Origin of the sequence: Enterovibrio litoreus (assembly GCF_045679545.1) — a bacterium.
Classification (GTDB): Bacteria; Pseudomonadota; Gammaproteobacteria; order Enterobacterales; family Vibrionaceae; genus Enterovibrio.
In genome coordinates, this window is the sequence record NZ_CP166194.1 from 1,557,131 (window position 1) to 1,787,816 (window position 230,686).

Here is a 230,686-nt window from a genome sequence, read left to right on the forward strand (position 1 = left end):
AGCACAAAGTTTTGTTGAGTTGGTTGGAGAGCAGGTTAGCGTGACTGAATTTTCCCTCGATAGAACTCAATAGCCATCATTTTTTTCGTTCATCGCGAGGGCGACATAGTCGCCCTTTAGGTTGATTAATTTGACTAAACGGCAAAACTTAGCGGTAAATACCGCTGCCATGCATTGTCATAAAGTGCCCGAGATTCCCTACGTAATTTTTCAATTTTTGCGACTTCATAATCGCTCATCGCTCGGTCATGCAGGTTAGCTTCTCGCTCGATTCTCTGAATCTGTTCGTAGTTAGTGTGCTCCTTCCCGTTCTTTACGGCGGAAATGGCTTTCAGATGCAGTTGAACTTCCGCGATCATTTGGCTTTCAGGCAGTGAAACCAGCACTTTTACGTCGCGATACCCTGAAGGACGAGGTGTCTGAAATCGGTTGACGACTTCCATTGTCTTCGTCGAAGCGGCAAGTTGAGCATAAGCGCTGTTGAGGTCTTCTAACGAATCTGTTTCAACCGTAATGCGCACGATATCAGTCAAGCGAGTAACATCGCCATTCAGTTCTTTCTCTACTTTTTCTTGAGCGCGTTCTTGTCCTTTCAAACCGGCTGACAACACACTGCCATTGGCTTTATGGGCAATGGTTTTGGCAAGATCTTCGAGTTCTAGTTGCGCCTTAGGCGCCGCTTCGTAAAGCTCAGCGAGGTGACTGTATGGCTGTTTGATTTCGCTGGAGCGGAATGAAGGGATAGAGAGCAGTTCGGTGAGTGGAGTGTCTTGACTTGCTTGTGGCTGCTGATAAGAAATGCTCTGGCTTGAAGGCGGGTTCTTTACCTCGAATTGCTCGGCGTAAGCCGGCACACGAATAACCAGAATTGGAACAATAATCAGCGCTTTAAACATTCTTCCCATCTAAATACCTCTTTTGGCTGTGAAGGCCATGTCCAGTAAGTGTCCACAACTTCATCATATCTGCGGAAATTGAATGTTAGCTGAATGAAAGGGTTGCGTGCGTGGCAGGGGTCTCAAACTGTGTTTTTACTACTGGGCTTAGATCAAATTACGTGAAGTATTATGCTGGTTAACTGGGGTAACGTGGCGTATTTGGCCGTATATGGCATTTATGGCAATTAAACACTCTGCAAAAAGTTGGCAAAAATGCTGCCATGATGTTAACTAAATGGGGTGACTGTTATTGCGCATTTCTTACCCAGAGACGCGTTATATTCAATCGAGATGGAGGACATACCATGTATCATCCTGATTATCTCATGCAGCTATGTCATATCAGCGACCAAGCGGTGAGAGAGCTAGAACCGACCTTTGATCATTTGCCAACTACCCCCTATGCAGACGGTCAATACAGGTTAAGACGCTATTCAATTGTGCAATGCCATGACGGCGCTGTGCGTCACATGCCACAACATACTTTTGTGCAAAGTAAGGCGATAAACCATCATCAAGGCGGTGTGGTACGCCGGTTTGAAGATTTATCCGCGAACGTACTTCATTCAGAAGGTTTCTTTGAATTATGTCGTTTATTCAAAGACAACAATGAGTTGGATGATCAGCAAGATATTGAAATACATCAGATGAGGGTGATCACCCTTAGTGACATGACACCGGTATCGCCAGAAGGCGTACATCAGGATGGTTTCGATCACATTGCCATTGCTGCGATTCATCGGCAAAACGTGCAAGGTGGGGAAATTCTTGTCTATAAAAATAGAACCGAACAACCTTTCTTTTCACTGGCGCTTAACGGTGGAGACGTAGCGCTGTTGGATGATCATGCGCTTTGGCACAATGCCAATCCGATCAGGCCAATTAACCCAGCTCAACGTGGGCATGTTGATTTGTTTGTGTTGACGGCGCGCGCCATTCACTAATTGTTGGGGCTTGGCGAGTGATTCGTTCAGTCTCATTTGCCAAGCCAATGCTAGTTACCCATATTCTTACCTTTAAAATCACACAGTTACTTAAGCTTGGGTTACACTCATTTCAATGTGAATCAACAAACCGCGCTTTTCATGTTTAATATGTCGAAATACCTCGTTCTCGCGACAGTTTTAGTCGCACCTTTTGGTTGGGCTGAGTCAGCAGATATTCAAGGCGATCACACCGTAGAAACAGAAACGGTGGGAACTGGCAGTGTTGAAGCATTGCGCCTTAAGCGCAGCGAAAACTGGGGCATTGCTGCCACGATACGGACGGGTAGCATCCCTTATGCCGATGCAGGTAGTGCCAATGTATCCAGTTTTGTGCCCATGATGTTTTATCAAGATGAAGCCTTTTTCATTAATGGCACCGAAGGTGGTATCCGTTTATGGGAAGAAGGCGATTGGCGCGCGAATGCCATTCTTCGTATGCGCTTTATTGATTTACCTACCGCAGTGCAGAACGACATTGGGGGCGATACGGGAGATTTTGGTTTCCAGCTAAAACGTCAACTTGGTGATGGTTGGTATGCCGATCTTGATGTGCTGTCAGACAAAGATTACCGTTTTCACGGTATTGCAACGCTGGGTAAGCAAGTTTTCACCGAGGATTTTGACCTCGATGCGACTATTTCAGCACGCTACAAAGATGCTGACTTTAATAGTTTCTATTACGGTTTGTCTGAATACCGAAATGACGGTGTGCGCATCGGAGCAGGTGTCGATTTAAAAGCAGGGGTTAGAGGGCGTTACCATGTCTATTCTAACCTTTATCTTGTCGGTGCGGCGTACGCCACTTATCTTGATGAAAATGTGCGCCATGCACCCACCATCGATGCGAATTGGCAGGGTGAGGTTTATGCAGGTTTTGGTTTCTTCAATGACAACAAGCGACATGGAGAGCGAGAGATCACCACTCGGCCATATTGGCGTTTAGCGTATGGTTGGGCAACGCCTTCAAACATTGGTGAGATCATTGCGGGTGATACGAAAAAAGATCCATATGGCAATACCCTAACGTCAGTCTTCTATGGTCACCCATTGGCTGATTCTTTGTTTGGTGTTCCGCTAGATATTTACCTGACACCAGGTTTTGTCTGGCATTGGAGTTCCGAGGTTCAGGCGTCTTCGCCAGAATTCGTCATGGCGATCAAAGCGTATTATACGGTTGATTGGCCAACGAAATGGCGTATTGGCTTCGCTGAGGGCCTTTCGTATGTAAACAACATTACTTATGTAGAAAGTACAGAACTCAACGAGAAAGGATATGAACCGAGTCAATTGCTTAACTACCTCGATCTCTCACTTGATGTGAATGTTGGCGATCTGATTGGTCAGAAGAATTTGAATAACATCTGGTTGGGCTATTCAATTCATCATCGCTCGGCAATCTTTGAAAAGGCGAGTCAGTTTGGTCGAATCAAGGGTGGCAGTAATTACAACACGATTTATCTGCAGATGGATTTCTAGGCATAGCAGCAAGCACCTTACTTAACGTGAATGTGAGCATAGGTGTTTAATGTGAATACAGCTGGGGAGCAATCTGACACAACAAAGAAGTGGGCGTTAGAGCCCGCTTCTTTCATATTTGGCGCTTAGGCTGTGTAAGGTAGGTAACCGGTGAAGCCCACAATTTTCCAACCTGATTCAGTTTGTTTGAGGTAATACAAGGTTTGCCACTTTAGTACCTCAGGCTCTTGTCCGACGACCTGAATCGTGCCATCAAACTGCTTGCGAGCAATGGCTTTGCCGTCTTTTACTTCGATTTGTTCGAGGGTAGTCAATGTATGAATAGCGTCTTGTAGAGGCTCGGCATACTCGGTATCTAGGCTTGCGCGCGCTGCTTCCAGCCATGAATCTCGGTAATCTTCAAAACGTGAAAATGCCAAATTCCAGTTACCAGGGTCTTGGTCGAACCCGGCGTTAACGGCAAAAAACTCGTGTTGCAGAAAATCGTTCTCGACCATTGACCAATCCGCTTGGGTATAAGCCAAAATGTCTTTGGCGACTAACATGTCCCAAATTTCTTCTCGGTCGGCATCTTTGCCCAAAAATGGATTGCTTTTAATCACTTGTGACTCCAACAGGATGATTGTGCTGAGGCCTCATGAAACGGGATTTGCTTGCAAAAGAAAATGCTGGACTGACAATGCTGAGAGGGAGATCGATTTTCACTTGATGAGAAAGGAAAAAAGAGGGCTTCGAAAAGCCCTAACATGAAAAAAACAAAACCAAGACGCTAGATTTGTCACTGTCTAACGTCTGACGTTTTGCTGTTGGCAATCGGTGTGGCTTTAAAAAGCCAATGTTAAAAAACCAATGTTAAAAAACGCGTGTCAATCAACCAAAGCTGCTAAATCTTGAGCTGCTTTTTCAAGTGATGCTTTTGCTGGTGCTTCACCCATGGCAAGCGCTTCACTGTAAACAAATTCAATGTCTGAAATACCAATGAAGTTCAATATGGTCTTGATATGTCCAGTCACATGGTCATTCGGCGTACCTTTGTGAATCCCGCCACGTGTGGTGACAACAATGGCTTTCTTTCCGGTCAATAGCCCTTTAGGGCCTTGCTCCGTATACGCAAATGTCACACCGGCACGAGCAATCAAATCAAACCAATTTTTCAATTGAGTTGGAATGGAAAAGTTGTACATAGGCGCGGCAATCACCAAGGTGTCACTGGCTTTGATTTCATTAATAAGCTGATCAGAAAGTGCCAGAGCTTCTTGTTGACGAAGCGTTGGGTTTTCCGCACCGCGAAGACCTGTTGCGATTTCACCGTCTAATACAGGAAGTGGGTGTGCGGCTAAATCACGTTCGATAATGAAATTGTCGTGGCCTAATTGCTCAACCATGCCATCAATCAATTTTGTTGAAGACGAAAATTCACCAAGAATGCTCGATTTTAGAACCAGTACATTTGCCATTTCATACCCTATTAATAGTCGTGTTTGGTGTGTCTTATTGTTGTGAAGAACTATAGAGAAAGGGTAGCAGGCAAAAAAGCGGAAAAATCTGGGGGTAGTGTTCGAAAATATTGAATGAGATAACGCTTGCTGAATGTGAACCTATAAAAAAGGCTTCCTACAGGAAGCCTTTCTCGAGTAATTATGCGTTTAACCGCACTTAGAATCGCCGCAGTTTAGGCAAGTCTGGCAGCCGTCTTTTACAACTACTGCTTTATTGTGGCACTTGTAGCAAAGGGTCGCACTTGGCGGGAAGCCGGTGTTCACTTCTTCTGCCTTGGGTTCGGCTTTTGCGGTGTTCTCTGCGCGCTTGGCTTCTAGAAAGGCTTTTTGGTGCTCATCCATTTCTGGGTTGTGCAACATGCCAATTTCCATCAGGTGCTGTTCAATGACGTTGCCGATTTCTGCAATCAACGAAGGCACATATTTGCCTTTGTTCCAGTAACCGCCTTTTGGATCGAACACTGAACGAAGTTCTTCTACCAAGAACGTGCAATCGCCACCTTTACGGAACACCGCAGAGATAATGCGCGTTAACGCCACAATCCATTGGTAATGTTCAAGGCTTTTGCTATTGATGAAAATCTCGAACGGTTGACGCATTGCGTGATCCGTCCCTTCGTTTAACACCACATCGTTGATGGTGATAAACAGCGAGTGTTCAGAAACATGCTCAGGGGTTTTTAGCTTGTATGTGGTGCCAAGCAAAATTTCTGGGCGCGGCATTTCTTCATGCATGGTTTCGAGCGTTGGAGTCACTTCCTCCACCTGTTGGACAGGCGCTTCTTGAACGGCGTCTTTGCTTTTAACTTTGTAAGAAACAATTTTGCTTTCGATTTTACGTGTCATAACGAATTACTTCTTCATAGTGGATGGCCTGGTTGCAAGCCATCCCAACAGTTTGCGTACCTGAGTATGTTGTCTATTCAGGTATACGGATGGTTAAAACTTACCGTAGTAGCCTTCTTTCAGCGCATCGTAGAGGTTAGCCGCCGAGTGAATTTCACCGTCGTACTCAATCTTTTCGTTGCCCTTGGCTTCGAAAGTTGATCCGTCTTCTAGTGTAAATACATACGTGGTGTTTTCGAGATCTTCTTCTTTCACCAATACACCTTGGAACACTTCTGGGTTGAAGCGGAAGGTCGTACAGCCTTTCAGGCCTTTGTCGTAAGCATCCATGTAGATGTTTTTGAAGTCTTCAAACGGGAAATCAGTCGGGACGTTAGCTGTCTTCGAAATTGAAGAGTCAATCCAACGCTGCGCGGCAGCTTGAACTTCAACATGTTGACTTGGCGTAATGTCATCAGCAGTAATGAAGTACTCTGGCAATTGCTCGTCTTCTTTGGTGCTGTAAGGCATTGCTTTGGTGTTGATCAGTTCGCGATAAGCCAGCAGTTCGAAGCTGAATACATCAACACTTTCTTTTGATTTCTTGCCCGGTTTAATCACGTTACGCGTGTAGTGATGCGCAAAGCTTGGTTCGATACCGTTACTTGCGTTATTCGCAAGCGACAGTGAAATAGTGCCCGTTGGCGCAATAGAACTGTGGTGCGTAAAGCGACCGCCTTTCTCTGCCAGTTTCTTGATCAAATCTGGGCGAATATCGCCGATTTGCTGCATATAGCGGCTGTATTTCGCGTGAAGGACTTTGCCTTTTACCTTGTCGCCGATTTTGATGCCGTCTGCTGCCATTTCAGGGCGAAGACGCAGCATCTTAGCGGTAACAACGAACTCTTGGTCCATTACTGGCGCAACGCCTTTTTCTTCGGCAAGTGCAACAGCTTGTTCCCAACCGGTGATCGCCATTTCCTGAGAAACTTGCTCAGTAAACGCAATAGACGCCGCGCTGCCGTATTTGTGGCGAAGCATGGTCAGGGTAGAACCTAGACCGAGGAAGCCCATACCATGGCGGCGTTTGGTTTCGATCTCTTCACGCTGTTTGGCTAACGGCAATTGGTTAATCTCAACCACGTTATCAAGCATGCGAGTGAAAGTGGCTACGACCTTGCGATACATTTCCCAATCGAAACGTGCGTTTTCAGTGAATGGATCACGAACGAATTTGGTCAGGTTAACCGAGCCCAATAGACACGCGCCATACGGCGGGAGAGGTTGCTCGCCACAAGGGTTGGTGGCACGAATCTCTTCGCAGAACCAGTTGTTGTTCATCTGGTTTACTTTGTCGATCAGAATGAAGCCTGGCTCAGCATAATCGTAGGTTGACGTCATGATGACGTTCCAAAGATTACGCGCTGGCATGGTGCGGTAAATCTTGCACGCAATGCGGCCGAGTTCGTCTTCAACAAACCCTTCGCTGCTTGGCCAATCAGCCCAAACGATGCTGGCATCGTTATTCAGGTCAGTTTTGTCCTGGCGCGCTTCTTTTTCGGTAATAGGGAAGATCAACTGCCATTCGCCGTCGTTCTTCACTGCTTCAATGAATTCTTCGTTGATCAGGAGTGACAAGTTGAATTGGCGTAGACGGCCATTCTCACGCTTGGCACGGATGAACTCCATCACGTCAGGGTGACGAATGTCCATGGTACCCATTTGCGCACCACGACGACCGCCCGCAGAGGAAACGGTAAAGCACATCTTGTCGTAGATATCCATGAACGACAGTGGGCCAGAGGTGTATGCACCAGCGCCTGATACAAAGGCGCCACGAGGGCGTAGGGTAGAGAAGTCGTAGCCAATTCCACAACCCGCTTTTAGGGTTAGGCCTGCTTCATGAACTTTACCTAGGATGTCATCCATTGAATCTTCAATGGTGCCGCTAACCGTACAGTTGATGGTAGACGTTGCAGGCTTGTGCTCGAAAGCGCCAGCGTTAGACGTGATGCGTCCTGCTGGGATTGCGCCGTGACGCAGTGCCCACAAAAATTCTTGGTACCATTTGTCTTGTACCGATTTCTCTTCGAGATCGGCAAGTGCACGAGCAACACGTTTGAATGTGTCATCGAGTGTGACATCGATTGCTTCACCGTGTTTGCTTTTTAAGCGGTACTTGCTGTCCCAGATTTCCATAGACGTATCTTGGTATGGAATTGCGAGAACACCAGTAGGTTCGATTTCAGAAGCTGACTTGGTTTTGGCCATTATGAATTGCACCTCGAGAGTAATGCCGACTTGTTGAGCGAAGCTTGGCCAAAGACACTATATTGTGTCTCTGATTGGCAAGGGCGCAGATCAAACCACTATATCGTGTGATCTTCAAGTCTTGACAAGCAGAGTTTCTGGAACAAATTTTACTTCTCTTTACGGTATAGTGTGTTGTGTGTACAAACCGTTCTTGTCGTGAAACCAATTAAGGAGACAATGACCGAAATTTGGCCACATTCACCAATTTCAACACACGTCATGAAAGGCGCAAAACCTGTTAAAAGAAGGTTGCTAGTTGTCATGGTGTGCTAAATCACAGTGAACCATCAGTAAAAAACTCTCGAATTGTTCGCGATGTAGCCAAGCTGACAGTGAATGGTTTAAAACAGTTGGCATTGGATGATTTTTTGTCGTATTAAAGCGCAACCGTTTGTCTGTTCACAAGTTTTCAATACGCGGTGCACTGTGTTTGAGGAAGGTCTACTATCTCTAGATGCCGATAAATAATGTTGCCAATGGGTTGCCATTGTAAATACAATGTTGAGTTTCCTGTGTGAAAAATGCCAAGCGCGATATCAAATCAGCCTTGAGAACAGAGTAATGACAAGATTTGAGGAAAGGCGCGAATGAATCTCTTTATGTTAGATGTCGATGGTACGCTCATCGACAGTTATGATTTTGACTCCGATTGCTTTCGAGCAGCGGTTGAAGAAGTGTTAGGCCTGCAGTTGACGGATGACTGGGGCGCGTTCACCAATGTGACGGATGTGGGCGTTTTAGAAGAACTGATTGAACAACAGGGTATGCGTCATGAAAGAATGCGTATTCTACGTGAAGTGAAAAGCTTGTTCTTACAAAAGCTTCGCGCTTATATTGCGTCCAATCCAGATAAACTGGTGGCAACACCGGGTGCGATCAAGTTTGTGAATGACATGAAGTCTCATCCAAATGTGGTGCTGGCCATAGCAACGGGTGGCTGGGAAGAGTCTGCGCGGATGAAGCTAAAAGCGGCTGGGTTTGATGTGAGTGGCGTTAGCTTTGCCTCGTGTTCAGATGCAATGACGCGCAGCGAGATCATGGCATTGGCCGCGTTTCGTGCCAAGCAAGATACCGGCGCAGTGTTCAGCCGCCGAGTGTACTTTGGCGATGGCGAGTGGGACAAAATGGCCACCAATACATTAGGGTATGAATTTGTCGCCGTGGGCACAAAAGTGCAGCATCATACGAGAATCCCTAACTTCGTTCATTATGATGCTATCTTCGGTAAACTTGGTCTGATTAACATGTTAAATGCCAAATCAGCCTAATGTTTTTCATGTAAAGACAGATCTGAAGTGAAAACAGAAACAGCGCCGTTTAGCGCTGTTTTTTTGTGTTAACGTAAATGTTTACGGATCAGGTTTACGCACTAGCGTGGGCTGATTCGTCGCGTTTTGCCGTCAGTTTCCGTTTCAGGGAATCAAAGTAAGCGTTAGTTTCATCAGCGACGACATGCCGTAACAAGATCAACCCAATCAAGTTAGGCACTGCCATTAATCCGTTCACAATATCGGCGATTAACCAAATCATATCCAGCTTGATAAACGCGCCAGAAAGTACAAGGGCGACGAATACAATTTTGTATGCCAGTACCGCTCGTTGGCCGAACAAATACACCACACAGCGTTCACCGTAGTAGTTCCAGCCCAAAATGGTGGTGAAGGCAAAGAACATCAAGCCAATGGCAACCACCATTGGGCCAAACCCTTCATTTAGCCCCAATGAGAAGGCTTCCGTCGTCATTCGCGCACCTTCGATATCCATTGACCATACACCGGTTAGCACCAGAGCAAGTCCTGTCATTGAGCAGATGACGATGGTATCGAGGAAGGTACCAACCATTGATATCAGCCCCTGACGAACGCACGAGTTGGTTTGAGCCGATGCTGCTGCCATAGGCGCGCTACCTAGGCCAGATTCATTTGAAAACACGCCACGCGCCACACCTGATTGAATGGCCAGCATAATGGTTGCGCCAACGAACCCCCCGGTTGCAGCCGTTCCTGTGAACGCTGATTCAACGATCAAGCTAATCGCGGATGGAATCGCACTGGCGTGATTGAACAATATCGCCGCACAAGCCGTGACGTAAATAACGGTCATGGTCGGGATGATCTTGCTTGCCATGCCCGCGATGGATTTGATGCCCCCAATCGTAACCGCAGCAACCAAAAGGGTGAGCACAATGGCTGTGACTGCATGAGGAATGTTAAACGCGATTTGACTTGCATCGACAATGGCATTCACTTGCGGGAAGGTGCCGATACCGAAACAAGCGACACCAATCGTGAAGAATGCAAACAGGCGAGCGAGCCATTTTTTTCCTGCGCCTTTTTCAAGGTACAGCATTGGGCCACCGAGCATGTTGCCATTTGCATCTTGTTCCCGGTATTTCACGGCGAGCAGACATTCGGCGTATTTTGTCGCCATGCCGAACAAGGCTGCCATCCACATCCAGAATAGCGCGCCAGGACCACCAAGTTTGATGGCGGTGGCAACACCGACGATATTACCTGTTCCAATGGTGGCGGAAAGGGCGGTGCACAATGCGGCGAAACTGGATACATCGCCTTTGTCTTTTACATTCTTTTCTTTGGTGAAAAGGTAGGTAAGTGCCAAAGGGAGTTTGAAAAACTGAATGGCGCCAAGGCGGAAGGTGAAATACACACCTGTGCCAACAAGCAGCAGCAAGAGTGGTGGACCCCAAACGAGGTTATCAACGATTTCAAGTAGGTTGTGTAGTGAGTGGTTCATTTATCCCCCTTTAATATCTGATTATTCTTAGTAAACGTAAGAAAAATTAGACTTTGATTAAAAGGAGGAGAATAGCCGCAAAAAGCAGCAGTAAAGTGGGTACTTTATTGCGGTTATCTCCTCTGTCCTTTTGCCTGAGAGTTTCACTTGCAGTTATTCTTCATCACAATGAATGAACGTGAATACGCAAGTTTGCTCCTTCGGCGTCCGATTTAACGGATCTCTCCAGAGGCTCCTCCAACAACAGTCCATACCCAAGTGCAAATGCACATATTGGGTGCCTGAAAGATTTACTTCTTCGGCGGATGGCAAGGCCATCTCTCTCCTGCTGTCTTCAACGGAACGTCAAATTATCGAACGTATCATAGGTCACAAAAATATGAATGCAATGAGAAATGAGGGGTTGAATGAATTTTTATATCCAAATGCAATTAATGATGCTTTCTTGTTAAAAGAATGTGCGTGTTGTGGTGATTAAAAACGAGGGGTGGTACAAAACTTCAACAATTTGATGGGCAGGATCGCAGCGCAATCGCTATCTTGTTTATGAGAAAGAAAAGGCTGCTCTCATGTATGAAGGGATAAGGAACACCTTAAATACACTCAAGTTTTTTTTGATTCTGTCGATAAATAATCATATTAGAAATTAACCCATTAGTAATTACCCTATTAGAAATGACCACATTTAATGAACTCCTAGGCACCAAGCCGGGCGACACTGAGTCTGCCGTCAAGCAGAGATATAAATTGCTCTCTACTCGCGTGCACCCTGATAAAGGTGGCTCAAAAGCCTTGATGCAATTAGTGCGTCATTCCTACGACAATATTATCAAGGGGCGTGGCGAGAATTTGTTGTCGATACCTGCCTCTGCATCGGTTAGTCAAGGCGGAGCGTTGGAACGTGAATTGGTCAAGATAAAGAAAGAGCGAGATGAGCTCACTGCTTTGAATCAATTGCTTAAAGTTCAGCTCAACCAAGCGCAAAAAGGCAAGAGTATTGGTGCAAACGCAAACGCAAACGCAAACGCAAACGCAGCGGCGGGGGCTGATTTTTCGCGAAAAATTGCACAACTCGAAGGCGAGTTGGTGTTGATCAAAGAAGAACGTAACCGACTCATTAACCAAAAAGACAGTGCGATAGCTGAACAGCATAAGTTGGCAGGAGAACTTCGCCGTGCACTTTCCGACAACGAAGTCATGGAAACAGAACTGGACCGAAAATTAGGCGTGAAAATGCCGGGCTTGCTGGTTTGGGCGCAAAAATTTTGGTTGCCTGCAATGGCCATGTCATCACTCGTCGTTGTTCTTGCCTTAAGCGTGAAAATGCTGGATTGGTCTTTTGTCACTGAGTGGTTTTCTGATGCACCACCGGACGCAGCGCCACCGAAGGTTAGGGTCGTGCATGCTAAGCCTAGCCAGAAAGAAGTGTTGGTAGAAGAGCGTGAAGCGCCAGATACTCAAGGCTCTGATACGGCTAGTCGAAATCTGCCTTTTCTCAAGTTAACTCAGAGAACAGGAGTCTGGGCTCTGGCGTCTTATACCGAATCGGATAAACCCTATATTGCTATTCGAAGCGAGAACGGTTCCTATATCGTCAATGATTGCTCCGGCGATTTTCGGCTATATCTCAACGAGCCGCTTAAGCCACTTCGTGTTGCAGCAAACCTTATTTATCAACATCAAAACCAACATTTCCATGTTTATAAAATTCCTTATGGACAAGGTTCGTCACCGGAAAGCTGGCTCCAAAGTCGAAAACTCAAGATCAATGAGGAGTTTTTTACCAGTAAATCGTTCAAAACGAGCCGCGTTGCTTTAATTGGTCAATGTAACAACTTAATCAATGTCAAAAAATGACACTGTAATACGCAAGAATGAAGATTTGGATATAACATTATGAATATTAAATAGGAAAAAGGTTCATCGTGTCGAAAATCGAGGAAAATTTTCTACTTACTGCGATAAAGCCCGAAAGGCAGGATATACCCACAGGAGTTCTGACTAGGCAGCGTTTGGTCGTGAGCGACTCTGTCGGTATTCGAGGCATGGTCACAGGGATAGGCATCCCTGAATGGTCTGACGGAAATGAGCCAGCCAGACTTGATGCAAGTGTGGTTTCTGTATTAATGCACTCTGGTTGTCGACTCATCGGAAAAGCCCAAATGGATGATTTTGGTATCAGCATTAGTGGAGAAAATCCTTTCCTAGCGCGGCTAAAAAACCCTATCTCTCCCAATGCTCGTCTTGGCGGTTCATCATCGGGTGCTGCCGTCGCGGTGGCAAAAGGCGCTGCCACCATTGCTATTGGTAACGACTGTTGTGGGGGCGTTTTGATCCCTGCATCTTATTGCAATCTCTTTGGTTACCGCCCATCGCAAGGCATGGTTGATCTGAGAGGGGTAGCATCGCTATCGCCTTCGTTTGACGCTGTCGGTTTTATGTCCAGAAAGCTCCCAATACTGCAGCAGATTGCCGAGAAATGCTGGACGAAGCCAGCCAAAGCGGTTCGCTTTAAGACCATAAAGTATGCCTCGACCTTGTTTCGGGAGTTGTTACCTATACAGGCGATGCTGGAATGGGAAGTGGTATTCAACGATTCGAAAATTCGCTTTGAAGATGTGCCAAGCGTGGGCAAGCTTGCGCTCACCCAAGCACACAATATTCATGCTGTTATATTGGGCAGAGAAATCGATCTCCAATACGGTCAGTGGTTTGATGTTCATAATCCGAAACTGTCTGATGAAACCGCACAATTCTTGTCTAGAATCCGTGGGAACAGCTTCAAGGAATTCGTTGAAACAAAGAAAAAAAGAGAATTTTTTAGTGACAGTATTCAGGGTTTTTTTTCGAGCGGGGAGGTATTAATGATCCCAACTTCTCCAGGGGAAGCCCCCGACGACATGTTTGCTGACGATACGTTTCTTTTGAACCAACGTCGGCTTTATGCCATTGCTGAAGTGGCAGGGTTAGCTCAACTCACTGTTCCTTTTTTGACCGTTGATGGCACACCTATGGGAATCTCGCTGCTTGCCCACCCAGGAGAGGATCGTCTTCTGTTCGACGCAGCCGGCCGTTTCTTCATCTGATTGCAATTTCTCTTTCGATATTGCTTACCCTTCTTCTATCGCCGCTTTTAATCACTGAATCGCAGTTGTACATCCCGATGTTACGCTCTTGTAACACTGTGATGTGCTTACAGTTTATTTCCTCTTAATGCACCATTAATTTGCGTATTTTTTGATGGCAGAACAACTTCGTAATTTACCAACAGGTCAAGAAAAAATTATTTTTTCGATTTTATCTTCTTAACTGCATGTTTTTAAACATGAAACTCGGTTTTGTCCTATCGTGAACCTATCAACAGATTCTGTGGATAACTAAGTGAGTTATTTGGGGGGTTGATTCATAACGTGATGATATTAAATAAGTAAATATCTTGTTTTTAGTTTTACGCTCGGCGATGTAGGCTGTGAATGTTATCTGTTAAAAGTCGGCAGGCAAAGTGATCGGTAATTGTTTCAATTATCACTATATGTAGGGGTGTTTTCGTGCAGGATTGAGGAAAGAAACGCGATACCTAAGCAACCCCAAGATGCATGTTCAGCGAGAATTTGTGATGGCAATGGAAACCGTGCCAAAGCGGCCTTGCCTCGAATCATTTTCATCGATCTAGAACGCAGTATTAATGACATAGAAGGTGCAATCGAATTCGCCATAACTTGAACCAGATTCGACACTGCCCAAGCCGAACATGTTGTTGCCAGCCAGCACATCGACGGTGAAGTTCAAGCGGTAGTCGTTGTTGTTAAGGCCGTAGGTAGAGAAACGGATGGCTATCGACTCAGAAGGGTCAATGAAGCAGAAAGTGATGCTGTGCGCTTGGCCAGGTGAACAGAGAAGAGAGGCGCATAGGGTGCGCAGTGGCGTTAGGCGAATCTCTGAGCAGACGCCATCATTAGTCAATGTTGAGCAACCCCATACTTACTTATTTTCGCGGGATTTCCCGAGTTTCCCTTCTTTACGCTCGTCGCCTGTGTAGTGGACGTGTAGACTTCAGCATCATTTGATTTTATTGATTTGCCGAGGCGGAAATGAGCACTGACACCACCTACTTAAACACGTTAAAACAAGTTTTCGGATTTGAAGGCTTACGGGGTGGTCAGCAGCAAGTGGTTGAAAACGTCCTTTCGGGGCACTCTTCGGCCGCGATATTTCCGACCGGATCGGGTAAATCTTTGTGTTATCAGCTTCCCGCGCTTCATCTTCCTCATTTAACACTTGTGATTTCCCCTTTGCTTGCATTGATGAAAGATCAGCTCGATTTTCTCAAAAGCAAAGGTATACCCGCGGCGTCTCTTGATTCTACGTTAACCTATGATGAGTCACGAGAAGTGATGAGAGCGGTCAAAGCGGGTGAGACCAAGATCTTGATGATTTCTGTCGAGCGCCTTAAAAATGAACGATTCAGACAATTCATTTCATCCGTTTCTTTGTCTCTTCTCGTGGTTGATGAGGCCCACTGTATATCGGAGTGGGGGCATAATTTCCGTCCTGATTACCTGAAACTACCCGTCTACTGCAAGCAACTCAATATCCCCCAAGTGCTTTTGCTGACGGCTACTGCGACGCCTCAGGTCATTGCTGACATGGGCACCAAATTTAGCATTGCTGCAGAAAATATTGTGGTGACGGGTTTCTATCGTCAAAATTTAGACCTTAACGTTATCGCCTGCCCAGAGCAGGACAAAGCAGCTACCTTGCTTGCTCAGTTTAAAAAAACGCCGCAAGCACCGACCATTATTTATGTCACGCTACAAAACACAGCTGAAACCGTCGCTGGATTTTTGCGAAGTGAAGGCGTGCCTGCTCATGCGTATCACGCAGGTATGCCCAATGAAGAACGACAGAAGATCCAACACCGTTTTATGCAAGGTGAGATCAACTGCATTGTCGCGACGATTGCTTTTGGTATGGGTGTTGATAAGTCAGACATTCGTGCGGTGATACATTTCGATTTGCCGAAATCGATAGAAAACTACAGCCAGGAAATTGGTCGGGCAGGGCGTGATGGCCAAATGTCAACATGCAGCGTGCTTGCCAATCGAGAGTCGCTGAGTGTGCTTGAAAACTTTGTGTATGGTGATACGCCAGATCGCGTTGCGATTCACGCCGTGATTGAAGACATTGGCAAAACGCCCATAGGCGCATCATGGGAAGTGATGCTAAACCGCCTCTCTCGTGATAGCAATATTCGACAACTGCCTCTCAAAACCTTGCTGGTTTATCTGGAACTGGAAGGGGTGATTGAACCGCAATACAGCTATTTCGCCGACTATCGCTTCAAAGCCTTGGTGAGCATTGAGCACATCATCGGTCAATTTGAAGGGGAGCGTAAGCAGTTTGTTCAAGCTGTGTTTGCGGCATCGCCCAAATCTCGCACCTGGCATACGGTAGACTTCGAAGCGCTTTGGCAAGGTTTTCAGGCTGATCGCAAACGTGCGGTGACCGCGTTGGATTATTTTGCAGATAAGGGCTGGATTGAGCTTGAAAGCAAGCAAATGACGGATGTGTTTCGCGTTTGTAAGCCTCAGTTACTGACGGGGACTCACGCTGAAGCGCTGAGCGATAAAATACACAAGATGTTCCAAGCTAAAGAACACAGTGAGATCCAGCGTGTTCATGCCATGCTTGATTTGTTTGAAACGACGACATGTTTGAGCCACCGATTGGCGAGTTACTTTGCTGATGAACACGCACCAAAGCAATGTGGACATTGCTCCGTGTGTCGAGGCCACATTGCGACATTGCCGAGTGCGTCAGCGTTGTTACCATTGGAGTTGTCTGATCTCCAACGTGCAAGCCAACCATTGCTGAGTGCGGCAAGTAGTGACGTTGTTACACCAGAGGCCATGGCGCGATACCTATGTGGTATTGCGACGCCGCTAACGGGGCGACTTCGTTTAGGTAAAACGGCCGGGTTTGGTAAGTTTGGCCACTATCCGTTTGCCGAGGTTAAAACGCTTTGCGAGCAGATAATCGCTTAGTGCGTGAGGGCTACTGTTTTAAATATGCCTAGTTGCCTAGTTGCCTAGTTGCCTAGTTGCCTAGTTGCCCGGGACATTCTTGGTTCACTATCGGTAAGCAGGCAGCCTCTTACATTGATCGTTCAGGCGTTCTCTATCACTCACGCTGTCACTAGCTTGATGTGATGGCGATAGAGTGGGGAGGCGATAGGGTAGGGAGGCGAGATTCATCGCCTTATTGAGAAAGACAAAGAAGGCCAATAAGCTTAGTTCGGTATCTCTGACTTTGTGGCAGAAAACGAATCTTGAACCAGCCATGTTGTCAGTTTTCTGATGAGTAACTGCTTGGTGATCGGTTTGACGAGGTGATCGTCCATTGTCTCCTGAATCGCTATTTTGGCTTCTTCGCTGTATTCGCCGGAAAGCGCCACAACAGGAATGTCATGTCGCAATCGTCGGATTTTCCTTGTGGCTTCAATACCGCTCATACCTGGCATATGAATATCCATCACGATAAGATCTAATGGCTCTGTTTCTACACATTTGATGGCTTCTTCGCCAGACGCCGCCTGAACCACAGTCACGCCCTCGCTGGCGAGATAGGCTTGAACCAATAGACGGTTCACCTGCATATCGTCGACCACGAGAACCCTCTTCCCAATCAAACTGCCGAGTTTCACCATACGACCATCATCAATGAGTGATGCCAGTGAGCGATAAAATGTCGGTCTGTGGTTAATGCCGTCTAATTGTCCCTGAATGAGATTTGACGAATAGAGGCTGCTTTGACGCTCAGACGCTTCATTCTCTGAGCAAGTGTAAAGAAGAATGGGTGTCACTTGTGCTTGATGGCCCAGATCGCCGGTTCGCAGTGCTTTAACAAGGTCTATGTCCGTTTTAAACAGCGAGCTATCCATCACGATGAAATCGACATTTTGTTGTCCGATGTCACTGAAACCAGATTTGGCGTTCGCAGCGATGACAACCTCTGCGCCGAGTGTCTTTAACTCAGAGGCCAACCAATCACCAGACGCGTTTGAAGCAACAACAATGCAAGCTTTCCCCTTCAAATAAGCCTTCAGCATACATGCGGTTTCATCATCGATCTGCTGTGCGACCGAAGGGAAAGAGAGTATGAATTCGGTGAACTTCCCGGGAAGCGAGCGGCAACTGATGTCACCTCCGAACGATTTCATTACCCGCTTACAGTAAGAGAGCCCCAGCCCATTGCCTTGTTCTTTCCCTTGCGTGTAGAACTCGTCAAAGATATGTGCTTGATGCTCTGCTGAAATGCCCGGCCCTGTGTCAATAACATGGACTTCGTTATTACCATTAACCTTTTTAAAGTGAATGTTCACCCGACTGTTTGGAAATGCATCAAAGTAATGTATGGCATTTTTAAGGAGGTTAAACAGAACAAAGCTATAGAGCGTATCGCTGCCATGAAACAGGAAATCATCTTGGGTGTTGATGCTAATCCTATTTTTGTGTTTATCACTGTAAAAACTAAAATCACTGATAGCCTGCTTGGTCAGCTCGGCCGCCGAATACGGTTCAAACAGCTCAGTGCTAATGCCTTCTCCGCGCAGTTCATCAAGAATGGCGTCGATAAATCGCGTGCCAAGTTGAACGGCTTTTTTCCCTTCCGCCAGTTCCTGATAGATCTTTTTCATATCTTGCGAAGCAAAGGGGCTCAGAGACGCGTTTTCCACGCCAAACATGTCGGCATCAATACGTTCAAAGTGATATTTGATTTTTGTTAATGGATTGCGAATTTCATGGGCAATGGAGCCCGCCAGCACTTGCGATTTGCGTATTTTTTCTTCGGTGACAATAAAGCGATTTGCTTCATCAAACAGACGCTGCAAGCCCATGATTTCTTCGCTAGAGAAAAGCTCGTTCTCGTTTTGTTTGGATACCATGTAAAGATGGGTGACTTCATTTTTTTCATTGGTAATCGGCAACACTAGCGATGTACCCGCGTTGACCATTTCTCGTGCAACTGAGCGAAGGCATTCAGGGTTTTCCGGTTTGTGGTGCTTGAGTTGGTATTCGACCTCTTGTTTAACCAATACCGATCGATCGCCTTCGAAGCAGGACAAAAACACATTGGCATTTGGGTTGTTACCCACTTTTTGGATGCGTCCTGATTTGGCATTGAGCACCTGATTGAGCTTGACGACGGCGTCTTCCGTTGAGTAACGAAACTCACCAATCAAGTTGCAAATGCTTTCTACTGGATTGCCATTTTCCTTATAAAGAAGCCGGTTTGCTCCTCGGCGAAGAATGGCATGGCTGCTATTCCAGAAAACACCTGTGATTAAAATCCATAGCGCCAACAGCCAAGATCCGTGCGGCGATTCCTGAAAGCTAATTAAAGCAATGGGCGTGATATACAGCGCGGCATTGGCTAAGAAGCTGAAACTGAGTAATGCAATGTAGCGACTGCTATAGAAACGATTGTGTAGCAGGGCATAGCCAACGAAGACCGCCTCAATGATTGAAAGCGCAGGAGGTAACCAAGCTTTGGAGAAATCGTTGAATAGCAGAGGTATTAAAAAATGCGCCAGGAAGGTTGAGAGAATAAACCCAACCATCCCCATGACCATGTAGTTGGCTTTTACTTGCTTCAATCTAATCGCGCTTCTACTCGATCGAATGAAGTTAACCAGTGTTAGTACAACGAGAAGTAACAGAATGCCAAAAAACGCACCACTGGCGGGACCAAAGTGTATGACAAAGTTGCCAATGCCCGAGACATCGACGGTTTTAACATTCATTCCGGGAGCGACATTGGTGATCAATATGATCATACAGGTCAGGCCAAATAACCCCCATTGCCATGCTTTTAGTTTCAATCCTTGGTGCTCTGATACCAAGCGACATGAAAAGAGAAAAGCGAATGCAAAAGCTAGCCCAGAAAACACATTGGCCAACAATGCCATGACAGTGGCTGCGCTGCTTCCTAGGCTGACTAAGAGATCAGACTGAAAATAGGCGTTAGACAGAATCCATAACGAGATGAATACGGTGTAAAGCGTATAAGGGAAGTAAATCGGTCGGGGTAAACCCGACCGATTCTTCGATAGTGCTCTGGCAAAATGCGTAGCCCAAAGCATAACGACAACCGCAATAGCAACGAGAAAAATCGCAATGAAGTTGTCAGACATCGTATTGATGAAACTAGGCATTTTCCGCCGTTCTCGCCTGTTTTCGCATCTTTATGATTCTCTTGTTGTAGTCTCTGAAGCTGCACTGTTCAAAGGCTTGGCTCATTGGCCCTGTAAAAACAATCCCTTGATAGGTTGTAAGGCCTGTTCCCGCGACCTGCTGCTGACACAACGAGACGTAGGGTAATGCCCCGTTACTGTCGTTGTTAATCGACCCATAGAAGGCCAATATCGACGGCTGCTCGACAATGGTATAAGCCGCTTCTAAGCCGATGTCAGCTAACTTAACTGTCAGATATTTAAGTGTTAAATAGAGAATGTGGTTCAACTTTTCCTTTGGTCCACCGATTGCCATTCTAATGATTTCGCACACTGCATCTTTTCGTGTGATGGCTCGCAATAACGAAAAATCAAAATTCGCCACAGAACTAAGGTTTAATATGTTTTTCAGTGGGTTATGAAAAATTCCGGATTTTTCCAATGTTTGGATTTTCTCATTAGATGCGATCAGTGTCCAACTTTCTGTTTGGAAAAAAGGCTCGAAGGTTAACCAGTTGTCTCGCTGCTTCCATCGCTGGATAAGTGCTGACGACAGTAGCAGTGGCGGTTGATTTGCATTTTCCTGATACAGAATGAAGTGCTCACCAAATGAGGACACATTGAGGTAGTAAAGCATTTCATACCAATGTTGTTGCTTAACAAAGGTCTCTAGGTTTATCAGCACATTTGCTAACGAAAGCTTCATCGGTACATTGGAATAGCTGGTCATGAACATGCGCTGCTCATCGCGAATATCTGTAACAATTTCGTAGCGAAACTGGTCATTCTCGGTCGCTGTTAAAGATGACCAGCCCTGCATAGGGGTTTGGCTGATGAGGTGTTTTTTCGATTCTGAAACGATTTGGAATACCTTAAACGATGCCCAACAACTTAGAATATCGCCAAAAAATGCAATGGCAGTTTTCTCGATGGAGAGGAATATCTCGGGAAGGTGACGGAAAGGTGTGATACCTGAGATGGATTTTGCAGTATCACATGTTAGCGTGGTGAATAGATTTCCTCTGGGTTGATTGCTTGGCAGTGCTTTGGCTATTTCATTCGTTCGATAGGAAACGATTTTCTCGAACAGGTCGAACTGATTGGTCGAAAACATGTAGGCGTTAATCAATTCTAAGAAGATGTGCTTCCGTGTCTCTGAAGGCGAAAGCATTGCCAATTTGTCAAATTGGCGTTGAGTGGGTGCGTGCGAAGTGGTTTGGGATTGTGTAGATAGTGTGTCGTACATACTGAATTCCTCGACATAGATCGTTAGAGTCCAGATAAGTGTACGTTTTATGTATAGTTGCTATTGATAGATGTGAGCTCGTGACGCGCTTTTGAGAACGCTGTTTGGGTAACATGAAAATTCAACTAGCTTTATATACGAATGGTTAGCAACCTCTGACATAGTTCATCGGTCTAGCCTAAAATCTTTACGTCAGATGTTGCTGCAACTGATGAATCTATTTTTTTGCGTATTCCTTAAAGCACCAATGCGTCCACACTTTAACTGTTGAGCGTTTACGCGGCTTATAATTTGGCATAGTTCTCAACCGCTCAAATTCGATAGTGAAAGATGCCAACTGCTTTTCTTTGGACAATACCTGGCTATTCCATTGCTTGCATAGGTATCCGCCATAACCTGCGAGTACTTTCTTGTTGCGATTTGAATGCAACCTCCCAAAGTATTTACGCCAACGATAATTTTTAAATTCTGCAGATAGAAGTTCAGGTATCACTCGGCTTGGTGGCTCAAAGCTCATACTCCAAACATCTACCACGTCTTCACCTCGAGTTTTACCTTCGATGACGGGCATCAAAGAGAATTTAAGGGGTGAAGGAGCGAACATACCCCAGTGTTGATCAATTCGAAGTACTTTCGCGGGTATCGATACATGTTGCGGGCGTTTAATTTGAAACTGCTGAACACCGCTAACGTTGTAGTAAGTCACAATATAAAGTGCACCCAAGGCCACGCAATTCTCTACATAACCAGCACGGTCTTTTTGGTCGTTATAGGGCAGAAAGCGTTCAGTGATTCGCCCCATCATGTCTCGATTATCTGCTATCCAACGATAGAGTCTATTTCCAATCCCTAAGAGGGGTTTCCATCCCATCACAACGCCGATGGGCTTAAAAAGTAGCGACACTTTAAATAGGTATTGGACACCATTCCAGTGAGTGTGTAAGCCACCTTGATGGTCACGAAGTACCCAGCTATTTTCCTTTTCCATGATTGGATAAATGTCTGGATACTGCTGCGCAGGGTGTATCTTCACACTGTCGGGAAGAAGAAAATTTCGCAGTATTAGGCAGGTTTTCTTACAGAATCCACAGCCTTCATCATAGAAAATAACGATATCTCTCCGTTTAGGTTTGGCATTCAATTTGGCTAACCAGTCCCAACACACTCCCGGAATAAGTAAGCTCAGCGACATAAAATCGATAAATGGGAAAAGCACGATGTGTAGAGAAAGCAAGAAGGCACTGTGCATGACAATTAACAGTGCAAGTGTGAACAATCGTAATTGAACGTGGAAGATAGGAGAGAAAACCAGAAATATCGCAATGATTTCTAAATACCAAACAAAGTAAGTACCAAAGGTCAAAAGCTCTGGAAACCCTCTCATCCAAACGGCAAATACGGTGGCGAGTTGTTCGATATGAACGGCGTAGTATGCGGCATCCATGGTGACTTGCCAGTCATCTGACGTTTTCAATAATGCGGTGAAAAAATACAGATACATCACCTGAAGAAGAACGGCGATTGACACAACTGAAAAGTATCTGTGGTTCTCAGGCACTGCATTTTCGTCTGTTTTATATCGACGATTTAGCGAGCTATCTATCGAAAATCTTGCGCCAATAGGTAAAAGGATTGCCCAAAAACACATAACCACGAGCAGTACGTCACCGCCAGATACAATCACGCTGTTTCGATTTACGATAGAGAAAAGAAAAATCCAACTAATAAACGCCATGGTTCTGGATTTGTAACCAACGAGGAGCAGGAGGGCGACGAGCGCAGCAATCACAAACAGTAACGTGACGAACCATTCACTGCCATTCATCCAATAGAGAGAAAGTCGATACTCTGAGGAAATCGCCATGGATGCTGTGCGGCTAAGCAGTCCGTCATCAGTATAAAATGCAGAGATATCACGAGCTCTGCTGACTAGATCCACCAAAATCATCAAGGCCAGACCGATACGGAACAATGCCAATGTACGTAAGTCGATACCGAATACAGTTTTAAAAGAAGTCATCAATATTACCAATGCTTACCAGTTATGCGTGCGCTGAGTAAATAGAAATAGGCATTTACCACACTATCACTCTTATATAATGATTTTTATTATAATTGTTGACGATTTGGTTTTATGTGGTTGATCTTATATTTGCTTGTGACACGGTGGCGTATTTTAAATATTCCAATTTTTAATACTTTAAATCTGCATTGATGATTTCATTGGAGAGAACGACCAAGGAAGCGCAATCAAGATATGCACTTTACAAAAGGTATGGATTTGTCAGTTTCATTGCCATGTTGAACTAGGAAAAAAGTGTTTGATGAAGATGGTTAGTAAGTCTTCGCTCAGAGCAATAATAGCCCAAGGAAGATGAAAGCCGACGCTTTCTACTTTGTTGAGAGGCGAGATTTGTACATACAATCATGAAAATTAATATGACATGTTTGACTTATTATCAAGGCAACCACCGCTTGGACTTTTCAGTACGCATTTAGGTTGTATGTGTAGGAGGTCGCCATCAGAGAATTAGAAATGGCAGTGTACTTTGGTTGAATAACGTGTACGTATTTCTCTGAACAGAGACACCAAGAATACAGCTTGTTATATGCTATATTTTTCAAGCTACTTTACTGGCACCCTACGATCTAGACTTCCAGCCGTTTGCCCAGAAGCCACCAGCGCATCATTCGTCTACGCTGGTGGTCATTTAATATTAGTCGTTCAAATAACGTTCAATCAGGTGCTGTTTGAAATACTCAGGATTCAGCGGTTCCCCCGTCGCTTGAATCACTAATTCCTCAGTCGAAAGGGTAGAGCCCTTCGACCAGATATTCTCTTCTAACCACGTACTAATTGGCGCGAAATCCAGTGCTTGAATACATGCATCAACATCTACCGTTTTACGCATTGCTGCCATAAATTGGGCGGCATACATAGCACCCAGCGTGTAGCTTGGGAAATAGCCAAATGAGCCGTCGGTCCAATGAATATCCTGCATGCAGCCGTTGGTGAAATCGCCTTCGGTGGAAATCCCTAGATACACTTGCATCTTTTCGTTCCAAAGTACGGGAATCTCATCAACTTCAATTTTGCCCTCCATCAGGTCTCGTTCGATTTCAAAACGGAGAATAACGTGGGCGGGGTAGGTGACTTCATCGGCGTCGACACGAATATGGCCGGGCTTTACCCGTTTGTAGACCGCGTTCATGTTGTTAAGGCTAAATGCGGCGTCACCTTGCTTACCGAATGCTTCGGCCGCCAATGTCGCTAGGTGTTCAACAAACAGCGGGTTTCGGCCTAGTTGCATTTCAAAGAACAGGCTTTGGCTTTCATGAATCCCCATCGAACGGGCTTCGCCGGCGGGAAAGCCTGCGTAGCTTTTTGGCAAGCCTTGTTCGTAACGGGCGTGTCCCGTTTCATGAATCACCCCCATGATTGCAGATGTGAAATCTTGCTCGTCGTAACGAGTGGTAATGCGGACATCTGAAGGCACGCCGCCGCAAAACGGGTGCGCACTCACATCAAGGCGACCATGATTAAAATCGAAGCCAAGAATTTGCATCATTTGTTTGCCGAGCGTTGCTTGTTTGTTGGTATCAAACGGGCCATTCGGTTCAGTAACCGGCGTCGATTTTTGCTTTTCGAGTACTTTCTGTATCAACTCCGGCAACCACGACTTTAGATCGCTAAACAGCACATCGAGTTTCTCGGTGGTCATGCCTGGTTCATAAAGATCGAGCATGGCGTCATAGGGGCGAACACCCGTTTGCGCGGCGCGGGTATTGGCTTCTTCTCGGGATGCTTCTACGACTTTTTTCAGATTCTCGGCGAAGCCTGCCCAATCATTATTGCCGCGTTGACTTCGCCATTCATGCTCGCATTTAGAGCCGAGTAAAGATTTTCTCTCGACAAGTTCTGACGGCAGTTGTGTGGCTTGAGTCCAAGCGCGTTTAATTTCACGAAGGTTGATTTGTTGTTCGTTAGTCAGTGAAGCATCAGCATCAGCAGCGGCGATCCACTCTCCCATACGCGAGTCTGTGAGTGTTTCGTGGCAAAGCACAGCAAGGTCGCCCATTGCTTTTGAGCGAGCGTCATTGCCGCCGTCTGGCATCATTGCTGCCTGATCCCAGCCACAAATAGCGGCCAGATGCTGGTAGCTGGCAAGTTTTTGAAATTGTTTTTCGATTTTTTCTATGGATTTCATATTTTTATTCCATCTCGTATCTCAAGCTTAACGCTGAATGATAACGTCCTGACCATTCCATCACGGCAAGCTCATTGTGCAAATGATAATGCGGATAGATAAAAATGTAGTCACCTTGTTTTGTATTATTTGATGACTGAAGTGAAATAGAACGAAGGAAGAGACTCTGTGAAGTGGGATGGGTGCTCTTTCTCAGCAATGCTCCTCAAGCAACCCCTTTTTTCTTTAGCTCACTGAGATATAGGTGGTTGACAGTAGCACGCCGTTGACGAATATTCTTAAGTAAACGGGTAAAACGAAAGTAGGTCTATGTACATCTTTGGCTATGGCAGTTTGATCAATGATGCCTCTCGTAAATTGACGGGCGATACTGGGTTGGCTGTTCCAGCAGTGGTTTCTGGCTTGCAGCGCCATTGGGGGAAAACGGGTTCACACGGCATGTCTCATCTTGTGGTTTGCGAAGGTGAGGGCGAGTGTAACGGTGTGCTAATTCATATCGATGATGCGGCGTTGGAAGTGTTTGATATTCGTGAAGCTGGGTATCAGCGTGTGCCTTTAGAGAGTTCTCGAATCACGCTTCTTAACCAAGATGTCAGCGTTGACGGCACAGTGTATGTCTATGTAACTGACGAAGTCATTTCACCGTGTTTTGTTCAGCCTATCGCGCAAAGCTACGTGGATACCGTGTTGGCGGGGTGTTTGCGCTACTCCGCCGATTTTGCGCAGTCATTTATTACAACGACCAATGGATGGCAATTTCCGCGTATTAACGATCGTTCTTCTCCAGTCTATCCGCGTGTTGCGGGCGTAATGGATGAAGATCGTGACACAATTGACAAGCTGCTACTCCATTGCTCACCAGCTTTTCAGCCATGATCAAAAAAGCCACGTCATCGACGTGGCTTTCAAATATTGGCGTGTCGCTACTGGGTGTGATTACTCTTCGTAAACAAACTCAGGTGATTCAATTTCAACGCGACGGTTTTGAGCACGGCCTTCAGCAGTGTCGTTAGACGCTACAGGGTCGTTCTCGCCAGCACCAACAACACTCAGGCGGTCAGCACTGATGCCGTTATTAATGAAGTAGTTTGCAACAGTTTGTGCACGCTCTTCAGACAGCTTTTGGTTAAACGCTTCTGAACCGACACTGTCAGTGTGACCGACAATGATAGCGGTAGAAGTTTCAAAATCTTGAAGGCGTTTCAGCATAGGGTTAAGTTGCTGTGCTGCATCTGACGACAAATCAGCTTTACCAAATGCAAACAGTTCAACTTCGTCTGCTTCAGAGAAGACATATTTTTTCGGTTCTGCCACAGTTTCAACAACAACCACTTCTTCAACCATCATCACAACAGGTTCTGGTGCTGAAGTACGACCGAAATGGAACGTTAGACCCGCACTGATAAGATGATTGTCTGCATTGAAGTAGCTTTCATCCATGTCATGAATGTATTGATATTCAAGGCGAACATTGACGAGATCGTTTGCACGGTGGTCAAGACCAACAGCACCTAACAAAGAAAGATCATCTTGGTTGCCAGCTTTGCTGTTCCAATCCCACCAAGCGGCACCGATTTTACCGTAAATGCTGGTTTGGTCTGTAATGCCAAAATCAAGTTTTGGAGCCAAAGTGAACGCAGTTAGGTCGCCACTGATAGCTCCAGGCGTTGGGCTATAGCTCGCATCGAAGTGACCTAGGTAGTCATAGGTAGATTCGATTGAGAAATTGTTGCCGAAATTGTAACCACCAATTAAGCCGCCGCCGACTTCTTGATCGTCACAACTGCCTAGCTGACATGCGTCAGAAAGGGTTGATGAACCTACACGTGCACCAAGGTAGAAATTTGCATCATCTTGAGCGTATACACTTGCCAAAGGACTTATGGCCACAATCAGTCCAAGGCTAATCACTGCTTTTTTCATTTGTTTTCTCCATTCCTTCTAGAGAGGGTTTGGTAAGAGAGACTTTAATACTGCTTAACAAGTCACTAACCATAAGTTTGCTTTTCGCAAATCTAGTCGACCACCGCTTTATGCGGTGATTTAAAGCTAGGCTAGGCGGGTGCAGCGCGCAATACAATAGACAGCAGTAAAATTCAGGCTTTTTTAATACAACACTGTTCAAAAAAGCACGAATTTCGTTGAGTTATTGTTAACTCATGGGCTTACATGGCGAAGAGAGAGGGTTGTGGCGGATTGGTGACGTTGTTGCACTGTCGGGAATGAATGAAAAAGCGCCTAATTGAGGCGCTTTGCTGCTTGTTTACCTGATACTGGGCGACTGACGGAAATTTGTTTTCCTTTTTTCATGCCTTTCTCATAGTCGTCAGTGATGCCCTTCATGGCATCTCTTAATTGTTGCTTAAAAGTTTCGCGGTCAATGTTTTTGAACTGACTGTCGATGTAGTCTTTGATCTTCTTGTCGGCATCGCCATCGGGCGCGATGTTGGGTAGTTTGGCTAATGCGCCATCTAGCCAACCAAAGGTAAAAGAAGCGATTCGGCGTGTGATTTCAGTTTGGGAGGTACCGGAGCCTTGGAAGCTATTGCGGAATTGACCGATATGCTCATTCATTTCTCGATAGACAATATCAAAGGCAAAAGCGGCGAAAATGGCGCGATCGGCATCGCCAATGAATTCAGCTTTTTTAAGGCCTTTGTGGTTCGTTAGCACGCACTCAACACCAAAGCGGGTATTGATGCCGCGAATTATTTTGAGAACAGCGTCGCTGATCGAGGTGGGGAGTAGGGTCGCTGATGTGGTTTTTCCCATACGGATGAAGTCAATATCGTCTTGATCCAACCCGTATTTCTTCATCAGGCTCTGCGCCATTTTTATCGCTGCCGCAGCTTCATTGATGTTGGATGAGTTACTCAGTTCCAGACATTTTGCAATTTTTTTAAGCGCTTTGCGTTTAGCGTCAGACATTCACTTCACCACTAAAAAACAGGAGCGGTATTTTACCTTCTAAGCGTGGATTTTCCAAACGACAATGTTGGGTGATTGGCAAATCTGCGTGGTTCTGTTTGTCGCTAAAGTTCAATGAATACGTAAATGAATCAGATTTTTATCAAACATATGAAAGATACGTGGATACTGCACGGTCAATATTGGCACGTATAGGTACAGTGAAAGAAACCATTTCGCAAACAGAGGCTTTTACTATCAAAAACATCATTATGGCGATTCTCGCGTTGGTTTTCTTCGCAGCAAATTCTGTTTTGTGCCGTTTGGCGTTGTCTGGTACTAACATTGATCCTGCGTCATTTACCTCGCTTCGACTCGTTTCTGGTGCGTTGATGTTGTTGTTGATTTCATCTTTAGTGGCAGCAAAACGCAAAACCTCAGAGGATAATTGCCAACTGCTCCATAGCCCGATTGAGCATTGGCTTGCGGCCGCCATGCTCTTTCTCTATGCAGCGACGTTTTCATTTGCCTACATGTATCTTGATACCGGAATGGGCGCGCTCATTTTGTTCGCGTTTGTTCAGCTCACTATGTTTGCTTATGGCCATTATAGAGAGGGCGGTGCAAGCGGCATGGAGTACCTTGGCGCACTAACGGCTATATGTGGTTTAGGGTATCTCGTTTCACCCGGAGTGAATTCCCCGAATATGTGGGGAGCAATACTCATGGCGATTTCTGGCATTGCGTGGGGCGCTTACAGCGTGCTGGGTAAAGAAATGAAAGTGCCTCAGCTCAAAGCGAACTGCATCAACTTTCGATTAAGCCTTTTCTTTGTTGTTCCGTTTTTCTTGCTCAATATTCCGATGAATACGCTTTCACAAGAAGGTGTTTGGCTTGCGGTGGCTTCGGGCGCGATAGCTTCTGCGATTGGTTATGCCATTTGGTATGGTGTTGTGCAGCACTTTAAAGCGACGCAGGCAGGTGTGATGCAGCTGACAGTGCCTGTCATTGCAGGCTTAGCTGGGTACGTTTTGATGTCTGAGCCATTGACTATGCGAATGTTGATATCCGCATCAGTGATATTGCTCGGTATCGCGGTGACGTTTGTTGGCAGAGATCGAAAACGGTCATCGACAGCCTGATTTACCGTCATCCTCTTTACCATTCGCGGAAAAATTGCGCATTTTCAGCACTCATTAACTTTGTCGGTATTAACACTTCCGTGTGACTTATTTGATTGTTGTTTAACCATTCTTCTGCGGTTTTTACGGCTTCATGGCTCATAACATCTGGAAACTGAGTGGCTGTTCCCAGCCATCCTTTTCGTTGTTGAAGCAATGCTTGTCGAGCGGCAGGGCTACCATCTACCGACATGATCAAAGCGTTAGAATTGGCCTGCGCGATAGCCTGCTCCGCACCAAGTGCGGTGGGATCGTTAATTGCAAACACGCCATCAATAGTTGAAAAGGCTTGTAGTGCATATGCCATATTCTCCAGTCCACCTTCAATGCTTGCGGTTCCGTTTAGTGTGTCACTGATAACAAGGATCTTTGGGAAACTTTCCAACGCTTGCTTGCAACCGTTTACGCGTTCAATGACGGACGAAACTTGCGGCCCATTAATGATAAGTACATGCCCTTTCCCGTGCAGTGATTCTGCCAGATGGTTGCATGCAACATAGCCAGCTTGCACGTTGTCCGTCGTAATGGTGGCGGTCGCTCCTTTAGCACGTACGTCAATAGCAAAAATGGGCGTTCCTTGATCGACAATACGTTTTACCGTGGGGCCAATTTTGTGTTCGTCGGACGCGACGAGAAAAATGAGATTGACGTTTTCAGCGACAAATTCGTCAAGCTGTCTCACTTGACGAGGGTGATCGTAGGCACTGGATCGCACAAGCAAGCGAACATCATCGCCAAAGGTTTTTTGAAGTTCATCGCGAAGGCTTCGTACCATGGTGACAAAGTATGGGTTAGTGAGATCAGACACGCTGACACCGGCCGTCACCGCTGCCTGAGACCAAGATGGAATCAGATAAGCGAGGCAGAATGTCAGCGCGATCAGTGGCTTCATATTGGTGATTATGCTGGTTCCGAGCTGCCAGGCTCCATCGCGCCGGTCATGATGGCTACCGCATCTGACATGCTGTGAGTTTTGGGCGAAATAATATCAACCCGTTGACCCAATCGGTGAATATGGACACGATCGGCCACTTCAAAAACATGGGGCATGTTGTGGCTGATCAAAACCACAGGCATGCCTCGGTTTCTCACTTCAAGGATCAAATCGAGAACTTTTCGAGACTCTTTCACACCAAGTGCTGCTGTGGGTTCATCCATGATGACAACTTTAGAGCCAAACAATGCAGAGCGGGCGACAGCCACCCCTTGGCGTTGACCACCAGAGAGGGTTTCAACCGCTTGTGTAATATCTTGAATGGTCATCAAGCCCAGCTCGGTGAGCTTCTCTTTTGCTTTTTCTCGCATCGCTTTTTTATCCAGCATGCGAAACCATTTCCCGCGCCAATCGCTGTGCCGGATTTCTCTACCCAGAAACATATTGTCCGCAATGTTAAGGGCCGGGGCGACAGCCAGGTTTTGATACACAGTTTCAATGCCGGCTTCTCGTGCTTGCATCGGGTTGGTGAAGTTCACGCGTTTCCCATCAAGGGTGATTTCACCTGCATCGGGGATCAACGCACCGGAAAGTGCTTTTATTAAGCTCGATTTACCCGCGCCGTTGTCTCCGATAACGGCGAGGATTTCACCCGGCATCAAATCGAAGTCTGCACCGTTCAGGGCAGTCACGCGTCCATAGCGTTTAACTAAACCTCGGGCTTGTAGAACGGGTATTTGATTCGACTCACTCATGAAGACACCCTCCGCAGCCATTGGTCAATACTGACAGCAACAATGATCAATACGCCAACCGTGAATTCTTGCCACAACACGTCTACACCCAAAAGAGCGAGACCGTTTCTAAATATCCCGACAATCAAGGCGCCGATAAGCGTGCCGAAAATGGAACCCCGCCCACCGAACAGGCTGGTTCCGCCTATTACTACCGCAGTAATGGAATCCAGATTGGCGGTATAACCGGCTTGTGGGCTTACCGAACCTATGCGGCCAATCAATACCCACGCTGCTAGCGCACAAACGACACCCGCAGTGATATACACCGACAAGAGAATCCGCTTAGTTCGAATACCCGCCAGACGCGCAGCGTCAGGATCATCGCCCGTGGCGTAAACATGGCGTCCCCAAGCCGTCCAATTGAGTGCATACCAAAATACAATGAACAGCAAGAACATAAACAGGGAACTGTAAGCGATACGAGCGCCAAACACCTCGATGGTATTACCAAGCCATTGCAGCAACGGCGCTTGCTGATCGATGACCTGGGAGCGAATGGTTTGGCTATTGGAATACCACAAATTGAGGGCAAAAAAGATGTTCCAGGTACCCAAGGTCGCAATGAAAGGGGGGAGTTTGACTTTTGCCACCAACAAGCCGTTTATTAATCCAGCCAGCGCACCCACAAGCAGCCCAGCAAAGAGCGCAACGGGGGCGGGCAGTCCAAAATCGATGGCAAATCGCCCCATGACAACAGAAGTCAGCACCATAATAGCGCCGACAGAAAGGTCAATGCCTGCCGTTAAAATAATCAGCGTTTGGGCAATACCAATCACGCCAATAATGGTGACTTGCTGAAGCACTAATGACAGGTTAAACGGGTGAAAAAACCTATCGCCCACCAAGGTGGAAAAGAAAGCCACCGCAAGAATGAGCACCAGACAAGGGACTGCAGTCGGGTGATTGTGAAGATAAAGCTGAATGCGCTGAACGAGACTAAAGGTTTCGTTCGAAAGCTGATCACCCGCGAGTCTGTTGCCGCTAGGTGAGGAATTTTGTGGTGATGACATTTACGCGCTCCTGAGTGCGTCCGTGCTCGCAAGAAAGTCAGAGAGAGCGCACTCTCTCTGACATTTTTATGGGGTTAGCCCCAGCACTTAGTTTTGCCTTGTTTCGAGGTGGATGAAGCTACGCCAATAGCGGGCTCGTCTGTGATCAATTCAACGCCAGTATCGAAGAAAGCTTTACCCGGCGTTGCGCCTGGTTTGACGCCAGATTTCGCGTACTCAACCACGGCTTCAACGCCCAGCGCGGCCATCTGCAAAGGGAACTGCATGGAGGTTGCGCCGATCACGCCTGCTTCCACATTTTCGACACCGGGGCAGCCGCCATCAACCGATACAATCATCACGTCATCTTGTCGGCCTAGTGCTTTTAACGCTTCATATGCGCCCGCCGCGGCCGGTTCGTTGATGGTATAAACAAGGTTGATGCTTGGATCTTTTTGCAGCAAGTTTTCCATGGCGCGACGGCCACCTTCTTCGGAGCCTTGTGTTACGTCGTTACCCACGATGCGAGGGTCATCTTCATCGCGATTGATATTTGGGTTTTTCGTGTCGATGCCGAAACCCGTCAGGAAGCCTTGATTACGAGCGACATCGACAGAGATATTGGCGGTGCTCAAATCAAGCAGTGCAATCTTGGCATTTTTGGCGTCATCACCCATTTGCGCTCTTGCCCATTCACCAATCAATTCACCGGCTTTGAAATTGTCCGTGGCAAAGGTCGCATCAGCCACATTAGGTGGAGTGAAAGGCGTATCTAATGCAATGACCAATACGCCAGCATCTCTCGCGCGTTGAACGGAAGGCGCGAGCGCTTGCGGGTCACTCGGCGTGATTAATATGCCTTTTGCGCCCGCCGCAACAAGGTTTTCAATGGCCTGAACTTGCGAATCCGTATCGCCATCAAATCGGCCGGCAAATGAGCTTACTTTTGCCCCGAGTTCTGTGGCTTTTTCTTGTGCGCCTTCCTTCATTTTCACGAAGAATGGGTTGGTGTTAGTTTTCGTTATCAAACCAATTAGCACTTCTTCTGCGGTTGCTTGAGCCATAGGGAGTGAAGCGATCATGGCGGCCAACAGTGATTTCTTTAAAAGCGATTTCCGTAAAAGCGAATTCATAGCGAATCTCCTTGTGAATTGTCTTCTACAGGCTGACAAACTAAAACGAATGGTTGGTTTCAAATACAGAGTTATTTCATTCACAATTGAAACAATCGCGCTAACGGATTGATATTACGCGAAGTAGCGCCGTTGACAGGGTGCTGCGAGTGACGGGTTTTGTGATCAAATCCCATTCTGAGTCATACTCAAACTGCTGGCTAAGCTGTTCTTTGGGCAAGCCAGACATCAAGATCACCGGAATGTTGGGTTGGATAATTTTTAGCGTGTTTTTGAGCCAGACGCCGGTTTCTTTGTCACCGAGATTGATATCGCTAATGACATAGTCGGGTTTTGTCGCGTCACTGATTTTGACGGCTTCTTTGGCGGAAGTTGCAAGCGTCACAACGGCACGCTGCGCTTCAAGGATCTGTTTGATCGGTAACGCGACATCGTTGTCGTCATCGACTAACAAAATGGAGACACCGTCCAGATTAAGGTCTTGTAATGGGCTGGTGGCGGTTACCGTCGCACTCGTTTGTACTGTAAAAGGGGTTGCATCAGTGGCCGCGGGTTCTGACGCATAACAGGGAAGGATCATGCTGATAGCGGTACCTTTGCCCAGTGTTGAGTCAATCACAATTTCGCCCTTGGATTGCTCCACAAACCCATACACCATGCTCAAACCCAAGCCACTGCCTTTGCCTTTTTCTTTGGTTGAGAAAAAGGGTTCCATGACTTTGTTTATGTTATCAGGGTGAATGCCAACACCTGTGTCTTCCACTTCAATCAAGATGGCGTCCTTTTTGTCTCGCAACAGGGAGCATTTTCGTGTTGTAACGGTGACATTACCTGCGTGTGTCATAGCCGCATTGGCATTTAAAAGTAGGTTCATCAGCGCGTTTTCAAGCCCACTTTTATCCGCGAAGATCAGCACTTCTTGTTGTGATTTGTGCAGGAGTAATCGACTTGACCCGTCTAATGAATATTCCATCAAATCGGATAGCTCATCCAAGGTTTGCTCAACGTTCACAAGCTCGGGGTGAAGGGGTTGGGTTCGGCTAAAAGCAAGAAGACGTTCGATTAACTGGCTACCTTTTTCAGTGACGGAAAGCGCACGTGTTAAATAGGTTCTGCTTGTATCATCGAGTTTGTTGGACATATCGAGCAATTCAAGATTTCCGCTTAATGCTGAGAGAAGGTTATTGAAATCGTGTGCGATCCCGCCAGTCAATTGCCCCAGTGTGTCCATTTTTTGGGCTTGCTTAAGTGCGAGATCTGTCTGACGCTTTTCTGTCAGGTCTCGATAAAGGGTGATAAAGCCACCTGAGGGAATGGGTTGGCTGCGATATTCGATAATCCGTCCGTCTTTGAACTGCCTTTCAAACAGTAATGGATGACGATGTCTCTGTTGGGCGTAGGAATCGTTTTGTTGTGCATGCTCGGAAGAAGTTTGAAGGCGAGGTGACAGCTTGTGCTGCACATCTTCTATGGTCATACCAAGCGTGAGCTGCGCTTCATCAATCCCGAGCATGGAAGCATATTTTGTGTTCCATGCGAGTAAACGGTTGTCAGCATCAAATGCACTGAGGCCATCCTGCATTTCATGGAAAATGGTTTCTAACAGCACATTTTGTTGGTAAAGATCCTGTGTCGCACGTTCTTTTTCAATGGCATTGCGTTGAAACGCTGAGAATGCGGTCGCCAGTTTTCCAATCTCATCTTGTCGTTTGAGTTTGATCGGCGATTGCTTGGTGTTGCCTTGAGCGAGATTGATCATCTCATCAGTCACGCTCAGCAGATCTTTGGCCATCTTGTCGTTGAACCGGTAGAGATAGAACACGCCCGCGACCAAAGAAAGCAGGATGAGGGCCATCAGCACCATGACCTTGTTGATGGCTGATTTAGCAAGGCGTTGCTGTTCTGTAACTTCTTGTTGGTGCATGGCCACGATTTCGCGCACATAGTCGGTCATGCGATCGGATTGCGCGCGGATGGATGCAAGCAAGAAGGCATTTTCAGCCCTCAAAACCTTTATCTGCGTGCTACTTCGGGTTAACGAAGCCAGAACGGGCATGACTTCTTGGGCTATGCGCGCATTCGAGCGTGTGTCGTCACTGAGTAATACCGTGATTTGATCTATCCAGCCTTGAGATATGTGGGTGGGATCTTGGGAAAACGCTTGGATAAAAGGCACGCCAAATACGTAGTTATCGAGCGCGTCCAGGGCAAATTGTTGCGCCATGAGATCCTCACGAATAAACAATTCTCGCTCAACATTCGACATCAGTTTTTGTAGCGTGGTTTCGACTTCACTAACACGCAGACTTAACTCTTCAGCGTAAGCTGGGCTTGTGAGCTTGTGTGCATCTTCGCTTAACGCAGTTGCTCTCGCTTGAAGTTGCTTCTTTTCGTTTTGAATTTGATGCGGCCTTGCGGATGCTGCGGTATAAGGCGCTAAAGCTGCAATCTGGGCGACGCCTTGGGAAAGGTTCAATGCGGTCTGGGTGTCAGAGAGAGTAGTTTGTGTGATTTTGTCGAGCAGGTACTGGTTTTGCCAAAGCGTAAACAGCGAAAATCCCGCCATTAGCGTAGTCAGCGCGAGCAGCACAGAAAGTGTTAGCATCAAATGGGGGCGTATACTGTTCCTGCGCACGAGCGTACTCAGTGCGCTTGTTGAACGAGTTTGCTGACGGTCGCATCAAAGCAATACCCCAGCCCTCGCGCAGTTTTGATCAGTGTTGGAATGCGCGGATTCGATTCAATTTTTCGACGAAGCCTCACCACTAGCACGTCGATGGTGCGGTCGAGCGAATCAGAGTCATAACCATGTGTTCGTTCCATCAAATGCTCCCGTGTAAGGACGCGCTGAGGCGAAGAGATAAAGGCTTCTAGCAACGAAAATTCGCCATAAGTCAGTTCAGGGGTGTGTCCGTTGGCGTGTTGGAGCAAACGTCGAGACAAATACAAGGTCCAGTCGCCAAATTGGTATACCGTTTCGTTCGTTTCAACGGGCAATCGTGTTGCGCTGCCGCTTTGGCTTCGCCTTAAAAGTGCGTTGATACGTGCCGTGAATTCGCGAAGGTTAAACGGTTTCATCATATAGTCATCAGCAGCCACTTCGAGACCGATAATTCGATCTGTTTCGTCGCCTTTGCCTGTCAGCATCATGATCGGCACGTCGCTGCTTGCTCTTAGCTGGCGCGCCAACTGGAGACCGTCTTCGTTGTTCAAGCGTAGGTCAATGACCGCAAGGTCGACATCGCCTGCCTCGTACATTTCTTTTCCTGTTGACGCCGGAGTGACGGTGTAACCTATTTGGCGAAGTGCGTCGGTAAGCACTGCCCTAACGTCATGTTCATCATCAACGACCACGATGTGAGAGACGCGACTATTCATAAATCCTCCTTGATTGTGTTAATCAGTCTAGCAATTGAGGGCTGAAAGGAAGGGTGAGCGGCTAAGAATGTGGCCTCGGCAACGCTTTGTCTGCGAAAGCAGGCCTAACGACCTATGCCCGAGTTTGGGTATACTGCCAGTGTTAACTTAACCTCTGAGGCCGCCTTGCAATATCAAGAAGGATTCATCATCAGTCGCCATGGCCGAGATATCGGCGAGGTCACCGAACTTGTTTTTTGGGTGCAGACAAATGCTGGCCCCGCGAAATTGGTGATAACAGGCGAAAAGCCAGTTTTCTTTGTTGCTAATGAGCTGGTGTCCGCAGCGCAACGAACTTTGACAGAGGCGGGAGTTCCTTTTCACAGCAAAGCGTTGACGCTGTGTGATTTTTCACATCGAGAGATGACCGGTTTCTATTTCACGACCATTTCTGGCGCAACACGGGCGAGTCGATTGTTGCAAGCCGAAGGGTTAGACCCTTATGAAGCCGATGTGCGATTGACGGATCGCTATTTGATGGAGCGATTCATTTGCGGTGGTTTGACCTTCACCGGCACGGCGAAGCAGAAAAAAGGTTTTGTTGAATACCGTAACGTGAAAACCAAAGCGTCTGATTACTCCACCACTTTGTCTCGCGTCTCGTTGGATATTGAATGCTCTGAAAAAGGTGTTTTGTATTCTATCGGTTTAGACGGAGAGATGGATAGCCGCGTCATCATGGTAGGACCAACACCGGATGATGCAGCAGGGATGCCTTGGATTGAATGGGTCGACAACGAACTTGAACTGCTAAAAGCGCTCAATGCGTGGTTCGTCCGCTTTGATCCCGATGTGGTCGTAGGGTGGAGTGTAGTTGATTTCGACTTTCGTTTGCTGATAAAGCGCGCAGCGTTCAATAACATTGATCTTCGCCTTGGACGAGGGGCAGAAAAAGCCCATTGGCGTGATTCGAATAACAGTCGACAAGGCTTTATTACCTTGCCGGGAAGGGTGGTGATTGACGGCATTGATGGTTTGAAAACGGCGACATACAGTTTTCGTTCTTGGTCGCTAGAATCCGTTTCACGCAACATGTTTGGCGAAGGGAAAGCGATTGATAATCCCTATGATCGTATGGATTCGATCAATCGGATGTTTAGAGACGATAAGCCCGCATTGGCGAAATACAACCTGCAAGACTGTGTGCTGGTTAATCGCATTTTTGCTGATACTCATTTATTGGAATTTCTGATCCAACGCACTCGCTTAACGGGCATTGAGCTTGATCGTATTGGCGGCTCGGTGGCGGCGTTTACCAACCTGTATATGCCGCGCTTGCACCGAGCGGGCTATGTCGCCCCCACACTGACCAGCGAAAACTGGATTGCCAGCCCTGGTGGCTATGTCATGGACAGTAAACCCGGTTTGTATGATTCCGTGTTGGTGCTCGATTTTAAATCGTTGTATCCGTCGATTATCCGCACGTTTTTGATTGACCCACTCGGTTTGATTGAGGGCCTAAAACAGGACGATTTGAGCCTGACTGTGCCGGGCTTTCGTGGTGGCGTTTTCCATCGCGAAAAGCACTTTCTTCCTGCCATGATTGAGAATCTCTGGAAAGCGCGTGACGAAGCCAAACGCCAAGGCGAAAAAGCGTTTTCGCAGGCGATTAAAATCATCATGAACTCATTTTATGGTGTCTTGGGGTCATCGGGATGTCGCTTTTTCGATCATCGTTTAGCCTCGTCAATCACGATGCGCGGCCACGAGATCATGAAGTTGACGCGTGATTTGATTGAAGCCAAAGGCTATGACGTGATCTATGGCGATACGGATTCGACCTTTGTGTCTTTGGGGCGCCAATACAGTAACCAAGAAGCCGACGAAGTCGGGAAAGCGCTGGTGACGCACATCAACCAGTGGTGGGATCAACATCTGCTGGATGAGTACGATATCCCCTCAGCGCTAGAAATTGAGTACGAAACCCATTATCAGAAGTTTTTGATGCCAACCATTCGCGGGCAGGATACGGGCAGTAAAAAACGCTATGCGGGCTTGGTCGACAAACAAGGCGAGCGTCATATTGTTTATAAAGGCCTAGAGACGGTAAGAACGGATTGGACACCTTTGGCGCAAGAATTTCAGCAGACCTTGTATCAACGGGTTTTTGATGGTGAAGACATTGATGACTATGTACGTACAACGGTTGAAGATACGTTACGCGGTCACAATAACGATAAATTGATCTACCGGAAAAGGCTGCGTCGAAAATTGTCTGACTACGAGAAAAATGTGCCGCCGCACGTGAAAGCCGCGCGAAAGGCTGACGCTGTGAATCAAAAGTTGGGGCGGTCGTTACAATATCAACACGGTGGTTGGATTGAATATGTCATCACACTCAATGGCCCTGAGCCACGAGAAGCGCAAGATAGCCAATTTGATTATCAACATTATGTCGATAAACAGCTAAAACCGATTGCTGATGGAATTTTACCGTTTGTTGGCAAGAGTTTTGATGCCTTGTCGATGCCTCAACTGGGTTTGTTCTAAGCGTTGTGCAGACACAAAAATGCCGGGTCACATACCCGGCATTTTTAGTGGGAAATTCGTTCGTGCTAGAAGAGATCAACGTTAGCAACATTAGAACGCAATGCGACTACTGGGTCGAAACAGACCGCGCCACGGTTTGGCGTGCAAACTTTAAATACATCACCACAATCAAAAATGGCGAGGACAACTTCATCGTCTGAACCAAAACAAGCCGGTAATGCCTGCCCGACCTTAGCAACCACTTCTTGACCTTCATGGTCCCATGTTAGGCCAGCGATACGTGTGTCGTTGATCGGTGCGTCAATATGCTTTGCGATTGCAGTATAGATAGATTCTGCGTGATCTTGGGACTCTGAAGATGGTACAAAAAACGACATAACTACTCCTTTAAAACGCGTTTCTTTTCGCCATTTATTCCAAATCATGGCGATAACCCAAAAGGTTATGTGGTAAAAGTAACAAATTTAGACCACTAAACGCAATGATATTTCACATCAGTAGGTGAATTCACCTATTATGCAACCGTGATAGCTAATGGCAGTTAGGTGAAGATAGGGGGCATGCTTTACCATTTCAACAAGTTTGCTTTTCGCTCAGAAACTCGCTTGAATGAAAAAGAATAACTTAATGCTAAGAGGTGCAACGTTGGAGCAACTTGATTTTTTTACAGTGCCCAGCCCTTGTATTGGTGTTTGTCAGGTGAACAACAAAGGGTATTGCAAAGGTTGCTTCCGCAGCAGGGATGAGCGTTTCCATTGGAATGACTTTAACAGTGAACAGCGACGCAATGTTGTGCGCTTGTGCAAGCAACGTCTGCGTATTGTTAAGGCGAGATTGGCAAAAGATGCCATACAAGCGGTTGAAGAGATTAACCCGCAGCAATCACTGTTTGGTGATGATGACTAAAACGAAGAGCTGAAAACTAAGCACTAAACACTAAACACTAAAAACTAAGCACTAAACACGAAGTGCAAGAAGAATAAAGAATAGAAAAAAGAGAAAAGAAAAGTCAGCTTGGCCAATATGACGAGCCACGCACAGCAAACGTAAAACGACAGATACAAAAAAGCGCCGATAATCGGCGCTTTCTTCGTCTCATTCACTTCTTCGTGAAGTGAAGATCCTTCAAGCTCAAACGCAATTAGATGCGGATGAAGTCCATGTGCATGACTTTAGGCTTGAACGGGTGACGTTGGATGTCTTGTGGCTTAACTTTAACTTCTGCGCCGTCGATTACTAGAGTAATCGCTTCGTAGAACTCAGGCTTGTCCATTTGAGTAATCACTTTAGAGTGCTCTAGAGAGATTGCAACTGGCGCTGCTTCGCCACCGTAAACTACAGCTGGGAAGTTGTCAGTCAAACGCAGGCGGCGGCTCGCACCCTTACCCTGCTCAGTACGTACTACTGCATTAAATTTCATAATAAATACTCTTTAAATATAGAGAGTTGAAAATAAGTACCCAGAATGCGACCAATCTAGATACCAAGTAAATCGAGCGCGGATACTACCACCCAGATAGTGGGATCACAAGCGAAACTAGGGTGTTACACGTTATTTAGTGGCTCAGTGAGCGAATACTGCGCGTTATGCATTTATGGCAATCAATTGCCAACGTTTTAGCTCACTTTAATCGCTTGGTATTATCAAGCCGCGCTATTGATGATGTCGCTAACTTCTTGCTGAGATGCAAACTGGTCGAGATCGAAAATCTTATCGCGGATCGCCCAGAAGCGGCCGTTCTTTCTTGCCACCACGAAGTCTGGTAGCCGCAAGCGATGTTCCGCTCTAACCACCTTAGAGGGAGCAGTGTCGGTAAATGGACGATGTCGGTCAACCAAATGCGGATTGATAAACTTCGCGAGGAAATCCTCTTTTTGTCGTTTAGTCGAAAGCGGCCAGACTTCATGTATTTCGGCGCCGTCGTGACCCACAAAGGTGACTTTAAGTTGTGGCTTGTCGAATTTGTTTTTTCCTGCTTCTAAGCGCATGTCGGCACAGGCCATGATCATGGCATCTTTTAGCTTGAGGGCATCCCGCAGCTTTTTGTCTGGATCGACAAGCGTATGATCGCACTGATGGCAACGACGAGCGGCGATATCATTATCGGCGCCACATTCGCTGCAATACTTGGCGCGAAAACGATAACCGCAGATTTCTCGTTCGCCTTCATCGTCTTCAAAAAAGCCCTGACAGCGACGTCCGTAATGCTCCATCAGGAAAGCATTGTCGTCCAGTTTGCCCCAGAAGTTGTTATTGAAACCGCATGCAGGGCAGGGAACGGTCACGATTTCACTGTCGCTGTCAGGTTTAGGGTCGCCAATTTCTGGTTGATACAAATCGTAAACGTTGCCAGCGTAATCCAGTATCAAGCAATCTTTCTTGCCTGGCGAAAGACGTAATCCGCGGCCAGCAATTTGTTGATACAAGCTAACGGATTCGGTGGGACGTAAAATCGCAATAAGATCAACATGCGGCGCATCAAATCCCGTGGTGAGTACCGACACGTTAACCAGATATTTAATTTCTCGTTTCTTAAAACGTTGGATGATGCTGTCTCGTTCATCCAGCGGTGTATCACCAATGACGAGAGCTGAATCAGCGGGTGGCAGTAGCCCCAAAATTTCCTGAGCGTGCCTCACCGTGGCGGCAAAAACCATCACGCCGTGACGGTCTTTGGCGTATTCCATGACCTGATCGACGATTTGTGGCGTAGCACGAGGTGCGTTTTCAATCACACGGTCAAGGTCTGCTTCTTTGTAGAAACCAGTTTGAGAGGCTTTCAGTTGCGAAAAGTCATAACTCAGCACCGGCGCATCCAACACTTTGGCCTCAGTGAGGAAGCCTTCATCGAGCAAGAACCGGATCGGGAGTTCAAAAATACAATCATGAAAGAAGCGCGGTTTTTCACTCCGCACGCGACCTGCTGTATGAAACTGATAAATCCACCCCATGCCAAGGCGATAGGGTGTTGCGGTTAGCCCCAGCACTTTAATACCCGGATTAACTTGTTGTAGATGAGAGATAACTTTGCGGTAACTGCTGTCTTCGTTGTCCGGCACTCGGTGACATTCGTCGATAACGAGCAGAGAAAACTGGTCTTTGAAAGCCTCTAGATTTCGCACAACAGATTGCACCGAGGCAAACACGACTTTATCACTGCTTTCTTTGCGGCCTAGTCCAGCAGAAAAAATGCCGCCTTTAAGGCCGTATCCTTCGTACTTCTCGTGGTTTTGTTCTACCAGCTCTTTTACATGCGCCAACACCAGCACTCTTCCTCGCGCAAGTTTAGCGAGCTCGGCAATGACCAAACTTTTACCTGCGCCAGTCGGCAAGACAACAACAGCAGGAGTAGAGTGACGACGGAAATAGTGGACAACGGCTTTGACCGTATCAGCTTGGTAAGGGCGAAGGGTATACATGCGATCAATAAGGCAGTCTGTTAAGGCCGCCCAGTGTAGCGAGGCGCATCAAGATTAGCTAGCGAGCTAATTGACTAGCAAACTAATCGTTTGGTCATCAAACAGTGCTGACGTCGTGGCATGTAGTCGAACTGCTCATAAAATTCCCGCGCGCCGCTGTTGCCAATATTCACTTCAAGGATCACGGCATGACAATCTCGCGCTTGCACATGGGACTCAATATTTGGCAGGACATAAGAACCCACACCTTGGCGCCGCCAATCCTTTGACAAGTAAATTTGGTCGATCACTGCGATACGGCCGCCGAGTTCAATACTAAAGCTATAGCAAAGCACGACAAAGCCGATCAACTCTTGGTCGCCGTCTTGGTCTAGCACGATCAAAAAGACATCGCCGTGTGCGGGATGCGCAATCAAGAAATTGAAGGCAGATGTCACATGCTCCACATCAAAAGAAAGCGCCTCGTGATCATGAAGTTGCTTTGAAAGCTCGAGGAGACGAGGCATTGACTCTACGGAAGGTGATTGCAGCGAAATGTTCATAAATACTTCCCTAATCAACATGTTAACCAGTGCGAGATTATAATCATAAATTGGAGGGTACGGGTTTAGACTGTAACGAAATTGTTAAGTTCGCCATCTCTTAGTTATAGACAGGCGCAGCAAGAGTGCAATTGCATTGCATCAATATGAGATTGATAAAACGTTTTTCACTGTACCTTTAACGCTAACTTCCTATAATGCGCCCTTCAAGAATATCACGGACAAAATACTATGATCAGGCTAGACAAATTTCTTTGTGAAACAGTAGGTGTTACTCGTACCCAAGCAACAAGACTACTCAAAGAAAAACGCGTGACAGTTAGCGGTGATATCGTTAAGAGCGGTGCATTGAAAATCGCAGAAGACGCCGATGTTGAATTTGATGGCGCGCCCCTGCGTTTGTCTGGCCCGCGTTACATCATGATGAACAAGCCCGAAGGCTATGTGTGCTCTCATGAAGATGGGCATAACCCAACGGTGTTTATCTTGTTGGACGAAGTCGGTGCAGACAAACTGCATATTGCCGGCCGCCTAGATTGCGATACGACGGGATTGTTGCTGTTAACAGATGACGGTCAATGGTCACACCGCGTGACGTCGCCGAAACACAAGTGCGACAAAGTATATCGTGTTGTGCTGGACGATCCGATTTCGGAAGAAACAGCAGATGTGTTCTCTGAAGGACTTCTGCTTCGTGGAGAAAAAACAGATACGCTACCCGCTCAGTTAGAGCAAGTCAGCGAGAAAGAAGCGCTACTGACGATTCATGAAGGTAAATACCATCAGGTGAAACGTATGTTTGCTGCCGTTGGAAACAAAGTGGTTGGCCTTCATCGTGAATCTGTGGGTGAATTAGTGCTTGATGAAGCACTTGCGCCGGGTGAATACCGACAGCTAACTCCGCAAGAAATTGCTCTTTTTCAACCGAAAAAATAAGTGATACACCGCTAGTTGTGCGGAAAAGCGAGACGAACACGGCGACATTAAAGGTCAATGTTGAATAAAACGCTGCAGACATTTGTTTGGCAGCGTTTTTTTATACTCATTTCCGAACAGCGAAGCATAAGCGCTTAACGTCTTTTAGCTGAAGTGCGAGATATTTTATGGTTACGATGAATGTTTCTACTTAAATATCTGTGGTTTAGTGGTGATTTGGTTTGTGTCTGAATAGAAAGTCATTATTTCCTCAAGGGAATTAATGATAGTGCTATTATGTGAGCCAGACACAGTTTTGGACTGTGCTTCCTTTTTCTTCACCTTTTTTTCTAAGGCGTACATGACAACGAAAGCCGTACATCAGCCAACTCAGCAGCTGACTTTTCTTTTGATCCTCGTCCTTGGCGCGATTGCTGCTTTGACGCCGTTAGCGATCGATATGTATTTACCCGCCATGCCTGATATCGCGAGAGAGCTAGGTGTCGCACCGGGGCTTGTTCAACGTACTCTCGCTGCGTATACCGCAGGTTTTGCGCTAGGGCAGTTGATTCATGGTCCAATCTCCGACAGTTATGGTCGTCGTCCTGTATTGATCGTCGGCGTTATCATGTTCTTGATTGGCGCAGTGGTAAGTGCAAATGCCACTGACATTGAAACCTTGACTTATATTCGTGCGGCGCAAGGCTTCTGCGGCGCTGCTGCCGCCGTGGTGATTCAAGCGCTGGTTCGTGACATGTTCGATAAAGAAGATTTCGCACGCACCATGTCATTCATTACCTTGGTGATGACAGTCGCACCGCTTGCTGCGCCCATGATGGGCGGCTATCTGGCGGTTTGGTTTGGTTGGCGTTCTATCTTTTGGGTACTCGCAGGTTTTGCTGCGTTGGTGATTGTGCTGGTGGTGACAATGATTCCAGAGACCTTAGCGCTTGATCGCCGTCCGCCGTTACGTATTGGTTCTACGCTACGTAACTACGCCAAGATTCTTCGTACCAAGAAATCTGTTGGCTATATCGTCGCGTCAGGCTTTTCGTTCGCGGGCATGTTCTCGTTTTTAACTGCGGGTTCCTTTGTTTACATCGATTACTACGGTGTGAGCACCCAAAACTTCGGCTACCTGTTTGGGCTCAATGTGGTGTGCTTGATTCTGTTTACCATGCTGAACGGCAAGTTTGTCCGCAAAGTGGGTAGCGAGAATATGCTGAAAATCGGTTTGATGATTCAGTTAGCGGCTGGTGTTGCGTTGATCGTCGGTCAGGTTTTCCATCTCGGTTTGTGGGGCACAGTGATTCCGGTCATGCTCTTTGTTGGAACGATTTCCATTGTTGGTAGTAACTCGATGGCCTGTGTGCTGAGTGCTTATCCTGAATTGGCAGGCACAGCTTCTTCGCTAGCAGGCACAATGAGGTTTGGTATCGGCACTGTTGTTGGTGGTATAGTCGCGGCCATTCCTGTGCATTCAGCATGGCCTATGACAGGTGCTATGGCTGCATGTGCGATTCTATCCGCCCTGTTTTACTGGGGTTTAGCCAAAAAATAAGAACATGAGTTACATAAAAGAAATTAAATCCGTTGTGGATTCAGCACTGAGCGAACTCAACGACGCGAAAGCGGCAGGAAAACTACAAAACAACCCAGTAAGTGAAGATGCATTTCTTTGCCGTTGGGTGGCACAGGCGATTAAGAAACAGCGTTTCGACAACATCGTACTGAAAGACCTAACCCGTTGGGTTCAACAAGGTCGCAGCATGGGCAAACACGCCAATCTTAAAGGTCAAATGTTGCATATTGCATCGGTATACCATCATCAATTTCCAGACGGCGATGAGCATGCAGTTGTCACGATTGGTCAGTTTGATGATTTGCTTACTGAGCTGGAAAACAATGATTGGATGGTGCATACCGATCAAGAAATTAGCCGGAAAATGCGGGTAATTTCTGATGGTCAGCATTCTTTCGTGGCAAATAGCGCGGCGCTCGAAAAGAGCTTCAACGAAGCGGGAGAGCTTGTGAAGCCTTTGAGTTTGTATATCCGAGGCCCTGAAGCGTGGTTTATCGAGGCGTTTTTGGCCAAAGGTTTACTTGCCACGAAAGTGACCGATTACAAATCGATCATTAAATATCACGGCGAATACAAGATCTGGCCTCGCAACCAAGCTGATTGTTTAGTGGTCCTGCCGGAAAGCTTAAAGCCTTAATCTTGTAGAAACGAGAAGTATTAGTTAGCGGCGTAAAGGTGTTGTTACCTTTGCGCCGCTTTTTTTTGCCAGTGCAAACGCCATCCCGCGAAAGATAAACAGGTGGGCAGGCATCATGGCGAACCAGTAAAGCAAGCCGCTGAATCCCGCAGGGTGCCACCATGCACGAATATCCAAAGTTCGATGTGTACCCTGTTCGACAATCGTAAATTCCAACCTGCCAAGCCCTGGTGCTTTCATGCCAAACAACAGTGATAAGTGACGATTCTCTTCGCACTTGATGACCTTCCAGCTGTCAATGTAGTCGCCAGTTTTTAGCGTTTCAGCATCAGGGCGTCGTTTTTTGAGGGCATCACCGCCAATTGCTGCATCCATGTAAGCGCGCAGTGTCCACAAGGCATCCCCAAAGAAATAGCCTTCATCGCCGCCTACATGACAGATTTTTTGCCATAAAGCGTGTGCAGATGCATCAGTGTCGACACTAAAGCCAGCTTGTTTTGGGTAATAACCATAGCCTTTGTGCCAGCGAGCAACAGCGTCAGGGTCAAATCCCCAAAGATCATTTTTCACCACATCACTCTCTTCAGCCAGTGCGGCTTCGACGGCGCGTTCGAAGCTAATTTGAGGGGACGGAATGATGGAAGATATGTCCTCGCCAGTTGGCACCAAGTCGTACTCTAAGCCTTGTATTAATGACTGGGCGATGGGTTTGGGAACCGTGGTGACGAGGCTTAACCAGTGAGTGGCGATGCGAGGCGTTAAGAAAGGCACTTTGAAGATCGCGACGCGCTTATTAATGATGCGCGCGAATCTGCGCATTTGATCTTCATAGCTGATGGTTTCAGGCCCTCGCGCATCAAACGTTGGAGAGTCGTCAATTGGGATAGAGACCAGCTTCGTCAGATAACCAATCATGGTCTCAAGCGCGATGGGGCAAGACGCTGAACGAATGGAGACAGGGGCGGTAATGATAGGAAGGTGAGACACAATATCTCGCATCACTTCAAATGCCGCAGAGCCAGAGCCAATAATGATCCCTGCACGAAGCTCAACCACTTGTTTGCCTGAATCTCTAAGAATGTTGCCCGTCGCCTTGCGAGCAGCAAGGTGTGTGGAAGAAACGTTGTCTGGTTGGGTGGCGCCGAGATATACCACTCGATCAACGTTACTTTTACTGAGCGCATGTGACATGTGGTGCGCCATGTCTAACTCGTACTGATAGAAATCGGTGCCTGATGCCATGCCGTGAACCAAATAAAACACGGTAGATACGCCAGCTAATACAGCTGAAAGATCGCCGCCATCATAAAGGTCCACTCGTTGCAGTTCGACGCTTGGGTGTCCAGACCAAGGAAGGCTTTTCAAACTTGATAAATCGCGACTTGTTGCAACAACCGTATGTTGTTTAGTCAGCAACGCCGATACCAAATGGCGGCCAATGTACCCCGTTGCACCAACAACCAGAATTTTTCCAGTGACCGCTTGCATGCTACCCCTAGTCTTATTGTGAAAGAGTGGATGTACTTCTTGTTAAGACGAAAAGTGACGAATTGCCGTTGTCGCTCCGTATTGTCAGAACAGTGTCAGAGAAATCACCATAACATTCAATTGCCTTGCATACGAGACAGGGCGTAAGTTTCGCACCTGACCGTAGGTATTGAGCGGCATTGAAAGAATGTTGAATGAGATGGGTCTGATCGAGTGAGAGTTTGTTTGTCAAAGTGAGCACTTGATTCAAATAACTTTCTTGACGATTGATATTGGGGTAAATTGCTTGACCAATCGTTTGCGGGTCTCTCCCGTGTGTCGATAAATGGACATTGTTAGGGGTTTAGATGTTAGAGCTTTTTGGACTTTGCAAAGGATATCTTGATGGGGGAGAGTTCCATCCGGTTTTGCAAGGCGCTGAGTTGTCTTTAGCGAACAACGATCAAGTCGCGCTGATGGGTGAAAGTGGATCAGGGAAAAGTACCTTACTTAACCTGATTGGCGGCCTAGACAACCCTGATTCCGGCCAAGTATGGATTGATGAAACAGCTATTCACTCTTTATCAGAGAGCGAGCGTACGCGTTATCGTCGCCACTACATTGGCATGGTATTCCAGCAATATAACCTCCTTCCTACTTTGACGGTGGCGGATAACATTCGCTTTTGTCGTCAACTGAAAGGCTTGCACGAAGACGACAGCCTTTGGCGTCAAATCATTTCAGCACTCGATCTAATGCCTTTGCTGGGACGATACCCAGAAGAAATCTCCGGTGGACAGCAGCAACGTGCTGCTATCGCCCGCGCCTTGTACATGGAACCCAAAATCTTGCTGGCTGATGAACCGACGGGCAGCTTGGATGAGCGTAACGCAGATGCGGTGATGCGCCTTCTTACCACACTCACAAAAACACTGGATTGCACCTTACTGGTGGTCACCCACAGTGAAAAAGTGGCAGATTATTTAGGGCATCGTGTCACGCTGCAAGGGGGCGTGTTAAATGTACGTACCCGTAGCTAAGGCGCTCATAGGGCATTATCGCCGTCATCCGTTTCAGGTTTTATTGGTATGGCTCGGTCTCACCTTAGGTGTCGCGCTATTGGTGGGTGTGATGTCAATCAACCAGCATGCTCAGACCAGCTACAAAAAAGGCGCTAACCTTTTTACCAATCCTTTCCCTTATGTGTTGCATCACCGTGAGCGTGGAAAGCGCATTGATGAACCGCTTTATATCTCTATGCGAAGGGAAGGGTTCAACCAATGTGTGCCTGTCGATTTCCATCGTACGTCAACCGAAGACGGACAAGACATCCAGCTCATGGGCGTGGATACCATCGCCATGTTCGCTTTCAATGTGGCCAATCCAATGTCGACGTCAAACACGTTGCCACTTAGCGAAGGGTTTGGTACGCAATGGGTCAGTGCAGAACTGGCGAATCATTTTGGTTGGACAGAAGGCCAGAAGTTGGTCTTGCAAGAAGGCAAAGAGATTGGCCCCCTGAAATTGATGGACGGAGGCCAGATAGGTGCAGGCACGCGGCTTTTTGGCGATATCTCTGTGATCCGTCAGCTTTCAGAACATTCGGGATTTTCGCTGATCTATTGCGGCGAAATGGACAAAGCTAAACGTGATGAATTGCGACAATTTTTGCCGCCAACCATGACGCTCTCTCGCACAGAAACCGCCGAACTGGGCCCATTGACGCGGGCGTTCCACCTAAACTTATTCGCCATGGGTTTGTTGGCGTTCGTGGTTGGCTTATTCATCTTCTATCAAGCGATTTCCTTGTCGATGGCGCAGCGCCAGCCTTTGGTCGGTATCATGCGTGAGCTGGGCGTTGGCAGAAAATCACTCGCTTGGGCTGTTGCTGGGGAAATGCTGGTTTGGTTAATGCTGGGTTTGATCAGTGGTAATTTTGCCGGCTTGTTGCTTGCCCAGAAGTTGATCCCAACCGTTGCAACAACCTTGAGCGATCTTTACGGCGCGAACGTTGACCTCACGTTGAACTGGCAATGGGAATGGGGCTTCTATAGCTTCCTTCTCGGTGTTTGTGGGTTTGTTTTGGCTTCGGGTTGGCCCTTGTACCGATTACTGACCACGCCGCCTGCACGCCTTTCAAAACGCATGTCCTTGGTGCGTTTTTCCAATGCTGAGTTTCGTTGGCAGGCTATTGTTGCGGCTGTATTCATTGTTGTGGCTTTGGGTGTCTACAGTGCGCCTCAGAGTCAGGCGCAAGGCTTCACACTTATTGCGTTAATCCTCATCAGTGGTGGTTTGCTGCTGCCATTCTTGATGTGGAAAACCTTCGTGTTTATTTCTGAAAAAATTAAGGTTGCCCGACTTCGTTGGTTCTTATCTGATGCGTCAGCAAGCCTGACGTATCGGGGTATTGCCGCTATGGCATTTATGATGGCCATCGCGACCAATATTGGCATGGAAACCATGGTGGGCAGTTTTCGTAGTACAACCGAAGGGTGGCTACAGCAACGTTTAGCGGCAGATATTTATATCCGTCCTGACAAAGAAGTGGCGGAGCAGTTGTCCAATTGGCTCGAAGTCCAAGACGATGTTGAGCAAAGTATTGTTCAATGGCGACATGAAATTGATACCGCCCAAGGTGTGGTGGAAGTCTACTCCATCGGCACCAGTAAAGAAGAGCGTGAAGCACTGGCGTTAAAGGTGGCGATACCGGATTACTGGGCCCACCTGCATCAAAGTAAAAATATTTTGTTGAGTGAATCCCTAGCAATGAAATTTGATGTTCATCCTGGCGATAGCATTAACCTGCCCACACCATTTGGTGACGGATGGAAGGTGGCAGGGATTTATTTCGATTACGGCAACCCCTACAGTCAGGTGATGATTTCAAACCGATCATCACTCATGCCGTGGATGCAGAGAGAAGGTCGGGTTGGCGTTGCAGCATTACTCAAAGAAGGGGTGGAAGAAGCGCAATTGGTCGAACACGTGCGAAACCAATTCGGGTTGCAGGAAGCGCAGATAAGTAATCAGCGCGATATTTTGGCGCGCGCCATGCGTATTTTCGATCGGACATTCCTTGTCACTGACACCTTGTGTACTCTGACGTTGATCATCGCGATATGTGGTCTTTTCTTCTCCACACTCGCTACAGAACTCTCGCGACAGCGTCAATATTCGCTCTTGCGATATATGGGGATTTCAGGTCGAGAACTGGCGTTCTTAGGTGGCGGTCAATTGATGTTGATTGGCCTGTTCTCGGCGTTGTTTGCTTTGCCTCTCGGGCTGCTTATTGCGGAAGTCCTTATCAACATTGTTCTCAAGTACTCCTTTGGCTGGACAATGTCAGTGTCCTATTTCCCGTTTAGTTACATGACCACACTTGGTGGTGCCTTGCTAACACTCTTGGTCGCAGGGTGTTGGCCAGTTTGGAGACTGATTAAACGGTCTGCCATTCTCTCTTTCAGGGACTCACAGTAATGCGAAACGACGACAAACCCCAACCTTTTATGCTGGCTATCATTGGCTGGAGTTCGGTGGTTTTACTCTGTGCACTCGCATTGTTTGGCTCTGTGCTTTTAAGGGGGGATGCGCCGAACAGCTTGGCTGTGGATGCTCTGGTGGCGGGCGATAGTGATGGATTTGCGTCAGTTGAGCCTGGACACCCTCTTTCATTCCCAGAAGATTACGGCCTACATGACGATTTTCGCCAGGAATGGTGGTATGTCACTGCAAATCTTAGTGATGAGCAAGGCAACCAGTACGGTGTTCAATGGACATTGTTTCGTAGCGCACTCTCTGCTCAACAAGGTGAAAATTGGGATAACAAGCATGTTTTCATGGCGCATGCTGTACTCACCACTGAAACGGAGAAGTTCGCTGCTGAGCGATTTGCCCGCGGTGGTATCGGTCAGGCTGGGGTGACAAACAAGCCATTTAATGTCTGGCTGGACAACTGGCAGTGGCGAAGCAAAAGCGTCGCACCATTTCCCGCTGAACTTACCGCACAAGACGATGATTTCAGCTTCAACCTGAACATGGTTCAGAGCCAAAAAGAAATTCTGCAAGGCGATCAAGGTTATAGCCGAAAGCATAATACAAAAGAGGTTGCCTCATACTATTTCAGCGTACCTGCAGTGGCGATTGAGGGCACTGTGACGATAAGTGGCGAGGTCATTAATGTCAGTGGTAAAGGTTGGGTCGATCGTGAGTGGAGCACGCAAGCGCTGAGCAACGATCAGCGAGGGTGGGATTGGTTTTCACTCCAGCTTGATGATGGCCGCTCATTGATGGTGGTTCAGGTAAGAAGTGATCTTGGGCCGTATCGTTTTGGTTCGTTGACCGCAGCGGATGGCAGCTCGCGTACATTAGATCATGCTGACATCAACATGGTGCCTACCTCGTTTACAAAAATGCCCACCGGTCGCCATTTACCCACTGAATGGCAAATTCAGGTTGCAGACGAAGAGATGCTTTTAACCACATCACCAGTCAATGCCAACAACTGGCTGCCGTTCGCTTTTCCCTACTGGGAAGGGCCTATTAATATTAGTGGCACCTCGACAGGTGTCGGTTTTATGGAAGCGACAGGTTACTAAAAACAACTGTACCTTAAGCAGGGCGCAGTGGCGCTTCTCGTTTCACATCTGCTTCCCTCTATCTTTATCTCGCACCTAGCATCTAGCATCTAGCACCTAGCACCTAGCACCTAGCACCTAGCACCTAGCACCTAGCACCTCTCAGCTATCGCAATTCTTTGCCTCACGGTAACTCGTGTTTATTTGTTGTTTTAGACGGAGATTAGAATGAATCTGGCTTCGTATAATGGTTCTAAAGACAGACAAAGGCTATGTTTAATATGTAACTTAACAATAGTGCAACATGCCTTTCTCGCCCTCAGCAGCGAGAGTGAGCAGTGCAGGGAGTGGCAGAATGTTTCCCATTATTTTAGGTACAGCTAAATTTGGTACCTACACCAACAAAGACGACAGCTTTGCAGTGCTTGATGCTTTTCTAGATATGGGGGGGCGTCGTCTCGACACTGCCAATAACTACGCCTGTTGGCACCCGGATGGCATTGGGGGTGAAAGCGAAACCGTCATCGGTGAATGGCTGCAAGGCAAAGACCGAAAGCGGGTCGAAGTGATGACCAAAATCGGTGCACAATCGGTTGATGGATTCACCTATGACAAACTTGACGGTCTCTCTCCCGACAACATCAGGCGCTCAGTGGATGCCACGCTAACGCGACTGAATACAGACTACATTGACGTGTTGTACGCCCATGTAGACGATTTAAACACACCGCTACTTGATACCTGGAAAGCGCTGTCATTCTTGGTGGATGAAGGAATCGTCAGACAACTCGGTATTTCAAATTATAGAGAAGCGAGAGTGTTAGAGCTGGTTGATGTGATAGCACAACATCAGTTGCGTCCTTTTGACTATGCGCAATATCGATATTCTATTATTTCGCCAAATGCGGGAGCGGACTTTGGTCCTCAGGTGATTCTTAACGAACACCTTTTTGGTGCATTGAGATGTGTAGAGTCTAAGCCAGAGATCATTGGTTATAGCCCACTACTTGATGGATGCTACGAACTATCGGCAGACGAATTGCCAGACAGCTATGACAACTTATTAAACTGCGCCATGCATGACGATATTCAAGCGCAGGCTGAAGAAAACCGTACCACGCCATCCGCATTAGTATTGAAAATCATCGCTGATTACGGAGTAACCCCCGTCACCGCTGCATCAACACCTGAAAGGCTTAGATCAAACCTTCAGCTGTTTCTACCAAAGTAAAATTCTACTAAAGCAGCATCTTCATGTGGTTCGGGTAGATAATATTGTGAAGGGGATACATGCTTCAGTTAGGCTGTGCTAATGTATTGAATATGTTGTGATGTCGTCACGGCGGACAATAAAGAAAAGATGGAAATAGCCTAATGATTAAGCCAATTTTAACCTTAGGGTTTGTTTTATCGATTGCTGCTTGCTCATCGTCACCGGATCCGGTTGATGAACGTATTGAAGCGGCGATAAAGCTTTGCCATAGCGACAGCGCCAAAGCATTCTCACAAACAGCTGACGGTCTACGTGTTATGTGCCATAGCGGCAACTCCTACGTTATCCGTGGTGACATTTCTTTGGATGAAATAGTCGAAATGGATAGGGTGTATTGCTCAAGCATGGGCATTCGCGATTTCGTGTCGAGCCAAGCTGGTGAAGTCAAACTCTCTTGTAACGATGGTTCCAATTACGTTTTATAAAGCGAGAATAAAAAATGAAAAAGATATTGATGATGGCGGTCATTGCCGCTTCAGTGGCAGGCTGCTCTTCAATTGAAACGGCGGAATCCATGCCAAACCCTGATCAGCGTGTCGTTGATAGTCGATTGAACATTTCCACTGACTTAAATGCGACCTACTGTGAAGGCAAAGGCTTCGAGAAGTACATGGAGCGCGAAAAATACTACACCTTTACTTGCAAGGACGGTGCGTTCTTTAACATCGCCAAATAAATGATCGATAGCTACACAAGCTTTTGAAAGCGCTGACGAGAGTTGGCGCTTTTTTGTTTGGTTTAGCTGTTAATTTCAAAGGGGGCGAAAACGGTAACGCCCGAGAGGGGAGATTGTTTGTCTTGAAGGTTTGAACTCAGCGAGTCAAGTGAGTGAGAATCCAGCATGGTGTATAGATTCTCACAGCAAATGAAGGGGACGATTAGAAAGGCTTGTGTGCGTAGCCTGTCACTTCTGTAACGCCGATTTCTTTACCCAGAGCCGTCATAGGGTGAACCACCATTAAACCGCGCACAGATTTTTTCAATTTGCCCATGTCAGCTTGTTCAGTTTTAGATAAAACACGATGAAATTTCAACGCGACAATTTTTTGTGCTTTTGCACTCAATTGCGTTTTTTGCTGTTCTTTTGCTTGTGCGATGCTAAGCGTTAGTTCATTGATTTTAGCTGTCAGCTTCGCGATGTCTTCGTGGTTTTTCGTCAAGTTAGCAACGTCTAACTGACGGCGACAAAAATCAAGCTGCTTGTTGTCATCTTGTATTGTGGTTTTTAAATTCATGGCCCTGCCTTTTTGAACATGCCTATTTCAGGTGCCTTTATGATAAAGCCTGTTTTAGGATGTCGATCTGTCTTTTATTTAATGCGGGGAGTATACCAGCAAGTGTTTTGTCTTTTGCGATAAATGTGATCTTAAACGTCAATGATGTCGATTTCTCTAGCAATACAATTTGTTTAGCACGCCAAAAGTTGACGCAAGAAGCACCATTGGTGCTTCGATCAAGTGCTAGATTCACTATTTTGACGATATTAACTACGCCACTTCGGCTTTCTTGGTACCACTTCCACGCCTTGTTGATAGCGTCCTGCAATAGCATTAAGGGCGAGTTCCAACGCATGCTCACTGATCAGCTCAAACTGCTGCGGCAAAGATTGTACTTTCATCGGGATGAAATCGAGCATGCGGTTGTCACCAAAAGTGGCAAATTTCGTGTGGTTAGCCATGTCGGGGTGTACAAGAATCGCGTCGAGTACACCTTCAAATAAGGCATACGACGTGGTGACCACGGCATCTGGTAACAGGCTATTCTCGTACCAGCACAGCATCAACCGCTTGCCTTCTTCTTGGCTGAAATGGTCTCCGTGAATCACCTGTGTGGCAACACCAGCTTTATTTGCGGCAGAGAGAAACCCTTGTTCGCGCTCTTTTGATACGCCAAGTTCGGGCACTGCGCCGATCAATCCAATCGATTTTACGTTTTCTTGCAGCAACTTTTCAGTGAGGGCGAATGCACCTTCGAGATCTTCACTGATAACACAAGCGAAATGTTCATCATTCAATGCTCGGTCAATGGCGATAACAGGTGTGCCTGAAGCTTGAATAGCAGGGTAGAAGTCATTGTCAGCAGGCAGCGATGAAGCAACAATTAGCGCATCAATTTTTCGACTGAGCAGTGTGTTAGCCACTTGGACTTCGGTAGTGGGGTTATCGTCTGAGCAACTAATGATAAGTTGATAGCCCGCTTGCCTTGCATCTCGCTCAAGAAGCTTGGCAATTTTGGCGTAACTTGTGTTCTCTAAATCAGGGATCACTAGGCCAAACGAACGGCTTGTGCCTGCGCGCAGTGCGCTAGCCGCATGGTCGGGACGATAGTTGTGTTCATTCACCACGGCCATGACTTTTTTCTGCGTGCGCTCGCTAATACGGTACTTGGCCGATTTCCCATTGATCACATAACTTGCGGTGGTACGAGAAACGCCCGCCAACTTTGCAATTTCATCTAGCTTCATGGTTATTCACTTCCATAGTCGTGCACGCAATCAAAAAAGTTGTGGGCGTGATCAAAAAACGTAAATTGGATCATCAACATTCTTTGCATTATAGGCTGAAAGGATTCAGCATCAATAGCTGAAAGGTTTCAGCATGTTTAGAAATGTGCGCGAAACCTGTTTTTTGCCCTCAAAGCTGAAACGATTCAGCTTTAGATTGAAACGATGAACAAGGCATATAGAAGCCGGTGACCATGATTCACCTAACGGCAGAGGTAGGCAAAATGTTGGAACTGACACCAAACGATATTCTTCTAGGGAAGCACGCGATCAACAAGCACGAAGCGATCAAAGAGATTGCTAAGGACTTGGAGGTTAAAGGTCTCGTTGCTGAAGGGTACGAAGCAGGCATGCTTGCGAGAGAAACCCAAAATTCGACGTTTCTTGGCAATGGTATTGCTATTCCGCACGGCACCACGGACACGCGATCGTTGGTGAAAGAAACTGGCGTACAGATCCATCATTTTGCTAACGGTGTTGATTGGGGCGATGGCAACACGGTTTACCTTGCTATTGGCATTGCTGCTAAATCTGACGAGCACTTGGGCATTTTAAAACAACTGACTCGTGTGCTGTCAGCCGATGGTGTTGAAGAGGCGCTGAAAGGTGCTTCTTCTGCGGATGATGTGGTCGCGATACTGAAAGGTGATAACCAAAAAGGGCTTCTTTTTGATAGCACCGTAGTCACCCTAGATTTCCCAGCCTCTGATTTGATCTCATTACTCGCGGTGACTGCGGGTAAATTGAAAAATGCTGCCGTGGTCAATGACGCTTACATTGCGGATTTACTCGCAAAACCTGCCATGCATCTAGGGCAGGGGTTGTGGCTTGCTTCATCAGCAAAGGGCGTTAATCAACCTGCTTTGTCTTTCATATCGGTGCAAACCCCCTTTGTTGAAGAAGGCAAACCTGTAAAAGGGCTGATCACTGTTGCTGCCTCTGGTGCGGAACACATTGAAATCCTAAATAACCTCAGTGGACTCCTTTTTAATGGCAAAGTCAGCGATGTGTTTGCGAACTCTGCTGAAGAGGTGGTCAAAGTGCTGACTGAAGTTCGCCAAGCTGGCATTAGTCAGACGTTCACAATCAAAAATGCACACGGTTTACATGCGCGACCGGGTGCAATGCTGGTGAGTGTTGCTAAAAAATTCGGTTCACAAATTTGGGTTGCCAATGTCAGCGCTGGAGGCAAGCAGGTGAATGCCAAAAGTTTGATGAAAGTGATCGCGTTGGGCGTCAAGCACGGCCATGAACTGGAGTTTACGGCTGATGGCGACGATGCGCAGCAAGCCATAGACGCGATTGGCGAAGCGATTGCTAATGGTTTGGGTGAGGGCTAATAAATGAAAAATTACGGCGTGGTAACAGTAACGCTAAACCCTGCACTGGATATGACTGGCAGCATGGGAACACTCAACGCGGGATTCGTTAACTTAGTTAATTCGTCAAACCTCAACCCGGGTGGCAAAGGTGTGAATGTCGCTAAGGTACTTGCAGAGCTTGGTGCGAAGGTGACGGTGACGGGATTTCTAGGCGATGACAACCAAGACCCGTTTGCCCACCTGTTTGAGCAACTCGGCATTGAAGATAAATTTATTCGTGTGTCAGGTGCATCGCGTATCAACGTGAAGCTGGTGGAAGAAACCGGACGTGTCACTGACTTGAATTTCCCTGGTGTCACGGTTGATGCTGCCTCCTTGCAGGCATTCGAGAATACCTTATTCGAATTGGCTCAAACCAATGATCTCTTCGTGATTGCTGGCAGTCTTCCTGTTGGTGTTACACCCGCTCACTTACACGGTTGGATCGCGGCTCTTCGTGAGAAAGGCAAAAAGGTCTTCTTTGACAGTAGCAATGCGGCACTTGTTGAGGGTCTAAAAGCCTCTCCTTGGCTGGTAAAACCGAATGACGAAGAGCTTTCACAGTGGGCTGGTCGAGAGCTAATTGATGACAAATCCTTGATGGATGCCGGCTCTGCATTAGCGGCTACTGGGATTCAAAATGTCGTGATCTCTCGAGGTGCAGACGGCGTGTTGTGGTGTAGTGACGGCGAGTGGTTGGCCAGTAAGCCCCCTCGAATGGATGTTGTCAGCACCGTTGGCGCAGGGGATACATTGGTTGCAGGCATGTGTTGGGCCGAACTCAATCAATGGACAAAAGAGCAATCACTCAGTTTTGCGACGGCGCTTTCCGCGCTAGCCGTGACACAGATTAATGTCGGCGTATCGGATATTTCTCAGGTCGAATCGCTGCAAAACGAAATTAGTGTCAAACAGTTAAAAATACATCATGGAACAGGGGTAGAAAGATGAAAGCGGTCATTATTACATCGTGCCCAAGTGGTATTGCTAATACCATTATCGCGGCAGGTATGCTGGAGAAAGCGGCGGCAGCGCTGAAATGGCAAGCGGTTATTGAATGCCAAAACACTGTAAAGGCGATACAGAAAGTCTCTGTGTTGGACATTGAATCTGCAGACGTGATTATTGCCGTCGGCCCTGTTTCTGACATGGCTCGCTTCGAAGGCAAAAAGGTTTATCAGGCCGCGTTGGATGAATGCTACGGCAATGCGACGCAATTGATTGAAAGCGCAGCATCAAACGCGAAAATTTATGTTCACAAAGATATCGCGCCAGAGATTGAGGATGAAAAGCCTGATTTAGCGCAAAAACGTATCGTCGGCATTACCGCGTGCCCAACGGGTGTGGCACACACCTTTATGGCCGCGGAAGCGGTGGAAGATGAAGCCAAAGCGCAAGGCATGTGGGTAAAAATTGAAACTCGAGGCTCTGTTGGCGCCAAAAACCAACTGACGGCAGAAGAGATTGCGCAAGCGGATCTGGTGTTTTTAGCTGCAGACATCGAAGTGGATATGTCGCGCTTTGATGGCAAGCGTGTTTACCGCACCAGTACAGGTGCAGCACTTAAGAAAACCAAGCAAGAACTTAGCAATGCATTTGAACAAGCTGAAGTATACAAGCACGGGGGCGCGAAATCCGATAATACGAATAAGAATGAACGCTCAGGTGCTTACAAACACTTGATGACAGGTGTATCCCACATGCTGCCATTGGTTGTTGCTGGTGGCTTATGTATCGCGCTTTCTTTTGTGTTTGGTATCGAAGCATTTAAAGAGGAAGGCACCCTAGCAGCAGCGCTGATGGAAATCGGTGGCGCGAGTGCATTTGCACTCATGGTCCCAGTATTGGCAGGTTTCATTGCTTTCTCTATTGCCGACCGTCCGGGCTTAGCACCGGGTTTGATTGGCGGCATGTTGGCCAGTTCAACTGGCGCGGGTTTTCTTGGCGGTATCGTCGCGGGCTTCTTAGCGGGTTACACGGCAAAATTCATCGCTGACAAACTCGAACTACCTGACTCCATGGCGGCGTTGAAGCCGATACTGATTATTCCATTGGTCTCAAGCCTTATTACCGGCCTAGTGATGATCTTTGTTGTTGGTGGCCCAGTTGCTGGCATCATGAACAACCTAACCGAATTTTTGAACAGCATGGGTTCCACCAATGCCGTACTACTAGGTGTGATTCTTGGTGCGATGATGTGCTTTGACTTGGGTGGTCCAGTGAACAAAGCAGCATATACCTTTGGTGTGGGTCTGTTGGCTTCTCAAACGTATACGCCGATGGCGGCAGTTATGGCAGCAGGCATGGTGCCTGCAATGGGGATGGGTCTTGCCACGTGGTTGGCAAGAAGCAAATTCACATCGCAGGAGCGTGAAGCGGGCAAGGCATCATTTGTGCTTGGCATGTGCTTTATCTCTGAAGGTGCCATTCCGTTTGCAGCGCGTGATCCAATGCGTGTTATCCCAGCCTGTATGGCAGGTGGCGCGCTAACAGGGGCTTTGTCCATGTTGGTGGGTGCAAAACTGATGGCGCCTCACGGCGGTATTTTCGTCCTTTTCATTCCGAATGCGATCACCCCAGTGCTTTTATACTTAGGCGCAATCGCCGCAGGTACAGCGGTAACAGGCGTGCTGTATGCCGCGCTTAAACGCAGTGAAGAGACGCAGGCTATTGCGCAGCAAGCCTAAACTGATGTTTAGTGAGTGCAGAACAGAAACAGAATAAGTTTCAAAGCGAAAGAAAAGTAAAAGAGTCGGCTAAAGTGCCGACTCTTTGTGTTTGTATCGTCAGTAATCCCACCCCAAGCAACCTGATCCTGAGGCTGTTCAGATCACTGACTTAACGAAATGAACGGTGAGATTGATAGAGGTTGAGGCCGTTTTGCCCTTGCATGAAAGCGACATGAAGCTCAACAAGAAGCTCACTTTCCTTTACCCAAGCACTGTCTTGCTGCTGTTGGCAGAACTCCATCATCGCCACTATCAGCGTATCGAGTTTCTTCAAGCTCCAGCGTTTGACTTCCTTTTCTACCTCAGCATGTGAGGCCATACCTTGAAGTTTTGCATAGCAAAACTGCAGATAATTGTAGGCTTCGTCTATACGTCCTTCACTTTCATAGTGACGTTGTAACTTAATGCAGCCATCGACAAAATAGGCGATAGCATCGCTTTGCGCTTGATCGATAGGTGGTGCAAAAAGGCTTGCAGGCGAATTGGCGATGAGGTTTTCAAGCCCTTTGATACCGTTACTCATACCATCGCTATACCAAGCTTGAATCTGTTCAAACCAAATATTTTCGGCGTCCATGTCCTTGCTCCTTGGCCCGTTATGGAGCGGGCGGCAATTCTCGCCGCCATCAAATGACTCGGGTAATCATCAAATGCCGAGATCGTCCATCAGAGAATTTGTTTCTTGTTGGGGACTTTTCGAGGATTTCTTTTTGGATTCTTTGCTTTCGAGCTGCTTAGCGATTTCCGTTTCAAGGATATCATCAGGACTAAGCTCTTCTGCTTCTTCAAATTCTTCCAGCTGAATGAACTCTGTTCTTTCCATAGATAGCTCGAGATAGAAAATATTATTTTCTTCTGTGCTGAAGCTTACTCTGCGCGCCTGAGGGCGATCGATGTTGCTATCAACAGTGACATTGATGTTTTTGTTAATAGCCATCATTTTTGGTTGGTTTTGGGTGATGTTGGTTTGAAGTGAACGTTTCACTTTCCCCGTAAAATCACCCACGATTTGGTTCATTAGCTCGCCAAGTACATCTGCCACTTCATCAGATGTGTGGAGGGTGGCTAGCTCTTCCTCTGGAATACCCATGTGAGACATGTACTTCTTGTAGAGTTCAAGCGCTGCTTTTGCGTCAAAATTGATCACAACAAGGCCAGAAAAGCCGCCGTCAAACAATACAAAGCACCCAAAATCTGGTTTCAGGCTGGTTTTTGTGATTTTCTGCACCATTGCAGAGTAGTGAACCGGTGAATCCGTGGCTTTAGAGAGCACGGCAGTAACGGACTGACAGAGTTTAAGTAGAATATCTTCCGTCGTGACAATTTTTGTTTTTCTCATAAAAGACTCTCTCGTACGTTTTGTGGAATTATCTCGTCAAGTGTGGCACCAAATTGGTAAAAGTGCCGAATTCTCAAGCGTCAGGTGTACTGATATTTTCATGTTTGAGTTCATCTGCTAGTTCGTTGCGTTTAGATTCAACGGCAGAGATGGTTCCATCGAGTTGCTCACCTAAGGCCGAAATCAACGATTTTATTTCTTCACTTTTTGCTTCTGCTCTTTGTTCCAGAGAAACGCACAAGTCAGACAGATGAAAAGCGCCAATGCTCCGTGATGACGTTTTAAGTTTGTGCGCACTGGCTTTTATCTGATCAAAATCGTAAGGGGCTTGTGTCTTCGCCAAGTCACTCAACTCGGGCACACAGTGTTTTACGAATTCATCGAGAACATCTGCGTATGTCTCTTTGTCTCCCCAAAATAATTTTTGGAGCACGCTGGGTTCCAGTTCAATCCGCTGTAGTGGCGTATCTTTTATCTCGTTGTTGGCGTGAACGATTTGTGGTCTTGTGGTCTCTGATATCAAAGGATCAGAGACACTAAATACAGTGGGGCTTGGCAGTGTTATGTCTTCAAATGGTCGGCTTTTGCTGCACCATTTTCTCAGTACCTTTTGTATAACATCAATTTCTACTGGTTTAGCAATAAAATCATTCATACCCGTGTCGATGCATCGCTCAGCTTCGCCAACAAGTGCATTTGCTGTTAACGCAATGATGGGGACAAACTCATTGCGTTCTTTTTGGATGGCACGAATAGCATGAGTGAGCTCGTATCCATCCATATTTGGCATGTGGCAGTCGGTCAATACCAAAGTAAATGGCTGCTTGCGATAGGCGCGCAACGCTTCTAACCCATCAGCGGTCATGACGACTTTGTAACCGAGGTAGGTCAGCTGTTTATTGATCACGGTTTGGTTGGTGACATTGTCTTCTGCGACCAAAATAGTACCGTGCTCTTGGTCAGTGCGCTCAATGAATGCTTCCCTAGCGCGGGTATCAAGTGCGGGGTAATCAGGGCTTTCAAGTCCTACACAGATACGCAAGCCACTCAGTAACATTGACAATTTGAGTGGTGAGGCATAGATAGCAAACACATCAATGCCGCCATAGCGATGAACGGGAAGCTTCATATCGAGTTCGAGGTAACGAATGTCAATGTTCGACGGCAAAACCGGCGGCATTAACTGCTTGGTTTGCAAATAATCGCGGCATATCAACACGTACCTTACATCATCGCGCTCAAATTTCATCTGATGCAGTAGGTCGACTGATGTGCTGTGGCAGGAAATGTTTAACTGCTGCAAATAGTTATCGATACTGGTTTTTAGTGCACCATTTTCAAGTGTGTTGACGCAGATGATGCCGCTGAGGGTTTCAGCTGATTTACGCAGAAGGTCAATGTTGCAACTGACGGGGGTATTGATATTGTCGGCTAAAGAGAGTGCAAAGCTAACAGTAAATGTTGAACCTATGCCTTCTTCACTTTCTGCGACAATACGCCCGCCCATAAGCGACACGATATTTTGACTGATAGCGAGCCCTAGCCCTGAACCACCGTAGCGACGAGTTGTTGAATACTCAGCTTGTGTAAATGGTTTAAAAATAGCTTTGAGTTTGTCTTGGCTGATGCCAATGCCATTGTCTCGAATTTCGATGGATATGGATGAGCAGTTTTTTTCGTCTTGCTGATTTTTTATCCAAACCTGCACTTCACCTCGATGCGGTTGACCACCTGAGAATTTGATTCCGTTACCGATCAGGTTAAACAGTATTTGCCTTATGCGGGTAGGGTCACCACTCAGAGACGTTGGGACGGACGGGGAGACATACAGTGTTAAAGAAACGTTTTTCTCCGCAGCTTCTGTCGCTAAATTGTCCATAACTTGTTCTGCGATGTTTCGCAGTGACAGGGGAACTTCATCAATTCGCATTTTTCCCGCCTCGATACGAGAAAAGTCGAGAATATCGTTAATAATTGAAAGCAGTGAGAGGGCAGAATCACGCACTGTCGTTGCCACCCCCATTTGCGTCGCGTCCAATTTTGAACGACGAAGAATATCAATCATCCCGATAACGCCATTCATCGGTGTTCGTATCTCGTGGCTCATTGCAGCAAGAAATTGTGCTTTGGTTTTTGATGCTGACTCCGCCAATTCCTTTTGATAGAGCAGTTGTTCTCTGGCCTGATTCCGCGAAATGATGTGATCACGAAACGAACTGAGGGCGTGAGATATCTGGCCGACTTCGTCAGGTCTATCTTTGTAGAGAATCGGAATTTCGGTATTACCATCAGCCAGATTGCGCATGGTATCTGCCAACCTTGCGATGGGCTGCGTCACCTTTTTGTAGATGTAAACCGTCAATGCAATACTGACCAAGGACATGATTGCAAAGAGGCCAAAAAATGATATCTGATTGTTTTTTAGAACTTTATGTAGATTTGCCATAGAGTTGGCTGCACTAAAACTGGTCTCGCGTGAGAACTCAGTGAGAGATGTTTCAAGCGTTTTGTATTCGTTATTGTTGATGGTCTTAAGGGCATCTATCGCGTCATCTTTCTTCAGTGGGTCATACTCGTTGAAAATTCGTGTTGTTCGTGCAATGAGATCCTTGGTGAGCCTTTCAATATTATCGAGTTGAGATGCTGTTTGCTCACTTACCGATGCCTCTCTTAATTGGCTGAGATAGCGAGCAAAGAGACCCGCATTTTCGTTGAACTGTTCAACTTGGCTAACGTCACCGTTTAGGTAGAAGAACAAAGAAGAGATCATGTCTTCAATATCTTCACTCATTAGCCAAATAGTCCGACGACTTTCAATGCTTGTCGGTATTTCTTGACTGTCATCTATGGTCAGCAGCGCCGCAATCGCTCGATTAAGCTCAGGTGCGAGTGCCGTTTTCATTAACCGCTTCTCTTTTGTGGCCCACTTTTCTCTTTGTGGATCGTATTGACGGATTACTTCGTTATCAATTTTCGTTTCGAAAGCGTCGTAGTTGGTTTTAATTTGTTGAAGTTTACTGGTGTTAGCACCGTGAATTTTTTTCAATTCATTCAAGGAGACTTCAAATTTATTTTTGTTTTTGAAGTAGGTGTCGAGCGAGTCGACCTCACCCAGGGCATAGTTGAGCATGTTACGATTCATTTCACCGACAAAACGAAGCATGGAAACCGAGAGCAGAGCACTGGGGATCTCTAATTGGCTGGTGTTTGTTGTATCGGTGCTGGCACTGTCATGCATTACATAGGTAGAAACTGAGAGCAACATGGCGCAAAGCGTCATCATTGCCATGATGAAACCAACTTTTCCTACGATACTTTTTGAAAAAGGGAATTGATTCGCACGCTGGATTTGGTTCTCTGACATCATAAATCCTTGATGAATAGCACATTCTTGTCCATTAAGTGCAAGCCTAGGTTTATTGGTTCATGGCTTGGCTTTTTCTGAGCTAGTAGTGTTAACCAATTTCGATGAAAAGACGCGTCGCAATGAGGTAATGCGCCAATGAACTTATAATGTAGTAATGCCCGACTATGCCGTGAGCACTATGACTCAAATAAGTGACATATGGCTAATAATTTGGTTTCAATTTTCATGACAGGGCAATAAACTTGGTCGAATGAAGTCTTGCTTTGGAGTTAGTAATGGTTGTTGAGTCAGATGGCTATGCCGCATTAATTGAATATTTCGTTGAAAACTTAGCCACCTTTTTAGAGCCCGGCGATAGAGTTGGCTCTGAAACAATCGATGATCTCGTGCATGAACTTGTCGTTAGCCAAATCATGGCGGTTTGTGATCAAAACCAAGACATGCCTCAAACGCTGCGTTTTGCTGTTATGAGCGAAGCCGATAAAGTGGTTGCAGACTTAGAAGAGATTTTAAGTTCTGTTTGGAATCAAAAACCTACCTTCGCTCAAATTAATGTGATTGAAGAGTATATTGGTCTGGTTAAAAACTTGTTTGATGCCGCCGTTTCTGAGTGTGTTTGAACCTTTCTGTCATGATATCCAGCACTAAGCGGATTGTGTTTAGTCTCTTAGTGCTAACAAGTGGTTGCACTGCTTTCTTCTCCGATTAAAATGCGCCTTTATTCTTTTAGGGCGCACCCCATGAAACCTCACGCCATTCACACACTCTACGATCAGAGGCTTGCACAATCGACAAAGCCATTTCGTGCGCGAGGGGCCAGTGTTGTTCGTTGTATTCACTGTATGGTCGTTAAAAGACTGTGCATCTGTGAAGAAAGACAAACCTTGCAGACAAACTCAGGGTTTCTCCTTGTCATGTATGATGATGAGGTGCTTAAGCCAAGCAATACTGGGCGTTTGATCGCAGATATCGTTGAAGATACCTATGCGTATATTTGGTCCAGAAAGAGCCCCAATGAAGAGATGGTCGCGTTGGTTAATGACCCCATGTGGCAACCATTTGTGGTGTTCCCTGCACAGTATGCCAGTGAAGGTCGTGTTGTGACTCGGCCTGTGATAGAAAAAGGCAAACGTCCGCTATTTATCATGATTGACGGCACTTGGCAGGAAGCGAAAAAGATATTCCGCAAAAGTCCTTGGCTAGACGATGTGCCGGTTTTAAGTATTCAAGTTGATACGCAATCGCGATATCAGATGAGAGAAGCGAACGGTGAAGGCCAGCTTGCGACAGCAGAAGTTGCGGCACAAGTGCTTGCACTTGCAGGAGATATCAAAGCGTCCCATTGTTTGGATGCCTGGTTTGATGTGTTCCGAGAGCACTATTTGACAGGAAAGAAACAGCGTAACCTGCCAGATCCCAGAGCGCTTGATAAATATAGAGAAGTTCGTGTCCTCTGATTTGGCAAGGGTTTGCGATTCACTTCGCATAGTTGTAGCGCGGAAAAGGTGATACGAAGGGTTACTTTGTCTTTAGTCACATTAAGAAACGTTTGAAACAGGGATAATTCAAACAGATTAACGATTTTGCTATTAGGAACAACGGAGTAAAGGATGTATTACGGCTTTGATGTAGGCGGCACAAAAATTGAGTTCGGCGCATTTGATAGTGATTTGAAACGCCAAGCAACAGAGCGCGTGCCAACCCCAGGTGATAATTATGAGTTGCTGGTTGAGACACTCGCAGGCTTAGTGGCGAAGTATGACCAACAATTTGGCTGTGAAGGCACAGTAGGGCTTGGCATTCCCGGTATTGAAAAAGCCGAAGATGGCACAGTACTAACGGTGAATGTGCCAGCGGCGAAGGGCCGAACACTACGTGCTGATCTTGAAGCGAAAATTGGTCGTGCTGTCGCGCTCAACAATGATGCAAACTGTTTTGCGCTTTCAGAGGCGTGGGATGAAGAACTTCAAGGTGAAAAGGTTGTTCTTGGCTTGATTCTAGGAACGGGATTTGGCGGCGGGATCGTTTTGGATGGCAAAGTCGTTTCTGGGAAGAACAATGTTGCGGGTGAACTTGGCCACATGCGGATGCCCATTGATGCTTGGTTGCACCTAGGCAAGAATGCACCGATCTTTGAATGTGGTTGCGAGAAGAAAGGCTGTATCGATAATTACCTCTCAGGACGCGGATTTGAAATGCTATACACGCATTTTCATGACGTAGAGAAAAAAGCGGTCGATATTATTGCGGATTTTAAAGCAGGCGAAGTGCGTGATGTCGAATTCGTCGACATTTACATGGAAATGCTAGCTATGGTTTTTGCGGGTTTGTTTACCGGCATTGACCCAGATGTAGTGGTGCTAGGTGGTGGGCTATCGAATTTCGATACCATTTATGAAGAAATGCCTAAGCGTCTTCCTAAGCACCTACTTTCTATTGCCAACCCGCCAAAAATCATGAAAGCCAAACACGGTGACTCTGGCGGCGTGCGTGGCGCTGCATTTTTGAATATCCAACGCTAGGAAGGACGGCGTTTGGGGCGAATGGGCACCTGATTGGTCGGTGCCTTTTTTGATACAAAATAATGGAACGAATATTTGGCGTAATGGCAGGAATACTTCCCTAAGTTATCTGAGTTGTATCAATAGGAATTGGATAAGTTGATCAGGTGATTTTAAAACAGAACACTTCACGAACCCTTCTAGTACTCCTTGTGCTTCTATTCTTGTCTCTCGCCATCATTGTTTGGTTTTACGCTGGTGGTGCGCGCTCTACATACACGGTATCTCCAACAGAGTTCAACTTTAGATATATTGATGACACCCCGATGGGGGGAGATACTCAAGGCACGGTCACGCTCGATGAGAATGGGCATGTTGTTCTTAGCTGCAATTTGGGTTCAGGATACAAATGGCCTTTTTGTGAAGTGGCGGTCAGCTTAAGTGCGGATGCAGCGAAAGGCATTGATTTAACGCATTACCATTCGATGGTGATTAGCGCAGCTTACAAATCGCCAGAGCCAAATCAGCGCTTGCGTGTCTACTTGAGAAACTTCAATCCTGATTATTCTCGCATTGATGACCCCGTATCGCTCAAGTTTAATGGGCTTGAATACAATCCTAGTGTGTTGATGTCGGAATATGTGCTTCCACTAAAAGCATTTCAGGTGCTTTCTTGGTGGATTTCAGATCTTGATGTCCCCCTTGAACATGCAGGTCCTGAGCTGGATAACATCTCTTTGATAGAGATAGCAACAGGCAGTGCTGCTGTGTTAGGTGAGCATGAACTCGTTATAAAAAGCATCCGTTTTGACGGGGCGATGCTTTCCGAGTCCAAGCTTTTTCAAGGGATCACGTTTACTTGGCTATTTACGATCATGGTGCTTTTAACGGTTAAATACATGCAGAGTAGACGTATTTATAACCTAGAGCGGTCACGCGCGGATCGCTTAAGGGCGATCAATGTGGCCTTGAAGCAAAAAAGTGAAACCTTGTCCGTGCTTGCGACTACCGATGCACTTACTGGCTTACGGAATCGTTTAAACATCTATCAAGAACTCGAGATGCACATTACATCGAGGGAAGACAGAAGTTGCACGGTGTTGTGTTTGGACATCGACCATTTCAAACGTGTAAATGATACCTATGGTCATGACATGGGCGATAAATTGTTGGTAAACGCAGCGAAAATTATAAGGGAGCAGGCGAATTCTCGCGATGTGGTCGTGCGTTGGGGCGGCGAGGAGTTTATGATTTTTTGTCCCAAGCGAAACTTGGCTCAAGCCTCTTTCTTGGCTGAGAAAATTCGCGCGGCTTTTGAGTGCTCATCATGGGCTCATGGTGAACCCTTAACGTGCAGTATTGGCGTGTCTTCTATGCGAGAGGCCAGTATCGCTGCAATGATCGCGGACGCTGATGATGCATTGTACCGAGCTAAACAACAGGGCAGGAATCGCGTAGAAGTGTTTTCGGAAACACTGATAACTGTCTAACAAAAAAGCAGCGATGATAAGCTGCTTTTTTATTTCATTCTTATTTCTATGTGGTGCGCTGCTTACTGCTGTGTTTTTTCAGCGTTTGCTTTGCAGTGTTTAACCGCATTTTCTAGCAAGCCAAGAGCTGATGTTTCTGGCTCAGGAAGTACGGCATCCGACACCTTGATTGGCGAAGTGCGATCACCCCAACGTATCACACCTGCACCCCAAGTCAGACCTGCTCCAAATGCCGCCATTAATAGGGTGCTGTTTGGTTTGACTCGGCCTTCTTCAACCGCTTCACACAATGCGATAGGGATGGTCGCAGCCGACGTGTTGCCATACTTGTGAATATTAATAAACGCTTTGTCCAACGGGATTTTTGCGTGATCACAAAGCGCCTCGATAATGCGCTTATTGGCCTGATGAGGGATCACCAAATCAATATCATTGGCTGTCGCATTGGCGCGCCCAAGAACGGCACTGGCAGCAGCCCCCATCCCTTTTACGGCACGTCTGAAAATTTCACGGCCAACAAAGTTAAAACTGAAATATCCGCTGTCTTCTTCAAAGCGCTGCATTGCGGTGCCAAATGCAGGAATGGCGAGAACGTCTCTGCCTTCGGCATCACAGCCAAGCTGCGCTTCGAGTAAACCGACTTCTTTATCGGTTTTACTGATAACAACGGCGCCTGCGCCATCCCCAAACAGAACAGCAGTGTCGCGTTTGCTCCAATCGAGATACCAGCTTAAACGCTCAGCACCAATGATGACAGCATGTTGGTATGCACCCGCTTGAATCATTCGCGTCGCGGTTTCTAATGCATACAAAAAGCCAGTGCAAGCTGCATTGAGATCGAATGCGGCAGCTTTCTTTGCACCGATTTCAAGCTGAACCTTAGAGGCAATGTTGGGAATAAGTGTGTCGGGAGAGCAAGTGGCGACGATGATCAAATCAACGTCCGCGCCTTCAATACCTGCAGATGCTAAAGCATGTTTAGCGGCAACCGTTGCCATATCGGACGTATTCACATGGCTGATACGCCTTGCGCTGATACCCGTGCGAGAGGAGATCCATTCGTCTGAAGTGTCAATGATGGTGCTTATATCGTTGTTGGTGAGTTCTGCCTGAGGTAAGCATTTTCCCCAGCCAGTAATTTCGGCAAATGGCATGAGAGTCTCTTGTTGTGTGTTAACTGATGCCAGTGTACCGCTGTTATATGGCTGAAACAAATAGCGCACTCTGCGCTGTGAACAAGAGCGGCATTCCGACTTTGACACAAAAAGTGGCCCGAAGGCCACTATGCAGTAGATAAGTAATAAACAGGTAATGGGTAGGTTGCTGACCGTTTAGAACGAGCCTTTGTTACCAGAACAGCCAAGCAAAAATAGAGAGTACGATAATGGCAACGACGTTCAGGTAAATACCAGCGCGCATCATCTCTGATTGCTTGATGTGACCTGATGCAAAAACAATGGCATTTGGTGGCGTTGCAACAGGTAGCATGAATGCGCAAGAAGCTGCTACTGCAATCAATGCTGACAGAATCACTGGCGATACGCCTAGTGCTTCAGCAACTGTCGCGAATACGGGTACCAGAAGAGCCGCACTTGCTGTGTTACTTGCAAACTCAGTCAGGAATACGACAAATGCCACCACTGCCAACAGCGTAAAGAATATGCCTGCCGATGAAAGGAAACCACTCAATCCCTCCGCCAAGAACACACTGGTTCCTGTCACTTTTAGGATGTTGCTTAAACATAAGCCACCACCGAATAGAAGCAATACACCCCAATCCGTTGTTTTCTCGATATCTTTCCAATTGACGACACGTGATGCACCTAAAAGGATGATGGCAGAAATCGCGACCAATGAGTCAAAACTTTTCAGACCACCGAGCATTTGATTGATGGGTTTACTGAAAATCCAGCAAAACACAGTCACTGCAAAAATAACCAGTGTTAGACGACGCGCATTGGTCCACTCAATGGGTTTGTGATCCAATTCGAAGGTGTGGTTCAAGTTTGGTTTAGTGAGCATATAAAGCAAACCGATAGTGATCGGCAACAAGGTCAGAGAGATAGGCACACCAAGCTTCATCCACTCAACAAAGTTTAAGTTAACTTCTGCAGCAGCAATGGCATTTGGCGGGCTACCAACAATGGTCGCGATGCCACCAATACTGGCACAATATGCAATGCCCAGCAGCACGAACACGTAGGTTCCACGCTCAGATTTTGCGTTCACTTTGCTCAGTACGCCAAGTACCAGAGGCAGCATCATTGCCGTCGTTGCTGTGTTAGAAATCCACATTGATAGACCAGCGGTGACGCCAAATAGCATCATCACCGCCACGCTCATCTTTCCTTTAGCGAGTACGAGTACTTTATCAGCAATAGCCTGATCTAGTTTTTGGGTGTGAAGCGCGGCTGCAAGGGCAAAACCACCCAGAAACAGGAAAATAATGGGGTTTGAAAAGTTTGCCAAAGCGGCAGGGGTGTTAAATACGCCCAAAACAACCGCAAGCACAGGCACGAGTAGAGCGGTGATACTCACATGCAGTGCTTCTGTGAGCCAAAGTACGGCGATGAAAACGAGCAGGCTTAATCCGATAACAACATCCTTTTCATAAGGCAGGACGTTCATCAGAATGGCAAAAAGTGCAATGTTGGCTAAAAGAATCAGGCTATTTTTGTTAAACAGCCAATCTTTGAAAGCAAGGGTTAATGCTGTCATATCGACTTCCTCTAAGAATATGTAGGGTAGTTGTTATTGTTTGAATTGAATTCGACTGCATTATTGCCCAACAAAATGATTTCGTAGAGAGCGCCAAACCACATCATTAACAAGATGTTGCTTGAATGTTTAAAACTGCGAAGGCATGAATTTGAAATGGGTAGGTTTCCACCCACTTAATGGCGAGGATTGTGACAATATGTTACTCGGGGCTAGAAAGTGTTTCTGTGGGAATGGTTTCCTTAGGGCCGAGAAACTTAGGTTGCTCGTTCAAAATGTAGATATCCAGTACGGCTTTCACACGAGCCAGTATTTCACGTGCGCGTATTTTCAAACCAGCCAACCCTTTTGGACTAGGTACGGCCAGACAAATAGCATCTATTTCGTAAAAATCGGCGATGAATAATGCGCGCTCGCAGTGAAAAGCCTGTGTCACGAGCGTGAACTCGTCGGCATCAAAGACTTTCTTGGCGCGAACGATCGAATCAAGCGTTCTGAATCCCGCGTAGTCAAGAAAGATGCGATCATCGGGAATACCAGCTTTCAGCATGTCCCTTTTCATCGTCCAGGGCTCGTTATATGAGCGATGCGCATTGTCACCACTCAGTAATAGCACATCAACTTTATCATTGAGATATAGGCGTTGAGCCGCTTCTATCCGATAGGTATAGAATGGGTTTAGTGTCTTTCCGATGTACTTACTTGTGCCCAATACCAGCCCAATGTGGCGAGAAGGCGTGTCGTCGATAGATGCGTAAATGCGGTCTTTTGCTTGATAAGAGACCCAGAGATCCATCGCCGCAATACTGAGAAGCGAAATAATGAGAAGAATGAAGACAGCAATCGACGCTTTTCGAAATGACATCACAATCAGAAAGGCACAAAATCAGTGAGGAACCAGAAGGTTAAACCAAATAAAGCAAAATAACAAAAAGAACCGCCGTATCTCGACGGAAAACGGCGGTTCTTTTGCAGTTATTTAACGGCTTGGCGTTAGAAGGATGTACGTTTGTATTGGCGGTACTCAGGCTTCCAGAAGATAGCATCAATGCGTTCCTGCAACGCCTCTTCCGTCAATTCCAGAGCAACACCTTCTTCTATTGCTTTCTTTGCTACAGCAAGGGCAATGTATCGTGATACAGCTTGGATTTCTTCAAGTGGCGGCAGTAGTGGCCCACGACCGAATTTTGCGAGCGGTGAACACTCTGCCAATGCGCGGCTTGATTCCATTAGCATGCCATCAGTGACTCGTTTTGCGTCTGTCGCCAGAACACCCAGACCAATACCAGGGAAGATATAGCTGTTGTTGCATTGTGCAACGGTATAGGTTTTACCGCCGTCCAGAACAACAGGATCAAACGGGCTACCCGTTGCAACCAGCGCTTCACCATTGGTCCAACGTAGGATATCAAAAGGTGTAGCTTCAACACGGCTGGTCGGGTTAGACAGCGGGAAAACAATCGGGCGTTCGCAATGCACGTGCATGGCTTTTATCACGTCTTCACTGAACAGACCTGGCGCACCAGAAACACCAATCAAAACGGTTGGCTTAGCGTTCTTCACAACATCAAGCAGTGAAATGTTTTGGTCAGCTAACTCCCAATCTTTGATCGCTGATGATTTTTGCACCAGTCTTTGCTGGAAGTCTAACAGGTTTGGCATGGCGTCAATCAATAGACCCCAGCGGTCGACCATAAACACGCGTTGGCGTGCTTCTTCGTCACTGATCCCTTCAGATACCATTTGAGCAATGATCGCTTCTGCAATACCGCAGCCGGCAGAGCCTGCGCCAAGGAAAGTGATACGCTGGTCAGACAGTTTGTTGCCTGCAGCCTTACATGCCGCGATCAATGAACCAACAGTCACGGCGGCAGTGCCTTGAATGTCGTCGTTAAAACAGCAGACGCGGTCTTTGTAGCGCTCGAGGATTGGCATCGCATTCTTTTGCGCGAAATCTTCAAACTGGATCAGCGCATCAGGCCAGCGATGTTGAACCGCTTGGATAAATTCTTCGATGAAATCATCATATTCTTGACCGGTTATGCGCGTGTGTCGCCAGCCCATGTACATCGGGTCAGACAAGCGTTGTGGGTTATTGGTGCCGACGTCTAGCACGATAGGGAGCGTATACGCAGGGCTGATACCGCCACATGCGGTATAGAGCGAAAGCTTACCAATAGGAATGCCCATGCCGCCTATGCCTTGGTCACCCAGACCAAGAATACGCTCGCCATCGGTGACAACGATAACTTTTACGTTGTGACGGGAGGCGTTGTTGAGCATGTCATCTATGCGGTAGCGATTCGGGTAAGAGATAAATAAGCCGCGACCACGACGGTAAATTTCCGAAAAATTCTCACAGGCTGCACCCACGGTTGGGGTGTATATGATCGGCATCATTTCGCTGATGTGGCTATTGACCAAACGATAGAACAGGGTCTCGTTCGTATCTTGGATATTACGCAAGTAAATGTGCTTATCCATATCGTTTTCGAAACGCAGATATTGCTTATAAGCTCGCTCAGCCTGTTCTTCTATCGACTCAATAGCTTCGGGAAGTAGACCTTCCAGATTGAAGAACATCCGTTCTTCAACAGAAAACGCGCTACCTTTGTTTAACAGCGGCGTTTCTAGCAGCGCGGGCCCAGCGTAAGGAATGTAGAGAGGACGTTTTTGATTATGCATGAAGAAGACAACTCAATTCTTTCAGAAGACATGATTAAAATAGGGTAAGTGTTTAGAGAAAAGGGAATTCACTCCCCATCAATGCAGTGTAGTGGTGTTAACCTTGGACGTTCAAGATCATTTTAGACAAAGCGACCCCTCGTACTCTGAAACAGTGACCTGCCACAAATTAGCGGGGTGGATATCCACACATATACCCGTTTGGCGGTGTGTGTGAACCATTCTGAGGTACACTACCCGCATAGAAATTCAAACGCCTACATGACGAATTCATGAACAAATCGATCATTACACTGCCCATTGACACCATTCAACACGCCGTCGAACTCGCTTTATCCAGAAATAATGTGATTATTCAATCCGACACAGGGACGGGAAAATCGACGCGTTTACCTGTTTGGGCGTCGAAACTTGGCCGAGTGTTGGTCATAGAGCCTCGTCGAGTCGCTTGCACATCACTAGCGGGCTTTGTCGCGGAAAGCTTCGGGGCGCAAATAGGTGAAAAAGTTGGGTATGCGATCAAATTTGATTATCGCTTTAATGATCAATCTCAGATTGTGTTTGCGACCCCTGGCGTCGTGCTTCGTTGGTTCAGTGAGGATAAGCTTGCTCAGTTCGATGTGGTCATGATTGATGAATTCCACGAACGGCGTGCAGAAACCGATTTACTGGCAGCGTTACTCAATAAACTTAACAAGCACCGCTTGATCATCACGTCCGCCACGTTAGACAGTGACAAACTCAGCCAATATTTTCATGCAGAGATGCTTAAAGCGGATGCCAAGAGTTACGGTGTCACGATCTCCCATCATGCCTTAGACAGCCAAATGATGCCATCGGGCAAGCACATTGAGTCAAGAGTAAAAACCTTGGTGGAACGTGCTTTAGAACGCGGCGGTGATTTGCTGGTGTTTCTTCCGGGCAAAAAAGAAATCAATCTTTGCCGTTCGGCGCTGAGTGGACTCGGTGCTGATGTTATTCCACTTCATGCTTCTGTCTCCGACCTTGATCGAAAACACGCTCTGAACCAAAGCGACAATCAACGTATTGTGTTGGCGACCAATGTAGCGGAAACCTCACTAACCATTCCTGGCATTGTGACCGTCATCGATACGGGAATGGAAAGGCGCACCCATCAACGTAATGGTCGAACAGCGTTGGCGCTTCACTCAATTTCAAAAGCGAGCGCTAAACAGCGGGCAGGCCGAGCAGGGCGAATTGCGTCGGGCTATTGCGAGCGACTTTATGGCCAGCATGCGCCGTTAGAAGCGTTTACACCGCCAGAACTTGAACGCGAAGACTTGATTGAGACCATGTTAGCCGCCGCGTGTTGCGGATTCACGTTGAAGGAACTCTCGTTTCTGTCTCCTTTGCCCGAAAAATCACTCCTGTCTGCCACGACGAGACTGGTGGCAATGGGAGCAATTGATGACAAAGGTGTGGTGACAGAGCACGGTAAATTGCTTTATCCACTGCCAATTGATTCCTTATTTGCGCACTTAATCTCTGGTATGTCGTCGAAAGCGAATAGAGAAGCCATGTGTGATTTGGCCGCTATCTTGCAAACGCCTATGTCAGTGTGGAAGCGTCGATCTGGTGAGATAGCGTTGGAAAAAATCAAAGCATGGAACCCTCATCTATGTGACGTTGTCACATCCATAGCTGTGCTACGCGGTGAGCAGCCAGAAGACATTGATGTGGATCTGCTTGCACTTGATGAAGCAAGGCGTTTATCTGCGTCTTTGAGGGAGGCTATGGTGTTGCCGCAATGGGACGCTGCCAGTCGATTCCAGCGAGAAAGCTTCTTGCGCAATGTTATCGACATTGTACCCGCGCTAGCTTATGTAAGGCGAGAGAAGCGACAACAGGCGTTTGGAAATGGTGTCAATGAAGTGGTACTCAGCCGTGATAGTGATTTCCTCGCAGAACCGCAAGCGGCGCTAGTCTTTGATCAGTTCCACTTGGCTGGCCGAGGCGCAAAGCAAACCACATCGTACGCCACCTGCATGGCGCCAGTGCCTTTTTCATGGCTTGTGCACGCCGATTTGGGCGAGCTGGAAATCGCTGAGCAGATTGAAAAAACGGGCAAAGTGATTGATGTGGTTCAGCGAGTATATGCGGGGCGAATCATCCAAAAATGTGAACGTGAAGCCGAGGGCGCGAGTTTACTTCTCGCGATAGCTAAGCAGATTCTAGACGGTGAATTGATGAATGGTGTTGGCGAGCACATATCCCATCAGATCACTTACTGGAATTTGTTCCAAACATTGGTTGCTGAAAAACCCCAGCCAGTCGTTGATGTCTTGGTTTGGCTTGAGCAGACACTTTCTGAGCTTGGTATTGAAACGGTTGATGATATGGACTTGATCGACCCAAGCGATATTGAATTTGATGGTATTCCTGAATGGGAGTTTGACGATTTTGTTCGGACATACCCGTTACAGGTTACCTTGGCTGAGTTAAAACTCGACGTTGAATATTTTAGATCTAAACGCCTGGTGGTTGTTCACTATGTTCAGGGCGGTCGGAAGGATGGACCAAAACGTTGGGAGTTACCTTCGTGGAACGGATGGCGAGTTAAGTACAAAAAAGCGAGCCGTATTGTCGATGTTAAGTAGCCGCATCTGAGATTGAGTAGCCAAGCGGATGTGAAGCAATTTACTCTGATGTAATGTTTAAAAAGCGAACTCGTCAAATCGAATTCGCTTAATTTTAGGTGTTTGATTAACGCACGCGGCGATAGTGATTTTTCACCATGGCGTTCAACAACACTTCGCTTTTTACCAACGTATATTGTTGAGGTTGCTCAAGCAGACCAAACAGTGATGCGCCGCCACCGAGTAACGTAGGGATTTGAGTGACAATAAGTTCGTCAATCAGATCTTGTTCTACAAAACTCTGAACGGTTTTACCGCCGTCTATGTAAAGCGTTTTATAGCCTTGCTTGTTGAGATTGGTGACAATCTCTTTGATATCTCCAGATACAAGAAACACTTTGTCTTCGTAGGCTTTGGGAATGCACTTGAGGGTATGACTTATGACGAAAACGGGCTTGGAGTAGGGCCAGTCAATACCAAATCCACAGACTGTTTCGAAAGTATTTCTGCCCATCACCAATGCATCAACACTTTGCATGAACTCAGCCCACCCAAAATCCAAGCCCTCAGGATTAGGAATGCTGTGAAGCCATTCAATACTGCCGTTTTTGTCGGCAATGTAGCCATCCAAGCTTGTGGCAATATAAACGATGTTAGTCATTGGTTTTTTCCTAGAACAGGTTCAAAAAAACAAAAAAGCCATTCACTCGATTAGCAAATGGCTTCTCAATTCAGCAATAAATCAGGATTTGAATTAGTCGCGGAAATTGTCGAATTGGAAGGGTTGCCCCATATCCGCTTCGCGAACCAATTTCATCACAGCTTGCAGGTCATCACGGTTCTTGCCCGTCACGCGCAACTGATCGCCTTGGATTTGCGTTTGCACTTTGATCTTGGCTTCTTTAATCAGCTTAACCAGTTTCTTGGCAACTAAGGCTTCGATACCGTTTTTGAAATGCACATCGCTGAAAAAGCTTTTACCTGAGTGAATCATGTCTTTCGGTTCCATCGCGCGGGCGTCAACGCCGCGTTTCGCGAGGTTGCCGCGCAGAATGTCCATCATCTGATTGACCTGGAAATCGGATTCTGCTGAAACCTTTACGACTTCTTTGTTGAGTTCAAAACTCGCGTCCACGTTACGAAAGTCAAAGCGGGTAGCAAGTTCGCGTTTGGCATTATCGACGGCGTTTTTTAGCTCAACGTTGTCAATCTCCGATACGATATCAAAAGAAGGCATAGTGTAATCCTGATGTTTATTTAATTAATAAAAAGTGGCGATATAAAGCTGCTTAACTTAACCGTTGCGCTGTGCAACAGCATCTGACAGCATTTGTAGCATGGTTTCTGTATCACCCCAGCTCAAGCACGGATCGGTAATCGATTTACCATAAGTGAGGCTGTCAATTTTGTCTTTGTCGACGGCTTGATTGCCTTCTTCAATAAAGCTCTCCGCCATGATACCTGCAATGTGGTTATCGCCATCAGTGATTTGCTGACAAATGTCCGCAGCGACTTCCATTTGGCGTCTATGTTGTTTTTCACAGTTTGCATGGCTGAAGTCAACAACCAAGCGAGGCGTGAGATCGAAAGACTTAAGATCATCAGCCGCACTCGCAACATAATGATGCTGGTAATTGGGTTGATGACCACCACGTAAAATAACGTGACCATAAGGATTACCGCTGGTGCGATAAATGGTCATCACCCCTTGCTTGTCTGGCGAACAGAACAAGTGAGACGTTTGGCTTGAACGGATAGCATCAATGGCTATTTTGATATTGCCATCGGTTCCGTTTTTAAAGCCAACAGGGCAAGACAAGGCCGACGCCATTTCACGGTGGATTTGAGATTCCGTGGTGCGTGCACCAATCGCTCCCCAAGACACCAAATCAGCAATGTACTGACCGGTGATCATATCGAGAAACTCAGTCGCTGTTGGCATGCCAAGGGCATTCACATCCAGCAAGAATTTACGCGCTTTAAACAAGCCCTCACGGAGATGACAGCTGCCATCTAGGCGTGGGTCATTGATCATGCCTTTCCAGCCAACAACAGTGCGGGGCTTTTCAAAATAGGTGCGCATGATGATATGAAGCGTATCGCGATGGGTATCCGCAAACGCTTTCAGGCGTTTTGCGTAATCAAGCCCTGCTTCTGGGTCATGAATCGAGCATGGTCCTACAACAACCAGCAGGCGTTTGTCGCGTCCTGCCAGAATGTCTTCGGCTTGCTGACGCGCTTCGGCAATATGCAGTGCAACAGTATCAGAGAGTGGGGAAGCCGCTTCCACTTCTGCTGGCGTTGGCAAAGTGTCAACAGGTTGTGTTCTTAGTTCGTCGGTTTTAATCGGCATGGACACTGCCTTCCTTACTTCATCGTTGTTGCGAAGCCAGTAAGATATCAAAATTTCGTGCTCAGAAAAGCAAGGAGTTTATGTTTCAGCAATTTATTCGGTTTATTGCCGCAGATTTCACCCGTTCGAGAAGGTTTTGCAGGTAACTTGTTCCTCTCGTTTAGCAAATATGTAAAACAAAAAACAAATTTGTTTTTTCACTTGTAACGGCTCAGTAGTCTGGGTATGTTTTCATGCACAGCGACGAAAATCAGATGGTTGCAAAAAACTGTCACAGATTCGCTAACAATTTTATGCCGTCATGGCACGTTGATTTTTACAAGGCAGTATTGGTGCACTATGTCTCAAATGGATTTGACCTACACTTACGTTCTTAAATCGCCCGCGCAACTGGAGAATCCCGAGCAGAAAATTGGCCTAGTGGCATTGGGGCCACTTTATAACAATGCTGTCGGTGTTCATCCTGCATCGTTGGATGACAAATCCGAATCGATTGAAACACTGGTCGCACTGCTTGAAAGAACATATCAAAGCAACTCAGCGCGACCACTTAGAGTGATGCTGAATGAGCAAAGTGCACTTTCTTTGCGTGATCTGACAGGCGGTGAGTCTGAACCCAATGAAGCCAACCCAGCGATGGGTCTGCGCGGCGTTTCTCGCTTCGCCAGTGCAGTGGGTAAGCCTGGTTTTGTGTTGGAGTGCGATGTACTTAAAAGTGCTATTTGCGATAAGAACCTGCCAGTAGAAATTGTGGTTCCTTTTGTTCGTACCTCGAGTGAAGCTGCGACCATCATTGATTTGTTAGCAGAACAGGGGTTATGTCGTGGTGCAAAAGGGTTGAAGGTACTGCTGGCATGCCAACTTCCTTCAAACGCGGTTCTGGCTGAACCATTGCTCGCGTATTTTGATGGCATTGTGGTTGACGTTGACAACTTGGCGGCATTCACCTTAGGTGTGGATTTTGCAGATGATGCATTGCCGTATGCTTTCAATAAGAACAATGAAGCTGTGCGCAGTTTGATTCTAGATACCATCCGTAAAACGCAACTGGCAGAGAAACCGATTCAGGTTCTCACGCAGGCGACCGATACTTTTATCATTGAGCTAGCAGAAGCGGCCAATGTAGAGCTGGTTTACCAGTAATCGAAAGATCACTTTGTTGCTTATCGTCTTCGATTTGAATCAGCACGGTTTATACGATTGTCTAAACGCCACGCTAGCCGTGGCGTTTGTCGTTTTGGCGTAAGACAGCCGCGAAGTTGTCGGAAAACTGCCCAATAAAGAAACAATCAAGCATTCGCATTCAAATTACTACAACCGTCACTTGCATAAATCTCGTATACTGCGCGGTAGTTAAAATGAATGAGCAAAACCTCAATGATTAAAATTGGTCAGTTGAACACTCTTACTGTTGTAAAAGAAGTTGATTTCGGCGTGTTCGTCGATGGTGGTGAAGACTACGGCAATATTTTGCTGCCTAAGCGATATGTCCCGAAAGGCACCCGAATTGGCGATGACTTAGAGGTGTTCATTTATTTTGATTCACAAGATGAAATCATTGCGACGACTGAAAAGCCGTTGGCACAAGTTGGTCAGTTTGCAAAACTGAATTGCATCAGCACAACACCAGTGGGCGCTTTCCTTAACTGGGGGTTGCCAAAAGATTTGCTGGTGCCATTTAGCGAACAGCGTTTCAAAATGCAGGAAGGCCATTCGTACTTGGTGTATTTGTACTTAGATAAGGCATCTGGCCGCATTGTTGGTACCACCAAATTCAATAAGTTTCTCGATAAAACACCAGCGCGTTACGAGAAAGGCGAACAGGTTCATGTCACTATCGTGGAAGAAACTGAATTGGGTTACAAGTGCGCAATCAACGATGCCCATTCAGGTTTACTGTTTAAATCGGAAGTGTTTGGTAAATTGTTCGTCGGCAAAAATTTGCGAGCGTACGTAAAACAGATGCGTGAAGACGGCAAGATTGACCTGTCTCTGCAAAAGCTTGGTCGTGGCAAAATGGACGATCTGTCTGAAAAAGTGTTGCACACGCTCGAACTAAAAGGCGGCTTCTTGCCAGTTAACGATAAGAGCAGCCCTGACGTGATCTTTGAATTGTTCCGCACCAGTAAGGCAACATTTAAGAAAACCATTGGTAGCCTTTACAAAGAGCGTCGCATCCGCATTGAGCGTGATGGCATCCATCTCATCAAATGATTTTCCACTGATCATCACGCTATCAGATTGATTTATAGAAAAAGCTGCTTCGGTGGCTTTTTTTGTGTCTGTTAGTTTGTGACTTAATGCCGCAGGATAGATGTCAGGTAGGGGAGAAACGATAAGAAGTTTTAGATAAAAAGAGTCCGGAACGATTCCTGTTCCGGACTTAGGGGAATGGCTCGTTAGAGCCTTGCGCTAACTGGTTTATTAAATGGATATTAATAACACTTCAAAATTTAGTCTGCGCAAGGCGGGTGTGGTGTTTCATCATTAAGACTTTTGTATTCAACTAGTCGAGGAATAAATTCATGTCTCTAACTAGCTCTCTTGGAAGGCCATTTTTGATGCGGTTGCCTACCCATTTGCCAATACCAATTGGCTGATTTCGATAGCACACGATAATTTCGCCTTTACCTGCGCCGTCCGTTGGTCGTATATCTCGACCCATGTACCATTCTTTAGCATCTTGCGCTGACAGTTCAACACAGGATTTCTCTGTTCCCTTTGCCAACGCCATAATGGCTTCATGTTGCCAGCGGAATCCATTTTTATGTGACTCTGCCAGTTTCAATCCAATACGATCGAATTTTATCTCTGGCAGCAAGGCTTCGACGTGGGATGGGAATATCCATACTTCCTTGTCGCGAAGCCAAACATTGGAAGCGCCAGGTACATCTAGCCCCAACGTCTCTTTTAGTGCTAAGCAAACAGTTTCCGCGTCATTTGGCTTGGCCTTTTGAAATGGAAACTTGCGAGGGCGTTTTTTTATCATTTCGCTGCCAACACTCGCGGTCTTTTTCAAGCGAGCGACGAAGAAGCCTTCGCTGTCAAAAATCTGAGGGAAGACGTGCAAGAAGCCTTCTTCAGTGCAAGCTGCGGATGCGCCCTCGAACAGTGTGTTGAGTGGCTCAAACTCAACGGCATCGCCAAAGGTTTCTTTGAGGAAATAACAAACATGCTGGTTTTCCTCGTGGCTTAAGGTGCATGTAGAGTACACCATGGTGCCGCCGGGCTTCAGGGCATGAAACGCACTGACGATCAGATCTTTTTGTGTATTCGCAATGTCGTTTACCGCTTCAAGGCTCCAATTGGCAAACGCGTCTGCATCTTTACGAATCGTGCCTTCGCCTGAGCAAGGCGCATCCAGCAAAATGGCGTCGAAAGTCTCTGGTAGCCATTCACCGAACACACGGCCATCGTATTTGGTCAACGCCGCATTGTGCACACCGCAACGTAACAGGTTAGCGTGAAGGACCTTCACACGACTTGCGGAATACTCGTTGGCAACCAGTAATCCGGTGTTGTTTAGCGCCGCGGCAATCTGAGTGGTCTTAGAGCCTGGTGCCGCTGCCATATCGAGAACACGGTCAAGTTGGCTCTCATTTTCTAACAAGGCTGTCACAGGCAGCATTGAACTCGCTTCCTGAATATAGAACAGTCCTGCCATGTGCTCAGCTGTGTTGCCAAGTGGAACGTTATCGTTTTCATCCTGATCGATCCAGAAACCGGTGTTACACCAAGGAACGGGTGCGAGTGTCCAACCTTTCTCTGCCGCGCGTTGTTTAAAATCTTCGATCGACGTTTTGAGTGTGTTGACGCGAATGCTTCGGCGCAAAGGACGCTTACAGGCGTCAACAAAGTCAGTCATGGAAAGGTGGGAAGGCAGGATTTGTTCTATTTGCTCTAAGAACAATGCTGGCATGTCGATATTTGGGTGCACCGGCGCGGTCTCTGTTAAGAATTTCTGAACTGCGAAGTGTAAAAGGAAAGGGGCTCCGACGCCAGATCAAGCGCGAATAGGCAAAGAAAAAGGCGCAGTTCGATGAAGATCTGCGCATTAATTAATCAGTGACGGATGACTCTAGAAGTAGGGGATGGCGGTACGCCATGACTTCCATTCATCTTGCGGTTGCTTGTGAAGGAGGAAATGCTGATCGGATCTCGCAGGCGTCGCCAGTTTATTGCCTTCAGGTGTGGCGAACGAGATACCACCTTTGATAATACTTTCCAATGTACCGCTTCGAACATTGGCACCCGTTAGGCCAATGGAAACGTCGACACCGGATTGATTCCAGAACACCGTGTTGTTGCGAACAAGATGCTTATAGTCATCACTGATCTTCACTTCAATCAATACGCGGTCGGCAAAGCGGCCCAGACTCACATCGGTCACTGCGCCTACCTCAAAGTCACGAAATAGAATCGGGGTGCCGACAGTCACGGAATCACGGTTTTCACTCTCTAAAATGAGCGTTAATCCGCCCGCATACTCCGCGGCTTTATGAAGCTGGAATGACTGACGTTTCGCCCCTTTCCCGGGAACGACCGAAATGTATGCGCCGAACAAAGAATCGAGATTTTCTGTTTTGGTTAAACTAAGTGTTGGTTGAGCCACCCAAAAGTAGCTAGTTGCACGCGCTAATTGTTCAGAAAACTCGGGATAGATTGTGGCATTCACGACCACACCATCATCTTTAAACGCAGGCGAGAGCTTAGTGACTTCACCGACATCTACACCTTGGTAACGGATCTTACTTCCTGATGATAGCCCGCTTGCATTGTCTGCAGTGAAAGTCAGTTTTAGGCCATAGTTTTGAGCTGCGGTAAGGCTGTTATATAACTTCCAATATTCGCCAACTTTGTTATCAATACCTTGTATGTTCCCAAAAGATATGCCGCCAGCGATGATAGATTTCAACGAGCCCGTGTCAATTTCTACACCGGAAAGCCCTGCTTTGATGTCGACACCAGAATGATTCCAGAACACAGTGTGTGGTGTGATCAGGTGATGATAGCGGTTGTCGATTTGCAGCGTGACTTTCACTTGATCTTGCGCTAACTCAAATTGCTCAACCTTACCCACCGTGAAATTTTTATACATCGCAGGACTGCCTTCAGAAACGGAGGGGAGTTTGTTGGCCGTCAGTGTGATGCGTTTGAAACCTTTCAGTGCTTCTTTGGCATTGCGAGCAAGGATTTCAGATTTAAACAGAGCGTACTTCGTTTTCGCTTTGTCTTTACCTTCGCTGGTGAAACTAATGGTTTGACTGACCATTTGTGAAAATGTCGGAACACTAAATTCGATTCCTTCAGCGCTCACATTTCCGCTAATGCCACCTAACACAAAGAAGCGTGATTCACTTTTAACAAGATGCTTGTAGTCAGGATCAATGACGAGGGTGATTGATACATCATTAGGATTTAGTTTTGTGTCACTCACGAAGCCAACTTGAATGCCACGATAAATAACGTTAGTTCCTTTTTTGAGCCCCCATATATTATCTGCACTTAGCGTTAGGGTAAGTGCGCGAGGGTCGTCAACGAGCATAGTTTCGTTTGTCTTCGCAGCGAATTCATAACTTTTCTCACCGTCACCAGGTTGAAGTGACAGAGTGTTTCCTGTGACTAAATTAGCGAGATGTTTAACGCCATCAAGAGATAATTCGGGCTTATCAATGATGAACTCAGTGCCGGTTGTCAACGTCCACGCCATAGACGGGTTGATATTGGCTTGAGCCACAGTCCCTGAGAAGTTGTCATTAAATTGAATACCGTTGAGACGACCAATTTCTAAGCCTTGGTAAACAATAGGGGAATTTGGATTGGTAATCCCATGGTTTTCAGGGAGAACAATGGTGACAGGAAGTCCACGGTCAGTATCGTTAATCGAGGTGTACAATGTGAACACTTCCAGCGGTACAGCGTGCTCCGCATCTTGGGGAGAATCAAATGCGATGCCACCAGCCAGCACGGATGCTAGGTTCTCAACTTTAACATCAACGCCATTCAAGCCGATGTCTGCGCTAACACCACTGACATTCCAAAACTTAGAACTTTTCATCACCAACTTGGCGTATTCTTTCTTGATGCTAAGTGACAGCGTCACGCCCTGGTTGTCTGGTGTAAGGCGATAGTCGACCACTTCACCAACACGGATTTTCTTAAAGTAAATGCCAGAGCCAATACTCAATGAACCCAGGTCAGGGGCTTGCAGCTGGATATGAAGATTACCGTCACCAGAGGCACTAACAGGGGGCTCTTCGGCGGCAACAAAAGTGGTGCGCACTTCCCCTTTTCCAGGCTGAACCGCAATGTAGTTACCTGTTACCAGGGCATCTAATCCAGTAATTCCGGTGATAGACGCTTTTGGTCTCACCACCCAAAATACAGTGTTCTGTTTTAGTATTTTCGTGGCTTCGGGGTAGATGTCCGCTTCGGCAGAAATACTTTTTAGATCATCTGACAGCGTTACTTTTCGAACAATGCCGACCTCAAGGCCTTGATAGCGTATTGTGGTTCTTCCGGCTTCAATGCCTTGCGCATCAGTAAAGTAGATTTCAATCCGCTCACCTGCCTCGTTGACTGACTTGTACAACAGCCAACCGGCGAGTACGAAAGCGAGGGCGGTAAAAATCCAAAGCGGAGAAATGCCTTTGTCTTTTTTTATTTGTGGTTCAGTTACCTGAGAGTCTTCAACGTTGCTCATGCTTGTCCCAAATAAGTCGAGAATCGAGGCTGTCGGCTGAAATCATGGTTAATACCACGACCAACCCAAAGGCAATAGCGCCTGGCCCGGGAGTAAAATCAAGTAAGTTGCCACGGTCAATCAATGAAACCATGATGGCAATAACACAGAGATCCATCATTGACCATTTACCAATCCACTTAACGAAACGATAGATTTTCATGCGCTGTCCGCGACCCATTTCAACGTTTAGTTGAATACAAATCAAAATGTACAAAAGGCCAATGATCTTTGCGACAGGCACGATGATGCTGGCTGTGAAAATGATGATGGCTATCCCATACATCCCTTGTTTTATCAGGCCAGCAACGCCAGAAAAAATAGTGTCTTCAAATCGCTTACCGTTACTCAATAAAATTGAAATGGGGTAAAAGTTAGCGGGGAAGATAAAAACAATGGCGGCAAGAAGTGATGCCCATGTTTTTTGAAGGCTTTGAAAAACGCGAGGCTCCAATTTTGCACTGCATCGAAAACAGCAGTCATGGTTGCTCTTTTGCGTTAACCCACAATGCTGACAACGGATCAGTGTTTCAGTCTCCACTTTGTTCGTGCTGAAACCAGTGGTATTTAGTTCATTCGTACTTAATGCATTCGTAGCTTGAACGTTCGTTTTCGCGTCATCAATGTCAATGTCTTGTATGGCTTCATCGTTGACGCTGTAAACATCCCAGTAGCGCTTGGGGGAGATGCGAGACAACAAAAATGCCACTAGCACCTGCAACAAGACAAAACTGAGTAATGCAGGCCCCACAGATATCTCCGCAATCTCAATAACTTTGAAGCCTGCCACGGCCAAACTAACAAGAAACACATCGATCATGACCCAATGCTTGATGACTTTCAGACAATATGTGGCGAAATATAGGGATTTAGCATGATGAAAATGCAGAGCCAAGTTTGCTGCCAAAATTGAAACGAGAAAAAGCAGAGGGGCAATGGCGGTGCAAAAAACAACCAGCATGCCAACAAGCGGGAAGGTGTCGAGTAAGGTTAGCCCGCCACTTGTCACTGTGGTGGAGAGTGGAACCCCGACTAAATTAATCGACAGCAATGGAAATAATTGCGCAGGGACAAACAGCGCGAGAGCGGCAAACGTTATCGCCACTTCACCAGATCGGCTCAGTGAAGAATTCTTAATGACGCGAGAACCACACCCAGGGCAACACGCACTGAAACCCCGCTGTACAGGGATTTCTTGCAATAGCAGATCACAGGAAGTGCACTTAAGCACGCGCATGGCGAATTTTTCCCCTCAGGTCATTCGAATCACCCATCGATTGGGTATAGTTTAGAACCTAACACTACACATGCGGCAGTGTTGCTGTTGAGACCCTGTCCATGGGATGCTTCATGTTACTTTACAGGGCACCTAATAAGTCAGTGAGCCATTGGTAACAGGTAGGCGCTGCGAATGTGCATCTTAATCAATCTGTTAGTTAAGAACACGCAGTTTTTGCTAATACATCAATTTTCCATGGCGAAACGAGGAAAGAGTCTCGATATGCGGCGTGCACACAAGGCCATGGCTTGATCGTTTACATGTCATATTAATGCGTTAACGTTGAACACTCACTGAATAGCCACTATCTTAGCTAACTCGCTTCAAATGGATGTAGCAATAAATGGATAATAAAACTGAATTTTACGCGCTTCTTGCCCGCCAAGCTGTTTCCCTTATAGAAAATGAGCCTAACCTCATTGCCAACCTCGCCAATGTGAGTGCATTGCTGTTTCAATCGCTAGACGACATTAATTGGGCGGGATTCTATCTGGATGATGGCGAAGAATTAGTGCTTGGGCCATTTCAAGGCAAAACAGCGTGTGTGCGTATTCCTTATCAAAGAGGCGTTTGCGGAAGTGCGTTTCGTCACAAACGTGTAGAAAGAATAGCGGATGTGCATCTTTTTGAAGGTCATATCGCATGTGATGCAGATAGCCGCTCAGAAATTGTTTTACCTTTATACAGAGGAAAAAAATTGTTGGGTGTGCTGGATATAGATTCGCCAAAAAAAGCAAGATTTGATGACCATGATGAAACCGGACTCACTTTATTGGTCAATGAATTGCAAAAACACCTCTAAATTTAAGGTTCTCTGTGGTTTTTCAGTCACAGGTATCTATAATACGCAGCACTAAATTTGTTAACTCGTACACAATCTCTGTTGTCGCCATTGCGCAAAGAGACAGGAAGAAAAATGGAAAACACTGAAAAATTAGCTAACAGCAAGCAAGTCATTGCCTATATCGCTGAACGTTTCCCTGCATGTTTCACCCTAGAAGGTGAAGCTCGTCCACTGAAAATAGGCATATTCCAAGACTTGGCTGAACGTCTTGCTGATGATGCTAAAGTCAGTAAAACTCAACTTCGTGCGGCACTTCGCCAATATACCTCTTCCTGGCGTTATCTTTACGGCGTAAAAGCCGGCGCGATTCGTGTTGATCTTGACGGCAACGATTGTGGTGAGCTTGAGCAAGAGCATGTTGATCATGCGCAAACCGCTTTAGCAGAAAGCAAAGCGCGTGCAGCTGAACGTCGTAAAGAGCAAGCAGCGAAAAATGGCGATAAAAAAGCCAACGCGAAAGAGAAAAGAGCGCCAAAATCAAATAAATCAACAGCTAACCCAGCAAATTCTCGACCAGCTAAGGCAAAAAATACTAAGCTAGTTAAGAAGCCGGTTGAGCCACGTCGTGAACTCAAGGCTGAAGATATTGTCGTAGGTAAGGACGTAAACGTTAATATGGGTAATGGCAACATGCCCGCTACGATTGTAGAACTTAACAAGGACGAGGTTCGCGTCCGTTTGAGCAATGGTTTAACCATGCTAGTTAAAGCGGAGCACCTCAGTTCGTAAAGGAGATCCTTCGACGCATGATCTGTCGATTCCGCTTTTCCGTGATTGCTGCCAGCTTAATGCTGGTGGCATCCACTCAAGCCTTAGAGGCTAATTACGCCACCGCTGAGCTGCCAACATTGGTTTCTGAGCCTCAGCATAAAGCCGCCAGCGTGAGGATTACTCGCAACTTCGAAACGTCGCATTACAAACAGTTCGATTTGAATGACGACTTTTCTTCCAATGTTTTTGATCGCTATCTTGAAACGCTAGACTTCAACCGCCTCTTCCTAACACAGGTAGAAGTAGATGCGATGTCAAAGTGGCGCACAAGTATTGATGATCAATTGCGCTCAGGTGACACTTCAGCGGCTTACGACATTTTCAATACCTCATTGAAAAAGCGTTTTGAGCGATATCAATACGCGCTTTCTCTACTTGATAACGAAATAACGTTTGATGTAGAAGAAGAAATGCTGATTGATCGAAGCGAAGAGCCTTGGGCAAAGAGCACTGAAGAATTAAATGAGCTTTGGCGTAAACGAGTCAAAAACGACGCGCTGAACCTCAAGCTTGCAGGTAAGACATGGCCTGAAATTCAGGAAACCTTGTCAAAACGCTACAACAGTGCAATGAAGCGATTAATTCAAACCAAGAGTGAAGATGTTTTTCAGGTATACCTGAATGCTTTCTCTCGTGAAGTTGATCCGCATACCAGTTACCTTTCTCCTCGAAACGCAGAACAATTCCAGTCTGAGATGAATCTGTCCCTTGAAGGGATTGGCGCAGTGCTGCAAGTTGAAGATGATTTCACCGTCATTCGTTCGCTTGTTGCTGGTGGTCCTGCATCGAAATCTAAAAAGCTCTCTCCGGGTGATCGCATCATTGGTGTTGCACAGGATGATGAGCAGGTGGTTGATGTGATTGGTTGGCGATTGGATGATGTTGTTCAGCTTATTAAGGGGCCTAAAGGCAGCAAAGTTGAGTTGCAGATATTGCCTGAGGGCGCGAACGCAAAAAGTTACAACGTCACTCTTGTGCGAGACAAGATTCGCTTGGAAGATCGTGCTGTAAAATCAGAAGTGATTGAGCAGGGTAAATCTAAAGTTGGTGTTATCTCAGTACCGAGTTTTTACGTTGGTCTTGCGGAAGACACCAAAAAAGAAATCGCAAACCTGAAAAAAGAGAATGTCAGTGGCCTTGTCATTGACCTTCGTAACAATGGTGGCGGCGCGTTGAGTGAAGCATCGGCATTAACAGGTTTGTTTATTGAAGGTGGCCCTGTTGTGCAGGTTCGTGACAGTTATGGTCGCGTGAAAGTGAACAGTGATACCGACAGAGCGATTTACTATGATGGTCCAATGACGGTATTAATTAACCGTTACTCGGCTTCAGCATCAGAAATTTTTGCAGCGGCGCTTCAAGATTATGGACGTGCTGTAATTCTTGGTGAGCAATCCTTCGGTAAAGGCACTGTTCAACAACACAGGTCATTGCAAAAGATCTATGACTTGGGTGACAAGCCTCTCGGTCATGTTCAATACACAATTCAAAAATTCTACCGCATAGATGGTGGCAGTACTCAGCATTTAGGGGTTGTGCCTGACATTCCGTTTCCAACAGCCGTTGATCCGGCAGAAACCGGTGAGAGTGTAGAAGATAATGCTTTGCCATGGGATAGCATTAACCCGGCTGCTTACAAAAAAGTAGGTGAGCTAAACCCTTTGTTCAAGGGCTTGGATAAAGCGCACCAGGACCGAATCAAAACCGACACTGAGTTTGGTTATATTCTGAGTGACATAGAAGAATATAAGACGTTGAAAGACGACAATACGATTTCTCTCAGTGAAAAGGCGCGAATTGAAGAACAAGAAGAAGCAGACAAAAAGCGTCTTACTCGTTTGAATGAGCGTCAGGTAGCCTCAGGTAAATCACCATTCAAAACCTTGGATGATGTGCCCAGTGACTACGAGCAGCCAGATGCTTATCTGAATGAAGCTGCTTTCATCACGCTTGATTTGGCAAAAAAACTAAACAGTTAATGTGATTTTCATCGTCACTGAATAAAAAGCGGGCTTAGGTCCGCTTTTTCTTTTTTCAATAGAAGAAGTAACATAATTGGTCGGTAAACCAACGCGAAATAGTGATGTTTGTCTAAAATTAAAAAGATGATATCAAGCGAAGGGAAAGCCGATGACGAAGTTGATAAGCCTATTGATTGTAGTTCTCTCTATCTGCACACCAGTCAAAGCCCAAGATCTTACCCAGTTAGACTTCCCATTATTAATTGGAGATTGGTACTGGTTTAGCCCTGATCAGCAGAAAGGCACGGGTACTAGTCCAGACGTAAAATACAAAGCCATTAATATCTCATTCAGTTCAGATTACCGCTTTAATGTAAAACTACTCAATGCAGATGGCAGCGTTGAAGAAGCGAAAGGGGTTTACGATCTTGATGATTCCACATTAGTGCTCAACGACGAGTTCGGAGATTCACAGCATCATGAGTACAAACTCAATCACAACCAACTGATGTTGAAAGGCGCACGATTCACCAAAATTTTGTCTCACAATTTGTCGGGTGCTTGGTTTAGTGATGTCATCGAAGGGAAAGATGTTGATGAAGAAGTGAAGGAACTTGCGTTGATGCTGCGTCCCGATTTTTTGTTTTCATTCAGAGTGTCTGGTAAACAAGGGCAAGAGGTTACTCACCGTGGTGTTTACTTTCTAGAAGATGATCATCTTGTTCTGATTTATCGAGGTGGTCAGCAGGACTCACAATTCGAATTGGATGCGAACACGCTGACTTTGACCAATACCAAGTTTGGTATGGAAGCGATACTCAGACGTCAGTTAGAGTAGTTGGTAATCCGACGACATTAAAATGAATGAAAGGGCGCTTGAGTAGCGCCCTTGTTGCAATCATACAAATTCAAATGTTGAACGCTTTCTTCAATGCGTTGAGATAATTGCTGTCTCGACAAATTGACTTTCCAGGCTCGTCTGAAATTTTCGCCACGGGTTTTCCGTTGCAGGTAACAAGTTTAATCACGACGTTCAGAGTTTCAACATTCGGTAAGTGGCATGTTAGCTGCGTACCAATGCCAAACGATGTATTAATGCGTCCTGAAAAGTAGTGGTGAATATCGAGCGCTTTCTCTAGCGTCAGCCCATCGGAAAAAATCAGTGTCTTTTCCATTGGATCGATACCCAAACTCTCATAGTGTGCTATTGCTTTCTCGCCCCAATCAATTGGGTCGCCACTGTCGTGTCGTAGCCCAGAAAATTGTTGACTCAAATGCGGAGTGAAGTCTTTAAGGAAAGCGTCCATGTTGATGCAATCAGTGAGGGCTATCCCCAGTTTGTTGGGGTACTCCTGCAACCAACGGTTCAATGCAATCTGTTGAGAATCCGCCAAATCACCCGCGAGTTGTTGGTGAGCTTGGAACCATTCATGCGCCTGTGTTCCTACCGCGGGGATACCATGTTTTTTCGCCAGCCAAAGGTTTGATGTTCCAGCAAAGTGGATCGAATGATGAACCAGATGATCGACGATGACATGATGCACGGCTTTTGAAAAACGGCGGCGAGTACCAAAGTCGACAAACTGAAACGCTTTGTCTGCATTGGAAAGGGCACGATGAGTCGAAAGCACACCGAGTTTCATTTCCAGCAACGCCAAGGCATCTTCTGGTTGCAGCGCTGGATATCTTTCGTGACAACGTAACTCGCAAATTATAGCAAGTAATGGGACTTCCCATAGGATGATATCAAGCCATTTCCCTTCGATTCGAATAGCAAGTTGGCTATCTTCAATGGATACTGTGACATGATCTGCATTAAGTGAGAACGAAGATAAGAAGTTAAGATAATCAGTCTGATAGAGTCCTAGGGTAGAAAGGAAAGCAATTTCATCCTCAGAAAAAGACAGGTTGGCAAGAGCATGAATTTCCGATTCTAACTGTGATTTGAACTCAACAAGGCTTTCATCGCTACGGCAATGAAACTCGGCGGCGGCAACCACATCACCATAGTGATGAAAGATAGCCTGCTGCATATTTAACTTGTACGCATCCGTGTCTAATAATGACGAAATAATGGGCGTTTGCATGCCTGATTTTATACCTCGAATCGGGTGTCGACTGAACGTTGGCAGTTCTCGCCCAGTTGCGCCAGGCAGTTTATAGTTAAGGGTGCAAATTTAACGTCAAATTAGGCTGTGTAGTCAACCTATTGATAATACGATCTCGCTCTATTTATACTCATTCAGCAGCGCGTTTGGTTATTCGTTGCACAGTCAAGCTATAGCAATGCTCTGGCTTAGTGAGTATCTTAGTTGATTACTCCGATTTTATAACAGTGGGCTGGTCGAATCGACTAACCGACTGGCAATCGTTATGCAATAAAAGGAATCTGACATGACGCAACAACCTCAGGCCAAGTACCGCAAAGATTACAAGGCTCCTGATTTTACGATAACCCACATTGACTTGGATTTTGACCTTCAAAGTTCACATACCCAAGTTATTGCAAAAAGCCGAGTGAAGCAGCAGGTTATTGGTTCAGATTCTATGTCACTGGATGGTGATGCGCTGTCGCTTAAGCGTGTTGAGATCAACGGTGAATCATGGCCGCATTTTAAAGAGACCTCAGAAGGGTTGACGCTGACACAACTGCCAGCCGAATTTGAACTATTGATAGAAACGCATATTGATCCGGCGGCAAACAGTTCTTTGGAAGGTTTGTATTTGTCTGACGGTGCGTACTGCACGCAATGTGAAGCAGAAGGTTTCCGCCGAATCACTTACTACCTCGATCGTCCCGATGTACTGGCAAAGTTCACCACTAAAATCACCGCCGATAAAACTGCGTTTCCATTTCTACTAAGTAACGGCAACAAGGTAGGCTCAGGCGATTTAGATAGTGGCCGTCACTGGGTGCAGTGGGAAGATCCGTACGCAAAACCAAGCTACTTGTTTGCCTTGGTCGCGGGTGATTTTGATCTGTTATCAGACAGTTTCACCACACGAAGCGGCCGTGATGTTGCACTAGAGATTTTTGTCGATAAAGGAAACCTCGATCGTGCAACCCATGCGATGACATCTCTGAAGAACTCAATGAAGTGGGACGAAGATCGTTTCGATCTTGAGTACGATCTTGATATTTACATGATCGTCGCTGTCGATTTCTTCAATATGGGCGCGATGGAAAACAAGGGCTTAAACGTCTTTAACTCCAAATATGTTCTCGCCAATTCAGACACGGCCACAGATACGGATTACCTCGGTATTGAAGCGGTGATCGGGCACGAATATTTCCATAACTGGACAGGCAACCGCGTCACTTGCCGTGATTGGTTCCAGTTGAGCCTAAAAGAAGGCCTCACCGTTTTCCGTGACCAAGAGTTCTCTTCCGATCTCGGTTCGCGAGCGGTGAACCGTATCAGTAATGTACGCACCATGCGCGGTCCTCAGTTTGCAGAAGACCGCAGCCCGATGGCGCACCCGATTCGCCCAGACAAAGTGATTGAAATGAATAATTTCTACACGCTAACCGTGTACGAAAAGGGTAGCGAAGTCATCCGCATGATGCATACCTTGCTGGGCGAAGTGAATTTTCAGAAGGGCATGAAACTTTACTTTGAACGTCATGATGGCACAGCAGCAACCTGTGAAGATTTCGTCAAAGCGATGGAAGATGCATCGGGCGTCGATCTGGGGCAATTCCGCCTTTGGTATAGCCAATCCGGTACACCCGTGTTGGATGTCACAAGCCATTATGATGACGAAAACAAAACACTGACGCTCGACACAAAACAACATACGCCACCGACTGCGGATCAAAAAAATAAACAGCCACTTCTGATCCCATTCGATATCGAGCTTTACGCCGGTGATGGCAGTGTGATTGAGTTACAACGTCACGGAGTGACGATCGATAACGTCCTGCATGTGACAGCCTCAGAGCAAGCGTTTGTCTTTGACAATGTTGCTGAGAAGCCTGTGATCTCTATGCTGCGTGAATTCTCTGCGCCCGTCACGCTGAACTACGACTATCGTGACGAAGAGCTCGCGTTCTTGATGGTGCATGCTAGAAACGAATTTTCGCGCTGGGATGCTGGCCAAATGCTGTTAGCAAAACACATTAAGGTTAACGTTGCTCGTGCTCAGGAAGCTAAAGATATTCAACTGCCAGAAGAGGTCGTTGATGCATTCCGTGGTGTGCTGCTGAGTGAGGCGCTCGATGCAGCGCTGATTGCTGAAGTGATGCAACTGCCAAGCGAAAATGAAATTGGCGGCTGGTTTGATATTGTCGATGTAGATGCCATCAACAACGTTCGTGATGCGATAAAACGTCACTTTGCAAACGAGTTAACCGATGAATTTAGTGCGCTTTACCATGCATTAAAGCAAACGGAATACAGCATTTCCCATGAAGCTATCGGAAAGCGCAGCCTACGCAATACCTGTTTGAGTTACCTGGCGCTGACTGACCAAGGTAATGACATTGTCTCCGCACATTATGCGGATTCAAACAACATGACAGACACAGCTGCAGCGCTAGCCGCAGCAAATCATGCGCAACTGCCATGTCGTGCTGCGTTGATGCAAGCATTCAGCGACAAATGGCAGCACGATGGTTTGGTGATGGACAAATGGTTCATGCTACAAGGGTGTAATCCAGCCAACGATGCATTGGTAAATGTCAAAGCGCAGATGTCACATCCGGCGTTTAGCCTGAAAAACCCGAACCGCACGCGTTCATTGGTGGGGGCATTCTGCAACAACAACCCGGTTAACTTTCATGCCAAAGATGGGTCAGGTTATCAGTTACTGTCTGACATTTTGATTCAACTAAATGAATCGAACCCTCAAGTTGCCTCAAGGCTGATAGATCCTTTACTCAAGTTCATGCGATTTGACCAAGATCGCCAGGCGCTAATGCGCGATCAACTTGAGCGTTTAGCCTTGCTCGATAATCTCGCGAAAGATCTTTACGAGAAAATCAACAAAGCACTCGAAGTGTAAACACGACACTTGCGAAATTTGTCGGAATAAGTAATTTAAAGCCGTCTAACAGGAGACGGCTTTTTTTTATGAAATCGAATGTGTACTTATTTACCCTTAATATCTCATATCACATTTTCCAGCAGCATTATGCGGGGGTAGCATCAACCGTTGTGGTCAAAACAGACAATGGGTTAACCCTGCAACTGCCTGCATCGCGTCTGCGTCCATATCTTAGTCAATTAGGGTTAAAAGGGCGTTTTCGGCTGACAGTAGATGACGCGAATCGCTTTAAATCCCTTGAGCAAATCGTTTAAACCGTACGGCAATCACATATCTAAAAACTCAGATTGAATTAACGCTTTTTGATGTAACGATTTTATTAACTAACCCGTAAACTACTCCATACGTCGCAAAGACTAATTAACTTCTATACTCATAGCGATTACATAAAAAATATATGGAGTAAACCATGACCGCGCGTGACCCTATTGTGCCGGTGTTGCTTGAGAAAGTTTATCACCTCATCGCTGAAAAACTGGACAAGAAACAACAACCACTTGTAGAAACTTTGGCAAAAAGGATTTTGGGTCCCATCTCAGATGATGATTTACAGGAAAGGAATGAATCCGACCTCTACGGGGCTGTTATTAGCCTGTGGCATCATCTAAACACCTTCGAACAAGACAAAATTTTTATTAAGGTCTTCAACCCTACACTGAGTGGCAATGGCTGGCAGTCTACGCACACGATTGTCGAAATCGTCACTCCTGATGCACCTTTCCTTGTCGATTCTGTTCGAATGGCGTTAAACCGTCTTGATATTGCATCGCACCTAATGCTCAACGGTCCGCTGCACGTCGTCAAAGATGCAAAAGGCAATGTCGTTGAAATTGGTGGTGAGAAGGGCGTGCGTCAAACCGTCTTCCATCTAGAAATCGACCGCATGAGCAGCAAGAAAGAGATGGCAGCACTTGAGAAAGAGCTGACAGAGACGCTGAATGATGTGGCGCTAATCGTGAATGATTGGCAGCCAATGCAGGAAAAAATGCAATCTCTGATTGATGCGCTCAAGAAAGAGAAGCCGCCGGTAGACAGTGAGCGTCAACAAGAAGCTGTCGAGTTTCTGCAGTGGATTGCTTCTCATAACTTCACATTCATGGGCTACAAATATTACGAGCTCAATGCCATAGAAGGTGACCATGAGCTCAAGGCATCGAAAGAAGAAGGCTTAGGCCTCGCGAAGAAGCTGGATCTGACGCGGCCGGGTATTAAATTGTCTGACATGCCTGAATCGGCGCGTGCTACTGCGTTGCGTAAAGAATTGTTGATTATCAACAAAGGCAGCAGTAAATCCCGCGTTCACCGTCCGGCCTATATGGATTACATCGGGATTAAGAGCTTCGACAAAAAAGGAAACGTGGTCGGCGAGCATCGCTTCCACGGTCTTTATGCGTCAGCGGCTTATAACCAAGCAACAAACACAATTCCGGTTCTTCGCAACAAAGTACAGCGGATCCTAGAGATCAGCGGTTACTACCAAGGATCCCATTCTTGGAAAGCGTTGGCGAACATCATTGAGAACTTCCCGCGTGACGAACTGTTCCAAGCCTCTGAGGCTGAGATGCTGGATATCGGCATGGGCATCGTTCAGGTGCAAGACCGCGATATGCTGCGTGTCTTCGTCCGACGTGACCCGTTTGGACGTTTCTTCTCGTGCATGGTTTATGTTGCCCGTGAGCGATACAACACCGAATTTCGTCGTGTGACCCAGCGTATATTGAAGAACTATTTTGGCTCTGATCAAGAAGTCGAGTTCAATACTTTCTTCTCCGAAAGCCCGTTGGCACGAACGCATTACATCGTGCGTGTTGAAAACAATAACTTTGATATTGATGTGAAGAAATTGGAGCAGAATCTGACTGAAGCAGCCTCGTCTTGGGATGATCGCCTGCAAGAATCCGTTATCGCGAACTTTGGTGAAAACAGCGGAACACCAATTGCTAAGCGTTATCTTCGTGCGTTTCCACGTTCGTACAAAGAGGCCACGCTGCCAGGTTCAGCGGTAGCTGATATTGAACGATTAGAAAACTTGGGTGATGACAAGAAGCTGGACATGCTTTTCTATCGTCCTCAGGAAGAGCCATCAACGTCACGCGCTGTGCGACTTAAGCTATTCCAGAAAGACGAGGCCATTCACCTTTCTGACGTCATGCCGATGCTTGAGAACTTAGGCTTGCGTGTGATCGGAGAGTCACCCTACAAAGTGCAGACAACCACGGGTGATGTTTTCTGGATCCTCGATTTCTCGATGCTCCACAGTGCCGGGAAAGGGTTTGATCTGTCTGAGGCGCGCGATCGTTTCCAAGAAGCTTTTGGTGCGATTTGGCATGGTAAGCTGGAAAGTGATGGTTTCAACCGATTGGTTCTGAATGCTGGGCTAACAGGGCGCGAAGTCACCATTCTACGCTCTTATGCGCGCTATATGCGTCAGGTTGCCTTCCCATTCAGCCAAGCGTATATCGAAGAGACATTGACGTCACATGCGGATTTGGCGCAATGTTTGGTCACGCTGTTCGTGAAACGTTTTGGTGGTTCGAAAAACAGCCAAAAAGATCAAACTCGCATTATTAGCCAGATCGAAGGCGAGCTTGAGAAAGTGGAAAGCCTCGATGACGATCGTATCATTCGTCGTTACATGGAAATGATCCTCGCCACGCTGCGTACGAACTATTTCCAAAAAGACAAAGAAACCGGCGAGTTCAAAGACTACCTGTCATTGAAACTGCAACCGTCTAAAATTCCTGAAATTCCAAAACCTGTTCCTTTCTTTGAAATCTTCGTTTACTCGCCAGATGTTGAAGGTGTTCACCTTCGTGGCGGTAAAGTGGCGCGTGGTGGCCTTCGTTGGTCAGATCGCCAAGAAGATTTCCGAACCGAAGTGCTTGGTTTGGTAAAAGCACAGCAGGTTAAGAACACGGTTATCGTCCCAGTAGGTGCGAAAGGTGGGTTCGTTTGTAAGAAGCAACACTCACTTAGTGGCCGTGATGAAATCTTTGCAGAAGGCCAGCGTTGCTATCGTATCTTCATTCGCGGCTTGCTCGACATCACCGACAACATTATTGAAGGTGAATTAACACCGCCAGTAAATGTCGTTCGCCATGATGAAGATGACCCGTATTTGGTTGTTGCTGCTGATAAAGGCACCGCGACCTTCTCTGACCTCGCTAACTCAGTATCAGAAGAATATAACTTCTGGTTAGGTGATGCTTTTGCCTCGGGTGGTTCGAACGGTTATGACCATAAAGCCATGGGTATCACAGCCAAAGGCGGTTGGGAGTCGGTGAAACGTCATTTCCGTGAAATTGGCATTGATTGCCAAGAAACGGATTTCACCTGTGTGGCTATTGGTGATATGGCGGGTGATGTATTCGGTAACGGCATGCTGTTATCGAAGCACATTCGGTTGGTCGCAGCGTTTAACCACATGCACATATTTATTGACCCAACCCCGGATTCAGCGAAATCATGGGTAGAACGTGATCGTTTGTTCAAACTGCCTCGGTCAAGCTGGGAAGACTACAACACTAAGCTGATTTCGAAGGGTGGCGGTATTTTCTCGCGCAAAGCGAAATCGATTGAACTGACCCCTGAGATTCAGAAGATGCTGGGCGTGCGTAAGCAAAGCATGGCACCTAACGAGTTGATCAAACAGATCTTAAAATCCAAGGTGGATCTGCTTTGGAACGGCGGTATCGGTACCTACGTGAAATCTGAGTCTGAAACGCATACCGATGTTGGTGATCGCGCGAACGATGGTCTTCGCCTCAATGGTAATGAGCTTGGCGCGAAGATTATTGGGGAGGGCGGTAACCTGGGTATGACGCAGTTGGGTCGTATCGAATTTGCCATGAATGGCGGTTTGGTTAACACCGACTTCATTGATAACGTGGGCGGCGTGGATTGTTCGGATAACGAAGTTAACATCAAGATCCTGCTTAATGGACTTGTTGCCGCAGGGGATCTGACTTACAAGCAGCGCAACGAACTTCTAGAACGCATGGAAGATGAAGTCGGCGAGATTGTTTTGGATGATGCTTATTGCCAGAGTGAATCCATTTCGGTAACCAATGAACAAAAAGCGTCATTGCTGAAAGAGCAAATCCGCTTCATCCATTACTTGGAAAAAGATGGCAAGCTTGATCGCCAATTAGAGTATTTACCGGATGATGAAACGCTTGCTGAGCGTCAACTTCACGGCAAAGGTCTAACAAGACCTGAGATTGCTGTGCTGGTGGCCTATGGCAAGATGGTTCTGAAAGAGCAACTTGTGGTGGAACAAATCACCCAAGATCCGCACTTTGGTAAACTACTACCACAGTATTTCCCACAGGAGTTACAGCGTAACTACCGCGAAGCAATGGAAACACACCCACTGCGTGCGGAAATCATTGCGACTTCCTTGGCAAATCAAATGTCTAACGTCATGGGTTTCAACTTTGTGACGCGAATGCAAGATGAGACCGGTGCGAGCGTCGGTGACATTGCAGCAGCGTACGCGATTGTGAATGAAGTCTTTGAATTTGATAAAACCTTTGAAGACATTCGCGCGTTAGATAACCAGATACCTGCGCAGATCCAATACGCTGTGATGTATCGCTGTCGTCGTATGCTACGTCGTGCATCGCGTTGGATTCTTCGTAATCCAATGAAAGGGAAAGGGATTGAAGAGCAAGTTGCGTTCTATAAACCTGCCGTTAAGAACCTGACAGATAACCTCGAAACCTACTTGGTGCCAGCTGAAATTGAAGAGCACGAAGAACAGGCGAGTGAGTTCATCGTCCTCGGTGTACCGAAAGAGATTGCAAATAAAGTGGCGCGTTTGAGCAGTTTGTTTGCGGGTCTCGATCTTGCCCAAGTGTCAGAGCAGATGAACAAGCCTTTCGACGTGGTTGCACGCTTGTACTTTGTGCTTGGCGATACGCTCTCTTTGCACTGGTTCCTCAAGCAAATCACCAACCAACCAGTGGAAAACCATTGGCAAGCATTGGCTCGTTCATCATTCCGAGAAGATTTGGATTGGCAGCAACGTGTCCTGACCGCTCATATCCTTGAGGGAATGAGAGAAGGTGAGTCTGCTGAGCTTGGCCTTGAGTCTTGGATGGTTGAACATGCAGTGAGTCTTGGCCGTTGGGAAAGCATTGTTGCTGAGTTCAAAGTGGGTACAGTGCATGAATTTGCGAAATTCTCTGTCGCATTGCGTGAACTGACGCTTTTAAATTTGAATTAAGCAGACAAAGTGTTGATAATACAGCCCCGTTTATTCGGGGCTTTTTTTTGGAGGTTACATGATGTACCGCCTCGCCAGATCGGCAATTTTTCAGCTAGACCCAGAGCATGCACATGATCTGGCAATCAAGAATCTTTCTCGCTTCACTGGTACTCCTCTTGACGTGTTTTATCGTCAAAATCTTCCTCCTCGTCCCGTTCAAGTCATGGGGCTGCATTTCAAAAACCCCGTTGGCTTAGCCGCAGGCTTGGATAAAAACGGCGAATGCATTGATGCATTTGGTGCAATGGGTTTTGGCTCTGTCGAAGTAGGAACGGTTACACCGCGCCCACAAGATGGTAACGACAAACCGCGTCTTTTCCGTGTTATTCCTGCAGAAGGCATTATCAATCGCATGGGGTTCAACAACCATGGCGTTGATGCGCTGGTGGAAAACGTCAAGAAAGCCAAATACGAAGGCGTGATTGGCATCAACATCGGTAAGAACAAAGACACACCGCTTGAGCATGGCAAAGATGATTACCTGATCTGTATGGATAAGGTGTATGACCATGCAGGTTACATCGCCGTGAACATTTCATCGCCAAACACCCCAGGGCTACGTTCACTGCAATATGGTGAAGCGTTGGATGATTTGCTTTCTTCATTGAAAGCGCGTCAAACCGAATTGGCGAAAAGTCGTGGTAAGTATGTACCCGTTGCGTTGAAAATCGCGCCGGATATGAGCGAAGAAGAATTAGTTCAAGTGGCTGATGCCCTCGTACGTTACAACATCGATGGTGTGATCGCGACAAACACAACCTTGGATCGCTCCTTGGTTGAAGGAATGCCGCATGCGCACGAAGCAGGTGGGTTAAGTGGTCGTCCGGTTCAAAACAAGAGTACGGAAGTGATTCGTCGTCTTCATCAAGAACTCAATGGCAAACTTCCGATCATTGGGGTGGGTGGTATTGATTCAGTGATGGCCGCGAAAGAGAAAATGATGGCAGGTGCAGAGCTTGTCCAAGTTTACTCTGGTTTCATTTATCACGGCCCACGCTTAGTGAAAGACATCGTACGAAATATTTAACCTGAAAAATTAAGAATCGGTAGAAAAGGGGAAGAATGACTTCCCCTTTTTTTTTATCTCAAGCCTATTACACTTCCTTCCAAGCATAACTTTTCAGTGGTCACGGACCGATTCTCTGCAAGCGCAGGAGCGAGCACGATGTTGAAACCTAATAACGCATGGAAATGGTACTTCGATCAAGAAGCACAAGCATTGATGCTGGATTTGGGTGAAAATATGGTTTTCCGTGTTGCCATTGATAGCAAACATCTCATCCCCGATGCGTTTATCGATACCCCATTTTCAGTCGATGACGCATCACTCTTTCAAGCATACTCAGATGCAGTGAGTGTACTTCCTTTATCTGGCCCACGCAGGGCTGAACTGGTTCTAAACGCAGTGGCAGCAAATCGCTTCCACAAACCGCTATTACCTAAAAGCTGGTTTTTCCATGAACAAGAAGGGCACTCAGCAGCTGCTGCGGGTTCTATTGTGACATTGAAGACCGAACATGGCAGCGAACCCTTCTTAGTGATTGAAAACGCGGGTATTGCATCGTTATGTATGCATGCTGGTGAATCACCATTGGCGCTGACCGAATCAAAACAAATGCGGTTCTGTGAAGCAATAAAAGTAATGAATGACCGGTTATCGACATACCAACAGCAATACGATAACGGCAGTGGTCATTATGCGTTAGTAGGCTGATAGAGCAGTTGTATCAGCCTCTTTTTTTCTCTTTCAATCCTCTCCCTTATCTATCAAGCACCACCACTCCCTAGTGCAATAGGCTAATCCGTGACATGTCACATGGCGTGTGGCAGTGCATCAAGCTTCTGAGCCTCTCGCTATTCCCCGATCGCTCCTTGAATAGGGCGATGTAAGACATGAAAGGCACTTCACTAGCACAACCAGGCCCAGAAGATATCGAGCTTAATGTGTTTAGCATGCGTCCATTTGCCAGATTTCTTCGACGGTTTCATCCGCCACGGTAATATTTTCGCTGTCTCATTTATATGCAATTATGAGAAACGCTACCTGATTTGATTAAAACCTTCCGCAAAACAAACGTGATCAAACTCACGCTATCCGTATTACTCTGATGCTTATCGGCTTATAAATATTGCCATAAATAGCGGATATTTAGCCATTCAAGGAAACGAAAGTGGAAAAATTTCCCTATTTCCTCCATGAAAACGCACTTAATAATCTTCTGGTATATACCAGATATTTGTCATTTCAATACTTTCCTATTTGGAATGGGTGATAGTGCACCTTATTTAATCTAGCCTTTATTAAACTGCTTCTGTGGATAAGTGTGCACTCACTATTTGTACTATATCAGTGTCTATTGGCTGAGATGTGATTGGTTTCATGCCCGTGATCCACGCCATTCTGGTGCGAATAATGCTGGTTTCCCTGAGGAAACAGTTTTCAGGGTGTGGATAACATGATCCAGGTGATGAATTTGTGATGGTTTTTAGGTGATTTAGCACGGCAAGTGACAAGGATGGTGGCTAAAGGATTGAGCGTCGTTTTCTCAACGACACCGCAATAGTTAGGAGGCACCCTGAAGGTGTTTGTTGTCTCAATGGGATGCAAAAGAAATGGCGGTCAATAGAGCGCTGCGTCACGAAATCAGGTATAATCGCGCGCAAAATCCCTCAGAATACATTTCCATGAATCAATATTTAGCTATTACCTCTCGCGGTCTAGAAAACCTGCTTGCAGAAGAACTCGAACAACTCGGCGCAAGCAGCGTTAAAGCGGTTAATGCCGGCGTACGTTTCCTTGCCGATGAGAAAACCCTCTACAAGTGCTGTTTATGGAGCCGCACAGCATCACGTTTTATTCTTGTGCTAAGTGAATTTGCCGTACGTGATGACATGGACCTGTATCTGGGTGCTAGCGCCATTAACTGGCCAGAATACTTCAGCGAGAAAAAGCGAATTGCTGTTGATTTCAATGGTACTAACCGTGAAATCCGTAACAGCCAATATGGCGCGCTTAAAGTAAAAGATGCGATTGTTGACCGCTTTATTAAGGCAGATCGTGAGCGTCCAAGCATTGACCGTGAGCAACCTGATCTACGTATTCATATGCGTCTGTCCCGTGAAGACGGCCTGCTCGGTATCGACATGGTTGGTAGCGGTTTGCATCAACGTGGCTATCGTACCGAAGCGGGTATGGCACCTTTGCGCGAAACCAATGCCGCAGCGTTGGTTATGAAAAGTGGCTGGACGCCAGACAAACCACTGCTAGACCCTATGTGTGGTTCAGGCACTTTGTTGATTGAAGCGGCGATGATGGCTGCGCAAGTTGCGCCTGGATTGAAACGTAAGCGCTGGGGTTTTGAATCGCTCAAATCTTTCAATCGCGAAGAGTGGATGGAAGTGCATGCAGAAGTGACCTTCCTGTCGAAGAAAGGCCCGGCTAAATGCGAGACGCGTTTCTTTGGTTTTGATAATGACCGTCGTGTGCTTGAAACGGCAAAAGCGAATGCTAACCGCGCAGGTGTGGGTAGCCTTATCCAATTCGAAGAGGCTGATGCAAGCACATTGCAAAACCCTGAAGGGTTTGGTGAAGGCCATATCATTTGTAACCCGCCATACGGCGAGCGTTTAGGCACAACTCCGGGTCTAATTGCGCTTTATACTCAACTGGGTGTTCAGCTCAAAACGCAATTCAAAGGCTCGGTCGCACACATCTACTCTGGTTCTAATGAACTGCTTAGCTGTATTCGCATGCGTGCTGAAAGCACCTACAAGCTGCGCAACGGTGCGCTTGATTGCGAGATGAAGACGTACCAAATCACGGCTCGTGGCGAGGTGACAACGTCACCTGACGGGTTGGTGCAAGTGCCAATGTCGGATGTTGCGCCTGAGTTTTCTAACCGCTTACGCAAAAATCTCAAGAAGCTAGAGAAGTGGGCGAAGCAGCAGGGCATTGAATGCTACCGCTTGTACGACGCTGATTTGCCAGATTACAACGTGGCGATTGACCGTTATAACGACAATATCGTTATTCAGGAATACGCGCCGCCAAAAACGATCCCTGAAGAGACGGCCCGTCGTCGTTTGATGGACACAGTGCGTGCAACCATCGCAGTGACAGGCGTGAACGCCAACAACGTTGTTTTGAAAACCCGTGAGAAGCAAAAAGGCACTAATCAGTATCAGAAACTGGGTGAAGCCAAGCGTTTTATGAAGGTTCACGAATACAACGTGACGCTGGAAGTCAATCTTCAAGATTACCTTGATACCGGTTTGTTCCTCGACCATCGCTATACCCGCAAGTTGCTGGGTGAAAAAGCGAAGGGTAAAGACTTCCTCAACTTGTTTGCATACACAGGTACCGCGACTGTTCATGCGGCAGTGGGGGGCGCAAAGTCGACCACAACGGTAGATATGTCTAAGACCTATCTCGCGTGGGCTGAGCGCAACATGGCGTTGAATGGCAAGGTTGGCAATCAGCATCAGTATATCCATGCGGATTGCCTCAAGTGGCTTGAGTCAGACCAAGGTCAATACGATCTCATTTTCATTGATCCACCAACGTTTTCTAACTCAAAACGTATGGACGACAATTTTGACGTGCAACGTGACCACATCAAACTGATGAAAGATCTCAAACGTCTGCTTCGTACGGGTGGCGAGATTGTATTCTCGAACAACAAACGTAACTTCAAGATGGATCTGGAAGCACTGAGTGAATTGGGTCTGTCTGCACAAAACATTACCCATCGTTCAATCCCGTTGGATTTTGAACGTAACAAGCAGATCCACAACTGCTGGATTATTACCCACAAGGAAGGTTAATGGCCTTAGTCCTCTACAGCACGGAAGGGTGTCACCTTTGTGAAGAGGCAATGGCTTTGTATCAAGCAGCGGGTTACACCGCTGCTTTGAACGTTATAGACATTGCATTTGATGACGCGTTGTTTGCTCGTTACGGCGTCACTATTCCTGTTATCTCATATCAAACTCAAGACGGCTCAGTGATCGAAGAACTGAGCTGGCCTTTCGATTCTTTCGCATTAACAACATGGTTAGTTAAACATGGCATTGATTAACATCACTAACGCCCAGCTCGCTTACGGCGACAACCCTTTACTCGATCACGCTGAGTTTGTTTTGCAACCTAATGAGCGTGTTTGTCTGGTCGGCCGTAATGGCGCAGGTAAATCGACTCTCATGAAGGTCATTCACGGCACCGTCCAGCTTGATGACGGCAGCATTAACCGTCAGCAAGATTTGAAAGTGTCTCGTTTAGAGCAAGATCCACCACGTGATGCCGAAGGAACGGTAGTCGACTACGTTTCTGAAGGTTTGGCAGAGGCAGGGGCGCTCCTTAAGCAGTACCACGAATTGCTCGGGCTGATGGAAACGGATCCTAGTGAGAAGAACATCAATCGATTGGCACGAGTTCAAGACCAACTGGATCACTCGGGTGCTTGGCATTTTGAAAATCAACTGACGATGGTGCTTGATGCGTTAAAGCTGGATGGTTCAAAGAAACTGTCTGAATTGTCTGGTGGTTGGCAGCGTAAAGCCGCACTGGCTCGTGCATTGGTGTGTGAGCCTGATGTATTACTTCTGGATGAGCCAACGAACCATTTGGACGTGGCGACGATCTTGTGGCTAGAAAACTTCCTAAAAGATTTCAAAGGCGCGATCATCTTCATCTCGCACGACCGTGCATTTATTCGCTCTATGGCAACACGCATCGTTGACTTGGATCGTGGTCAGCTATCGTCATGGCCGGGGGACTACGAAAAGTACCTTGATGGCAAAGAAGAAGCGCTGCGTGTTGAAGCTGAGCAAAATGCAGAGTTTGATAAGAAACTAGCCCAAGAAGAAACGTGGATTCGACAAGGGATTAAAGCCCGTCGTACGCGTAACGAAGGGCGAGTGCGCGCACTGAAACAACTTCGTCGAGAACGCTCAGAGCGTGTCGAAGTGTTGGGTAATGCCAATATCTTGGTTGATGAAGCGGTTAAGTCCGGCAAGATTGTGTTCGAAGCGAAAGACATTAGCTTTAAGTTTGATGGAAAGAACTTAATAGAGGACTTTAGCTTTAATGTGATGCGCGGTGATCGGATTGCATTAATCGGCCCTAATGGCTGTGGCAAAAGTACACTGCTGAAGCTGATGCTAGGAAAGCTGCAATCAGAGACGGGCAAATTCCATGTTGGTACTAAGCTCGAAGTGGCTTATTTTGACCAATACCGAGAGAAACTCGACCCAGAGAAAACCGTGGTCGATAACCTTGCTGAAGGTAAGATGGAAGTCGAAGTGGGTGGACGTAAGCGTCACGTGCTTGGCTATCTGCAAGATTTCTTGTTCCATCCACGCCGTGCGCGTACGCCAGTAAAAGCCTTGTCTGGCGGCGAGAAAAACCGCCTGCTGCTTGCTCGAATTTTCCTCAAGCCTTGTAACTTATTGGTTCTCGATGAACCAACCAACGATTTGGATATCGAAACGTTGGAACTTTTGGAAGAATTGCTTGCCAACTATCAGGGTACTTTGCTGTTAGTGAGCCACGATCGTCAGTTTGTCGATAATACCGTGACGCATAGCTGGGTGTTTGAAGGCGAAGGTGTTATTCACAAGTTTGTGGGCGGTTATCATGATGCCATGCAGCAACGTGACAACTATCGCCAAACGATTGGTGCTGATAAGCCACAAGAAGCAAAAGCTGCACCCAAAGCAGAAACGCCCAAGAAACCAGCAGAGAACAATAAGATCGTTAAAAAACTGTCTTATAAGTTGCAAAGAGAGCTAGAAGCGCTTCCACAGCTTCTTGAAAACTTAGAGAATGAAATCTCGCAGTTACAGGAATCGGTAAACGATCCTGCGTTCTTCCAGAAAAGCACCGAAGAAACACAGCCTGTTTTGCAGCGCCTGAGTGAAGTGGAAGCTGAGTTAGAAACGGCCTTTGAACGATGGGAAGAACTCGAAGAGATGCAGAAGGAATAGTAATGCAGTTCAACAAATTCAAACTTTCAGCTGTCGCGCTTGCGATGGCTGGTTTTCCAATCGTAGCCAATGCGGCATTGTATTCTGTCTCCAAAATAGATACTCCATCAGAATCCAACTCTGCAGCTGCTACGGCCATTTCTCCTAATGGCGATAAAATTGCGGTTGAGGTGTTAAGTGGCCCAGTGGGACTTAACTACTCTCAAGAGCTGCCTTACATGGTAGACGTAGAGCATTTCATTAATAGCTATAATGACTTGGATAGTTACTGTTTTAACTACCTTGGCTACAACACCTGCGATACGTGGGCGAATGAGCAATGGTATGGCATTAAAGCATCTGGTGAAGTGTGTGATAGTGAAGACTATGATGCCAATATTTGTACTGGCGGCTTGAACAAAGAAATTGATGCTTGGACGCAGGGCTTTACCGGTAATAGCGTTGCCAGTGTTGGTGGGGAAGTTAATCCTTTCAGCTCAGGCGTGACAGGGCCAAAACCTTCAGGTTCGCCAAACCCAAATTCAACTAACGTTGTTGTTAATGCAGTGACAGACACAGGTAAGGCGATTGGCGCTTCAAGCAGCCCTTACTATGATGCTGGCTCGTATAACGCACGAGCCTTCGCTCGTCGTGGATTTAACGAAGCGACTGAGCTACTTCCACCATCTGGTCTTGGTTCTGTCATTGAATCGATTGGTCAAACCAATGCAAATGGCGTGATCGATTACTCTGGCACTGCAATTGTGTTTGGTTCGGCCTCAACGCATAACATGGCAAACCCTGGCAACAAAGAAGCACCAGAGGATTCTGGGCTTTCCAATCTGAATAGTTGCTCATCGACTGTCGATTTTAGCAATCGTGCTTGTCAGTATTATCAGTTTGCTAATCAGGCATCTGTTTGGATTCCTAGTTACGACGCTAATGCTCGTGTGATTGCTGACTTCCCAAATGGGGCAACTGGCAACACTGATGATACGGCTCAAGCAAGCGTAAAAGCGGCTTCAGTGTTATCTGGTGCAACAGCTCCTACAATGGTGGGCTTTAGTACTTACAACGATAGTGGTTTTTATGCAAGAGCAGTGAAATATACGCCTATCGCAGATTTTTCAACGTGTTTAACACAATTAGAGACGGATACTACCAAGCGCTGCTGGACTATGTCGCTCATCCCTGGCATCGAAATCCGCCAAGGTGGCGATATCGTTTATAGCTATTCTGAAGCCAATGACATCAACGCTAACAATGTCGTAGTGGGTGTGGCTAAGAACTACAGGTTGAACAGCGGTGCATACGCAGAGATCGTGTTTGTTAACGAAGGGGCTTCTACCACGCTTCTAAGTACCTCTCAAAGTGCGTTGTTCTTTAGTGGCTACAACGCAACTGCTGCAGCGATTAATGACAATAATGAGCTGGTGGGCGCGGTAGATGTTGAATCCTCTCGTGATCGCGCGCGTCGTCAACGTGGCTATGTTTACCTGCATGGCACCGCACCCAACTTGGCGGATTTCGATAACACCCGTGGCTGGTTGCTGGACGATTTGACCAACGGTGCGCCAGGGGCGAATGCCTTCCGTATCGCAGAAGCGTTTGATATTGCGGAAAATGGTAACATTGCAGCCTCTGCTTTCTATTGTGCTGGTGGCTACAGTTCGACGGCCCATGATGCTACATGTAATGGTGAAGAAGAGCTGGTGGCGGTGAAACTCACGCGTCAGAGTGGCGACATTTCACCTCGTCCATACGAAACAAATACGATTACCCGAAGCGGTGGTGGTTTTGGCGTGCTAGGCCTTGCTCTACTTGGCTTTGGTGGACTGCTGAGACGTAGAAAGTAATGTTCATTTTTGGCTCGTCCTCACAAATATTTGTCGGATGAGCCAGTCGATGCTTGATTATTTATTAACCTTGCATGAATCTTAAACAGTGCACTTTGTAAACAGTACCCCTGTTGAATGCGCACCGCAAAGATACATTTGTTGAAGGATAAGAGGGCGGAAATATGAAAAGACAGAAGCGAGATCGTTTAGAGCGAGCACAAGCTAAAGGCTATCAAGCCGGCGTAAGCGGTCGATCCTCTGAGACATGTCCTTATCAAGCCACGGACGCACGCAGCCAATGGCTAGGCGGCTGGCGTGATGGCAGAGATACTAAAGCGTCGTCAATGAAGTAAGTTTTCTTCCAATCCATCCAAATAAGCCCCGGCATCGGGGCTTTTTTCTATTCGCTTAATGCACTATAACTAAATTTTTTTGAGGTGATTTAGTCGATACAGTCTTCGTGTTACGTAAAGGCTTATCGTTGAATCGCTCAAATACGTCAGATTAGGCTGGCATTAAGTTGGGCCATGAGAAAGAGAGAAAGATAGGCGAATGCCGTTCACTGGGCTCAATGTAACGAGAAAACTCATGCATGATTGGGCATAGGGAGGATTCGCAAAAAAAACCGCCACAGGGGCGGTTTCAATCAAACATTGGCGTGCGATTAGAATGAAGAGGTGTCTTGGAACAAACCTACTTTCAAATCTTTCGCAGCGTAGATTTCTTTGCCATCAACTAATACACGACCATCTGCAACGCCCATCACCAATTTGCGGTTAATAACGCGTTTCATTTGAATTTCGTAGGTTACTTTTTTCGCAGTAGGTAGGATCTGGCCAGTGAACTTCACTTCACCCACACCTAGAGCGCGTCCTTTACCTTCGCCGCCCATCCAACCCAAAAAGAATCCAACGAGCTGCCACATGGCATCCAGTCCAAGACAACCTGGCATCACTGGGTCACCTGGGAAGTGACAATCGAAAAACCAAAGGTCAGGAGTAATGTCGAGTTCTGCAACGATAAAACCTTTACCAAAATCACCACCTTCATCAGTGATGTTTGCAATGCGATCCATCATCAGCATATTTGGTGCTGGTAGCTGAGGACGACCTGGGCCGAAAAGCTCGCCTTGGCTTGAGGCGATTAAGTCATTGCGATCATAGGAATTACGTTTCATTAGTATTTTACTGCTCCTGCGAAAAGATACTGGGATTTTAGCGTACACGTGTAAGCTAAACAACTCTGATCAGTGTCTATTCATCCAGTTTTTAAGCTTATTTATTAGTGATGTGTGACGATGCTCACCATGATGGAACAAAGCGATACGAAGTGCGATTTTATCTAGCAACGTTTCGGTTTCCTCATCGTCTTCCTCGCCACTAAATGGCACGCCAGTGATCAGCGGGAATGCTTCTTCCACGTTTTCAACCGCCCAGATATGGAATTTACCTTCGCGAATGGCTTCCGTGACGTCTTTGCTTAGACATAGCGCATTAAGGTTGGTCATCGGCAAAATCACACCTTGCGAGCCAGACAAGCCGCGGTGCTCACAGATATGATAGAAGCCTTCGATTTTCTCATTGATGCCGCCAACAGCCTGTACGCGACCGAATTGGTCAACAGCACCAGTGATGGCAATACTCTGGTTGATAGGTTGTTGAGATAGGGCGCTCACAAAGGCGCATAGCTCAGCCAGCGAAGCACTGTCACCGTCTACTTCACAGTAAGACTGTTCGAAAACGATCGATGCAGAGTACGGCAAGGGCTCATCCAAATCGAGCGCAGCACTGACGAATGCTTGCATGATCATCATGCCTTTGGCGTGAATGTTACCGCCAAGCTCTGCTTTACGTTCTACGTCAGCAATGTCGCCGTCACCGAAGTGCACTACACAAGAAATACGTGCTGGTTCGCCGTATGCCATCGGGTGTCCGGGCATTTCGATCACTGTCAGGCCATTAACCTGCCCAATGTGCTCACCTTCAGTATCAATAAATACTTGACCCTTGTGAATGTCATCTACGGCACGAAGAGGGAGATAAGACTCACGGAAGTATTTGGCTGAAATTGCCGCGTCTAGATCTGCGTCAGTAATCACATCAGTATCAGATTGATAATCCGCTTCGCGCAGAATGGTTTGAATCCACAGCGGGCAAAGCGGCATACGTTCTTGGTCTTCAGCATAACGCGCACCGGCCTGCATGAAGCGTTTAATCGCACCAGTGGTGAGGTTTTTCACACCAAATTGCTGTTGAAACCCTTTGATTACAGCAAGGTAGATTTCGATGTTTTCTTCTGAAATATGAATATCTTGTTCGTATTCACAATAGCTACTGATGCCATGAAGTTCAGGCTCGCCGGATTCAAAATCAGACATCAGGCTACGGTCGCCAATCACAATCACGCTAACAGAAACGTTTTCAGGCGCGGGCAAATCGCAATACGTGTTGGGTTTCGCACTTTTCCAGTTCAGAGTGTTGGTTGAAATGACGCTTTTTAAGCGATTCCAAATATTGGCCTGGTTAATAATGCTGGTCAGCGAAATAACAAGGACACCACCATTGGCTTTGTGCAGTAACCCTTCCACTTTTCGTGACGTTGTCACATCATCCTTGTTAGGATAAACTGCGCCAAACAGCTGAGTTTCATCAAAATTCTCAGCAAGAACAACAGGGATGTCTGGTTTGGGAAGGTGGTTAATCACCATCTTCTTCATCAGCGTAAAGTAGTCGTGAACATCGGGTGCAGTGACGAGCAACAGGCGAGGGAAGTAGGACTCATGGACAAGCCGTTGAATACTGTCTTTCAGTCGAGGTTGGAGAGCACTCGGCGCAATAGCGTCTAGCGAAGGGTAATTTTCGATGTGCTGCTCTACGTGAGTAAACTGAGGAACAACGGATTGCCAGGTAACTTCTTGCATACGTCTGGGTTTCTGCCTTTGGGGTATTTAGATGGAAGCATTATAAATGAATAACACCCCGCAAAGTAGCGAAGATAAGCGCTTGTGATGATTCGAAAAAATAAATGGATATTCAGACTCACTTTGTGAGCCAAGCAACGAAAATATCAATAAGATATAGCAAGTAAGTTTGATTAAAATTTAATCTGCTGTTACGCTGTCACTGTATTTGATATCACTTTCAGCTCTCACAACATAAAAACTAATAATATGAAATATCAACAACTTGAAAATCTCGAAGCCGGATGGAAATGGAGTTATCTGGTCAAGAAGCACAAGGAAGGCCTCAATGTATCTCGCTACGTCGATACCAGCGAAATTGATGCAGCGGTAAAATCCCTTCTTGCGCTTGAACACGAACCTACTCGCGTGATCGAGTGGATTGATGAACATATGTCCCCTGAGCTTGATGTCAAGCTCAAGCAAGCCATTCGTGCCAAGCGAAAACGTCACTTCAACGCGGAGCAAGAACACACGCGCAAGAAGTCTATTGACCTCGACTTTCGTGTGTGGGAAAAATTGTCTTTAAAGGCGCAAGAACTGGATGCGACATTGTCCGATACGATCGAGTACCTGCTCAGTGAGGCTAACCGTTCGCAGAATGCCAACAAAAAAGTTGATGCGCTTAAAAAAGATCTGAGTAGTTTGTTAGATATGTAAGGTGAATTCATGGAGTACTTTCTGGCGGGGAGTTTTATCGCGCTGTTTGTGTTTATCGCCATTGACCGTCCAATCCTTCTCATCAAATTTAAAGATGGTGAGATCGTAAAGACAAAAGGTAAAATCCCTCAGGGTTTTTTGCACGATTGCTCTGAAATTACCAAGCGCAACCCGCTTAACGGAACGGTGAAGGTTTATCGTAATCGATTTAAGCCAGCCAAATTGGTGATGTCCAAAAGCATCGACCCAAAAGCGCAGCAACGCATTCGCAACGTCTTTCCTTTTAAGTCCTTCAAATAATGCATGCCGTCACACCTGTAGCCTTTCGTTTAACGCGAGGGGCTGACCTCAAGCTGTCGATTTTCAACGCCGTCAAACATCACAAACTTCCAGCAGGGTGTGTGGCCTCCGTAGTAGGCTGTTTGTCGCACCTTGTGATCAGAACAGCGGACGGAAAATCGACGCTAAATATTCACGATGATGTTGAAATCGTCTCAGTATCAGGCACGCTCACACCCGATCATGTTCATTTGCATATCGCCGTTGCAAACAAGCAAGGTGATATGATTGGCGGCCATCTGATGGAAGGAAGTATTGTCAGCCACACTGCTGAAGTTTGCTTACTGTCATTTCCGCAGATGGCATTCACGCGAGAGTTTGATGAAGAGACAGGGTACACAGAGCTGGTTGTCAGCGAGAAGTAGAAATTAAAGCAGAACAAAGGCTTATTAATAACATTGAGCATAAATATGCTCACTGGTTAGAAATTTCTCGGGGAAAGACAAGTGAAAGTGAATGAAACATCACAATAAGTGACTAGCTGGATGGATTTGTAACCAAGTAATCCATTGCTTTCAATGCATTAGAATCCATCCAACAACTCATTCATCCGGAAATACAATTGTTTCGAATCTCAACTTATCGTGAGTAAAAGCCCTATATTTACATCCTTTAACGCACTATAACTTAAAGTGTTTAGCTTGCCATAATATTGCCACATTTGTTCTTTATTCATCCTCAATTTCTGCCCGAAACTGACAGATTCTCTTGATGTAATAAGCCAATCAAACAGACAAAGGACGTGGCAATGCTAACCCTGACATTCATTCGAACTCGCTTTCAAGGGCCAATATCTGATTGGCTGCTCACTGCATTACTTATTTTGCTTGTGCCAACTTTGGCTTTCGCTACTGAAGAAGAAGGAGGCTTATACATTCAGTCGACCAACAATGAATCCGCGATGTGGTCTGCTGCGCCTCAGTTATCAACCGATGCCAGCATGGTCATTAGTGGGCTGATAAATCGCGTGACGGTTCAGCAGGCGTTTTCCAATCCAACGGAAGACTGGGTAAATGCGCGATACCTTTTTCCGTTGCCACAAAATGCCGCAGTCGATCGGTTAAGAATTCGCGTTGGAGAGCGTGTTATTGAAGGCGAGATACAAGAAAAGCAAAAAGCGCGTCAAACGTTTGATCGAGCGGCAGCCGATGGAAAGAAAGCGTCATTGATTGAACAACACCGCTCAAACCTGTTTTCAACGCAGGTAGCCAACATCGCGCCGAACGAAACCATTATTGTCGAAATCGAATATCAAGAATCGCTCCACTATGAAGATGGAGAGTTCAGCCTACGTTTTCCAACCACTTTTACGCAGCGTTATATTCCAGGCTTGCCAATGTCTTCACCCACGGAAGAAACAATGAGGAATACCGATGAAGTATCAGTTGATGACGCCAGTGAAATAGCGAAGCCTGCACCGTCAGCGTTGGCACAATTACAAAATGGCTGGGCAGTCGCAACGGCACGCGTTCCTGATGCCAATGAAATCACTCCAGAAAATAGAGACCCGTTACTCGATGATTCTATAACGTTTAATCTCGATATCGATCTCAATATGGGGCTGCCTGTCGAGTTTATCGAAAGTGCCACTGGCACCATCAACGTTGAAGAAGTCACGGCAAATCGCTATGCCGTTACACTGAGTGAAATGGCGGTTGCAGATCGTGATTTCGAACTGTCATGGCGTCCGCTCGCGGGGTCTGAGCCTGTCGCTGCCATGTTTGTTCAACACGATGACAAAGAAAAATACGGCCTGCTAATGGCGATGCCGCCACAGTCTAAAACGACGAATCACATTCCACAAAACATCACCTTCGTGTTAGATACCTCTGGTTCTATGTATGGTGATGCCATGGAACAAGCCAAAGAATCGGTGATCTATGCCCTGAGCCGCTTAGACGCTGACGACTATTTCAATCTGATTGTATTTAACGACAAAGCCAAACGTTTGTCAGCCGATGCGCTACCCGCGACAAGTGACAACATCCAAAACGTAATTCGCGGCGTGCGACGTTTGCAAGCAGATGGCGGCACGGAAATGGTTGATGCCATCACGTTGGCTTACGATTCTGCCTCACTAGAAGGCTTCCTCAATCAAGTCGTGTTTATTACCGACGGGGCGATTGGCAACGAAGACGAACTCTATCGACTGATCGACCAAGGGCGAGGAGACCGACGCTTATTTACGGTCGGCATTGGCTCTGCCCCTAACAGTGCGTTTATGCAGCGCGCGGCTGTCAGTGGCAAAGGGACGTTTACGCACGTCAGCAGTTTGAGTGAGGTTAACGCCGTGATGAAGCCACTGTTTGATAAGCTATCAAGCCCCATCATGAAAGATATCAACGTGAAATGGCAAAACGGAAAGCTCCTTGATGCTTGGCCTTCGCCGATTTCCGATCTTTACCAAAGCCAACCGCTAACCTTGGCGTTTGTTATCCCCGACGATGCCGAGAAACTTACGTTAACGGGTCAACTGAATGATGAGAAATGGACGTATGAGATCAGTCTTGCTGATATCAACGCCGGAAAGGCCAATGGCATTGACGTGCTTTGGGCGCGTAACCAAATAGAAAGCATCTCGCTCAATCAATCTCTGACAGATGAAGTGAAAAAATCACGCATCACGCAACTGGGATTAGATCATCACATCGTCACCCAACACACTAGCCTTGTTGCCGTTGATAAAACCCCAATTCGACCAATGAGCGAGACGGTGAAGCCTCATCAAATCGCTCCGCATCAGCCTAAAAATTCTCAGCCATTGCTACAAAGTGGATTGGGAAGCACGGGTCTATTGCTACTCGGTTTGTGCATGATATTACTTAGTGTTATTGCATGGCCAATGATGGGAAATAGAAAGCTTCACATTTTCAGCGAGGAAGGGCGTGCATCATGAACCCACAAATATTGAAGAAGGGTATTCGCCGCTTTTTGCCACAAACACCGGCTCAGTGTTTACTGATAGCTGCCATTTTATGTGGAGTGACGCTGATGGCCAATGGACTCTATATCAAAGCCAAAGCGCAGTTTGCGCAATTGCTTATCAGCCATGCGTGGGAGCAACAAAAACTCACTGGCAATAACCACAAGCCTTGGCCATGGGCTGATACATATCCGATAGCGAGGTTGTCATTACAAGATCAAACGTCCAGTTGGGTGCTTTCTGGTGCGAATGCGCGAAACCTCGCGTTTGGACCGACGTTACAAACACACACTGCTGCACCAGGTAGAAAAGGGAACGTGGTGGTATTCGGCCATAACGACACCCATTTCTCGGGGCTGTCCTCGATAGCTCTAGGGGACGAACTCAACCTAGAAACGCGTGCTGGAACTAAGGTTTTCTATCAAGTGACGGATGTGGCTATCGTGCATGAATCGGAAACAGAATGGGCAGACAATACGCCAGATGATCGCATCACACTGATCACATGTTATCCGTTTGATTCATTAACATTTAACGGGCCAATGCGGTATATTGTCGTCGCCAAGCCGATTCAACCCGAAATCGACTTAGATGATTTCTCCCCAACGGAATTCTATACCCGTCATCACACTAATAAGTTGTGGCTTTAAAAACAACACGTATAATGCACTATAACTTAGATCTTAAAGGTAAATAATCCTACTTAAGATGCTGAAACCATGACAGATTATCAAATGACTTAATTTTGATAATTCTGGTAATTTAAGCCTATTAAACATACGGTTAGCGAGAGTAATAGATGAGAGGCATCTCTAGAAACGGATGACTCACTAATGAAACACCATGTATATGGATCGCATTTTTCAGGTCTATATCGCAGTATTTCTTTCAAAAGGGCGGCTATAGGCAAATCATATATTCAACAAAAAACATAATAAAAGAGTCTATTCTATGCGCCCAAATCTTATTGTTCTCGACGGTCCATCAGGGGCTGGAAAAACAACGCTCTCAAAAGCACTGCAACAAACATTGCTGCCTGATAATTGGTTGTACTTCTCAATCGATACTTTGCTTTATGCCATGCCGCCGTCTGTATTGGCGCGCTGCAATCAGGAGAATGATTGGCCATCTGTCGATATCAACGCTTTAATGACAGGCGCTTTTGCTTGTGTTGATGCTTTACTGAAAACAGGCAACAAGGTCATTTTCGATGCCGTGATCTCCACACCAACACGCGCGCTGCAAATGGATTTGGCCTTTGATCAGCACGAACGTTTTTACGTTGGTGTGAATTGCGAACTGGCCGAACTCGAACGCCGCACTCGTCAGCGTGAAGATCGCACATTGGAAGAAGTGAGGCACGGTTTTGCCACATCACCATTTCATCTTCAATACGATCTTGAAATCGACAGTACTTCGACGTCTGTGAAAGAACTAGCAACCATTGTTGCTGCCACTATGTATGAGCAAAAACACGACGTGTAATCGATGGCTTTCATTTTATCGCCTTGGTTTTGAATCTGGGCATTCCAACAGAGCGTCTCTTTTTATAACCAACATACTTTGTTAATGAGAAATACCTGGTTGGAAAACGATGACTTTTATTTATCACTCAGACAGACCTGAATTTCTGCCGCTTGTCGCCAAGTGGTACTTCAATGAATGGGGCGTAATCTCAAACGCGTCACTTGAAGATTTCACGAACAAGCTCAGTGACTACCTCAACACCGATAAAATCCCACTACTTGTTCTCGTCATGGACGGAGAAATTGCTGTCGGTGCAGCGCATTTGCGCTTCCATGAAATGAGTATCTATCCAGACAAAGAGCATTGGATAGGGGGCGTATATGTTGATCAAGCTTATCGCGGAAAACACATCGCATCTGCACTCGTCACTAAGATAGAAGAAATCGCATTAACGCATGGCGTTCAACATCTGCACCTACAAACCGAGCAACTCGACGGCGGCCTATACGCGAAATTAGGTTGGCAGGAGATCGAACAAGTTGAAAGTCGAGGAGTGAATGTGTCGGTTCGGGTTAAGTCGTTAACTTGACAGGATAAACAAGAGTGTTACCGTGTCACTTTTTAGAGGTAATTTTACCTCAATGAATCTAGAGAATCGATGAACCACACATAGCCGGCTTTTATTAGTCAATTTATCATGCGTCGGTATCCACGGTGCAGCTTTCATTCGTTGGCCGCTGCGGAGCGCTTCAATTGGTGCAGGCGGTTCTCACGAGCTTGCGTTCCGTAAATTCATTCGTGCTTTGAAGGTTACGATATGGGTTGCGCCATATCGGATCTTCATCAGTGCACTTATCAAAAATCTATTTGATTTGATAAACAGTTAATACTGTTAGCAATGGTTCAGAGAATAGTGAGTTCCAAGCGCGAGCCAGTGAAACCAGTGAAACCAGTGAAACCAGTTTACGAAAACTATCAATCGGTGAACACCAAAGAACATGACAACAAAGTTAGAACCAAAATCGCGATCAGCAAAAACAAAAAAGAAACTGCAACAAAACAACACCAACAAAGATGATACAGGCAAGGTTTAAGATCGCTGAAAGAATGAGCAATAGATCAGATCCAGGCCAAACCGTACTATATTATCTACCACACCACACTTCGCATTATGTATATTATGTTAAATAAGATATGCGTGAGATTGAAATGTTGTCCTCTCATGCCACCAAGTCCTCTCTTTTCTCATTAGATTCAGTCTATTGAACGTAATTGTCTATTTACCATAAAGTATATAATTACTAGCGTATTAAGAAGTTCATCTGGAAACTGGTTCCAACTGACTTCTTCATCGCCTAACAATTATAAGTAACAAGCAGCCAATATACCTGTTGGCTGCTTAGCTTTGGATTTCCTTCCTGTTTGGCCAACGATGTCGCCGGTGATTTCTACCGTCATCTTGAAAAGCATGCTGTATGCTTGATAGTGAAACACGTTCGACCAATCGTTTTTTCCGACGCTTTCTATACTCTTATCACTCCGTTCATCAGCCCAGAATTCGATTCGATATGTTTCCCTATGAGCGTGCCAGAGGCTTACTTTTTTCATTGGGCATGAGTTTGCCGATTTTATATGGCGCTCTCGCTCAAGATGATGTGCGAGCAGCCTTTATGACATTGGGCGCGCTTTTGGCGTTGCTGCTTGACCCTCGCAGCCAAGCGCTTAAACAGATCGCCGCTATCGTGACCGGCGTGCTCGCCGTTATTATTTCAGCCGCTTTGGGTTTGACTCTAGTTGGCCATCATCAGCTTGCGATTGCAGCACTTTTGATCTTTGGCTTCCTAGCCGGTCAACCCAAGCCCGAACATGCCTATTGGGGATTGCTCGGAAAATATCTCGCAACGGCATTGTTGTTAGCCCAGTTGGGGTTTCCGGCATCACCATCCATTGGCGTCGCGTATTTTTCTGGTGCCTTGTTAGCGTTAGTGCTCATTCTCTTGCAAGGCTGGCTGTATAAAACGGATGAAATTGCGCATTCACCCAACAATGAATTTTTCCAAATCATTAAGGGTGATACTAATGGGCCTTTGTACGGACTCACTTTGCCTCTAACAATATTGGCGGCGACCATAAGCGCTGATTGGCTGCATGTAACCCAACCGGGCTGGGTTGGCTTAACCATATTGTTCGTTATGCACATTAATGATCGGCTTTCATGGCACCATCTGTGGGATCGAATCGTGGGCACCCTTTTGGGTATTGTCATTGCTTACATTGCTGTTCGCTATATTGACCAAATCGGTTTGGCCATCGTCGTCGCGCTTTTTGCTTTTTGGATCCCTTACAGCCTTCGTAAAAGCTATTTACTCTTTAGTCTAGCCATTACGGTGACAGTCATGGTGGCAATTAACTTTGCCTTATTGCCCAAAGGTGATTTACAGCTAATGAGCTGGCGCTTTTTCGATACGGTCATTGGGTGTTTTTGGGTGGCGGTCGCGCTCATCATTACGCATGGCCTCCATGCGAGAAAAGCAAAACTCGATTAGTCTGTGTCCATGTTTAGGCACAACTCTCCTCGCCCCTTCAGCCATTCGAGCCATTGCTGGTAACCATCCGTTGTTGACGCTGCGATAACACTTCGCGGCAACAAGCTGCTTTCAAAAACAGCGTGACCATCAAAACTTGATGAACAACCGCCCGCTTCTCTTAATAGCAATTCGCCGGCGGCATAATCCCAAAGCATCTGGCTACCATGCAAATAGATCTGGCATCGGTTTGCGGCAATCCAGCACCAATCCAGCGCACTTGCGCCAAAACTTCGTTGTGACCGATACGGCGGATCTGTTGCCAGTTTTGATGCCAAATGACGAGGTAACCGTTTGAAATCTATTAAAGCGGTAGCAGTTTTTAAGGTATTGCTGTGCTTAACAGAATGCACAAAACTTTGCCCATTGATATGTGCGCCGCTGCCTTTAAATGCAAAAAACGATTCATCTCGGTTTGGGTCATGAACCAAACTCATCACCACTTGGCCTTCAAAGACTAAGGCCAATGATGTACAAAAGTAAGGTATACCTGCTGCAAAATTTCCCGTTCCATCTATCGGGTCCAACACCCATGCCGCATTGTCCAAGTGCGAAAAGACGGAGGCATGTTGTAATGCGGTTTGCTCCTCACCCAACACGGGAATATTGGGCCAATATGTTTCCAGCGTCTCGACCAATCGCTGCTGCATTTGTTTGTCTGCAAGCGTGACGAGCGAACCATCCACTTTTTGTGAAATCGCCTGGTGGTCATGGTTCAAAGCAAACTTGGGTAAAACGATGTCGTTGGCAGCTTGGCTGACCATGTCTCTCAATATCAGCCAAGCTGTGCCTATTGGCATGTTGAGTCGCTGCTCAACGTGATGTTTAATGAGTACAGCATTTTTCTGACGTTTCGTTCGGCAGCTCATTGCACCTCCATAACCTTACAATAACCAACAATATTTCAGTCAGTTAGCCAATTGTTTGTACGGTGGATTGCCTTCAAGTTCTTCGTCCATTTCAATGTGATATCGATGGATCCGCTCTACTTCTTCTTTTGCACCGAGCATGACGGGAATACGTTGATGAAGCTTATCTGGGCAAACGCCCATTACTCTTTCACGACCCGTTGATGAAGCACCGCCCGCTTGTTCAATGATAAAGCTCATCGGATTGGCTTCGTACAATAGGCGCAATCTTCCCTCGGTCACGTTCTCTCTATTGTCTCTCGGGTACATGAAAATCCCGCCGCGCATAAGAATGCGGTGAACTTCTGCCACCATAGATGCCACCCATCGCGTATTAAAATCTCGCCCTCGCGGACCATCAGTTCCTGCAACCACTTCATCAATGTAACGTTTGACCGCCGGTTCCCAATGGCGTTGATTAGACATATTGATCGCAAATTCACTGGTTGATGCTGGGATCTTCAGTTTTGGGTGCGTCAAAATGAACTCGCCGATGTCTTGATCGAGCGTGAATCCGTTAACGCCTTGGCCTGTCGTGAGCACCAAATTTGTTGCGGGGCCATAAAGCACATACCCTGCGCAGACTTGGCGAACGCCAGGTTGCAAAAAATGCTCTTCACGTGGTGCTGAAATGTTTTCCGGACAACGTAAAATCGAAAAGATGGTGCCAATCGACACATTGACCTCTGTGTTTGATGAGCCGTCAAGCGGATCAAAAACCAACAAGTATTTTCCTGTTGGATATTTCGAGGGGATGGGATATACCTCTTCCATCTCTTCCGATGCCATACCTGCAAGATGCCCAGACCATTCAAGTGCGCGCAACATGATGTCGTTAGAGATAATATCGAGTTTCTTTTGCGTTTCTCCCTGAACGTTTTCGGTTTCTGCGCTGCCAAGTACATTAATCAATTGGCCGCGATTCACATCATCTGAAATCTCTTTGCACGCGGTGACAATGGCACTGAGCAACAAGGTAAACTCCCCTGTTGATTCTGGAATTCGGCGCTGCTCTTCGATAATAAAGCGTGTAAATGTCATGCCCTTTCTCATGCTGAACTCCTTAAATCGCTGGCTCGCGTTTGGCGAATCTATCGTGGGTTGTTGCAACACTCACACGATTAGAGCCGTTCAAAACCAGCTCCTCAATCAATGGCTGAATGATGAGTTCCATTGCCAACCCCATTTTGCCGCCAGGGACGACAATGTTGTTGCGACGTGACATGAATGAACCATGAACCATGTTGAGCAGGTTGGAAAAATCCACGCCTGTTTTCTTGGGATCTCTAAAGCGGATCACCACCATGCTTTCATCCAGCGTAGGAATATCGCGAGCGATAAACGGGTTTGACGTATCCACCATAGGGACACGCTGAAAGTTAATGTCCGTTAGTGAAAATTGCGGCGTTATAAAATGCACGTAATCATGCATGCGACGAAGAATAGTGTCCGTCACGGCTTCTCGGCTGTAGCCGCGCACATGGGTATCGCGATGAATTTTCTGTATCCATTCTAAGTTCACAATGGGAACCACACCGATCAGCAAATCGACAAACCGCGCGACATTGCTTTTTTCAGTCACCACACCGCCATGCAAACCTTCATAAAACAACAGATCTGATCCTTCAGGAATAGGTGACCAAGGCGTAAACGTCCCCACTTTTTGGCTATGAAGTTGCGCTTCATCTTCGTTGTGAATGTAGTAACGACGAAGTGCCGAACCTGATTCTGAATAGGCTTTAAAGGTCTTTTCTAGTTGTTCGAAATCATTGCCATCGGAACCAAAATGACTAAGGTTTTTGCCTTTGTCATAAGCGCGTTTGAGTCGTTCACGCATTTCAACTCTGTCGTAGCGGTGATAGCTGTCTCCTTCAATGATGGCGGCATTAAAGTGGTTGCGACGGAATATTTGCTCCATGGCATTTTTCACTGTCGACGTTCCTGCTCCTGAGGATCCTGTCACGGCAACAATAGGATGTTTAACTGACATAACTGCACTCCTTGGCGTATTTCTTGTATTTATATTCTGATGTCTTGCTTCAACGAAAAGACGGCGTTAATTCGCCATTGGCATAACGAAGTGCCATCACCTCTAAATTCACGGGAGTGATTTTCGACGCCATACCCGCACAACCAAATGCTTCATAGCGTTCATGACAAAGTGTTTGCATCGCTTTGGTTGCCGCAATAAGAAATTTTCTTGGGTCAAAGTTGCTAGGGTTTTGTGCTAGAAAACGTCGAACCGCACCAGTGCTTGCCATGCGCAGATCGGTGTCAATGTTGACTTTACGCACACCATGTTTGATGCCTTCAACGATTTCGCTGACGGGAACGCCATAGGTTTCCCCCATTTCACCGCCATATTCGTTGATAATTTCGAGCCAATCTTGAGGAACCGAGGATGAACCGTGCATCACCAAATGGGTGTCAGGGATCATCGCATGTATCGCTTTGATGCGATCGATGGCGAGTATATCCCCCGTCGGTGGTCGGCTAAATTTGTATGCGCCATGACTGGTACCAATGGCAATCGCTAACGCATCGACCCCAGTTTGTTGAACAAACATGAGGGCTTCTTCTGGGTCAGTTAACAGTTGTTCATGACTCAGGACGCCCTCTGCGCCGGAGCCATCTTCTTCTCCAGCTGTCCCTGTTTCCAATGATCCCAAACAGCCCAACTCTCCTTCTACGGATACGCCACCAGCGTGAGACATCTCGACAACCCGACGGGTAATATCAGCGTTGTACTCATAACTCGCCGGTGTTTTCATGTCCTCTAGCAAGGAGCCATCCATCATGACAGACGTAAAACCTTGCTGAATGGATTGGAGACAAACTGCCAGTGAAGCCCCGTGATCTTGATGAACCACAATAGGAATAGAGGGCCATTGTTCAACGGCGGCTAACATGAGATGACGTAAAAAGCCTGCGCCCGCATAGGTTCTAGCCCCTGCCGATGCTTGCAAAATCACAGGACTGTCGCATGCTTCAGCAGCCTGCATGATCGCATGCACTTGCTCCATGTTATTAACGTTAAAGGCCGGAACTCCGTAACTGTGTTCGGCGGCGTGATCGAGTAATTGCCTTAAGCTGATCAATGCCATGATTCTCTCCTTGCTCGCTGTATTTGAAATATCTTGTCTACGAAAAATTAGGTTAATGCTGGCGTTTTTATTATTTATCGAATCACACGTACACAAACACATATGTATATAACTATGGTCTGTATAATTTGGTCGGTATAATGTGAAATTAATGCCGCACGCACCGTTAGTAAATCCACATTAAGGTTGTACCGTCACTCGCACCAATCAGGAATAACAGGAATAAAGATAAATAATACTTATATTAGATATATTAATGGTCATAAATCATTTATTTTCAGTGTGTTGTTGATTCGGTGCTAGCAGGGGAATTCACTTTTGCCTAATGTAAAGGAATAGATCTCATGCGTTTAAAATCAATAATGTAGATTCATTTTCTTATCAGATAATCACCTCGCCCCCACTTAAATATTATTATTTATCGTAGGTATAAGTAGACGCTATTTCACATCCATTTCGTTATCACTAAGAATTAAGTCAAGCCAACAATTGGATGGCGAAATAGTCACCTGAAAACAAATAAGGAAAATATTATGGCTAAAAGTTATCAAGCCGGCGTGAAGGAATATCGCGAAACATATTGGATGCCAGATTATATCCCTGCGGATACTGACCTGCTGGCGTGTTTCAAAATTGAACCCCAACCCGGCGTGCCACGCGAAGAAGCAGCCGCTGCAGTTGCGGCGGAATCCTCAACGGGGACATGGACGACGGTTTGGACTGATCTCTTGACCGATCTCGACTACTACAAAGGGCGCGCCTACGCGATTGAAGATGTACCGGGAGACGACACCGCTTTCTATGCGTTTGTTGCTTACCCTATCGATCTGTTTGAAGAAGGCTCAGTGGTGAATGTACTCACATCACTCGTGGGCAACGTATTTGGATTCAAAGCAATTCGCGGCCTGCGATTGGAAGATGTTCGCTTCCCGATTGCGTATGTCAAAACCTGCGGCGGGCCGCCTAATGGTATTCAAGTTGAGCGAGACAAACTGAACAAATACGGGCGTGCGCTCCTTGGCTGTACCATCAAACCAAAACTGGGCTTATCCGCGAAAAATTACGGTCGTGCTTGTTATGAAGGGCTTCGTGGAGGGCTGGATTTCACCAAGGATGACGAGAACGTCAATTCTCAACCCTTTATGCGCTGGCGTGATCGATTTGAATATGTTGCGGAAGCCATTCATCGCGCAGAACGCGAAACCGGCGAACGTAAAGGACATTACCTCAATGTTACCGCTGCCACGCCTGAAGAAATGTATCGCCGTGCTGAGTTCGCCAAAGAGCTCGATATGCCCATTATTATGCATGACTTTCTGACTGCGGGCTTTACCGCTAACACGGGTTTAGCTAACTGGTGTCGTGAGAATGGCATGTTGCTGCACATTCACCGCGCTATGCATGCCGTACTAGATAGAAACCCTCGCCACGGCATTCACTTTCGCGTGCTGTCGAAGTGTCTTCGTCTCTCTGGAGGGGATCATCTTCATTCGGGAACCGTGGTCGGTAAGCTCGAGGGCGACCGTGAAGCGACGCTTGGTTGGATTGACATCATGCGTGATCGTTTCATTAAAGAAGATCGCTCTCGTGGGATTTTCTTTGATCAGGATTTCGGCTCTATGCCTGGCGTATTGCCTGTGGCTTCAGGGGGTATCCATGTTTGGCATATGCCTGCGTTGGTTTCTATTTTCGGTGACGATGCCATCTTTCAATTTGGAGGAGGAACATTAGGACACCCTTGGGGGAATGCCGCTGGTGCGGCTGCAAACCGAGTCGCCTTAGAAGCGTGCACTCAGGCGAGAAACGAAGGCCGTGAGCTTGAACGTGAAGGGAAAGATATTCTTACCGCCGCAGCCAAACATAGCCCTGAATTGAAAGCGGCGATGGAAACATGGAAAGAGGTCAAATTTGAATTTGATACTGTCGATAAACTCGATGTGGTTCATGCCTGATCCCTAATATTCAGCAGAGAAGATGGATACAGCAGAGAAGATGGCGCATGACCACGCCAAGTTAGTTGATACGATTTAATGGAGTCATACCATGAGTGAAGTGATGGATTACCCGTCTCGATTGACGGACAAACACAGTCGAAAATTTGAAACCTTTTCCTATCTGCCGCGTATGACGGCCGAGCAAATTCGCCGCCAAGTGGAATACATCGTCAGAAAAGGCTGGAACCCTGCCGTTGAACACTCTGAGCCAGAGGAAGCGAGCGGTGCCTATTGGTATATGTGGAAGTTGCCAATGTTTGGTGAAACGAATGTGGACACCATTCTCAACGAAGCACAGCTTTGCCACAACCTGAATCCCAATCATCACGTGCGATTGGTGGGATACGACAACTTGGCGCAAAGTCAGGGGGCATCAATGGTGATTTACCGCGCGCCCGGCTTCGAATAAACCTCTATTTTCATGATTAGTCCTTTGACTGGGGCGGAAATCTCTATCCTACTCCCGTCCCGGTCTTTTTTTCGATTGCTTAGAGCATGTGACGTAAAAATATGGAGGCCAGCAATGACTCAGGCGATACCAGCGATGCCTTCGCATCATCAGTATATGATCGACAAAGAGCCCTATTATCAGGAAGCCGGTGATGAAATTACGCTTTATCAAGCTGCGTATCAGTCTCGAATCCCTATGATGCTAAAAGGGCCAACAGGTTGTGGTAAGACACGATTCATTGAACATATGGCTTGGCGCTTAGGCAGGCCGCTAATAACGATTTCATGCCATGAAGACATGACGGCATCGGATTTGATTGGTCGTTACTTGTTGGATGCCAACGGCACCTATTGGCAAGATGGCCCGCTAACGCTTGCTGCGCGTATTGGCGCGATTTGTTATCTCGATGAAGTCGTCGAAGCAAGGCAAGATACTACGGTCGCTATTCATTCACTGACGGACTACAGGCGCTCGCTGTCATTAGAAAAGAAAGGTGAACTGTTGTCTGCACATCCTGATTTTCAGTTGGTGATTTCTTATAACCCCGGGTATCAAACCCTGATGAAAGATCTGAAAACGTCGACCAAGCAGCGCTTTGCTGCGTTGGAATTTACCTATCCTGACGAAGAAACCGAAATGAAAATTGTGTGTCATGAGACCGGTATTGATCAAGATACGGCCCTCCGACTCATCCAAATTGCCACCCATGCAAGAAACCTTGTCGGGCACGGCCTCAATGAAGGCATATCTACTCGGCTTTTGGTTTACACAGCACAGTTAATCAAGCAAGGCATTCCCGCGATCTCGGCTTGCCATATGGCGCTTGTACGTCCACTAAGTGATGACCCTGATATTCGAGAAACATTGGATGCCACGGTATCAGGTTGTTTTTAACTATCTGTCAGTTAACTATCTGTCAGTGACAGCCATGGAGTAAACATCATGACCGACGAGACGTTTTATTCAATTGATCAAATCAAAGATGCTTTGCAGCTTGGCGAAATCAAGTATGAGGGCAGCAACGCGACCGATATCAGCGCTGCATTAGAAAACGCCAAATGTAGACTGAGTGATGATGAATTGAATGACTACGTCGGTGTGATTGAGAAATTTGTCAAACAGAAGAAAAACCACAGTATGATCGCCGCCTGGATAGTCTCTATTCCCTATGTGGATGATTTTAAATCAAAATTAAATCATGACAGTGTCACTAAATTAATCGGAGAAACGGTCTTTGAACTCAGTCATTCTCTGAGTAGCGAGCGACTATCACAGTTCTTGCTATCGCTACCAAAGATTGCAAAGCAACTTGATACGACAGATGCGTTTCAGTCCTACCTCTTGCTTATTGAGCAGCTAGCTCTGAAAGCCCCGCGGCACATGAAAACCATTATTGAAAACACGCCACATTTGCTCGAAACCGTGCCGATGTCTGGTTTGCGGTATTGGGCGTTGTTTGGCGCTAATGCACATGCTCACAATGACGATGCTTTGCACGCTTACTTTTCGCTGACCTCTGCGGAAAGCCAAACCGTTTTACAGCAACAACGTAAAGGCATGCTTTTCAGCCATATTCAAAGACAGCTTCAATTTTTCCTCCGCGCGATCTGGGGCGAAGACTTCTTTATGCGTCCTCTTTGTCTTCCTGTCATTGAGCTCAACATGAGTGATGCTAGCGAAGGGCAATGCAGCCCTCGCCTTTGCAAGCCTATTCCCACCATTGAAGATGGGGTTATCTTGCTGCCTGATGCCATTGATGGTTCGTCACTCATCAATGGTGAGCGCGAATCCAAGGCAAAAAACGCCACGGAGAAAAGACTTTATCGTGCCATGGCTACGCATTGCGCCTCGCACCTTAGATACAGTCGTCCTCGCTTGCGCGATCCATTCACTGAACTTGAACGAGTGTGCATAGAACTCTTTGAAGATGCGCGCGTTGAAGCCTATGCCATCAAGACCTTTCCTGGTATGAAAACCTTGTGGCGAAGTTTTCATGACATCGATGCTCACGGGAGTGTCGTGCAGAATAGATCGAATAATGCATTGTCTTTATTGAACAATATTGCCATTGCATTGCTTGACATGAAGGTAAGCGGCGCAAACGCTCACCCACTTGTTACGGCGTCACTCAATAAGTTCAGTGATAACACGTCAAGTGCCATTATTCCCAACGGAACAGCTTATCCTCTTGATGTATCAATCAATAAAGATGACGAACATGCAACCATTGAAAAACTAGGAACTTGGTTAGCCAGTGCACTAGAAGCTGACGAAGAGTTTACCGCATCAATTCCGGGTTTAATCAACACCCTTAGTATTAAACCATTGGTTATCTATCGCGACGACAACCAAACACTTTGGCGTCAACACGCGTCTGACATCATTCACTGGGAAATCCAACACCATCGTCAAGTAAAGCGTACCGTTTCCGTGACGGAAATGGTGAACGAGATTGACTGTGAATTGGCCGATGAAAATGCACAGGAAATTTGGATATTGGAATCCGAGTTTTTCCGCGATGGTGATCCAGAAAATGTCAGCATGAACGAACAAGAGGCAAAAGCCAAAATCTCGCCCCCTTTTGTTTACCACGAGTGGGATTACGCCGTGAATGCACATCGACCCGCTTGGGTGACGTTGACAGAGCGGCGTGTTCCTATGGGTAATCCAGATCTGATCGACAGCATCATTGCCAAACGGCAAACGATGGTAAAAAAGATCAAAGCTTTGGTTGAGGCCTTGCAACCACAAGGCCTCGTTCGATTGCGAAAACAATTCGAAGGAGACAGCTTAGACCTCGATGCTGCCATTGAAGCCATGAAAGAGCTTCGTCGAGGCGCACTGCCTGAAATGAATATTGATCAGCGCTTAAAAAGACAAGAAAGGGATCTCGCGGTGTTGGTGTTGCTCGATCTCTCCCAATCGACACTCGACGCTATCCCTAACGATATTGAAAACCGCTCTATTCTCAATGTTGCACAAGAAGCGACTGTGATGCTGGCGAGTGCGTTAGATGGTATTGGTGATGCTTTTGCCATACACGGATTCTCATCAAATGGGCGACATGATGTTCAATATCAGAGAGTTAAGGATTTCGACCACGCTTACGACGACGATGTCAAATCACGCCTAGCGGGTATACAAGGCGGACTGTCTACACGTATGGGCGCAGCGTTGCGTCATGCCAAAACATTTTTGGCTCAACAACCACAAAGGAAGAAACTACTGTTAGTGGTGAGTGACGGAGAACCCGCCGACATTGATGTGCGCGACCCTCTTTATCTTCAAGCGGATACGCGACGTGCTGTCGAGGAGCTTTGTCTCCAAGGCGTGATCCCCTATTGCCTGACCATTGACCCTGACGCCGACAACTATGTTTGTCAGGTATTTGGTCAAGGACACTACACGGTAGTCGATCGCGTTACCCAGTTGCCCGATGTGCTTCCAAGTCTCTTTGCCTCTCTGACCAAACGCGCAGGATAGTAAGCCAAGTTTGCGAAGGTGGAAAAGCGAGAAGATTTGCAAAGGTGAAAAAGATGGGTTGCAGCGATTCGTTGAATCGATCTGACATTCAGCACGGGTTGGAAGCGATTACACAGACAATATAACGCACGCGGATTAAGACAAGGACGTAGTATGCATCTGACCCTGCGACAGCTAAATATTTTTCAGGCCGTGGCAACACATTCCAGTTATACGCGCGCCGCCGAAGAACTACACCTCACCCAACCTGCTGTTTCTATGCAGATAAAACAACTCGAAGACAACATTGGATTGGCGCTTTTTGAGCAACTGGGTAAGTCGCTTTTTCTCACTGAAGCCGGTGAAGAGCTGCTCGGGTATTGCGAGCGGATCTCACAGCAATTGCGCGATGCCGAAGATGTCTTTGACAGCATGAAAACACTCACAAAAGGTAAACTGAGCATTACGGTGGCGAGCACGGCTAACTACTTTGCAGCGCGCCTTCTTGCGTCGTTCTCTCAACAGCACCCCGAGGTTAAGCTCAGCCTCAATGTCACGAATCGTGAAAACCTGCTGAAAGATCTTAAATGCAATGGTTGTGATTTGGCGATAATGGGAAAGCCGCCCGAAGAACTCGAATTGAATGCGACTGTATTTATGGAAAATCCGCTGGTAGTGATTGCACCGATTGATCACCCACTCTGCCATGAATCTAACATTCCATTAGCTCGCATCGCCAAAGAGCCAATGGTTGTGCGTGAACAAGGTTCAGGAACGCGGTTTTCTATCGAGCGTTTCTTCAATAATCATGGGCTGTCACTTATCGTTGCAGCAGAGATGAGTGCGAGCGAGGCGATCAAACAAGCCGTATCTGCGGGGCTGAGTTTGGGAATCGTATCAAGCCACACTATTGAGCTTGAACTTGAAGCGAACCGACTCAAGGTGCTGGATGTTGAGCACATGCCCATTATTCGGCATTGGTATTTAGTGCACAGAAAGGAAAAGAAACTGTCACCCATTGCGATAGCTTTTAGAGATTTTTTATTGCGGGTCGCGCCAGACCTTTAGGTCGGTGACGATGGAACGTTTAAATATGCGGCTTGACATCGTTACGTCTTCAAAAAACAAGCTTGAAGTGACGGTGTCACTTGGCGTAGTTTAACGTCGATTGGTTGTCTTCCTGCCATCAACGAGAATCTATCATGTCGTTGTGTGATTCGCGGTGTGACGCTGTAACGCCTGCTTGAGCACCACAGAACGTATCGGTTTAGTGACAAAGTCATCCATGCCAGCTTGCAGACACTTTTCTTTATCTTCATTCATTGCGTTTGCTGTCAATGCGATGATGGGCAAACCACACCCTTTCGCGCGAAGCTGTTTTGTGGCTTCAATGCCACAAAGTATTGGCATCGACATATCCATCAAAATAATGTCAAACTTGGTTTCTGCGGCGTCAATCAGTTCAATGGCTTCTTGACCATTGTTTGCCAGAATGACCTGATGACCTGCTTTTTCGAGCATCAGTTTGACAACCATTTGGTTGGCCTTACTGTCTTCGGCAACCAGTACATTGAGGGGTTTAATATGGTTATCTTCGACAATGTCCTTTTGCACGATGTCCTGCGCGGAAGGTTTTATCAAAGGCAGATCAATATAGAATGTCGTGCCTACACCAGGCTGACTATCAAAGTCGATAGAGCCTTTCATCATTGACACGAGCTTTTTACAAATAGAAAGGCCAAGCCCTGTGCCACCATATCTGCGCGTAATACTGCCATCAGCTTGAATAAAGGGCTGGAAGATATCTTTCTTTCTATCAGGGCTAATGCCTATGCCTGTGTCTTTGACTGCAAGCTTCAGGACGTCATCTTCGACACGCATAAAAATCTGAACTTTGCCTTTCTCTGTGAATTTCACAGCATTGCCAACGAGATTCAACAGAATTTGTGTAAAACGGTTGCCATCTTGATAGATGAGGTTGGGCACATTGTCTGACACGTCGACTTCCAACACGATGTCTTTGCCAGATGACACCTCTTTCAATTGATTGAACACAACCGTGAGGCTTTCTCGCGGATTGATGTTCTCAGGATGCAGAGCAAACCGATCCGATTCCACCCGCGATAGATCGAGCACGTCATTGATAATGGTCAACAGCAGCTGTGCCGATTTATCCATTTGCAGCACCCACGTTTTTTGCTCTTCATTGATAGGAGACTGTTGCAATGCATCCAGTAATCCCATCACAGAGTTAAGCGGTGTGCGGATCTCATGGCTCATCATCGCAAGAAACTGTGATTTTGCGGCGTTAGCTGATTCAGCTTGTTGTCTCGCTTGCTGCAATTCGTGTAAACGTTGCTTTCGCTTAGTGATGTCTTTGGCGGTTCCACGAAAACCCATGCAGTTTCCGCGTTTGTCGTAATAAGGACGACCAGAAAGACTTATCCACTGCTCCTCCCCTTGGTTGTAAACTTTCCACTCAACCTCTGAGAAAGGCTCTTCCACATGAATCAAATCAAGCAATTTTTGTTTCACGTCAGGCTGTCTGTTGAGCTGTCCCATTATTGCTTGTGGTTCAGCGGACAATGATTCATTGGTTGGTGATGAAAGGTACGTAAACTGAAGGTTATTGTTTATTTCCCAAAACCAATCACCCGCAGTTTTTGCGAAGTCTCTGAATCGCTGACGACTGGCCGTTAATTCTTGGGTCTTAACGGAGACCAAGCACTGCAAGCGTTCACGATAATCAATATCGATAATGGTCCGCTCAATAAGCGGTCGAAAACGCTCGATAACTTGCTGCGCTTTGATATCAAACCCGCCTTTGTGGGATGAAAAAAGCAAAAGAATAGATTCACTGGCGTTCACTGTCATGCCGGTGATGAGTGCTGAGCGGCACGATTCAAAATCAACAGGCTCTAATAAATCAAACTCTTGAACACGCTGAGGCGCGTACAAAATGACGGTTTGACCATTGACACAACGTGAAAATGTTCCCCCATCTCGCCAAAGAAATTTCTCTACTTCGTGAGAAGTGGAAACCAGGCAGGAGTATTTATCTTCCGTGTCTTTGTTGCGCGTAAGCACCAAAGCGTTATCGAACGCAATGTAACGCTCAATCACTTTAAGTAGCGTGTTAAAGACTTCAATTTTATTACTGGCACCAGACATCGCAGATATCGCCGAAAGGATGGCGCGATTTTCTTCTTTGAATTTGTGCTCACGTTCTTCGACGCGATTTAGTTCAAATAGCGTTTCCTGTAACTTCTCTGATACAGCGCCGGTCATAACTCATCCTTGTGAAACAAAACCGCAGAAATCATTAGGTTGCCATGAGCAATTTCCCCGCCCAAAAACTGCCCTTGCTCACCAAAGGTAAATGGGCAGATAAAAGGCGCCTGGTGCATGGACAAACTCATATTCGCCGCAACGTCATCCAATGAATCTATCACGTGCAACATACACCCTGCACAATAGATAGCAATGCCACCAATAGGATCACAGGTGTTTTTGTCATGATCATTGGCAGAGTCTACGACTCTACCCGCTCGTGAAACCAGCATCTCTGTGGTACCCGACATAAAATGCACAGTCTCACCTTCATTGAGATTACAAAACATTTGGATACCGCCTTCCGCTGAAACGGTGGCGGGATGCGACAGCGTGTAATAAGGCATGCCATGAATTTCGCCCGTTTGCCTGCCTAGAGGGAATAAGGTCGATTGCGAAAATAACGCATTATTGTCGATGGCCTTACCCGTCGCTTTTTGAAACCAATCCGCATAAACCTCTGCGGCGGGTTTTCCATCTAATTCAGCTAAGGTTCTTCCCTCCACCCGTGTTGCCACCGCACTATCGCCTAACGGTGCATACCCGCTATGGAAAGAATAACTGACCCTCGCGGATGGGAAAAATACGGCCATGGCGATACCATTGCTCGTGACACTGTCACCATTAAATAGTGACCAGTTACCACTCACCCCGTCATCAGCGGCGCTCCCCCCAATAATAGGTACACTTACGCCTAACTCGCTTGTGATAGCGCGCAGTATGGTTTCTTCATGCCCAGGGGTGGTGTGTAAGGTGATGAGCGCGGGGAGCTCTCCAGGGCGGCCGCTACTATCAATAGCGCGTTGGAGTACCTGTTTGGCTTCCGTGTACACATCGCCTTTCGACGATAAGTCGCAAAGCGCACTGCCATAGGTGCCTGATTCGTCTTGTACGGCCCAAGCAGCAATGTTGTGTCCACCCACATACCCTTTGTCTGTCATCGTACCTCGACAAGACGAGCATCCTACAATATCGGTATCAGGGAATTGTTTTTTGAATTCGTCCTTGATGCTCTCTACATCCTGCGTTTCGGTGTAGTAGACAAGCATTAGAGAGGGAGAAGAGATTTGGTTGCGAATCTCTTCCGCGATTGCCTGCACGGCACAAGCGGCATTTATGTCGGTAGACGATGATGTCGCAATTCTCATTGATTTAATTCTATTGTGTTGCGGCAATAAGATTAATAATAGCGTTCCCACTTCAGCAAAGACCAGCTTTTCGATTCATTCTTTTCGTTTAATCACTGAATTCTCTATTAATAGACGATAGAATTGTGACATTGTCAGCCAAAATATTTGCTCGCCATGGACAGCCAGCTATATCTCGTCATCAATTCAAAACAGCCTCTTGGACAGCGTATTAGCAAAAGATTGGCAGAGAAAGGAAACGTGGTCGTTTATCTGACAGATGACGATCATGAGGGCTATGCTATCGCTGCTGAAGAGCCCAGAGTTCGCTACCGCTGCTGCTCGCCTCAAGACAGAACAATGCTTGCTGAGGAAATTGAATGGACGCAACGCTGCCTATCACCGATTGATGGCGTGATTGTTATGGTGTCAGAACCTGAAATAGAAGACATTGAAATGCCACTCGATGAGCATTTTTTTGATTGCGTGAGATCTAGTGATACTCCGCAGATGCCCGAGAAAGAGTTCTGTATCACTTACGTCATTGTTGCTCAGAAACAACAGTCACCGGATTCACTAAAAGCACTTCATCTCGCGTTGTGCTCACGAGCCCATGATGATGTAAAACCGAATGGATTCAGGGTCAACTATGTTGTTGTGTCACTCAGCAACGATGCTGACGGTGAAAATCACGGTGTCCAGCCAGATATCGCACTAGATGCCTCAAATTTGATACGCTACCTTACCTCACGACAAGCTAATGCGGTTCATCATCAAGCTTTCTACTTTAAAAACTCTTCTGACTGACAGGCAGAAAAAAAGGAGCCTAGGGCTGCTTTTGTTTTAAATTAGCGCGATTCACGTAAAAACGTCGACTAATTGCCAAAATGTTAACCTTGGTCGCACAAATATTAACTTTATGTTAAAAGTTAATTTCTATTTGATCTTGATCAATGTCTAAAATGAATTTATGCGTTGGCCCATATTTAACACTGTCAGGTAAAGCATAAATATAAGCACGTTTATTACCCATTTCGATCACCTCTGGGGTAATCAGAATTGTATTATCTGAATCTAGATTTACGTGAAGTGACAACGTAGGCGTAGGTGAAATAATAGCCAGAGAATTGCTAGTATCTTCTTGTTTTTCAAGCTTAATACTTACCTCTTTTCCCTTCATTGGAACATGACAACTATTCGCAACCATTTCACACTGAAAAATGTTTTTCGGCACTGAATAGTCAAGCGTTCGCCAAACAAAAGCAGCAATAAGCACAGTCATAACGACTAGTATTTGTATTAAACGAGCAGTGGTCAGTTTTTCTGCAGCCATAAGATCTTTACTTTCCCGTGTTACAGAGCTCAAAGTTTTAATATAAATGTTACCTAAGGGTAAACCGTCTGTGGTTAGAAGCCTGTATTTAACTGATTAAGTGAAGTATTATCGACACCGAAAATGCCACTTTTACAATAAAATAGCAATGGAATGCATCAAGTGGGTATAAATCAATCACTATTCGCATTGCATTGCTTCTGGGTGGCATTGTGACGTAAAAGTCACGTTGTATTTACGTGAGTGTAGTAATCAAAAAGTGGAAGCATGCAATATGAGCCAAGATAAGCAGCTTGAACTGGAATACAACTACCGCGTTGTCCGTCAATTTACCCTAGTAACTATCTTGTGGGGCATTGTGGGCATGGGTATTGGTGTTCTCATTGCATCTCAGTTGGTTTGGCCCGCTCTAAACTTCGATATTCCTTACCTGACATACAGCCGACTAAGACCTCTGCATACCAATGCAGTTATCTTTGGTTTCGGTACCAGTGCCTTGTTCGCGACGTCTTACTACGTTGTTCAACGCACATGTCAGACGCGTCTATTCGGGGGCAAGCTGGCTGAATTTACCTTCTGGGGTTGGCAAGCAGTTATTCTTTCTGCAGCGATTTCTTTGCCGTTGGGTTATACCACCAGTAAAGAATATGCTGAGTTGGAATGGCCAATCGATATCGCAATCGCGATTGTATGGGTCGCATACGCCGTGGTTTTTTTCGGAACCATGATTAAGCGAAAAACCTCCCATATCTATGTCGCAAACTGGTTTTTCGGAGCCTTTATCCTAACCGTTGCCGTGTTACATATTGTCAACAGTATGGCGATCCCTGTTTCAGGCATGAAATCTTACTCGATATACGCGGGTGCCATAGATGCCATGATTCAGTGGTGGTATGGACACAACGCAGTAGGTTTTCTTTTGACCGCTGGCTTCTTGGGGATGATGTACTACTTCGTTCCAAAGCAAGCAGGTCGCCCCGTTTACTCCTACCGTTTATCGATTGTGCATTTCTGGGCGCTCGTATCGCTATACATTTGGGCGGGCCCTCACCACCTGCACTACACTGCACTCCCAGACTGGACTCAGTCATTGGGTATGGTGATGTCTATCATTTTGTTCGCGCCTTCATGGGGTGGCATGATCAACGGCATCATGACCCTTTCTGGTGCGTGGCATAAACTGCGTTATGACCCAATTCTTCGTTTCTTGATCGTATCTCTGTCGTTCTACGGCATGTCTACGTTCGAAGGCCCGATGATGGCAATCAAAACAGTTAACGCCCTATCCCATTACACAGACTGGACCATTGGTCACGTGCACTCAGGTGCATTAGGTTGGGTTGCGATGGTTTCGATTGGTGCGGTTTATCACTTGATTCCTAAGTTGTTCGGCCAAGAGCGCATGTACTCTCTACGCTTGATCAACGTTCACTTCTGGTTAGCGACAGTTGGTACGGTTTTGTACATCGTTGCGATGTGGATTTCTGGTGTGATGCAAGGTCTCATGTGGCGTGCGGTGAATACAGACGGCACATTGACTTACAGCTTTGTTGAGTCACTAGAAGCCTCTTATCCGTTCTACTTCGTTCGATTTATTGGTGGAGTTATCTTCCTATCAGGCATGATTTTGATGGCGTACAACGCCTACAAGACCATCTCTGCACCGGACGCTAGCTTGAAAGCCATTGAAGAACCAGCATAAGGAGATCAACGAATGAGTTCTAGTCGTCATGAAATTGTAGAGAAGAACGTTGGTCTTTTTGCAATCTTAACCATCATTGCGATCAGCCTTGGTGCGTTGGTGGAAATTACGCCGCTGCTTTACCAAAAGCAAACCACTGAGCCTGTCGACAATCTGCGTCCATACACAGCATTGGAAATGGAAGGACGTGACATCTACATCCGTGAAGGTTGTAACGTTTGTCACAGCCAAATGATCCGTCCTTTCCGTGCTGAAACTGAGCGTTATGGTCACTACTCTGTTGCCGGTGAAAGTGTGTGGGAGCATCCATTCCTATGGGGCTCTAAGCGTACTGGTCCAGATCTAGCCCGTGTTGGCGGTCGTTATTCTGATGAATGGCATCGTGTTCACTTGATAGATCCTCGCGCGGTTGTTCCAGAATCGAACATGCCTGGCTTCCCTTGGTTAGCCGAGAATGAGCTGACTGGCGACCTCACACAGAAAAAACTGACTGTTTTCCGAGATATGTTCGGTGTGCCATACACAGATGAACAAATCGCGAATGCGAAAGCTGACGTTGAAGGAAAAACAGAGATGGAAGCGCTGATTGCTTACCTGCAATCTCTCGGCCATGCGATGAAGTAAGGAACTGTTATGGAAATTGTATCGTTCCACAGTATCTGGACACTTGTGATTTTTGTGTGCTTCATTGTGATCACGCTTTGGGCCTACAGCAGCCGTCGCAAAACGGAATTTGACGAAGCTGCAAACCTTGTCTTCGCTGACGAGGAAAAAGGTCTTAAAAAGACAGGAGAAGATAACAAATGACAACATTTTGGAGTCTATTCATCACTGTCATTGTCGTCGCTACGCTAGTGGGTTGCGCTGCACTTATTATTTGGTGTGGTAAAGACCTTAAAGGAATTGCTGACGGTGAAGATATGGGTCACGAATACGATGGTATTCGTGAACTAAACAACCCGCTACCGAAATGGTGGTCCTACATGTTCTGGGCAACCATCGTATTTGGTGTGGTTTACTTGGCTCTATATCCGGGCTTGGGGAACTATAAAGGGTTGTTTGGTTGGCAGAGTTCTGCACAGGACGTCAATAACATCGAAGAATCTCGCGATCTATTGGCGAATAGCCAAGGGATTGATCAGTATGCGCGTGAGCTATCAGCTGCAAACGCCGTGTTTGGTGAAACGTTCCGTAAACTGGCTTACAAACCAGGTTCGGATGAGCTTCTCGAAATTACTGAAATTGCCAAGAACCCTGAAGCCGTTAAGGTTGGTCAACGTTTGTTCATTCAGAACTGCGCACAATGCCATGGTTCTGATGCTCGCGGTCAATCAGGCTTCCCTAACCTAACTGACAGTGCATGGCTGTATGGCGGCGAACCTGAAACCATTAAGGCTACCCTTCTGCACGGTCGTGTCGGCAACATGCCTGCATGGTTGGCTGCATTTGGTGAAGATGGCGTTTCTGAAGTTTCTGCTTATGCGCTGAGCCTTTCAGGTCGTAAGGTCAACGCTGAAGAAGCGGCGAAAGGTAAAGCACGTTTCGTTGTTTGTGCAGCTTGTCACGGCACTGACGGTAAAGGTAACCCAGCATTTGGTGCACCTGACCTGACTGATAACGTATGGTTGTTTGGTGGCTCACGTAAAGCCGTTGAAGAAACCATCCGATATGGTCGTCAAGGGGTAATGCCAGCATGGAAAGACATTTTGGACGAAGATAAGATCCAACTGCTTTCTGCTTATGTTTGGCAGCTAGGTAACCCACAAAATTAATAACATGTTGTTATTGTTAAGCCCTCGCTTGCGGGGGCTTTTTTACCCAAGAACATTGTAAAAACAGGAAAGCGATATGAACAAACCATGGTATAAGCAGTTTTGGCCTTGGTTCCTGATTGCCTTGCCCGGCAGCGTCGTCGTTGCTAGCTTATTCACGTTTACACTCTTCAGTAAAAATCAGGTTTCTCTCGTCGCAGAAGACTACTACAAAGAGGGAAAAGGGATTAACCAAGACCTCTCGCGTCTTCGTCAAGCAGATGCGTTATCGCTGTCTGCACTCCTAACACTTTCCGATGAAAACGCCATTGTTACCCTAAACAAAGGCGAATTGACTCAGTTCCCAACAATCAAAGTGACATTTCAACACCGCACTCTCGCAGACAAAGACATAGAGCAAATGGTAAATGCAGACCAAAATGGTCGTTATCGCCTCGCCCTTGTCGAGCCATTGGAAGGGCCTTGGTATGTTGAAATTAATGCATTTGATGGTAGCTGGGCACTGAATGGCCGCGCTAACTTCCCATCTTCCGACCCAGTTAAGTTGTATGGTCAGAGCAAGGAATGACAAAAGATTGTTATCACTGTGGAGAGCCAGTGCTTACTGGCGACTCTTATAACGTAGAGATTCAGGGCGTAAACCGTACAATGTGTTGCCCTGGCTGTGAAGCCGTTGCCAACACCATCGTCGCGAATGGCCTGACCTCTTACTACGAATATCGCACCGCTCCAGCAGAAAAAGCCAACCTGATTCCTGACGAACTTCAATCACTCAGCCTTTACGACAATGAAGACGTACAGCAAGAATTTGTCCGTCATGAAAACGGGATTGATGAGGTTGTACTTTCTGTCGATGGAGTCTCGTGTGCAGCATGTGCTTGGTTGATTGAAAAACAAATTAGCGCACAAGAAGGCGTTTCTCGCATTCAGGTCAATACAACCACGAATCGCGCCACGTTACGCTGGGATCCGTCCAAAGCAAAGTTAAGTACCCTTCTTATTAAAATTCATGCACTTGGTTATAAAGCAGCGCCGTTTGAAGCCGACAATCAAGAAGCACAATATCATCGCACCATGAAGCAATACCTCTACAAACTAGGTGTTGCAGGATTGGCAACCATGCAGGTGATGATGCTGGCGATTGCCATGTACTTTGAAGTATTTGGCGATATGGACGAGTCATTTCGTAACTATTTTCGCTGGGTTAGCCTCATTTTTGCCACGCCCGTTCTTCTCTATTCCGCCATGCCATTTTACATCAATGCTTGGCGCAATCTAAAAGCAAGAACGTTAGGCATGGATGTTCCTGTCTCCATCGCTTTGTTGTTCGCCTACTTTGCCAGTTTGTACGCGACAGTGACCGGCACTGGCGAAGTCTTTTTCGAGTCTATCGCCATGTTTACGTTCTTCCTGCTGATAGGGCGATTTCTGGAGATGCGTGCGCGCAGGACAGCGGCGGCCGCGAGTGCAAACCTACTTAAACTTATTCCGCGTCTGGCAACATTGGATTCTGGCGAACAAATCCCAGCAAAATCTCTCACCGTTGGCCATATCGTTCGTGTTCTCCCTGGTGAACCCTTCCCTGCTGATGGCATCATTGTTGAAGGTATTACAACCGTTGACGAGTCCATGCTGACTGGCGAATCCATGCCTGAGTCTCGAAAGGTCAATGAGAACGTGTTTGCTGGCACACTCAACATTGATGGCAATGTGAATGTTGAAGTCACGGCAGAGAAAAAAGATTCTCTGATTGCCCATATCGTTCAGCTACAAGATGCCGCGCAACTTGCTAAGCCTCGTGTTGCAGAAATCGCAGACATTGTTGCGCGCTACTTTGTCGCTGTCATTTTGATTATTTCGGCATTGACCTGGTGGTACTGGCAGAGTCATCGTCCTGAAGATGCTTTCTGGATTATGTTGTCTGTATTGGTTGCAACGTGCCCGTGTGCGCTTTCTCTCGCCACACCGACAGCATTAACCTGTTCTACTTCTACGTTTGGTAAACTCGGTATTTTGCTTCGTCGTGGTCATGTATTTGAAACGCTGACCAAGATCAATCGCGTGATCATCGACAAAACCGGGACGCTCACCGAGGGCAACGTGACACTCGCTGATACCGCCATTTATAACGGTATAGAAAAGAGCGAAGCACTAGCCATCGCAGCTGCCCTTGAATCCTATGCCAATCACCCTATCGCCGATGCCTTTAAACATATTGAACCGGCCGCAGGTGTAACACAGGTTGAAAATGTTATTGGTGAAGGCTTACGAGGTACTTATCAGGCACAAGAATGGCGGATTGGTAAGCCCGAATTTGCGCTGAATAATCTTAGTGATGCAGAAGCAAACAGCCATCAAGTATGGCTAGCTTGCGATGGCGACAAAGTTGCGTCATTCCAACTGGTCGACCCTATTCGCAAAAGCAGTCAAACCTTGATCAATAAGTTCCACGAAGCGGGTATCGCTGTCACCATGCTAACGGGCGACAATTCGATGACCGCAACGGCCGTTGCCAATAAACTGGGGATTGATGAGCTGGTTTCGGGAGTGTCTCCACAAGGGAAGCTTGATTACCTCAAATCACTGCCAGACGATCAGATCACCATCATGATTGGCGATGGTGTCAATGATGCCCCCGTGCTTGCAGGGGCGCACCTTTCCGTTGCGATGGGTGGTGGGACAGATGTGGCGAAAGCATCTGCGGATATGGTGCTTCTTGGTGACGATTTGACTAAGCTGCTTGATGCTCGTCATCTTGCCGCTTTTACTCAAAAAATCATTCGTCAGAATTTAGCTTGGGCGTTAGGCTACAACCTTGTCATTCTCCCCCTTGCTGTGATGGGATTTGTCGCACCCTATGTCGCAGTGGCGGGTATGTCAGGCAGTTCTGTTATTGTGGTAACGAATTCTTTGCGTCTGTTTAAGAAAGACCTCATCGAAAGATTCAAGGACAAGTAGCCATGGAAAGTCTTTATATCCTTATCCCCATTGCCATCATGCTTGTTTGTGTGGCGGTCGGTGTCTTCATTTGGGCAGTTAAATCCGAACAGTTTGAAGACCTTGAGCGTCAGGGCATGAATATTCTTCTTGATGATGACGAAAAACTGCCCCCTGAAGCCAAAACAAAGACTGAAACGACGGAGAGAAGTGAAGAGAAGTAATGCCAATCACTGATCTTATTGCGTCCTTCACGGTTGGGCTTTTGGGTGCGGGGCACTGTCTTGGAATGTGCGGCGGCGTGGCGGCCGCTGTTTCATTCGGAACGCCTTCCCATCAAAACAAGTTACCCTACTTGCTTTTCTACAATGGTGGCCGGCTTTTATCCTATGGCATTATTGGTGCTATTGGCGGTGGTATTGTTTCGGGTATCGTCGGTGTTAGTCAGGTTACCCAAAGCTTGATCTGGCTGCGACTGGCTGCTGCCATCATGATGATTTTGCTCGCGTTGTACATTGGCCAATTCTGGAATGGTTTGTCTTACATTGAGCGTTTAGGCAAAGGATTGTGGCGCCATATTTCCCCGCTAACATCAAAACTGCTTCCATTAAAATCGCCATTGGCGGCGTTACCGTTTGGCATGGTTTGGGGGTGGTTGCCCTGCGGACTTGTCTATTCAGCGCTCAGTTGGGCCGCCGTATCAGGAAATGCGTTTCATGGTTTATTGATAATGCTCGCATTTGGTTTGGGTACCCTGCCCGCAATGCTATTTGTTGGCACCTCTGCGGAGTCATTAAAGAAGTTACTTAACAACATGATTTTTCGAAGGTTCTCATCTCTAATACTGCTAATGTACGGAATAGTTACCGCTTATTCTGTATACAATCAGTTGTAGTAAGGGTCGATTTATCATGGGAAAGTGGTAAAATATTGACTCAAATCAATTTGGCTAAGCAGGCTCATGATTCAAGACAAGATTATCACTAAACGAGTTCAATCAGGCGGATGCGCTATCCACTGTCAGGACTGTAGTATCAGTCAACTTTGCATCCCTTTCACCTTGAATGAAAGTGAGCTAAATCAGCTTGACCAAATTATTGAACGTAAAAAGCCAATTCAGAAAGGTCAGCCTCTTTTTCAGGCCGGTGACCCTCTTCGCTCTCTGTATGCTATCCGTTCAGGCACGATCAAAAGTTACACCATTACTGAACAAGGGGACGAGCAAATCACGGCTTTCCATCTTGCCGGTGACCTTGTTGGTTTTGATGCCATTAACCATATGTCTCACCCAAGTTTTGCCCAAGCGCTTGAAACGTCAATGGTGTGCGAAATTCCATTTGAAATTCTTGATGACCTGTCGGGTAAAATGCCTAAGCTTCGCCAGCAAATCATGCGTTTGATGAGTAGCGAGATAAAAGGTGATCAGGAAATGATCCTGCTTTTATCTAAGAAAAATGCAGAAGAACGTTTGGCTGCATTCTTATATAGCTTGTCTACCCGCTTCTCTCAGCGGGGTTTCTCTGCGAAGGAGTTCCGTTTGACGATGACACGTGGCGATATCGGCAATTACCTTGGTCTAACTGTTGAAACGATCAGCCGTTTACTTGGCCGCTTCCAGAAAAGTGAAATGCTCAGTGTTAAAGGAAAGTACATTACTGTTCTTGATCATGACGAATTGAGCCGCCTTGCAGGCATCAGTAAGTAACTCATACTGACAAATTGACTGAATACCAAATGGCGCTATACGCGCCATTTCTCTTTTTTTACTTTTATCTCTCTGAATTTATCGCACCTTCCACCAAGATTGCGTTACATTAAAGTATCGCATCACTAAGTTGGAGGTTGTTATGAACAGGTATACCAACTTGCTCGTGGCTATCGATCCCGACCACGAAGAACAGCCCGCAATCTCGCGCGCGCTGGACATCGCAAGAAAATCTACAGCAGATGTATCCATCACTCTCTTTCTTGCCATATACGACTTTTCCTATGAAATGACGTCGATGCTCTCGTCAGAAGAGCGCCAGGCAATGCGAACTGGTGTGCTTCGCCAGCGCGAAGAGTGGGTTGCCTCATTGGTCGCTCAGCACAACACTGAGAACATCAACATTACCACTCATGTAGTTTGGCATAACCGCCCTTACGAAAGCATGATTGCGCAAGTTTTTGATAGCAACCATGACTTGCTGGTCAAAACAACTCACGAACACGACAAGCTAGGCTCTGTCATCTTCACGCCCACTGACTGGCACTTACTGCGCAAATGTCCTTGCCCCGTTTTGTTGGTGAAAGAGCATGGTTGGCCAGAGAATGGAAAAATCCTGACGGCAGTTAATGTGTCCTCTGAGAATGAAACTCACATTCCTCTGAACGACAAGTTAATCGATGAGGCCAAAGCCATGGCCAAGTTGCTCTCCGCTGAGGTGAATCTTGTTAACGCTTACCCAGCAACGCCTGTCAACGTGACGATTGAACTCCCTGAGTTCGACCCTGCGTCATATACTGATGCAGTGCGTGGGCATCATTTGCTTGAAATGAAGGCATTGCGCCAAAAGCACGCCATCGACGAAGCGCAAACCTTCTGTCAGGAAGGATTGCCGGAAGATGTCATCCCTGCAGTTGCCAAAGAATTAGATGCGGAGCTTGTCATTTTGGGTACCACGGGTCGTGTCGGATTGTCCGCCATCTTTATTGGAAATACCGCAGAGCACACGATTGATCAACTCAATTGCGACGTCCTCGCTATCAAACCTGATGGGTATGTCAGCCCATTAGCCCCAAACTTATCTGAGGCGTAACGCGTTACTCTGTTACTGACAAGCGCCTTCGGGCGCTTTCTTTTCTCATCATGCTGGCATCCTGTCCCGAAATCCGTATCATACGCGCCAAACCTTCGCATTGAACATTGACGAATTGGGCTTTTGCCCACGACTAGTTTCCATTCGCCTGTTCAATGGCGCAGAGAAATTTCAGAGGCACTCAGTAATTACCATGTCAAATCCAGAACTCACTAAATCACAAAAGTACAACCAGAATAAGCTAAACAAGCGTCTTCGCAGACATGTAGGTCAAGCCATTGCTGACTTCAATATGATCGAAGAAGGCGACCGTATTATGGTTTGTCTCAGTGGTGGCAAAGACAGCTACACCATGCTCGAAATCTTGCAGAACTTGCAAAGAAGCGCACCGGTATCATTTGAACTGATCGCTGTGAACCTTGATCAGAAACAACCGGGTTTCCCTGAGCATGTGTTGCCAGCCTATCTTGATAATCTGGGTGTGGAATACAAAATCGTAGAAGAAGATACCTACGCGATCGTGAAAGACAAAGTGCCTGAAGGTAAAACCACCTGCTCCCTTTGTTCTCGTCTTCGCCGTGGTATTTTGTATCGCACAGCTAAAGAGTTGGGCGCAACAAAGATCGCGCTTGGTCATCACCGTGATGACATTCTAGAAACATTGTTCTTGAACATGTTCTACGGCGGCAAGCTAAAAGGTATGCCACCAAAGCTGGTGTCAGATAATGGCGAACACGTGGTGATTCGTCCTTTGGCTTATTGCCGCGAAAAAGACATTGAGCGTTATGCGCAAACTGCCGAGTTCCCAATTATTCCGTGCAACTTGTGTGGTTCTCAGCCAAACATGCAACGTCAAGTCGTTAAAGAAATGCTGCGCGACTGGGATCGCCGCTTTCCTGGCCGTATCGAGACCATGTTTACTGCAATGCAGAACGTGGTTCCTTCACACCTTGCCGACTTTGAATTGTTTGATTTCAAAAATGTTGATCAGCATTCCGGTGTTATTAATGGCGGCGACACGGCATTTGATAAAGAGCAATTTACCGATGTTGCCCCATCGCAAGATGATGTGATTGAGGTTGATCCTGCTCTGGCACTCAACGTTGTTCAGGTCAGTTAATCCCTGAGCTTGCAAAACGTTTCATGTGTGCAAAGTGTGCAAACGATAAAATTAACAAAGCCCGCGAATGCGGGCTTTGTTTTTTCACTAGGTCGACTTGTCAAAAGCTAAGCCGCTAAACAAAACGATATTAGCTCTGTGGAATCCAAGGTGTGATTTTAATAGGCTGCTGGCTAAACAAGATACGCTCTCCCTCTTGTAAGTCGTTGAGGCGAACCACGGCCACTTTATCCTCAACATCAATCACTCGACCTTTGCTGGTCGATAGTGAAGATTGTGGTTGTGAAAAATGCACAGACACGCCCTGAACGTCAGGCATAAACCATGTCGAGAACATACCGCCCAAATCCTGCATCATTGCTGTCATTTGGGGCACAAGTACATTGACGTCCTTGTCTGACATCTCACGCACAAACGCATTTTTTGCCATCACTTGGAATGAAACATCACAAACTGCGTCCCCTTCTGTTTCAATAAACACATCAGGGTTTACTCTGCGCAGATTGCTATCAATAGGCAATGGAAGTTCTTGCGATGCGGGTATGACAAACTCCTCATAGTTCTTCTTCTTTGTCATCCACGCTTTTGTGATAGTGCAAACCTCGCCAGTTTGAGGTTTCACCATAAAATAACCCACTTTCACATCAGGGTGATCTTCACTGTTGTTATGTTTTAGCTGGGTAAATAACTTGCTGTAACTAAATTCAATCTGCGCTGCACCAACAGGCAGTGAAATTACAGCTGCCATCAGGGCAGCCGTAAATCCTTTGATCATCCTTGACTCCAAAATTCTTCGTTATAACGAATCATGCCTTGTACTTCTTGGACATATGCTTGACCGCGTTCTGAGTAACTTTCCAATCCATTTGCCAACTCAACACCTGTAATTGGCTGATTATTTTTTCTAAGGTCAGCACGAATATCACGTAAATCCGCATAAGCTCGATTGCGATTTACATTAAGAAAATAGGCACGTACGGATTGGAACGTATCTTTAAACACAGCCACTTCGTGTGTTTTGCCTTGGCTACGCGCACTTGGCACCATGCCGCAGCCAGAAGTGTAACACCACTGTCCGAAGTAATTATTCCCCTCACGAGCAAAGCGTGACGTACCCCACCCTGACTCTTTCGCTGCTTGGCTTAGCACCAGATCCGGGGGAAGAATATCAACACGTTTTAGCGCTTCATTGAACCACGCTTTGTCGGGGCCACCATCAGGGATAGGCAGTTTGAACAGATCGCCAACTTTGGTCAGAAACGCCATATCTTCTTGACTGATGTCTTTTGCATTAGACAAATGATTCAATCGCGTTCGGGCGTTTTCTATTAAGCCATTAATGTAGGTCACACCAGGCTTGAGGAATTCTACAAACGCCTTTTTCTTTTCTTCAACGATTTTGTAGTCATCAAAATCAGGCTTCTTCACCATTTCAGGTGGAGGGGAAGCCGGTTGGAGTTGATTTAAACTAGTGATATGGGTTTGGGGAGCGTCGCTACACGCAGAAATAAATAGAGCCGAAGCCAATACAGCATGAGAAAGCTTCATTTACGCGTTGAAAACCTCTTTATTACCGCCGTCAGAAGAATCATCGTCGCCTTCTTGTGACACGGTCACTTCAATACCAACACCGAACATTTCGCGATATAGCACCCCTTTCACGTTAAACATGAACGGCAGCGCAAACAGTAACGCGATCCCTCCTGTCGCATAAGAAAACACAAACAGAATGGCAATGACGATGTAAACCAAGGTCAATGGTATCAGTTTTTTCGTTATCGCTCTAAAGGAAACAATCATGGCTTCCAGCGGCCGAAGACGTTTTTCACAAATCAGAAGAATTGTCATTGAAAACGCGATGCCGAGAAAAATACCAAGCAAAGGAATAATCTGATTCCCCATACTCTGTAACGCAGAGATGAAGCACATCGCCATTGTGACCGCAAGTGCGTACCCCATGCCCTTGATGATATGGCGAGGTTTCGTTCGAAAGCCAATAGCATGGCTTAATCCCATTAAACTGACGCCCGCATACAATGGCGCACTTAGCACTGTTGTTGTGAAGAACGCGATGCGACCAGATGCCAGCAAGTTCTCTGTCATCGGAATTTTCCCCATCAGCGCATCGAACAATTCCGCTGGTGAGTTCAGCATGATCGACAGTGCGATGAAAAAAATCACGACATTTGCAGCAACAAGCATCAAGGTCGCAGGCATAAATCGCCAGAAATGTTTTTGTGTTAGCTTGAGTGCTTCCTGAACAACACTGGAAGCACTCAGCGTATAATTACCCGTTAGCGCGTTCTCTAAGGTGCCACCAACGTGAAGAGCATTGCTCAATTGTTGTTTATTCATAGCAAAGTAACTTTTGTCTTTAGCCTAAGAAATTTCCGTCTTTATAAAGTTATAGGTGATATTTTTTGAACTCGTCTCAAACTGATGTATTTTTAGGCACCGAATTAAAGCGCTATACTACTCAACGCTTACATCCTGGATTTCGAGATGCACGTCACACACTGTAAATTGGTCGATGTTTCCGCATATCTCGCCTAATACGCAATTATTGGTCAGGATTTTGCCAGTAAAATACAAAAAAACGCTTTAACTTCATGGTTTGCACGTCTATCATGCGCCGTCTACTTTTTAGGGGAATTTTTTCTAACTAATCGCCCGTGATGTAAGGAGAGAGAGTAGAATTGAACGCGACACAACCAATGAAAAAACCCGTTGTACAACTGAAGGGACTCTGTAAGAGTTTCGATGGTAAAGAGATCATTTCTAACTTTGATCTTGAGATAAACAACGGCGAGTTTTTGACAATCCTGGGTCCGTCCGGTTGTGGCAAGACCACAGTACTTCGTTTGATTGCTGGTCTTGAAGATGCAGACGATGGCCAAATTATCATTGACGGACAAGATGTGACTGCAATCCCCGCAGAACAACGTCACGTCAATACCGTCTTTCAGAGCTATGCGCTTTTCCCACACATGACTGTGTTCGAAAACGTCGCTTTCGGTCTGCGCATGCAGAAAGTTGCCGAAAGTGAAATCGAACCGCGCGTGATGGAAGCCTTGCGTATGGTTCAACTTGAGAAATTCGCTCCTCGCAATCCTCACCAGCTTTCTGGCGGCCAACAGCAACGCGTTGCGATTGCTCGTGCCGTTGTGAATAAGCCAAAAGTGCTGCTTCTTGACGAATCGCTCTCAGCGCTCGATTACAAACTGCGCAAGCAAATGCAAAACGAGCTTAAGCAGCTTCAGCGTAAACTAGGGATCACCTTCATTTTCGTCACACACGATCAAGAAGAAGCGCTCTCGATGTCGGACCGCATTATCGTCATGCAAACTGGCGATGTGGTTCAAGATGGCACCGCGCGTGAAATCTATGAAGAGCCTGCAAACTTGTTCGTTGCTCGCTTCATTGGCGAAATCAATGTCTTTGACGCTCACGTCCTCAATCGTCTTGATGAACAACGCATCACGGCCACTGTTGAAGGGCAAGAATGTCAAGTTTACTGCAAGCTTGAAGTGGTTGCGGGTGACAAAGTTAAAGTCCTACTCCGTCCTGAGGATCTTCGTATTGAAGAAATCAGTGCGACGGAATCTGGCAAAGGCATTGTGGGCTATGTTCGTGAACGTAACTACAAAGGCATGACATTGGATTCAGTTCTTGAACTCGAATCTGGTATGTCTGTCATGGTCAGTGAGTTCTTCAACGAAGATGATCCAGACGTCGACCACTCTTTGGATCAGAAAGTTGCGATCACCTGGGTTGAAAGCTGGGAAGTGGTACTGCCTGATGAAGAAGCTTAATCTCCAAAACGCCATTATTGGCGTCATTGTAGGTTGGTTACTGCTGTTCGTACTGATTCCGAACCTGATGATTATCGTCACCAGTTTCTTAACTCGTGATGATGCAAACCTAATAGAAATGACCTTCACCTTGAGCAACTATGCCAAGCTGATGGACCCTCTCTATGCCAAGGTGGTTTGGCACTCTTTCTACATGGCTGTGATTGCCACCATGTTGTGCCTGTTGATTGGTTATCCATTCGCCTACATCATCGCGCGTATGCCACAAAAGTTGCGTCCATTTATGCTGTTCATGGTCATCGTTCCTTTTTGGACGAATTCCCTGATCCGCACTTACGGTCTGAAAATCTTTTTGGGAACGCGTGGCTTGCTCAATGACGGTCTGCTAACACTGGGTTTAATAGAGAAACCACTTCGCATTATGTACACCGAATATGCGGTTATGATTGGTTTGGTTTATATCCTGCTACCTTTCATGATTTTGCCACTGTACTCAAGCATCGAAAAGCTGGATAACAGCTACTTAGAAGCAGCGAAAGACCTTGGCGCAAGCAAATTTCAAGCGTTTGTTAAAGTCATCTTGCCGCTGACAATGCCTGGCATTATCGCGGGCTGCCTACTTGTATTGCTGCCTGCACTTGGCATGTTCTATGTGTCAGATTTGCTTGGTGGCGCTAAGAATCTGTTAATTGGTAATGTCATCAAAAGCCAAATCTTGAATGTTCGTGATTGGCCGTTTGGTTCAGCCGCGAGTATTTCACTAACGGTGTTGATGGGATTGATGCTGCTTGCCTATTGGCGTGTAAGTAAGCTAATGAACAAGAAGGTGGAGTTGGAATGAGTCGTTTCTTCAAAACCGGCTTCATGTCGTTGGTTTACGCATTCTTATACATTCCTATCGTTATTCTTATCGTTAACTCGTTTAACGAAAGTAAGTTCGGTATCGAATGGAAAGGCTTTACCACCAAGTGGTACACACAACTGTTAAGCAATGACAGCTTGGTGCAGGCTGCTGGCAACTCACTAACCATTGCGGTGTTTTCTGCAACGGCCGCGGCTGTCATTGGCAGCCTGACAGCCGTCGCGCTTTACCGTTACCGTTTTCGTGGCAAGAAGTTTGTTAACGGCATGCTATTTGTGGTCATGATGTCGCCTGACATTGTTATGGCAATCTCACTGCTGGCGCTGTTTGTGTTGATTGGCGCGCAATTGGGCTTCCTTACCCTGCTGCTGTCACATATCACCTTCTGTTTGCCATTTGTGGTGGTGACTGTTTACAGCCGCTTGAATGGGTTTGATCTTCGAATGCTTGAGGCTGCGAAAGATTTGGCCGCAAGCGAGTGGGTTATTTTGACAAAAATCATCCTGCCTCTCGCCGCTCCAGCGGTAGCTGCGGGTTGGTTACTGAGCTTTACCCTTTCATTGGATGACGTGATTGTTAGTTCATTTGTCACTGGGCCAAGTTACGAAATTTTGCCATTAAAGATCTACTCAATGGTCAAAGTTGGCGTATCTCCTGAAGTGAATGCACTTGCAACGCTCATGCTAATCGTATCTCTCGTGCTGGTGATTTGCTCTCAGCTGCTTGCACGCGACAAAGTGCGATAAGCCACTTGAGGGCGAGTAACAAGATTTTCTCTTGTGCTCGCCCTTTCGACTTTCGCATTTTTCAGTCACGGGTGTCGACTTACACCCGTTATTCTAACTAACCAATACCAACGAAAAACACAGGAGTTGTCGATGAAACCCTGGTCTAAGTTTGTGCTGGGAAGCTCTCTAGCCTTCTCTCTTTTCTCAAACGCTGCTGTTTCGGCAGAAAAAGAACTCTATTTCTATAACTGGTCTGAGTATATTCCTACCGAAGTTATTGAAGAATTCACGCAAGAAACTGGTATCAAAGTCATTTACTCAACCTATGAGTCTAATGAAAGCATGTATGCCAAATTAAAAACGCACCCAGATGGCTATGATTTGGTTGTTCCTTCTACGTATTACGTGAAGAAAATGCGTGATGAAGGCATGTTGCAGCCTATCGACAAAACCAAGCTAAGCAACTTCGATGGTTTGGATCCAAACAATCTTAACAAGCCTTTTGACCCAAATAACGAATACTCGATCCCTTATATTTGGGGTGCGACGGGTATCGGTGTAAACACGGATTTCATTGAGAAAGACAGTGTCCACTCGTGGGCAGATCTTTGGAGTCCGGATTACAAAGGCCAGTTATTGATGATGGATGATGCGCGTGAATTCTTCCATATCGCACTGACTAAACTGGGTTTTTCAGCAAATACCACTGATCCAGAAGAAATCAAACAAGCGTACGAAGAACTGAAGAAAATCATGCCGAATGTGCTGGTTTTCAACTCAGACTTCCCCGCCAACCCTTATATGGCGGGTGAAGTTGCACTTGGCATGCTTTGGAATGGCTCCGCGTATATCGCGAGAAGTGAAGGTGCACCCGTAGATATCGTATGGCCCGAAGAAGGTGCGATTTTCTGGATGGATAACCTCGCAATCCCAGCGACAGCGAAAAATGCAGACTCGGCACATAAGATGATCGATTTCCTGCTTCGCCCAGAGATAGCCGCGCGTCTAGCGATTGAAATTGGCTACCCAACGCCAGTGAAAGCAGCTTACCCACTGCTTCCAAAAGCATTTAAAGATGACCCAAGCATTTACCCACCGCAAGATGTGATGGAAAAAGGCGAATGGCAAAGTTCCGTTGGTGAAGCAAACGTGCTTTACGAACAGTACTTCCAGAAACTTAAAGCGGGTCAGTAATAGCATCGTCATACGGTGAATTACCCCATTAATTTGAGGTGTTTTCACATAAAAAAGCGGCTGAAAAGCCGCTTTTTTTATGCGCTATGATCCGTCCTCAAAGGTTGCCACTTTGAGCTCTTGCTACGAATCTTGCAGCGCCAACAGTTCTTCAACCAACTGTGGTACAAGCACACTCGCCTTCCCGTAACGCTTTTCATCGAATTCGCTTTCAACAGCACTCGGTTCAAGATTGACTTCAATGGTCTTTGCCCCGCCAATCGATGCCTCATGAACAAAGCCTGCAGCGGGATAAACAGCACCTGACGTTCCGATAGAAAGAAAAAGATCAGCGCGCATTAGCGCATCATGGATTTTATCCATGGCGATGGGCATCTCACCAAACCAAACAACATGAGGACGCATGGGTGAAGGCATCTGACAGCAATGACAAACGTCATCGATCATAATGTCCCCAGTCCAATCTACCACCTGTTTTGAATAGCTACATCGAGCTTTGAGTAATTCGCCATGCATATGAATCACATGTTCACTGCCAGCTCGCTCATGCAAATTGTCGATGTTCTGAGTAACGATAGTGACATTGCCGTCCAGCTCACGCTCAAGCTTTGCTAGCGCGTCGTGTGCGGGGTTAGGCGCCACACCTGATTGAAGTTGTTTCCTGCGCTGGTTGTAGAAGGTTTGTACCAGCTCTGGGTTTCGAGCAAAGCCCTCTGGCGTTGCGACATCTTCAATATGATGCTCTTCCCACAATCCATCTTGCGCTCGGAATGTGCGAATGCCCGACTCAGCGGAGATCCCCGCGCCTGTCAGTATCACTATGTTTTTGTATGGGAATTGCATGGTGAGCATCCTTTCTCGGTTTGAACTTTAACCTTTATAACATTGTTGAAATAAGCAAAACAGGTTAAGCATGCTAGACCATGGTCGAATCTAAGATGATTTACTGAATTTACACATGAAATCTAATTTTTGTCTTATATTTAATCTGTGAATCATTTTTAATACAGAGATAGGTCATTGCGGCGCTTTAATCCCCTTATATTCGTTACACTTTTCGCATTGCCAGTGGCGCCTGCCGCTATGGCAAGCGAGCGTGTGACTTTCAGTGGGTTTGGTAATGCCAGTTTCATCAAGTCCGGAACAGAAGATTTTGGTTACAAGTACGACTTAAAAAAAGATGCGGAGTACGGCGGATGGTCGTTTGATTCCGGATCTGCATTTGGCCTTCAGATGAATGCAACCTTGACCGACAGCGTTGACTTCGTTGTACAAGGTGTATTGGAAGACCGCATTGAAAATGATTTAAATAAATCTATTTCTTGGGCATTTCTGCGTTATCGCGCTTCGCCCAATGTCACGGTGCGCGTAGGTCGAATCGCGACCCCACTATATATGTTGTCCGAGTACAGAGACGTTGGCTTCGCTTATCTTTGGACGAAACCCGTTGCCGATTTCTATGGTAACATTCCTATCAATACCATTGATGGTGGAGACATCGCGTACACCATTCCTTTAGGGGATGGGATGTTCGAGGCCCGTTTGTTTGGTGGGCAGTCTGAAATCACCATTGAAACTATCACACAAGCCTACGAAGTTGCACTGTCGCCTGTTGTTGGCTCCAAATTGTCCTATTCGATTGACGATTGGCTGTTCTCTGCCGTGGCTTCAACCACAAAAGTGTCTGAAGGTGAGCCATCTTCCGGTGTGATATCGCTGCTTCAACAAGACCCTTCTATTGGTTACATCTGGCCGGATTTGGGGCGTATCATCGATGATTTTAAGTTTGTCGATTCACGCTTCAATTATTATTCGCTAGGCGGTCACTACGAGACTGGCGAATGGAGCCTTCAATCTGAATTGAGCTACACCGACGCAGAATGGCCGTTCTTCCCTGATCTCGTTTCAGGATACATAAGCGGCTCTAAGACATTCAATAACCTCACCGCATACACTTTTTTGTCTAAGGCAAAATCCGTGGGCGATTTTTATGAATTGCCGCCGCCACTCGATCAAGCACTACAAATACCGGCGATCGGCGGCCTGTATGCATCGACAAAAGCACTCATTGATACCCGCGTTATCGACCAAGAGTCATTGGGTATCGGGCTTCGAATTGATCTGAGTTCACAAATCGCACTTAAGGGGCAAATAGAACGAACATGGCTTAATAACGGTCGCGTTGGAGCTTGGCTCACAACAGAGAGAGGCTTAACCGCCACACCTCCTTGCTACATCGACACTTACTCATTCAGCTTAACGTTTGTGTTCTGATATGAAAAGACTTGTATTGGCACTACTTACAACAGCTTGGCTAGCTTGGTCTCACGGAGTCCGTGCGGAGTTGGTAGTGGTTGTCAATGCAGAAAATCCAGTAACCGAACTTTCCTCCCGACAATTGATTGATCTATACATGGGGCGCTTCAACGCTTATCCAGACGGAACGGCGGTATTAACAACCGACTTGCCCGCCGATAACCCACTTCGCGAAGCGTTTTATCGACAATTGGTTGGCAAATCGGTTGCTCAAATTAATGCCTATTGGGCAAGATTACTCTTTACGGGTAAATCTGAACCTCCTTACACCATTTCATCGATTAACGGTGTCACGGACTATGTGAAGAAAAACAAAAATGCCATTGCTTACATCAACGAAGCAGAGCTCTCTACTGGCCTAAAAGTGGTATATCGTTTTGAAGATCCTAAGTAAAAATGTTCACATACGCGTCGCTTCTGGGGTTGCAGGTGGCGCGCTCATTTTCTCGATCATCGCGTCGATTGCATGGTTCTATATCTCTTACCACCAAGAAGTTGATCGCTCTCGCAATCAAATCAAGCAAATTATTATTACTGTCGAGCAAACGGCCTCCATCGCCATGTATTTGGGGAATAAGGAGTTAGCTGAGGAAGTATTGCGAGGGTTAGAAGCCAATGACATCATCTCTGCCGCACGATTAACCAGCCAAGATGGGCTATCGGCATCTTTCGAAGGTGAAGGAGATTTAAAACAAAGCGAAATTGCGGTGATATTCCCCATTCGATCCCCCTTCAATGCAGATGAAATCGTTGGTGATTTACTGATTTACCCTAACCAAACATACATTGAAGACAACGCCATTTCGTTAGCAAAAATTCAAGTCACCGTGCTGTTGCTCTATTCCGTGATTATTGCGTTTCTGACCCTCATTATCGTTAACCGTATCCTCACTGAACCTTTAAAAAACGTCGCCAATCGCTTTCACTTGATCACACCAGGTGACACAACCCGCATTGATGTCCCGATTGGTCACCAAGACAATGAAATCGGTGCGCTGGTTAGTGACATCAACCAATTGCTCGATGCCGTTAACAAACAAATAGACAATGAACGAGACTTGCGATCTCAAACCGAAAATTTATCTAAAAAGTTTCGATTCATTTTTGAGCGCGCGAGTGCTGGCATTGGCTTGATTGACGCCAGCAATCAACTTATCGTGGCGAATCCCGCACTTCTCCGATTACTGGGTCAAACATTCATTGTTGATACCGATCGTTTCTCAAAGACCGATTTTACGGAATTTTTTAACGACCATCAGGTAATTAGTGAATTCATTGAAGATTTTTGGGCTAAGCCGGGCAATCAATTTAGTGCTGTTGATATTCAACTTAAGCACAAGGTTCGGGCCGCCGATCGCTGGGTACATTGCCTGTTTTCAAAAGTGGAAGACATCAATAACCCCGATGACAGTTTGTTAGAAGTGGTGCTGTATGACATTACTGAACGCGCCGAACGTGAACAAAACATCATCTATGAAGCGGAACATGACGCCATCACACAGCTGCTTAATCGCCGAGCAGGTATGGCCAAATTAGAAACGTCTGTCGTTGAAGCCGAAAAGAAAGAGCGTAATTTTGCCATATTGATGATCGACCTAGATGGCTTTAAGTTTGTAAATGACACATATGGCCATGATGCGGGTGACAAGGTCATCATTGAGGTGGCACATCGTATCAAGCAATTTTTCCGAGGCTCAGATGTGGTGGCGCGTTGGGGCGGCGACGAATTCCTTATTGGCTTCTCTTACAACCCTAACTATCAAACCGCCGTGTCGGACATTGCCACAGACCTACAATTCCAAATTTCTCAGCCCATTGAGATTGGCCATGAGCAGACCGCAGGGGTTGGTTCAAGTATCGGGATCAGCCTCTACCCAGACGATGACGTATCTATCAGCGCTCTTATTGAGCAAGCTGATGAAGCCATGTATTACGTGAAAAACAATGGCAAGAATTTCTTTCACTTCTATCAAGCGGAAAAGTCCATCGCTCCTGCAACAAAATAGTCACTATACCTGACCTCCCCCAGTAGATTGAACTTGATCGATAAAACACGCTACTCTGGCCTATCCTTACGTCACTCATTGAATTCAAAGGAAACAGAATGCACCCACTGCGTGTTTCAGTCAGAGCTGTTTGCTATAGGGACAACGCCATTTTACTCGCCGAACATCGAGATGAACGCGGTCTTTGGTATATTTTGCCTGGCGGTGGGGTTCAGCATAACGAAACGCTCGATATAGCCTTTAATCGCGAATTGTTGGAAGAAACCGGCGGCGAAGCAGACATGGGTGACGTGCTGTTTGTGAGAGAGGTGATTGCTGACAAACTCGACACCACATTCTTACCTAAGCACTTGCATCAAATAGAGCTGTTTGTCGAAGCCACTAACTACCGCACGGTGGGATCGCCGTCTGAGCCTGACAAAGACCAAATTGGCGTGGTGTGGATGCCACTGGATAAACTCCCAGAACTGCTGTTCTTTCCAAAATCCATGGTTAAAGCGTTCCAAACACGCTGTTTCGATAAGATTTATCAAGGCCATATCATGTAGTGGATGTTTGCAGAATACTCAGTCACTATTAGCGCTATCAGTGACAGATGTTGTGCTGCAAACTGGCTAGACCATTCTAAGTCAATGACTCAGTTACAATACCAAACAAGATTAACAGTAGAAGCCCACCCTAACGCCCATGCAGTTAAATAATTACTTCAGCCAAAACGACGACCAACTCACTTTTTCTCGTCAACAAGCGAGCCATTTCGCCAAATTAGTCGCGGGAGACTTCAACCCGATTCATGATGAAGACTCAAAGCGATTTTGTGTTCCAGGCGACCTTCTCTTCTCCGTGTTGCTCGCAAAATCCGGGATCAGCCAAAAGATGGACGTGTCGTTTGCAGGAATGATCTCTGACAACATGTCGGTGACTTTCCAAGAAGACGCGCAAGGACATATGGAAGTGCTCGACGCTAACGGCAAGTGTTACCTCACAATGACGCGAGAAGGTGACAATGTTGTCGATGAAAAACTCGCTGCCTGTGTTGCGGAAAACTATGTGAAGTTTTCAGGTATGAACTTTCCACACATCATGGTTCCACTCATGGAAAAAAGCGGCATGATGATCAACCCCGATCGCCCTTTGGTTATCTATGAAAGTATGCAGCTCAATTTCCACCACCTAGACTTTTGCGCCCCTACTGTTGAACTCTCGGACTCTGCCATGGAAGTGAATGGAAAACGCGGGACTGTGACCTTGGCATTTTGCTTTAAAGAAAATGGCCAAGTTATCGGTGAAGGGAAAAAAACAATGGTGTGCAGTGGATTGCGCGAATTTGAACACTCTGCGGTTGATGCGCTTGTCGATAAATTTAACAGCCGTAAGGCTGAGTTCCTTTCAGCCCAGCGCGTTTAATGTAGTCACGTGGAATACGTGCACTTTTAGTTTACGACGAAATGCTTTTTTGGACCCCGAACTATTCGGGGTTTTTCATACCCGTCAATGTCTTACTTATAAATATTCATACCATACTTGCGACCATGTTCTATATTTAATTGACGGTCATAGTTTGGAGCTGAATATGTCAACAGCCAATTTACTTTCTCATATAGACAAACTCCCAAAGATTCCCAAAGTCGTTCAAGAGCTCATGAATCTCGTGAATAGCGACGGCTCTGACATGAATCAAATTTCCACCAAAATTGCACAGGATCAAGTGATAAGCGCCCGTGTTTTGCGATTATCTAATTCGTCACACTTTGGTCGTGGCCGAACCATAGCCTCGGTTGACGATGCCGTTATTCGGCTTGGACTCGGCCCGATCAGAACACTGGTTACTGCTTCTGCGTTAATGAGCTCATTTCCTAAAATTGAAGGGCTTGACCTCAACGCATTTTGGGGCACTACCTTTGAAGTGGCGACCTACTGCAAAGTCATCGCGAAGGAATTGAAAGCCGACCAAAATGAAGCTTTCACCGCTGGTATGTTACACAACATTGGTGACTTGTTGATTTACACCGTTTATCCAGATAAAGCTCAGAAAGCAGAGCTTCATATGGAAGCAGGTAAAACCAAGTGTGAAGCGCAGCAAATCGTGCTCGACACAAATGGCGCAGAGCTAGGCGGTATGCTGGCGAAGAACTGGAAGTTTGCTGACACGCTAGCCAATGCTATCGCTCATCAGTATTCAGCCGTCCAAGGCGATGAGTTCTCTCAACTTGCCGCCATCATCAACCTGTCACGAAAAATTGATGAAAAATGGGGTGAGCTGTCAGACGATGAAGCGAAACAAACTTGGCTCAACCATCAACTTGAATACAGTATGCTCGGGTTAAATCATGATTTGATTGAAATCATTGAGATTAACCGAGGCGTGGGTCGAGACTTAGCCAATTCTCTTGCCTAGATAATACATTTTCCAGCCCACCCCAAAAACCGCCACCTAGGCGGTTTTACTTTTTATTTTCTCTCCAATTTTTCGTTCATTTTCAATGCATCACCTTGGCTGAACGGCCTACAGCCAACAAATTTTCGCTTAAAAGCACATTGATATTTCTTGGGCATAAACTAGAAATAATGTGCCATGGCCAGATAACGTGTGCGAATGTGCTCAATTAGCAAACGTAGTTTCTTGGGAGGATGCCGCGTGTAAGGGTAGATTGCATAGATGCCAAGCTTCTTTGCGACTTGTCGTGGCAGTAAATCTATCAATGTGCCCGCTTGCAGATCGTGATACACCAAGCATTTAGGTACATACACGACACCATGACCGGCCAGCGCAGCCTTTCTTAATGCTCCGGCGTTGTTTGTGGAGAAGTTGCCGCTGACTTTGACTATGCGCTTGTCTTCGGTATTGGGTGCAAAAAATTCCCAATCCCCTTCCCCAGTGGTCTGATAGGTGTAGTGCAAACAATTGTGGTGTATCAGCGCATCCGGAGAAGCGGGTTTACCGTGTTGAGCCACATACTTGGGTGCGGCACACACCAGCCATTGTGAATCAATAATATGGCGCGCAATCAAGCTAGAATCTTCGAGGTACCCCGTACGAATCGCCAAATCGAACCCTTCATCAATCAGATCGACAAATCGGTTGCTCAGTTTGACGTCAATTCTTAAGCCTTGGTGCTGGCTAGCAAATTCAGCAATCGCCTCCGCCAAAAGCAAGTCACCGGATATAGTAGGAACAGAAACGCGCAAATGCCCTTTGATGTCGGAGGAGAGTTGAGTCACAGATTCAGCAACATCTTGATTCAGCTGCGCCATCTGTTTTGCTGTCGGCAACAAGGCTATTCCCGCTTCAGTCAGAGATAGCTTTCGGGTCGTTCGATGCAGCAATTGCACATTCAGATCGTGTTCAAGCCTCTGAATACGCTTGCTAACAACAGAATAAGCAAGACCAAGCCTGTCGGCGGCGAGTTTAAATGAACCCAGATCCGCTACCTGAGAAAACAATATCACATCGTCTGAACGCATCAATTATCCCTAAAATGGAAACAATCAATTTATTTAATGCCATTTATTCATATATGGCAATGGCATATTCTCAATGTCTAATAAATAGACGCACCATTTTAAGCATACTTAGCTAGCTTTATACATGGACTCTCTCTGTGAGGACGATTTATGCAACATGCTCGGATGTACCCCGCAAAGCCCGCCAAGGTCTATCTTTATGCAACCTGCCTGGTCGATATGTTTGACCCAGATACAGGCCTTGATGCCATTTCAGTTCTTGAGCAGCAGGGCATTGACGTCATCTTTGTAGAAAAGCAAACCTGCTGTGGGCAACCCGCATATAGCTCGGGGTATACAGAAGAATCGCGTGATGTTGCCAAACACCAAATGTCCTTATTCCCCGATTCCATTCCCGTGGTCATTCTTTCTGGTTCGTGCGGTGGAATGATGGTGCATCACTACCCCAAACTTTTTGCTAAACACCCTTTCGAGCAACAAGCCACGGCATTTTCCGAGCGTGTTTTTGAATTCACCGAATTTCTCACTAATGTGTGCCGCGTTAAACTCGAAGATAAAGGTGACCCCACCGCCGTGGTTGTCCATACATCCTGCGCTGCAAGGCGAGAAATGAACGTCCACAATTACTCTGCCCACCTGTTAGGCCAGTTGAAAAACGTCGACATTAAAAAAGCAGCCTATGAAGAAGAGTGTTGTGGGTTTGGCGGAACTTTCTCTGTGCGCCATCCCAATATCAGCGAAGCCATGGTCACGGATAAAACCCATAACCTGCTTAACAGCGGCGCAATTGAACTTGTGAGTGCAGATTGGGGGTGCATGTTAAACATCAACGGTGCATTGGAATACCAAGGTAAAACGATAAAAGGACAACATATCGCACGCTTTTTGGCAAAACGCACGCATGCGAATGGAGGTGAATAATGAGTCACAACACTCCCGAGCAATTTCACCAGCAAGCCAAAGAAGCCCTTGCCGACAAAGAGCTAAGACAAAACTTCCGTGGCGCGATGGACTATCTTCGCGGTAAACGACGCGATGCCTTTCCCGATGCCGCCGAAGAAAAAGCGGTGCGCGATCGTGCTGAGGCAATACGTCAGCGCTGTTTAAGCAAATTACCTGAACTGCTCGAAAAGCTCGAATCGCAGTGCCAACGAAATGGCATTCAAGTTCATTGGGCGCAAAACGCCGATGAAGCCAACGCGCTGTTTAGTTCGCTGGCGGCAAAGCACCACGCCAAACTGATGGTAAAAGGCAAATCCATGGTAAGTGAGGAAATCGGCCTCAATCATCACATGGAAAACCAAGGCGTCCGTTGCCTTGAAAGCGACATGGGTGAATACATCGTCCAGCTCGATGGTGATACGCCTTCACACATCATCATGCCGGCTATACACAAAAATAAGCAGCAAGTTTCGGATACCTTTGAGCACAACATCCGTAATTTCATACCCACCACGGATGTCGACACCTTGATCCAAACCGGCCGCAACATGCTCCGCCAAGCCTATCAAGATGCTGAAATAGGCATTTCAGGGGTCAATTTCCCTGTGGCGGAAACCGGCACGCTGTGTTTGGTAGAAAACGAAGGCAATGGCCGCATGTGTACTACGATTCCCGATGTACACATTGCGGTCACGGGCATTGAAAAAGTGGTGGAGTTTTTATCCGACATTCCTCCCCTTTATAGCGCCTTGACCCGCTCTGCGACCGGGCAAAATATCACAACCTATTTCAATATGATCAGCGGGCCTCGCAAAGACGGTGAATTGGATGGGCCAAAAGAAGTGCATCTTATTCTTTTGGATAACGGTCGCACTCAGGCCTATCAAGATGAAGAGCTTCGTAAAACCCTGCAATGTATTCGTTGCGGCGCTTGCATGAACCATTGCCCTGTTTACACCCGCATTGGGGGTCATGCCTATGGCACTGTTTATCCCGGCCCAATCGGGAAAATCATTTCTCCACACATGATGGGTTTGGAAAGCACAAAGTCTATCGTCACCGCGTCGAGCTTGTGTGGAGCCTGCGAGGAAGTGTGTCCAGTCCGAATCCCTATTCCTTCCTTGCTGCAACGGCTACGTCAAGAAGAGAAGCACAAAGCCAGTGAAGGACGAGAGCCGCTCAAAGGGCAAGGTGCTGACAACAGCCATATCGAAAAGATGGCAATAAAGGGATTTGCGTTTGCCGCCAGTCACCCGTCGCTTTATCACAACGCGCTCAACATCGCGCGCAAGATGAATGGTGTCATACCAGAACATTTGGGCAACTGGACGCAGTGTCGCGTGAAACCCAAATTGGCGACCACATCGCTAAAAGCACGTATTGCCCAGCGCAAAGGGAGTAAATCATGACAAATCAAAGCCAACAAGCCCGCGCTGCTATTTTTGCTAAATTGAAAGCCGCGCCAAGACAAACCGTGTCTGTCCCCCTTCCAGAGTGGCAGGCATGGCAAGATGGTGATGTAAACGTGCGAGCCGATCGCCTAGCCGCTTGCATGACCACCGCGCATACTGAAATCGTACGCGCTACATCTGACAATTTGCTCGAACAACTCGTGGCCTGCTTGCGAGAGAACGGCTTTAAAAATCTGTTACTGGGGAAAGATAACCCCTTTACTACCGATCTCAGCCACGCCGATCTGGAGTGTGAAATACGCACCTATGATCAGCCTATTGATGGCATCAAAGGGGATTTGTTCAATCACACGGATGCGAGCCTCTCCGTGATCCCTGCCGCGATTGCCGATACAGGCACGCTGGCATTGGTCACAGGCGAAAAAGAACCGAGAGCTTTGTCACTCGTTCCTCCAACACATATTGCCATACTGCGAGAATGTGACATTGTTTCTAACTTCAGTGACTTGATGACAAGCGCCTTGTGGCAACAAGCCGGATGGGATACCCGCCCGCCAACCAATTTGTTGCTCATTTCGGGGCCATCAAAAACTGCCGACATTCAACAAACGCTCGCTTACGGCGCACACGGGCCGAAACGATTGATTGTATTTATGGTTAAGGAGTAACCATGAGCCAACCGCTGGCAAACGACACTAAGGGTATGTTGCTGGAGCAACTTGGCCAACGCATCCCAATGGCACGCCTTATTACGGATAATACGCGCACCCTCGCCTATGGAACGGATGCCAGCTTCTATCGTTTAATTCCAGAGATCGTGGTGCAAGCCGACGATCTGGACGACATCATCTTCATCATCAAAAGCTGTGGCAAGATGAAAGTACCTTTCACCTTTCGCGCCGCGGGAACCAGCCTTTCAGGACAAGCAGTATCAGATTCGGTACTGATCACCTTGACGGACAATTGGCGCAGCCACGAAATTTTGAACGATGGCGAGAAAATACGCCTTCAACCCGGCGTGATCGGTGCAGATGCCAATCAATACCTCGCTCCGTTCAAACGAAAAATAGGGCCAGATCCGGCGTCAATAAACAGTTGTAAAATCGGTGGCATTGCGGCTAATAACGCCAGTGGCATGTGTTGTGGTACTGCGCAAAATACCTACAAAACCGTCGATTCAATGAAAATCGTTTTCCATGACGGTACCATACTGGATACCTCAAGCGCAGAATCTATCACGGCGTTTCGCGAAAGCCATGTTGAATTGGTCAACGGTATTCAATCCCTGTGTGACGACGTGGCGCAGAATCAGGCCTTAACTGCACGTATCGCCCATAAGTATCGACTCAAAAACACCACGGGTTATGCGCTCAATGCATTGATTGACTACACCGATCCTATCGACGTGTTAACACATTTGATGGTGGGCTCAGAAGGTACACTCGGGTTTATCGCCGAAATCACTTACAACACAGTGATTGAACATCCATATAAATCATCAGCGTTATTGGTGTTTGATGACATTGAAACCGCCTCTAACGCTGTGACTGCTCTGTCGAAAACCCCCGTCTCCGCGGTTGAAATGATGGATGGCAGAGCACTGCGCTCTGTTGCCGACAAACGTGGTATGCCGGACTTTATGCCAACCCTGACACTGGAACATTGTGCGCTGTTGGTGGAATCGCGTGCCAGCGATGAAGACACGCTCTATACCCAATGTAAAAGCATCATGGCTACCCTCGCCGCTTATGATATTCGTCATCAAGTTGCGTTTACGTCTAAGCCAAAAACCGTCAACACACTGTGGGGGATTCGAAAAGGCATGTTCCCTGCGGTTGGTGCAGTGAGGCAACCAGGAACCACGGTGATCATTGAAGATGTCGCTTTCCCTGTTGAAAAACTCGCGGCAGGCGTACGAGAACTCCAAACGCTATTCCACGAATATCACTACCACGAAGCCATCATTTTTGGCCACGCGCTTGAAGGGAACTTGCACTTCGTGTTCACCCAAGGCTTTGACAGTGAAGAAGAGGTTGAGCGCTATGGACACTTCATGGACGCAGTGACCCAGCTTGTTGCCGTCAAGTATCAAGGATCTCTCAAAGCTGAACATGGAACTGGACGCAATATGGCGCCGTATGTGGAGCTTGAATGGGGAGCAGATGCGTATCAAATCATGAAGCGGATCAAGGCGCTGTTTGACCCTGAAGGCCTGCTTAACCCTGGTGTGATTATCAATGACAACCCCAAAGCGCACATCACCCACCTGAAGCCAATGCCAAAGGCTGATGATTTGGTGGACAGATGCATTGAGTGTGGGTTTTGTGAAGCCGTCTGCCCGTCCAGAACCCTGTCTCTCTCTCCACGCCAGCGCATCGTTATCTATCGTGAGTTGCGCCGATTAGATGACGCCAACGAACCAAAAAGAAAAGCCGAATTGCAAAAGGCATTTAATTACCTCGGTATTGATACCTGCGCTGCAACCGGTTTGTGTGCCGATCGCTGCCCAGTGGGCATTAACACCGGCGACTTGATCAAGAAATTGCGTACAGAGAAGTACGAGCGTTTTACGCCCATTGCTCGCTGGACAGCTAACCACTTCACCACGGTGACGGCACTAACGCGTGTGGGGTTGTCAGCAAACGAATGGTTGCAAAAGACCATCGGAGAAAAAGCGCTGGGCTCAACGATAAATGGCTTACGTAGCCTGACCAACGGAATGACACCTGAATGGCAAAATCGCTTTCCTACCGCGAATCGCCACAAGCTCAAAACAAGCGCTGAACGTAGCCTAAAGAGAGTCGTATACTTCCCTTCTTGTGCCAGCCGAAACATGGGGAGTGAAATCGGCAGTGACGAGCAACGCTCTCTCACCGAGGTGACAATGTCACTTTTAGAGCGTGCAGGTTATCAAGTTATCATTCCCAAAAACCTGAGCAACCAATGCTGTGGCATGCCCTATGACAGCAAAGGCATGAACGCGATTAGCAAAGACAAAAGCTATCGCCTAGAAGCCACACTATGGCAATCCAGTGAGATGGGTAAACTTCCTATTTTAATGGACACCAGTCCCTGCGTAAAACTGAGCAAAGAACTGTTCTCTTTCCCTCTGAATGTGTTTGAGCCGTCCAGTTTCGTGCTCAAACACTTGGTGGATGAGCTGGATATCACGCCAGTTGATGAAACCATCATGCTCCACATTACCTGCAGCACGAGAAAGATGGGTCTAGCAGATTCATTGCTGAAAGTAGCAAAAGCCTGCGCGAAAGAAGTCATTGTGCCTGAGCAAATCGAATGCTGTGGGTTCGCAGGGGATAAGGGATTTTTCACACCAGAATTGAATGCAGCGGCCGTTGCACCCCTCAAAATGCAAATTCCAGAAGGTTGTTCAAGAGGATTCAGTAACAGTCGGACATGTGAAATTGGGCTCACCTATCACAGCGGTATTTCCTATCGTTCCATTTTGTACTTACTGAATGAAGTGTCGACTAAGCGCCAAGAAACAGCCACTGAACAAAAGTCTAATGCTACATCTAGGCCTAAACGAGCGAAGAAAAGCGAGGCTTGATCCCACGTCACCAGACGATGATGAATTTAGCCGAACCCTAGTTGAATAAGTAGCTGAATAAGCAGTTGAATAGATAAACCGTATAACAAGGTCTTCCGACTAGATTGGCAATCAAATTGGCGAGAGCAAGCTCTCGCCTTCGTCTAACTCAAACGTTAACGGCTCCGTAAACAAACTGCGCCCTTCTATCGTCGCTAGCAGTGACAAGGCCGCCTGCTCGCCGGTTTCGACATCCGGCGTCACAATGCTGGCCAGTCTTGGCATCATGGATTGGCCAATATCCAACGCATGAATACCCGCAATACCGACATCTTCTGGCACTCGTAAATCAAGCTGTTGGCATTCGAGCAACACGCCTGCCGCCAATTCATCATCGGTACAAAAAAATGCGTCAGTGTCCGAGTAGCGCTCCATCACTTTTCGCGCCATTTTCCTTGCGAGGGAAACTGAGGACTCGGATTTCGCGGTTAGGCTTCTCGCCTTAAAACCAGCTTGTTCCATGGCATTCACATAACCCTGCAGCTTACTCTGAGTTCGAATCCCCTTTTTGGCACTCAAACACACAATGTTCTGGTAGCCCCGCTCAATCATCAGCGACACCATCGACATTGCAGCAAGCTCATTATCGATACCCACAGACATTGTGTTGGCGCCGTCTTCCGTGCTCATCGTTTTGGCCGCCGCAAGCACTTCAATAAATGGAATACCCGCCGTGTCTATCATCTTCAATGTGCGGTCCGAGTGTTCATTGTCCGCCAGGATCAAACCATCCACGTTAAACGAAAGCAGCGATTGAATCCGCTGCTCTTCAATCTCAGCGGCGTAACCACCGTGCGCCACCATCACTTGATAGTTAGCCGCTTCCGTGACCTTTTCGATCCCCTTGATAACTTGCTGAAAAACTGGATGGCTGAGCGAAGGGAGAACCACACCAATCGTTCGACTGCTGCGATTAGAAAGAATGTCTGGCACACGGTTAGGAATATAACCCAAATGATCCAAAGCGCTTTGAATGCTCTCGCCTGTCGATTTCGCCACTTTGTCGGGGTACTTCAAGTAGCGACTCACTGTCATTTTGGTGACACCAACTATCTCGGCGACATCTTGCATCGTTGGCCGACGTTTTTTCTGCATAACCCACAATCCCTAACCGAACGACGAAATCAGTCGCTTTGTTAAATTTTTGAACAATTTCAGAAATTTGCCAGCGCACATATGCAAAGTGTGACTAAAGGTTTCCTTTTATCACCGACCACCCTCATTAGGCATGATTCAAAGCCTTACAGTACGCAGAACGTGTTGTTTGCGTCTTCCGCTATTGTTTTGAGCTATCAATACGCATATAGCGAGCAAATTTAGGGATGCCGTTTTTTGTAAAACCATTGTGACGGTAGGTAATCTTGGCGCCAATCTCAGGCGGATTTTCTCGTTGATTGTCTGAAAACCCTGTACCGATTTTGAACTCTTTTCCATCCGGCATTTTAACAAGCAACGCGCCAAGGCGGCCTTGGTGTTTTCCTTTTCCAGCGAGATGCCCAATCACTTGCGCTTCAGCATCATCCGCTACTTTCATTTTGATCACGTTGCCAGAACGTCCTGCTTCATAGGTGCCAGTGCGCTTTCGCAACATCAATCCCTCACCACCCGCACTGTTGACCTCGTTTAATACGCTCAACAATGCTGACTCACTTTCTACGGGATAATGCTCAACGTAACCAAGATGTGGAATCTTAAGCTCAAGCGCCATGTTTTTAAATTGTGTGTAACGTTCGTCAAAGTCATCAAGGCTAGCTGGCATATCAAACACCATAAAACGAATGTTTTTCCATTCCTCGTCATCAGGCTTGCTGTCCATTACTGCTGCCATGGTTGCTTCAAACTGATTGCGGCCAATCCAAAACTCTCCCTCTAACGGGATGTCAGGTAAATTTGCGATAAACCAATCAGGGGCATAAATCTGCTTTCCTTGGCGAGTAAAGAAAGCGTGACCGCTCCAATAGGCGCGAATGCCATCCAGTTTTTCGCTATATAAATATTGCTGCCATTCACCGATGGCTTTACGTTCATAGCTGACCGCCAATTGAGGCTTGTAAGGCAAGGAGTTCGTCGCGTGTGCTTGCGGAAGGGTTAATCCTAATGTGATGGCAAGCAGGAGTGGTGTGGGCTTCATGCATTCGTCCTTTTCAATAAGTGAGCGCCGCCAATATTGCGCGACGCATTCACTGATTCCAGTTGCGATGCATTTTCTTGGACGCCCCAAAAATTCGGGGCATCAACGTTGCACTGATAAGCAAAAAAAAGGCGTATTGATCAAAATACGCCGAACGAACACGTTTAAGTTATCAAGTCATCTATACCCAAACAACCTTAAGATGCTTAGGTATATTTACCCAAAGGCGTAAATGTAAGTCCCGTTTTTGATGGTGTTGATCACTTTCTTCGATAAATAGCTTGGCAACGCAGGACAGCCCCAACTTCTGCCAAGTTGGCCGGTTTTCGAAATAACTTTCGGATGGGCGTATGCCGCACCATGAATCACAATAGCCCGCTTACGCGCATTGTCATTTAAGCCTTTTGACAGTCCATCGAGGCGCAATGAATAGCCATGCTTTCCGTAATAGGTTTCCGCAGAGCGAAAAATACCTATCGAGGTTTGATGCGAGTTAATGCGGTTTGAAAAATCTTTAGCGTAAAGATTACCGCTGTTTTTTCCGTGCGAAACATAAGATGAAAACAGCGTTTTACGCTTCGCCGCATCAATCACCCAAAAGCGCTTTTGCGAAGATGGCTTACTATAATCAATCAAAGTGAAAATAGAGGTATCACCCTTATGCGTTCTGAAATGGTTATACGCTTTTTTAAACTTATCGTAAGAGACTTCATGAGATAGCTTTAGTTGGCTATACATGGCTCTCGCATCGGGGAGATGCGTGGCAAAAACATTTGTCGAAAAAACAAATAAAGTCAGCGCAAACAGCGCTTTTACTACCCTAAACATGTTATTCCCTATCAATCAGCACATCATTTACACCGAGTTCCCAAAAGCCATTGTTATGCTGGGAAGTGACAAATGAGTACCAAGATTCGTGCCAGTTCAAACATGACAACGAATAGTTATGGTCATTCAAAGAGTTAGAATTTGAGTGATATTCTGGCTTAGGTGTTTTTCACCATTCAAGCCTAATCAGGCTGATGTTAAGGGCATATGCTTGCCGCTTGTCAGCAATCTGTTGCGAAGATCTTGCCACAGCGGCAAAAAGTGAGAAAGCCAGCATAACGGCTGGCTTTCTGTTTTTAAGGTAAGGTGCATCTGATTTGAAACAGGGCTGTAAAGCGCCTATATGAGGCTGATCGCATTTTTAATGCGCTTATCAGAAATCGGGTAAGGCGTTCCTAATTGCTGAGCAAAATAGCTAACGCGTAACTCTTCAATCATCCAGCGGATCTCTTTCACCGCCTCTGGGATTTTCTGCCCTTTGGGTATTTTGTTGAGCAGCTCTTTGTACTCTCCCGTAATGGCTTCGATTTTCAACATGTGAAGACGGTCTTTGTTCGGATCAATCGGTAGCTTTTCTAAGCGTCGTTCAACGGCGTTCAGATAACGTTGAATATCTGGAAGTCGCTTCCAGCCGCACTCTGTCGCAAACCCTTTAAAGATAAGCCCATCGACCTGTGCTTTTATGTCGGACAATGCAAACGCCATTGTGAAATCGATCTTACCCTTCAGCTTTTTATTGATGTTGAAGGCTGTCGTTAGGATTTGTTCCACCTGTTTGGCGATATCCACCACAGTGTCACCTAACTCAGCGCGTACGTATTCTTTCAAAGCATCAAACGCTTCTGGCTCCCACTTGATGCCACCCTGCGCTTCAATCAATTTATCGACGCCACAGGCAATGCAATCATCAATCAAATCTAAAACGCGGCCATAAGGGTTAAAATACAGCCCTAACTTGGACTTGTTCGGCAAATTGTCATGCAAGTACTTAATCGGCGACGGCACGTTCAACAAAATCAAACGACGCTGGCCCTGTTGCATGAACTGACGTTGTTCTTCTTCCGTTTCGAACAGCTTAATCCCTACTGAGTCTTTGTTATCGACAATGGCTGGGAAGGCTTTGACTTCAAAGCCGCCGCGTTTTTGCTGGTACATCTGCGGCAGTTGACCAAAGCTCCACGTCGTCAGCCCTTGCTGCTCAATATCGTCGTCAGCGACTTGCGACAGGGTTTCTTGAACCTTTTCCTTCAAGCTCTCTTTCAGTGCGAAAAGGTCATGGTGCTCTTTGAGTTTTCGATTCTTATGGTCGACTGCCCTAAACGTAATTTTCAGGTGATCGGGCAATTGATCAAGCTGCCAATTGTCTCGTATGACCGTCACACCCGTCATTCGCTTCAGCTCTTTTTCAAGTGCATCAAGAAGCGGCGCTTCCATTGGTGTTACGCGCTGAAGGAAGGCGGATGCATAGTTTGGCGCAGGCACAAAGTTACGTCGTAACGTTTTAGGTAGCGATTTGATCAATGCCACCACGAGTTCATGACGAAGCCCCGGAATTTGCCAATCAAAGCCCTCTGGCTCGACCTGATTTAACACAGGCAACGGAATATGAACTGTTACACCATCATGATCTAAACCCGGCTCAAACTGATACGAAAGCTTGAGCTTCAAGTTACCTTGGTGCCAGAAGTTCGGGTAGTCCAACTCAGTAATGTGGCTGGCATCACCCGCGAGCAGCATGGCTTTTTCGAAGTTCAGCTTTTCCGGTTCGTCACGGCTAACTTTCTTCCACCACGAATCGAAATGACGGCCAGACACAATCGATGTTTCAATGCGCTGATCGTAGAACTCATAAAGGGTGTCATCGTCCACCAGAATGTCACGGCGACGTGATTTCTTTTCGAGCTCTTCCACTTCCGCCAGAAGCTTACGGTTCTGATGATAAAACTTATGTTTGGTTTCCCAATCCCCTTCCACCAGCGCTGAGCGAATGAAGATTTCACGACTAACGACAGGATCGATGTTGCCGTAATTCACTTTGCGCTTTGGCACAATTGGAATGCCATAAAGCATGACTTTTTCGTGGGCAAACACGGCGGCCTGCTTTTTCTCCCAGTGCGGTTCACTGTAGCTGCGCTTAATCAGGTGCTTGGCTAAGGGCTCAACCCACTCAGGCTGAATTTTCGCGGCAACGCGACCCCAAAGTTTTGACGTTTCCACCAGCTCAGCCACCATCACCCACTTTGGCTGCTTCTTGAAAATGCCAGAACCGGGGAAAATACCGAAACGCGCATTGCGGGCGCCTTGATACTCGTTCTTTTCCTGATCTTTCAAACCAATGTGAGAGAGCAACCCCGCGAGCAATGACATGTGGATGGCTTGGTAATCCGCAGGCTCTTGGTTGATTTTCAAACCAAGTTCATGCACCACCTGACGGATTTGGAAATGCACATCTTGCCATTCACGCACGCGCAAATAGTTAAGGTATTCTTTTTTGCACTGCTTGCGGAACTGATTGCCGGACAGAGCTTTTTGTTGCTCGGACAGGTAATCCCACATGTTCACAAACGACAGGAAATCCGATTCTTTGTCGCTGAAACGGCGATGCTGCTCATCAGAGGCTTGTTGCTTGTCTGAAGGACGCTCGCGCGGATCTTGAATTGATAGTGCAGCGGCGATCACCATGACTTCTTTCAGTGCGCCCATGCGTCCTGATTCCAACACCATACGCGCTAAACGCGGGTCGATAGGCAGTTTTGCCAATGCGCGCCCCGTTTCGGTCAGGTGTTTGTGATCATCATGGCTTTTACCTTCTTTCAGTGCGCCTAACTCTTCGAGCAAACGAACACCGTCTGAAATGTTGCGGCTATCTGGTGGCTGAACAAACGGGAAGGCAGCGATATCACCCAACCCAATCGCCGTCATTTGCAGAATAACGGACGCCAAGTTAGTGCGAAGGATCTCTGGATCGGTAAATTCAGGGCGAGATAGAAAATCGTCTTCCGAGAACAAACGAATACAAATACCGTCAGACACACGACCACATCGGCCTTTACGCTGATTGGCACTGGCTTGCGAAATTGCTTCAATCGGCAGGCGCTGAACCTTGGTGCGATAGCTATAGCGGGAAATACGTGCTGTACCTGGGTCGATCACATATTTAATGCCAGGTACTGTCAGTGAGGTTTCTGCCACGTTGGTCGCAAGCACAATTCGGCGGCCAGTATGGGTCTGGAATACACGGTTTTGTTCACCCGACGACAAACGCGCATATAACGGCAAGATCTCAGTACCACGCAGATTACGTTTTTCCAACGCATCTGCGGTATCACGGATTTCCCGTTCACCATTCATGAAAATCAGAATGTCGCCCGGCCCTTCATCATGCAGTTCATCAACAGCATCAAAAATAGCCTGCAGTTGATCGCGATCCGTATCTTCACTGTCTTCCACTAATGGACGATAACGAACTTCAACAGGATAAGTACGACCAGACACTTCAATGATCGGCGCACCACGAAAGTGATTCGAGAAACGTTCTGGATCAATGGTCGCGGAGGTGATGATAAGTTTGAGATCAGGGCGCTTTGGCAGTAACTGCTTCAAGTAGCCAAGAATAAAGTCGATATTCAGGCTGCGCTCGTGCGCTTCATCAATAATGATGCAGTCATATTGGTTCAGGTAGCGATCGTGCTGAATTTCAGCCAGCAAAATACCGTCTGTCATCAGTTTTACGCGTGACGCGTCTGAGACCTGATCGTTAAATCGAACTTTGTAGCCAACTGTTTGGCCAAGCTCTGATTCCAATTCTTCCGCAATACGTGTCGCTACCGTGCGCGCAGCCAGGCGACGCGGCTGAGTATGACCAATTACCCCAGATACACCCAGCCCCAATTCCATACAGATTTTTGGTAGCTGCGTGGTTTTACCTGAGCCGGTTTCACCCGCAACAATCACCACCTGATTGTTTGCGATGGCTTCTGCGATGTCGTTTTTCTTTTGACTAACTGGCAGTTGTTCTGGGTAAGTAATTTTTGGTGTGTTCACTTGGCGCTGGATGCGCACCTGCATTGATTTTGCGATGTCTAAGGCGATCTGATCGAATGCAGCCTGACGGTCAGCGTCTTTCTTAATGCGTTGTGCACCCTTGATGCGCTTGCTGAGACGAAACTTGTCTCGAAGCATGCAGTCGTCAAGCGCACCGAATAGTGTTTTCGCGTTATTTTGATGGATTGAAGCAGTCAAAACGGTATCCAAGAAATGCTGTTAGTGATGAAGATAAATACACGGTACGAACACACTGAACAAATGTGCACAATGCCGTTTTAAAAATTGCGACGATTCTAGCACAGTCGCTATCAAACACCCTCTCCTATCTCTTATAAGTAACGTGCACCTTTGCATTGACAAAGATGACGTAATTGAAGCACTTAGCAAAACGGCATATCGACGCGAGATTCTGTGCGTTATCCCTGAACTTTATCTCGGCTGGAAAGGCCTGTTTCGACCCTTTCAGATACTGTTGATTAACAGCGTTATCGCGCAACTATTGTGTACAGAGCGCGCAACAATCTTAGCGTTAATACGAGCGTATCAACCTCCTCTGTGACGGTGATAGTCAGCTTACTGAGACATCGGATGTCAGACAAATCTATACACTTTAACGTACGACATACCTAGCTGGACCACGATGGAGATAACAATGATAACAGTGTATGGAATTGACTTTGATTATGTCGCTCTAGGATCGGATGATGACGATACGCTCAGCGGCATGAATGGCAATGACTTTTTAAATGGGCTGGACGGAAATGACGGGATCATAGGCTTTGGTGGAGATGACGTTATCGTTGGGGATGACATTCCGTTCGATGAATATTTCGAGGCCGAAGCCGATGAGCTAGCAGACACTATAAGTGCACTGTATGAATCAGTGAGAGAGCAAGACTTCTCATGGGTCTCTCCGTCCGACGTCAGCATGGCGATGGCTAGCATTCAGTCATTTGTGGCAGAGAACCCCGAATTTCTTAACCATATAGCTTCCATCGGCGGCGATGATAGCCTAGTTGGCGGCAAAGGCAATGACATTATCTATGGTGGTGCGGGTGATGATTATCTTGCCGGCGGCAGTGGCGACGACATTCTGATTGGCCTGTCCGGTGACAATGATTTGTTGGGCGGGTTCGGTAGTGACGTATTGATTGGCGGGATTGGCGACGATCGACTTTTCGGCAATGACGGTACCGATTATCTGATCGGCAGCAGCGGTAATGATTTCTACATTGGCGGTGAAGGTGAAGATTATTTCGTGTTTACCCACCTTCTTGAAGGCGAACAAAGCCAAGATCGCATCGTCGATTTCGAACAAGACACTGACCGAGTGTTTCTACTCAATGTTGCAGAGCGCTTTGACGATCTTGATATCAATCAAGTGGGATCAACCGTGGTTTTGACTATGTCTGATAGCCACGCGATCACGTTTAACAACTCACAGTTATCCGACTTCTCATCTGATGACTTCCTCTTTTACAATGTGTAACGTCGACTGCAAAATCACAAGCTAACCCTCTGTAAAATAAAGGAAACGAAAGGCAAGTATTCAGCCTTTCGTTTCTGTGCAAATCTGCATCACACACTTTGCCAGATAAATACCCCTATAATTTATGCATATTTGTTAAGAACAACCTCGGCTACAATGCGCGCCATTGCCGCATCGTTATAAGAAAGGAATACTCGTGAGTCAGTTTGTTGTCTGCGCCCTGTATAAGTTTGTTGAACTAAAAGATTACCAAGATCTTCAAGCGCCCTTGACGGCCTTCATGGAAGAAAACCACATTCGCGGTACATTACTGCTCGCCCAGGAAGGGGTGAACGGAACGGTTTCAGGACCTCGCGAAAGCATTGATCGCTTGCTTGCGTACCTCAATGCAGACCCGCGCCTTACTGGTATCAATTACAAAGAATCATTCAGCGACGAACAGCCTTTCAACCGCACTAAGGTCAAACTCAAGAAAGAGATCGTCACCATGGGTGTTGAAGGCATTGATCCACGCCACGTGGTGGGCACTTACGTGAAACCGGCCGATTGGAACGCACTAATCGCCGATCCTGACGTCTTTGTCGTAGATACCCGCAACGATTATGAAATCGAGCTAGGTACTTTTGAAGGTGCCGTGAACCCGCATACGGAAACGTTTCGTGAATTCCCTGACTACGTCAAAGAAAACATGGACCCAACCAAGCACAAGAAAGTCGCCATGTTTTGCACAGGCGGTATTCGCTGCGAAAAATCCACGGCGTATATGAAAGAGCAAGGGTTCGATGAGGTCTATCACCTTGAAGGTGGTATTTTGAAATACCTCGAAGAAGTGCCCGAAGAAAACAGCCTTTGGAAAGGCGATTGCTACGTGTTTGATGGGCGTGTTGCGGTGAACCACCAACTAGAACAAAGCGACTATGCGCTTTGTAATGCCTGTCGTTTGCCGATAACGCAAGAAGACAAACAAAGCCCTCAGTTTGAGCAAGGCGTCAGTTGCCCTAAATGCTTTGGCAAACATAGCGAAGAGCAAATTGCAGGGTTTAGAGAGCGCGAAAAACAAGTTCAGCTTGCCAAGCAACGGGGTGAAACCCATGTTGGTGCTGACGCGATAAAACACAAACAACTTAAACGTGCGCAAAAGTTATCGCTAAAAGAAAAGCAACGCTCGCGCCGTAAGTAAATAGTACGATGAAAAACACTGGCCGACCCCCTCGGCCAGTTTTGCTCTATTACTCTTTTGAGAATCACGCCCTCTCAGTCTTCATCACATCAATTTTTACCGAACGGTATCATTTATACCATGCCTTGCTTGTCATAAATCACAGACACTCATCGCTATTCGCCCAGCAAGTCACACACCCCACACTTAAATCCCATACGAAATGTAATCGATTAACCTGCCAATCTCATTACTGAGAGATTAAAAGTGTAAAAAATATTTACACTCGATGTAGGTCAAGGAAATTACGTCATGAATCCACGTTTCTTTATTGTGCCTGTTGGGACAAGAGTTCTTCGTGTTCGGATAACACTTCTTTGCCTCTCTGTTGTTAACGTTAAACCTATGCAGTGTGTTTTGATTTCTGTCCGTCAAAAACCAAATATTTGCTGACAGGTAGTCGGCACTGCTTACGCTCGAGATCAATCACGTGACGTATCCACCAGCAATTAAAGGGATGAAACAATGAGTGATAACAAAATTGCGGAGCTCAGAGCACTAATTAATGCACCAAGCCCAGAGTCCGACAGCAGTACCAGCAATTTGACCCGGTCTGATCGATTTTTCAACAAACAGTGTTACGACGGCACAGATTTCGTACAAGGCGGCCCCGAAATCGGCTTGGGTGGCAATGAAAAACGGCTAGATCCTTACCCCATGGTTTCTCTGCCGCAATACGACACCATCACGCTCTCTGAGCGCCAGCAAGCCTTATTAAAGGCAAAGGAAGAACACTTCTTTGAATATGCTAAATTGCCGGGTGCCGTTATACATGGGAACGTGACTACCCTGGATGTGCAAGATGCCAATGAATGGCGATATCGTGGTGGACTGGAAGAAGCGGAATACAACTTTGGCGTCAATGATGCAGACCCTGACTTTGTCGGTGTTCGCTTGTTTGAGGGTACGATTGCCTATCTTGAAAAAAACTTTTTAACCATCGTACTTTCCCCTGATATTGCCCAAAAGTTCATTAATTTACTGACCGTTGTTTACAGCTCTTTGGCAGACAACAGACCCGGTCGTATCACGTTTGAAATTATGGATCCCATCCTGCTCACTTTCCCAAGCCGAAAGTGTAACAATCTGGATGAACTCGATTTCTATCCCGACTTTTGCACCACGCATCCGCAGTATGAGCAACGCATTAAGCAATGGCCTAAAGCGCCGTATGACAATGATTTCCGCTCAGATGATGTTGTAGGTTGGCTAGTCACTGCCGCGCCAACGCCGGTATTTAACTATTTGAAGCCTTATACCCAACACATGCAAAAATTTCCCGTCTCCAATAAACACTTTAAACGTGTTGCGGGCTTTGAGTCCGATGACATTGACCAAGCCATGGCAGAAGACCGACTCTTCATTCTTGATTTCAAAGACTTTCATGATGAAACCGTCGCGCCACGAAACTGGGATAACGCGGGCGCAAGGCTGCACGCCAGTATTGCCTTATTCGCGATTCCAGCAAATGGTGGTGCTTTGAAAACCATCGCGATTCAACCGACCCAAAAACCGATCGGCTATTCGTTTTGGGATAACTACAACTGGCTTTTTCTCAATGTTTTTGGCTACGGTGATCAGAAAAATCCCCCATCGCGCATCGTTACCCCTGCGGATAATTACTGGGCATGGCAGATGGCGAAAAACACTGTCACAACCATGACGTCCATGGCTGCAGTTGTGGACCATTTGTCAACTCACGTCTATCTTGGCCCTATTCCAGTCGCTTATTTCCGAAATATTCCCAATCATCACCCTTTACGTCCACTGCTGGACACACACTTGATGGCGTTGGTTACCAATAACCATACTGGGATCTTTGAAGAGGTGGGTGTTCAAGTTATTGGCGAGGCCGACCCTTATGGCAACCCTTATAACGGTCTGTTGACCGGGGCTATTCAGCGTCTGTCTGGTTTTAGTAGCACCACATTTTTAAACGCCACTGTGCGAAGGAAAAACCATTACCACTTTTTTGAGCACAGCACACCGTTTGATCGAATGGAAGATCCTGCGTTCTCTCAATTGGAGGACTATCCACAACATGATGACAATCGATTAATGCCAATCATCCATGAATGGGTCGATGGCTACCTTCGCTTGTATTATCACTCTGACCAAGATGTCCGTGATGACAATGAGGTTCAAGCTTTCCTTTATGAAACCACCCATGAAGGCAGAGTTCGCGGCTTCCCCGGCAATGCAGATTCAATCGAAGAACTTGTCGATATTGTCGCAAGGATTGTTTACTGGATGTCCGTCAACCATGGTTTCACCAGTCTTGCATCGTTCATGAAGTTAGGCGCACTCGGTTTTTATCGCGATCACCCTATAGAGCCGACTCACCCTTATTCAGAAAGAGATTGGCTCAACGTATGTCCACCGATGAATGTTGGCGCGGGGTTGTTCTTCTTTTCGCGGATCTTTACGGATCTGCCGGAAGACTGGCACCGCTCTTTGGGTAAATACCCCAAAGGCCAGTTCAAGCATGATTACAACGTCTATCCGTTACTCGATGTTTTCCAATCACAACTTCAGGATCTCGATGACGAAATACGTGCGAAGAACTCAGAACGCCGCTGGAGTTATGATTTGAGAATGCCTTCAACCATCACGGTCAGCCCTTGGAATTAATGACTTGGAACGACGGCTTTGACATTGAAGTTTTTGGAGACCCAATATGAAACAAATTGATTTAACACGAAGAGCAACCATGCGAACCCTTCTCATTGCAGGGGGATCTTGTCTGGCGCTGTCTCAAATCAACATTTGGAAGCAGCCAAAACGTGCATTAGCGTCAACGACAGACAATGCTAAATCGCTTGCTGCGGCGGAGGAACTCGAATTATCGTCCCCGGAGCAAGACGTGTTCGTCGCAATAAAGAAAAACCTGACGTACTCAAAAACAGTAAAAGATGAACAGATCGCGGAATTTGCAAAGCGCATTGTTGACACCAGCCCACCCAACACGGATTTCAAACATGCCTTTTCAAGTTTGCAGAAAGAGTTTCAATTGATGGAATACTTTATTCGCTACATTCATGCGTAGACATGCGAGGCGGAGTGCTCAAAAAGTAGATAGCGACAACGGTAACCAAGGCTAGGTAACCAATGTGACGTGATGAATAAGCGAGGCTAATACCGTTTAGCCTCGCTTTTTTGCGTTTTATCGCCTCGCAAAACAAACGGCAATAAGGGACAAGTATTACTGTGTATGGCATATATTTGTTTTTGCCAACCAATCCAGTCATATCTTTTCATTTCAGCACTAGGTTTGTGACTCACTCAGCCCAGATTTCCTGGGGTACGCCGCTACAGATAGTCTTATGGCATCCCAAGACAACTCAATTGTTCAAGTGACACTTAACATCAAATAGCACCTTTCTAGAACATGGAAAGCTCTTGCATTAACGATATGAAATCATGGAGGTCTAGATGTTAATGTCACATCATCACAAAGTGAGATTGAGCCAATCGGCAATATTCATCGCGGCGGCACTCAGCGCAGCGACTGCGAGTGCGGCCGGCTATCAAATTGCCTTCGACTCTGTCAGCGGGCTAGGACGCGCTTATGCAGGTGAAGCGGCCATTGGCGACAGTGCTTCAGCAATGGGACGAAACCCTGCCCTTATGGCGCTATTCAAGCAGGCTGAGGTGTCGGGTGCACTGATTTACTTTGACGCCGATATTAGCGTGACGGGCGACAGCCAAGCCTTATCGTCAGATGATACGGTTCCCAATCAGTTTGTCCCTTCGACGTATTACGTTCAACCCATCGACGAAAAGTTGGCTTTCGGGTTGGGGTTCTATTCCAACTATGGGCTGGGCACTGATTTAAAAGATGACTTCGCTGCGGGCGATATTGGCGGCGACACTGCGTTACTGTCCGTCAACCTAAACCCTTCTGTTTCTTATCGTATCAATCCTATGTTTAGTGTGGGGGCTGGCGTTAGCGTGATTTACGCCACGGGGGAAGTGAACCGCCGCTATGGCGCGGCAAATCCAACATCTCCATCAGGGAAAATACTAAGCTGGGAGGCTGATGACTGGGCGTTTGGATGGAATGTAGGTGCGCTGTTCGAACTGGACAATAACAACCGCTTTGGCCTCGCGTATCGCGCAGGTGTTGATCTGGAACTTGGCGGTGATTTCACGGACCATACACCCGGTTTGGTCGCGATCCCCAACGGTGGCGTCGCAGACAGCAACTCGAATGTCCCCTTGCCCGCGACAGCAGAGTTTTCTGGTTTCCATCAACTGACACCACTGTTCGCGGTTCACTACAGTGCGTTTTGGACTCAATGGAGCGATTACACCGAGTTCAAAGCCAGTGGTTCGGGCTGTTCTATCAACGGCGGAACGTGTTTCGTTAAGCCTGAAAAATATGATGACAGTTGGCGCTGGGCATTAGGGGCAACCTATCAGCTAAACCCAGCCATCAAACTCAGAGCAGGCATCGCATTAGACGAGAAAGCGGGGGCCACAACCTTGAGCATTCCAGACCAAGATGCATTGTGGTTCTCCACGGGTGTCAACTACCAGCACAGCTCAGAATGGTCATTTGATCTTGGTCTTGCTTATATGGACAGATCTAACGAAACCTACACCGAGACCAGCCTGTTTGTTGGAGAGCAAACCTATCGCGCAGAAGGCCATCTTGTGATCCTTGGCGCGCAAGCCAATTACCGTTTTTAGAAATGCCGAGACCGTGTTAGCTCACTACCTTGATGCTATATAATTGGATTCAATATGAATAACTTCCAATAGCCCACTTTGCTGGGCTATTTTTTTATTTTCGGTTGACACAAAGCGAGATCCCTCTGCCTATTCCCCTTCCACATCATCTTCAAACTTCATCGTTACCCCATTGACTTCACGCAACGTGCTTACACGCCCGCAAAGAAAAAAAGCCCTAACTGGCTCAAGTTAGGGCATATATCAACCCAAAAAGGCTCTTTGAGAGTCATTGGGTATAAAAACTGTTGGGATAGCAACAGTAAGAAATTTAGGTCATTGTGACTTCGGGTTATCTCTCAGCTCGCGCCGCAGAATTTTTCCCACCGCAGATTTCGGTAACTCTTTAACAATAAATATTTTTTTGGGAATTTTATAAGCGGTTAAGTTCTGGCGACAGAACTGTTTGACGTTATCTAGTTCAATACGCTCACTGGCGGTGATATAAGCATGCACAGCTTCACCTGTGTCGAGGTCTGACACACCAATCACCGCCACTTCTAACACATCAGGATGGGAAGACAACACTTGCTCCACCTCGCTTGGGTAAACATTAAACCCTGACACCAAAATCATGTCTTTCAGTCGATCCACAATCTGAATACAACCGTCCTCCAAGATCATTCCCATATCACCGGTTTTGAAGTAGCCCTCCGGTGTCAATACCTCGGCCGTTTCATCAGGATTGTTCCAATAGCCTTTCATGACTTGTGCGCCTTTAACCACAATTTGACCGACTTCACCCTGCGCCAACGGCGAATCATTCACATCCCATATCTCTATAGTGGTGCCTATCAGTGGTTGGCCCACCGTGCCGTAATGCTCATTACCTGGGTGATTGATGCTGATGACAGGTGATGTTTCAGACATGCCATAGCCTTCAGTGATGTTGCCCCCCGTCACGTCCTTCCAGGCAAGTCGCGCACTATCTATAAGTGCTGTTCCGCCAGACACCGTGATTTTGAGATGGGAGAAATCGAGGTCTCGAAAACCTTGATGCTGACAAAGGCCAACAAACAAGGTATTGATCCCAGCCATTCCGGTAAATTTGTGTGGTTTTATTTGCGCCACCATGCCATCTAAATCGCGCGGATTGGGGATCAAAATGTTGGCATTGCCTTGGGAAAAGAACAGGATCAAATTCACTGCAAAGGCGTAGATATGATAAAGCGGTAAGGGACACACAAAAATCTCTTTGCCCGGTTCAACAACACCAGAGAGACGTTCATCTAACTGTGCCATATTGCTCAGCACAGAATGGTGCGTTAAACACGCTCCTTTCGCCCGCCCTGTCGTGCCCCCGGTATATTGCAGCATGCACACGGCGTCAGTTGGCACTAAAACGGGTACTAAGCTCGCCCCTTCACAACTTTCTATCGCGTGATTCAAATCAGCCTGATTAATGTCTTTCTCGCAGTTAATCTGAGGTAACTCGCCACCAGAAGTACACACCACGACTTCAATGTCCGTTTCATCAATAATGTCTGACAGTTTATCTGCGAGCGGAGAAAAAATAACAATGGCCTTCGCGCCCGAATCAGAGCATTGATGGAGCATTTCTCTCGGCGTATACAGTGGATTGGTATTCACCAAAACGAGCCCTGCTCGCAGGGCCGCAAATGCAACAATCGGAAAATCCAAGATGTTAGGTAGCTGAATGGCGATGCGATCACCAGGTTGTAAAGCGGTATAACGTTGAAACCAAACCGCCAATGCACGTGATTTCTCCTCCACTTGTCGATAGGTTAATTGTGCAGGGCCGCAATAAAAAGCGGTCTTATCGCCATTGCTCTCGCAGGCTTTCACTATGAACTGCGCCAAATTTGTCGTGTTATTTTCCTGTTCACTTCCTAACATGTCACATTCTCCTTTTCTTCTCACCCAGCCAAGCAGCGCTCGCTAACTGCGCATTCTTCGTCATCCAATTGCGCGTCAAATGTTGCGTCATTGAACGAACGGTTAGCGAATAAAAAACCGATAGAACAATTGATGAACCCGCTTTCCGTAGGGAGGAAACAGCATGTCCGCGAAAAATAATTTGCCACGACTAAATACCGATTTAGCATGTGAGAAGGTTCGAAAACCTTCAACTCCGTGATAACTGCCTATTCCTGAATCACCAATACCACCAAACGGCAGATCATCGACCACCACATGAAAGGCGGCATCGTTGATACACACCCCACCGGCATGGGTGTTGTTTAGCACCGTATTTTGAAAGTGCTTGTCGAAGCTTTGAATGTAAAGACCCAGCGGACGCGGGTTAGCATTGATATCGTCAATAACGTCACTGAGATCGTCATAACCTATGATGGGTAAAATGGGGCCAAATATCTCTTCTTGCATCACTTTCATAGTGCGGTTACTGCCTATCACTAGCGTGAGCGGCATGTAACACTCTGCAGACTCAGTAGAAACGTCACCTAACGGGATCACTTCAACACCGTGTGATTTGGCATCCTCTATGTATTCATTTAAGCGCTGATATTGGCGACGGTTGATGATGCGGGTGCGCTCTGAAAACCCATCCGTTGAGGGGTACATGGCTTGATAACGCATGCGAAGCGCGGCAACCAACTCGGCCACACGGTGCGTGGGACAGTAAACATAATCTGGAGACACGCAAGTCTGCCCTGCATTCATGGTTTTGCCGTAGATAAAACGCTTTACCGCTTCATCGATTGAGATCTTGTCGTCAATGATGACGGGAGATTTTCCGCCTAACTCTAGCGTGACGGGCACAAGGTTTTCGGCAGCGGCTTTCATCACATAACGGCCGACTTCGGTCGAGCCTGTAAACAGAATATGATCGAACGTCAATGCTGAAAACGCCTGCGCTATATTCGTATCCCCCTGAATGACCGCAACTTTGTCGGGTTCAAAAATGTCAGACAACATGTTCTCAAGCACAGCATTGGTGTTAGGCGTGTACTCTGAGGCTTTGATCATGGCGCGGTTCCCCGCAGCCAAAGCCGCCACTAGCGGGCCTAACGTTAAAAATACGGGATAATTCCAAGGTGAAATAATGCCGACCACCCCTTTTGGCTGAAAGACAACTTGCGCATGAGCAGGCTGAAAGACAATACCCACCGCGCGTTTTTGCGGTTTCATCCAACCTTTCAAGTGTTTAAGGGTGTAATCAATCGACGAAATTGAAGAAAAGATGTCGCCTAATAAGCTCTCGTCATGGCTTCTATATTGGAAGTCCTTTTCTAGGGCATTCAGCAAATCCTGCTTTCGCTGCAAGACACTTTGCTTAAGACGCTTCAGAGCCAACACTCTTTCGTCATAGCTAGGAAAACGGTCGCGATCGAACGCATGTTTCTGTGCTTCAAACAATTGCCTCATTCGCTCATTCTCGGAAAAAGCCATTGGCTCCGCCATTGGGATGTCATGGACTTGCTCTACATTGCTCATTGAATAGAAACTCCTTGTATGACGACAAACATGATCCAAACGAATCACTGAGTACCGACGTGACCATGCTTCCAATATGGCGTAGATCGCGCGGGGTACGATTGTTAATTTGCGCCAAAGAGTTATCCCATAGCTTAGCTGCATAGGATCAGACGGAGAATAGTATTTAAGCAGAGATGAAAACGGCCCAATTTGGGCCAAAATATAGGGAAGCCAAATCAATAATGTCGGCATACGTGGTAAAGAAAAGCGATTCCCTACGCGTTAATAGCGATAAATATTAGCTATGCTCTCGCATGAATATGCTCAACCACGTTTGAAGAAAGGTAACTATGGCGATACTCACCGGGTGCACACCCTTCCCAACGACGAAAAGCGCGATTAAAGTTCGCCACGTTTGAAAAGCCCACCAAGTAACCAATTTCGCTAATACTCATGTGTGGCTGCTTAATGTAGTTCAGGGTTAACCGCTTGCGGGTGTTATCTAAGATATCTTTGTAGCAGGTGCCTTGCTCACTTAACTTTCGCTGCAAGTTTCGTAGGCTCAACCCAAGATGCTTCGCGATATCTGCCTGAGAAGGCGCACCTACAGGCAACTCCTCAAGGATTTTGCTTTCAATCAGGTATGTCAGATTAGTTTTGTCCACCCTGCTCATGAACTTATTGAGCACGTCAATATGCAGCTGATTAATCACAGGGTTATTGCCAAAGGCCCTTTCGTTCGCTTGTTGCAAGTTGAGCACAACAGCGTTGCGCTCAGAACCATATTCGACAGGACAATTGAGGAACTCAGATACGACGGGGCAATTTTCTTTTAAACGATCGAAGGTGCATTCTATTTTGATGGGATTCACGTCCCCGCCCACCAGATCTCGCGACACCTGAACCAATGTCGCCAAAAACGATTCGATTAAATCAGGCGAAAGTACAAGACGGCCACTATCGGCATACTTATATACCAGTAACTCAACAACAAGCTCACCATTAGATTCATAGGTCTGCATATTGCAGCAGTTCGAAACCACACGTTTGTATTGGCTGACTCGCTCTAATGCTTCTCTCAAGCTAAATGAAGATTGAACCGCATACCCAAGCGCATGCAGTGCTGAAGGGTGAAAACAACGTGCTACTTCAATGTTGAACGCCCGAGTACCAACTTGCTTGTTACAATAAGCAAATAGATTTCCGAGGCTTTCAACACAAATCCTTCCTTCAGGATCATTCACTTCGACAGGATCAATATCAAACATCTCCAGCGTTTCCACTGGATCAATACCTAGCGCCTTCATTGCTCGAGTGACCGGAATAATCCAACCACTCAACGTAGAATAATATGCGTTCATGTCACTGACTTCCTGATACAACCGTTTAATTGTTACCAGCTTGTTTCTGGTTGTAAAGCCTACGAGTTCTTGTTTGGTGGTCACTGATATTGTCAAATTGAAAAAAAATTGTGCAGCAACAATAAGTAGATGTCACTTCGGTGATTTTGAGGCCTCTCAACTTATCGCAATTTTTACAACAAATTCTCTAAATTGAGACAATAAAACTGCTTCGTTGCCACCTTTACGGACGTTGTCGCTTTGCTTTGGTATCAGGTTATCCTACGCGTCTGAAAAGCGGAGAAATGAGCTAAGAGCGAAGACAACACCAAGATCACTTTCTATTCATTATTTCCTTTGCGTGACTTAGCTCCCACATCTGTTATTTGTTAAATAAATCTGTATAATTCGCCGCCTATTCATTCGTGCTTTAATTTCAGTTGATTTGGCCACTCTCGCAAAGCGATTTGCCAATCTTATATACCTAGGAATACTTCATTGATTTCAACCGCTAACATCACCATGCAATTTGGCGCCGAGCCGCTATTCGAAAACATTTCTGCCAAGTTTGGTAACGGTAACCGTTACGGCTTAATTGGTGCCAACGGGTGTGGTAAATCAACCTTCATGAAGATTCTTAGCGGTGCGCTATCGCCTAGCTCTGGCAATGTGTCCATTACGCCGGGACACAAGCTTGGTGTGCTAAGCCAAGACCAGTTTGCATTTGAGCAATATAACGTGATTGACGTTGTCATCATGGGCGACAAAAAGCTTTGGGAAATCAAACAAGAGCGTGAGCGCATCTATTCACTTCCAGAGATGAGTGAAGACGATGGCATGAAGGTCGCTGAACTTGAAAGTGAATTCGCAGAAATGGACGGCTACACCGCTGAAAGTCGTGCTGGCGACATTTTGCTAAAAGCCGGTATTGAAGAAGAGTTTCACTTCGGCTTAATGCAACACGTTGCGCCAGGTTGGAAACTGCGTGTGCTTTTGGCGCAGGCGCTGTTTGCAAACCCAGATATTTTGTTGCTCGATGAACCCACAAACAACTTGGATATTCACACCATCAGTTGGTTGGAAGAAGAACTGAATCAGCGTAAATGCACCATGATCATCATCTCGCATGATCGCCACTTCCTAAACGCGGTTTGTACGCACATGGCAGACATCGATTACGGCGAACTGCGCATTTACCCTGGTAACTATGAGTACTTCTTGGAAGCTTCTGCATTGATCCGTGATCAACTGCTGTCTGGCAACGCCAAGAAAGCCGCTGAAATTAGCGAGCTTCAAGACTTTGTAAACCGCTTTGGCGCGAACGCGTCTAAGGCAAAACAAGCCAGTTCTCGCGCGAAGAAGATGGATAAAATCAAGCTTGATGAAGTTAAATCATCTAGCCGTATGAGCCCATCGATTGATTTTGGTGAAGGCAAAAAACTGCACCGCCAAGCACTCGAACTTCAAAATGTCGGCCATGCCTTTGATGATGAACTGTTGTTCGAAGGTGGTGACTTGCTGCTAGAAGCAGGTTCTCGTCTCGCCATCATTGGTGAAAACGGCGTGGGTAAAACCACCCTGCTACGTTGTTTGGTCAACGAACTGACACCTAATCATGGCGTCGTGAAATGGTCTGACAACGCTTCATTCGGTTATTGCCCGCAAGACAGCACGGCTGATTTCGACAACGACCTGAACATTTTTGATTGGATCTCTCAGTGGCGCACCACCAAACATGATGATTTGATGGTTCGCGGTATTCTGGGCCGTCTCTTGTTTACCGCAGATGATGTAAACAAGAAAGCAAGAAACTGCTCGGGTGGTGAAAAGAACCGTTTGTTGTTTGGTAAATTGATGATGCAAGACATCAACGTGCTGGTCATGGATGAACCAACCAACCACATGGACATGGAAGCCATTGAAGCGCTGAACAACGCCCTGAAATCTTACAAAGGTACGCTTATCTTCGTAAGCCATGACCGTGAATTTGTTTCGTCATTGGCAACGTCGATCATTGACGTTAAAGATAAGAAACTGGTTAACTTCCAAGGCACGTTTGATGAGTACCTGGCGCACCAACAGAAAATGTTGAACGTCGCTTAACACAGTATTTGGGCAGCTCGCATTTCCGCTAATGTCGAGTTGCCAATGAACAGAATTAACACGCGAGGCAGTTGACGGTTACTCATGAATAACCGAGAAACAGCAACTGCCTCGAAGGATGGAGATCCCTTCATGACAGAACAAGAGCGTATCGAACTGCAAAAAAACAACCCGCTTCATGGCCTGAAAATGGAAGATATGCTGCAACAGCTTGTCGATCATTATGGCTGGGTAATTCTCGATACCGCGATGCGACTAAACTGCTTCAATACTAATCCAAGCATCGCAAGCAGCGTTAAATATCTGAAGAAAACCGAATGGGCGAGAGAGAAAGTCGAAAACTTTTACCTTTACCGTTTTAAGCGCATGCCAAAAGCAACGGAAGCAGAATTTGAAATGCCAGCACGCTCGCGCACTTTCCAGCATGGATTAGCGCCTCGCGAGCCTATGGACCTGACTGTAGAGTCCATCTTGCTTTCTCAAGCCAAAGCGGCTTCAGCCCACAAAGAAAGAACCGGCCGTCGCCCTAGCCGACGTTAATATGGAAAAGCCAAACCTCAGGGTTTGGCTTTTTTGATCCGCGATGATCTATTATCGAGCATCATGCATAAGAAGCTATTGTGAATGAACCTCTGACGCTTTTGCTCGTCTGAAAGATAAGAAGCGTCAGCAAGTCGCTGACACATGGCTGAATTGTCCTTCATACTTACTTGCACATACTGACAGATTCGCATTGCGCACTCAGTCACTGTTTTTTATCAACCCCACTAGGTACTTTACATGTTTTCAAAACTGTCTTCGATTCTGAGAGAAGTCTTCACTGAAGAAGGTGGCAGTGCCGCTGCAAATGAAAATCGATATCAACGTGCCATGGCTGGCTTGTTGTGCGAAGTCGCGGGCGCGGACAACGATCTAGACGTACGAGAAGAAACGGCAAAAGTGCGAATGTTAGGTGTCCTGCTCGACATTGATGAAACGGATGCCAAGTCGCTTATTGAAGAGGCTCGGATTGATTCATCCAATTCAGTATCACTCTACGACTACACAGATAAACTGCGGCAGTTAGAACAATCTCAGCGGTTTGACTTGGTGAAAGCCATGTGGGAAGTCGCGTATGCGGATGGCAAACTCGACCCACTTGAAGAATCGGTGATCAGAAAAACCTCTGAGTTGTTATATTTGGACCACGCTCTCTTCATCAAGGCAAAACTTCAGGCACAAGAAGATGCTGTCTAGCGTACGCCTTCTATCTCGCTATCACTTGTGGCGATAGCGAGATATCTTGAATGGTTACGTGTTCAACATGAGCAGTTGACCGTCGATTTCTACTCGGCGCAAACGCGTTCCAAACACCTTTTCCAACATATCAACATGCATCACTTCCCTTGGCGTGCCTTGCGCGACAAGATGACCATTTTTTAATAGCATCACTCTATCGGCATCGCTCAAGGTTCTATTGATATCATGGTTAGACATCACCACTGCAATACCACGCTCTGCAATACGCCGAACCATCTTGTACATTACGCTTTGCTGTGCGATATCCAATGCCGTTGCCGGTTCATCCAGAATCAATAATTGACCGTCAGGATTAATGTCTGGCCAAATTTGCAAACACACGCCTGCCAATCTCACCCGCTGCCATTCACCACCAGAAAGCTGTTCAGTGTTGCGATTAAGTTTGTCTTCAATGCCTAAGGTCGTGCAAATTTCTTTGACGGCAGTATCCAACTCAGCAGGATGATACTTGCCCAGCGCAGAAAGACTTAAACTCAGGTATTGATAAACGCCAATGGCGAACGCAGGCTTCTGCTGCTGACTCAAATATGCACGCTGTCTTGCTAACGATTTACTGTCAATGGCGTTGAGAGAGACACCTGATAAAAACACATCACCTTGGCCTTCGGTTAAGCCTGACAACAGCTCAAGCAAGGTGCTTTTACCGCTGCCGTTCGCACCGAGAAGATGCACAATTTCGCCCTGTTCGACCGAAAAACTCAGTGGCAGGAGGCGTGTTCCTAAAGCAATATTTTTGGCTTCAATCATACGCGCCTCAGCAACATCCAAATAAACAAAGGCGCACCAAGTGACGTTGTCACAGCGCCAACTGGCAATTCCGCTTCTGCGATAGCCATACGGCCAATCGTGTCAGCCACCAACATGAGCGACGCACCTGTGAGCGCTGAAAGCGGCAGAAGGTATTTGTTCTCTGTCCCAAGCCATAGCCTCAGAAAGTGCGGGACGACCAAACCAACGAACCCGATCACCCCTGCCATGGCGACAGATGCGCCTACAAGCACGCTGACCATTAATATCAGCTGCCACCTGAGTGTTTGAATGTTTAGACCTAGCTGTGTCGCTGGTGCTTCTCCTAGCATCATGAGATCCAGGTTATGCCCTTGCGTACACAACCAAAGTACAGCGGGCACAACCACCAGAGCGAGCGTTAACTGTGTCCAATGCACCCCTGAGAGGCTTCCCATTAGCCAGTAAAGTAACTGACGAAGGTTAAGGTCTGAACTGAAATAAAACGCCCATGTGACAATCGCACCCGATAAGATACCAAGCGCTACCCCAATCAACAGCAACCGTGCTGTCGACATGGTGCGTTTCCGCGCCAACCAGACCAAGACACCTGTAAAAGAGAGAGCCCCAAGCATGGCAGCAGACATTAAACCATACTGTGTGGCTAGCGCAGGGAAGAAGAACATAACGAGCACGAGCGCAAGGCTTGCACCGCCGGAAATACCCAACACACCGGGTTCTGCGAGTGGATTACCTAGCAAGACCTGCAATACAGCACCGGATACCGCTAACGACGCACCAATAAGAATGGCAGCGATCACGCGAGGTACACGTAACTCCATCAAGAGTTGTTGTGCTAAAGGCGAATCCACATGGAATGGGAAAATCCAAATCTCGCCTGCCGATAGCGAAAGCAGCGCGCACACGATAAGAAGCACGAAAGCGGTCAGGAGAGCAATATGCCAGCGCCGAGTGTGACGCTGGACAAGTTGAAGTAAATGCATGGTTTTATGGTCTAAACATCAGTAGCCGCCAACCATACAGAGAACACCGAAAAATGAAAAGTGCTAACTGGTTGCATTTGGGCCCGGCTCGTTGCCTACATTGACGAAAAGCGCTTGCGATTCGTCCGGAACAAATGGCGTCACGAGTAGGCAAGCACGCTGTCCGACTGCGACATTGGCATTAGGAAACACAACCGCCTCCCCCCCCTGTTGCGCCACATAGACCGTGCCGTTTTCTTCAGCAAGCTGCTCGCCTTGGTTGAAATAGGTAAAGTTTGCCGCGTCATTACTGAATGCCAATGTGAAGGCGTCATCTGTTTTGGTGATGGTACGTGTCACCTTATAGATTGAAAGATCGGTCTTAGGCGTATTCCTGTCATCTTGACGCGCGCTTAACAGATCAATGAGCGCGCGTTTGAGAGGCTCGAACTCTGACATATTGTTTTGATATAACGGTGCGACACGGCCCATTTCAAAGGTCGCGGCCAGTGCGCCAAAAGTTTCTCCACTCCACCAACTGAAGGTTGAAGACGGTGTTCGACTCAGCAGCATGGCATCCATTTGAGCGGATTTGAGAAACCCAATAAGTGGACGAACATCTGTCGCCTTAGTGGAGGCCGGTACGACAGCAAACATGTAGTGTTTAGAGTCGCGAATGGCGCTGTGCATATCGAAATGCCACTTTTCATCGCTCTCGTTCGCATTAGCAAAGAACTGGCTAACGTGCCCTTGAAGACGATTCGCCAACTGGCATTCCGCATTTCGATCTGGGTTAACACCGGCAAATAAACGATTGAGATTTTCTTCAATAAAGCGCGTGTGAGCGTGAATAGCATCAGGGTGAGCAATGATAAAAAGCGTGCGCGAACAAGGTACCCAGACGCCATTCAGTATTTCACTCACCAAATCATCAACCAATTCAATCGGAGCGGTTTCATCGCCATGAATACCAGAAGAAACCACAATGGCACGATTGGCATTTTTGGGCGAAAACTCCAACACACCAATGTCGTGATGAATAACATCAAGCCCGTTTGGCAATTGGAATGAATAAGGTTTGAACGTTTCTGGTGGGTACAAGGTGTGCTTAAGAAAGCCGCCGGAGAGTTGACTATCCATTTTCAAAATTTCCCTAATTATTATTTTCGTATCTCGCGGCTCATTATACCCATAGTCATCTCAAGATGCAGAGTTCTGAGCGTCAGGGTTCATCGCTGTGTCATTGAATGGTGTGAGCATCAAGAGATTAAGGCGGGTTTATATTCGTGTTCGCGTGGTTTTCACCCAATAAAAAACCGCAGCAAAAGCTGCGGTCTTAGTCACCCTATCGGCTTGAAAGCGAGTTTATCAAAAGGTAATTGTCTTCGGAACCGACTCTCCTCTTAACATGCTCTTCGACAATTACTTGTCGATTTTTGCGTTTTCTACGCGTGCTTTCAGTTTTTGCCCCGGGCGGAACGTTACTACTCGTCGAGCAGTAATTGGAATATCTTCACCCGTTTTCGGGTTGCGGCCTGGACGTTCGTTCTTTTCGCGAAGATCAAAGTTTCCGAAACCAGACAGCTTAACTTGCTCGCCACCTTCGAGTGCTTTTCGAACTTCTTCGAAGAACGCTTCGACGGTGTCCTTGGCGTCCCGCTTGCTCATCCCGACATTTTCAAACAGGTTCTCAGCCAGATCGGCCTTAGTGAGCGCCATAGGTCATTCCCTCAAGAAATGTTAAACATAAATGAGATACATTGTATCTTCACTACCAATTGCACTGCATTGGAAATATTCACTTGCTCCACTGTCGGGCAGCATATTCCGCATCAGTAACTTACGAACAGTGTAAGCCAACTGGCTGATTTGCGCCAACTTTTTTCCATATCATTATTTAGAACAGTGCTCTGTTTATGAGGATTTCATTCTTGCGTCATGCATAAAAAATGAGACACGGACTCAAGGATTTTTCGTTTAGATGATGTTTTTATTCGAGTTTTAAACGCTTGCAAACCATGACATGTTAACGTTTTGATAAAACTTAGGTTTATCAAAACGATACGTGTTAGAACTTTTGGACATAAAAAAAGCAGCCCTAAGGCTGCTTTTTATTGATAGTTTTCGCATTAATCGCGGAGGTGAGCACCAAATTTTTCGCCAAGCGTCGCAACAACCGCTGCAACCGCCTCAGAAATATCACTTTCTTCTAACGTACGTTCGGTAGATTGAAGCGTCAGAGCGATAGCTAGACTCTTCTTGCCTTCTTCTACGCCCTTACCTTTATAAAGGTCGAACAGTTTAGAGCCGGTGATCAGTGCGTTTTCAGCCGTCAGGCACGCACGAACAACCGCTTCTGATTCTACGTCATCAGCCACAATCACCGCGATATCACGACGGTTTGCAGGGAACTTAGAAATCACAACCGCTTCAGGGATCACACGTTGATTGATAGCCGCCCACTCGATTTCAAACACGACAGTGCGACCATTCAGACCAAACTTACGCTCAAGTTCTGGGTGAACAGTACCGATGTAGCCAACAACTTTGCCGTCTACTTCAATCGCAGCGCTCTGACCTGGGTGCAGTGCTGGGTGCTTAGCCGCTTTGAATCTGTAGGCAAACTCGTTAGCTGTCAATTCAAGCACAGCTTCTAAGTCGCCTTTGAGGTCAAAGAAGTCGACTGTGTTAGCCGCAATGTCCCAATGCTCTTCAGAGCGAGAACCCGCAATCACACCCGCCAACATCATTTCCTGACGCATGCCATTTTCAGCAGATGCTTCAGGGATAAAACGCAGACCTGCTTCGAACAAACGCACACGTGGTTGCTGACGTTTTTGGTTGTAAGCAACCGTGTTCAACAGACCGGTCCACAAGCTCAGACGCATTGCTGACATGTCTGCAGAGATCGGGAATGGTAGAATCAATGGCTCAACATCTGGCACGATAAGCGCTTGTTGAGCAGGTTCAACGAAGCTATAGGTAATTGCTTCGTGGTAACCACGATCAACCAGCAAATCACGAACGCGCTTCAGAGGTTGGTTCGCCTCTTTGTATTCGTTCATGGTGAGGTGTGCTTCAGGAGCTTGGTTTGGAATATTGTCGTAACCGAAGATACGCCCTACTTCTTCAACCAAGTCTTCTTCGATAGCCAAATCAAAACGCCATGAAGGCGCTTTCGCTGTCCAACCTGAATCTGTGGTTTCAACGTCACAACCTAGACGGCTTAAGATTTCAACAACATCATCAGAAGAGATGCAGTGACCCAACAGACGATCTAGCTTTGCACGACGCAGAGAAATGGTCTTCGCTTTAGGGAGATTTTCTTCAGATTCTTGCCCAACGATCTCACCTGCTTCACCACCACAGATTTCAATCAGTAGTTGCGTTGCACGCTCCATCGCATGGAACTGAAGGTTTGAATCAACACCACGCTCAAAGCGGTGCGAAGAATCAGTGTGAAGGCCATAGCTACGGGCACGACCGCGGATTGCATCAGGTGCAAAGAATGCAGCTTCGAGCAATACGTCAGTCGTCTCAGTAGTCACACCAGAGAATTCACCACCAAAGATACCCGCAATCGCCAGCGCTTTGTTGTGGTCAGCAATAACAAGCGTGTTGTCATTGAGTTCTGCTTCGTTGCCGTCAAGAAGAACCAATTTCTCGCCTTGCTTCGCCATACGCGCAACGATGCCACCTTCGATCTTAGCCAGATCGAACGCGTGCATGGGTTGGCCCTGTTCTAGCATCACATAGTTTGTGATATCAACGATTGGGTCGATAGAGCGAATGCCGCTACGACGCAGTTTTTCTTGCATCCAAAGTGGTGATGCAGCTTTAACATTCACGTTGCGAACAACACGGCCCAAGTAACGTGGACAGGCAATCGGCGCTTCGATAGCAACAGAGATCTTGTCATCGATTGACGGTACAACATTTTCAAACGCAGGCTCAGTCACTTCAGCGCGGTTCAATACACCCACTTCACGCGCCATGCCTTTTAGGCTCAAGCAGTCAGCACGGTTCGCTGTTAAATCAACATCAATGGTGACATCGTTTAGCGACAGGTATTCACGGAAGTCAGTACCCAGAACGGCGTCTGCAGGTAGCTCCATGATGCCGTCAGATTCAACGTTAATGCCCAACTCGGTGAACGAGCAAAGCATACCGTGAGAAGGTTGACCACGCAGTTTCGCTTTCTTGATTTTAAAATCGCCAGGTAGAACCGCTCCAACGGTTGCCACTGCGACCTTAATACCCAAACGACAGTTTGATGCACCACAAACGATGTCTAGTAGCTCTTCGCCACCGACGTTTACTTTGGTCACACGCAGTTTGTCAGCATCAGGGTGTTGGCCGCACTCAACCACTTCACCAACAACCACGCCGGTGAACTCACCTGCAACAGCTTCAACGTCGTCTACTTCTAGACCCGCCATGGTGATTTGGTGTGCCAGTTCTTCGCTATTTACAGCAGGCTTAACCCACTCACGAAGCCAGGATTCACTGAATTTCATTTCTCAATTACCCCAATGCTTACTTGAATTGTTTCAGAAAACGCAAATCGTTCTCGAAGAACGCACGCAGGTCATTCACGCCGTAACGCAGCATGGTTAGACGCTCTACACCCATACCGAAGGCAAAGCCTGAGTATTTCTCTGGGTCAATGTTTACTGCGCGAAGTACGTTCGGATGAACCATACCGCAACCAAGGATTTCCAACCATTTGCCGTCTTTACGACGAACATCCACTTCCGCTGAAGGTTCAGTGAATGGGAAGTAAGAAGGACGGAAACGGACTTCAAGATCTTCTTCAAAGAAGTTACACAGGAAGTCATGAAGGATGCCTTTTAGCTGCGCAAAGTTAACATTTTCGTCAACCAGCATACCTTCAACTTGGTGGAACATTGGCGTGTGCGTTTGGTCGTAATCATTGCGGTAAACACGGCCAGGTGCGATGAAACGCAACGGTGGCTGGCTTTCTTCCATGGTGCGGATCTGAACGCCTGAAGTGTGCGTACGAAGCATCAGATCTGGGTTAAAGAAGAAGGTGTCATGGTCAGTACGTGCTGGATGATCTTCTGCAATGTTCAGCGCATCGAAGTTATGGAATGCATCTTCGATTTCAGGGCCAGTTTTTACATCAAAGCCCAAATCACCAAAGAAGCTTTCAATGCGTTCGATAGTGCGAGTAACCGGGTGAATACCGCCATTCTCAATACGACGACCAGGCAGGGTCACATCAATAGATTCCGCCGCAAGCTTCGCCTCTAGCTCAGCACTTTCTAGCGCATTCTTGCGCTCTGAAATTGCCTGCTGAACAGCTTGCTTCGCTTTGTTAATGCTTGCGCCCGCTTCACGGCGTTCTTCGTGTGGCAGTTTGCCTAGAGACTGAAGCTGCAATGTCAGCTCACCCTTCTTACCCAGGTACTTTACGCGTACCTCATCCAGAATCGCAACAGAGTCAGCCGCTTCAATGGCTGCTGTTGCGTTGGATAGAATCTCGTCTAGTTGTTGCATCGTTTCCTCATCCACCCAATGGGGGCAGTGTCCTAAGGGGAGTAAAAGATATACCAATTCTCGTAACAAAATGCGTTTCTTCAATGCAAATTAGCACCAATCGATTTTGCTCTGAGAATTGGTATAAACGTAACGGTACATAGTAAATAAACCGTGAACTAAAGCCAAACTGAAAGTGACCTCAAGTGCCTGTCATGCCTAATTCATCACCAGATTTAACGCCGAATTGCGTAAATCGCGAAGAGCATGGGCTTTTCTTGAAAAGAGAAGGCTAAATTATCAGTATCAGAGCGCGATAAATATCATCAAAGGAAGAGAGTAAGCAGCAAAAAGAAAATGAAGCTTGGCAAATTTCAGGCGTAAAAAAGGGGAGCCGAGGCTCCCCTTTCTTGCAAAATCTATTCTGTAAAATTACAGAGCAGCTTTCGCTTTCTCAACAAGTACAGAGAAAGTAGCTTTGTCGAATACTGCGATATCAGCAAGGATCTTACGATCGATTTCGATAGACGCTTTCTTCAGACCGTTGATGAAACGGCTGTAAGACATACCATTTTGACGAGCAGCAGCATTGATACGTGCAATCCACAGTTGACGGAATTGACGTTTCTTCTGACGACGGTCACGGTAAGCGTATTGACCAGCTTTGGTAACTGCTTGGAAAGCTACGCGGTAAACACGTGAACGTGCACCGTAGTAACCTTTAGCTTGTTTTAGAACTTTCTTGTGACGTGCACGAGCTTGTACACCACGTTTTACGCGAGCCATGGACTCTCTCCTAAACTAAATCGTTAATAAACTAAGAAAAATTATGCGTATGGAAGCATACGAACAACTGCAGCAACTTCGCACTTAGGCAGAATTGCATTTGGACGCAGTTGACGTTTGTTCTTAGTAGTACGCTTAGTCAGGATGTGACGTTTTGTCGCGTGCTTGAACTTGAAGCCGCCAGCAGTTTTCTTGAAACGCTTAGCTGCACCTTTGTTTGATTTCATCTTAGGCATGATGAATTAACTCCGCATTGTTGCGTTAATAACAATGTAATCCGGCGAACAAAGAGGCTATGCCCGAAGGCATAGCCTCTTACGTTACTTGTATGCCGAAATTACTTCTTTTTAGGGGCAAGAACCATGATCATTTGACGACCTTCGATTCGCGTTGGGAAGCTTTCTACCAAACAAATTTCAGCAGTGTCTTCTTTCAAGCGATTCAAAACGTCAACACCGATTTCTTGGTGCGCCATTTCGCGACCACGGAATCGGATTGTAACCTTGACCTTGTTACCCTCTTCAATAAAGCGAACCAGGTTGCGTAGTTTTACCTGATAGTCGCCAATATCGGTACCAGGACGGAATTTGATTTCCTTAACCTGAATAACCTTCTGTTTTTTCTTCTGCTCTTTCGTAGCCTTGCTCTTTTCGTAAATGAACTTACCGTAGTCCATCACGCGACAGACAGGTGGTTCGGCATTAGGGCTAATTTCGACCAGATCTACACCTGCATCTTGAGCAGCTGCTAGAGCATCCTCGATTGATACTACGCCAACGGCTTCGCCGTCTAGGCCTGTCAAACGAACTTCACTTACGCCGCGAATTTCGTCATTCAATCGATGAGCATTTTGTTTAACTGGGACTTTTCTTGTTGCGCCTTTAATACCTTATTCCTCCAAAATATTGAGCGTTCGGGTACGAACTTCGTTCTCGAGCAGAGAAATGAATTCGTCAATTTTATATTTACCCAAATCTTTACCTTTGCGTGTACGTACCGCGATTTCACCGGCTTCCATTTCTTGGTCACCGCAAACCAACATATAAGGTACGCGCTTCAAAGTGTGTTCACGGATTTTAAAACCAATCTTCTCGTTTCTCAAGTCCGCTGACGCTCTAAAACCTGCTTTTTGCAGTTTTTTCGCTACTTCCTGAACATAATCAGCCTGATTGTCAGTGATATTCATGACAACCGCTTGCTGAGGAGCCAGCCATACCGGGAAATGACCCGCGTATTCTTCAATCAAAATGCCAATGAAGCGTTCCAGAGAACCCAAAATCGCACGGTGAATCATGACTGGGGTATGGCGTTCGTTGTCTTCACCAACGTACGTTGCGCCCAAACGCTCAGGCAGAGCAAAATCGAGCTGAACAGTACCACACTGCCATGCGCGATCCAAACAATCATGCAAAGTAAATTCAATTTTAGGACCATAGAAAGCACCTTCGCCCTCTAAAATCTCAAATTTGATGTCCATTGACTCAAGTGCTTCAGCCAATGCCTTCTCTGCACGGTCCCACATTTCATCAGAACCAACGCGCTGTTCAGGACGTGTAGACAGTTTTACAACAATCTCATCAAAACCGAATGTTTTGTATGTGTCGTAAACCATCGAGATGCAAGACGTAACTTCTTCTTGAACTTGGTTTGGCGTACAGAAGATGTGTGCATCATCCTGAGTGAAGCCACGAACGCGCATCAGACCGTGCAATGCACCTGATGGCTCGTTACGGTGACAGCTACCAAACTCAGCCATACGCAGCGGCAAATCACGGTATGACTTAAGACCTTGGTTAAAGATCTGTACGTGACCTGGGCAGTTCATCGGCTTCAGTGCATATTCACGGCTTTCTGATTGCGTAGTGAACATGTAGTCAGCGTATTTGTCCCAGTGACCAGAGCGTTCCCAAAGAACGCGATCCATGATCAGCGGGCCTTTAACTTCTTGGTATTCATATTCGGTCAGTTTTTCACGAACGAACATTTCCAGTTCACGGAAAACAGTCCAACCATTGTGGTGCCAGAACACCATACCCGGCGCTTCTTGCTGCATGTGGTACAGATCAAGTTGCTTACCTAGTTTACGGTGGTCACGTTTTGCCGCTTCTTCAAGACGAACAAGGTGTGCTTTTAATTCTTTCTTGTCGTAAAACGCGGTGCCGTAGATACGTTGCAGCATCTTGTTGTCGCTGTTACCACGCCAGTAAGCACCAGCAACGTTCAAGATTTTGAAGTTTTGGCAGAAGCTCATGTTCGGCACGTGCGGACCGCGGCACATGTCGATGTATTCTTCATGGTGGTAAAGTCCCGGGCGATCGTCACGAGCAACGTTCTCGTCCAGAATTTCAATTTTGTAAGTCTCGCCGCGTGACTCAAACGTATCACGCGCTTCCTGCCAGCTCACATTCTTCTTAACGACCTGATATTTGGTTTTTGCCAACTCTTTCATGCGTTTTTCAATCGCATCAAGGTCTTCTTGGGTCAACGAGCGATCCAAGTCAAGGTCATAGTAGAAGCCGCTGTCGATGGTCGGACCGATCGCCATTTTTGCATCAGGGAAAAGTTGCTTGATCGCATGACCCAGCAAGTGTGCACAAGAGTGACGAATAATTTCGAGACCGTCTGCGTCTTTCGCTGTGATGATTTCTAGCTTAGCGTCGTGTTCAATCAAATCACACGCATCAACACGATTTCCGTCAACACGACCAGCGATACAAGCTTTAGCAAGACCAGGGCCGATGTCGAAAGCCACATCATAAGTAGAAACCGGGTTGTCAAAAGAACGTTGACTACCGTCAGGAAGAGTAATTACAGGCATTTGAATATCCTATTTACAGTGGTGTTACACACGAAGTAACACTTGTTTTAGTTATTGGCGTCTTAACTCGAGGAGTATTGAATAGACGTCTTAGAGAGTGCTTCATCCGGTGCCCATTTAAATACCAATCAAAACGGGCGCACCTGAAGCGAGACGCGATTGTAACCGCGCCCCTGCCCGTGATCAATTCGTATCAATACACAATTGTGTCAAATCAACAAATCACCACGGTTTTTCATTGTGTTGGATACACTGATGTTTCCGACTTATACCTAAGCAACGTCAATACGCAGGTATGTGATGTTATAGATGCCCAGAGAAGTTCGTGCCCTTAGCCATGCGGTCATAAAGGATGACATTGACGCAAGCGGCCAGGTTCATACAGCCATTCGTTGGAATGTAGATGGTTTCCGCACAAAACTCGGTGATCTCTTTCTTAAGCGAATTGTCTTCTGGGCCAAAGATGTAAAACGCACGAGCAGGATGCTTATAGGTTGGAAGCGGCTTAGCCCCTTCTACCAATTCAACGGCAATAGGAATGCAGCCAACTGGCACAACAGATTTAAGGTCATCAACGCCAATAAGCGGTGTATCTAACACTCTGTTTTTCGTATCGGTACAAAACTTTGCAGCCCTGTCATAACGGGTGCCGGTGTAAAACACGGAATTCACACCGTAACAGCCAGCAGCACGCATAACAGAACCGACATTTTCGGGAGATTTTGGGTTTACTAACCCGATACAGCTGTAACCTTGTTTCATTTTTCCAATAACGCCAAAATTTAAATTGGCGACATTCTACATGATTTGTACCTTGTCCTCGCTGCTAGCAAAACTTTTTCGGAAAAAACATTCTTGTTAACTGGAAGGTACACGTTCCATACCGATATTTTCAGATGGTCTTTTTCATGAAAAATCGCGGGTATTAAAAGGAAAATAAGCAATGAAACTGTCAGAAATTGATTCGCAGTGATTTGATATGGAGAGAAAAAATTCAGATCAAAGTGATCCAAAAGCCCAAATGGTGGCGTAAATAGGTTTGATGTTGCAATGCTGTAGTTCAGGCCTCATTGGTACTCGCCACGAGGCCTGCTTTTTATCAAAGATTCATGGATTCATGGATTCATGCAGTTTGCATAGAAGGTTGTCGTTGCTGGCCAGTCAGAGAACACACCTACCACCCCAACATCCTGCGCCAATACGTCGAGCAATGTCATGACATCACCGTCGTTATTGATCACGTCTTTCACTGATTGGTAATACCATCCGCCACCATTGCCAAGATGACCAGAACGCTCCAACGTCCAAGTAATAATGCCTAACCCTGCTGCTTTAGCATGTTTGGCGTAATCAGATGGCACTATATTTCCCTTGTTATCGACAGTGACCAGCGCATAAAGCGGTGGAGCAATATATTCCACGCCTCTGTCTTTCAGCGCAGCCATATCTTTTAAAGACGGTTTCCAGCTTTCATCATCATACATACGCGAATCTAAATAGACTGCCTGCTGACCAAACTCAGGCTCATTCGCCACCCAGTGCTTCACATCTTCCATGTTGAAAGATTGCGGGTAAACATCCGACGCTTTCACACCCGCCGCTTTGTATTCATCCACCATTTTTTGTGCATAGTCTTGCTGCGTAAACCCGTCATAAGGCATCGCTACCTTGGCTTCTTTCAATTCAGGCGTCATTTTTACACCTAATTCTTTTAGCAGCGCGATACTCTCAGCATGCGTCATCAAGGTGCCACGACTGGCATAAAGGTCTGTGCGAAAATCTGCCGTGCCTTTCATATACTCTTCTGGTGTTGTCGCCATCGGATTCGCACCATCCATTTTTCCTTTCAGCCGTTTAAATTCGGCGAGTGTGAAATCTGAGGTGCGGCATTCTGCTGTCGCTTTCTCACCGGTTTCAGGGTTTGCCGGCGTGAATGGTATGGTGCATTTTTCAGCGAGATCTGGATGAGTTAGAACGTCCGTCGTGGTATGCAGATCGTTTTGAGAATGACGACATACCAGCTGCTTGTCTTTAGTAAAAGTCACATCACACTCTATGATGCCCGCGCCCATTTGCGCTGCAGCAACATATGACTCTTTCGTATGCTCAGGAAACTGGAGAGATGCACCTCGATGGCCAATAGAGAATGCGGTTGTTTTTGGCGTCTTGTTCAAACAAGAAGAAAGTTTTTCCTTTAACGCGCCTTCATCCATGTCGGCAACCAAATAGGCAGGCCTTGGTCCAAGGGTAACTCCGCTTGCGGCCATGACGCCGCCCGCAGCGAATATCGAAAAAAGAACACCAAGCCTGATGATATTGTTCATGTTTTGCTCCGTTAAATGAAAGTGCGGTATCTCTATCTACCTGAGTAACAATAGTCGAATGACAATAACCGAACAGCATTCTGTACAAGCAATATGACTGAATAGAGACAATATTCTTAACGTTTAATGGCAATGACCATACTGTCTTCAAATCGCGACTGCATGGTTTAACATTGCTTCATCTCCCAATCCCAACGGTAAGCAGAGACCCCAACCTTGATTTTCACACACAAGTCATACACCATTATTTGTATATACGAATAGTCAGGGATTTTTATGGCCAAGTCGCCGCGCTTTAAGCAAATTCAAGCGTACCTTCAGAAGAAAATTGATTCCCGAGAGTGGCCTGTGGGTACGCGAATTCCAACAGAAGCCGAATTGTGCGAGCAGTTTTCAGTCAGTCGCATGACAGTGAACAAAGCGGTTAGAGATCTCGTGAACGAAGGTTGGCTTGAGCGAACCCCCAGACTAGGCACGTTTGTTTGTCAGAAAAAAGCCGAAAGCCCATTGATGGATATTCGTAACATTGCTGACGAAATTCGCGAACGCGGTCAACGCTACCACAGCGAAATTATCTCTCTGCAAGCCATTAACTCTCCTGAAGATGTGGCCATGCGCTTAGGGATGATGCTCGGTACCGAAGTCTTCAAAAGTGAAATCGTTCATTTCGCCGACGAGGTACCCGTTCAGATGGAAATTCGCTGGGTCAATCCGGTGCATGCACCGGATTATTTAAAACAAGATTTTTCAACCATTACACCCAATCAGTACCTGGTTACACGGTGTCCATTGAGCACTATCGAACACACAGTGGAAGCCATCCTACCGCCAGCCAATGTGGCTTCATTGCTAAAAATGCAAAGTGATCAGCCCTGTCTTTTGCTCCACCGCCGAACATGGAGCTCATCTCAACTGATTAGTGCTGCACTGCTCTATCACCCAGGCGATCGATACAAACTCAGTGCACGCGCCATGCTTGATTAATACCCACTTATTGAAAGCAATAACAAGCTGACAAATATCTCAAAACACAACCACTGGCCACTTAAATTTACACCTTTGATCACAATCGTGTAACACAGCATCTTGCACTTGGTAATTTAATTGTCTATACATTTGTATAGACATTTTAATCTCAGGTGCAGCATTCCATGAAAACCCTGTTTACTGACTGCCGCGTCGTCAGCATGCAAACCGATGTCACTGAGCAGTTCGGTTATCAAGTCCAAGAAAGCATGATGATGTCGGTAGAAGATGGCGTTATCACGGGTCTAGGTTCGTCACTCAACACAGACGGCTTCACCGTCGTGTCTCTCGAAAACCGTCTCGTCACGCCCGGTCTGATTGATTGTCACACTCATTTGGTTTTCGCTGGCAATCGCGCCAATGAATTTGAACAGCGCCTAAATGGCATTTCCTATCAGCAAATCGCTCAGCAAGGTGGTGGCATACTTGCGACCGTGCAAGCGACTCGTCAAGCCAGTCTTGAAACCCTCGTGCAACTCGCTCTGCCCCGTGCCAAAGCTCTAATTCGTGACGGTGTCACTACCGTTGAAATCAAGAGTGGCTATGGCCTCACGGTCAATGACGAACTCAAAATGCTTCGCGCTGCGAAAAGGGTAGGACGAGAAGCAAACATCCACGTTTCAACAACGCTACTGGGCGCACATGCCCTTCCACCTGAATTTGCAGGTAGAAGCGACGATTATGTCAGCCTTGTCTGTAATGAAATGATCCCCGCGGTCGTCGAAGAGAATCTCGCGGATGCCGTAGATGTTTTCTGTGAAGGGATTGCTTTTAACAAGCAGCAAATGGAACGCGTATTCGAGACAGCGCTCTCTCATGGTTTGAACATAAAAGGCCATACCGAGCAACTGTCAAATATTGGCGGTGGCGAGAGCGCAGCCCATATGGGTGCCCTTTCTGTTGACCATATTGAATTCATTGATTTACGTGGCGTGGAAGCCCTCGCGGCTAACAACACGGTGGCGACTTTGCTGCCCGGCGCTTTCTATTTTCTTAGAGAGACCCAAAAGCCACCGGTTGATCTGCTGCGAAAAAACCGAGTTCCTATGGCTATCGCCACTGATTTCAACCCCGGCACATCTCCGTTTTTGAGCTTGCCACTGATGATGAACATGGCGTCTACCCTCTTCGGCCTCACACCTAAGGAGACCTTGTATGGCGTGACTCGACATGCCGCTCAAGCGATGGGTTTGAAAAATAAAGGGCAACTTAGCGTCGGATTTGATGCCGATTTTGCTGTGTGGGATGTGTCTTCGCCTGCAGAGCTGAGCTATCAAATTGGGTTATCTCCACTTCACGCACGCTATTTGAATGGAGTCAAAGCCAATGACCATTGATATGTCGCTTTGGCAGGGGCGAATCGATCTCGAAGATGGCGAAGCCGGCGCACGCCTCCACCAAAAAATTCAATCGGCTGACAACGCAATAGAGCCGGGCGTTATGTTGGTGGGTTTTGCCTGCGACGAAGGCGTTTCACGCAATAAAGGCCGTGTCGGTGCATACGCAGCACCTGATGAAATACGCAAAATGCTAGCAAACATGCCATGGCATCATTCGCATCCAGTCTATGACAAGGGCAACACGTCGTGTGACGACCAAGATCTCGCTAAGTCGCAAAAACAGCTCGCCGCGCAAGTGAGTGATGCCTTAGAACACCATCACCTCCCTATCGTGTTAGGCGGTGGACATGAAGTGGCGTGGGGAACATACCAAGGTCTCGCTCAACACCTTACGTCAAAAGGTAAAGAAGCCGCACCACGTGTTGGCATCATCAATTTCGATGCGCATTTCGATCTGCGTGTTCCATCGGGTCAAAGTGCACAGGGCAGCTCAGGTACGCCGTTTTCACAAATCGCCGATTATTGCCAACACCAAGGCTGGCCATTTCATTACGCCTGCGTGGGTGTCAGCCGATCAAGTAACACCCAGGCTCTATTTGATAAAGCCTATGCCCTGTCCGTTCTCACCATTGAAGATACTGACATTAGCGCTGAGTCTCTGCCCCTTGTCAGAGAACAACTGCAAGGTTTTATGTCCAACGTAGATCTGCTTTATCTCACTATCGATATTGATGTTTTCCCTGCATCAACTGCACCCGGTGTAAGTGCACCTGCTGTGCATGGTGTGTCCTACGCACTGGTTGAAGCACTTATTCGCGACATTCTGGCGGCGAAGAACGCCGATGGAAAGACGAAGCTAACTGTCGCAGACGTTGCGGAACTGAATCCGCACTACGACATTGATAGCCATACCGCTCGCCTTGCTGCACGTCTGGTTTGGACGATAGCAAAAAGCCTTTCTGATTCAACCCATTCTCAAGGAGTGATGAAATGAACGACCCACGTCTGGATCTTTCTCGAACCATTAAAGCCCCCACAGGTTCAACCTTAACCGCCAAATCGTGGTTAACCGAAGCACCACTAAGAATGTTGATGAACAACCTTCATCCAGACGTTGCTGAACATCCCCATGCTTTAGTGGTTTACGGTGGTATTGGGCGCGCTGCGAGAAACTGGCAGTGCTACGACAAAATCGTTGAAGTACTGACGCGACTTGAAGACGACCAGACCTTGTTGGTGCAATCGGGTAAACCCGTCGGCGTGTTCCCTACTCACAAAGACGCTCCGCGTGTGTTGATTGCCAACTCCAATTTGGTTCCGCACTGGGCAAACTGGGAGCATTTCAATGAGCTCGATAAGCAAGGGTTGGCCATGTACGGCCAAATGACCGCGGGAAGCTGGATCTACATTGGCTCACAAGGCATTGTTCAAGGCACGTACGAAACTTTCGTCGCTGTGGCGAAAAAGCATTTTGGTGGTGAAGCAAAAAGTCGCTGGGTACTGACGGGCGGATTAGGTGGCATGGGTGGCGCACAACCTCTTGCCGCAACCATGGCCGGTTTTGCGATGATCGCGGTTGATTGCGATGAAAGCCGTATCGACTATCGCCTACGAACCGGATATGTCGACAAAAAAGCCATCAATCTTGATGATGCCTTAGCCCTACTTCAACAATCGCTCGACGACAACACACCAATCTCGATTGGTTTACTAGGCAATGCCGCTGACATCTTTGCGGAACTCGTAGAACGAGGAATTACACCGGATGTCGTCACCGACCAAACCTCAGCTCATGATCCTCTCAACGGCTACCTGCCGAAAGGCTGGACCATGGAATATGCCGCCGAACAGCGTAAAATCGATGAGGCAGGCGTGGTTGATGCCGCTAAATCTTCGATGGCTGAGCAAGTCAAAGCCATGCTGACATTGCAAGAACGCGGTGCAGCAACACTCGATTACGGTAACAATATCCGTCAGATGGCGCTGGAAAAAGGTGTAGAGAACGCGTTCGATTTCCCCGGATTTGTGCCTGCCTACATTCGCCCATTGTTCTGCCAAGGCATTGGCCCATTCCGCTGGGTCGCACTGTCTGGCGACCCCGAAGACATCTATAAGACCGATCAAAAAGTCAAAGAGTTGATCCCAGATAACCCACACCTTCATCAGTGGCTAGACATGGCACGAGAACGCATTCAGTTCCAAGGCTTGCCTGCTCGTATCTGCTGGGTTGGCTTAAAAGATCGCGCTCGTCTTGGTCTGGCTTTTAATGAAATGGTCAAAAATGGCGAGTTGAAAGCCCCCATCGTTATTGGTCGAGATCACCTTGATTCTGGCTCAGTCGCCAGTCCAAACCGCGAAACCGAAGGCATGTTAGATGGTTCAGACGCCGTGTCAGATTGGCCACTCCTGAACGCGCTTTTAAACACCGCCTCTGGCGCAACTTGGGTGTCACTTCATCACGGTGGTGGCGTGGGAATGGGATTCTCACAACACTCTGGTGTCGTCATTGTGTGTGACGGTACAGAGGACGCCGCAAAACGCGTTGGACGCGTGTTGCATAACGACCCCGCAACCGGCGTGATGCGCCATGCAGACGCAGGCTATGGCATTGCGATCAACTGCGCCAAAGAACAGCAACTGGATTTGCCATTGCTTGATGTCCCTAATGTGCCCGTGACGAAGTAAGGAATCACCATGTATCAACTAACACTAACCCCGGGCGAACTCACCCTAACGCAGCTTCGTGCGGTCAGCCGTCAAAACGTACAACTTTCTTTTGCAAAGGGCGTAAAAGAAGACATGCAACCGAGCATTGATACTGTTGCCAGTGTGCTGTCTGAAGGTCGTGTAGTTTACGGTATTAATACCGGTTTTGGCTTACTGGCCAACACACGCATTAATGCCGAAGATTTGGAAACTTTACAACGCTCTATCGTGCTTTCACACGCCGCTGGCATTGGCGCGTTTATGGATGACAACACTGTGCGACTCATGATGGTGTTGAAAATCAACAGCCTAGCTCGTGGTTTTTCGGGTATTCGCTTTTCTGTCGTAGAAGCACTGGCAACACTGATTAACGCTGATGTTTACCCGTGTATTCCCAAAAAAGGGTCGGTCGGTGCCTCTGGCGATCTCGCCCCACTGGCTCACATGAGCACGGTACTTCTGGGTGAAGGACAAGCAAGACACAAAGGCGAGTTCATTTCTGGCGCCGTAGCACTAAAAATAGCGGGGTTAGAGCCTATCACCCTTGGGCCAAAAGAAGGTCTGGCCCTGCTCAATGGCACGCAAGCCTCAACGGCATTTGCGCTTGAAGGTCTGTTTGCAGCAGAAGATCTGTATGCATCCGCCACAGCGTGTGGTGCGTTGTCAGTAGAAGCCGCGTTAGGTAGCCGCCGACCGTTTGATCCTCGCATTCATCGCGTACGCGGGCATCGCAGTCAAATTGACGCCGCCGCGGCTTATCGTCACCTATTAGAAAACGGCAGCGAAATTGGTGACAGCCACACGGGTTGTGAAAAAGTGCAAGACCCCTATTCTCTGCGTTGCCAGCCACAAGTGATGGGCGCTTGCTTACAGCAGATCCGCAACTCTGCCGACATACTAGAAATTGAAGCGAATTCAGTGTCAGATAACCCATTGGTGTTTAGCGACGATGGAGACATCATTTCGGGCGGCAATTTTCATGCAGAACCTGTTGCTATGGCGGCTGACAACCTTGCGTTAGCCATTGCAGAAATTGGCAGCTTATCTGAACGTCGTATGGCGCTACTGATAGACAGTGGTCTGAGTAAGCTTCCTCCATTTTTAGTCGACAATGGCGGCGTGAACAGCGGCTTCATGATCGCGCAAGTGACAGCAGCTGCATTGGCTAGCGAAAATAAAACACTGGCACATCCTGCATCAGTCGACAGTTTACCGACATCGGCAAACCAAGAAGATCACGTATCCATGGCAACGTTTGCTGGGCGTCGGCTTACAGAGATGGCAGAAAACACCCGCGGTATTCTGGCGGTGGAGTTACTCGCAGCTTGCCAAGGTTTGGATTTTCGCGCCCCGCTAAAAAGCACGTCGCGCCTTGAGCAAATCAAAGCAGAACTCAGAAGCCACGTCAGCTTCTATGATAAAGATCGCTATTTTGCCCCAGATATCGAAAGTGCCAATAATCACCTCAAAGATGCCAGTCACAACAAGTTCATGCCAGCACAGCTACTGCCCAGCATTCGCTGAATAGAAGGATTGATCTGAATCATCACCGAAGCTTTTACTCTCCAAGCTTCGGTGATTTTTTGCACAAAAACGGAATATCAGTCATAGAATGTCGAGTTTGCCACACTTCACTCTCGCCATATTGCGCTACTATTCTGTTATCAAACTAAATTTGCTTGCCTAACGCAGAGGTATTCCTATGTGGCATTCGCTTTCTGTTCAGCTTTCACTCGCCCTTGGGCAGCAGTTTGAAGTCGAAGAAAAAATGCCCATTGATGGCGGCGATATTAATGAGTGTTACGCCATCAGCAGTGGCGAAATTCGCTTCTTTGTTAAAATCAATTCCCGCGAAAACCTGTCAGTGTATGAAGCAGAGGCTGAGAGCCTGCGCCATCTGGCTAATAGTGGTGAAGTCTCTGTTCCACAAGTTGTCTACATTGGCGTGATCAAAGAAAAATCAGTATTGGTGCTCGATTACTTGCCCATGAAACCGCTGAATGACGAAAACGCTTATTTGCTTGGCAAAGATATGGCGCGATTACATCAATGGGGTGAGCAACTTGAATACGGCTTTGATATTGATAATTTCATTGGTACGACTGAACAAAGAAACAACTGGCATCGTAAATGGGCCAACTTCTTTGCCGATCACCGCATTGGATTACAACTCAAGTTGGCAGAAGAACGCGGCATGTTGTTCGGGGATGTTGAAACCATCGTTGAAGCAGTGAAAGAACGCCTTGCCGGGCATCAGCCAAAAGCGAGCCTGCTTCATGGTGATTTCTGGAAAGGCAATGCTTCAACAACGGTCAACGGACCTGTTGTATTTGACCCCGCTTGCTATTGGGGCGATCGCGAAGTCGATGTGGCCACTACTTATCTTTTTGGTGGTTTCCCGCAAGACTTCTACCGAGGTTACAACGAAGTTTTCCCACTTGATGAAGGCTTTGATCAGCGCAAAGACATCTACAACCTTTATCACATGATCAATCACTGTTTAATGTTTGGCGGACACTACCTCGAAGAAACAGAGGCATTAATCAATGAACTGGGGTTAAACTGATTTGCGAGTCGAATCAACTTGAATTAGATTGAGGGCGCACTGGTGCCCTTTTCTTTTTTGTGCGCCTTTTCTTTCGCCTGACAGATGATATTTCCTATGATTCAAGCAGCAATTTTTGATATGGATGGCCTGATCGTCAACTCAGAGCCATTTTGGCAAGACGCGCAATTAGCAATACTGCGTGATGAGCTTGGGATACAACTCACTCGACAAGACACGATCGACACGACGGGTATTCGCATCGACCAAATCGTTAAACACTATTTTGAAACACAAGGCTGGCAAGGCCCATCGTGTGAGCAAGTGTGTGACATGATTTTGGATAAAGTGATTGAGCTGGTCGCTATTCACAAGCCGATCATGCCAGGTGTCCTTCATGCCCTTGAGCTTTGCAAAGCTGCCAATCTGCGCATTGCACTCGCGTCATCCTCCCCACTTCGATTGATTCAGACCACACTTCGCGCATTGGAGCTGGAAGATTGGTTTGAACAATGTCATTCCGCTGAGTATTTGAAATACGGTAAACCTCATCCAGAGGTATATCTCAATGCTGCAGAAGGATTAGGGATCGCCCCTGAGCATTGCGTGGCGCTTGAAGATTCTTTCGCAGGTTTATTGGCTGCCAAGTCTGCACAAATGCGAGCCATTGTTGTGCCAGAGCATGCAGTTGCTGACCAAGCGCGCTGGGTTATCAGTGACGTCAAACTTGCGTCGCTTAACGAATTAACCGGCAAAATGTTGACGCCATAACGCAAAATAGGGCGTAATTTTCTTCAAAATTACGCCCTTGTTTCATCCATTCTCTGAATCCCGATCCCAATTCGACATACCCGCACACACCTAGCAACGTTTAGTTACGTAACCCATAGCAACCAGAAATTAATTTCGAACAAACACATTATGCAAATGAATGCTTTAGCGGAAATTCTGGTCTCGGGTCATAGTTTGACCTTATTTCACTGAGCAAAGATTCTTCATTTCTTAGAATGGGAACACATGAATGGTTCAGGAAACAGCTACCTTTTCACCATCATGTTGAAGAGCTCGCAGTTCAGATAGGGAGTTGGACATGCAAAATTATACTGAGAGAGGGATCGACTGTCCGCATTGTGGACATAAGATTCGCATTACATTAGATACAAGCGGCGGCGACCAAGAGTTTTACGACGATTGCCCAGCCTGCTGCAATGCTATCCACCTTAATCTGCAGATCGATACGCAGCATAAGACAATCAACTTATTTGTCGACGCGGATGACGAGCAAATTTTTTAAATTGGCCACTTAAAATACATTACGCAAAAAAGCCAGCACTCGCTGGCTTTTTAACGCTCAATACAAACTAAAATTAATCAGTGACAATGCTAGCCACGGGCAGCCAAAACTCGCTCTACCGTATCCACGACGGCCTGGGTTTGCGGGTCGACTTCGATGTTCACCTTGTCTCCCACCTTACGCCACCCCATATTCGTGCGAAGCATGGTTTCAGGGATTAAATTGACGCAGAAACGATGCTCTCTCACCTCTCCTACCGTCAAGCTAATACCATCAATGCCGATATAGCCTTTATCGAACACATACTTGGTAATGTGCTTAGGAAGATCGATCCAAACTTGTCGATTGTTCTCGGTATCTATCACTTCTGAAACCTGTGCCGTACACATGATGTGCCCCGACATGGAATGCCCGCCGATTTCATCGCCAAATTTCGCCGCTCTTTCTACATTAATCTTGTCACCTTCGGCCAAGGTACCGAGATTAGTCAGGTTTAACGTCGCCTGCATCAAATCAAACCACACCAAGTCGCCTTCGACTTTGGTGGCAGTCAGACAGCAACCGTTATGCGCGACCGAAGCGCCGAGCGACAACCCCTCCAATAGCGCTTCAGTAAAACGCAAAGCATGGCTTTGAAAGTCTTTCTTTTTTTCAATGTGAACCACTTCAACCGTAGCCTGAACGATGCCCGTAAACATTATTGTTCCCTTTTATCAGTAAAAACACGTCTCTATGTCTTTCAAAACGATAGTCAGTGCCAGCGTATCGGTATAGACGAGTATCAGAGATGATAAATATAAAATACTTTAAACAACAGCTTACGCTAATGTCACTGCCTTGAGTCAACATCATATCCAAATATGTAGTAGTTTTTCCGTAGTATCGATTGTCCCTAGCCGTTCCAGACGTATAATGCGCTGACTTTTTTCTGCCTCTTTTCTATTTCGGAGTTATGGGTGCAAAACTATCGCCTAGAAGCCAAATCCATCATTAAGTTGGGGATCCCTGTATTTATCGCGCAACTTGCGCAGACCTCAATGGGGTTCGTTGACACAGTAATGGCGGGTGGCGTAAGCGCCACTGACATGGCTGCGGTTGCCGTTGCATCCAGTATTTGGCTGCCCTCGATCCTCTTTGGCATTGGCATTTTACTCGCAATGGTGCCAATCATTGCGCAGCTTCATGGCTCTGGTCGTCAAAGTAAAATTCCGTTCCAAGTGCAGCAAGGCATCTACATGGCATTGATGATGTCTGTGCCAATTATCTTAGTGCTGATTAATGCGGGTCATATCGTTAACTATATGGACGTAGAACCGGCACTGGCTGAAAAAACCATTGGCTACCTGCATGCCATTAGTTGGGCTGTGCCTGCGTTCTTATTGTTTCAAGCACTACGCAACCTTGCTGAAGGTATGTCACTCACGGTTCCAGCAATGGTGATTGGCTTTATTGGCCTCGCTGCCAACGTTCCCCTTAATTGGATCTTTGTTTACGGCAAATTTGGCGCACCTGAAATGGGTGGTGTCGGCTGTGGTGTCGCCACGGCCATTGTGTACTGGCTTATGCTGGCCGCAATGCTTATCTACATCAAAATCAACAAGCGCCTCAACCGCGTTGAAGCGTTCAATGGATTTTCCAAGCCTGACGTTCCAGCGCTTTGGCGTATCTTCAAAATGGGCTTACCGGTTGCGGCTGCTATTTTCTTTGAAGTGACCTTGTTCGCTGTCGTCGCACTGCTGATTGCCCCTTTGGGTTCAACCGTGGTTGCCGCTCACCAAGTGGCCATTAACTTCTCTTCGATGGTGTTCATGTTGCCAATGAGCTTGGCAACAGCAGTGAGCATTCGTGTTAGCCATCAACTAGGCGAGCGCTCAATCGAGGGGGCAGCACGAGCCGCCAAACTGGGCATCTTGATTGGGTTTAGCACTGCTGTTATCACCGCTGCGCTGACTGTGTTGTTGCGCGAGCCTATTATTCATCTCTATACTAAGAATCCAGAGGTTGTCGCTATTGCAGCAAATCTGATGTTGTTAGCGGCAGTTTACCAATGCACTGATGCCATCCAAGTGGTCGCTGCAGGTGCATTACGAGGCTACAAAGACATGCGTGCCATCTTCGAGCGAACATTCATTGCCTACTGGATCCTTGGTGTTCCTATGGGCTACATCTTGGGTATGACAGACTGGATTGTTGAACCCATGGGTGCATACGGTTTTTGGATAGGCATTATCATTGGCTTAACGTCTGCCGCTATCATGCTGGGAATGCGCTTGCATTGGATTCGCAAGCAGCCTGAATCGTTCCAATTGGCGATGGCCGAGAAATAACCTCACGACCTATAGACCATTCAAATCCCGACGCTTAGTCGGGATTTTTCATTCTGCACCACGATTTTCGATCCCGCTTTTCATATACTTCGTAAACATTGATAGTGATTTGAAATATTGGACTTCTACTGGTTTGAAAATCTCACTCCTTTTAGTGAATACTTTGCTTGTTGCCACCTTGAGCGGTTGCTTTGGCACAGATCCGGCAGTGGAAAACTTCTCCGACTATCAACAACGACTCGCCAATGTACTCGATACTGAACCACTTCCTCTGCATGACGCCGTTGTGATTGCACTTCCCAGAAAACGAGAGCTTGCTCTACCCGTTGAAGATGTTCGAATGGGATTGCTCGATGCCTATGAACTAAGAGAATGCGGTTTGTTTCAACTTGTCGCAGACAGGAACTCGATTCTTGGCAAGGTGCAGGATGCGTTTCGCCAATTGGACTATGAAGTGAAACTGCTCAGTACGTTAGAACGTTGTTTGGATTTGATTGAAGACCCGACTCTCACTGTAACATTAAAAGACGTTCAGGCGCAGAAGCAACGTCAAATAAACACTGTCTATTGGAATACCTTTACAACCAGCGAGGCGTGGCGAAAACAACTCGCTCCGTCCGGTTCCGCAATGGTCTCCCCTGACGCACCACTTCCCCATAGTGATGCATTGCTAGCCATTGGGGCTTTCTCCAAGGTATTACACTCGCCCCCAGCGGATATCGATATCATTGCGATGCAAGAGCCCATCGAAAAACAGCGCTATCTCGGTGCGTTATTTTATTCTATGGATGAAAGCACACGATGGCTAAACACCATTACACAACAACTCGAGCGTGATGATGGCAGAGTGATCTGCGGAGAGAACCGCGACAAAACACGACTCAATTACCTTCGAAATGTTTTTGATAAATTTTTTGTTGGTGACGTGCAGCCCTATCTCGCAAAAATAAACGGACTTTATCTTGATGTTCAGCCTGCTCTTGAAGCGTTAAATAGACAACTGCCTGGCACTTCTGCGTTTTTGCCCTACGGCGAAGCTTATCTTGGTGGCGCTCATTATCAAGATTTTCAGCAATCCATCAAAAATCACGTCGGCTATTGGCAAAGCCTTTTCAAACGCTGTCAGCTAGAAGTGGGCAATACGTTGAAAAAATAGACTGAACCTTACTTCCCTGAAACCAATTACTTGAGCTTTCGTGCACACAGAGGCATCAATTTGTTCACCAAATCGTCAAACGAACGCAGAAGCACAAAAAAGTCAGGTTTTACGCTTGCGTGCGTTACTCCTACTCGCTAATATTCACCCCGCTTTCACGGAAAGCTTCGCTGAAGTTCAGCACGGTATGCGTCTATAGCTCAGTTGGTTAGAGTACTGCCTTGACATGGCAGGGGTCGGCAGTTCGAGTCTGCCTAGACGCACCAAGCTTTTCATAAGAAAAAGTAATGCGCCCGTAGCTCAGTTGGTTAGAGTATCGCCTTGACATGGCGGGGGTCGGCAGTTCGAGTCTGCCCGGGCGCACCATTCCTTCCCTAACCAGGATGGAATCAGAATTTGGGTCTATAGCTCAGTTGGTTAGAGTACTGCCTTGACATGGCAGGGGTCGGCAGTTCGAGTCTGCCTAGACCCACCAAATTCCAATAATCGCACTCTCTTTTAGAGAATCCCAATCGCGATTATTCGGGCGATTAGCTCAGTTGGGAGAGCACCTCCCTTACAAGGAGGGGGTCACTGGTTCGAGCCCGGTATCGCCCACCACTTTCGTAAGAAGTAAAAAAGCCTGCTCATTGAGCAGGCTTTTTTACTTCTTCCTCCCGCAATCAAGCCCTTCAAATTCAATTTCCTCTCGCTTTACAATTCAAAATCACGATGCAGTTGTCGTGCCGTAGCGATAAATCTCAAGGCCTGTTCTATGCTCATTAATGTGAGCGCATATGAGACGAACAACCCAAATGAGAGACGATTAAATGATCATTCCTCGTTCCATCAAGCACAAAATTTCACTGGCCATTGCCACAATCATCATTGTTGTTGCTGCCGTTCAGTTCCAGCGGCAAGATCAACAATTGACATCCTACACCCAGGATTCAGTCAATCAATACGTCGACTCTGTCGGTATTGCCAGCGCCAAGGGCATTCAAAACTGGATTCAACCTCGCCTAGACATCATTCAAAGTGCCAAGGAAACGGACTTAAATGTTAAAGATGGGCCTCTTTTTCCTTACCTGAATCAAGCACTTCTTTCCGGTGGCTTTCAGTCTGTCTATATCGGAACGGGCTCTGGTGAGATGATTCGTTTCAATGGCAAGCCCTCGAGTGAAGGCTACGACCCAAGGAAACGCCCTTGGTATATCGAAGCCAATTCAAGCCCTTCCCCAGTGATCACCGCCCCGTACAAAGATTCTGTAACAGGTGAACTGGTCGTGACTATTGCCCAGCAGTACTCTCGACGCTCTGGTGAAAACGCCGTTATTGCTGGCGACATAAAGATCAAACAGCTCATTGAATACATCAACAGTATTAGTAGCCAAAATACACAGGCATTACTCCTAGACAACAAAGCAACCTTACTTGCCAGTGCTGACCCTTCAATGTCGCTTAAGCCAGCAAGTGAACTGTCGTCTCAACTGACTTCTGAAGCCCTACCCGTTCTTGCTGCAAATCCAATTGTCAGCGAGCTAACACTGGGCAACATTCCCTATCTATTCAACATTACCGCTATTGAAGGTACGCCTTGGTATCTCGCAGTTGCTATCAACAAGGACCACGCTTTCCATACCGTCGTCGCCAATCGAACAGATTCATTCATTTTTTCGCTCATTCAAGTGTTATTGGTAACAGGAATAACCATTTTTCTTGTCAGCAAATTGCTTCAACCATTGTCCCAAATCATGCGTGCTATGAAGAAACTCGCCAATGGCGATCTCACCGCGCGTGTTGACGTAAACACTAAGGATGAAATCAGCGTTATCGCCAAAGGCATCAATGACGTTGCTCAGAACTTACAGGACATCGTTGGCGGCATTTCTGAAGCGACGTCTAAAATTTCTTCAGAAGTTAAAGAAGTAAAAACAAAAACCATGGAAAACCATGATGTTCTGTCCCACCACAGCGAAGTGACTCAGCTTGTTGTTTCTCGCGTTGAGAAAATGAGTACAACAGTCCATACCGTGGCAGAAAGCGCCTCTGACGCTTTGAGCTGCACCCAAAAAACGCAACAACAAACCGCCGACTCCAAACAACAAGTCAGCCAATCCGTTACGGGGATTAATTCACTACTGAGTGAAATCACACTGATGGAAAGTGACATTCAAGCCATGAGTGAAAACTCAGAGAAAATCGCCTCTGTTTTAACCGTCATCGGCGAGATTGCCGACCAAACTAACTTACTCGCATTAAACGCAGCCATTGAAGCTGCTCGTGCAGGTGAGCAAGGACGAGGCTTTGCTGTGGTTGCAGATGAAGTTCGCGCACTTGCAAGTCGCACCCAACAAAGCACCTCTGAAATTAATGAAATGCTTCAAAAGTTGAATGAAGGGACGGTGAACGCCGTTCGCGCTATCGATAACACTAAGAAGAGTTGCTTACAAAATGTTGAGCAAACCAAAACGGTTGATGCCAATCTCGATATTATGAGCGCGTCAGTAGAAGAAATTAACATGTTGAACAGTAACATCACCGACGTAACACGCACTCAAAGCCAAGCATCAGAAGAAATTAGTGAGAGCATTCGAACCATTCGAGAAATGGTCGAGAAACTCAATGTAAGTGGTGAAGCCACTCTCAGCAATGTGCAGCAACTTTCTTCCTCAAATCAGCAACTCACCTCGGCTATTGCTAAGTTCAATATCTAGTGCGTGCTGCATTGCCAGCTCTTTACGGGCTGGCAGCCTATTTTCTGCCGCAAACACCCTATTCAAAAAAAACCATTTAGAGCCAACTCGTTGTATGTCCGCCAGTTTTACAAACAGGCGATAGAAACACTCTTTTAGCCACATATTCTTGTTTCCAATTGTCTTAAAAAGCACTATCATCGCGCCGTTTTGGGGAGTAGTCATTCCGTCGCGCTGTCGTCATCTCGTAGCATCTGCTACCGGCACGCGAGAACACAGGTATCTTGTGTTTTGACGAGACCAACGCCATTTATTCGCTTATTTTGCTTATAACTGCGCGGTTGGTTAGGTGCTCCCATCCCCTATTCCCTCCGCGCATCGGAGGTGTCATGTTACTCAGTGGACTTTTCTCAGGTTACGAAGGTCTGTTAGTTCTTACCGTGTTGATGCTTGGCATCGACTTATTGATCACACGTGGAAAAATCAGCTTTCGCAGCGCAGCAATGTGGAGCGTATTCTGGTTCTCTCTTGCGTTTGCTTTCGCTGGAGCTATTTATCTATTTTGGCCGCATATGGCGCCAACCAGTGAACTGACTAATGGTGAAGCCGCGACGTCGTTTATCACGGGCTATCTGCTGGAGAAATCTCTCAGCGTCGATAACTTGTTTGTCTTTGCCCTGATCTTTGCGCAATTCAAAGTGCCAGAAAATCACGTCCCTCGCATCTTGATGCTTGGTATTGTGGGGGCGTTGGTACTGCGTGGCATTATGATTTCATTGGGTGCGCCGCTTATCGCACAATTCCACGTTGTGCTGTACCTGTTCGGTTTCTTCTTGATCTGGACGGGCGTACAAATGTGGCGTCAGCATGGCGAAGAGAACGAGTCTTTTTCTGACAGCTTTGCGGTAAGACTGGTGAAGCGCTTCTTACGTGTAAGCCCTGATTATGACGGCAACAAGCTGTTTACTCGCGATGCACTCGGCATTTTGGCAACGCCAATGCTGGTGGTTGTTATGGTGATTGCGATGACAGACGTGATGTTCGCGCTTGATTCCATTCCGGCTATCTTTGCGGTAACGCAAGAGCCGTACTTGGTGCTAGCGGCTAACGTGTTTGCTTTGCTTGGCTTGCGCTCGCTCTATTTCGTGCTTGGCGGCATGCTGAACAAGTTCGCGTATCTACACCATACGTTGGCGTTTATGCTGTGCTTTATCGGTACAAAGATGCTGTTGATTGAAACGCCATTTGCTATCGCGACGCCTGTGTCACTGGGTGTGATTTTGGCGTCGTTGACAATCGGTATCGGTGCGTCAATTTGGAAGCAACGTCAGCTCGAGAAAGTCGCTCTCTAACCATTCTTAACCCACGTTGCCTTGATGTTCTCTCGGCAACGTCTGTTAAAAGAAATAAAATACGATTAAAAAAATGCGGGCTCAATACTGAGCCCGTTTTCTTTCCTTTTTGCCAAGTCTGAAACGCCCCTCTTTCACTTATCTCGACAAGGCCTGCAAACGTTGGCTTCTAAAATCGTTCTTATTCAATGGTTCGCCAAATTGATAATTCGACCAAATCATTACCGTTCTGCGTCCGTTAAGTTCATTCGTCATATCCAACTGCAACGGTCGCCAACGGCCATTATCAGGTAAAACATAGTCTGAGAGCAGTAACGTTTTTTCATGGACACCACGGCGATTATGGAAGATGACTTTTTGAGCTCGGTTGTGTTCCGTGTCCACCCAGATCACTCGCTTGCTGTATCCGGAGTTTTCATTCATTGGATAGCTTTCGATGACTTCGCAGCTCAGTGTGCTATCTGGGCATGGCTCTGTTCTCAGCCATTTGTAGGTATATTCATCCAATTCTTGTTTGGCGAGATCCTCATAGGAAAATTCCGAAGAAACAAACTTGCCAGAGACATTCGAACTGGAAATACGTTTGGTACGCGACGCGGCGGGCAAATAGAGCCACTGATGATCATCGTCAGGCTCAGTTCTGGCGTGGGTCAGCAATGCAATGCCTCGCATGTCGCCAGGTGACTCAAACACCAGGACATTATATTCGCTGGGCGTGTTACCCAGATCTTCAAGCGTTAGGCTACGAAACGACCGTTTAACCTCGCGATTACCGAGATATAAGATCATTTCGCCATCAGCACTTGAGGTGCCATAACCGCTATAGGACTGATCCATCTTCTCCGCTATTTCCCTTCCCTTCTCGGCATCATTGGCCAATAGATTGGGAGACATTAGGAGCAGCGTCACCGAAAGCATCAAGGGGGTAAACCTTCGCATATTAAACCTCCTGAACAGTGTGTTGTCGTAACATACGGTCTGCTGTGATCAGCAGTGCGGGAACAAACAGAAAATCGTATAGCAGCGCGGTGATCACCACACCCAATGCTAACAAGCCGAGATTGGCATTAATGGCAAAGCTAGACGTTGCCATCACCGCAAAACCCAATGCAATGACAAAGGTGGTAACAATAAGTGCCAGCCCTACGCCTGAATAAACATCGACGATAGCTTGTTCGACAGAGTTTCCCTGCCGTCGCGAGTCTTGATATTTGGTAAGGATATAGACGGTATCATCCACAACGATCCCCATGACCATCGCGCCAACAACAGAGACAGCGAGATTAATCTCACCCACAAAGTAACCCCAAATGCCAAACACAATAAGGATTGGGAGCAAGTTCGGCACTAGGCTAAACAGCCCCATTGTCCATGATCGCCAAGCAAGAGAAAGCAAGAGCGAAATGGTGATAATGGTGGTCAGGTTACCCAAAAGCATCGACACACTGTTTCGCTCTGACACATACGCAAAGGCCAGTGATAGGCCAGTACCCGCCTGACCCGAGAGGAGTGGCGCATTTCGTTGCATCCAATCCTCTGCCGCCTGCTCAATAGCGATAGTGTCAGCAGATGAAAGGTTGTCTGTCATGATCGACAATCTAGACGAGGCATAATCCGGCGTAACGCGATCACTCAGGCTATGCCCATAGGGTGCTGATATTTCGTAGGTTGTTAGAAGTTGAGAACTAAGATACGGGTCGTCTGGCAGCTCGGCTGACGGTGTATTGTTAAACGCCTGATGCAAGCGCGCAAGATGGTCTGGCAAGGCTATCACGGCATTCACATGTGGCTGTTCTCGAAGCCAATCAGCAAACGCGGCCACTTGTTTTAAGTAATCCGGATCAGCCACTGTTTTGCCTTCAGGCGCATCGAAGGAATATTCAATTAGCCCCATTCCGCCCCAATGATCCTGCACCAAGTCAGTCTGAACACGGAAACTGTTTCTGTCATCAAAGTACTTTACAAAATTGTCATTGAACGTGATGAGCTGCAAGCCCAGTAGCGCGGTCACCGCTAGGGTTGAAAACACAAACAAAATCCAGCTGGCATTGTTGCATACACGTTTGGCGACTTGCCCAAAATGGATCTTAGGCAGTGCTGGTAACGGTTTTTTGCGGCGACGTAGCCACGCAAGTAAAACGAGAGGTGTCAACGTCAGGTTGACCACGAGGCTCGTTAACACCCCGAGCGCGGCAATGGTGCCGAGTTCGCCAAACGGTTCGACATCTGAAAAGTTAAGGCTCATAAACCCAACGAACGTCGTCAGGTTAGTCAATGACAGTGGGACCACGTTGTAAGCCATAGCCGCAAGCACCACTTTGTGCGGTTCAACCTTGGGCATCACGTTTCGTAGTTGGTAGGTTTTGGCAATAATGTGGACAGCATTCGCGACCGCCAATACCAATATAATTAACGGTGCTGCGCCCGACGCGGTGTTTAACTGAAATCCCATCCATGCCACCGCACCCACAGCGCTAAGAATACTCAGCAGGATTACCATCAGCACAGTCAGTGAAGGTACTACCGCTCTAAACAATGCGCCGATGAGTATTAAAACCAGCAATATCATCGCGGGAACCAAGGAACCAGAATCCGCATCGCTTGCTTCATTCAGGGCATAGTCGAGCATGACCAGTCCGGTGAGGTAAATCTGGTAGTCAGGGTAGCGTTCTAGATACGCTGCCTGAAGCTCACGGGCATGAAGAGCCACGGTTTTCACGGCCTGTAAATCGTCACTCGACATGGCGACAGTCAGAAACACCGTTGCAGCATTGCCATCTTTGGCAATCAGATTTCCTACCACATCTGGGCGTTGTTCAAAAAATCGCGCCAGTGTTTGTTGTGCCTCGGGGCTTTGTTCTTCGCCCGATAAAATGAGGTCATCGACAATCATGCCGCCGCCATCAGCATCGGCGATGGGGTCGATAAAGTTCACCAGTGATGTAACTTTACGGGCGTAAGGTGCGAGCCAAAGTTCATCCGTCAGTTCACGTATCAATGTCAGTGTTTTTGCGCTGGTCGCAGACTCGCCCTCTGGCGGAACCAACACAAACATGACATTTTCATCTTTGGAGTAATTCGCCTCAAGCTCATCCAGTGCAACTTTTTCGGGTGAACCGACCGCGAGGAAAACCCGCGCGGAATTGTTAACCTCCAGTTTAGCGAGGCCTCCCGCTAGCAAAAATATTGCGCCCAACACCACAATCAAGGTGGTTTTGGTGTGAGAGAGTACGAAGGAAACCAAGCCAATTAGCCGCTTTTCAATGCCCAGCGGCTTACCTTTTAGCTCACTCATTAAACACCCGTCCTTTTTTCTCGTTATACAATGACATGAATTGCTTTTGGCATACCTGAATACTGGGTAGCAAGGCGTCAGCAAAAGGCACGCCATCTGCTTTCATGGCATTAATGGCGGAGCGATCGAACGTCCAATTCCGACTGGCTATTTCTAAGTTGGTGCGACAAAACGCATTGAAAGCACGAACACGCGGTGAAAGCCCTCGATAATCTAGCGAATCATTATCTGGAGCCCATTCCAATGTGTTGGGATGACCGATTTCGTCAAACAAAAGTGACCACAAATCTTTTGTGGTCGGTGCTTTAGATGAATCGGAAACCGCATTAATGATCTTGCCTTCAAACGGCTGGGAAAGGGCGTAACGCATGACAGAGATGAAGGCGTCCTGATGGACAAAGTTCATACGCGCATCAGGACAGGCTAGACGCATCAAATCGATATTCTTTGGCAGCAAACGCTTGGCGCCATCCCAAAGCTGATAGATGCCGTAGCGCTTCCCTGCATAAGCTCCCGTTCGACTATCGCCTATTACCACTGAGGGTCGGACGATGAGGTAATCTAACCCAGACTGTGCGACCAAGTGTTCAGCTTTGCGTTTTGTGCGGGTATACATGGTGGGGTCATCGCCTTCGTCACCATAAATCCGCTCTTCAATAAAGCCATCACTGACTGCGGGCGCAAAGGCGGTCGAAATGTATACATGCCTGCCTATGCCATGCGCTTTGGACTGCTCAAGTATCCAGCGCGTTAGTTCAACATTCACTGCGGTGAGGTTTTCTTCATTGAAGTATTCTACGGAGCCGATGCAATTTATCACGGTATCGACACCTTTGAGTTCTGGCGTGTCAAAGAGGTATTCGTTAAAGCAAACCGTGTCGATCAAGGCATCAAATTCATCATCACTCAAAGGCAATGTCATTCCTGATGCTTCAAGCGTTTCCTGCGCCAGTTTTACAATGTCGCCTTTCAGTTCATCAAACGTCCCTGTATCTCGCGAAGCAATCACGATTTGATGGCTAGCATCCATTAATATGGCTGCAGCCACCAACCTTCCTACATATCCATTCGCACCGAGCACGAGAATTCGCATTGGCATTCTTCCTTGTTCATGCCGGGTAAAACAGTCTGTTTCACCCGGCGGTCAACTTAGTGACAACAGCGGTTTCCGGAAATATCAGCTTTGTCTTTGGGTTGCCATTTTGATGAGTCATCATCCACCAGCGAGGAAAGAAACGGCGCAACGCGATTCGGATCTAACCCGATGCGATCGATTTTTTCCATGTAGGTATCAATGGCATCAATGCGCAATTGATCGAGATCTTGTTCAATAACACCCAACGAGACGGTGGAACACTTGATACTGAGTTGGTCGCACAAGCTAAAGCAGTTGTAATTCACCATGCTCATCATGGCTGGCATCACCGCCTTATGGGCCAATTCAAATGCGCGATGTACGTCTTCATCATCGTTATCGAGCATGCGATGTATTTCATCCACGCCATGCTGAAGGTGAGCCATTTCTTCGACGAGAATACTCGCCGCCAAGCTGCTGGTGTATTTATCCGTGTTGCGCTGCAGCGCGGTGTAAGCCACCGTGGCGAAGGTTTCAACCATGATGTCCTGCGCAATGATGCAAGAGGTTAAATCTCCAACACTGGCACGCTCTTTCACAAAGCGACCGATTTCTTTCCACTGCGGTTCCACCATGGTTCGCATGGTTGGAAAGTCAATGTGCTTGCCGAGCTTTGACAGTGCATTGATATGTCCCCCTTCGTCCCTCGCCTGCTTAACGACATGGATTTTTTCATCAACGTCATCAATCAGCGGCACCATGGTGGTGTAGTTATTAACCGCCATAATTTCGCCGGAAATGGTGTTGGATATGACATAAGCCAGCAAATCTTTGTACGCCTGACTTTCAAGGCGTTGCGTTTCATTCATAAGGTTTGACACGTCTTTTCTCCTTCATGTCCACTGGACGGTGACGTTGATAGGGAAAGCCGGTGATAAAGAAGCGGATACCGTGCAGTGCTTCTTAAAGTTCCGATCAATGGATGCCCGGTTCTGAGTGCTCAGACCGCCGCCATCGTTTGCCCTTATTGTCACGTTGATTTCACGGATGCGGGGATACCCTTCTTCGCCTTTGTGCACAGTAACTTGCGCGTCAGTGACGATACATCCTTCCTCGGTTTTTGCGCCATGAAAGCGCATATGTTCTAAAAGCGACGCAGACAGACAATGACCAACTGCGCTGCCGAGCAGCGCCGGTGTTGAAGGGCCACTGTTCGTTCCAACGGGATCCGGTTCGTCGCTCATGTAAGGCTCGCCCGCAGCGTTGCCATGCTCACTGGCGACATTCTTGAACAGGTAATCTTTTTGGTAGGTCAGTTGCACATCGAACAACCGGGTATCTTTCGATTTCAGTTCCATACACTTTCATTCCTTGTGGTGACGGGTTGGCGAGCAACAGCATCCGCGCTCTGTATTGCAGACGGCATGTGATTACACGCTTGTATTTCCGTGATAACGCCGCCTTTCATATCAACTCTGGCGGTGCAGGCTTCTAGGCAGCCATCAAGGCGGTGAGACGCCATTAATATCGTGGTGCCAGACTGTTGTCTCGCGAGGAGGAGTTGATTCACTTTCTGTGCATTGGCATCGTCTAACGCCGAAAGCGGCTCATCCATCAACAACAAATCAGGATCGCCGACCAACGCTCGGGCAATGGATACCCGCTGCTGCTGTCCGCCAGAAAGTTCTGTGGGAAATCGATTTGCAAACTGCGCAACATCCAACTCTTCCATCACTGATAGCGCTTTTTGTTGTTTATCGTGAAGCGTGCTTTTCTCTCGACATTCAAAGCCCATGCACACGTTTTCAATCGCTGTTAGCTGATCAAATAACGCAGGTGTCTGAAAAACCGTTCCGGTTCGGGTACCCGGGCAACACTCCCATTTTCTACACCAGCAATCGACTGGCACACCAAACTTGAGAGCCCGCCCACCACTGAGCGGCGTTAAGTTATTCAACACACTCAGCAGGGTCGATTTACCGCAACCACTGGGGCCGACCAACATGTACCACGCACCTGTCGGCACAGTCAGATTGACGCCATTGAGCACCGAAACCGCTTCTTGCGTTGTCGAGTTTGAAAACCAGTCACCAAAAAACCGTGGTGTCGCTGAAGACATCACACTAACCTTCGCTTCTTCAATGCATAGCGCTGGCTGAGATAAATTTGGCACGGGTATCGATTGACGTGAAAACATGCCTTTTCTCCTCATCTAACCTTGCGGCCAAACCTCAATGCGGTTCTCTAAAGGCATCGGTGTTTCACTGTCAGGCCCAAACCAACGGTTATAAATTGTCAGGTATTCTCCGCTTGATTCAATTTCCTGTAGGGCACGATTAACGGCATCACGCATTTTGCTGTCGTTCTCAATCACACCGAGACCATCCTGTTTCATACCAATGGCTTCTCCGCTCAATACAGTGAGTTCTGGATTAGGTTTGGCATAGCTAACAAGCACTTCTGCATCTTCTGCCCAGCCATCAATTTTCCCTGAAAGGACGGCATTCATGGCTATTTGCTTGTTTCCAAATTCAATGATGTCTTCTTCATTGACCGGATGACCATTTTTCTCCAGCCAATGTTTCCAGTTGCTAATCGAGTGACTACCTCGATTCATACCCACTTTTTTTCCCACCAAATCCTCAAGCGATTTTGCGCCATCAGTCCTCACCAAAAACGTCTGCGCTGACCAAAAATAGGTTTGCGAAAAATCCACAGCGTCATCACGTTTCCATGTATGGCTCATGGATGCTGCCGCCATGTCGATCTTCCCGTTTTGCAGATAGGTTATTCGCGTAATTTCATCAACGGGGACGCGCTTCATTTTTACGCCAAGCTTGTCGGCCACGGCACTGGCAATATCAACATCAAACCCCACCCAATCGCCTTTTTCGTTGATGAAAGAATGTGGCGGATTATCCTGACGGATCCCAACGGCGATCTCGCCCCGCGCTTTTACCCTATCGATGACAGAGCCATCTTCCTGAGCATGTGCAGGCATGAATAAAAGGGTTAGCAATGTACAGATAAAGAAAACAATTCTGGGGAACATAAACTCTCCTTAGTTGATGCTTCGAGTCATTCGATACGATGAGCGAAAAACCGAAAGACGCAGTCTTTCTCCGATAAGATTCAAGAACTGCACGTTGATAAAATAGAGCGCAGAACAAATGGCAAAAATGGTCAGCCAATCTGACAATTGATAGGCACGGCTCGCAAGCAGGTTGGTCAGCGCGCTCAGCTCAAGCAGTCCAATCAAAATCACAATGCTTGTGTCTTTGAACAGCGAGACAAAATGCGTATGAATTGCCGGAAAACTCTTTTTAAATACCCAGTGGGCTCTCAGACGCGCATACCGAGCAAGAAGTCCTAGTTTGAGCACGTTTTCGACTCGCTCTAGGTTTTCGGGGTACATATGAATGTACTTTGAAAAAATCGGCACAAGGTGCGACATGGAATAAAGTGTCAAGGCGAAGATGCCTTTCACAAACGTCTCAAGTGGCAAAAAAAAGTCGATGGTGAAAATGATCACCAGCGGAGGGATTGCTCTCAGTAAGGCGAAGCCTGTACCGGATACCACCATGAATCGATGACGTTTGTTACAAACACAAACCACCAAATATGAAAGCGGAATCGACAAACTTATCGTGGTAACAAATAGGCACCATGTCAGAACAAGACCACCAGGTTGCGCATGAGGCAGACCAAATAACATCTTCTGAGCTATGTCAAAGCTACCTTCCATACGCCAAAGCCTCTCACCCACTTTTTGAACTTCATTGAGCATCATGTTTAGATACCCATACAATCATTATATCTAGATATACCGATATATTGATATCAATTATAAGAACCATGAGAATGCCCCGTTGGTTCAATGGTTTGTGAAACTGTGTGTTTTTAGCACGAGCATGCTAGTATTCACTTAGCCACACGTCCGATGTGTTGATAACGCTAAGGTTTACAGCTTTCGTGAAAGTGGATGTAACTTGTGACGCCTGCTCACAGTCTGTTTATTTTTTACTGCAATGCCTATAACTATGAATTCAGAAGAATCAGCAAAAATATTCGCCGCGTTGGCTCAAGAAACAAGACTGGATGTATTCAGATTGTTGATTAAAGCTGGCGAGAAAGGCCTGTCTTCTGGAGAGGTAGCGGACAGTTTAAACATTCGACAAAATACCATGTCCACTAACCTTTCAATCCTTCACAATGCCAAGTTAGTTCGCCGAAAGCGTGAAGGACGGATGATCCGCTATTTCGTCAATATGGAAACGATCGGCGTGCTCCTCACCTTCTTGTTGGAACATTGCTGTGGCGGTGAAAGTGATATGGTGAGCGAACTCGTCACCAGCTTACAAAAAGGGTTTAACCAGTCAAACTAAGGCTGGGATCAACGTCAGACCGACGCCGTAGCCGCTTCGCGAACAAATTCCCTATAATGTGTACGCCGGAACCAAGCAGTACAAAAAGTATCGTCGCGAACACTAAGTAGGGGATCACCAGCGCCGTTTCAACTACGCCCGTTCTCATCGCTGCAAAAATACCGGTAATGGGAAACATGGAAATAAACGCTGTGTTGTGTAGATGATGGACGAGTCTGGCCGACACTGTTGGGACAAGCGCTGGCGCACACTCGATGAAAACCAATTTTATTTTCACCCATGTGCCGAGTTGAAGCGTCTCCATGTACTCAATGGTATCTTGCTTGATGGTTGAAATGGCAGCTTCGATAATTTTGGCTAAATGCCCTGAGCTCGAAAACGCAAGACCCACAATAATAAATATCGCGGCGACGCTGAACCCCCATGAAACGCCAGGTATGACCCCTTCCATATCCAACACTGAAAAATAGGGAGAAAGCCCCAAATTCCCCATCAAAAGAACAAACACAACAGTTGGGACACCTCGAGACACTTCTATCAACACACCTGACACAACACGAAGAAAGTGAAAATGGCTTCTCCCACAAAGTACGTATATCACTGCAAAAAATAGGCTCAGTGCAGCAGAGAAAACAAAGAAAAAGACAGTGGTCAGCGTGGGAACCACAAATGAAGCCAGAAACGCAGCCAGATCAAAGCCCATGAACTAGACACCCGCTACACCCACATTTGGTAGATGAGCCCCCATGCAAACGAACCAATAAGTGCAAAGCCGACATAAAATATCACCACTTGAATACGCGCCACGGCGACGACGGCAATCATGGCAGGAATGGATGTTATGCCCCCTGCTATCAAGAACGCCATGCCAGCGCCCGGCTGCATGCCTTTATTGATAAGCTCAGCAATGAGAGGCACAGCGACATAGCCGTTGATGTAAGCAGGTACGCCAATGATCGCCGCCCATAGGATTGGCGTTTGCGTGTCCCCACCAAATGAAGATGTAACCCATTCCGTCGGCACATACGCCACCAACAAACTTTCGAGCAAAAAGGCCAGCGCTAGCCATTTCAGCAGTAACATCATAATGTTCGTTGTCTTTTCAATGAATACCGCTTTGCGTGGCGCTTCTTCCCAGAATCGCCAAACTGGCTTTTCAACATAACTGAGGGTTGTTGCATCACCCGTCACGGAAGGTTTCAAAGGATTCACGAGATAACCTCCTTTTTGGGCAAAATACACAGACCAACCTGCCACTAATCCCAATACAATCGCCCCTAGCGCTTTCATCGTCGCAAACTCCCAACTCACAATGCCGGCAGTGAGAAGGTACATGACGGGATCGATAATTGGGCTAGCAATCCAAAAGGCCATCACAGGTGCGAGCGGCACGCCCATCGCAAGCATTGCGGCGATAAGAGGAATCACGCCACAAGAACAAAATGGCGACAATGCTCCAAACATTGCTGCGGTGAGGATCACCACACTTGGCCGCCCCTGAAGGGCATCTGCGATAAGGCTGTCTGCTTGAGTCGCCGTTACATAGGCATATATCAACGACGAAGCCAATATGAATGGAATGATCAATACAAAGGTATCGCCCATAAACAGCAGCGAGGCCGATAACTGCTGTGGATCAATCAACGCAATGGAAAGCAGCGCAAGCAGAAAGACTGTCCATACCGGCTCTAGAAAGGTGCGGTTATAACCAAAATTAATCAGCCCTGAGACAATACTGGACATACTTTCCTCTCCTGTGGGTTTCACTTTTCACGGCATACGGCTTATTATTCAATATATCAGGAATTATAGATATGTCAGGTGGCCTAGGATGGTTTTTACTCAATCGCTCAATATTGAGAAGCAAAGATTAGTGCGAGCAAACCACCTTATCTCGTTCTGTTTCATCTTTAGTTTTGCGCTGATCATCGGTGTGGCTTGGGCGCAACCACCAACAGGGGAACTATCATTTGGCTATCGGCACTTTTGGGAACCCAGTGATGGTTTACCTTCCAATCAAACAGAGATTGGCGTCATTCCCCGCTTTAGTTTTGATTTAACGGAAGACACGACTTTTATACTCGAGCCCGCACTGCGAACCCGAAACCACGACAATGACGATGTATTTGTTGATCCCTACAAAAGCCGATTCACTCAATACTTTGACCAATTACAAATTACCGCGGGATACGACGTTGTGTTTTGGGGGGCAAGTGAAGGGGCACAGATCCTGAATATCCTCAATCAGAAAGATCTCGGCACTGACTTTAGCGCAGACCAACCACTCGGTCAGCCAATGGTGAAATTTTCGGGCTATATCGGAGAAGGATTGGCAACATTTTACTATCTGCCTTATACACCCAAAAGACATTTTCGAGA

At 46.8% G+C, this 230,686-nt stretch carries 189 protein-coding genes, 4 tRNA genes and 1 riboswitch (2 of these 194 cut by a window edge); of the genes, 109 read left to right on the top strand and 84 right to left on the bottom strand.

The genetic code is table 11. The annotated features are described in order from the left end of the window. A protein-coding gene (locus AB8599_RS06880; RefSeq protein WP_407333001.1) for a class II glutamine amidotransferase crosses the window boundary here: on the top strand, positions 1-73 show its end. 707 nt of this gene lie to the left of the window's left edge; the window shows 73 of its 780 coding nt (coding positions 708-780); the start codon falls outside the window, past its left edge; the stop codon is at positions 71-73. A gap of 61 nt (positions 74-134) precedes the next feature. Here the strand turns inward: AB8599_RS06880 and AB8599_RS06885 are convergent, their stop codons facing one another. After that, complete coding sequence (locus AB8599_RS06885) at positions 135-905, bottom strand: hypothetical protein (RefSeq protein ID WP_407333002.1); 771 nt, start codon at positions 903-905, stop codon at positions 135-137. Between the two features lie 338 nt (positions 906-1,243). On the opposite strand from AB8599_RS06885, the gene AB8599_RS06890 reads away from it, so the two are divergent. Together AB8599_RS06890 and AB8599_RS06895 are read left to right on the top strand one after the other, a co-directional pair. Beyond that, positions 1,244-1,882, top strand: coding sequence for a 2OG-Fe dioxygenase family protein (locus AB8599_RS06890; protein WP_407333003.1), 639 nt, complete (start codon positions 1,244-1,246; stop codon positions 1,880-1,882). A 141-nt stretch (positions 1,883-2,023) separates the two neighbouring features. Beyond that, positions 2,024-3,400, top strand: coding sequence for a MipA/OmpV family protein (locus tag AB8599_RS06895; RefSeq protein WP_407333004.1), 1,377 nt, complete (start codon positions 2,024-2,026; stop codon positions 3,398-3,400). A gap of 125 nt (positions 3,401-3,525) precedes the next feature. Here AB8599_RS06895 and AB8599_RS06900 read toward each other — a convergent pair whose 3' ends face one another. From AB8599_RS06900 to AB8599_RS06915, 4 genes are all read right to left on the bottom strand, one after another. Next, positions 3,526-4,002 (bottom strand): hypothetical protein, encoded by a 477-nt coding sequence (locus AB8599_RS06900; protein ID WP_407333005.1) that lies wholly within the window; start codon positions 4,000-4,002, stop codon positions 3,526-3,528. Positions 4,003-4,266: 264 nt separating this feature from the next. Continuing rightward, positions 4,267-4,857 (bottom strand): FMN-dependent NADH-azoreductase, encoded by a 591-nt coding sequence (locus AB8599_RS06905; protein WP_407333006.1) that lies wholly within the window; start codon positions 4,855-4,857, stop codon positions 4,267-4,269. Between the two features lie 189 nt (positions 4,858-5,046). Then, positions 5,047-5,745: an NrdJb gene (locus AB8599_RS06910; protein WP_407333007.1), complete on the bottom strand. Its 699-nt coding sequence runs from the start codon at positions 5,743-5,745 to the stop codon at positions 5,047-5,049. A gap of 93 nt (positions 5,746-5,838) precedes the next feature. Continuing rightward, on the bottom strand, positions 5,839-7,995 hold the full coding sequence (locus tag AB8599_RS06915) for an adenosylcobalamin-dependent ribonucleoside-diphosphate reductase (protein ID WP_407333008.1): 2,157 nt from the start codon (positions 7,993-7,995) through the stop codon (positions 5,839-5,841). Between the two features lie 629 nt (positions 7,996-8,624). Here AB8599_RS06915 and AB8599_RS06920 point away from each other — a divergent pair. Further along, positions 8,625-9,305 (top strand): HAD family hydrolase, encoded by a 681-nt coding sequence (locus tag AB8599_RS06920; RefSeq protein ID WP_407333009.1) that lies wholly within the window; start codon positions 8,625-8,627, stop codon positions 9,303-9,305. A 94-nt stretch (positions 9,306-9,399) separates the two neighbouring features. Here the strand turns inward: AB8599_RS06920 and AB8599_RS06925 are convergent, their stop codons facing one another. Further along, on the bottom strand, positions 9,400-10,791 hold the full coding sequence (locus tag AB8599_RS06925; RefSeq protein ID WP_407333010.1) for an alanine/glycine:cation symporter family protein: 1,392 nt from the start codon (positions 10,789-10,791) through the stop codon (positions 9,400-9,402). A 112-nt stretch (positions 10,792-10,903) separates the two neighbouring features. Next, a riboswitch (glycine riboswitch) is annotated at positions 10,904-11,030 on the bottom strand. A 436-nt stretch (positions 11,031-11,466) separates the two neighbouring features. Here AB8599_RS06925 and AB8599_RS06930 point away from each other — a divergent pair. Together AB8599_RS06930 and AB8599_RS06935 are read left to right on the top strand one after the other, a co-directional pair. Continuing rightward, positions 11,467-12,648 (top strand): hypothetical protein, encoded by a 1,182-nt coding sequence (locus AB8599_RS06930; RefSeq protein WP_407333011.1) that lies wholly within the window; start codon positions 11,467-11,469, stop codon positions 12,646-12,648. A 161-nt stretch (positions 12,649-12,809) separates the two neighbouring features. After that, positions 12,810-13,877, top strand: a complete 1,068-nt coding sequence (locus AB8599_RS06935) for an amidase family protein (protein ID WP_407333012.1) — start codon at positions 12,810-12,812, stop codon at positions 13,875-13,877. 583 nt (positions 13,878-14,460) lie between these two features. On the opposite strand, the gene AB8599_RS06940 is transcribed toward AB8599_RS06935, so the two are convergent. Next, the gene (locus tag AB8599_RS06940) at positions 14,461-14,754 is read right to left on the bottom strand and encodes a hypothetical protein (RefSeq protein ID WP_407333013.1); all 294 of its coding nucleotides are present in this window, start codon (positions 14,752-14,754) and stop codon (positions 14,461-14,463) included. A gap of 128 nt (positions 14,755-14,882) precedes the next feature. On the opposite strand from AB8599_RS06940, the gene AB8599_RS06945 reads away from it, so the two are divergent. Beyond that, a complete protein-coding gene (locus tag AB8599_RS06945; protein ID WP_407333014.1) occupies positions 14,883-16,835 on the top strand; it encodes an ATP-dependent DNA helicase RecQ in 1,953 nt (650 codons plus the stop codon). A 245-nt stretch (positions 16,836-17,080) separates the two neighbouring features. Here the strand turns inward: AB8599_RS06945 and AB8599_RS06950 are convergent, their stop codons facing one another. The 4 genes from AB8599_RS06950 to AB8599_RS06965 all read right to left on the bottom strand — a co-directional run bounded on the left by AB8599_RS06950 (position 17,081) and on the right by AB8599_RS06965 (position 25,477). Then, positions 17,081-20,005 carry a response regulator gene (locus AB8599_RS06950; protein WP_407333015.1) on the bottom strand — a complete coding sequence of 975 codons (2,925 nt, stop codon included), beginning with the start codon at positions 20,003-20,005 and terminating at the stop codon, positions 17,081-17,083. Then, positions 19,998-21,269 (bottom strand): acyl-homoserine-lactone synthase, encoded by a 1,272-nt coding sequence (locus AB8599_RS06955; protein WP_407333016.1) that lies wholly within the window; start codon positions 21,267-21,269, stop codon positions 19,998-20,000. The genes AB8599_RS06950 and AB8599_RS06955 overlap by 8 nt, the downstream gene beginning before the upstream one ends. Positions 21,270-21,486: 217 nt before the next feature. Continuing rightward, on the bottom strand, positions 21,487-23,289 hold the full coding sequence (locus AB8599_RS06960; RefSeq protein WP_407333017.1) for an HTTM domain-containing protein: 1,803 nt from the start codon (positions 23,287-23,289) through the stop codon (positions 21,487-21,489). Positions 23,290-23,986: 697 nt separating this feature from the next. Then, on the bottom strand, positions 23,987-25,477 hold the full coding sequence (locus AB8599_RS06965; protein ID WP_407333018.1) for a carboxypeptidase M32: 1,491 nt from the start codon (positions 25,475-25,477) through the stop codon (positions 23,987-23,989). A 309-nt stretch (positions 25,478-25,786) separates the two neighbouring features. Between AB8599_RS06965 and AB8599_RS06970 the strand changes: the two genes are divergently transcribed. After that, a complete protein-coding gene (locus tag AB8599_RS06970; protein ID WP_407333019.1) occupies positions 25,787-26,353 on the top strand; it encodes a gamma-glutamylcyclotransferase family protein in 567 nt (188 codons plus the stop codon). Positions 26,354-26,413: 60 nt separating this feature from the next. Here AB8599_RS06970 and AB8599_RS06975 read toward each other — a convergent pair whose 3' ends face one another. Both AB8599_RS06975 and AB8599_RS06980 read right to left on the bottom strand, forming a co-directional pair. Beyond that, positions 26,414-27,400: an OmpA family protein gene (locus AB8599_RS06975; RefSeq protein ID WP_407333020.1), complete on the bottom strand. Its 987-nt coding sequence runs from the start codon at positions 27,398-27,400 to the stop codon at positions 26,414-26,416. Positions 27,401-27,715: 315 nt separating this feature from the next. Continuing rightward, complete coding sequence (locus tag AB8599_RS06980) at positions 27,716-28,405, bottom strand: DUF2786 domain-containing protein (RefSeq protein ID WP_407333021.1); 690 nt, start codon at positions 28,403-28,405, stop codon at positions 27,716-27,718. Between the two features lie 251 nt (positions 28,406-28,656). On the opposite strand from AB8599_RS06980, the gene AB8599_RS06985 reads away from it, so the two are divergent. Further along, entirely contained in the window at positions 28,657-29,526 is an 870-nt protein-coding gene (locus tag AB8599_RS06985; protein ID WP_407333192.1) for a DMT family transporter, read from the top strand. Positions 29,527-29,542: 16 nt separating this feature from the next. Here the strand turns inward: AB8599_RS06985 and AB8599_RS06990 are convergent, their stop codons facing one another. The 6 genes from AB8599_RS06990 to AB8599_RS07015 all read right to left on the bottom strand — a co-directional run bounded on the left by AB8599_RS06990 (position 29,543) and on the right by AB8599_RS07015 (position 36,796). Then, the gene (locus AB8599_RS06990; RefSeq protein WP_407333022.1) at positions 29,543-30,457 is read right to left on the bottom strand and encodes a substrate-binding domain-containing protein; all 915 of its coding nucleotides are present in this window, start codon (positions 30,455-30,457) and stop codon (positions 29,543-29,545) included. 8 nt (positions 30,458-30,465) lie between these two features. Then, entirely contained in the window at positions 30,466-31,254 is a 789-nt protein-coding gene (locus tag AB8599_RS06995) for an ATP-binding cassette domain-containing protein (RefSeq protein ID WP_407333023.1), read from the bottom strand. Next, positions 31,251-32,306, bottom strand: coding sequence for an ABC transporter permease (locus tag AB8599_RS07000; protein ID WP_407333024.1), 1,056 nt, complete (start codon positions 32,304-32,306; stop codon positions 31,251-31,253). Before AB8599_RS07000 ends, AB8599_RS06995 begins: the two co-directional genes overlap by 4 nt. Before the next feature lie 74 nt (positions 32,307-32,380). Then, positions 32,381-33,418, bottom strand: a complete 1,038-nt coding sequence (locus tag AB8599_RS07005; protein ID WP_407333025.1) for a sugar ABC transporter substrate-binding protein — start codon at positions 33,416-33,418, stop codon at positions 32,381-32,383. Between the two features lie 100 nt (positions 33,419-33,518). Next, the gene (locus AB8599_RS07010; RefSeq protein ID WP_407333026.1) at positions 33,519-36,053 is read right to left on the bottom strand and encodes a PAS-domain containing protein; all 2,535 of its coding nucleotides are present in this window, start codon (positions 36,051-36,053) and stop codon (positions 33,519-33,521) included. An 8-nt stretch (positions 36,054-36,061) separates the two neighbouring features. Further along, positions 36,062-36,796, bottom strand: a complete 735-nt coding sequence (locus tag AB8599_RS07015) for a response regulator (protein ID WP_407333027.1) — start codon at positions 36,794-36,796, stop codon at positions 36,062-36,064. 114 nt (positions 36,797-36,910) lie between these two features. On the opposite strand from AB8599_RS07015, the gene AB8599_RS07020 reads away from it, so the two are divergent. Beyond that, on the top strand, positions 36,911-39,325 hold the full coding sequence (locus tag AB8599_RS07020) for a DNA polymerase II (RefSeq protein WP_407333028.1): 2,415 nt from the start codon (positions 36,911-36,913) through the stop codon (positions 39,323-39,325). A gap of 65 nt (positions 39,326-39,390) precedes the next feature. On the opposite strand, the gene AB8599_RS07025 is transcribed toward AB8599_RS07020, so the two are convergent. Next, positions 39,391-39,702: a hypothetical protein gene (locus AB8599_RS07025; RefSeq protein ID WP_407333029.1), complete on the bottom strand. Its 312-nt coding sequence runs from the start codon at positions 39,700-39,702 to the stop codon at positions 39,391-39,393. 268 nt (positions 39,703-39,970) lie between these two features. Here AB8599_RS07025 and AB8599_RS07030 point away from each other — a divergent pair, with 268 nt between their 5' ends. Further along, positions 39,971-40,231 carry a DUF1289 domain-containing protein gene (locus tag AB8599_RS07030; protein WP_407333193.1) on the top strand — a complete coding sequence of 87 codons (261 nt, stop codon included), beginning with the start codon at positions 39,971-39,973 and terminating at the stop codon, positions 40,229-40,231. 235 nt (positions 40,232-40,466) lie between these two features. On the opposite strand, the gene rplY is transcribed toward AB8599_RS07030, so the two are convergent. From rplY to AB8599_RS07045, 3 genes are all read right to left on the bottom strand, one after another. Next, positions 40,467-40,745: a 50S ribosomal protein L25 gene (gene rplY / locus AB8599_RS07035; protein WP_407333030.1), complete on the bottom strand. Its 279-nt coding sequence runs from the start codon at positions 40,743-40,745 to the stop codon at positions 40,467-40,469. A 224-nt stretch (positions 40,746-40,969) separates the two neighbouring features. Then, positions 40,970-42,745: a DEAD/DEAH box helicase gene (locus AB8599_RS07040; RefSeq protein ID WP_407333031.1), complete on the bottom strand. Its 1,776-nt coding sequence runs from the start codon at positions 42,743-42,745 to the stop codon at positions 40,970-40,972. A 74-nt stretch (positions 42,746-42,819) separates the two neighbouring features. Beyond that, on the bottom strand, positions 42,820-43,287 hold the full coding sequence (locus tag AB8599_RS07045) for a GNAT family N-acetyltransferase (RefSeq protein ID WP_407333032.1): 468 nt from the start codon (positions 43,285-43,287) through the stop codon (positions 42,820-42,822). A 231-nt stretch (positions 43,288-43,518) separates the two neighbouring features. Between AB8599_RS07045 and rsuA the strand changes: the two genes are divergently transcribed. From rsuA to AB8599_RS07060, 3 genes are all read left to right on the top strand, one after another. Beyond that, positions 43,519-44,223 (top strand): 16S rRNA pseudouridine(516) synthase RsuA, encoded by a 705-nt coding sequence (gene rsuA, locus AB8599_RS07050; RefSeq protein ID WP_407333033.1) that lies wholly within the window; start codon positions 43,519-43,521, stop codon positions 44,221-44,223. A gap of 340 nt (positions 44,224-44,563) precedes the next feature. Continuing rightward, positions 44,564-45,763 (top strand): Bcr/CflA family multidrug efflux MFS transporter, encoded by a 1,200-nt coding sequence (locus AB8599_RS07055; protein ID WP_407333034.1) that lies wholly within the window; start codon positions 44,564-44,566, stop codon positions 45,761-45,763. Between the two features lie 4 nt (positions 45,764-45,767). Then, a complete protein-coding gene (locus AB8599_RS07060) occupies positions 45,768-46,421 on the top strand; it encodes a DUF2913 family protein (RefSeq protein ID WP_407333035.1) in 654 nt (217 codons plus the stop codon). Between the two features lie 24 nt (positions 46,422-46,445). Here AB8599_RS07060 and AB8599_RS07065 read toward each other — a convergent pair whose 3' ends face one another. Further along, positions 46,446-47,909 carry a DUF2867 domain-containing protein gene (locus tag AB8599_RS07065; RefSeq protein WP_407333036.1) on the bottom strand — a complete coding sequence of 488 codons (1,464 nt, stop codon included), beginning with the start codon at positions 47,907-47,909 and terminating at the stop codon, positions 46,446-46,448. Between the two features lie 347 nt (positions 47,910-48,256). Here AB8599_RS07065 and AB8599_RS07070 point away from each other — a divergent pair, with 347 nt between their 5' ends. From AB8599_RS07070 to AB8599_RS07095, 6 genes are all read left to right on the top strand, one after another. Next, positions 48,257-48,928 (top strand): ABC transporter ATP-binding protein, encoded by a 672-nt coding sequence (locus AB8599_RS07070; protein ID WP_407333037.1) that lies wholly within the window; start codon positions 48,257-48,259, stop codon positions 48,926-48,928. Continuing rightward, on the top strand, positions 48,909-51,368 hold the full coding sequence (locus AB8599_RS07075) for an ABC transporter permease (protein ID WP_407333038.1): 2,460 nt from the start codon (positions 48,909-48,911) through the stop codon (positions 51,366-51,368). Before AB8599_RS07070 ends, AB8599_RS07075 begins: the two co-directional genes overlap by 20 nt. Then, positions 51,368-52,486, top strand: coding sequence for a lipocalin-like domain-containing protein (locus tag AB8599_RS07080; RefSeq protein WP_407333039.1), 1,119 nt, complete (start codon positions 51,368-51,370; stop codon positions 52,484-52,486). Before AB8599_RS07075 ends, AB8599_RS07080 begins: the two co-directional genes overlap by 1 nt. 334 nt (positions 52,487-52,820) lie before the next feature. Further along, positions 52,821-53,696, top strand: a complete 876-nt coding sequence (locus AB8599_RS07085) for an aldo/keto reductase (RefSeq protein WP_407333040.1) — start codon at positions 52,821-52,823, stop codon at positions 53,694-53,696. Positions 53,697-53,839: 143 nt separating this feature from the next. Further along, positions 53,840-54,163, top strand: a complete 324-nt coding sequence (locus AB8599_RS07090) for a hypothetical protein (RefSeq protein WP_407333041.1) — start codon at positions 53,840-53,842, stop codon at positions 54,161-54,163. Between the two features lie 14 nt (positions 54,164-54,177). Then, positions 54,178-54,414 carry a lipoprotein gene (locus AB8599_RS07095; RefSeq protein WP_407333042.1) on the top strand — a complete coding sequence of 79 codons (237 nt, stop codon included), beginning with the start codon at positions 54,178-54,180 and terminating at the stop codon, positions 54,412-54,414. A 202-nt stretch (positions 54,415-54,616) separates the two neighbouring features. Here the strand turns inward: AB8599_RS07095 and AB8599_RS07100 are convergent, their stop codons facing one another. Both AB8599_RS07100 and cra read right to left on the bottom strand, forming a co-directional pair. Further along, entirely contained in the window at positions 54,617-54,973 is a 357-nt protein-coding gene (locus tag AB8599_RS07100; protein WP_407333043.1) for a YibL family ribosome-associated protein, read from the bottom strand. 248 nt (positions 54,974-55,221) lie between these two features. Next, positions 55,222-56,202 carry a catabolite repressor/activator gene (gene cra, locus AB8599_RS07105; protein WP_407333044.1) on the bottom strand — a complete coding sequence of 327 codons (981 nt, stop codon included), beginning with the start codon at positions 56,200-56,202 and terminating at the stop codon, positions 55,222-55,224. A 263-nt stretch (positions 56,203-56,465) separates the two neighbouring features. Here cra and fruB point away from each other — a divergent pair, with 263 nt between their 5' ends. From fruB to fruA, 3 genes are read left to right on the top strand one after another with little or no spacing between them, the layout of a single operon-like run. Next, a complete protein-coding gene (gene fruB, locus AB8599_RS07110; RefSeq protein WP_407333194.1) occupies positions 56,466-57,581 on the top strand; it encodes a fused PTS fructose transporter subunit IIA/HPr protein in 1,116 nt (371 codons plus the stop codon). Positions 57,582-57,584: 3 nt separating this feature from the next. Beyond that, positions 57,585-58,553: a 1-phosphofructokinase gene (gene pfkB / locus AB8599_RS07115; RefSeq protein ID WP_407333045.1), complete on the top strand. Its 969-nt coding sequence runs from the start codon at positions 57,585-57,587 to the stop codon at positions 58,551-58,553. Then, positions 58,550-60,289: a PTS fructose transporter subunit IIBC gene (gene fruA / locus AB8599_RS07120; protein ID WP_407333046.1), complete on the top strand. Its 1,740-nt coding sequence runs from the start codon at positions 58,550-58,552 to the stop codon at positions 60,287-60,289. Before pfkB ends, fruA begins: the two co-directional genes overlap by 4 nt. 151 nt (positions 60,290-60,440) lie before the next feature. Here the strand turns inward: fruA and AB8599_RS07125 are convergent, their stop codons facing one another. The 3 genes from AB8599_RS07125 to AB8599_RS07135 all read right to left on the bottom strand — a co-directional run bounded on the left by AB8599_RS07125 (position 60,441) and on the right by AB8599_RS07135 (position 65,034). Next, positions 60,441-60,908 carry a hypothetical protein gene (locus tag AB8599_RS07125; RefSeq protein WP_407333047.1) on the bottom strand — a complete coding sequence of 156 codons (468 nt, stop codon included), beginning with the start codon at positions 60,906-60,908 and terminating at the stop codon, positions 60,441-60,443. Between the two features lie 69 nt (positions 60,909-60,977). Next, the gene (locus AB8599_RS07130; protein ID WP_407333048.1) at positions 60,978-61,670 is read right to left on the bottom strand and encodes a DUF3334 family protein; all 693 of its coding nucleotides are present in this window, start codon (positions 61,668-61,670) and stop codon (positions 60,978-60,980) included. A gap of 73 nt (positions 61,671-61,743) precedes the next feature. Then, positions 61,744-65,034 (bottom strand): ATP-binding protein, encoded by a 3,291-nt coding sequence (locus AB8599_RS07135; RefSeq protein ID WP_407333049.1) that lies wholly within the window; start codon positions 65,032-65,034, stop codon positions 61,744-61,746. Positions 65,035-65,312: 278 nt separating this feature from the next. On the opposite strand from AB8599_RS07135, the gene AB8599_RS07140 reads away from it, so the two are divergent. The 4 genes from AB8599_RS07140 (at position 65,313) to AB8599_RS07155 (ending at position 69,028) form a co-directional block, all read left to right on the top strand. Continuing rightward, positions 65,313-65,657, top strand: coding sequence for a DUF3802 family protein (locus tag AB8599_RS07140; protein WP_407333050.1), 345 nt, complete (start codon positions 65,313-65,315; stop codon positions 65,655-65,657). A 120-nt stretch (positions 65,658-65,777) separates the two neighbouring features. Beyond that, positions 65,778-66,494: a tRNA-uridine aminocarboxypropyltransferase gene (locus AB8599_RS07145; RefSeq protein WP_407333051.1), complete on the top strand. Its 717-nt coding sequence runs from the start codon at positions 65,778-65,780 to the stop codon at positions 66,492-66,494. 153 nt (positions 66,495-66,647) lie between these two features. After that, on the top strand, positions 66,648-67,559 hold the full coding sequence (gene nagK, locus AB8599_RS07150; protein ID WP_407333052.1) for an N-acetylglucosamine kinase: 912 nt from the start codon (positions 66,648-66,650) through the stop codon (positions 67,557-67,559). 191 nt (positions 67,560-67,750) lie between these two features. Further along, positions 67,751-69,028, top strand: coding sequence for a GGDEF domain-containing protein (locus AB8599_RS07155; protein ID WP_407333053.1), 1,278 nt, complete (start codon positions 67,751-67,753; stop codon positions 69,026-69,028). A 62-nt stretch (positions 69,029-69,090) separates the two neighbouring features. On the opposite strand, the gene AB8599_RS07160 is transcribed toward AB8599_RS07155, so the two are convergent. The 4 genes from AB8599_RS07160 to AB8599_RS07175 all read right to left on the bottom strand — a co-directional run bounded on the left by AB8599_RS07160 (position 69,091) and on the right by AB8599_RS07175 (position 74,431). After that, complete coding sequence (locus tag AB8599_RS07160; RefSeq protein WP_407333054.1) at positions 69,091-70,182, bottom strand: ketoacyl-ACP synthase III; 1,092 nt, start codon at positions 70,180-70,182, stop codon at positions 69,091-69,093. Between the two features lie 193 nt (positions 70,183-70,375). Continuing rightward, a complete protein-coding gene (locus tag AB8599_RS07165; protein WP_407333055.1) occupies positions 70,376-71,746 on the bottom strand; it encodes an SLC13 family permease in 1,371 nt (456 codons plus the stop codon). 202 nt (positions 71,747-71,948) lie between these two features. Then, a complete protein-coding gene (locus AB8599_RS07170) occupies positions 71,949-72,611 on the bottom strand; it encodes a vancomycin high temperature exclusion protein (protein ID WP_407333056.1) in 663 nt (220 codons plus the stop codon). 128 nt (positions 72,612-72,739) lie between these two features. Beyond that, positions 72,740-74,431: an NAD-dependent malic enzyme gene (locus AB8599_RS07175; protein ID WP_407333057.1), complete on the bottom strand. Its 1,692-nt coding sequence runs from the start codon at positions 74,429-74,431 to the stop codon at positions 72,740-72,742. A 272-nt stretch (positions 74,432-74,703) separates the two neighbouring features. Between AB8599_RS07175 and AB8599_RS07180 the strand changes: the two genes are divergently transcribed. Beyond that, positions 74,704-77,049, top strand: coding sequence for a helicase-related protein (locus AB8599_RS07180; protein ID WP_407333058.1), 2,346 nt, complete (start codon positions 74,704-74,706; stop codon positions 77,047-77,049). A 106-nt stretch (positions 77,050-77,155) separates the two neighbouring features. On the opposite strand, the gene AB8599_RS07185 is transcribed toward AB8599_RS07180, so the two are convergent. From AB8599_RS07185 to AB8599_RS07195, 3 genes are all read right to left on the bottom strand, one after another. Beyond that, on the bottom strand, positions 77,156-77,689 hold the full coding sequence (locus AB8599_RS07185; protein WP_407333059.1) for a dihydrofolate reductase family protein: 534 nt from the start codon (positions 77,687-77,689) through the stop codon (positions 77,156-77,158). Between the two features lie 93 nt (positions 77,690-77,782). Beyond that, entirely contained in the window at positions 77,783-78,265 is a 483-nt protein-coding gene (locus AB8599_RS07190; protein ID WP_407333060.1) for a YajQ family cyclic di-GMP-binding protein, read from the bottom strand. Between the two features lie 57 nt (positions 78,266-78,322). Then, complete coding sequence (locus AB8599_RS07195; RefSeq protein WP_407333061.1) at positions 78,323-79,381, bottom strand: 3-deoxy-7-phosphoheptulonate synthase; 1,059 nt, start codon at positions 79,379-79,381, stop codon at positions 78,323-78,325. Positions 79,382-79,720: 339 nt separating this feature from the next. Here AB8599_RS07195 and AB8599_RS07200 point away from each other — a divergent pair, with 339 nt between their 5' ends. Together AB8599_RS07200 and AB8599_RS07205 are read left to right on the top strand one after the other, a co-directional pair. Then, positions 79,721-80,524, top strand: coding sequence for a putative PEP-binding protein (locus tag AB8599_RS07200; protein ID WP_407333062.1), 804 nt, complete (start codon positions 79,721-79,723; stop codon positions 80,522-80,524). A 234-nt stretch (positions 80,525-80,758) separates the two neighbouring features. Then, positions 80,759-81,595: a S1 RNA-binding domain-containing protein gene (locus AB8599_RS07205; protein ID WP_407333063.1), complete on the top strand. Its 837-nt coding sequence runs from the start codon at positions 80,759-80,761 to the stop codon at positions 81,593-81,595. A gap of 292 nt (positions 81,596-81,887) precedes the next feature. On the opposite strand, the gene rsmF is transcribed toward AB8599_RS07205, so the two are convergent. The 3 genes from rsmF to AB8599_RS07220 form a co-directional block, all read right to left on the bottom strand. Beyond that, entirely contained in the window at positions 81,888-83,318 is a 1,431-nt protein-coding gene (gene rsmF / locus AB8599_RS07210) for a 16S rRNA (cytosine(1407)-C(5))-methyltransferase RsmF (protein WP_407333064.1), read from the bottom strand. Between the two features lie 141 nt (positions 83,319-83,459). After that, complete coding sequence (locus AB8599_RS07215) at positions 83,460-86,084, bottom strand: MlaD family protein (protein WP_407333065.1); 2,625 nt, start codon at positions 86,082-86,084, stop codon at positions 83,460-83,462. Further along, positions 86,071-87,360 (bottom strand): PqiA/YebS family transporter subunit, encoded by a 1,290-nt coding sequence (locus AB8599_RS07220; RefSeq protein ID WP_407333066.1) that lies wholly within the window; start codon positions 87,358-87,360, stop codon positions 86,071-86,073. Before AB8599_RS07220 ends, AB8599_RS07215 begins: the two co-directional genes overlap by 14 nt. 385 nt (positions 87,361-87,745) lie before the next feature. On the opposite strand from AB8599_RS07220, the gene AB8599_RS07225 reads away from it, so the two are divergent. From AB8599_RS07225 to AB8599_RS07240, 4 genes are all read left to right on the top strand, one after another. Next, complete coding sequence (locus AB8599_RS07225) at positions 87,746-88,204, top strand: GAF domain-containing protein (RefSeq protein ID WP_407333067.1); 459 nt, start codon at positions 87,746-87,748, stop codon at positions 88,202-88,204. A 114-nt stretch (positions 88,205-88,318) separates the two neighbouring features. Then, on the top strand, positions 88,319-88,975 hold the full coding sequence (gene proQ / locus AB8599_RS07230) for an RNA chaperone ProQ (RefSeq protein ID WP_407333068.1): 657 nt from the start codon (positions 88,319-88,321) through the stop codon (positions 88,973-88,975). 17 nt (positions 88,976-88,992) lie between these two features. Next, positions 88,993-90,996, top strand: coding sequence for a carboxy terminal-processing peptidase (gene prc, locus AB8599_RS07235; RefSeq protein ID WP_407333069.1), 2,004 nt, complete (start codon positions 88,993-88,995; stop codon positions 90,994-90,996). Between the two features lie 151 nt (positions 90,997-91,147). Further along, complete coding sequence (locus AB8599_RS07240; protein ID WP_407333070.1) at positions 91,148-91,816, top strand: hypothetical protein; 669 nt, start codon at positions 91,148-91,150, stop codon at positions 91,814-91,816. A gap of 70 nt (positions 91,817-91,886) precedes the next feature. Here AB8599_RS07240 and pncB read toward each other — a convergent pair whose 3' ends face one another. Then, positions 91,887-93,065 carry a nicotinate phosphoribosyltransferase gene (gene pncB / locus AB8599_RS07245; protein ID WP_407333071.1) on the bottom strand — a complete coding sequence of 393 codons (1,179 nt, stop codon included), beginning with the start codon at positions 93,063-93,065 and terminating at the stop codon, positions 91,887-91,889. A gap of 307 nt (positions 93,066-93,372) precedes the next feature. On the opposite strand from pncB, the gene pepN reads away from it, so the two are divergent. The 10 genes from pepN to rmf all read left to right on the top strand — a co-directional run bounded on the left by pepN (position 93,373) and on the right by rmf (position 110,447). Beyond that, positions 93,373-95,982: an aminopeptidase N gene (gene pepN / locus AB8599_RS07250; RefSeq protein ID WP_407333072.1), complete on the top strand. Its 2,610-nt coding sequence runs from the start codon at positions 93,373-93,375 to the stop codon at positions 95,980-95,982. A gap of 68 nt (positions 95,983-96,050) precedes the next feature. Next, positions 96,051-96,278, top strand: coding sequence for a DUF2835 domain-containing protein (locus tag AB8599_RS07255; protein ID WP_407333073.1), 228 nt, complete (start codon positions 96,051-96,053; stop codon positions 96,276-96,278). Between the two features lie 155 nt (positions 96,279-96,433). Further along, positions 96,434-101,251, top strand: coding sequence for an NAD-glutamate dehydrogenase (locus AB8599_RS07260; protein WP_407333074.1), 4,818 nt, complete (start codon positions 96,434-96,436; stop codon positions 101,249-101,251). 58 nt (positions 101,252-101,309) lie between these two features. Beyond that, positions 101,310-102,320: a quinone-dependent dihydroorotate dehydrogenase gene (gene pyrD, locus AB8599_RS07265; RefSeq protein WP_407333075.1), complete on the top strand. Its 1,011-nt coding sequence runs from the start codon at positions 101,310-101,312 to the stop codon at positions 102,318-102,320. A 138-nt stretch (positions 102,321-102,458) separates the two neighbouring features. Beyond that, positions 102,459-103,007 (top strand): cell division protein ZapC, encoded by a 549-nt coding sequence (locus AB8599_RS07270; RefSeq protein ID WP_407333076.1) that lies wholly within the window; start codon positions 102,459-102,461, stop codon positions 103,005-103,007. Between the two features lie 971 nt (positions 103,008-103,978). Further along, on the top strand, positions 103,979-106,117 hold the full coding sequence (rlmKL, locus tag AB8599_RS07275; protein WP_407333077.1) for a bifunctional 23S rRNA (guanine(2069)-N(7))-methyltransferase RlmK/23S rRNA (guanine(2445)-N(2))-methyltransferase RlmL: 2,139 nt from the start codon (positions 103,979-103,981) through the stop codon (positions 106,115-106,117). Beyond that, the gene (locus AB8599_RS07280) at positions 106,117-106,371 is read left to right on the top strand and encodes a glutaredoxin family protein (RefSeq protein ID WP_407333078.1); all 255 of its coding nucleotides are present in this window, start codon (positions 106,117-106,119) and stop codon (positions 106,369-106,371) included. The genes rlmKL and AB8599_RS07280 overlap by 1 nt, the downstream gene beginning before the upstream one ends. Next, on the top strand, positions 106,358-108,277 hold the full coding sequence (locus AB8599_RS07285) for an ABC transporter ATP-binding protein (RefSeq protein ID WP_407333079.1): 1,920 nt from the start codon (positions 106,358-106,360) through the stop codon (positions 108,275-108,277). Before AB8599_RS07280 ends, AB8599_RS07285 begins: the two co-directional genes overlap by 14 nt. Positions 108,278-108,279: 2 nt before the next feature. Next, positions 108,280-110,112 carry a DUF3466 family protein gene (locus AB8599_RS07290; RefSeq protein WP_407333080.1) on the top strand — a complete coding sequence of 611 codons (1,833 nt, stop codon included), beginning with the start codon at positions 108,280-108,282 and terminating at the stop codon, positions 110,110-110,112. Between the two features lie 164 nt (positions 110,113-110,276). Beyond that, positions 110,277-110,447: a ribosome modulation factor gene (gene rmf / locus AB8599_RS07295; protein WP_028025603.1), complete on the top strand. Its 171-nt coding sequence runs from the start codon at positions 110,277-110,279 to the stop codon at positions 110,445-110,447. A gap of 311 nt (positions 110,448-110,758) precedes the next feature. Here rmf and fabA read toward each other — a convergent pair whose 3' ends face one another. Further along, entirely contained in the window at positions 110,759-111,277 is a 519-nt protein-coding gene (fabA, locus tag AB8599_RS07300; RefSeq protein WP_407333195.1) for a bifunctional 3-hydroxydecanoyl-ACP dehydratase/trans-2-decenoyl-ACP isomerase, read from the bottom strand. A 63-nt stretch (positions 111,278-111,340) separates the two neighbouring features. Next, a complete protein-coding gene (locus AB8599_RS07305; RefSeq protein ID WP_407333081.1) occupies positions 111,341-113,014 on the bottom strand; it encodes an AAA family ATPase in 1,674 nt (557 codons plus the stop codon). 249 nt (positions 113,015-113,263) lie between these two features. Between AB8599_RS07305 and matP the strand changes: the two genes are divergently transcribed. The 8 genes from matP to AB8599_RS07345 all read left to right on the top strand — a co-directional run bounded on the left by matP (position 113,264) and on the right by AB8599_RS07345 (position 120,988). Continuing rightward, positions 113,264-113,713 carry a macrodomain Ter protein MatP gene (gene matP, locus AB8599_RS07310; RefSeq protein ID WP_407333082.1) on the top strand — a complete coding sequence of 150 codons (450 nt, stop codon included), beginning with the start codon at positions 113,264-113,266 and terminating at the stop codon, positions 113,711-113,713. 9 nt (positions 113,714-113,722) lie between these two features. Next, positions 113,723-114,013 carry a DUF3634 family protein gene (locus AB8599_RS07315; RefSeq protein ID WP_407333083.1) on the top strand — a complete coding sequence of 97 codons (291 nt, stop codon included), beginning with the start codon at positions 113,723-113,725 and terminating at the stop codon, positions 114,011-114,013. Further along, positions 114,013-114,417, top strand: a complete 405-nt coding sequence (locus AB8599_RS07320) for a PPC domain-containing DNA-binding protein (RefSeq protein ID WP_407333084.1) — start codon at positions 114,013-114,015, stop codon at positions 114,415-114,417. Before AB8599_RS07315 ends, AB8599_RS07320 begins: the two co-directional genes overlap by 1 nt. Before the next feature lie 383 nt (positions 114,418-114,800). Beyond that, positions 114,801-116,948 carry a marine proteobacterial sortase target protein gene (locus tag AB8599_RS07325; RefSeq protein ID WP_407333085.1) on the top strand — a complete coding sequence of 716 codons (2,148 nt, stop codon included), beginning with the start codon at positions 114,801-114,803 and terminating at the stop codon, positions 116,946-116,948. After that, positions 116,945-117,625: a class GN sortase gene (locus tag AB8599_RS07330; RefSeq protein ID WP_407333086.1), complete on the top strand. Its 681-nt coding sequence runs from the start codon at positions 116,945-116,947 to the stop codon at positions 117,623-117,625. Before AB8599_RS07325 ends, AB8599_RS07330 begins: the two co-directional genes overlap by 4 nt. Positions 117,626-117,926: 301 nt before the next feature. Next, positions 117,927-118,460: a phosphotransferase-like protein gene (locus AB8599_RS07335; RefSeq protein WP_407333087.1), complete on the top strand. Its 534-nt coding sequence runs from the start codon at positions 117,927-117,929 to the stop codon at positions 118,458-118,460. Positions 118,461-118,569: 109 nt separating this feature from the next. After that, entirely contained in the window at positions 118,570-119,031 is a 462-nt protein-coding gene (locus tag AB8599_RS07340) for a GNAT family N-acetyltransferase (protein WP_407333088.1), read from the top strand. A gap of 979 nt (positions 119,032-120,010) precedes the next feature. After that, complete coding sequence (locus AB8599_RS07345) at positions 120,011-120,988, top strand: FUSC family protein (RefSeq protein WP_407333089.1); 978 nt, start codon at positions 120,011-120,013, stop codon at positions 120,986-120,988. Here AB8599_RS07345 and AB8599_RS07350 read toward each other — a convergent pair. The 4 genes from AB8599_RS07350 to fba are packed head-to-tail and all read right to left on the bottom strand — an operon-like array spanning position 120,985 to position 125,039. Next, positions 120,985-121,896: an inositol monophosphatase family protein gene (locus AB8599_RS07350; protein ID WP_407333090.1), complete on the bottom strand. Its 912-nt coding sequence runs from the start codon at positions 121,894-121,896 to the stop codon at positions 120,985-120,987. The genes AB8599_RS07345 and AB8599_RS07350 overlap by 4 nt on opposite strands. A gap of 39 nt (positions 121,897-121,935) precedes the next feature. Continuing rightward, on the bottom strand, positions 121,936-122,988 hold the full coding sequence (locus AB8599_RS07355) for a class 1 fructose-bisphosphatase (protein ID WP_407333091.1): 1,053 nt from the start codon (positions 122,986-122,988) through the stop codon (positions 121,936-121,938). Between the two features lie 10 nt (positions 122,989-122,998). Further along, positions 122,999-123,925: a phosphoribulokinase gene (locus AB8599_RS07360; protein WP_407333092.1), complete on the bottom strand. Its 927-nt coding sequence runs from the start codon at positions 123,923-123,925 to the stop codon at positions 122,999-123,001. 49 nt (positions 123,926-123,974) lie between these two features. Beyond that, on the bottom strand, positions 123,975-125,039 hold the full coding sequence (gene fba / locus AB8599_RS07365; protein WP_407333093.1) for a class II fructose-bisphosphate aldolase: 1,065 nt from the start codon (positions 125,037-125,039) through the stop codon (positions 123,975-123,977). Positions 125,040-125,572: 533 nt separating this feature from the next. Between fba and AB8599_RS07370 the strand changes: the two genes are divergently transcribed. The 5 genes from AB8599_RS07370 (at position 125,573) to AB8599_RS07390 (ending at position 132,014) form a co-directional block, all read left to right on the top strand. Next, on the top strand, positions 125,573-126,991 hold the full coding sequence (locus AB8599_RS07370; RefSeq protein WP_407333094.1) for a form I ribulose bisphosphate carboxylase large subunit: 1,419 nt from the start codon (positions 125,573-125,575) through the stop codon (positions 126,989-126,991). 91 nt (positions 126,992-127,082) lie between these two features. Then, positions 127,083-127,442, top strand: a complete 360-nt coding sequence (locus AB8599_RS07375) for a ribulose bisphosphate carboxylase small subunit (protein ID WP_407333095.1) — start codon at positions 127,083-127,085, stop codon at positions 127,440-127,442. A gap of 114 nt (positions 127,443-127,556) precedes the next feature. Next, a complete protein-coding gene (locus AB8599_RS07380) occupies positions 127,557-128,378 on the top strand; it encodes a CbbQ/NirQ/NorQ/GpvN family protein (RefSeq protein ID WP_407333096.1) in 822 nt (273 codons plus the stop codon). A 48-nt stretch (positions 128,379-128,426) separates the two neighbouring features. After that, positions 128,427-130,967, top strand: coding sequence for a nitric oxide reductase activation protein NorD (locus tag AB8599_RS07385; protein ID WP_407333097.1), 2,541 nt, complete (start codon positions 128,427-128,429; stop codon positions 130,965-130,967). Between the two features lie 153 nt (positions 130,968-131,120). Next, the gene (locus AB8599_RS07390; protein ID WP_407333098.1) at positions 131,121-132,014 is read left to right on the top strand and encodes a LysR substrate-binding domain-containing protein; all 894 of its coding nucleotides are present in this window, start codon (positions 131,121-131,123) and stop codon (positions 132,012-132,014) included. Positions 132,015-132,146: 132 nt separating this feature from the next. Here AB8599_RS07390 and AB8599_RS07395 read toward each other — a convergent pair whose 3' ends face one another. Together AB8599_RS07395 and AB8599_RS07400 are read right to left on the bottom strand one after the other, a co-directional pair. Continuing rightward, positions 132,147-134,234 carry an ATP-binding protein gene (locus AB8599_RS07395; RefSeq protein ID WP_407333099.1) on the bottom strand — a complete coding sequence of 696 codons (2,088 nt, stop codon included), beginning with the start codon at positions 134,232-134,234 and terminating at the stop codon, positions 132,147-132,149. Next, positions 134,231-135,424: an FIST signal transduction protein gene (locus AB8599_RS07400; RefSeq protein WP_407333100.1), complete on the bottom strand. Its 1,194-nt coding sequence runs from the start codon at positions 135,422-135,424 to the stop codon at positions 134,231-134,233. The genes AB8599_RS07395 and AB8599_RS07400 overlap by 4 nt, the downstream gene beginning before the upstream one ends. A gap of 156 nt (positions 135,425-135,580) precedes the next feature. Here AB8599_RS07400 and AB8599_RS07405 point away from each other — a divergent pair, with 156 nt between their 5' ends. Continuing rightward, the gene (locus tag AB8599_RS07405; RefSeq protein ID WP_407333101.1) at positions 135,581-136,210 is read left to right on the top strand and encodes a hypothetical protein; all 630 of its coding nucleotides are present in this window, start codon (positions 135,581-135,583) and stop codon (positions 136,208-136,210) included. Between the two features lie 115 nt (positions 136,211-136,325). On the opposite strand, the gene AB8599_RS07410 is transcribed toward AB8599_RS07405, so the two are convergent. Then, positions 136,326-136,736, bottom strand: coding sequence for a hypothetical protein (locus AB8599_RS07410; protein WP_407333102.1), 411 nt, complete (start codon positions 136,734-136,736; stop codon positions 136,326-136,328). 274 nt (positions 136,737-137,010) lie between these two features. Here AB8599_RS07410 and ccoN point away from each other — a divergent pair, with 274 nt between their 5' ends. The 11 genes from ccoN to ttcA all read left to right on the top strand — a co-directional run bounded on the left by ccoN (position 137,011) and on the right by ttcA (position 147,065). Then, a complete protein-coding gene (ccoN, locus tag AB8599_RS07415; protein WP_407333103.1) occupies positions 137,011-138,438 on the top strand; it encodes a cytochrome-c oxidase, cbb3-type subunit I in 1,428 nt (475 codons plus the stop codon). Positions 138,439-138,450: 12 nt separating this feature from the next. After that, a complete protein-coding gene (gene ccoO / locus AB8599_RS07420; RefSeq protein ID WP_407333104.1) occupies positions 138,451-139,062 on the top strand; it encodes a cytochrome-c oxidase, cbb3-type subunit II in 612 nt (203 codons plus the stop codon). A 9-nt stretch (positions 139,063-139,071) separates the two neighbouring features. After that, a complete protein-coding gene (locus tag AB8599_RS07425) occupies positions 139,072-139,245 on the top strand; it encodes a cbb3-type cytochrome oxidase subunit 3 (RefSeq protein WP_407333105.1) in 174 nt (57 codons plus the stop codon). Next, complete coding sequence (gene ccoP, locus AB8599_RS07430; RefSeq protein ID WP_407333106.1) at positions 139,242-140,210, top strand: cytochrome-c oxidase, cbb3-type subunit III; 969 nt, start codon at positions 139,242-139,244, stop codon at positions 140,208-140,210. The genes AB8599_RS07425 and ccoP overlap by 4 nt, the downstream gene beginning before the upstream one ends. Before the next feature lie 76 nt (positions 140,211-140,286). Beyond that, positions 140,287-140,778, top strand: a complete 492-nt coding sequence (locus tag AB8599_RS07435) for a FixH family protein (RefSeq protein ID WP_407333107.1) — start codon at positions 140,287-140,289, stop codon at positions 140,776-140,778. Then, the gene (locus AB8599_RS07440; protein WP_407333108.1) at positions 140,775-143,168 is read left to right on the top strand and encodes a heavy metal translocating P-type ATPase; all 2,394 of its coding nucleotides are present in this window, start codon (positions 140,775-140,777) and stop codon (positions 143,166-143,168) included. Before AB8599_RS07435 ends, AB8599_RS07440 begins: the two co-directional genes overlap by 4 nt. A 2-nt stretch (positions 143,169-143,170) precedes the next feature. After that, positions 143,171-143,371 (top strand): cbb3-type cytochrome oxidase assembly protein CcoS, encoded by a 201-nt coding sequence (ccoS, locus tag AB8599_RS07445; RefSeq protein WP_407333109.1) that lies wholly within the window; start codon positions 143,171-143,173, stop codon positions 143,369-143,371. Next, positions 143,371-144,042 (top strand): sulfite exporter TauE/SafE family protein, encoded by a 672-nt coding sequence (locus tag AB8599_RS07450; protein ID WP_407333110.1) that lies wholly within the window; start codon positions 143,371-143,373, stop codon positions 144,040-144,042. The genes ccoS and AB8599_RS07450 overlap by 1 nt, the downstream gene beginning before the upstream one ends. 66 nt (positions 144,043-144,108) lie before the next feature. Further along, positions 144,109-144,852: an FNR family transcription factor gene (locus AB8599_RS07455; protein WP_407333111.1), complete on the top strand. Its 744-nt coding sequence runs from the start codon at positions 144,109-144,111 to the stop codon at positions 144,850-144,852. 142 nt (positions 144,853-144,994) lie between these two features. After that, on the top strand, positions 144,995-145,945 hold the full coding sequence (gene uspE / locus AB8599_RS07460; RefSeq protein ID WP_407333112.1) for a universal stress protein UspE: 951 nt from the start codon (positions 144,995-144,997) through the stop codon (positions 145,943-145,945). Between the two features lie 193 nt (positions 145,946-146,138). After that, the gene (gene ttcA, locus AB8599_RS07465; RefSeq protein WP_407333113.1) at positions 146,139-147,065 is read left to right on the top strand and encodes a tRNA 2-thiocytidine(32) synthetase TtcA; all 927 of its coding nucleotides are present in this window, start codon (positions 146,139-146,141) and stop codon (positions 147,063-147,065) included. 130 nt (positions 147,066-147,195) lie between these two features. Here the strand turns inward: ttcA and AB8599_RS07470 are convergent, their stop codons facing one another. From AB8599_RS07470 to AB8599_RS07480, 3 genes are read right to left on the bottom strand one after another with little or no spacing between them, the layout of a single operon-like run. Beyond that, a complete protein-coding gene (locus AB8599_RS07470) occupies positions 147,196-147,840 on the bottom strand; it encodes a DUF2987 domain-containing protein (protein WP_407333114.1) in 645 nt (214 codons plus the stop codon). Beyond that, positions 147,837-148,613 carry a glucosaminidase domain-containing protein gene (locus AB8599_RS07475; RefSeq protein ID WP_407333115.1) on the bottom strand — a complete coding sequence of 259 codons (777 nt, stop codon included), beginning with the start codon at positions 148,611-148,613 and terminating at the stop codon, positions 147,837-147,839. Before AB8599_RS07475 ends, AB8599_RS07470 begins: the two co-directional genes overlap by 4 nt. Continuing rightward, complete coding sequence (locus AB8599_RS07480) at positions 148,614-149,420, bottom strand: hypothetical protein (RefSeq protein WP_407333116.1); 807 nt, start codon at positions 149,418-149,420, stop codon at positions 148,614-148,616. 359 nt (positions 149,421-149,779) lie between these two features. Here AB8599_RS07480 and potA point away from each other — a divergent pair, with 359 nt between their 5' ends. The 4 genes from potA to AB8599_RS07500 all read left to right on the top strand — a co-directional run bounded on the left by potA (position 149,780) and on the right by AB8599_RS07500 (position 153,661). Beyond that, positions 149,780-150,877: a spermidine/putrescine ABC transporter ATP-binding protein PotA gene (potA, locus tag AB8599_RS07485; RefSeq protein WP_407333196.1), complete on the top strand. Its 1,098-nt coding sequence runs from the start codon at positions 149,780-149,782 to the stop codon at positions 150,875-150,877. Continuing rightward, on the top strand, positions 150,864-151,718 hold the full coding sequence (gene potB / locus AB8599_RS07490; RefSeq protein WP_407333117.1) for a spermidine/putrescine ABC transporter permease PotB: 855 nt from the start codon (positions 150,864-150,866) through the stop codon (positions 151,716-151,718). The genes potA and potB overlap by 14 nt, the downstream gene beginning before the upstream one ends. Beyond that, entirely contained in the window at positions 151,715-152,485 is a 771-nt protein-coding gene (gene potC / locus AB8599_RS07495) for a spermidine/putrescine ABC transporter permease PotC (protein WP_407333118.1), read from the top strand. The genes potB and potC overlap by 4 nt, the downstream gene beginning before the upstream one ends. Before the next feature lie 132 nt (positions 152,486-152,617). Then, the gene (locus tag AB8599_RS07500; protein WP_407333119.1) at positions 152,618-153,661 is read left to right on the top strand and encodes an extracellular solute-binding protein; all 1,044 of its coding nucleotides are present in this window, start codon (positions 152,618-152,620) and stop codon (positions 153,659-153,661) included. Positions 153,662-153,784: 123 nt separating this feature from the next. Here AB8599_RS07500 and cobB read toward each other — a convergent pair whose 3' ends face one another. After that, on the bottom strand, positions 153,785-154,504 hold the full coding sequence (cobB, locus tag AB8599_RS07505; RefSeq protein ID WP_407333120.1) for a Sir2 family NAD+-dependent deacetylase: 720 nt from the start codon (positions 154,502-154,504) through the stop codon (positions 153,785-153,787). Between the two features lie 240 nt (positions 154,505-154,744). On the opposite strand from cobB, the gene AB8599_RS07510 reads away from it, so the two are divergent. From AB8599_RS07510 to AB8599_RS07535, 6 genes are all read left to right on the top strand, one after another. Continuing rightward, positions 154,745-155,935 carry a hypothetical protein gene (locus AB8599_RS07510; protein WP_407333121.1) on the top strand — a complete coding sequence of 397 codons (1,191 nt, stop codon included), beginning with the start codon at positions 154,745-154,747 and terminating at the stop codon, positions 155,933-155,935. Position 155,936: 1 nt separating this feature from the next. Then, entirely contained in the window at positions 155,937-156,371 is a 435-nt protein-coding gene (locus AB8599_RS07515; protein WP_407333122.1) for a hypothetical protein, read from the top strand. Continuing rightward, positions 156,355-157,983: a diguanylate cyclase gene (locus AB8599_RS07520; protein WP_407333123.1), complete on the top strand. Its 1,629-nt coding sequence runs from the start codon at positions 156,355-156,357 to the stop codon at positions 157,981-157,983. The genes AB8599_RS07515 and AB8599_RS07520 overlap by 17 nt, the downstream gene beginning before the upstream one ends. A gap of 98 nt (positions 157,984-158,081) precedes the next feature. Next, positions 158,082-158,531 (top strand): NUDIX domain-containing protein, encoded by a 450-nt coding sequence (locus AB8599_RS07525; RefSeq protein WP_407333124.1) that lies wholly within the window; start codon positions 158,082-158,084, stop codon positions 158,529-158,531. Positions 158,532-158,670: 139 nt separating this feature from the next. Beyond that, complete coding sequence (locus AB8599_RS07530) at positions 158,671-159,390, top strand: DUF3581 family protein (protein WP_407333125.1); 720 nt, start codon at positions 158,671-158,673, stop codon at positions 159,388-159,390. A gap of 166 nt (positions 159,391-159,556) precedes the next feature. Further along, positions 159,557-160,381 carry an HDOD domain-containing protein gene (locus AB8599_RS07535; RefSeq protein WP_407333126.1) on the top strand — a complete coding sequence of 275 codons (825 nt, stop codon included), beginning with the start codon at positions 159,557-159,559 and terminating at the stop codon, positions 160,379-160,381. A 161-nt stretch (positions 160,382-160,542) separates the two neighbouring features. On the opposite strand, the gene AB8599_RS07540 is transcribed toward AB8599_RS07535, so the two are convergent. Then, positions 160,543-161,448 (bottom strand): LysR family transcriptional regulator, encoded by a 906-nt coding sequence (locus AB8599_RS07540; RefSeq protein ID WP_407333127.1) that lies wholly within the window; start codon positions 161,446-161,448, stop codon positions 160,543-160,545. Positions 161,449-161,598: 150 nt separating this feature from the next. Between AB8599_RS07540 and AB8599_RS07545 the strand changes: the two genes are divergently transcribed. The 4 genes from AB8599_RS07545 to AB8599_RS07560 are packed head-to-tail and all read left to right on the top strand — an operon-like array spanning position 161,599 to position 167,370. Next, positions 161,599-162,369 carry a (Fe-S)-binding protein gene (locus tag AB8599_RS07545; RefSeq protein ID WP_407333128.1) on the top strand — a complete coding sequence of 257 codons (771 nt, stop codon included), beginning with the start codon at positions 161,599-161,601 and terminating at the stop codon, positions 162,367-162,369. Further along, positions 162,369-163,799, top strand: coding sequence for a LutB/LldF family L-lactate oxidation iron-sulfur protein (locus AB8599_RS07550; protein WP_407333129.1), 1,431 nt, complete (start codon positions 162,369-162,371; stop codon positions 163,797-163,799). Before AB8599_RS07545 ends, AB8599_RS07550 begins: the two co-directional genes overlap by 1 nt. Then, entirely contained in the window at positions 163,796-164,470 is a 675-nt protein-coding gene (locus tag AB8599_RS07555) for a lactate utilization protein C (protein ID WP_407333130.1), read from the top strand. Before AB8599_RS07550 ends, AB8599_RS07555 begins: the two co-directional genes overlap by 4 nt. 2 nt (positions 164,471-164,472) lie before the next feature. Continuing rightward, positions 164,473-167,370: an FAD-binding and (Fe-S)-binding domain-containing protein gene (locus AB8599_RS07560; protein WP_407333131.1), complete on the top strand. Its 2,898-nt coding sequence runs from the start codon at positions 164,473-164,475 to the stop codon at positions 167,368-167,370. A 111-nt stretch (positions 167,371-167,481) separates the two neighbouring features. Here the strand turns inward: AB8599_RS07560 and AB8599_RS07565 are convergent, their stop codons facing one another. The 4 genes from AB8599_RS07565 to hrpA all read right to left on the bottom strand — a co-directional run bounded on the left by AB8599_RS07565 (position 167,482) and on the right by hrpA (position 174,550). After that, positions 167,482-168,504, bottom strand: coding sequence for a substrate-binding domain-containing protein (locus tag AB8599_RS07565; protein ID WP_407333132.1), 1,023 nt, complete (start codon positions 168,502-168,504; stop codon positions 167,482-167,484). Between the two features lie 181 nt (positions 168,505-168,685). Next, positions 168,686-169,540 carry a DNA ligase gene (locus AB8599_RS07570; protein ID WP_407333133.1) on the bottom strand — a complete coding sequence of 285 codons (855 nt, stop codon included), beginning with the start codon at positions 169,538-169,540 and terminating at the stop codon, positions 168,686-168,688. A 216-nt stretch (positions 169,541-169,756) separates the two neighbouring features. Further along, complete coding sequence (locus AB8599_RS07575) at positions 169,757-170,368, bottom strand: murein L,D-transpeptidase catalytic domain family protein (RefSeq protein WP_407333134.1); 612 nt, start codon at positions 170,366-170,368, stop codon at positions 169,757-169,759. 339 nt (positions 170,369-170,707) lie between these two features. Continuing rightward, a complete protein-coding gene (hrpA, locus tag AB8599_RS07580) occupies positions 170,708-174,550 on the bottom strand; it encodes an ATP-dependent RNA helicase HrpA (RefSeq protein ID WP_407333197.1) in 3,843 nt (1,280 codons plus the stop codon). 517 nt (positions 174,551-175,067) lie between these two features. Between hrpA and AB8599_RS07585 the strand changes: the two genes are divergently transcribed. The 5 genes from AB8599_RS07585 to AB8599_RS07605 all read left to right on the top strand — a co-directional run bounded on the left by AB8599_RS07585 (position 175,068) and on the right by AB8599_RS07605 (position 181,815). Then, a complete protein-coding gene (locus tag AB8599_RS07585; protein WP_407333135.1) occupies positions 175,068-175,904 on the top strand; it encodes a calcium-binding protein in 837 nt (278 codons plus the stop codon). Positions 175,905-176,100: 196 nt separating this feature from the next. Beyond that, positions 176,101-177,084, top strand: coding sequence for a rhodanese-related sulfurtransferase (locus AB8599_RS07590; protein WP_407333136.1), 984 nt, complete (start codon positions 176,101-176,103; stop codon positions 177,082-177,084). A 504-nt stretch (positions 177,085-177,588) separates the two neighbouring features. Next, entirely contained in the window at positions 177,589-179,754 is a 2,166-nt protein-coding gene (locus tag AB8599_RS07595) for a lipoxygenase family protein (RefSeq protein WP_407333137.1), read from the top strand. 46 nt (positions 179,755-179,800) lie between these two features. After that, the gene (locus AB8599_RS07600; RefSeq protein ID WP_407333138.1) at positions 179,801-180,169 is read left to right on the top strand and encodes a hypothetical protein; all 369 of its coding nucleotides are present in this window, start codon (positions 179,801-179,803) and stop codon (positions 180,167-180,169) included. A 386-nt stretch (positions 180,170-180,555) separates the two neighbouring features. Then, positions 180,556-181,815 (top strand): outer membrane protein transport protein, encoded by a 1,260-nt coding sequence (locus AB8599_RS07605; protein ID WP_407333139.1) that lies wholly within the window; start codon positions 180,556-180,558, stop codon positions 181,813-181,815. 315 nt (positions 181,816-182,130) lie between these two features. On the opposite strand, the gene AB8599_RS07610 is transcribed toward AB8599_RS07605, so the two are convergent. The 3 genes from AB8599_RS07610 to AB8599_RS07620 form a co-directional block, all read right to left on the bottom strand. After that, positions 182,131-183,711 (bottom strand): AMP-binding protein, encoded by a 1,581-nt coding sequence (locus AB8599_RS07610; RefSeq protein ID WP_407333140.1) that lies wholly within the window; start codon positions 183,709-183,711, stop codon positions 182,131-182,133. A gap of 102 nt (positions 183,712-183,813) precedes the next feature. Further along, positions 183,814-185,271 (bottom strand): coniferyl aldehyde dehydrogenase, encoded by a 1,458-nt coding sequence (locus AB8599_RS07615; protein ID WP_407333141.1) that lies wholly within the window; start codon positions 185,269-185,271, stop codon positions 183,814-183,816. 284 nt (positions 185,272-185,555) lie between these two features. Next, positions 185,556-186,614 (bottom strand): AraC family transcriptional regulator ligand-binding domain-containing protein, encoded by a 1,059-nt coding sequence (locus AB8599_RS07620; RefSeq protein WP_407333142.1) that lies wholly within the window; start codon positions 186,612-186,614, stop codon positions 185,556-185,558. 477 nt (positions 186,615-187,091) lie between these two features. Here AB8599_RS07620 and AB8599_RS07625 point away from each other — a divergent pair, with 477 nt between their 5' ends. From AB8599_RS07625 to AB8599_RS07635, 3 genes are all read left to right on the top strand, one after another. Continuing rightward, a complete protein-coding gene (locus AB8599_RS07625) occupies positions 187,092-188,696 on the top strand; it encodes an ABC-F family ATPase (RefSeq protein ID WP_407333143.1) in 1,605 nt (534 codons plus the stop codon). 132 nt (positions 188,697-188,828) lie between these two features. Continuing rightward, positions 188,829-189,236 (top strand): VF530 family DNA-binding protein, encoded by a 408-nt coding sequence (locus AB8599_RS07630; protein WP_407333144.1) that lies wholly within the window; start codon positions 188,829-188,831, stop codon positions 189,234-189,236. A gap of 240 nt (positions 189,237-189,476) precedes the next feature. After that, complete coding sequence (locus AB8599_RS07635) at positions 189,477-189,932, top strand: TerB family tellurite resistance protein (RefSeq protein ID WP_407333145.1); 456 nt, start codon at positions 189,477-189,479, stop codon at positions 189,930-189,932. A gap of 54 nt (positions 189,933-189,986) precedes the next feature. Here the strand turns inward: AB8599_RS07635 and btuD are convergent, their stop codons facing one another. The 12 genes from btuD to AB8599_RS07695 form a co-directional block, all read right to left on the bottom strand. Beyond that, positions 189,987-190,742: a vitamin B12 ABC transporter ATP-binding protein BtuD gene (gene btuD, locus AB8599_RS07640; protein WP_407333146.1), complete on the bottom strand. Its 756-nt coding sequence runs from the start codon at positions 190,740-190,742 to the stop codon at positions 189,987-189,989. Beyond that, positions 190,739-191,725 carry a vitamin B12 ABC transporter permease BtuC gene (btuC, locus tag AB8599_RS07645; protein WP_407333147.1) on the bottom strand — a complete coding sequence of 329 codons (987 nt, stop codon included), beginning with the start codon at positions 191,723-191,725 and terminating at the stop codon, positions 190,739-190,741. The genes btuD and btuC overlap by 4 nt, the downstream gene beginning before the upstream one ends. Positions 191,726-191,788: 63 nt before the next feature. Continuing rightward, a complete protein-coding gene (locus AB8599_RS07650) occupies positions 191,789-192,844 on the bottom strand; it encodes a succinylglutamate desuccinylase (RefSeq protein WP_407333148.1) in 1,056 nt (351 codons plus the stop codon). A 282-nt stretch (positions 192,845-193,126) separates the two neighbouring features. After that, positions 193,127-193,423 (bottom strand): integration host factor subunit alpha, encoded by a 297-nt coding sequence (gene ihfA, locus AB8599_RS07655; protein ID WP_016962084.1) that lies wholly within the window; start codon positions 193,421-193,423, stop codon positions 193,127-193,129. 410 nt (positions 193,424-193,833) lie between these two features. After that, entirely contained in the window at positions 193,834-196,221 is a 2,388-nt protein-coding gene (gene pheT / locus AB8599_RS07660; RefSeq protein WP_407333149.1) for a phenylalanine--tRNA ligase subunit beta, read from the bottom strand. Between the two features lie 19 nt (positions 196,222-196,240). Next, entirely contained in the window at positions 196,241-197,224 is a 984-nt protein-coding gene (gene pheS, locus AB8599_RS07665) for a phenylalanine--tRNA ligase subunit alpha (protein WP_407333150.1), read from the bottom strand. Between the two features lie 411 nt (positions 197,225-197,635). After that, entirely contained in the window at positions 197,636-197,989 is a 354-nt protein-coding gene (gene rplT / locus AB8599_RS07670) for a 50S ribosomal protein L20 (RefSeq protein ID WP_016962081.1), read from the bottom strand. A 41-nt stretch (positions 197,990-198,030) separates the two neighbouring features. Continuing rightward, entirely contained in the window at positions 198,031-198,225 is a 195-nt protein-coding gene (rpmI, locus tag AB8599_RS07675) for a 50S ribosomal protein L35 (RefSeq protein ID WP_017010327.1), read from the bottom strand. 101 nt (positions 198,226-198,326) lie between these two features. After that, positions 198,327-198,875: a translation initiation factor IF-3 gene (gene infC, locus AB8599_RS07680; RefSeq protein WP_407333198.1), complete on the bottom strand. Its 549-nt coding sequence runs from the start codon at positions 198,873-198,875 to the stop codon at positions 198,327-198,329. A gap of 3 nt (positions 198,876-198,878) precedes the next feature. Continuing rightward, positions 198,879-200,807, bottom strand: a complete 1,929-nt coding sequence (gene thrS / locus AB8599_RS07685) for a threonine--tRNA ligase (protein WP_407333151.1) — start codon at positions 200,805-200,807, stop codon at positions 198,879-198,881. 303 nt (positions 200,808-201,110) lie between these two features. Further along, positions 201,111-201,569, bottom strand: coding sequence for an RNA methyltransferase (locus AB8599_RS07690; protein ID WP_407330318.1), 459 nt, complete (start codon positions 201,567-201,569; stop codon positions 201,111-201,113). A gap of 353 nt (positions 201,570-201,922) precedes the next feature. After that, positions 201,923-203,131 carry a glycerophosphodiester phosphodiesterase family protein gene (locus AB8599_RS07695; protein WP_407330320.1) on the bottom strand — a complete coding sequence of 403 codons (1,209 nt, stop codon included), beginning with the start codon at positions 203,129-203,131 and terminating at the stop codon, positions 201,923-201,925. A gap of 276 nt (positions 203,132-203,407) precedes the next feature. Here AB8599_RS07695 and hutC point away from each other — a divergent pair, with 276 nt between their 5' ends. From hutC to AB8599_RS07735, 8 genes are all read left to right on the top strand, one after another. Beyond that, entirely contained in the window at positions 203,408-204,115 is a 708-nt protein-coding gene (gene hutC, locus AB8599_RS07700) for a histidine utilization repressor (RefSeq protein WP_407330321.1), read from the top strand. Between the two features lie 167 nt (positions 204,116-204,282). Continuing rightward, positions 204,283-205,494 carry an imidazolonepropionase gene (gene hutI / locus AB8599_RS07705; protein ID WP_407330322.1) on the top strand — a complete coding sequence of 404 codons (1,212 nt, stop codon included), beginning with the start codon at positions 204,283-204,285 and terminating at the stop codon, positions 205,492-205,494. After that, positions 205,484-206,491, top strand: coding sequence for a formimidoylglutamase (hutG, locus tag AB8599_RS07710; protein ID WP_407330323.1), 1,008 nt, complete (start codon positions 205,484-205,486; stop codon positions 206,489-206,491). The genes hutI and hutG overlap by 11 nt, the downstream gene beginning before the upstream one ends. Further along, positions 206,488-208,182, top strand: a complete 1,695-nt coding sequence (gene hutU, locus AB8599_RS07715) for a urocanate hydratase (RefSeq protein WP_407330324.1) — start codon at positions 206,488-206,490, stop codon at positions 208,180-208,182. The genes hutG and hutU overlap by 4 nt, the downstream gene beginning before the upstream one ends. Positions 208,183-208,191: 9 nt before the next feature. Further along, positions 208,192-209,727, top strand: coding sequence for a histidine ammonia-lyase (gene hutH / locus AB8599_RS07720; protein ID WP_407330325.1), 1,536 nt, complete (start codon positions 208,192-208,194; stop codon positions 209,725-209,727). Between the two features lie 178 nt (positions 209,728-209,905). Next, positions 209,906-210,769 (top strand): fructosamine kinase family protein, encoded by an 864-nt coding sequence (locus AB8599_RS07725; RefSeq protein ID WP_407330326.1) that lies wholly within the window; start codon positions 209,906-209,908, stop codon positions 210,767-210,769. Between the two features lie 96 nt (positions 210,770-210,865). Further along, positions 210,866-211,519 carry a hexitol phosphatase HxpB gene (gene hxpB, locus AB8599_RS07730; protein ID WP_407330327.1) on the top strand — a complete coding sequence of 218 codons (654 nt, stop codon included), beginning with the start codon at positions 210,866-210,868 and terminating at the stop codon, positions 211,517-211,519. Positions 211,520-211,838: 319 nt separating this feature from the next. After that, a complete protein-coding gene (locus tag AB8599_RS07735) occupies positions 211,839-212,042 on the top strand; it encodes a CPXCG motif-containing cysteine-rich protein (protein ID WP_407330328.1) in 204 nt (67 codons plus the stop codon). 89 nt (positions 212,043-212,131) lie between these two features. Here AB8599_RS07735 and AB8599_RS07740 read toward each other — a convergent pair whose 3' ends face one another. Continuing rightward, positions 212,132-212,740, bottom strand: coding sequence for a riboflavin synthase subunit alpha (locus AB8599_RS07740; protein ID WP_407330329.1), 609 nt, complete (start codon positions 212,738-212,740; stop codon positions 212,132-212,134). A 258-nt stretch (positions 212,741-212,998) separates the two neighbouring features. Here AB8599_RS07740 and AB8599_RS07745 point away from each other — a divergent pair, with 258 nt between their 5' ends. From AB8599_RS07745 to AB8599_RS07780, 8 genes are all read left to right on the top strand, one after another. Beyond that, positions 212,999-214,369 carry an MATE family efflux transporter gene (locus AB8599_RS07745; RefSeq protein WP_407330330.1) on the top strand — a complete coding sequence of 457 codons (1,371 nt, stop codon included), beginning with the start codon at positions 212,999-213,001 and terminating at the stop codon, positions 214,367-214,369. A gap of 133 nt (positions 214,370-214,502) precedes the next feature. Then, positions 214,503-215,525: a DUF3080 domain-containing protein gene (locus AB8599_RS07750; protein WP_407330331.1), complete on the top strand. Its 1,023-nt coding sequence runs from the start codon at positions 214,503-214,505 to the stop codon at positions 215,523-215,525. Between the two features lie 189 nt (positions 215,526-215,714). Further along, positions 215,715-215,791, top strand: a tRNA-Val gene (locus tag AB8599_RS07755). Positions 215,792-215,814: 23 nt separating this feature from the next. Then, a tRNA-Val gene (locus AB8599_RS07760) sits at positions 215,815-215,891 on the top strand. Positions 215,892-215,923: 32 nt separating this feature from the next. Beyond that, a tRNA-Val gene (locus tag AB8599_RS07765) sits at positions 215,924-216,000 on the top strand. Between the two features lie 49 nt (positions 216,001-216,049). Continuing rightward, positions 216,050-216,125, top strand: a tRNA-Val gene (locus AB8599_RS07770). A gap of 209 nt (positions 216,126-216,334) precedes the next feature. Further along, positions 216,335-218,221, top strand: coding sequence for a methyl-accepting chemotaxis protein (locus tag AB8599_RS07775; protein WP_407330332.1), 1,887 nt, complete (start codon positions 216,335-216,337; stop codon positions 218,219-218,221). A 368-nt stretch (positions 218,222-218,589) separates the two neighbouring features. Then, on the top strand, positions 218,590-219,552 hold the full coding sequence (locus tag AB8599_RS07780; protein WP_407330333.1) for a TerC/Alx family metal homeostasis membrane protein: 963 nt from the start codon (positions 218,590-218,592) through the stop codon (positions 219,550-219,552). Between the two features lie 138 nt (positions 219,553-219,690). Here AB8599_RS07780 and AB8599_RS07785 read toward each other — a convergent pair whose 3' ends face one another. From AB8599_RS07785 to AB8599_RS07820, 8 genes are read right to left on the bottom strand one after another with little or no spacing between them, the layout of a single operon-like run. After that, the gene (locus AB8599_RS07785) at positions 219,691-220,491 is read right to left on the bottom strand and encodes an outer membrane lipoprotein-sorting protein (RefSeq protein ID WP_407330334.1); all 801 of its coding nucleotides are present in this window, start codon (positions 220,489-220,491) and stop codon (positions 219,691-219,693) included. A gap of 1 nt (position 220,492) precedes the next feature. Beyond that, complete coding sequence (locus tag AB8599_RS07790; protein ID WP_407330335.1) at positions 220,493-222,847, bottom strand: efflux RND transporter permease subunit; 2,355 nt, start codon at positions 222,845-222,847, stop codon at positions 220,493-220,495. Beyond that, on the bottom strand, positions 222,840-223,940 hold the full coding sequence (locus tag AB8599_RS07795; RefSeq protein WP_407330336.1) for an NAD-dependent epimerase/dehydratase family protein: 1,101 nt from the start codon (positions 223,938-223,940) through the stop codon (positions 222,840-222,842). The genes AB8599_RS07790 and AB8599_RS07795 overlap by 8 nt, the downstream gene beginning before the upstream one ends. Before the next feature lie 56 nt (positions 223,941-223,996). Beyond that, positions 223,997-224,803: a ferritin-like domain-containing protein gene (locus AB8599_RS07800; RefSeq protein WP_407330337.1), complete on the bottom strand. Its 807-nt coding sequence runs from the start codon at positions 224,801-224,803 to the stop codon at positions 223,997-223,999. A gap of 12 nt (positions 224,804-224,815) precedes the next feature. Next, positions 224,816-225,280 carry an OsmC family protein gene (locus AB8599_RS07805; RefSeq protein WP_407330338.1) on the bottom strand — a complete coding sequence of 155 codons (465 nt, stop codon included), beginning with the start codon at positions 225,278-225,280 and terminating at the stop codon, positions 224,816-224,818. Further along, positions 225,271-226,119: an ATP-binding cassette domain-containing protein gene (locus AB8599_RS07810; RefSeq protein ID WP_407330339.1), complete on the bottom strand. Its 849-nt coding sequence runs from the start codon at positions 226,117-226,119 to the stop codon at positions 225,271-225,273. Before AB8599_RS07810 ends, AB8599_RS07805 begins: the two co-directional genes overlap by 10 nt. 15 nt (positions 226,120-226,134) lie before the next feature. Continuing rightward, positions 226,135-226,974, bottom strand: coding sequence for a transporter substrate-binding domain-containing protein (locus AB8599_RS07815; protein ID WP_407330340.1), 840 nt, complete (start codon positions 226,972-226,974; stop codon positions 226,135-226,137). 9 nt (positions 226,975-226,983) lie between these two features. Further along, positions 226,984-227,712 carry a hypothetical protein gene (locus tag AB8599_RS07820; protein ID WP_407330341.1) on the bottom strand — a complete coding sequence of 243 codons (729 nt, stop codon included), beginning with the start codon at positions 227,710-227,712 and terminating at the stop codon, positions 226,984-226,986. 250 nt (positions 227,713-227,962) lie between these two features. Between AB8599_RS07820 and AB8599_RS07825 the strand changes: the two genes are divergently transcribed. After that, positions 227,963-228,307 (top strand): helix-turn-helix transcriptional regulator, encoded by a 345-nt coding sequence (locus tag AB8599_RS07825; protein ID WP_016958192.1) that lies wholly within the window; start codon positions 227,963-227,965, stop codon positions 228,305-228,307. On the opposite strand, the gene AB8599_RS07830 is transcribed toward AB8599_RS07825, so the two are convergent. Beyond that, on the bottom strand, positions 228,291-229,010 hold the full coding sequence (locus AB8599_RS07830) for an ABC transporter permease subunit (RefSeq protein WP_407330342.1): 720 nt from the start codon (positions 229,008-229,010) through the stop codon (positions 228,291-228,293). The two genes, AB8599_RS07825 and AB8599_RS07830, sit on opposite strands and share 17 nt — an antisense overlap. Before the next feature lie 14 nt (positions 229,011-229,024). Further along, positions 229,025-230,050 carry a permease gene (locus AB8599_RS07835; protein WP_407330343.1) on the bottom strand — a complete coding sequence of 342 codons (1,026 nt, stop codon included), beginning with the start codon at positions 230,048-230,050 and terminating at the stop codon, positions 229,025-229,027. An 88-nt stretch (positions 230,051-230,138) separates the two neighbouring features. On the opposite strand from AB8599_RS07835, the gene AB8599_RS07840 reads away from it, so the two are divergent. Continuing rightward, positions 230,139-230,686: the start of a hypothetical protein gene (locus tag AB8599_RS07840; RefSeq protein ID WP_407330344.1), read on the top strand. Its footprint extends 688 nt past the window's final position; only the first 548 of its 1,236 coding nucleotides appear in the window; the start codon lies at positions 230,139-230,141; the stop codon falls past the right edge of the window.

Coding starts and splice junctions, on each gene's coding strand:
- pfkB (WP_407333045.1), top strand. CDS start 57,585: ATGAAAAATTACGGCGTGGTAACAGTAACGCTAAACCCTGCACTGGAT.
- AB8599_RS06910 (WP_407333007.1), bottom strand. CDS start 5,745: ATGACACGTAAAATCGAAAGCAAAATTGTTTCTTACAAAGTTAAAAGC.
- AB8599_RS07820 (WP_407330341.1), bottom strand. CDS start 227,712: ATGATGCTCAATGAAGTTCAAAAAGTGGGTGAGAGGCTTTGGCGTATG.
- AB8599_RS06950 (WP_407333015.1), bottom strand. CDS start 20,005: ATGCCTAGTTTCATCAATACGATGTCTGACAACTTCATTGCGATTTTT.
- AB8599_RS06995 (WP_407333023.1), bottom strand. CDS start 31,254: ATGAGTGAGTCGAATCAAATACCCGTTCTACAAGCCCGAGGTTTAGTT.
- uspE (WP_407333112.1), top strand. CDS start 144,995: ATGAACAGGTATACCAACTTGCTCGTGGCTATCGATCCCGACCACGAA.
- AB8599_RS07825 (WP_016958192.1), top strand. CDS start 227,963: ATGAATTCAGAAGAATCAGCAAAAATATTCGCCGCGTTGGCTCAAGAA.
- AB8599_RS07510 (WP_407333121.1), top strand. CDS start 154,745: ATGGCAAGCGAGCGTGTGACTTTCAGTGGGTTTGGTAATGCCAGTTTC.
- AB8599_RS07550 (WP_407333129.1), top strand. CDS start 162,369: ATGAGTCACAACACTCCCGAGCAATTTCACCAGCAAGCCAAAGAAGCC.
- fba (WP_407333093.1), bottom strand. CDS start 125,039: ATGGCATTGATCAGCTTAAGGCAATTACTCGATCACGCCGCCGAACAC.
- AB8599_RS07515 (WP_407333122.1), top strand. CDS start 155,937: ATGAAAAGACTTGTATTGGCACTACTTACAACAGCTTGGCTAGCTTGG.
- AB8599_RS07650 (WP_407333148.1), bottom strand. CDS start 192,844: ATGGATAGTCAACTCTCCGGCGGCTTTCTTAAGCACACCTTGTACCCA.
- AB8599_RS06980 (WP_407333021.1), bottom strand. CDS start 28,405: ATGTCTGACGCTAAACGCAAAGCGCTTAAAAAAATTGCAAAATGTCTG.
- proQ (WP_407333068.1), top strand. CDS start 88,319: ATGGAAAACACTGAAAAATTAGCTAACAGCAAGCAAGTCATTGCCTAT.
- AB8599_RS07340 (WP_407333088.1), top strand. CDS start 118,570: ATGACTTTTATTTATCACTCAGACAGACCTGAATTTCTGCCGCTTGTC.
- AB8599_RS07780 (WP_407330333.1), top strand. CDS start 218,590: ATGTTACTCAGTGGACTTTTCTCAGGTTACGAAGGTCTGTTAGTTCTT.
- AB8599_RS07345 (WP_407333089.1), top strand. CDS start 120,011: ATGTTTCCCTATGAGCGTGCCAGAGGCTTACTTTTTTCATTGGGCATG.
- AB8599_RS06975 (WP_407333020.1), bottom strand. CDS start 27,400: ATGAAAAAAGCAGTGATTAGCCTTGGACTGATTGTGGCCATAAGTCCT.
- rsuA (WP_407333033.1), top strand. CDS start 43,519: ATGATCAGGCTAGACAAATTTCTTTGTGAAACAGTAGGTGTTACTCGT.
- rpmI (WP_017010327.1), bottom strand. CDS start 198,225: ATGCCTAAGATGAAATCAAACAAAGGTGCAGCTAAGCGTTTCAAGAAA.
- AB8599_RS07360 (WP_407333092.1), bottom strand. CDS start 123,925: ATGTCAGTTAAACATCCTATTGTTGCCGTGACAGGATCCTCAGGAGCA.
- AB8599_RS07055 (WP_407333034.1), top strand. CDS start 44,564: ATGACAACGAAAGCCGTACATCAGCCAACTCAGCAGCTGACTTTTCTT.
- AB8599_RS07605 (WP_407333139.1), top strand. CDS start 180,556: ATGTTAATGTCACATCATCACAAAGTGAGATTGAGCCAATCGGCAATA.
- AB8599_RS07470 (WP_407333114.1), bottom strand. CDS start 147,840: ATGATCAAAGGATTTACGGCTGCCCTGATGGCAGCTGTAATTTCACTG.
- ccoN (WP_407333103.1), top strand. CDS start 137,011: ATGAGCCAAGATAAGCAGCTTGAACTGGAATACAACTACCGCGTTGTC.
- AB8599_RS07480 (WP_407333116.1), bottom strand. CDS start 149,420: ATGAATAAACAACAATTGAGCAATGCTCTTCACGTTGGTGGCACCTTA.
- AB8599_RS07690 (WP_407330318.1), bottom strand. CDS start 201,569: ATGAAACAAGGTTACAGCTGTATCGGGTTAGTAAACCCAAAATCTCCC.
- AB8599_RS07805 (WP_407330338.1), bottom strand. CDS start 225,280: ATGGAACTGAAATCGAAAGATACCCGGTTGTTCGATGTGCAACTGACC.
- potB (WP_407333117.1), top strand. CDS start 150,864: ATGAAGAAGCTTAATCTCCAAAACGCCATTATTGGCGTCATTGTAGGT.
- pheT (WP_407333149.1), bottom strand. CDS start 196,221: ATGAAATTCAGTGAATCCTGGCTTCGTGAGTGGGTTAAGCCTGCTGTA.
- AB8599_RS07545 (WP_407333128.1), top strand. CDS start 161,599: ATGCAACATGCTCGGATGTACCCCGCAAAGCCCGCCAAGGTCTATCTT.
- AB8599_RS07375 (WP_407333095.1), top strand. CDS start 127,083: ATGAGTGAAGTGATGGATTACCCGTCTCGATTGACGGACAAACACAGT.
- AB8599_RS07000 (WP_407333024.1), bottom strand. CDS start 32,306: ATGTCATCACCACAAAATTCCTCACCTAGCGGCAACAGACTCGCGGGT.
- AB8599_RS07140 (WP_407333050.1), top strand. CDS start 65,313: ATGGTTGTTGAGTCAGATGGCTATGCCGCATTAATTGAATATTTCGTT.
- AB8599_RS07525 (WP_407333124.1), top strand. CDS start 158,082: ATGCACCCACTGCGTGTTTCAGTCAGAGCTGTTTGCTATAGGGACAAC.
- AB8599_RS07380 (WP_407333096.1), top strand. CDS start 127,557: ATGACTCAGGCGATACCAGCGATGCCTTCGCATCATCAGTATATGATC.
- AB8599_RS07585 (WP_407333135.1), top strand. CDS start 175,068: ATGATAACAGTGTATGGAATTGACTTTGATTATGTCGCTCTAGGATCG.
- AB8599_RS07615 (WP_407333141.1), bottom strand. CDS start 185,271: ATGAGCAATGTAGAGCAAGTCCATGACATCCCAATGGCGGAGCCAATG.
- AB8599_RS07045 (WP_407333032.1), bottom strand. CDS start 43,287: ATGAACATTTCGCTGCAATCACCTTCCGTAGAGTCAATGCCTCGTCTC.
- AB8599_RS07200 (WP_407333062.1), top strand. CDS start 79,721: ATGTCTCAAATGGATTTGACCTACACTTACGTTCTTAAATCGCCCGCG.
- AB8599_RS06990 (WP_407333022.1), bottom strand. CDS start 30,457: ATGAAGCCACTGATCGCGCTGACATTCTGCCTCGCTTATCTGATTCCA.
- AB8599_RS07165 (WP_407333055.1), bottom strand. CDS start 71,746: ATGACAGCATTAACCCTTGCTTTCAAAGATTGGCTGTTTAACAAAAAT.
- ccoS (WP_407333109.1), top strand. CDS start 143,171: ATGGAAAGTCTTTATATCCTTATCCCCATTGCCATCATGCTTGTTTGT.
- AB8599_RS07255 (WP_407333073.1), top strand. CDS start 96,051: ATGAAATCGAATGTGTACTTATTTACCCTTAATATCTCATATCACATT.
- AB8599_RS07560 (WP_407333131.1), top strand. CDS start 164,473: ATGAGCCAACCGCTGGCAAACGACACTAAGGGTATGTTGCTGGAGCAA.
- hxpB (WP_407330327.1), top strand. CDS start 210,866: ATGATTCAAGCAGCAATTTTTGATATGGATGGCCTGATCGTCAACTCA.
- nagK (WP_407333052.1), top strand. CDS start 66,648: ATGTATTACGGCTTTGATGTAGGCGGCACAAAAATTGAGTTCGGCGCA.
- AB8599_RS06915 (WP_407333008.1), bottom strand. CDS start 7,995: ATGGCCAAAACCAAGTCAGCTTCTGAAATCGAACCTACTGGTGTTCTC.
- AB8599_RS07610 (WP_407333140.1), bottom strand. CDS start 183,711: ATGTTAGGAAGTGAACAGGAAAATAACACGACAAATTTGGCGCAGTTC.
- AB8599_RS07215 (WP_407333065.1), bottom strand. CDS start 86,084: ATGAGCAACGTTGAAGACTCTCAGGTAACTGAACCACAAATAAAAAAA.
- AB8599_RS07405 (WP_407333101.1), top strand. CDS start 135,581: ATGGACAGCCAGCTATATCTCGTCATCAATTCAAAACAGCCTCTTGGA.
- ihfA (WP_016962084.1), bottom strand. CDS start 193,423: ATGGCGCTCACTAAGGCCGATCTGGCTGAGAACCTGTTTGAAAATGTC.
- AB8599_RS07695 (WP_407330320.1), bottom strand. CDS start 203,131: ATGAACAATATCATCAGGCTTGGTGTTCTTTTTTCGATATTCGCTGCG.
- AB8599_RS07330 (WP_407333086.1), top strand. CDS start 116,945: ATGAACCCACAAATATTGAAGAAGGGTATTCGCCGCTTTTTGCCACAA.
- pepN (WP_407333072.1), top strand. CDS start 93,373: ATGACGCAACAACCTCAGGCCAAGTACCGCAAAGATTACAAGGCTCCT.
- AB8599_RS07070 (WP_407333037.1), top strand. CDS start 48,257: ATGTTAGAGCTTTTTGGACTTTGCAAAGGATATCTTGATGGGGGAGAG.
- AB8599_RS06945 (WP_407333014.1), top strand. CDS start 14,883: ATGAGCACTGACACCACCTACTTAAACACGTTAAAACAAGTTTTCGGA.
- AB8599_RS07065 (WP_407333036.1), bottom strand. CDS start 47,909: ATGCAAGCGGTCACTGGAAAAATTCTGGTTGTTGGTGCAACGGGGTAC.
- AB8599_RS07270 (WP_407333076.1), top strand. CDS start 102,459: ATGTTGAAACCTAATAACGCATGGAAATGGTACTTCGATCAAGAAGCA.
- hutI (WP_407330322.1), top strand. CDS start 204,283: ATGAAAACCCTGTTTACTGACTGCCGCGTCGTCAGCATGCAAACCGAT.
- AB8599_RS07285 (WP_407333079.1), top strand. CDS start 106,358: ATGGCATTGATTAACATCACTAACGCCCAGCTCGCTTACGGCGACAAC.
- rlmKL (WP_407333077.1), top strand. CDS start 103,979: ATGAATCAATATTTAGCTATTACCTCTCGCGGTCTAGAAAACCTGCTT.
- AB8599_RS06970 (WP_407333019.1), top strand. CDS start 25,787: ATGTACATCTTTGGCTATGGCAGTTTGATCAATGATGCCTCTCGTAAA.
- AB8599_RS06965 (WP_407333018.1), bottom strand. CDS start 25,477: ATGAAATCCATAGAAAAAATCGAAAAACAATTTCAAAAACTTGCCAGC.
- AB8599_RS07540 (WP_407333127.1), bottom strand. CDS start 161,448: ATGCGTTCAGACGATGTGATATTGTTTTCTCAGGTAGCGGATCTGGGT.
- AB8599_RS06925 (WP_407333010.1), bottom strand. CDS start 10,791: ATGAACCACTCACTACACAACCTACTTGAAATCGTTGATAACCTCGTT.
- rplT (WP_016962081.1), bottom strand. CDS start 197,989: ATGGCTCGCGTAAAACGTGGTGTACAAGCTCGTGCACGTCACAAGAAA.
- btuD (WP_407333146.1), bottom strand. CDS start 190,742: ATGATTGAAGCCAAAAATATTGCTTTAGGAACACGCCTCCTGCCACTG.
- AB8599_RS07085 (WP_407333040.1), top strand. CDS start 52,821: ATGTTTCCCATTATTTTAGGTACAGCTAAATTTGGTACCTACACCAAC.
- AB8599_RS07025 (WP_407333029.1), bottom strand. CDS start 39,702: ATGTCGTTTTTTGTACCATCTTCAGAGTCCCAAGATCACGCAGAATCT.
- AB8599_RS07195 (WP_407333061.1), bottom strand. CDS start 79,381: ATGCCGATTAAAACCGACGAACTAAGAACACAACCTGTTGACACTTTG.
- AB8599_RS07530 (WP_407333125.1), top strand. CDS start 158,671: ATGCAGTTAAATAATTACTTCAGCCAAAACGACGACCAACTCACTTTT.
- AB8599_RS07075 (WP_407333038.1), top strand. CDS start 48,909: ATGTACGTACCCGTAGCTAAGGCGCTCATAGGGCATTATCGCCGTCAT.
- AB8599_RS07725 (WP_407330326.1), top strand. CDS start 209,906: ATGTGGCATTCGCTTTCTGTTCAGCTTTCACTCGCCCTTGGGCAGCAG.
- AB8599_RS07145 (WP_407333051.1), top strand. CDS start 65,778: ATGAAACCTCACGCCATTCACACACTCTACGATCAGAGGCTTGCACAA.
- AB8599_RS07795 (WP_407330336.1), bottom strand. CDS start 223,940: ATGCGAATTCTCGTGCTCGGTGCGAATGGATATGTAGGAAGGTTGGTG.
- AB8599_RS07620 (WP_407333142.1), bottom strand. CDS start 186,614: ATGAACGCATATTATTCTACGTTGAGTGGTTGGATTATTCCGGTCACT.
- AB8599_RS07160 (WP_407333054.1), bottom strand. CDS start 70,182: ATGCCATTTGCCGAAATTACTGGCTGGGGAAAATGCTTACCTCAGGCA.
- AB8599_RS07090 (WP_407333041.1), top strand. CDS start 53,840: ATGATTAAGCCAATTTTAACCTTAGGGTTTGTTTTATCGATTGCTGCT.
- pyrD (WP_407333075.1), top strand. CDS start 101,310: ATGATGTACCGCCTCGCCAGATCGGCAATTTTTCAGCTAGACCCAGAG.
- AB8599_RS07015 (WP_407333027.1), bottom strand. CDS start 36,796: ATGAATAGTCGCGTCTCTCACATCGTGGTCGTTGATGATGAACATGAC.
- AB8599_RS07290 (WP_407333080.1), top strand. CDS start 108,280: ATGCAGTTCAACAAATTCAAACTTTCAGCTGTCGCGCTTGCGATGGCT.
- AB8599_RS07400 (WP_407333100.1), bottom strand. CDS start 135,424: ATGAGAATTGCGACATCATCGTCTACCGACATAAATGCCGCTTGTGCC.
- hrpA (WP_407333197.1), bottom strand. CDS start 174,550: ATGCTTCGAGACAAGTTTCGTCTCAGCAAGCGCATCAAGGGTGCACAA.
- AB8599_RS06960 (WP_407333017.1), bottom strand. CDS start 23,289: ATGACTTCTTTTAAAACTGTATTCGGTATCGACTTACGTACATTGGCA.
- AB8599_RS07095 (WP_407333042.1), top strand. CDS start 54,178: ATGAAAAAGATATTGATGATGGCGGTCATTGCCGCTTCAGTGGCAGGC.
- ccoO (WP_407333104.1), top strand. CDS start 138,451: ATGAGTTCTAGTCGTCATGAAATTGTAGAGAAGAACGTTGGTCTTTTT.
- AB8599_RS07775 (WP_407330332.1), top strand. CDS start 216,335: ATGATCATTCCTCGTTCCATCAAGCACAAAATTTCACTGGCCATTGCC.
- AB8599_RS07810 (WP_407330339.1), bottom strand. CDS start 226,119: ATGTTTTCACGTCAATCGATACCCGTGCCAAATTTATCTCAGCCAGCG.
- AB8599_RS06895 (WP_407333004.1), top strand. CDS start 2,024: ATGTTTAATATGTCGAAATACCTCGTTCTCGCGACAGTTTTAGTCGCA.
- AB8599_RS07475 (WP_407333115.1), bottom strand. CDS start 148,613: ATGAAGCTTTCTCATGCTGTATTGGCTTCGGCTCTATTTATTTCTGCG.
- AB8599_RS07835 (WP_407330343.1), bottom strand. CDS start 230,050: ATGTCCAGTATTGTCTCAGGGCTGATTAATTTTGGTTATAACCGCACC.
- AB8599_RS07435 (WP_407333107.1), top strand. CDS start 140,287: ATGAACAAACCATGGTATAAGCAGTTTTGGCCTTGGTTCCTGATTGCC.
- matP (WP_407333082.1), top strand. CDS start 113,264: ATGAAATATCAACAACTTGAAAATCTCGAAGCCGGATGGAAATGGAGT.
- AB8599_RS06985 (WP_407333192.1), top strand. CDS start 28,657: ATGGCGATTCTCGCGTTGGTTTTCTTCGCAGCAAATTCTGTTTTGTGC.
- AB8599_RS07370 (WP_407333094.1), top strand. CDS start 125,573: ATGGCTAAAAGTTATCAAGCCGGCGTGAAGGAATATCGCGAAACATAT.
- AB8599_RS07600 (WP_407333138.1), top strand. CDS start 179,801: ATGAAACAAATTGATTTAACACGAAGAGCAACCATGCGAACCCTTCTC.
- AB8599_RS07080 (WP_407333039.1), top strand. CDS start 51,368: ATGCGAAACGACGACAAACCCCAACCTTTTATGCTGGCTATCATTGGC.
- hutG (WP_407330323.1), top strand. CDS start 205,484: ATGACCATTGATATGTCGCTTTGGCAGGGGCGAATCGATCTCGAAGAT.
- hutH (WP_407330325.1), top strand. CDS start 208,192: ATGTATCAACTAACACTAACCCCGGGCGAACTCACCCTAACGCAGCTT.
- AB8599_RS07815 (WP_407330340.1), bottom strand. CDS start 226,974: ATGTTCCCCAGAATTGTTTTCTTTATCTGTACATTGCTAACCCTTTTA.
- cobB (WP_407333120.1), bottom strand. CDS start 154,504: ATGCAATTCCCATACAAAAACATAGTGATACTGACAGGCGCGGGGATC.
- AB8599_RS07190 (WP_407333060.1), bottom strand. CDS start 78,265: ATGCCTTCTTTTGATATCGTATCGGAGATTGACAACGTTGAGCTAAAA.
- AB8599_RS06885 (WP_407333002.1), bottom strand. CDS start 905: ATGGGAAGAATGTTTAAAGCGCTGATTATTGTTCCAATTCTGGTTATT.
- fruB (WP_407333194.1), top strand. CDS start 56,466: ATGTTGGAACTGACACCAAACGATATTCTTCTAGGGAAGCACGCGATC.
- AB8599_RS07240 (WP_407333070.1), top strand. CDS start 91,148: ATGACGAAGTTGATAAGCCTATTGATTGTAGTTCTCTCTATCTGCACA.
- AB8599_RS07130 (WP_407333048.1), bottom strand. CDS start 61,670: ATGAGAAAAACAAAAATTGTCACGACGGAAGATATTCTACTTAAACTC.
- AB8599_RS07535 (WP_407333126.1), top strand. CDS start 159,557: ATGTCAACAGCCAATTTACTTTCTCATATAGACAAACTCCCAAAGATT.
- AB8599_RS07785 (WP_407330334.1), bottom strand. CDS start 220,491: ATGCGAAGGTTTACCCCCTTGATGCTTTCGGTGACGCTGCTCCTAATG.
- AB8599_RS07630 (WP_407333144.1), top strand. CDS start 188,829: ATGACAGAACAAGAGCGTATCGAACTGCAAAAAAACAACCCGCTTCAT.
- AB8599_RS07740 (WP_407330329.1), bottom strand. CDS start 212,740: ATGTTTACGGGCATCGTTCAGGCTACGGTTGAAGTGGTTCACATTGAA.
- AB8599_RS07135 (WP_407333049.1), bottom strand. CDS start 65,034: ATGTCAGAGAACCAAATCCAGCGTGCGAATCAATTCCCTTTTTCAAAA.
- AB8599_RS07125 (WP_407333047.1), bottom strand. CDS start 60,908: ATGGACGCCGAAAATATTTGGTTTGAACAGATTCAAGCTTGGTATAGC.
- prc (WP_407333069.1), top strand. CDS start 88,993: ATGATCTGTCGATTCCGCTTTTCCGTGATTGCTGCCAGCTTAATGCTG.
- AB8599_RS07170 (WP_407333056.1), bottom strand. CDS start 72,611: ATGTCATTTCGAAAAGCGTCGATTGCTGTCTTCATTCTTCTCATTATT.
- AB8599_RS07225 (WP_407333067.1), top strand. CDS start 87,746: ATGGATAATAAAACTGAATTTTACGCGCTTCTTGCCCGCCAAGCTGTT.
- AB8599_RS07040 (WP_407333031.1), bottom strand. CDS start 42,745: ATGTATACCCTTCGCCCTTACCAAGCTGATACGGTCAAAGCCGTTGTC.
- AB8599_RS07395 (WP_407333099.1), bottom strand. CDS start 134,234: ATGACCGGCGCTGTATCAGAGAAGTTACAGGAAACGCTATTTGAACTA.
- AB8599_RS07175 (WP_407333057.1), bottom strand. CDS start 74,431: ATGCATAATCAAAAACGTCCTCTCTACATTCCTTACGCTGGGCCCGCG.
- AB8599_RS07735 (WP_407330328.1), top strand. CDS start 211,839: ATGCAAAATTATACTGAGAGAGGGATCGACTGTCCGCATTGTGGACAT.
- AB8599_RS07595 (WP_407333137.1), top strand. CDS start 177,589: ATGAGTGATAACAAAATTGCGGAGCTCAGAGCACTAATTAATGCACCA.
- AB8599_RS06955 (WP_407333016.1), bottom strand. CDS start 21,269: ATGTACGACACACTATCTACACAATCCCAAACCACTTCGCACGCACCC.
- AB8599_RS07450 (WP_407333110.1), top strand. CDS start 143,371: ATGCCAATCACTGATCTTATTGCGTCCTTCACGGTTGGGCTTTTGGGT.
- thrS (WP_407333151.1), bottom strand. CDS start 200,807: ATGCCTGTAATTACTCTTCCTGACGGTAGTCAACGTTCTTTTGACAAC.
- AB8599_RS07570 (WP_407333133.1), bottom strand. CDS start 169,540: ATGAAGCCCACACCACTCCTGCTTGCCATCACATTAGGATTAACCCTT.
- AB8599_RS07100 (WP_407333043.1), bottom strand. CDS start 54,973: ATGAATTTAAAAACCACAATACAAGATGACAACAAGCAGCTTGATTTT.
- btuC (WP_407333147.1), bottom strand. CDS start 191,725: ATGCATTTACTTCAACTTGTCCAGCGTCACACTCGGCGCTGGCATATT.
- AB8599_RS07410 (WP_407333102.1), bottom strand. CDS start 136,736: ATGGCTGCAGAAAAACTGACCACTGCTCGTTTAATACAAATACTAGTC.
- AB8599_RS07555 (WP_407333130.1), top strand. CDS start 163,796: ATGACAAATCAAAGCCAACAAGCCCGCGCTGCTATTTTTGCTAAATTG.
- potC (WP_407333118.1), top strand. CDS start 151,715: ATGAGTCGTTTCTTCAAAACCGGCTTCATGTCGTTGGTTTACGCATTC.
- AB8599_RS07390 (WP_407333098.1), top strand. CDS start 131,121: ATGCATCTGACCCTGCGACAGCTAAATATTTTTCAGGCCGTGGCAACA.
- AB8599_RS07315 (WP_407333083.1), top strand. CDS start 113,723: ATGGAGTACTTTCTGGCGGGGAGTTTTATCGCGCTGTTTGTGTTTATC.
- AB8599_RS06890 (WP_407333003.1), top strand. CDS start 1,244: ATGTATCATCCTGATTATCTCATGCAGCTATGTCATATCAGCGACCAA.
- AB8599_RS07335 (WP_407333087.1), top strand. CDS start 117,927: ATGCGCCCAAATCTTATTGTTCTCGACGGTCCATCAGGGGCTGGAAAA.
- AB8599_RS07185 (WP_407333059.1), bottom strand. CDS start 77,689: ATGACTAACATCGTTTATATTGCCACAAGCTTGGATGGCTACATTGCC.
- fruA (WP_407333046.1), top strand. CDS start 58,550: ATGAAAGCGGTCATTATTACATCGTGCCCAAGTGGTATTGCTAATACC.
- rplY (WP_407333030.1), bottom strand. CDS start 40,745: ATGAAATTTAATGCAGTAGTACGTACTGAGCAGGGTAAGGGTGCGAGC.
- AB8599_RS07020 (WP_407333028.1), top strand. CDS start 36,911: ATGCCCGAGTTTGGGTATACTGCCAGTGTTAACTTAACCTCTGAGGCC.
- rmf (WP_028025603.1), top strand. CDS start 110,277: ATGAAAAGACAGAAGCGAGATCGTTTAGAGCGAGCACAAGCTAAAGGC.
- AB8599_RS07320 (WP_407333084.1), top strand. CDS start 114,013: ATGCATGCCGTCACACCTGTAGCCTTTCGTTTAACGCGAGGGGCTGAC.
- ttcA (WP_407333113.1), top strand. CDS start 146,139: ATGTCAAATCCAGAACTCACTAAATCACAAAAGTACAACCAGAATAAG.
- cra (WP_407333044.1), bottom strand. CDS start 56,202: ATGAAGCTAGATGAAATTGCAAAGTTGGCGGGCGTTTCTCGTACCACC.
- AB8599_RS07830 (WP_407330342.1), bottom strand. CDS start 229,010: ATGGGCTTTGATCTGGCTGCGTTTCTGGCTTCATTTGTGGTTCCCACG.
- AB8599_RS06930 (WP_407333011.1), top strand. CDS start 11,467: ATGACCACATTTAATGAACTCCTAGGCACCAAGCCGGGCGACACTGAG.
- AB8599_RS07205 (WP_407333063.1), top strand. CDS start 80,759: ATGATTAAAATTGGTCAGTTGAACACTCTTACTGTTGTAAAAGAAGTT.
- AB8599_RS07260 (WP_407333074.1), top strand. CDS start 96,434: ATGACCGCGCGTGACCCTATTGTGCCGGTGTTGCTTGAGAAAGTTTAT.
- hutU (WP_407330324.1), top strand. CDS start 206,488: ATGAACGACCCACGTCTGGATCTTTCTCGAACCATTAAAGCCCCCACA.
- AB8599_RS07565 (WP_407333132.1), bottom strand. CDS start 168,504: ATGCAGAAAAAACGTCGGCCAACGATGCAAGATGTCGCCGAGATAGTT.
- AB8599_RS07005 (WP_407333025.1), bottom strand. CDS start 33,418: ATGAATTCGCTTTTACGGAAATCGCTTTTAAAGAAATCACTGTTGGCC.
- AB8599_RS07790 (WP_407330335.1), bottom strand. CDS start 222,847: ATGAGTGAGCTAAAAGGTAAGCCGCTGGGCATTGAAAAGCGGCTAATT.
- AB8599_RS07500 (WP_407333119.1), top strand. CDS start 152,618: ATGAAACCCTGGTCTAAGTTTGTGCTGGGAAGCTCTCTAGCCTTCTCT.
- AB8599_RS07355 (WP_407333091.1), bottom strand. CDS start 122,988: ATGAGAAAGGGCATGACATTTACACGCTTTATTATCGAAGAGCAGCGC.
- AB8599_RS07220 (WP_407333066.1), bottom strand. CDS start 87,360: ATGCGCGTGCTTAAGTGCACTTCCTGTGATCTGCTATTGCAAGAAATC.
- AB8599_RS07280 (WP_407333078.1), top strand. CDS start 106,117: ATGGCCTTAGTCCTCTACAGCACGGAAGGGTGTCACCTTTGTGAAGAG.
- AB8599_RS07440 (WP_407333108.1), top strand. CDS start 140,775: ATGACAAAAGATTGTTATCACTGTGGAGAGCCAGTGCTTACTGGCGAC.
- AB8599_RS07350 (WP_407333090.1), bottom strand. CDS start 121,896: ATGAGCTGCCGAACGAAACGTCAGAAAAATGCTGTACTCATTAAACAT.
- AB8599_RS06920 (WP_407333009.1), top strand. CDS start 8,625: ATGAATCTCTTTATGTTAGATGTCGATGGTACGCTCATCGACAGTTAT.
- AB8599_RS07305 (WP_407333081.1), bottom strand. CDS start 113,014: ATGCAAGAAGTTACCTGGCAATCCGTTGTTCCTCAGTTTACTCACGTA.
- pheS (WP_407333150.1), bottom strand. CDS start 197,224: ATGCAACAACTAGACGAGATTCTATCCAACGCAACAGCAGCCATTGAA.
- AB8599_RS07385 (WP_407333097.1), top strand. CDS start 128,427: ATGACCGACGAGACGTTTTATTCAATTGATCAAATCAAAGATGCTTTG.
- AB8599_RS07060 (WP_407333035.1), top strand. CDS start 45,768: ATGAGTTACATAAAAGAAATTAAATCCGTTGTGGATTCAGCACTGAGC.
- AB8599_RS07575 (WP_407333134.1), bottom strand. CDS start 170,368: ATGTTTAGGGTAGTAAAAGCGCTGTTTGCGCTGACTTTATTTGTTTTT.
- AB8599_RS07180 (WP_407333058.1), top strand. CDS start 74,704: ATGAACAAATCGATCATTACACTGCCCATTGACACCATTCAACACGCC.
- AB8599_RS07635 (WP_407333145.1), top strand. CDS start 189,477: ATGTTTTCAAAACTGTCTTCGATTCTGAGAGAAGTCTTCACTGAAGAA.
- ccoP (WP_407333106.1), top strand. CDS start 139,242: ATGACAACATTTTGGAGTCTATTCATCACTGTCATTGTCGTCGCTACG.
- pncB (WP_407333071.1), bottom strand. CDS start 93,065: ATGCAAACGCCCATTATTTCGTCATTATTAGACACGGATGCGTACAAG.
- AB8599_RS07425 (WP_407333105.1), top strand. CDS start 139,072: ATGGAAATTGTATCGTTCCACAGTATCTGGACACTTGTGATTTTTGTG.
- AB8599_RS07455 (WP_407333111.1), top strand. CDS start 144,109: ATGATTCAAGACAAGATTATCACTAAACGAGTTCAATCAGGCGGATGC.
- AB8599_RS06905 (WP_407333006.1), bottom strand. CDS start 4,857: ATGGCAAATGTACTGGTTCTAAAATCGAGCATTCTTGGTGAATTTTCG.
- AB8599_RS07325 (WP_407333085.1), top strand. CDS start 114,801: ATGCTAACCCTGACATTCATTCGAACTCGCTTTCAAGGGCCAATATCT.
- potA (WP_407333196.1), top strand. CDS start 149,780: ATGAAAAAACCCGTTGTACAACTGAAGGGACTCTGTAAGAGTTTCGAT.
- hutC (WP_407330321.1), top strand. CDS start 203,408: ATGGCCAAGTCGCCGCGCTTTAAGCAAATTCAAGCGTACCTTCAGAAG.